At 72.0% G+C, this 230,686-nt stretch carries 176 protein-coding genes, 5 tRNA genes and 1 pseudogene (1 of these 182 cut by a window edge); 112 read left to right on the top strand and 70 right to left on the bottom strand.

Features of this window, described 5'->3' with window-relative positions; genetic code table 11:
- Positions 1–305, top strand: the final stretch of a protein-coding gene (locus tag ACH4OW_RS13505; protein WP_398027450.1) for an ABC transporter ATP-binding protein. Its footprint begins 3,535 nt before the window's first position; the window shows 305 of its 3,840 coding nt (coding positions 3,536–3,840); the start codon falls outside the window, past its left edge; it ends in the stop codon at positions 303–305.
- Between the two features lie 193 nt (positions 306–498).
- Positions 499–1,920 (top strand): S28 family serine protease, encoded by a 1,422-nt coding sequence (locus ACH4OW_RS13500; RefSeq protein WP_360122847.1) that lies wholly within the window; start codon positions 499–501, stop codon positions 1,918–1,920.
- 75 nt (positions 1,921–1,995) lie between these two features.
- On the opposite strand, the gene ACH4OW_RS13495 is transcribed toward ACH4OW_RS13500, so the two are convergent.
- The 5 genes from ACH4OW_RS13495 to ACH4OW_RS13475 all read right to left on the bottom strand — a co-directional run bounded on the left by ACH4OW_RS13495 (position 1,996) and on the right by ACH4OW_RS13475 (position 8,204).
- The gene (locus ACH4OW_RS13495; protein WP_398027447.1) at positions 1,996–2,625 is read right to left on the bottom strand and encodes a hypothetical protein; all 630 of its coding nucleotides are present in this window, start codon (positions 2,623–2,625) and stop codon (positions 1,996–1,998) included.
- A 217-nt stretch (positions 2,626–2,842) separates the two neighbouring features.
- On the bottom strand, positions 2,843–4,666 hold the full coding sequence (locus tag ACH4OW_RS13490; protein WP_398027445.1) for a glycoside hydrolase family 3 protein: 1,824 nt from the start codon (positions 4,664–4,666) through the stop codon (positions 2,843–2,845).
- A 522-nt stretch (positions 4,667–5,188) separates the two neighbouring features.
- Complete coding sequence (locus ACH4OW_RS13485; protein WP_398027667.1) at positions 5,189–5,998, bottom strand: sugar phosphate isomerase/epimerase family protein; 810 nt, start codon at positions 5,996–5,998, stop codon at positions 5,189–5,191.
- Positions 5,999–6,027: 29 nt separating this feature from the next.
- Positions 6,028–6,987: a GNAT family N-acetyltransferase gene (locus tag ACH4OW_RS13480; RefSeq protein WP_398027443.1), complete on the bottom strand. Its 960-nt coding sequence runs from the start codon at positions 6,985–6,987 to the stop codon at positions 6,028–6,030.
- Positions 6,988–7,031: 44 nt separating this feature from the next.
- Complete coding sequence (locus ACH4OW_RS13475; RefSeq protein ID WP_398027441.1) at positions 7,032–8,204, bottom strand: LacI family DNA-binding transcriptional regulator; 1,173 nt, start codon at positions 8,202–8,204, stop codon at positions 7,032–7,034.
- A 199-nt stretch (positions 8,205–8,403) separates the two neighbouring features.
- On the opposite strand from ACH4OW_RS13475, the gene ACH4OW_RS13470 reads away from it, so the two are divergent.
- The 5 genes from ACH4OW_RS13470 (at position 8,404) to ACH4OW_RS13450 (ending at position 15,507) form a co-directional block, all read left to right on the top strand.
- The gene (locus ACH4OW_RS13470; protein ID WP_398027439.1) at positions 8,404–9,552 is read left to right on the top strand and encodes a Gfo/Idh/MocA family protein; all 1,149 of its coding nucleotides are present in this window, start codon (positions 8,404–8,406) and stop codon (positions 9,550–9,552) included.
- On the top strand, positions 9,552–10,664 hold the full coding sequence (locus ACH4OW_RS13465; RefSeq protein ID WP_398027437.1) for a dihydrodipicolinate synthase family protein: 1,113 nt from the start codon (positions 9,552–9,554) through the stop codon (positions 10,662–10,664). The genes ACH4OW_RS13470 and ACH4OW_RS13465 overlap by 1 nt, the downstream gene beginning before the upstream one ends.
- Positions 10,661–11,536, top strand: a complete 876-nt coding sequence (locus tag ACH4OW_RS13460) for a sugar phosphate isomerase/epimerase family protein (RefSeq protein ID WP_398027435.1) — start codon at positions 10,661–10,663, stop codon at positions 11,534–11,536. The genes ACH4OW_RS13465 and ACH4OW_RS13460 overlap by 4 nt, the downstream gene beginning before the upstream one ends.
- A gap of 298 nt (positions 11,537–11,834) precedes the next feature.
- On the top strand, positions 11,835–14,102 hold the full coding sequence (locus ACH4OW_RS13455; protein ID WP_398027433.1) for an ATP-dependent RecD-like DNA helicase: 2,268 nt from the start codon (positions 11,835–11,837) through the stop codon (positions 14,100–14,102).
- Between the two features lie 115 nt (positions 14,103–14,217).
- Entirely contained in the window at positions 14,218–15,507 is a 1,290-nt protein-coding gene (locus tag ACH4OW_RS13450; RefSeq protein WP_360122820.1) for a citrate synthase, read from the top strand.
- Between the two features lie 511 nt (positions 15,508–16,018).
- On the opposite strand, the gene ACH4OW_RS13445 is transcribed toward ACH4OW_RS13450, so the two are convergent.
- The gene (locus tag ACH4OW_RS13445) at positions 16,019–18,406 is read right to left on the bottom strand and encodes a heavy metal translocating P-type ATPase (RefSeq protein WP_398027430.1); all 2,388 of its coding nucleotides are present in this window, start codon (positions 18,404–18,406) and stop codon (positions 16,019–16,021) included.
- 5 nt (positions 18,407–18,411) lie between these two features.
- Positions 18,412–18,708: a heavy-metal-associated domain-containing protein gene (locus tag ACH4OW_RS13440; RefSeq protein WP_360122813.1), complete on the bottom strand. Its 297-nt coding sequence runs from the start codon at positions 18,706–18,708 to the stop codon at positions 18,412–18,414.
- A 228-nt stretch (positions 18,709–18,936) separates the two neighbouring features.
- Between ACH4OW_RS13440 and ACH4OW_RS13435 the strand changes: the two genes are divergently transcribed.
- Both ACH4OW_RS13435 and ACH4OW_RS13430 read left to right on the top strand, forming a co-directional pair.
- The gene (locus ACH4OW_RS13435) at positions 18,937–19,695 is read left to right on the top strand and encodes a DedA family protein (RefSeq protein WP_398027428.1); all 759 of its coding nucleotides are present in this window, start codon (positions 18,937–18,939) and stop codon (positions 19,693–19,695) included.
- 11 nt (positions 19,696–19,706) lie between these two features.
- Positions 19,707–20,927 carry a cation:proton antiporter gene (locus tag ACH4OW_RS13430; protein WP_398027426.1) on the top strand — a complete coding sequence of 407 codons (1,221 nt, stop codon included), beginning with the start codon at positions 19,707–19,709 and terminating at the stop codon, positions 20,925–20,927.
- A gap of 38 nt (positions 20,928–20,965) precedes the next feature.
- Here the strand turns inward: ACH4OW_RS13430 and ACH4OW_RS13425 are convergent, their stop codons facing one another.
- The 7 genes from ACH4OW_RS13425 to ACH4OW_RS13395 all read right to left on the bottom strand — a co-directional run bounded on the left by ACH4OW_RS13425 (position 20,966) and on the right by ACH4OW_RS13395 (position 27,519).
- Positions 20,966–22,027 (bottom strand): Gfo/Idh/MocA family oxidoreductase, encoded by a 1,062-nt coding sequence (locus ACH4OW_RS13425; RefSeq protein WP_398027424.1) that lies wholly within the window; start codon positions 22,025–22,027, stop codon positions 20,966–20,968.
- Between the two features lie 122 nt (positions 22,028–22,149).
- Positions 22,150–23,091 (bottom strand): 2-dehydropantoate 2-reductase, encoded by a 942-nt coding sequence (locus ACH4OW_RS13420; RefSeq protein ID WP_398027422.1) that lies wholly within the window; start codon positions 23,089–23,091, stop codon positions 22,150–22,152.
- An 86-nt stretch (positions 23,092–23,177) separates the two neighbouring features.
- On the bottom strand, positions 23,178–23,381 hold the full coding sequence (locus ACH4OW_RS13415) for a MerR family transcriptional regulator (RefSeq protein ID WP_360122798.1): 204 nt from the start codon (positions 23,379–23,381) through the stop codon (positions 23,178–23,180).
- Between the two features lie 291 nt (positions 23,382–23,672).
- On the bottom strand, positions 23,673–25,199 hold the full coding sequence (locus tag ACH4OW_RS13410; protein WP_398027419.1) for a sugar porter family MFS transporter: 1,527 nt from the start codon (positions 25,197–25,199) through the stop codon (positions 23,673–23,675).
- Positions 25,196–25,402, bottom strand: coding sequence for a hypothetical protein (locus ACH4OW_RS13405; RefSeq protein ID WP_398027418.1), 207 nt, complete (start codon positions 25,400–25,402; stop codon positions 25,196–25,198). Before ACH4OW_RS13405 ends, ACH4OW_RS13410 begins: the two co-directional genes overlap by 4 nt.
- 136 nt (positions 25,403–25,538) lie before the next feature.
- The gene (locus ACH4OW_RS13400) at positions 25,539–26,564 is read right to left on the bottom strand and encodes a Gfo/Idh/MocA family protein (protein ID WP_398027416.1); all 1,026 of its coding nucleotides are present in this window, start codon (positions 26,562–26,564) and stop codon (positions 25,539–25,541) included.
- Between the two features lie 34 nt (positions 26,565–26,598).
- Positions 26,599–27,519 (bottom strand): sugar phosphate isomerase/epimerase, encoded by a 921-nt coding sequence (locus ACH4OW_RS13395; protein WP_360122786.1) that lies wholly within the window; start codon positions 27,517–27,519, stop codon positions 26,599–26,601.
- 372 nt (positions 27,520–27,891) lie between these two features.
- Here ACH4OW_RS13395 and iolC point away from each other — a divergent pair, with 372 nt between their 5' ends.
- The 6 genes from iolC to ACH4OW_RS13365 all read left to right on the top strand — a co-directional run bounded on the left by iolC (position 27,892) and on the right by ACH4OW_RS13365 (position 34,898).
- Positions 27,892–28,857, top strand: coding sequence for a 5-dehydro-2-deoxygluconokinase (gene iolC / locus ACH4OW_RS13390; protein ID WP_398027665.1), 966 nt, complete (start codon positions 27,892–27,894; stop codon positions 28,855–28,857).
- An 82-nt stretch (positions 28,858–28,939) separates the two neighbouring features.
- Complete coding sequence (locus tag ACH4OW_RS13385) at positions 28,940–29,833, top strand: deoxyribose-phosphate aldolase (protein WP_360122780.1); 894 nt, start codon at positions 28,940–28,942, stop codon at positions 29,831–29,833.
- A gap of 30 nt (positions 29,834–29,863) precedes the next feature.
- Positions 29,864–30,757 carry a 5-deoxy-glucuronate isomerase gene (gene iolB, locus ACH4OW_RS13380; RefSeq protein ID WP_398027413.1) on the top strand — a complete coding sequence of 298 codons (894 nt, stop codon included), beginning with the start codon at positions 29,864–29,866 and terminating at the stop codon, positions 30,755–30,757.
- Positions 30,754–32,652 (top strand): 3D-(3,5/4)-trihydroxycyclohexane-1,2-dione acylhydrolase (decyclizing), encoded by a 1,899-nt coding sequence (iolD, locus tag ACH4OW_RS13375; RefSeq protein WP_398027411.1) that lies wholly within the window; start codon positions 30,754–30,756, stop codon positions 32,650–32,652. Before iolB ends, iolD begins: the two co-directional genes overlap by 4 nt.
- A gap of 90 nt (positions 32,653–32,742) precedes the next feature.
- On the top strand, positions 32,743–34,236 hold the full coding sequence (locus ACH4OW_RS13370) for a CoA-acylating methylmalonate-semialdehyde dehydrogenase (protein WP_398027409.1): 1,494 nt from the start codon (positions 32,743–32,745) through the stop codon (positions 34,234–34,236).
- 182 nt (positions 34,237–34,418) lie between these two features.
- Complete coding sequence (locus ACH4OW_RS13365; RefSeq protein ID WP_398027407.1) at positions 34,419–34,898, top strand: GNAT family N-acetyltransferase; 480 nt, start codon at positions 34,419–34,421, stop codon at positions 34,896–34,898.
- A 60-nt stretch (positions 34,899–34,958) separates the two neighbouring features.
- On the opposite strand, the gene ACH4OW_RS13360 is transcribed toward ACH4OW_RS13365, so the two are convergent.
- Complete coding sequence (locus ACH4OW_RS13360; protein ID WP_398027405.1) at positions 34,959–36,194, bottom strand: styrene monooxygenase/indole monooxygenase family protein; 1,236 nt, start codon at positions 36,192–36,194, stop codon at positions 34,959–34,961.
- A gap of 210 nt (positions 36,195–36,404) precedes the next feature.
- On the opposite strand from ACH4OW_RS13360, the gene ACH4OW_RS13355 reads away from it, so the two are divergent.
- The 3 genes from ACH4OW_RS13355 (at position 36,405) to ACH4OW_RS13345 (ending at position 40,912) form a co-directional block, all read left to right on the top strand.
- The gene (locus ACH4OW_RS13355) at positions 36,405–39,254 is read left to right on the top strand and encodes an alpha/beta fold hydrolase (protein WP_398027403.1); all 2,850 of its coding nucleotides are present in this window, start codon (positions 36,405–36,407) and stop codon (positions 39,252–39,254) included.
- A gap of 38 nt (positions 39,255–39,292) precedes the next feature.
- Positions 39,293–40,171, top strand: a complete 879-nt coding sequence (locus ACH4OW_RS13350) for an ABC transporter permease (protein ID WP_398027663.1) — start codon at positions 39,293–39,295, stop codon at positions 40,169–40,171.
- A gap of 255 nt (positions 40,172–40,426) precedes the next feature.
- Complete coding sequence (locus tag ACH4OW_RS13345) at positions 40,427–40,912, top strand: hypothetical protein (RefSeq protein ID WP_398027401.1); 486 nt, start codon at positions 40,427–40,429, stop codon at positions 40,910–40,912.
- 49 nt (positions 40,913–40,961) lie between these two features.
- Here the strand turns inward: ACH4OW_RS13345 and ACH4OW_RS13340 are convergent, their stop codons facing one another.
- Positions 40,962–41,978, bottom strand: coding sequence for an alpha/beta hydrolase (locus ACH4OW_RS13340; RefSeq protein WP_398027399.1), 1,017 nt, complete (start codon positions 41,976–41,978; stop codon positions 40,962–40,964).
- A 356-nt stretch (positions 41,979–42,334) separates the two neighbouring features.
- Between ACH4OW_RS13340 and ACH4OW_RS13335 the strand changes: the two genes are divergently transcribed.
- Both ACH4OW_RS13335 and ACH4OW_RS13330 read left to right on the top strand, forming a co-directional pair.
- Positions 42,335–44,506, top strand: a complete 2,172-nt coding sequence (locus ACH4OW_RS13335; protein WP_398027397.1) for an FUSC family protein — start codon at positions 42,335–42,337, stop codon at positions 44,504–44,506.
- A 204-nt stretch (positions 44,507–44,710) separates the two neighbouring features.
- Entirely contained in the window at positions 44,711–45,790 is a 1,080-nt protein-coding gene (locus ACH4OW_RS13330; RefSeq protein WP_360122750.1) for a rod shape-determining protein, read from the top strand.
- Between the two features lie 136 nt (positions 45,791–45,926).
- Here the strand turns inward: ACH4OW_RS13330 and ACH4OW_RS13325 are convergent, their stop codons facing one another.
- Entirely contained in the window at positions 45,927–46,685 is a 759-nt protein-coding gene (locus tag ACH4OW_RS13325; RefSeq protein WP_398027395.1) for a TetR/AcrR family transcriptional regulator C-terminal domain-containing protein, read from the bottom strand.
- 153 nt (positions 46,686–46,838) lie between these two features.
- Between ACH4OW_RS13325 and ACH4OW_RS13320 the strand changes: the two genes are divergently transcribed.
- The 8 genes from ACH4OW_RS13320 to ACH4OW_RS13285 all read left to right on the top strand — a co-directional run bounded on the left by ACH4OW_RS13320 (position 46,839) and on the right by ACH4OW_RS13285 (position 56,446).
- Positions 46,839–48,173, top strand: coding sequence for an FAD-dependent oxidoreductase (locus ACH4OW_RS13320; RefSeq protein WP_398027393.1), 1,335 nt, complete (start codon positions 46,839–46,841; stop codon positions 48,171–48,173).
- Between the two features lie 614 nt (positions 48,174–48,787).
- Positions 48,788–50,644 (top strand): sensor histidine kinase, encoded by a 1,857-nt coding sequence (locus ACH4OW_RS13315; protein WP_398027391.1) that lies wholly within the window; start codon positions 48,788–48,790, stop codon positions 50,642–50,644.
- 2 nt (positions 50,645–50,646) lie between these two features.
- Positions 50,647–51,054, top strand: coding sequence for a roadblock/LC7 domain-containing protein (locus ACH4OW_RS13310; protein WP_360122739.1), 408 nt, complete (start codon positions 50,647–50,649; stop codon positions 51,052–51,054).
- A gap of 73 nt (positions 51,055–51,127) precedes the next feature.
- Positions 51,128–51,490: a DUF742 domain-containing protein gene (locus ACH4OW_RS13305; protein ID WP_360122736.1), complete on the top strand. Its 363-nt coding sequence runs from the start codon at positions 51,128–51,130 to the stop codon at positions 51,488–51,490.
- Positions 51,471–52,094 (top strand): ATP/GTP-binding protein, encoded by a 624-nt coding sequence (locus ACH4OW_RS13300; RefSeq protein WP_360122733.1) that lies wholly within the window; start codon positions 51,471–51,473, stop codon positions 52,092–52,094. Before ACH4OW_RS13305 ends, ACH4OW_RS13300 begins: the two co-directional genes overlap by 20 nt.
- Positions 52,095–52,400: 306 nt before the next feature.
- Positions 52,401–53,240: an ABC transporter ATP-binding protein gene (locus ACH4OW_RS13295; protein ID WP_398027661.1), complete on the top strand. Its 840-nt coding sequence runs from the start codon at positions 52,401–52,403 to the stop codon at positions 53,238–53,240.
- Between the two features lie 5 nt (positions 53,241–53,245).
- Complete coding sequence (locus ACH4OW_RS13290; RefSeq protein WP_398027388.1) at positions 53,246–56,095, top strand: FtsX-like permease family protein; 2,850 nt, start codon at positions 53,246–53,248, stop codon at positions 56,093–56,095.
- Positions 56,096–56,236: 141 nt separating this feature from the next.
- Positions 56,237–56,446, top strand: a complete 210-nt coding sequence (locus ACH4OW_RS13285; RefSeq protein WP_360122724.1) for an MbtH family protein — start codon at positions 56,237–56,239, stop codon at positions 56,444–56,446.
- 103 nt (positions 56,447–56,549) lie between these two features.
- On the opposite strand, the gene ACH4OW_RS13280 is transcribed toward ACH4OW_RS13285, so the two are convergent.
- Both ACH4OW_RS13280 and ACH4OW_RS13275 read right to left on the bottom strand, forming a co-directional pair.
- Positions 56,550–57,812: an acyltransferase family protein gene (locus tag ACH4OW_RS13280; RefSeq protein WP_360122721.1), complete on the bottom strand. Its 1,263-nt coding sequence runs from the start codon at positions 57,810–57,812 to the stop codon at positions 56,550–56,552.
- A 475-nt stretch (positions 57,813–58,287) separates the two neighbouring features.
- Positions 58,288–58,360 (bottom strand) — tRNA-Arg (locus ACH4OW_RS13275).
- Between the two features lie 312 nt (positions 58,361–58,672).
- Here ACH4OW_RS13275 and ACH4OW_RS13270 point away from each other — a divergent pair.
- The 7 genes from ACH4OW_RS13270 (at position 58,673) to ACH4OW_RS13240 (ending at position 68,247) form a co-directional block, all read left to right on the top strand.
- Entirely contained in the window at positions 58,673–60,385 is a 1,713-nt protein-coding gene (locus ACH4OW_RS13270) for a dynamin family protein (protein WP_360123289.1), read from the top strand.
- A complete protein-coding gene (locus tag ACH4OW_RS13265) occupies positions 60,382–62,595 on the top strand; it encodes a GTPase (RefSeq protein ID WP_398027385.1) in 2,214 nt (737 codons plus the stop codon). The genes ACH4OW_RS13270 and ACH4OW_RS13265 overlap by 4 nt, the downstream gene beginning before the upstream one ends.
- Positions 62,596–62,771: 176 nt before the next feature.
- Complete coding sequence (locus ACH4OW_RS13260) at positions 62,772–63,350, top strand: single-stranded DNA-binding protein (protein ID WP_398027383.1); 579 nt, start codon at positions 62,772–62,774, stop codon at positions 63,348–63,350.
- Between the two features lie 323 nt (positions 63,351–63,673).
- Positions 63,674–65,083 carry a thioester domain-containing protein gene (locus ACH4OW_RS13255; RefSeq protein WP_398027381.1) on the top strand — a complete coding sequence of 470 codons (1,410 nt, stop codon included), beginning with the start codon at positions 63,674–63,676 and terminating at the stop codon, positions 65,081–65,083.
- Between the two features lie 276 nt (positions 65,084–65,359).
- Positions 65,360–67,024 (top strand): energy-dependent translational throttle protein EttA, encoded by a 1,665-nt coding sequence (gene ettA / locus ACH4OW_RS13250; protein WP_360122710.1) that lies wholly within the window; start codon positions 65,360–65,362, stop codon positions 67,022–67,024.
- Positions 67,025–67,066: 42 nt separating this feature from the next.
- Positions 67,067–67,471 carry an acyl-CoA thioesterase gene (locus ACH4OW_RS13245; protein WP_398027659.1) on the top strand — a complete coding sequence of 135 codons (405 nt, stop codon included), beginning with the start codon at positions 67,067–67,069 and terminating at the stop codon, positions 67,469–67,471.
- Positions 67,468–68,247: a hypothetical protein gene (locus ACH4OW_RS13240; RefSeq protein ID WP_398027379.1), complete on the top strand. Its 780-nt coding sequence runs from the start codon at positions 67,468–67,470 to the stop codon at positions 68,245–68,247. Before ACH4OW_RS13245 ends, ACH4OW_RS13240 begins: the two co-directional genes overlap by 4 nt.
- A gap of 48 nt (positions 68,248–68,295) precedes the next feature.
- Here the strand turns inward: ACH4OW_RS13240 and ACH4OW_RS13235 are convergent, their stop codons facing one another.
- Positions 68,296–68,700 (bottom strand): globin, encoded by a 405-nt coding sequence (locus ACH4OW_RS13235; protein ID WP_360122701.1) that lies wholly within the window; start codon positions 68,698–68,700, stop codon positions 68,296–68,298.
- 74 nt (positions 68,701–68,774) lie between these two features.
- On the opposite strand from ACH4OW_RS13235, the gene ACH4OW_RS13230 reads away from it, so the two are divergent.
- Positions 68,775–69,860 (top strand): methyltransferase domain-containing protein, encoded by a 1,086-nt coding sequence (locus tag ACH4OW_RS13230; RefSeq protein WP_398027377.1) that lies wholly within the window; start codon positions 68,775–68,777, stop codon positions 69,858–69,860.
- Between the two features lie 22 nt (positions 69,861–69,882).
- Here ACH4OW_RS13230 and ACH4OW_RS13225 read toward each other — a convergent pair whose 3' ends face one another.
- The 13 genes from ACH4OW_RS13225 to ACH4OW_RS13165 form a co-directional block, all read right to left on the bottom strand.
- A complete protein-coding gene (locus ACH4OW_RS13225) occupies positions 69,883–71,652 on the bottom strand; it encodes an FHA domain-containing protein (RefSeq protein ID WP_398027375.1) in 1,770 nt (589 codons plus the stop codon).
- 51 nt (positions 71,653–71,703) lie between these two features.
- Positions 71,704–73,086, bottom strand: coding sequence for a VWA domain-containing protein (locus ACH4OW_RS13220; RefSeq protein ID WP_360122692.1), 1,383 nt, complete (start codon positions 73,084–73,086; stop codon positions 71,704–71,706).
- A 198-nt stretch (positions 73,087–73,284) separates the two neighbouring features.
- Positions 73,285–75,078 carry a protein phosphatase 2C domain-containing protein gene (locus ACH4OW_RS13215; RefSeq protein ID WP_398027372.1) on the bottom strand — a complete coding sequence of 598 codons (1,794 nt, stop codon included), beginning with the start codon at positions 75,076–75,078 and terminating at the stop codon, positions 73,285–73,287.
- Position 75,079: 1 nt separating this feature from the next.
- On the bottom strand, positions 75,080–77,962 hold the full coding sequence (locus tag ACH4OW_RS13210; protein WP_398027370.1) for a tetratricopeptide repeat protein: 2,883 nt from the start codon (positions 77,960–77,962) through the stop codon (positions 75,080–75,082).
- A complete protein-coding gene (locus ACH4OW_RS13205) occupies positions 77,959–79,305 on the bottom strand; it encodes a hypothetical protein (RefSeq protein WP_360122683.1) in 1,347 nt (448 codons plus the stop codon). Before ACH4OW_RS13205 ends, ACH4OW_RS13210 begins: the two co-directional genes overlap by 4 nt.
- A 255-nt stretch (positions 79,306–79,560) precedes the next feature.
- Positions 79,561–80,556 (bottom strand): glutamate ABC transporter substrate-binding protein, encoded by a 996-nt coding sequence (locus ACH4OW_RS13200; RefSeq protein ID WP_360122680.1) that lies wholly within the window; start codon positions 80,554–80,556, stop codon positions 79,561–79,563.
- A gap of 20 nt (positions 80,557–80,576) precedes the next feature.
- The gene (locus ACH4OW_RS13195) at positions 80,577–82,022 is read right to left on the bottom strand and encodes a hypothetical protein (protein ID WP_398027368.1); all 1,446 of its coding nucleotides are present in this window, start codon (positions 82,020–82,022) and stop codon (positions 80,577–80,579) included.
- 284 nt (positions 82,023–82,306) lie between these two features.
- A complete protein-coding gene (locus ACH4OW_RS13190) occupies positions 82,307–83,323 on the bottom strand; it encodes an N-acetylglucosamine kinase (protein ID WP_398027657.1) in 1,017 nt (338 codons plus the stop codon).
- Positions 83,320–84,606, bottom strand: a complete 1,287-nt coding sequence (locus ACH4OW_RS13185) for a 6-phospho-beta-glucosidase (protein WP_360122677.1) — start codon at positions 84,604–84,606, stop codon at positions 83,320–83,322. The genes ACH4OW_RS13190 and ACH4OW_RS13185 overlap by 4 nt, the downstream gene beginning before the upstream one ends.
- 7 nt (positions 84,607–84,613) lie before the next feature.
- On the bottom strand, positions 84,614–85,522 hold the full coding sequence (locus ACH4OW_RS13180; protein WP_360122674.1) for a carbohydrate ABC transporter permease: 909 nt from the start codon (positions 85,520–85,522) through the stop codon (positions 84,614–84,616).
- A 6-nt stretch (positions 85,523–85,528) separates the two neighbouring features.
- Positions 85,529–86,479 carry a sugar ABC transporter permease gene (locus ACH4OW_RS13175; protein WP_360122671.1) on the bottom strand — a complete coding sequence of 317 codons (951 nt, stop codon included), beginning with the start codon at positions 86,477–86,479 and terminating at the stop codon, positions 85,529–85,531.
- 12 nt (positions 86,480–86,491) lie between these two features.
- A complete protein-coding gene (locus ACH4OW_RS13170; protein WP_398027365.1) occupies positions 86,492–87,832 on the bottom strand; it encodes an ABC transporter substrate-binding protein in 1,341 nt (446 codons plus the stop codon).
- 107 nt (positions 87,833–87,939) lie between these two features.
- Positions 87,940–89,076, bottom strand: a complete 1,137-nt coding sequence (locus ACH4OW_RS13165; RefSeq protein WP_398027363.1) for an ROK family transcriptional regulator — start codon at positions 89,074–89,076, stop codon at positions 87,940–87,942.
- A 594-nt stretch (positions 89,077–89,670) separates the two neighbouring features.
- Here ACH4OW_RS13165 and ACH4OW_RS13160 point away from each other — a divergent pair.
- Positions 89,671–90,123 carry a DUF397 domain-containing protein gene (locus ACH4OW_RS13160; RefSeq protein ID WP_398027655.1) on the top strand — a complete coding sequence of 151 codons (453 nt, stop codon included), beginning with the start codon at positions 89,671–89,673 and terminating at the stop codon, positions 90,121–90,123.
- 3 nt (positions 90,124–90,126) lie between these two features.
- Positions 90,127–90,324 carry a DUF397 domain-containing protein gene (locus ACH4OW_RS13155; protein WP_398027361.1) on the top strand — a complete coding sequence of 66 codons (198 nt, stop codon included), beginning with the start codon at positions 90,127–90,129 and terminating at the stop codon, positions 90,322–90,324.
- 3 nt (positions 90,325–90,327) lie between these two features.
- Here the strand turns inward: ACH4OW_RS13155 and ACH4OW_RS13150 are convergent, their stop codons facing one another.
- The 4 genes from ACH4OW_RS13150 to ACH4OW_RS13135 form a co-directional block, all read right to left on the bottom strand.
- Positions 90,328–90,960, bottom strand: coding sequence for an SUKH-4 family immunity protein (locus ACH4OW_RS13150; RefSeq protein ID WP_398027359.1), 633 nt, complete (start codon positions 90,958–90,960; stop codon positions 90,328–90,330).
- An 87-nt stretch (positions 90,961–91,047) separates the two neighbouring features.
- Positions 91,048–93,198 (bottom strand): xanthine dehydrogenase family protein molybdopterin-binding subunit, encoded by a 2,151-nt coding sequence (locus tag ACH4OW_RS13145; RefSeq protein ID WP_398027357.1) that lies wholly within the window; start codon positions 93,196–93,198, stop codon positions 91,048–91,050.
- Positions 93,195–94,211 (bottom strand): FAD binding domain-containing protein, encoded by a 1,017-nt coding sequence (locus tag ACH4OW_RS13140; protein WP_398027355.1) that lies wholly within the window; start codon positions 94,209–94,211, stop codon positions 93,195–93,197. The genes ACH4OW_RS13145 and ACH4OW_RS13140 overlap by 4 nt, the downstream gene beginning before the upstream one ends.
- Positions 94,208–94,741: a (2Fe-2S)-binding protein gene (locus tag ACH4OW_RS13135; RefSeq protein ID WP_398027653.1), complete on the bottom strand. Its 534-nt coding sequence runs from the start codon at positions 94,739–94,741 to the stop codon at positions 94,208–94,210. The genes ACH4OW_RS13140 and ACH4OW_RS13135 overlap by 4 nt, the downstream gene beginning before the upstream one ends.
- Positions 94,742–94,952: 211 nt before the next feature.
- Here ACH4OW_RS13135 and ACH4OW_RS13130 point away from each other — a divergent pair, with 211 nt between their 5' ends.
- Entirely contained in the window at positions 94,953–99,788 is a 4,836-nt protein-coding gene (locus ACH4OW_RS13130) for an RHS repeat-associated core domain-containing protein (RefSeq protein ID WP_398027353.1), read from the top strand.
- 26 nt (positions 99,789–99,814) lie between these two features.
- A complete protein-coding gene (locus ACH4OW_RS13125; RefSeq protein ID WP_398027351.1) occupies positions 99,815–100,216 on the top strand; it encodes a hypothetical protein in 402 nt (133 codons plus the stop codon).
- A gap of 100 nt (positions 100,217–100,316) precedes the next feature.
- Here the strand turns inward: ACH4OW_RS13125 and ACH4OW_RS13120 are convergent, their stop codons facing one another.
- On the bottom strand, positions 100,317–101,384 hold the full coding sequence (locus ACH4OW_RS13120) for a mechanosensitive ion channel family protein (protein ID WP_398027349.1): 1,068 nt from the start codon (positions 101,382–101,384) through the stop codon (positions 100,317–100,319).
- Positions 101,385–101,660: 276 nt separating this feature from the next.
- On the opposite strand from ACH4OW_RS13120, the gene ACH4OW_RS13115 reads away from it, so the two are divergent.
- Entirely contained in the window at positions 101,661–102,197 is a 537-nt protein-coding gene (locus tag ACH4OW_RS13115; RefSeq protein ID WP_073761385.1) for an HNH endonuclease, read from the top strand.
- A 183-nt stretch (positions 102,198–102,380) separates the two neighbouring features.
- Here ACH4OW_RS13115 and ACH4OW_RS13110 read toward each other — a convergent pair whose 3' ends face one another.
- Positions 102,381–105,545 carry a beta-N-acetylglucosaminidase domain-containing protein gene (locus ACH4OW_RS13110; protein WP_398027652.1) on the bottom strand — a complete coding sequence of 1,055 codons (3,165 nt, stop codon included), beginning with the start codon at positions 105,543–105,545 and terminating at the stop codon, positions 102,381–102,383.
- Between the two features lie 733 nt (positions 105,546–106,278).
- On the opposite strand from ACH4OW_RS13110, the gene ACH4OW_RS13105 reads away from it, so the two are divergent.
- The 8 genes from ACH4OW_RS13105 to ACH4OW_RS13070 all read left to right on the top strand — a co-directional run bounded on the left by ACH4OW_RS13105 (position 106,279) and on the right by ACH4OW_RS13070 (position 114,881).
- Positions 106,279–106,581 carry a hypothetical protein gene (locus ACH4OW_RS13105; protein ID WP_398027347.1) on the top strand — a complete coding sequence of 101 codons (303 nt, stop codon included), beginning with the start codon at positions 106,279–106,281 and terminating at the stop codon, positions 106,579–106,581.
- Positions 106,581–108,761: a 4-alpha-glucanotransferase gene (malQ, locus tag ACH4OW_RS13100; RefSeq protein ID WP_398027345.1), complete on the top strand. Its 2,181-nt coding sequence runs from the start codon at positions 106,581–106,583 to the stop codon at positions 108,759–108,761. Before ACH4OW_RS13105 ends, malQ begins: the two co-directional genes overlap by 1 nt.
- Before the next feature lie 363 nt (positions 108,762–109,124).
- Positions 109,125–109,628 carry a hypothetical protein gene (locus tag ACH4OW_RS13095; protein ID WP_398027343.1) on the top strand — a complete coding sequence of 168 codons (504 nt, stop codon included), beginning with the start codon at positions 109,125–109,127 and terminating at the stop codon, positions 109,626–109,628.
- 113 nt (positions 109,629–109,741) lie between these two features.
- Entirely contained in the window at positions 109,742–109,984 is a 243-nt protein-coding gene (locus tag ACH4OW_RS13090) for a hypothetical protein (protein ID WP_360122624.1), read from the top strand.
- Between the two features lie 182 nt (positions 109,985–110,166).
- Positions 110,167–111,141 carry an acyl-ACP desaturase gene (locus ACH4OW_RS13085; protein ID WP_360122621.1) on the top strand — a complete coding sequence of 325 codons (975 nt, stop codon included), beginning with the start codon at positions 110,167–110,169 and terminating at the stop codon, positions 111,139–111,141.
- Positions 111,142–111,176: 35 nt separating this feature from the next.
- Positions 111,177–112,142 (top strand): LysR family transcriptional regulator, encoded by a 966-nt coding sequence (locus tag ACH4OW_RS13080; RefSeq protein WP_360122618.1) that lies wholly within the window; start codon positions 111,177–111,179, stop codon positions 112,140–112,142.
- Between the two features lie 185 nt (positions 112,143–112,327).
- Entirely contained in the window at positions 112,328–113,485 is a 1,158-nt protein-coding gene (alc, locus tag ACH4OW_RS13075; protein WP_398027340.1) for an allantoicase, read from the top strand.
- A gap of 1,096 nt (positions 113,486–114,581) precedes the next feature.
- On the top strand, positions 114,582–114,881 hold the full coding sequence (locus ACH4OW_RS13070; RefSeq protein WP_360122612.1) for a hypothetical protein: 300 nt from the start codon (positions 114,582–114,584) through the stop codon (positions 114,879–114,881).
- Positions 114,882–114,993: 112 nt separating this feature from the next.
- Here the strand turns inward: ACH4OW_RS13070 and pepN (ACH4OW_RS13065) are convergent, their stop codons facing one another.
- Complete coding sequence (pepN, locus tag ACH4OW_RS13065) at positions 114,994–117,570, bottom strand: aminopeptidase N (RefSeq protein ID WP_398027338.1); 2,577 nt, start codon at positions 117,568–117,570, stop codon at positions 114,994–114,996.
- 113 nt (positions 117,571–117,683) lie between these two features.
- Between pepN (ACH4OW_RS13065) and ACH4OW_RS13060 the strand changes: the two genes are divergently transcribed.
- The 3 genes from ACH4OW_RS13060 (at position 117,684) to ACH4OW_RS13050 (ending at position 118,836) form a co-directional block, all read left to right on the top strand.
- Positions 117,684–117,914 carry a ribbon-helix-helix domain-containing protein gene (locus tag ACH4OW_RS13060; protein WP_360122606.1) on the top strand — a complete coding sequence of 77 codons (231 nt, stop codon included), beginning with the start codon at positions 117,684–117,686 and terminating at the stop codon, positions 117,912–117,914.
- Entirely contained in the window at positions 117,901–118,248 is a 348-nt protein-coding gene (locus tag ACH4OW_RS13055) for a type II toxin-antitoxin system PemK/MazF family toxin (RefSeq protein WP_360122603.1), read from the top strand. The genes ACH4OW_RS13060 and ACH4OW_RS13055 overlap by 14 nt, the downstream gene beginning before the upstream one ends.
- Before the next feature lie 66 nt (positions 118,249–118,314).
- Positions 118,315–118,836, top strand: coding sequence for a DUF1203 domain-containing protein (locus ACH4OW_RS13050; protein ID WP_398027336.1), 522 nt, complete (start codon positions 118,315–118,317; stop codon positions 118,834–118,836).
- Between the two features lie 73 nt (positions 118,837–118,909).
- Here ACH4OW_RS13050 and ACH4OW_RS13045 read toward each other — a convergent pair whose 3' ends face one another.
- Together ACH4OW_RS13045 and ACH4OW_RS13040 are read right to left on the bottom strand one after the other, a co-directional pair.
- Entirely contained in the window at positions 118,910–119,941 is a 1,032-nt protein-coding gene (locus tag ACH4OW_RS13045; RefSeq protein WP_360122597.1) for an aspartate-semialdehyde dehydrogenase, read from the bottom strand.
- Positions 119,942–120,024: 83 nt separating this feature from the next.
- Complete coding sequence (locus ACH4OW_RS13040; RefSeq protein ID WP_398027333.1) at positions 120,025–123,360, bottom strand: S8 family serine peptidase; 3,336 nt, start codon at positions 123,358–123,360, stop codon at positions 120,025–120,027.
- Positions 123,361–123,783: 423 nt separating this feature from the next.
- On the opposite strand from ACH4OW_RS13040, the gene ACH4OW_RS13035 reads away from it, so the two are divergent.
- On the top strand, positions 123,784–125,526 hold the full coding sequence (locus ACH4OW_RS13035; protein WP_398027331.1) for a TIGR03767 family metallophosphoesterase: 1,743 nt from the start codon (positions 123,784–123,786) through the stop codon (positions 125,524–125,526).
- Positions 125,527–125,541: 15 nt separating this feature from the next.
- Here the strand turns inward: ACH4OW_RS13035 and ACH4OW_RS13030 are convergent, their stop codons facing one another.
- Together ACH4OW_RS13030 and pepN (ACH4OW_RS13025) are read right to left on the bottom strand one after the other, a co-directional pair.
- Positions 125,542–126,588, bottom strand: a complete 1,047-nt coding sequence (locus tag ACH4OW_RS13030; RefSeq protein ID WP_398027329.1) for a hypothetical protein — start codon at positions 126,586–126,588, stop codon at positions 125,542–125,544.
- 178 nt (positions 126,589–126,766) lie between these two features.
- Positions 126,767–129,349 (bottom strand): aminopeptidase N, encoded by a 2,583-nt coding sequence (pepN, locus tag ACH4OW_RS13025; RefSeq protein WP_398027327.1) that lies wholly within the window; start codon positions 129,347–129,349, stop codon positions 126,767–126,769.
- Positions 129,350–129,451: 102 nt separating this feature from the next.
- Here pepN (ACH4OW_RS13025) and ACH4OW_RS13020 point away from each other — a divergent pair, with 102 nt between their 5' ends.
- Positions 129,452–130,108 carry a DsbA family protein gene (locus ACH4OW_RS13020; RefSeq protein WP_398027325.1) on the top strand — a complete coding sequence of 219 codons (657 nt, stop codon included), beginning with the start codon at positions 129,452–129,454 and terminating at the stop codon, positions 130,106–130,108.
- Between the two features lie 150 nt (positions 130,109–130,258).
- Here ACH4OW_RS13020 and ACH4OW_RS13015 read toward each other — a convergent pair whose 3' ends face one another.
- The 3 genes from ACH4OW_RS13015 to ACH4OW_RS13005 form a co-directional block, all read right to left on the bottom strand.
- Positions 130,259–130,900, bottom strand: coding sequence for a superoxide dismutase (locus ACH4OW_RS13015; protein ID WP_360122579.1), 642 nt, complete (start codon positions 130,898–130,900; stop codon positions 130,259–130,261).
- A 218-nt stretch (positions 130,901–131,118) separates the two neighbouring features.
- On the bottom strand, positions 131,119–132,597 hold the full coding sequence (locus ACH4OW_RS13010) for an amino acid permease (protein ID WP_398027323.1): 1,479 nt from the start codon (positions 132,595–132,597) through the stop codon (positions 131,119–131,121).
- Between the two features lie 241 nt (positions 132,598–132,838).
- Positions 132,839–134,251: an amino acid permease gene (locus ACH4OW_RS13005; RefSeq protein WP_398027321.1), complete on the bottom strand. Its 1,413-nt coding sequence runs from the start codon at positions 134,249–134,251 to the stop codon at positions 132,839–132,841.
- A gap of 311 nt (positions 134,252–134,562) precedes the next feature.
- On the opposite strand from ACH4OW_RS13005, the gene ACH4OW_RS13000 reads away from it, so the two are divergent.
- Entirely contained in the window at positions 134,563–135,162 is a 600-nt protein-coding gene (locus ACH4OW_RS13000) for a biotin transporter BioY (protein WP_398027319.1), read from the top strand.
- Positions 135,163–135,258: 96 nt separating this feature from the next.
- Here the strand turns inward: ACH4OW_RS13000 and ACH4OW_RS12995 are convergent, their stop codons facing one another.
- Positions 135,259–136,014 carry a hypothetical protein gene (locus ACH4OW_RS12995; protein WP_398027317.1) on the bottom strand — a complete coding sequence of 252 codons (756 nt, stop codon included), beginning with the start codon at positions 136,012–136,014 and terminating at the stop codon, positions 135,259–135,261.
- A gap of 64 nt (positions 136,015–136,078) precedes the next feature.
- Between ACH4OW_RS12995 and ACH4OW_RS12990 the strand changes: the two genes are divergently transcribed.
- Positions 136,079–137,707 (top strand): protein kinase, encoded by a 1,629-nt coding sequence (locus ACH4OW_RS12990; RefSeq protein WP_398027315.1) that lies wholly within the window; start codon positions 136,079–136,081, stop codon positions 137,705–137,707.
- On the opposite strand, the gene ACH4OW_RS12985 is transcribed toward ACH4OW_RS12990, so the two are convergent.
- Positions 137,668–139,164: an amino acid permease gene (locus ACH4OW_RS12985; protein ID WP_398027313.1), complete on the bottom strand. Its 1,497-nt coding sequence runs from the start codon at positions 139,162–139,164 to the stop codon at positions 137,668–137,670. The two genes, ACH4OW_RS12990 and ACH4OW_RS12985, sit on opposite strands and share 40 nt — an antisense overlap.
- A 204-nt stretch (positions 139,165–139,368) precedes the next feature.
- Between ACH4OW_RS12985 and ACH4OW_RS12980 the strand changes: the two genes are divergently transcribed.
- Together ACH4OW_RS12980 and ACH4OW_RS12975 are read left to right on the top strand one after the other, a co-directional pair.
- Entirely contained in the window at positions 139,369–139,857 is a 489-nt protein-coding gene (locus ACH4OW_RS12980; RefSeq protein ID WP_360122559.1) for a ribose-5-phosphate isomerase, read from the top strand.
- Positions 139,858–139,946: 89 nt separating this feature from the next.
- The gene (locus tag ACH4OW_RS12975; protein WP_398027311.1) at positions 139,947–140,756 is read left to right on the top strand and encodes an Fpg/Nei family DNA glycosylase; all 810 of its coding nucleotides are present in this window, start codon (positions 139,947–139,949) and stop codon (positions 140,754–140,756) included.
- Between the two features lie 21 nt (positions 140,757–140,777).
- Here the strand turns inward: ACH4OW_RS12975 and ACH4OW_RS12970 are convergent, their stop codons facing one another.
- Positions 140,778–142,007: a GNAT family N-acetyltransferase gene (locus ACH4OW_RS12970; protein ID WP_398027309.1), complete on the bottom strand. Its 1,230-nt coding sequence runs from the start codon at positions 142,005–142,007 to the stop codon at positions 140,778–140,780.
- Between the two features lie 127 nt (positions 142,008–142,134).
- Here ACH4OW_RS12970 and ACH4OW_RS12965 point away from each other — a divergent pair, with 127 nt between their 5' ends.
- Positions 142,135–143,277 (top strand): PP2C family protein-serine/threonine phosphatase, encoded by a 1,143-nt coding sequence (locus ACH4OW_RS12965; protein WP_398027307.1) that lies wholly within the window; start codon positions 142,135–142,137, stop codon positions 143,275–143,277.
- Positions 143,278–143,321: 44 nt separating this feature from the next.
- Entirely contained in the window at positions 143,322–143,777 is a 456-nt protein-coding gene (locus ACH4OW_RS12960) for an SRPBCC family protein (protein ID WP_398027305.1), read from the top strand.
- Between the two features lie 3 nt (positions 143,778–143,780).
- On the opposite strand, the gene ACH4OW_RS12955 is transcribed toward ACH4OW_RS12960, so the two are convergent.
- A complete protein-coding gene (locus ACH4OW_RS12955) occupies positions 143,781–144,977 on the bottom strand; it encodes a cation:proton antiporter (RefSeq protein ID WP_360122546.1) in 1,197 nt (398 codons plus the stop codon).
- A gap of 1,028 nt (positions 144,978–146,005) precedes the next feature.
- On the opposite strand from ACH4OW_RS12955, the gene ACH4OW_RS12950 reads away from it, so the two are divergent.
- Positions 146,006–146,200 (top strand): hypothetical protein, encoded by a 195-nt coding sequence (locus tag ACH4OW_RS12950; protein ID WP_360122543.1) that lies wholly within the window; start codon positions 146,006–146,008, stop codon positions 146,198–146,200.
- Positions 146,201–146,244: 44 nt separating this feature from the next.
- Here the strand turns inward: ACH4OW_RS12950 and ACH4OW_RS12945 are convergent, their stop codons facing one another.
- From ACH4OW_RS12945 to ACH4OW_RS12935, 3 genes are all read right to left on the bottom strand, one after another.
- Positions 146,245–146,622 (bottom strand): arsenate reductase family protein, encoded by a 378-nt coding sequence (locus ACH4OW_RS12945; RefSeq protein WP_360122540.1) that lies wholly within the window; start codon positions 146,620–146,622, stop codon positions 146,245–146,247.
- Between the two features lie 101 nt (positions 146,623–146,723).
- Positions 146,724–146,912, bottom strand: coding sequence for a hypothetical protein (locus ACH4OW_RS12940; protein WP_360122537.1), 189 nt, complete (start codon positions 146,910–146,912; stop codon positions 146,724–146,726).
- Positions 146,913–146,986: 74 nt separating this feature from the next.
- Positions 146,987–147,060, bottom strand: a tRNA-Gly gene (locus ACH4OW_RS12935).
- A gap of 170 nt (positions 147,061–147,230) precedes the next feature.
- On the opposite strand from ACH4OW_RS12935, the gene ACH4OW_RS12930 reads away from it, so the two are divergent.
- From ACH4OW_RS12930 to clpX, 5 genes are all read left to right on the top strand, one after another.
- Positions 147,231–147,307, top strand: a tRNA-Pro gene (locus tag ACH4OW_RS12930).
- A 289-nt stretch (positions 147,308–147,596) separates the two neighbouring features.
- Positions 147,597–148,994 carry a trigger factor gene (tig, locus tag ACH4OW_RS12925; RefSeq protein WP_360122534.1) on the top strand — a complete coding sequence of 466 codons (1,398 nt, stop codon included), beginning with the start codon at positions 147,597–147,599 and terminating at the stop codon, positions 148,992–148,994.
- A 325-nt stretch (positions 148,995–149,319) separates the two neighbouring features.
- Positions 149,320–149,922, top strand: coding sequence for an ATP-dependent Clp protease proteolytic subunit (locus ACH4OW_RS12920; protein WP_030179729.1), 603 nt, complete (start codon positions 149,320–149,322; stop codon positions 149,920–149,922).
- A gap of 68 nt (positions 149,923–149,990) precedes the next feature.
- Positions 149,991–150,674, top strand: coding sequence for an ATP-dependent Clp protease proteolytic subunit (locus ACH4OW_RS12915; protein WP_360123273.1), 684 nt, complete (start codon positions 149,991–149,993; stop codon positions 150,672–150,674).
- A gap of 162 nt (positions 150,675–150,836) precedes the next feature.
- Positions 150,837–152,126, top strand: coding sequence for an ATP-dependent Clp protease ATP-binding subunit ClpX (clpX, locus tag ACH4OW_RS12910; protein WP_360122531.1), 1,290 nt, complete (start codon positions 150,837–150,839; stop codon positions 152,124–152,126).
- Between the two features lie 77 nt (positions 152,127–152,203).
- Here clpX and ACH4OW_RS12905 read toward each other — a convergent pair whose 3' ends face one another.
- Entirely contained in the window at positions 152,204–153,118 is a 915-nt protein-coding gene (locus ACH4OW_RS12905; protein ID WP_360122528.1) for a hypothetical protein, read from the bottom strand.
- Between the two features lie 159 nt (positions 153,119–153,277).
- Here ACH4OW_RS12905 and ACH4OW_RS12900 point away from each other — a divergent pair, with 159 nt between their 5' ends.
- Positions 153,278–155,923: a valine--tRNA ligase gene (locus ACH4OW_RS12900; RefSeq protein WP_398027301.1), complete on the top strand. Its 2,646-nt coding sequence runs from the start codon at positions 153,278–153,280 to the stop codon at positions 155,921–155,923.
- Here the strand turns inward: ACH4OW_RS12900 and ACH4OW_RS12895 are convergent.
- Positions 155,889–157,091 carry a hypothetical protein gene (locus ACH4OW_RS12895; protein ID WP_398027649.1) on the bottom strand — a complete coding sequence of 401 codons (1,203 nt, stop codon included), beginning with the start codon at positions 157,089–157,091 and terminating at the stop codon, positions 155,889–155,891. The two genes, ACH4OW_RS12900 and ACH4OW_RS12895, sit on opposite strands and share 35 nt — an antisense overlap.
- 286 nt (positions 157,092–157,377) lie before the next feature.
- On the opposite strand from ACH4OW_RS12895, the gene ACH4OW_RS12890 reads away from it, so the two are divergent.
- The 9 genes from ACH4OW_RS12890 (at position 157,378) to rodA (ending at position 167,966) form a co-directional block, all read left to right on the top strand.
- Positions 157,378–158,826 carry a peptidoglycan D,D-transpeptidase FtsI family protein gene (locus tag ACH4OW_RS12890; RefSeq protein WP_398027299.1) on the top strand — a complete coding sequence of 483 codons (1,449 nt, stop codon included), beginning with the start codon at positions 157,378–157,380 and terminating at the stop codon, positions 158,824–158,826.
- Positions 158,827–158,905: 79 nt separating this feature from the next.
- A complete protein-coding gene (locus ACH4OW_RS12885; protein ID WP_360122519.1) occupies positions 158,906–160,483 on the top strand; it encodes a folylpolyglutamate synthase/dihydrofolate synthase family protein in 1,578 nt (525 codons plus the stop codon).
- A gap of 2 nt (positions 160,484–160,485) precedes the next feature.
- On the top strand, positions 160,486–160,845 hold the full coding sequence (locus ACH4OW_RS12880; protein WP_360122516.1) for a DUF4233 domain-containing protein: 360 nt from the start codon (positions 160,486–160,488) through the stop codon (positions 160,843–160,845).
- Positions 160,846–161,069: 224 nt separating this feature from the next.
- Positions 161,070–161,483, top strand: coding sequence for a nucleoside-diphosphate kinase (ndk, locus tag ACH4OW_RS12875; RefSeq protein WP_360122513.1), 414 nt, complete (start codon positions 161,070–161,072; stop codon positions 161,481–161,483).
- 289 nt (positions 161,484–161,772) lie between these two features.
- Positions 161,773–162,792 (top strand): rod shape-determining protein, encoded by a 1,020-nt coding sequence (locus tag ACH4OW_RS12870; RefSeq protein ID WP_003985182.1) that lies wholly within the window; start codon positions 161,773–161,775, stop codon positions 162,790–162,792.
- 175 nt (positions 162,793–162,967) lie between these two features.
- On the top strand, positions 162,968–163,900 hold the full coding sequence (mreC, locus tag ACH4OW_RS12865) for a rod shape-determining protein MreC (RefSeq protein WP_398027296.1): 933 nt from the start codon (positions 162,968–162,970) through the stop codon (positions 163,898–163,900).
- A gap of 3 nt (positions 163,901–163,903) precedes the next feature.
- Complete coding sequence (gene mreD, locus ACH4OW_RS12860) at positions 163,904–164,623, top strand: rod shape-determining protein MreD (RefSeq protein ID WP_360122507.1); 720 nt, start codon at positions 163,904–163,906, stop codon at positions 164,621–164,623.
- Positions 164,620–166,761, top strand: coding sequence for a penicillin-binding protein 2 (gene mrdA, locus ACH4OW_RS12855; RefSeq protein WP_398027293.1), 2,142 nt, complete (start codon positions 164,620–164,622; stop codon positions 166,759–166,761). Before mreD ends, mrdA begins: the two co-directional genes overlap by 4 nt.
- Positions 166,758–167,966 (top strand): rod shape-determining protein RodA, encoded by a 1,209-nt coding sequence (rodA, locus tag ACH4OW_RS12850; RefSeq protein WP_398027291.1) that lies wholly within the window; start codon positions 166,758–166,760, stop codon positions 167,964–167,966. Before mrdA ends, rodA begins: the two co-directional genes overlap by 4 nt.
- A 10-nt stretch (positions 167,967–167,976) precedes the next feature.
- Here the strand turns inward: rodA and ACH4OW_RS12845 are convergent, their stop codons facing one another.
- The 4 genes from ACH4OW_RS12845 to ACH4OW_RS12830 all read right to left on the bottom strand — a co-directional run bounded on the left by ACH4OW_RS12845 (position 167,977) and on the right by ACH4OW_RS12830 (position 173,038).
- Positions 167,977–168,447, bottom strand: a complete 471-nt coding sequence (locus ACH4OW_RS12845) for a hypothetical protein (RefSeq protein ID WP_398027289.1) — start codon at positions 168,445–168,447, stop codon at positions 167,977–167,979.
- 135 nt (positions 168,448–168,582) lie between these two features.
- Entirely contained in the window at positions 168,583–169,824 is a 1,242-nt protein-coding gene (locus tag ACH4OW_RS12840; RefSeq protein ID WP_398027287.1) for an IS30 family transposase, read from the bottom strand.
- A 75-nt stretch (positions 169,825–169,899) separates the two neighbouring features.
- Positions 169,900–171,672 carry a SufS family cysteine desulfurase gene (locus ACH4OW_RS12835; RefSeq protein ID WP_398027285.1) on the bottom strand — a complete coding sequence of 591 codons (1,773 nt, stop codon included), beginning with the start codon at positions 171,670–171,672 and terminating at the stop codon, positions 169,900–169,902.
- Entirely contained in the window at positions 171,659–173,038 is a 1,380-nt protein-coding gene (locus ACH4OW_RS12830) for a family 2B encapsulin nanocompartment shell protein (protein WP_398027283.1), read from the bottom strand. Before ACH4OW_RS12830 ends, ACH4OW_RS12835 begins: the two co-directional genes overlap by 14 nt.
- Before the next feature lie 295 nt (positions 173,039–173,333).
- Between ACH4OW_RS12830 and ACH4OW_RS12825 the strand changes: the two genes are divergently transcribed.
- The 13 genes from ACH4OW_RS12825 (at position 173,334) to ACH4OW_RS12765 (ending at position 191,241) form a co-directional block, all read left to right on the top strand.
- Complete coding sequence (locus ACH4OW_RS12825; protein WP_398027281.1) at positions 173,334–174,998, top strand: CHAD domain-containing protein; 1,665 nt, start codon at positions 173,334–173,336, stop codon at positions 174,996–174,998.
- 155 nt (positions 174,999–175,153) lie between these two features.
- Complete coding sequence (locus ACH4OW_RS12820; RefSeq protein ID WP_360122487.1) at positions 175,154–177,079, top strand: TIGR03960 family B12-binding radical SAM protein; 1,926 nt, start codon at positions 175,154–175,156, stop codon at positions 177,077–177,079.
- 106 nt (positions 177,080–177,185) lie between these two features.
- Positions 177,186–178,370 carry a hypothetical protein gene (locus tag ACH4OW_RS12815; RefSeq protein WP_398027279.1) on the top strand — a complete coding sequence of 395 codons (1,185 nt, stop codon included), beginning with the start codon at positions 177,186–177,188 and terminating at the stop codon, positions 178,368–178,370.
- Between the two features lie 78 nt (positions 178,371–178,448).
- The gene (locus ACH4OW_RS12810; RefSeq protein ID WP_398027277.1) at positions 178,449–179,192 is read left to right on the top strand and encodes a TIGR03936 family radical SAM-associated protein; all 744 of its coding nucleotides are present in this window, start codon (positions 178,449–178,451) and stop codon (positions 179,190–179,192) included.
- Between the two features lie 248 nt (positions 179,193–179,440).
- The gene (locus tag ACH4OW_RS12805; protein ID WP_398027275.1) at positions 179,441–183,358 is read left to right on the top strand and encodes an Rne/Rng family ribonuclease; all 3,918 of its coding nucleotides are present in this window, start codon (positions 179,441–179,443) and stop codon (positions 183,356–183,358) included.
- 225 nt (positions 183,359–183,583) lie between these two features.
- Positions 183,584–183,904 (top strand): 50S ribosomal protein L21, encoded by a 321-nt coding sequence (rplU, locus tag ACH4OW_RS12800; RefSeq protein WP_360122475.1) that lies wholly within the window; start codon positions 183,584–183,586, stop codon positions 183,902–183,904.
- A gap of 14 nt (positions 183,905–183,918) precedes the next feature.
- Complete coding sequence (gene rpmA, locus ACH4OW_RS12795; RefSeq protein ID WP_360122472.1) at positions 183,919–184,176, top strand: 50S ribosomal protein L27; 258 nt, start codon at positions 183,919–183,921, stop codon at positions 184,174–184,176.
- 141 nt (positions 184,177–184,317) lie between these two features.
- Positions 184,318–185,754 carry a GTPase ObgE gene (gene obgE / locus ACH4OW_RS12790; protein ID WP_360122469.1) on the top strand — a complete coding sequence of 479 codons (1,437 nt, stop codon included), beginning with the start codon at positions 184,318–184,320 and terminating at the stop codon, positions 185,752–185,754.
- 215 nt (positions 185,755–185,969) lie between these two features.
- Entirely contained in the window at positions 185,970–187,067 is a 1,098-nt protein-coding gene (gene proB / locus ACH4OW_RS12785; protein WP_398027646.1) for a glutamate 5-kinase, read from the top strand.
- Between the two features lie 354 nt (positions 187,068–187,421).
- Positions 187,422–187,919, top strand: coding sequence for a hypothetical protein (locus ACH4OW_RS12780; protein WP_360122463.1), 498 nt, complete (start codon positions 187,422–187,424; stop codon positions 187,917–187,919).
- A gap of 127 nt (positions 187,920–188,046) precedes the next feature.
- Positions 188,047–189,315 (top strand): glutamate-5-semialdehyde dehydrogenase, encoded by a 1,269-nt coding sequence (locus tag ACH4OW_RS12775; RefSeq protein WP_398027272.1) that lies wholly within the window; start codon positions 188,047–188,049, stop codon positions 189,313–189,315.
- 83 nt (positions 189,316–189,398) lie between these two features.
- Positions 189,399–190,013 carry a hypothetical protein gene (locus tag ACH4OW_RS12770; RefSeq protein ID WP_398027270.1) on the top strand — a complete coding sequence of 205 codons (615 nt, stop codon included), beginning with the start codon at positions 189,399–189,401 and terminating at the stop codon, positions 190,011–190,013.
- A 127-nt stretch (positions 190,014–190,140) separates the two neighbouring features.
- A complete protein-coding gene (locus ACH4OW_RS12765; protein WP_398027268.1) occupies positions 190,141–191,241 on the top strand; it encodes a hypothetical protein in 1,101 nt (366 codons plus the stop codon).
- On the opposite strand, the gene ACH4OW_RS12760 is transcribed toward ACH4OW_RS12765, so the two are convergent.
- Positions 191,204–192,334 carry a M48 family metallopeptidase gene (locus tag ACH4OW_RS12760; RefSeq protein WP_398027266.1) on the bottom strand — a complete coding sequence of 377 codons (1,131 nt, stop codon included), beginning with the start codon at positions 192,332–192,334 and terminating at the stop codon, positions 191,204–191,206. The genes ACH4OW_RS12765 and ACH4OW_RS12760 overlap by 38 nt on opposite strands.
- Before the next feature lie 139 nt (positions 192,335–192,473).
- Here ACH4OW_RS12760 and ACH4OW_RS12755 point away from each other — a divergent pair, with 139 nt between their 5' ends.
- The 9 genes from ACH4OW_RS12755 to ACH4OW_RS12715 all read left to right on the top strand — a co-directional run bounded on the left by ACH4OW_RS12755 (position 192,474) and on the right by ACH4OW_RS12715 (position 197,671).
- Entirely contained in the window at positions 192,474–192,638 is a 165-nt protein-coding gene (locus ACH4OW_RS12755; RefSeq protein ID WP_360122448.1) for a hypothetical protein, read from the top strand.
- Between the two features lie 188 nt (positions 192,639–192,826).
- Entirely contained in the window at positions 192,827–192,988 is a 162-nt protein-coding gene (locus tag ACH4OW_RS12750; protein WP_360122445.1) for a hypothetical protein, read from the top strand.
- A gap of 52 nt (positions 192,989–193,040) precedes the next feature.
- The gene (gene nadD, locus ACH4OW_RS12745) at positions 193,041–193,670 is read left to right on the top strand and encodes a nicotinate-nucleotide adenylyltransferase (protein WP_360122442.1); all 630 of its coding nucleotides are present in this window, start codon (positions 193,041–193,043) and stop codon (positions 193,668–193,670) included.
- A gap of 60 nt (positions 193,671–193,730) precedes the next feature.
- Positions 193,731–195,599, top strand: coding sequence for an LCP family protein (locus ACH4OW_RS12740; RefSeq protein ID WP_398027263.1), 1,869 nt, complete (start codon positions 193,731–193,733; stop codon positions 195,597–195,599).
- A 155-nt stretch (positions 195,600–195,754) separates the two neighbouring features.
- The gene (rsfS, locus tag ACH4OW_RS12735) at positions 195,755–196,189 is read left to right on the top strand and encodes a ribosome silencing factor (RefSeq protein ID WP_360123266.1); all 435 of its coding nucleotides are present in this window, start codon (positions 195,755–195,757) and stop codon (positions 196,187–196,189) included.
- Complete coding sequence (locus ACH4OW_RS12730) at positions 196,186–196,839, top strand: histidine phosphatase family protein (RefSeq protein ID WP_360123264.1); 654 nt, start codon at positions 196,186–196,188, stop codon at positions 196,837–196,839. Before rsfS ends, ACH4OW_RS12730 begins: the two co-directional genes overlap by 4 nt.
- Positions 196,840–196,967: 128 nt before the next feature.
- Positions 196,968–197,040: transfer RNA gene (locus tag ACH4OW_RS12725), tRNA-Ala, on the top strand.
- Positions 197,041–197,200: 160 nt separating this feature from the next.
- Positions 197,201–197,434, top strand: a complete 234-nt coding sequence (locus ACH4OW_RS12720; RefSeq protein WP_360122437.1) for a hypothetical protein — start codon at positions 197,201–197,203, stop codon at positions 197,432–197,434.
- A gap of 3 nt (positions 197,435–197,437) precedes the next feature.
- Complete coding sequence (locus tag ACH4OW_RS12715) at positions 197,438–197,671, top strand: hypothetical protein (protein ID WP_360122434.1); 234 nt, start codon at positions 197,438–197,440, stop codon at positions 197,669–197,671.
- Positions 197,672–197,729: 58 nt separating this feature from the next.
- Here ACH4OW_RS12715 and ACH4OW_RS12710 read toward each other — a convergent pair whose 3' ends face one another.
- Positions 197,730–199,034 (bottom strand): glycosyltransferase 87 family protein, encoded by a 1,305-nt coding sequence (locus tag ACH4OW_RS12710; RefSeq protein ID WP_398027261.1) that lies wholly within the window; start codon positions 199,032–199,034, stop codon positions 197,730–197,732.
- A gap of 164 nt (positions 199,035–199,198) precedes the next feature.
- Between ACH4OW_RS12710 and ACH4OW_RS12705 the strand changes: the two genes are divergently transcribed.
- A tRNA-Ala gene (locus ACH4OW_RS12705) sits at positions 199,199–199,271 on the top strand.
- 106 nt (positions 199,272–199,377) lie between these two features.
- Here the strand turns inward: ACH4OW_RS12705 and ACH4OW_RS12700 are convergent.
- Together ACH4OW_RS12700 and ACH4OW_RS12695 are read right to left on the bottom strand one after the other, a co-directional pair.
- The gene (locus ACH4OW_RS12700; RefSeq protein WP_398027259.1) at positions 199,378–200,919 is read right to left on the bottom strand and encodes an NADH-ubiquinone oxidoreductase-F iron-sulfur binding region domain-containing protein; all 1,542 of its coding nucleotides are present in this window, start codon (positions 200,917–200,919) and stop codon (positions 199,378–199,380) included.
- Complete coding sequence (locus ACH4OW_RS12695; protein WP_398027257.1) at positions 200,916–201,749, bottom strand: hypothetical protein; 834 nt, start codon at positions 201,747–201,749, stop codon at positions 200,916–200,918. Before ACH4OW_RS12695 ends, ACH4OW_RS12700 begins: the two co-directional genes overlap by 4 nt.
- Positions 201,750–202,281: 532 nt before the next feature.
- Here ACH4OW_RS12695 and leuS point away from each other — a divergent pair.
- From leuS to ACH4OW_RS12670, 5 genes are all read left to right on the top strand, one after another.
- Positions 202,282–205,155, top strand: coding sequence for a leucine--tRNA ligase (gene leuS / locus ACH4OW_RS12690; protein ID WP_398027255.1), 2,874 nt, complete (start codon positions 202,282–202,284; stop codon positions 205,153–205,155).
- Between the two features lie 168 nt (positions 205,156–205,323).
- A complete protein-coding gene (locus tag ACH4OW_RS12685; RefSeq protein WP_398027253.1) occupies positions 205,324–206,067 on the top strand; it encodes a hypothetical protein in 744 nt (247 codons plus the stop codon).
- Positions 206,068–206,283: 216 nt separating this feature from the next.
- Positions 206,284–207,129, top strand: coding sequence for a DegV family protein (locus tag ACH4OW_RS12680; RefSeq protein ID WP_398027251.1), 846 nt, complete (start codon positions 206,284–206,286; stop codon positions 207,127–207,129).
- 608 nt (positions 207,130–207,737) lie between these two features.
- Complete coding sequence (locus ACH4OW_RS12675; protein ID WP_398027249.1) at positions 207,738–208,463, top strand: helix-hairpin-helix domain-containing protein; 726 nt, start codon at positions 207,738–207,740, stop codon at positions 208,461–208,463.
- Positions 208,460–211,048, top strand: coding sequence for a ComEC/Rec2 family competence protein (locus ACH4OW_RS12670; RefSeq protein ID WP_398027247.1), 2,589 nt, complete (start codon positions 208,460–208,462; stop codon positions 211,046–211,048). The genes ACH4OW_RS12675 and ACH4OW_RS12670 overlap by 4 nt, the downstream gene beginning before the upstream one ends.
- On the opposite strand, the gene ACH4OW_RS12665 is transcribed toward ACH4OW_RS12670, so the two are convergent.
- A complete protein-coding gene (locus tag ACH4OW_RS12665) occupies positions 210,951–212,498 on the bottom strand; it encodes a PstS family phosphate ABC transporter substrate-binding protein (RefSeq protein WP_398027245.1) in 1,548 nt (515 codons plus the stop codon). The genes ACH4OW_RS12670 and ACH4OW_RS12665 overlap by 98 nt on opposite strands.
- 181 nt (positions 212,499–212,679) lie before the next feature.
- On the opposite strand from ACH4OW_RS12665, the pseudogene ACH4OW_RS12660 reads away from it, so the two are divergent.
- Positions 212,680–213,154: pseudogene (locus tag ACH4OW_RS12660) on the top strand (RrF2 family transcriptional regulator).
- A 119-nt stretch (positions 213,155–213,273) separates the two neighbouring features.
- Positions 213,274–214,104 carry an arylamine N-acetyltransferase gene (locus tag ACH4OW_RS12655; protein ID WP_398027643.1) on the top strand — a complete coding sequence of 277 codons (831 nt, stop codon included), beginning with the start codon at positions 213,274–213,276 and terminating at the stop codon, positions 214,102–214,104.
- Positions 214,105–214,136: 32 nt separating this feature from the next.
- Here ACH4OW_RS12655 and ACH4OW_RS12650 read toward each other — a convergent pair whose 3' ends face one another.
- Positions 214,137–214,382, bottom strand: a complete 246-nt coding sequence (locus tag ACH4OW_RS12650; RefSeq protein WP_360122400.1) for a hypothetical protein — start codon at positions 214,380–214,382, stop codon at positions 214,137–214,139.
- 72 nt (positions 214,383–214,454) lie between these two features.
- On the opposite strand from ACH4OW_RS12650, the gene holA reads away from it, so the two are divergent.
- Positions 214,455–215,438, top strand: coding sequence for a DNA polymerase III subunit delta (gene holA / locus ACH4OW_RS12645; protein ID WP_360122398.1), 984 nt, complete (start codon positions 214,455–214,457; stop codon positions 215,436–215,438).
- Positions 215,439–215,539: 101 nt separating this feature from the next.
- Here holA and ACH4OW_RS12640 read toward each other — a convergent pair whose 3' ends face one another.
- Both ACH4OW_RS12640 and rpsT read right to left on the bottom strand, forming a co-directional pair.
- Positions 215,540–216,454: a hypothetical protein gene (locus ACH4OW_RS12640; RefSeq protein WP_398027243.1), complete on the bottom strand. Its 915-nt coding sequence runs from the start codon at positions 216,452–216,454 to the stop codon at positions 215,540–215,542.
- Positions 216,455–216,787: 333 nt separating this feature from the next.
- Positions 216,788–217,054, bottom strand: a complete 267-nt coding sequence (rpsT, locus tag ACH4OW_RS12635) for a 30S ribosomal protein S20 (protein WP_360122392.1) — start codon at positions 217,052–217,054, stop codon at positions 216,788–216,790.
- A 192-nt stretch (positions 217,055–217,246) separates the two neighbouring features.
- On the opposite strand from rpsT, the gene lepA reads away from it, so the two are divergent.
- From lepA to ACH4OW_RS12620, 3 genes are all read left to right on the top strand, one after another.
- On the top strand, positions 217,247–219,115 hold the full coding sequence (gene lepA / locus ACH4OW_RS12630) for a translation elongation factor 4 (RefSeq protein WP_360122389.1): 1,869 nt from the start codon (positions 217,247–217,249) through the stop codon (positions 219,113–219,115).
- Positions 219,116–219,459: 344 nt separating this feature from the next.
- Entirely contained in the window at positions 219,460–219,747 is a 288-nt protein-coding gene (locus ACH4OW_RS12625; protein WP_360122386.1) for a hypothetical protein, read from the top strand.
- Positions 219,748–220,189: 442 nt separating this feature from the next.
- Positions 220,190–222,079 (top strand): AMP-dependent synthetase/ligase, encoded by a 1,890-nt coding sequence (locus ACH4OW_RS12620; protein WP_398027240.1) that lies wholly within the window; start codon positions 220,190–220,192, stop codon positions 222,077–222,079.
- Between the two features lie 97 nt (positions 222,080–222,176).
- Here ACH4OW_RS12620 and ACH4OW_RS12615 read toward each other — a convergent pair whose 3' ends face one another.
- Both ACH4OW_RS12615 and ACH4OW_RS12610 read right to left on the bottom strand, forming a co-directional pair.
- Positions 222,177–222,776, bottom strand: coding sequence for a response regulator (locus ACH4OW_RS12615; protein ID WP_360122380.1), 600 nt, complete (start codon positions 222,774–222,776; stop codon positions 222,177–222,179).
- Positions 222,773–226,909 (bottom strand): HAMP domain-containing protein, encoded by a 4,137-nt coding sequence (locus tag ACH4OW_RS12610; protein ID WP_360122377.1) that lies wholly within the window; start codon positions 226,907–226,909, stop codon positions 222,773–222,775. Before ACH4OW_RS12610 ends, ACH4OW_RS12615 begins: the two co-directional genes overlap by 4 nt.
- A 296-nt stretch (positions 226,910–227,205) precedes the next feature.
- Between ACH4OW_RS12610 and ACH4OW_RS12605 the strand changes: the two genes are divergently transcribed.
- Both ACH4OW_RS12605 and hemW read left to right on the top strand, forming a co-directional pair.
- Positions 227,206–229,221 carry a SpoIIE family protein phosphatase gene (locus ACH4OW_RS12605; RefSeq protein ID WP_398027237.1) on the top strand — a complete coding sequence of 672 codons (2,016 nt, stop codon included), beginning with the start codon at positions 227,206–227,208 and terminating at the stop codon, positions 229,219–229,221.
- 54 nt (positions 229,222–229,275) lie between these two features.
- Positions 229,276–230,508 (top strand): radical SAM family heme chaperone HemW, encoded by a 1,233-nt coding sequence (gene hemW / locus ACH4OW_RS12600; protein WP_398027235.1) that lies wholly within the window; start codon positions 229,276–229,278, stop codon positions 230,506–230,508.
- Positions 230,509–230,686: the final 178 nt, after the last annotated feature.

Below are 230,686 nucleotides of genomic sequence, written 5' to 3'. Positions count from 1 at the left end.
TGCTCGCCCTCGCCCGCGCCGAACTCGTCGACCCCGACATCCTGTTGCTCGACGAGGCCACCGCCGCCCTCGACCTGGCCACCGAGGCCGCCGTCAACGAGGCGACGGACCGGCTGGCCGGCCGCCGTACGACGCTTGTCGTCGCACACCGGCTGACCACCGCGGCCCGCGCCGACCGGGTCGTCGTCCTCGACCACGGCCGGGTCGCCGAGGACGGTACCCACGCGGAACTCCTGGCCAGGGGCGGCCGGTACGCCGAACTGTGGCGCACGTTCACGGGCGAGGAGGAATCGGTCGCGGCCTGAGGCCGCGGGGCCGGCTGACGGCCCACGGTTGACGGTCGTCGGGCGGCCCGGCACCGGGTTCCCGAACGGCCGAATCACCGGCTCTCGTACAAACCGGACCACCGGCCCCCGCTTCGCAAAAGAGGGGGCTGGTGGGACCGTTGCCGCGCCGATAGGTTCACCCAGACCTTTGCTATCCCAAGGGGAGGGTGCAATGCGCAAGGCCATCAGATGCCTGCTGTCGCTCGCGGTGCTCATAGGCACGGCGAGTGCGGGCACGGCGTCGGCGACGGCGGCCACCGCCGCCAAGCCGAAGGCGACCGACATCAAGGACCGGATCCTGGCGATCCCGGGGATGAGTCTGGTCCAGGAGAAGCCGGCCGACGGCTACCGCTTCTTCGTCCTGAACTACACGCAGCCGATCGACCACCAGCACCCCTCCAAGGGGACCTTCCAGCAGCGGCTGACCCTGCTGCACAAGTCCGTCGACCGGCCCACGGTCTTCTTCACCTCCGGCTACAACGTCAGCACCGAAGTGCGGCGCAGTGAGCCGACGCAGATCATCGACGGCAACCAGGTGTCGATGGAGTACCGTTTCTTCACGCCGTCGAGGCCGCAGCCCGCCGACTGGACCAAGCTCAACATCCGGCAGGCCGCCAACGACCAGCACCGCATCTTCAAGGCGCTGCACCGGATCTACGACCAGAACTGGATCTCCACTGGCGGCAGCAAGGGCGGCATGACGGCGACGTACTACCGCCGCTTCTTCCCCGACGACATGGATGGCACGGTCGCCTACGTCGCGCCGAACGACGTCGACAACGACGAAGACTCGGCGTACGACCGGTTCTTCAAGACCGTCGGTACGGCACAGTGCCGGTCCGACCTCGCCACGCTGGAGCGCGAGGCGCTGCTGCGCCGCGGCGAGATGGTCAACCGCTACACGAAGTGGGCGCAGGACAACAAGAAGACCTTCAAGGTCGTCGGCAACGCCGACAAGGCGTACGAGGTCCTCGTCACGGACCTGGTGTTCGGCTTCTGGCAGTACCAGCCGGCCGCGACCGCCTGCGCCGAGGTGCCCAAGAAGACCGCCACCACGGACGAACTGTGGAAGTGGATCGACAAGATCGGCGGCTTCGACAGCTACACCGACCAGGGCCTTGAGACCAACACGCCGTACTACTACCAGGCGGGCACCCAGCTCGGCGAGCCCGGCTACAAGTACGACCACCTCAAGGACCTGCTGCGCTACCCGGGCATCAACAACTCGCGCACGTTCGTCCCGCGCGACATCCCGATGCACTTCCAGAAGAACGTCATGCGCGACGTGGACCGGTGGGTCCGGCACGACGCCGAGCGCATGATGTTCGTCAACGGCGAGTGGGACCCGTGGAGCGCCGAGCCGTTCCGGCTGGGTTCCGGGTCCGAGGACTCGTACGTCTTCAAGGTCGCCGGCGGCAACCACGGCGCGAACATCGCGAAGCTGAAGGAAGCCGACCGCAAGAAGGCGACCGCTGCGCTGCTCGACTGGGCGGGCGTCGAGGTCGAGGAGGGCGCCAAGGCCACTCCGCAGGCCCCGTTCGACAAGAAGCTGGACAAGCGCGACGTCACGGAGATGTCGATGCTGCGCCCGTGACACGGGACGGCTGACCGGCGGCCCGGCCCGGGCCGCCGGCACCGGCCGGGGGACCTCGTTTCTAACCCGGCCGAGTCACAGGCGGCGGGCACACCCGATCGGTGTCCCGCCGCCCAGTTGTACGTACAGGGCCGTGTCGGCCGGGCAGGCGGCACGGGTACGGACCGCCGCCGTCACCTTGAACTGCGGCGCGCGGGACCCGGTCGCGTCACACGCGGTCTCCTTCACCTGGCCCTTGCGCAGCGTGCGGACGCAGTCGCCGACGATGGTGCGCGGGCCGCCACCCTCACCCGGGTCGCCCGGATGAGGGGGTTCCAGGTTGCGCATGCAGGCGTAGCCCTGCGGCACCGAACCGTCGCCGTTCTCGTCGGAACCCGGGCGGCTTTCGCTGATGTGCAGGACGAAGTCCGTGCGGTCGGGGCACGGCGGGCCCTGCGACTGCGGACCGTCGTACCGCGCCAGGACCTGGGCCGCGGCCTTCTCGCTGCGGCAGGACACTTCGTAGAAGACAGTGCGCCCGCGGGTGCTGCACGTTCCGCGGGCCAGGAACGTGCCGGCGGGTGAAGGTGACGCGCTCTGGCCGCCGTTCTTGTTCGCCGCCGCGCCGCTGCCGTCGCGCTGGCAGGCGGGCAGCGCCAGGAGGAGCAGCATGGCCGCCGCGCAGCCCAGCGCGGCCCCGCCGCCGTGCCACCCGACCCCGCGCATCGCGGCCCCCCTGCGTCCCCCGGTGCGTGTACGCAAAGCGTGACCCGCTCTTTCGGGCCCACGCCAGGCGTAACGGACGCATTGCGCTTCGGGTACGGGCCGCGCAGTACGCACCGCTGCGGGGCTCGCGGTACGGGGGCCGCACGGGCGTGCGCGGCGTCATTCATGCGGGGCTCCGGACCGGAGCCCCGCTGAAACGTTCGGCCCGCTGCGTGGCTCAGTACGAGAGACCGTGCCCGAGCGGGTAGAGCACCGTGTCCGGCGCATCGGCACGCATCACCGGAACCGGCAGCTTTCCCTCCGGATCGCGTCGCCCGGCGATCACCCGTACCGCGGCCCGCAGTTCCACGTCCGTCCAGGAGTAAGCGGCCACAGATGCCCGTACGCCCGGCAAGCGCGCGATGTCGTAAGGATTGCGGATGGCCAGCTGCACGACCGGCTTGCCGGTGGCGAGCAGCGCTTCGACCAGCGCGCGCTGCGACGAGGCCGCCGTGACGTTGTACGTCGCCACGACCGCCGCGTCCTGCTGGCCGAGCGCCGCCACCGCCTGGTCGATGAGCACCTGGGTGGGTGCGGTGCCGGTGGACAGCGCGGCGGCCGTGTAGCCGAGCTGATTGAAGGTTTCTGCGAGCACCTTGGTGGGCGGGCCGCCGGTCCCGGACGGCGACGCCGGGTCCGCGCCGGCCACGAGCAGCCGCCGCTGCGCGCGCCGGGACAGCGGCAGCAGACCGCCGTCGTTGACGAGGAGCGTCGTGGTGCGGTCCGCGATCCGGTCCGCGGTGGCCAGATGCCGTCGCGTGCCGACCGTGCGGTCGACCGCACGGTGTGTCGTGTACGGATCGTCGAGGAGCCCACGCCGTTCCTTGAGCCGCAGGATGCGCAGCAACTTCTCGTCGATGTCGCTCTCGGCCAGCTCGCCCGCCCGTACCGCCTTGAGGACGCCGGCGTAGGCGATGGCGATGTCGGGCGGATTGAGCAGCTGGTCGACGCCCGCCTTGAGCGCGAGCACCGGCACCCGGTCGTCGCCGTACTTGTCGCGCACGCCCTGCATGCCGAGCGAGTCGGTCACCACTACGCCGTCGAAGCCGAGGCGTTCGCGCAGGATGCCGGTCAGGATCGGGCGGGACAGCGTGGCCGGGTCCTCACTCGCGTCGAAGGCGGGGACGACGATGTGCGCCGTCATGATCGAATCGATGCCCGCCGCGATGGCCGCCCGGAACGGCGGCGCGTCCAGCCGCTCCCACTCCTCGGCCGTGTGCCGGATGTACGGCAGGCCGACGTGGCTGTCGGTGTCGGTGTCGCCGTGCCCGGGGAAGTGCTTGGCCGTCGCGGCGACCCGCGCGCTCTGGTACCCCCGCACCTCGGCGGCGACCAGCCGCGCCACCGCTTCCGGGTCGGAGCCGAAGGACCGTACGCCGATCACCGGGTTCGCCGGGTTGACGTTCACGTCGGCGACCGGCGCGTAGTCCTGCCTGATGCCCATCGCGTACAACTCCTCGCCCGCGATACGGCCGGCCGTGCGGGCGTCGTCGCGCGAACGGCCGGCGCCCATCGCCATCGCGCCGGGGAAGAGCGTGGCGGGCGCGCCGATCCGGGCCACTATCCCGTGCTCCTGGTCGGTGGCGATCAGCAGCGGTACGGGTACGCGCTGCGCGGCGGCGGCCCGCTGGATGCCGTTGGAGAGGTCGGCGATCTGGTGGGGCTCGCGGGTGTTGTGCGCCCAGCCGAAGTAGATGATGCCGCCGAGGTGGTACTTGGCGATCAGTTCGGCCGCGTTGGAGACGCCCATCTCCTTGCGGTTGGCCTCGGCGTCGGCCGGGTCGGGGTCGGTCGCGGAGTGCCCGTAGACCCGCATCACGAACAACTGGCCGACCTTTTCCTCCAGGTTCATGCGGGAGACCAGCCGGGCCGGGCGGCTGCGGGAAGCGGTGGCGCCGGAGGCGCGCGAGCCGGAAGTGACGGCGTGAACGGCGCCGCCGCCCGTACCGATGGCACAGGCGGCGGCTGCGGCGGTGGTCAGGACGGTACGTCTGGAGTGCATCTGCGCTCCTTCCGGAGGGCTTCCTCGCCGGGAGCAGTCCCGGCGGCGTGAAGGAAACTTCCAAGAAGTCACGGATAGTCGGAAAAGTTTTGCCGGTCAATGCTCGGCGGCTCTGCCAGTCGGGGGACCGACGCGCGCGGAGGGAGCGGAGGCGGGGCGGCCGGATGCGCGGCCGCGTGATGAGGCGGGCGCGGGGCGGTCCGACCGCGGGGCGGTCCGACGGTGATCCGCCACCGGCGCGATGGAGGGGGGTGCACCGGTGGCGGGTGCTGCCGGCCGCAGGCGGCGGAGAGGGTGGTCAGCAACGCAGCCAGCAGCGAGGCCGACACCGCTCTGCGGGGTCACACAGCACACCGGTCAGACGGTCGGCACGCCTGGCGGGTTCCCCGGTTCGGCCCAATAAGAGGAAATGGTACGGGTGTGAGGGGATGTGTTTCTGAGGTGTCCACGGGAGGCGCAGCGAGGCACCGGCGACGCCTGGTGAGCGGGTGCGGGTGCGGGCGCGTGCCGCAGCGCCCGCACTCAGGACGTCGCCGACGCCACCAGCCGCTCCAGGTGCTCGCGCCCCGCATGCAGCAGCGCCGGAAGGTCGGCGGCCCGTGGATACCAGCGCTTCTCGTACTCCCAGCACAGCCAGCCGTCCCACTGGGCGCGGGCGAGCACGCCGAGGCAGTCGGCCAGCGGAACCGCGCCCTCGCCGAGTGGCAGGGGAGTGGTGTCCTCGGCGGAAGCAACGTCCTTGACCTGGACGAAGCCGAGGTAAGGGGCCAGCGCTGCATAGGTGTCGACCGGGGTCTCGCCGGCGCGCCACGGGTGGAGCACGTCCCACAGAGCACCGATGTTCTTGTGTCCCACCGGGCCCAGCACTCGCGCCGCGTCGGCGCCGCGAGGGTGCGAGTCGTGGGTCTCCAGAAGGACACGTACGTCCCGTTCCGCCGCGAAAGGCGCCACCGCCGCCAGGTGCCGGGCCGCGTCCGCCTCGGCCTCTGCGGCGGGCCGGTCGCCACCACCGGGGAACACGCGAACGAATTTCGCGCCCAGGTCCGAAGCGAGCACGACCAATTCGGTCAGCTCCGCCGCCAGCTCCTCCTCTCCCCGCTCGTCATGGGCCGCGGCCACTCGCGCGTACCCGGACACCGCCAGGATCTCCACCCCGGCTCCGGCGAACTGCTCGCGCACCGCGGCTCGTTCCTGCAGGCCGAGGCGCGGATGTACCGGTTCTTCGGGGTGGGCCCGCAGCTCCACCCCGGCGAACCCGGCGCCGGCCGCCAGCCGCACGACCTCGCCCACCGGCATCCCGGGCACTCCGAGAGTCGAGAACGCATATCGCATATCGCTCATGAGATCCATGTGAACACAAATCAGAGCGGCAAACGCCAGTCCTGACCCACAAGCTCTTGGCCGAAGCTGTGGTGCGGCTTCTCGGCGGTCAGCTCGAAGCCCGCGCGCTCGTACAGGACGCGCGCAGAGCTCAGTACGGAGTTCGTCCACAGGACCAGCTCGCGGTATCCGGCCTCGCGGGCGAAGTCGACGCAGGCGGAGACGAGCGCCCGCCCGGCACCGTGCCCGCGCGCTTCCGGTTCGACGAGGAGCAGCCGCAGCCGGGCGGTGTGGGGCGGCGCCCCGCCCGCCCCTTCCGGAGCCGCTTCCAGGCCGTCCCGTACGCACATGACGGCGCCCACCCGTTCGCCGTCCAGCTCGGCTATCCAGGTGCGGTCCCAACGCGGGTCGTAGCGCTCGGCGTACTCGGCGACGATGCGGGCCACCAGCGCCTCGTAGCTGAGGTCGAAGCCGTACTCCCGCGCATACGGGACGGCGTTGCGCTGAACCATCCAACCGAGGTCACCGGGGGCCGGCCCGCGCAGGCGAAGCGCCGGCTCCGGCCGTTCGCCCGCCTTGCCGAGCAGCTCCCGTATGGTCGCCATCGACTCCGTGAGGCGTGTTCGGTCGGGGCCGGAGAGGCGGTTCAGAAGCGTCCCCGCGGAGTCGCGGGAGCGGCCCTCCAGGAGGTCCGCGGTCGCGCGGCCGCGGTCGGTGAGGGCGATGCGCTGCCGCCGGGCGTCCTGCTCCGAGGGGCCGCGCGTGATCAGTTCGCGCTCCTCGAACCTGGTGAGCAGCCTGCTGAGGTAGCCCGCGTCGAGGGAGAGTGAAAGCCGCAGGTCGGCGGCGTCCACCCGCTGGGCGTGCGCGATCTCGTACAGGACCCGGGCCTCGGTGAGGGTGTACGGGGTGTAGAGGTGGCGGCCGTAGTCGAGTGCGCCTATGAGGTTCGTGTAGAAGCGGTTGAACCTGCGGATCTCCTGGACCTCATGGCCGGTCATGGCACACCCCCGTCTTACCGTTGACCCAGTCAAGGTTGACTGAGTCAAGAGTAGGGGACGGAGGTCGACTCGCGCACCATCAACTCGGCGCGAATTGTGGCGACTCCCCCCGGCGGCGGTGTTTCGTGCCCCATCACCAGCCGACCCGCCCGCGCGCCGGCTTCCCGCAGCGGCAACCGTACGGTGGTGAGCGCCGGGGCAGCGTCCGCGCTGAACGGCAGGTCGTCGAAGCCCGCCACGGAGATGTCGCCGGGTATCCGCAGGCCACGGTCGCGCAGGGCGGCGCACACACCAAGCGCGGCGGTGTCGTTGGCGGCCACGATGGACGTCAAAGCCGCGTCTCTGCGCAGCAGTTCCAGCGCGGCGTCGTAGCCGGCGGCACGGTCGTAGGCGCCGTGGACGGTGCGATGGGCCGGGTCCGGGACGCCGTGCGCGACGAGGGCGGCACGGTGGCCCTCAAGGCGGTGGCGGGTGGTGGTACGGCCGTCCGGCCCGGCGACGTAGCCGATGTTCCGGTGGCCGAGTGTGATCAGGTGCTCGGTCAGCCGCCGGGCGCCGCCGCGGTTGTCGAAGGCGAGGGTGACGGGAGCGGGCGCGGCTGACTCCGGCCGTACGGGCGGGCGGCCGCACAGCACCACCCGGGTGCCGGCCGCTGCGAGCCGCGCCAGCCCGGCGGTCACGGCCGCCATATGGCCGGGGTCCTCCACCGCGCCGCCGGTCATGACGACCGCGGCGGCGCGTTGGCGCTGAAGCAGGGTGAGGTAGGTGAGTTCGCGCTCCGGGGAGCCGCCGGTGTTGCAGACGACTGCCAGTTTCTCGTCGGTCGGCACGAGACGGTGGCCGCGGGCCGGTATGCGGCCTGCGGCATCTGTATGGGCACCGGCGCCCGTGCGGCTCGTGCCGATGTCACCCGTTCGGGTGCCCGTGACGTCGCCTGTCCGTCGTTCCGTCCCTCGGCTCATCTCGGCCTGCACGGCCGAGGCGATGATCCCGAAGAACGGGTCGGCGATGTCGTTGACGAGGATGCCCACGAGGTCGGAGGTGGCGGCGGCCAACGCGCTGGCCGGGCCGTTGACCACGTACTCCAGGTCGGCCACGGCGCGCAGCACCCGTACGCGGGTGCTCTCGGCGACCGGGTAGTTGCCGTTCAGTACGCGCGAGACGGTAGCCGTCGACACCCGTGCCCGCGCCGCAACATCCGCCAGCGTCACTGCCATCGGTCGCCCCACCCCATGTCGTGCCCCTTGTCCCTGACTTCCGCCGCAGGCTAGCTTCTCCCGCGATGGAAAGCGCTTGCTATGCATTTCTGCTCCGCGCTCCCGTCGGCTCGCCCACCGTCGTCAGCCGCTTGCCGCGCGCGCCAGGCAGCCGCCACGCGCCCGCCACGCGGACCGAGTTCTCCAGAAGGGCCGGACCGTGACACGTAAGACCGTACGCATCGCCATGAACGGCGTGACCGGGCGCATGGGCTACCGCCAGCACCTGGTCCGCTCGATCCTCGCGCTGCGGGAACAAGGGGGCCTGGACCTCGGCGACGGCACGGTGCTCTGGCCCGAGCCGGTCCTCGTGGGCCGCTCCGCGCACAAGCTGCGGCCGCTGGCCGAACGCCACGGGTTGGAGCACTGGAGCACCGACCTGGACACGGTGCTCGCGGACGACAGCGTCGACATCTACTTCGACGCCCAGGTCACCGCCGCCCGCGAGGAGGCCGTACAGAAAGCGATTGCTGCCGGGAAGCACGTGTACTGCGAGAAGCCCACCGCCACCAGCTTCGGCGGAGCGCTGGAACTGGCCCGGCTGGCCGATGCGGCCGGCGTCAAGAACGGCGTCGTACAGGACAAGCTCTTCCTCCCCGGCCTGCTCAAACTGCGCCGCCTCGTCGAGGGCGGCTTCTTCGGCCGCATCCTGTCCGTACGCGGGGAGTTCGGCTATTGGGTCTTCGAAGGCGACTGGCAGCAGGCACAGCGGCCGTCGTGGAACTACCGCGCAGAGGACGGCGGCGGCATCGCGGCCGACATGTTCCCTCACTGGGAGTACGTCCTGCACGAACTCTTCGGACCTGTACGCACCGTCCAGGCGCGGGTCACCACGCACATCCCACGCCGCTGGGACGAGAACGGCAAGCCCTACGAGGCCACCGCTGACGACGCCGCTTACGGGATCTTCGAGCTGGAGGGCGGCATCGTCGCGCAGATCAATTCTTCGTGGGCGGTGCGGGTACACCGCGACGAGCTGGTCGAGTTCCAGGTGGACGGCACGGAAGGCTCCGCCGTCGCGGGGCTGCGCGGATGCCGTGTCCAGCACCGTTCCGCAACGCCCAAACCCGTCTGGAACCCGGATGTCCCGGTCGCCGAATCGTTCCGCGACCAGTGGCAGGAGGTCCCGGACAACGCCGACTTCGACAACGGCTTCAAGACCCAGTGGCAGCTGTTTCTGCGGCACGTCGTACGGGACGAGCCCTGGCGCTGGGACCTGATGGCCGGCGCGCGCGGCGTCCAGCTCGCCGAACTCGGGGCGCGGTCGTCAGCAGAGGGACGCCGCCTGGACGTACCGGAGCTGCGGTGATGAACGAGCGAGTGAACGCCCCCGGCTCCCTCGGCGCCCCGCTCGTCTCCCGCACGGTCTTCGCCGCGGCCCACGTGGTCGCCGATCCGCTGGCCGACACCTCTCCCGACGGGCCCGCCGCCATCGACTGGGACACCACCCTCGCCTTCCGCCGCCACCTGTGGTCCCACGGCCTGGGCGTCGCCGAGGCGATGGACACCGCGCAGCGCGGCATGGGGCTGGACTGGCCCGCGGCCGCCGAGCTGATCCGCCGTTCCGCGGCCGAGGCAGCGGCGACCGGCGGGCGCATCGCCTGCGGCGTCGGCACGGACCAACTGCACCCGACCGCAGCCGATCCGTCCGCCATTCGGGGTGCCTACGAGGAACAGCTGGGGCTCGTCGAAAGCGTCGGCGGCCAGGCCATCGTCATGGCTTCCCGGCAGCTCGCGAAGGCAGCCAAGGGCCCGGACGACTACCTGGAGATCTACGGGCACCTGCTGCGCCAGGCCGCCGAACCGGTGATTCTGCACTGGCTGGGGCCGATGTTCGCCCCTGCCTTGGAAGGTTACTGGGGCAGCGCGGACCTGGACGCTGCCACCGATACGTTCCTGCAAATCATCGCCGAGCACCCCGGCAAGGTGGACGGCGTGAAGGTGTCCCTGCTCGACGCCGGCCGCGAGATCCGACTGCGCCGCCGCCTTCCGCACGGCGTGCGCTGCTATACGGGCGACGACTTCCACTACCCCGAGCTGATCGCCGGGGACGAACACGGCTTCAGCCACGCGCTGCTGGGCGTCTTCGATCCGCTGGCCCCGCTGGCGGCCGACGCCGTACGTCTTCTGGACAGGGGGGACACGGCGGGGTTCCGCAAGCTCCTGGACCCGACCGTCGAGCTGTCCCGGCATCTCTTCCAGGCGCCGACGCGGTACTACAAGACCGGAGTGGTCCTGCTCGCCTGGCTGGCGGGGCATCAGCCGCACTTCACGATGGTGGGCGGCCTCCAGTCGGCGCGCTCGCTGCCCCACCTGAAGCGGGCGTACGAGCTGGCCGAGGGCCTCGGCCTCTTCCCGGATCCCGACCTGGCGGCTGTCCGCATGCGCCGGCTGACCTCGGTGTACGGAGGTACGGAATGAACGGCGCCCGGCAAGACGGGCAGGAGCAGCGGGACGGCCTGCTCGCCAGGCTCAGCCTCAATCAGGAGACCGTCAAGCAGTGGTCCCTGCCCGAACTGGCCGACGGCTGCGCTCGGGCGGGCGTACGTGGCGTCGGCCTGTGGCGCGCTCCGGTGCAGGAGTACGGGGTGGCCGCGGCGGCCCGGCTCGTACGGGACGCCGGGCTGACCGTCACCAGTCTCTGCCGTGGTGGCTTCTTCACCGCCCGCGATCCCAAGGCACGCGCGGAGGCGATGGCCGACAACCGGGCCGCCATCGCGGAGGCCGCCGCGCTCGGCACCGACACCCTCGTCGTGGTCTCCGGCGGGCTGCCGCCCGGCAGCCGCGACCTGCACGCGGCTCGGGAACGGGTCGCCGACGCGCTGGGGGAGTTGGTGCCGTACGCGGCCGGGGCGGGAGTGCGGCTCGCGATCGAACCGCTGCATCCCATGTACGCCGCCGACCGCTGCGTGGTCTCCACCCTCGCCCAGGCTCTGGACCTCGCCGAACGGTTCCCGGCGGAGCGGGTGGGCGTGGTCGTGGACACGTACCACCTGTGGTGGGACGACACGATTGGCGCGCAGATCGACCGCGCGGGGACCGCGGGGCGCATTGCGGCCTTCCAACTCGCCGATTGGGTGACGCCGTTGCCTGCGGGCGTGCTGTTGGGGCGCGGCCAGCTCGGTGACGGTTCGGTCGACCTGCGGTGGTTCCGCGAGCGAGTGGACGCCGCCGGCTACCGGGGGCCCGTCGAGGTCGAGATCTTCAACCCGGCGCTCTGGGAACGGCCGGGGGCGCAGGTGCTCGCCGAGGTGGTCGAGCGGTTCACCACCCACCTCGTGCACACCAGGTAACGATGGAATAACCCACCGAATTTGTGCAACCGTTCCCCGGCCGGGCGGGTCGTACTTGTCATCAGGCTCCCGAGGGGAGAGGGAACCGGGGGGATCCGAGGGGGGATCAGGGGGCCGACCGGAGGGGGAGTCGAGGGGCCCGGTCCGACGACCGGGCCCCTCGAAGCGCCCGCGACGTGCCCGGCGAGTCACCCGCCGAAGGGGCTGCGGCGCCCGCCCACGGCCGTGTGGCAGAGCCTCCGAGCTGGGTTATCCACAGGCCGAACGCGATGTCGGACCCGGGCTGTACGGTCGGTTCATGTTCATTCCAGCCGTGGTCGAAGGGGTCCTGGAGCGGATCACCTACGCCAATGAGGAGACCGGTTACACGGTCGCGCGTGTGGACACGGGCGGCGCCGGCGAGCTTCTCACTGTCGTCGGGTCGCTGCTGGGCGCGCAACCGGGAGAGTCGCTGCGCTTGGAAGGCCGTTGGGGCTCCCATCCGCAGTACGGACGGCAGTTCACCGTCGAGAACTACACCACCGTCCTGCCCGCCACGATCCAGGGCATACGCCGCTACCTGGGCTCCGGGCTCATCAAGGGCATCGGCCCGGTCATGGCCGACCGCATCACCGAGCACTTCGGCCTGGAGACCCTCGACATCATCGAGCAGGCACCGAATCGCCTTGTCGAGGTGCCCGGCCTGGGCCCGAAGCGCACGAAGCTGATCGGCGACGCCTGGGAAGAGCAGAAGGCCATCAAGGAGGTCATGATCTTCCTCCAGGGGGTGGGCGTCTCCACCTCCATCGCGGTGCGCATCTACAAGAAGTACGGCGACTCCTCGATCTCCGTCGTCAAGAACCAGCCCTACCGGCTCGCCGCCGACGTCTGGGGCATCGGCTTCCTGACCGCCGACCGCATCGCCCAGGCCGTCGGCATCCCGCACGACAGCCCGGACCGGGTCAAGGCGGGCCTGCAGTACGCCCTTTCGCAATCCACGGACCAGGGGCACTGCTACCTCCCCGAGGAGCAGCTGATCTCCGCTTCGGTCAAGTTGCTCCAGGTCGACACGGGCCTGGTCATCGACTGCCTGGCCGAGCTGGCGGAGGACCCGGAGGGCGTGGTCCGCGAGACCGTGCCGTCCTCGGACGGCGGCGATCCCGTCATCGCCGTTTACCTGGTCCCCTTCCACCGGGCCGAGATCTCCCTCGCCTCGCAGCTGCTGCGCCTGCTGCGTACGGACGAGGACCGGATGCCGTGGTCCCGGGCCGTGGCGTGGGACAAAGCACTGGCCTGGCTCGCGGAGCGGACGGGGGCCCAGCTCGCGCCCGAACAGGAGGCTGCCGTACGGCTCGCCCTCACCGAGAAGGTCGCCGTGCTCACCGGCGGGCCGGGCTGCGGCAAGTCCTTCACGGTCCGTTCGGTCGTGGAGCTGGCCCGCGCCAAGAAGGCCAAGGTGGTGCTCGCGGCCCCCACGGGCCGGGCCGCCAAGCGGCTCTCGGAGCTGACCGGCGTCGAGGCGTCCACGGTGCACCGCCTGCTGGAGCTTAAGCCGGGCGGGGACGCCGCGTACGACAAGGACCGCCCGCTCGACGCCGACCTGGTGGTAGTCGACGAGGCGTCCATGCTCGACCTGCTGCTCGCCAACAAGCTCGTCAAGGCGGTGCCGCCCGGCGCCCACCTCCTGCTGGTGGGCGACGTCGACCAGCTTCCCTCGGTGGGGGCCGGCGAGGTGCTGCGCGACCTGCTCGCGGAGAACTGCCCGGTCCCGGCCGTCCGGCTGACCCGGATCTTCCGCCAGGCTCAGCACTCCGGCGTGGTCACCAACGCCCACCGCATCAACGAGGGCCTGCCGCCGGTCACGACCGGGATGACCGACTTCTACCTGTTCGCCGAGGAGGACTCCGAGGAGGCCGGCCGGCTCACGGTCGACGTGGTCGCCCACCGCATCCCGGCGAAGTTCGGGCTCGATCCACGGCGGGACGTTCAGGTGCTCGCGCCCATGCACCGCGGCCCGGCCGGCGCCGGCGCGCTGAACGGGCTCCTCCAGCAGGCGCTGACCCCCGCCCGGCCCGACCTGCCGGAGCGGCGCTCCGGGGGACGGTCCTTCCGGGTGGGTGACAAGGTGACACAGATCCGGAACAACTATGAGAAGGGTCGCAACGGCGTCTTCAACGGCACCGTCGGCGTCGTCACCAAGATCAACAAGGACGAGCAGTGGCTGACGGTGCTCACGGACGAGGACGAGGAGGTCTCCTACGATTTCGACGAGCTGGACGAGCTGGCGCATGCTTACGCCGTGACCATCCATCGGTCACAGGGTAGCGAGTATCCAGCTGTGGTGATTCCGGTCACCACCGGCGCTTGGATGATGTTGCAGAGAAACCTGCTCTATACCGCCGTTACACGGGCAAAACGACTGGTGGTGCTGGTCGGCTCCCGCAAGGCTTTGGCGCAGGCTGTACGCACCGTATCCGCCGGGCGGAGGTGGACCGCACTGCGCCACCGACTCGCTGGCGCGATGCGTGGTCACCTCTTCCCCAATCGGGGCGAAGGGGAGCAGGATGGGCAGCTGGAGCGGCACTGAGTGCCGCCCGGAGGCCCTATGGCCGACCCCGAGTGCACACGCAAGGTCCAAATGGGGGAAGGTATAGGCAGTCAGGGCACCTCGAAGAAGAGGCACAACGTCGGTGAGGGATGACGTGAGCGACAACTCTGTAGTACTGCGTTACGGGGACGGCGAATACAGCTACCCGGTCGTCGACAGCAGCGTCGGCGACAAGGGCTTCGACATCTCGAAGCTGCGCGCCCAGACCGGTCTGGTGACCCTGGATTCCGGTTACGGCAACACCGCCGCGTACAAATCCGCGATCACCTATCTGGACGGTGAGAACGGCGTTCTTCGGTACCGCGGCTACCCGATCGAGCAGCTTGCAGAGCGCAGCACGTTCGTCGAGACCGCGTACCTGCTGATCAACGGTGAGCTGCCCACCGTCGACCAGCTGGCGAACTTCAAGCAGGACATCACCTACCACACCCTGCTGCACGAGGACGTCAAGCGGTTCTTCGACGGCTTCCCGCGGGACGCCCACCCGATGGCGATGCTGTCCTCGGTGGTCAGCGCGCTGTCGACGTTCTACCAGGACAGCCACAACCCGTTCGACGAGCGGCAGCGCCACATCTCGACGATCCGGCTGCTGGCCAAGCTGCCGACGATCGCGGCGTACGCGTACAAGAAGTCGGTCGGCCACCCGGTGGTCTACCCGCGTAACGACCTCGGCTACGTCGAGAACTTCCTGCGCATGACCTTCTCGGTGCCGGCCGCCGAGTACGACCTCGACCCGGTCGTGGTCAGCGCCCTGGACAAGCTGCTGATCCTGCACGCGGACCACGAGCAGAACTGTTCGACCTCCACCGTGCGCCTGGTCGGCTCCTCGCAGGCGAACCTGTTCGCCTCGATCTCGGCCGGCATCAACGCGCTGTGGGGCCCGCTGCACGGCGGCGCCAACCAGTCGGTGCTGGAGATGCTGGAAGGCATCCAGCGCGACGGCGGCGACGTCGACTCCTTCATTCGCAAGGTGAAGAACAAGGAAGACGGCGTGAAGCTCATGGGCTTCGGGCACCGCGTCTACAAGAACTTCGACCCCCGGGCGAAGATCATCAAGGCGGCGGCGCACGACGTCCTCTCGGCGCTCGGCAAGTCCGACGAACTGCTGGACATCGCGCTCAAGCTGGAGGAGCACGCGCTCTCCGACGACTACTTCGTCTCGCGCAAGCTCTACCCGAACGTGGACTTCTACACCGGTCTGATCTACCGGGCGATGGGCTTCCCGACCGAGATGTTCACCGTGCTCTTCGCGCTCGGCCGGCTGCCCGGCTGGATCGCCCAGTGGCACGAGATGATCAAGGAGCCGGGTTCCCGCATCGGCCGCCCGCGCCAGATCTACACCGGCGTCGTCGAGCGCGACTTCGTCCCGGTCGAGGAGCGCTGACGCGCCACCCCCGGCGGTACGGGACAGCTGCCGACCGGCCGGTCGCCCGCGTGGCGGCCCGGGCCGGTCCGTCCAGCAGAAAGCGCCCCGCCTCCAGATCCCCCCACGGGTCCGGAGCGCGGGGCGCTTCCCTGTTCCCCGGGTCGGATTCCCCCCACGGGATCCGTCCGGGCGCTTTGGTGGTGCCGCGATCTGCCGGGACGCGCACGTACGGGAGGGCCGCTCAAAGCTCCCCGGGCACGTCGCCCCGGCCACGCGTTGCCGGGCAAGGTCCCCCAAGACCAGCCTGGCCGTTGCGGTGCAGGACCCGCCGAGGTGCCTGCACCGCACGGTTAGACTCGCGACCCCCCGCAATGGTTACGTTCCTTCGACTGTGATCTGCGTCTCTTGCCATAACTGGGCGAAAGCGGTCAAGGGCCTCGATCTGGAGATCGAGGCCCTTCCGTATGGGGGTTGTGTCAGTTGTAGGGGAATTGTGAAGGGCGCAAAGAATCCGCGCCGCGTACATCCGTCACCGGAAGCGCCGCAACCGAAGGCTGTTGCTGACCACGAAAACCGAGGAAAAGGCCATCGCCGCCCCCGCGATCATCGGATTGAGCAGTCCGGCCGCCGCCAGCGGCACCGCCGCGACGTTGTAGCCGAAGGCCCAGAAGAGGTTGCCCTTGATCGTTGCGAGCGTCTTGCGGGCGAGCCGGATGGCGTCGGCCGCGACCCGCAGGTCGCCGCGTACCAGGGTGAGGTCACCCGCCTCGATGGCGGCGTCCGTGCCGGTGCCCATCGCCAGCCCCAGGTCGGCGGTGGCCAGGGCGGCCGCGTCGTTGACACCGTCACCGACCATCGCCACGCTGCGGCCCTCGCCGCGCAGCCGCTCGACGACCGCGACCTTGTCCTCGGGCAGCACTTCCGCGATCACCTCGTCGATGCCGACCTCTGCCGCCACCGCCTCGGCCACCGCCCTGTTGTCCCCGGTCAGCAGTACCGGGGTCAGCCCCAGTGCGCGCAGCCGGCGGACCGCCTCGGCGCTGGTCTCCTTGACGGTGTCGGCAACCGACAGGAGGCCGCGTGGCCGCCCGTCCCAGGCGACGAGCACGGCAGTCCGCCCGGCGGCCTCGGCGGCGTCCCTGGCGGCGGCCAGGGCTTCCGGAAGGCTGCGGGCCGCAGAGCCCGAAGGGGTGCCGGTTCCGGAGTCCGTACGGACACCGTCCGCGCCGCCTGAAACAGTGTTACCGGCATCCGGTGCCGACACCCCCTGGGCGTCCTCCCGCAGCAGCCGCTCGCGCCCGACCAGGACCTGATGGCCGTCCACCACGCCCCGTACGCCCAGGCCCGCCACGTTCTCGAACCGCTCCGGCTCCGGGAGCGAGCCCAGGCGCTCGCGCGCCCCTTCCGCGATGGCTCGCGCGATCGGATGCTCGGAGGAGTGCTCCAGGGCACCCGCCAGCCGCAACACCTCCTCCTCCGTGACCCCCGGCGCCGACGCGGCCTCGTACAGGCTCATCCGGCCCGAGGTCACCGTGCCGGTCTTGTCCAGCACGACGGTGTCGATACGGCGGGTGGACTCCAGGACCTCGGGCCCCTTGATGAGGATGCCGAGCTGGGCGCCGCGGCCCGTGCCGACCATGAGGGCGGTCGGCGTCGCCAGCCCGAGGGCGCACGGACAGGCGATGATCAGTACGGCGACGGCGGACGTGAAGGACGCCGTCGCGTCGCCCGTGGCGAACAGCCACCCGGCCAGCGTGCCGAGCGCGATCAGCAGGACGACGGGGACGAAGACGGCGGAGACGCGGTCGGCGAGCCGCTGCACCTCGGCTTTGCCGCTCTGCGCGTCCTCGACCAACCGGGCCATGCGGGCCAGCTGGGTGTCCCCGCCGACGCGGGTGGCCTCGACGAGGATCCGGCCGCTGGTGTTCACCGTCGCGCCCGTCACCGTGTCGCCGGGTGCCACGTCGGTCGGCACCGATTCGCCGGTGAGCATCGACGCGTCCACCGCCGAGGTGCCCTGGGCGACCGTGCCGTCGGTGGCGATCTTCTCCCCGGGACGTACGACGAACCGGTCGCCGACGGCCAGCTGCCCCACCGGGACGCGCACCTCGCGCCCGTCTCGCAGCACCGTGACGTCCTTGGCGCCCAGCTCCATCAGCGCGCGCAGCGCGGCGCCCGCCTTCCGCTTGGAACGCGCCTCCAAGTAGCGGCCGAGCAGCAGGAAGGCCGTCACTCCGGCCGCGGCCTCCAGGTAGATGGCCGAGGAGCCTTCCGTGCGGGCCACGGTGAAGTCGAAACCGTGCCGCATACCGGGCATGCCCGCGTCGCCGAAGAAGAGCGCCCACAGCGACCACCCGAAGGCTGCGAGCGTTCCGATGGAGACCAGGGTGTCCATCGTGGCCGCGCCGTGCCGCAGATTCGTCCAGGCGGCTCGGTGGAAGGGGTACGCGCCCCAGACCACGACGGGCGCGGCAAGGGTCAGGGACAGCCACTGCCAGTTGTCGAACTGGAGCGAGGGGACCATCGACAGCAGGACGACAGGCAGGGCCAGGGCGGCGGAGACGATCAGCCGCTGACGCAGTTCGCCCAGTTCACGGTCGTGGGAGCCGGGGCCGTCCTGCGTACTTTCCGGCAGGCCGCGGCCGGCCTCCCCGGAGGCGCCGACCGGGGCCGCATTCGGTGGCTCGGGCGGCGCGGGCCGCTGCGCGGTGTACCCCGTCTTCTCGACCGTGGCGATCAGGTCGTCGACCGACACCTCGTCGCCGTACTCGACCCGCGCCTTCTCGGTGGCGAAGTTGACGGTGGCGCTGACGCCCGGCATCCGGTTGAGCTTCTTCTCCACGCGCGCCGCGCACGAGGCGCAGGTCATGCCGCCGATGGCGAGCTCGACCCGCGCCTGCGCGGTCGTACCGGACATCGGGCTCAGGCCGCCAGACCTTCGAGTTCGTATCCCGCCTCGTCGACCGCCGCGCGCACGGCCGTCTCGTCCAGCGGCGCCTTGGAGGAGACGGTCACCAGGCCGGTGGCTGCGGACGCCTGCACCGAGTGCACGCCCGGGATCTCGGAGATCTCGGCGGACACGGCGCCTTCGCAGTGGCCGCAGGTCATGCCGCTGACCTTGTACGTGGTGGTGACGTCGCCCACCTGGACGTCGGCGGAACCCGAGTGGCAGGTGCCCTCGGGGGAGCAGCAGGAGCCGTTGGTCTGTTCGGCAGTCATGGTCTCTCCTTGGTGCGTGTGTTCGCCGTGCTCGGGTGTGTGTCGTCCTGCACGCGCGGTCGGAGGGAAACCCGGATGCCCTAGGGCCCCCAGCGCTTCCCGACGACTCGACTCTATACCCCTAGGGGGTATAGACGCCAGGTCTGCGCCCTGAACGCGTTGCCGAGTGCCCCGCCGCGCGTCAGCCTTGGGGTATCGGCCTCGGGGGTGGAGGCGAGGAGGCGGGCGATGGACGCGCTCTCCCTGTACTGGCTGCTGGCGCTCACCACGATGCCCCCTCTGGTGCCCAATTCCGCTCTCCTGGTGACCGCCGGGGTGCTCGCGTCCCGGGGAACGCTGGATCTTCCCGCCGTCCTGCTGGCCGTCGCGGGCGGCGCGATCCTCGGCGACCTGCTGATGCACCTGGTTGCGCGGCGCTTCGGCGGTCCCGTACGGTCCTGGATGCTTCGCCGGACGCGGCGGCGGGCGTTGCTGGAATGGGCCTCCTCGCACATGGAGCGGCACGGCGTGCCGTTCGTGGCGGCGGTCCGCTTTCTGCCCGGCGGGCGGATTGTCGGGGCGCTGTCCTCGGGAGTGGTGCGGTATCCGGTACGCCGTTATCTGGTGGGCACCGGAACGGCCGAGTCGGTCTGGGCCGCCTATTCGGTGGGGCTCGGATATCTCGGCAGCGCCGCGACGGGCAACACGTGGTACGCGATCGGCGTCGGCGTGGGCGTCTCGGTCCTGATGGCCGCCGCGGGCGCATCGGCGCAGTGGGCGGCGCGCCGGTACGCCGCGCGCCGCGCCCTCCGCAATCTCGACATCGAGGAGCGGGATCTCGGCGTGGCCGGAAGAAGCGCGGGCGAGCGTGATCGCGTGTCGTGCGAGCGGGCTGACGGCCCGTCCGCCGGGGCGTCGGGGCGGTCTGACGGCGTACCGGAAGGTGTGCTCGACGGGGTGCCGGGGCAGGCGGTCGGCGAAGCGGGAGCGCGCTGTGCCTTGTGGTAGAAAAGCGGCTTATGTCGCAGTCTGCAACGCTCGTATTGATCATGGCGATCGCCGTGGCCGCCCCGCTCCTCGCCTATGGCATCGGCCGCTGGCTGCCCGTGCCGCTGGTCATCTTCGAGATCGTGCTGGGCATCCTGATCGGCCCGGACGTCCTGGGCTGGGCGCACCCGGGAGAGGTCGTCAACGCCCTCTCCCACCTCGGCCTCGCCACGCTGATGTTCCTGGCCGGGTACGAGATCGAGTTCGCGAAGGTGCGCGGCGACACCCTCAAGCGGGCCGGCTACGCCTGGATCGCCGCGCTCGCCGTCGGCCTGGGCGTCGCCTTCGCCTTCGCCGCCGGCGACGCCTCCAAGGCGATCGTCGTCGGCACCGCGCTCACCAGTACGGCGCTCGGCACCGTGCTGCCCGTACTGCGCGACTCCGGCGACCTGGGCACCCGCTTCGGATCGGTGATGATGGCGACCGGCGCGGTCGGCGAGTTCGGGCCGATCATCGCGATGGCGTTGCTGCTCAGCGGCCGCGACCCCGGCGAATCGACCATCCTGCTCTTCGCCTTCGCGCTGCTGACCGCCGGAGCCGTCTACTGGGCCCTCAAGCCCAGCCCGATGTGGTTCTACCGGATCATCGCCCGCACCCTGCACAGCAGCGGCCAGTTCGCCATCCGCCTGTTCGTGCTGCTGCTGGCCGTGATGCTCGGTATCTCGCAGGTGTTCGGACTGGACATCCTGCTGGGCGCGTTCGCTGCGGGGGTCGTCATGCGGCTGGTGCTGCACGAGGCCGCGCCGGACAACAGCCAGGAAATTCTCGGACGGCTGGAGGCGATGGGGTTCGGCTTCCTGGTGCCGCTGTTCTTCATCGTCACCGGTGTCGAGTTCGACCTGTCGTCCCTCTTCGAGAACGGCCGCTCGCTCCTGCTGCTCCCGCTCTTCCTCGTCCTCCTGCTGGTCGTACGCGGCCTGCCGCTCGTCCTGCTCGCGCCCCGCGACCTCGGCCGCAAGGACCGGGCCGCCCTGATGCTGTACGGGTCGACGGCGCTGCCCCTGGTCGTCGCGATCACGACGATCGGCCAGGACAGCGGCGTGCTCGACGCGGGCGAGGCGGCGGCCATGGTGGGCGCCGCGATGATCTCCGTACTGGTCTTCCCGCTGGTGGCCATGCGGTTGCGGGCCGGGGCGGAAGGGCTGGCGCCGGTCCCGGAGGGGCCGCGGAAGGGGGCTTCCGAGTCCTGGTGAGCGGTCGGGTGGGCGGTCGGAGGGTGGTTGTGCCCGGATCAGGGGCCGACGCCGGCCGGTGCCTCAAGCGGCTCGGTTTCGGCCGCTCCGGGGGCTTCGGCGGCACGTACGTCCGCGATCTTGACCGGTTCGCCCGTGCGGCGGGAGCGGTCGCACGCCTCGGCGATGTACAGCGCCTCCAGCGCCTCGGCGGGTGAGCACGGGTTCTCCGCTCGGCCGGCGGCGACCTCCACGAAGGCGGCGAGCTCGGTGACGTACGCGTCGTGGAAGCGCTCCATGAAGGTGGTGTACGGGGCGGACTGCTGCCACGAGAGGTGCGGCTCGGCGCTCGGCAGCGGGGCGCGGTCGTCGAGGCCGACGATGCGCGTGCCCTTGGAACCGCACACCTCCAGGCGGACGTCGTGGCCCGCGCCGTTGTAGCGGGTCGCGGTGACGGTGGCCAGCGTGTCGTCGTCGAAGCGCAGCAGCGCGGCGGAGGTGTCCACGTCGCCGGCCTCGGCGAAGAAGGATTCGCCGCGGTTGGCGCCCTGCGCGTACACGGAGACCACTTCGCGGCCGGTCAGCCAGCGCAGGATGTCGAAATCGTGGATGCTGCAGTCGCGGAACAGCCCACCGGAGGTGGGCACGTAGCCGGCGGGCGGCGGCGACTGGTCGCTGGTGCAGGCGCGGAGGGTGTGGAGCCAGCCGAGGTCGCCGGCCCGAAGTGCTTCTCTGGCGGCCCGGTAGCCGCGGTCGAAGCGCCGCTGGAAGCCGATCTGTACGGGGACCGAACCGGCCTCGGCGCGCTTTGCGACGCCGACCGTGCCCGGTACGTCCAGCGCCACCGGCTTCTCGCAGAAGACCGGCACCCCGGCGTCCAGCGCCTGGTGGATCAGTTCGGCGTGCGCGCTGGTGGCGGCGGTGACGACGACGCCGTCCAGGCCGTCCGCGTACAACTGCGGGAGCGTTTCTGCGGCTTCGACGCCGAGGGTGTCCGCGAGTACGCGGGCACGGGCCGCGTCGGCATCGGCGACGACGATGCGTTCCACACCGGGGACGGATTTCAGAGTCTCGGCGTGGAACGCGCCGATGCGTCCGGTGCCGATCAGGCCGATCTTCATGTGCCAACTCCTCTGTGAGGGATGCGCCACGTGGCGTCCGGGCGTGCCGGTGCTCCGCCGCAGCGTGCATGTCCTTACATAAGGATGTCAACCCTTGCCTCGTGAGGTCGGGTGCGGACGCCTCAGTGCCGGACGGTGGCCGTGTCCTTCCGCGCGGCGCGGAGTTCGCGGTCCACCGCGCGCAGCAGGGTGAGGAGCATGCCGTTCAGGGGCGTGGGGATGCCCCGGCGTTCGCCGGCGCGTACCACCGCGCCGGTGATGTGTTCGTGTTCCAAGGGGCGGCCGGCCAGGCGGTCGTAGAGCATCGACGAGCCGCCGTCGGGCGGGACCAGCGCGTACATCTCCAGTACGCGGTCGATGTCGGCGTCGCCGATGTCCGCGCCCTCGGCCCGGGCCACGGTGGCGGCCTCGGCCAGGATGTCGCGGGTGAGCGCGGCCATGCCGGGGTCGGAGAAGATGCCCATGCGCTGCTGGAGGAGGGCGGTGAGCGGGTTGGCCGCGAGATTGGTGAAGAGTTTCTGCCAGAGGGCCGTCGTGAAGTCCGTCACCGGTACGACTTTCAGGCCCGCGGTGAGCAGCGCGGTGAGCCGGGTGGCGAGCGGGCCGTCCGGTACGTGGATCTCGTTGCCCGCGTAGTGCTTGACGCGGCCGGGGGCGGTGCATTCCACCGAGACGTAGAAGACCGCGGGCTGGATTTCCGTACCGTCGGGGACGTGCGGGGCCACGCGCTCGGTGTGGTCGATGCCGTTCTGGAGCACGGTGACCACCGTTCCGCCGCGGCACAGGCGACGCAGCCAGCCTGCCGCGCCGGCGGTGTCCTGGGCCTTGGTCGTCAGGAAGACCCAGTCGACGGGGGTGGCCGCTGCCGGATCGACGGCGAACCTTACCCCGGCGTCAACGACTTCGCCGTCCGATTCGAGAGTGAGCCGGTCCAGCGGCGTCCGGACGCACAGCGTGACGTCGTGCCCGGCGCGGTGGGCGAGCGCCGCCACGAGACCGCCGATCGCGCCGCCGCCGATCACGGCGATGCGGCGGGGCGTGGGAGGTTCGGGTATCGGTGGCATGTACCGAGCGTAAGTCCTGACCCTCTCCCGGGAGGCCCCGCGCACCGGGGCGCGGGGCCGTAACGACGACGGGTGCTGAGGGCGCGTCAGGTCTTGTCGCGACGGCCGCCGTGTCCGGGGCGCTGGGCCACCCAGGCCCGGACGGTGTCGGCGAACCAGTACGGTCTTCCGCCCTCCACCAGATCAGGTGGCGGCAGTAGCCCGTGCTTGCGGTAGGAACGCACGGTGTCCGGCTGGACCCGGATGTGTGCGGCGATTTCCTTGTACGACCAGAGCCTGCGGTCGGTCATGTGTCGTGCACCTCCCTCAGCCGCTCGCAGTGGCGGCTCGGGGGAGCCGGCGGGGGAGCTGCGGCGGTCTGGTGATCACTCAGCCTGCGCCCGGTGAACGACGCGGACCGTGCAGGAGGGAGGGGCTGTCGAACAGCTGTGACGGAAGACCTGCGTAACGGTGACAGCTGTGACGGACGGGGCATCGCTGTCACGGTATGAAGCAATCGGTGTGAAGCAATCGCTGTCACGGTATGAAGCAAACGGTATGAAGCAATGGGCGGTGGGAGCGGGCGGTTCACGTGACCGGCCTTACGTCCCCGTCCGGCCCTCCGGGCTCCTCCCGTTCGCCGCCTTCGCCGCCCCCGCCGCTGTACCTTCCTCACCCTCCTTGCGGAGTTCGTGCTCCAGGTCCTCCAGGGCCATGCCCTTGGTCTCCGGCGCGTACCGCTTGCAGAAGAGCAGGGACACCACGCACATCAGGCCGAAGATCCAGAACGTGACGCTCGCGCCGGCCGCGTCCAGGAGCACCGGGAAGACCAGCGCCACCGCGAAGTTGACCAGCCACATCACGAACACCGCGGCGCCCATGGCCAGGCCGCGTACCTTCAGCGGGAACATCTCGGCGAGTAGCAGCCAGACGCCGGTGTTCAAGGTGCCCTGCATGAAGCCCATGTAGAGGACCATCAGGCCGAGGACGAGGATGCTGACGCCGGTGGACTTCGGGAGGTGGAAGGAGGCGCCCAGAAGAGCCAGCGATACGGTCATCCCGGAAAGCCCGGTGATCAGCATCGGCCGGCGCCCGACCTTGTCGATCAGCGACATCCCGACTGCGGTGGCGACGACGGAGACGGCGCCCACCGCGATGGTGGCGGTGATCGCGGCGTCGGTGCCCAGCCCGGTACCGGCCAGGATCTTGGGCGCGAAGTAGATGACCGCGTTGACGCCGGTGATCTGCTGGACGGCTGCCAGCCCGATGCCGACGAGCAGGATGCGCCGTACCCACGGCGTGCGCAGGTCCCGCCAGGCGCCGCGCCGCGCGTCGGCCTCCAGGGCCCGCGCCCGGTTGATACGGGCCAGCTCCCCTTCGACCTCCCCGGCGGGCAGCGTGCGCCGCAGGACCCGCGCGGCCTGTTCCGTACGGCCCTTGCCGACGTACCAGCGGGGAGTGTCCGGGAGGAAGAACAGCCCGACGAACAGGGCGACTGCGGGCAGCGCCGCCAGGCCCAGCATCCAGCGCCACGCCTCCCACCGGGCGAGCACGGCGTTGACGAGGTACGCCAGCAGCTGGCCGCTGACGATCATCAGGGAGTTGAAGGAGACCAGCCGGCCGCGGATGTGCGGCGGTGCGATCTCCGACAGGTACAGCGGGGTGATCACGGACGCGCTGCCCACGGCGAGGCCGAGGGCGAAGCGCGCCACGATCATGAAGGGAACGGTGGGCGCGAGCGCCACGGCGACGGCGCCGCCGATGAACACGGCGCCCGCCCACAGCAGCGAGTTGCGCCGCCCCAGCAGGTCGGACATCCGTCCGCCGGCCAGTGATCCGAAGGCCGCGCCGATGAGCAGCGCGCTGGTGATGACGCCCTCGCCCAGCGAGCTGAGGCCGAAGTGGGCCTCCATAAAAGGGAGCGCGCCGGAGACGACTCCGGTGTCGTAGCCGAACAGGGCGCCGCCGAGAGCGGCGATTGCGGCGATGGCGACGATGAAGCGCCTGGCGGTGCGGGCCGTGGAAGAAACGGCGGGAGCCGAGGGGGACGCGGGTTCCGCCGGAGCGGCTCCCGCGGCGTCGGTCCCGTCCGCAGCCCCCGCCGGCCTGGTCGGTGCGGCCATCGTCATCGGCTCCGGTTCGCTGAGACGTACGCGTCGACCCGCTCGCGCGTGAACGTGAACCGGGACGACTCCCTGCCGCGCTCCTCCCGCACGAACACGGAGGAGAGCAGGGTGCCGTCGAAGTCGTTGGCGGCGAGGTGGTTGCCCGCGGCGGGCAGTTCGGGCGGCGGTACGTGGCGGAGCATGTACGGATCCAGAGCGATCTTCACGAGGGGGAGACCTTTCGGGTGGTGACGCGGGCCGTGTCGCCGGCCGGAGGGCATGCCGGAACACACGCCGTGCTGTGAGGCGGCGCGACGGCCGTAACAGGGGGTGCGGCACGGGTGCGGGGGAGTCGGCCGCGGCTCAGTGGTACAGCGCGGGGCGCTCGATCAGTTCGACGGCGACGCGCTCACCGGCGGCGGCCTGGGCGCGTACGCCCGCCTCGCACACCGCGGCCGCCGCGTAGCCGTCCCAGCAGCTCGGCCCCTCGACCTCGCCGCGCCGGGTGGCGTCCACCCAGCGCTGCACCTGCCGGTCGTACGCCTCCTCGAAGCGCTCCACGAAGCCGGGTGTGATGGAGCCGCCCCACTTGCCGGCGGTGTTGACGAACACGCCGCGGTCGTCGCCGATCCGCGCGGTGCCGCCTTCGCAGACCGCCTCGCACACGACCTGGTAGCCGAAGCCGCAGTTGACGAAGAGTTCGGTGTCCACGACCTGCCCGGCCGCGGTCTCGAAGAGGATCAGCTGCGGGTCGCTCAGGCCCCCGGGCGCGTTGCCGGTGGCGGCCGGGCGCAGCACGCGTACGGCGGTGATCTCCTCGTCCAGCAGCCAGCGCGTCACGTCGATCTCGTGGACGACCGAGTCGTGGATCATCATGGCGTCGGTGAAGCCGGGCGGGGTGTCGGCGTTGCGGTGCTTGTTGTGCAGCATCAGGGTGCGGCCATAGGCGCCCTGGTCCAGCAACGCCTTGAGCTTGAGGTAGTCGGTGTCGTACCGGCGCATGAAGCCGACCTGTACGCGGCGGCGGCCCAGTTCCTGCTCGGCCTTCAGGACGCGCAGCGCGGAGGCGGGGTCGGGGGTGAGCGGCTTCTCGCACAGCACCGGCAGGTCGTGCGTGAACGCGGTGAGCAGCGCGTCCTCGTGGGCGGCGCCCGGCGACGCGATCAGTACGGCGTCGACGCCCGGGTCTGCCATGGCGGCCGCGGGGTCGGTGTAGGGCGTACATCCCGCGATGCCGTCGGCGGTGCGCTTGGCCCGGTCCGCGTCGATGTCGACGACGGCCGCCACGCGTGCGCCGCTGATGACGTCGTTGATGCGGCGTACGTGGTCGGCGCCCATGCGGCCGGTGCCGATGACCGCCACGCCGAGCGTTCCGTGCTGCTGGCTCATCTGGTGGGAACTCCTCGCTCCGTACGGAAGGGACTCAGGCGCCGCAGGAGCGCAGGAATCGGCGGGTGCGCCGGGCGATGGGCAGGGGCTGGTCGGAGGGACAGGGGTACATGTCCTGCTCGACGATGGCGAAGAGGTCGACGTCCAGTTCCTGGGCCGCCTCCAGGACGGGCGGCAGCGCGGGGACGCCGAGCGGCGGTTCGCACATGACGCCCTGCCGGACCGCGGGCCCGAAGGGCGTGCCCTTCTCGACGACGTCCGCGAGGATGTCCGGGGCGACCTGCTTGAGGTGGAGGTAGCCGATCCGCTCGCCGTAGGTCTTGATGAGTTTGACGCTGTCGCCGCCGCAGTATGCGTAGTGCCCGGTGTCCAGGCAGAGGCTGACCAGCGAGGAATCGGTTCCGTCGAGGAAGCGCTCGACGTGTTCCTCGGTGTCGATGTGGGTGTCGGCGTGCGGGTGCACGACGATGTCGAGGCCGAACTCCTCCCGTACCCGCCTGCCCAGCCGTTCCATGCCGCTGTTCAGGTGGCGCCACTGCTCGGCGGTCAGCTCGCGCGGCTCCAGTTCCTCGGCGGTCTTGTCGTCGCGCCAGAAGGAGGGGATGACCACCAGGTGCCCCGCGTCCATCGCGCGGGCGAGGGTGGCGACCTCGCTGACGTGTGCCCAGGTCTTGTCCCATACGTCCGGGCCGTGGTGCAGGGAGGTGAAGACCGTGCCGGCCGAGACCTTCAGGTCGCGTGCGGCGAGCTCCGCGCGGAGGACGGCGGGGTCGGTGGGAAGGTAGCCGTAGGGGCCGAGTTCGATCCATTCGTACTGTGCTTCGGCGACCTCGTCGAGGAAACGCCGCCAGGGGACCTGCTGTTCGTCGTCGGGGAACCAGACTCCCCAGGAGTCGGGGGCCGATCCGATGCGCAGGCGGTCCAGAACGGGCGGGGCGGCATGGGGAACGGACATGCTGCGGCTCTCCTCTCGCCGGTCGGCGGTGACCGGGAAGGCGCTGGGCTGGGTTGTGGGGCCGGTTTGTGGGGCACAGCCTCCATCCCGCCCAGGAGAGTGTCAAGACTTCGTCCTGACATAAGGACTTAAGGACTTTGTAACTCGTGAGTGCGGCGCGCTGCCCGTCCCTGACGTCGCAGGGTGGCGGCGCCTCCGCGACATCTCTGACGTCAGAATGTAAGGACAAAGTATTGACACGGTCTCGGGCGTCCCGTTAGACCTTGTGGTCAGCGACGAACCGAAGGGGCGCACATGAGCGAGCCGCGGCAGACCGGAGCAATCGGCGGGACGGGAGGGGCCGGCGGGACCGGCCCGTACGACCTGATCACCATGGGGCGCATCGGGGTGGACATCTACCCCCTCCAGACGAACGTTCCGCTGTCCCGGGTCGAGACGTTCGGGAAGTTCCTCGGCGGCTCGGCCACCAACGTCGCGGTCGCCGCCGCCCGCCTGGGCCGGCGCACCGCGGTCGTCAGCCGCACCGGCCGCGACCCCTTCGGCGACTACGTCCACCAGGCGCTGCGCGACTTCGGCGTGGACGACCGCTGGGTGACCCCCGTCGAGGCATACCCGACGCCCGTCACTTTCTGCGAAATCTTCCCGCCGGACGACTTCCCGCTCTACTTCTACCGCCGCCCCAAGGCCCCCGACCTGGTCATCCACCCCGAAGAACTGGACGTGGACGCGATCCGCGCGGCCCGCGTCTTCTGGATCACCGGCACCGGCCTGTGCGAGGAACCCAGCCGCACCGCCACCCTCGCCGCGGTCGAAGCCCGCGCCAAGGCGGGCCACACCGTCTTCGACCTGGACTGGCGGCCCATGTTCTGGGGCGGCGAGGGCGGCGCTTCCGGAGACGGCGGTGCCACCGGAGCGGCGGCGATGGCCACGGCCCGTCCGTACTACGAGGCGGCGCTCGCCCACGCGACCGTCGCGGTCGGCAACGTGGACGAGGCCGAGGTCGCGACCGGCGCCCGCGACCCGAAGCGGTGCGCGCAGGCGCTGCTGGACATGGGTGTCGAACTCGCCGTGATCAAGCAGGGCCCCAAGGGCGTACTGGCCGCGCACCGCGACGGCCGCACCGCCGAGGTGCCGCCCACCCCCGTCGAGGTCGTCAACGGCCTGGGCGCCGGCGACTCCTTCGGCGGAGCGCTCTGCCACGGACTGCTGTCGGGCTGGGAATTGGAGCCGATGATGCGCTACGCCAATGCCGCGGGCGCGATCGTGGCGTCCCGGCTGGCCTGTTCGTCCGCCATGCCGACGCGCGACGAGGTCGAGGAGTTCCTCGGCGCGCGCTGAGCCCCGGCGACCGGCCGGCCCTGCCCCCGCAGGGCGCGGCGCCCACCCCCGTACGCCCCCGCCCCCAGAAGGTGAGACCGCCTTGACCACTCGGATCTCCGACCTCGTGACGCTGCGGGCCCGGCACCCGCAGGCCGTCGCGGAGGCCGCGGCGCGTCGCGCCCGCCGTCCCCTGATGGGCGACAGCGGCCGGCTGATGATCGTCGCGGCCGACCACCCGGCGCGCGGCGCGCTCGCCGTCGGCGACCGCAAACTGGCCATGGCCAACCGCCTCGACCTGCTGGAACGCCTGTGCCTCGCGCTCTCCAGGCCCGGCGTGGACGGCGTGCTCGCCACCGCCGACATCCTGGAGGACCTGCTGCTGCTCGGCGCCCTCGAAGGCAAGGTCGCCATGGGCTCCATGAACCGCGGCGGTATCGCCGGCGCCTCCTTCGAGATGGACGACCGGTTCACCGGCCACCGCCCCCAGGACATCGCCCGGCTGCGCTTCGACGCCGGCAAGCTGCTGCTCCGCATCGACTACGAGGACCCCGGCTCGCTGGCTACGCTGGAGTCCACGGCCCGCGCCATCGACGCCATGGCCGAACGCGAACTGCCCACCTTCGTGGAACCGTTCCTCTCCCGCCGGGTGGACGGCAAGGTCGGCAACGACCTGAGCGCCGAAGCCGTCACGAAGTCCGTCGCCATCGCCTCGGGGCTGGGCGGCACCTCCGCGTACACCTGGCTGAAGCTGCCGGTCACCGACGACCCGGACGACATGGCGCAGGTCTGCGAGACCTCGACGCTGCCGACCGTACTGCTCGGCGGCGACATCAAGGACACCGCCGAGGACCAGGAAGCCGCGTACGAGAAGTGGCGCAAGGCGCTGCGGCTGCCGACCGTGCAGGGACTCGTTGCGGGCCGGTCGCTGCTCTATCCGGCCGACGGGGACGTGACCGCGGCCGTGGACACCGCCGTATCGCTGCTCCACCGGTAACTGTCAGTGGCGAGGAGGAGACTTGCAGCCATGAGCACCGAGTTTCACATCAGGGCCGGGGAAGCGGCCGACGGACCGTACGAGCTGGACATCGACCCCGGGCGGGCGGGCTGGGGTCATGCGTCCCTGCGCGTCCTCGCGCTGCCGCCCGGCGGGAGCCACGCGTTCGCCACCGGCGACAGCGAGTGGATCGTGCTGCCCCTGAACGGCGGCTGCTCGGTCGCGGTCCAGGGCGGCGGGACGTACGAACTGGCCGGGCGGAAGGACGTGTTCAGCGGGGTCACGGACTTCGCGTACGTACCGCGCGACGCCGAAGTGCGCGTCAGCAGCGCCGCGGGCGGCCGGTTCGCGCTGACCGGCGCCCGCTGCACCCGCCGGCTGCCCGCGCGCTACGGCGCCGCGAGCGACGTGCCCGTGGAACTGCGCGGTACGGGCACCTGCTCGCGCCAGGTCAACAACTTCGGCGCGGCCGGCGTCTTCGAGTGCGACAAGCTCATCGCCGTCGAGGTGCTCACCCCCGGCGGCAACTGGTCCTCGTACCCGCCGCACAAGCACGACGAGTGCCGGCCGGGCGAGGAGAGCGAGCTGGAGGAGATCTACTACTTCGAGATCGCCCCGGCGCACGGCTCCGAAGGGCTCGGCTACCAGCGCGTCACCCCCTCCGGCAACGGCCGCGGCACGGACGTACTCGCCGAGGTACGCAGCGGCGACGCCGTACTGATCCCCGACGGCTGGCACGGCCCGTCCATCGCCGCGCCCGGCCACGACATGTACTACCTCAACGTGATGGCGGGCCCTGGGGAAGAGCGCGCCTGGCTCATCTGCGACCACCCCGAGCACGGCTGGATCCGCGACACCTGGCCCGATCAGGCCGTGGACCCCCGCCTGCCCCTCTACGACGCCCCCGCGGGAGACACCCGATGACCACTCGACGCCTCACGGTGGCGCAGGCACTGGTCCGGTTCCTGGCCCACCAGTACACGGAACGGGACGGTTCGGCGGCGTCCGGCGCGCCCCCGCGGCAGCGCCTGGTCAACGCCTGCTGGGGAATCTTCGGACACGGCAACGTCGCCGGCATCGGCCAGGCCCTCCTGGAGGCGGGCCCCGGCACCATGCCCTACCTCCAGGGCCGCAACGAACAGGCCATGGTGCACGCCGCGGTCGGCTACGCCCGCCAGCGCGACCGCCTGTCCGCGCACGCCGTCACGACGTCCATCGGCCCCGGCGCCACCAACCTCGTCACCGGCGCGGCCCTCGCCACGGTCAACCGCCTCCCGGTCCTGCTGCTGCCCGGCGACATCTTCGCCACCCGCCCCGCCGACCCCGTCCTCCAGCAGCTCGAAGTGCCGTACGCGGGCGACGTGTCCGTCAACGACGCGCTGCGCCCGGTCTCCCGCTACTTCGACCGCGTCACCCGCCCCGAGGCGCTGGTCCCGGCCGCCCTCCAGGCGATGCGGGTGCTCGCCGACCCCGTCGAGACCGGCGCCGTCACCCTCGCGCTGCCGCAGGACGTACAGGCCGAGGCGTACGACTGGCCCGAGGAGTTCTTCGCCGACCGCGTCTGGCGGGTGCCACGCCCCGCGCCCGACACCTCCGCGCTCGCCGAAGCCGTACGGGCGGTACGCGCCGCCGAACGGCCACTGATCATCGCGGGCGGCGGCGTCCACCACAGCGAGGCCGAGGACGCGCTGCGCGCCCTCGCCGACGCCACCGGCATCCCCGTCGCCTCCACCCAGGCCGGCAAGGGCTCCCTGCGCCACGACCACCCGGCCGACGTGGGCGGCATCGGCCACACCGGCACCGCCACGGCCGACGAGCTGGCCCGCCGGGCCGACCTCGTCATCGGCGTCGGCACCCGCTACACGGACTTCACCACCGCCTCGTCCACCCTCTTCGCCACCCCCGGCGTCCGCTTCGTCAACCTCAACATCGCCTCCTTCGACGCCCACAAGCTCGCCGCGACCTCCCTGGTCGCCGACGCCCGCGCCGGACTGCAAGCGCTTGCCGAGGCCCTGTCAGGACACCGCGTCGCACCGGCCTACGAGGCGGAGTACGGCGCGGCCAAGGCCCGCTGGGAATCCCTCGTGGACGCCGCCTACGCCGCGCCCGACGACTCCGCACGCCCCTCCCAGACCCAGGTCCTCGGCGCCCTGGACGCCACCGTCGGCGACCGGGACGTCGTCATCAACGCGGCCGGTTCGCTCCCCGGCGACCTGCACAAACTGTGGCGCGCCCGCTCCCGCCGCCAGTACCACCTCGAATACGGCTACTCCTGCATGGGCTACGAGATCCCCGCCGCCATCGGGGTGCGGCTGGCCGCGCCCGACCGCCCCGTATGGGCCCTGGTCGGCGACGGCACGTACCTGATGATGCCCACCGAGATCGTCACCGCGGTCCAGGAAGGCATCAACATCAACGTCGTGCTCGTCCAGAACCACGGCTACGCCTCCATCGGCGGCCTCTCCGAGACGACCGGCGCCGAGCGCTTCGGCACCGCCTACCGCTACCGTGCCGCCGACGGCTCCTACACGGGCGAGCCGCTGCCCGTGGACCTCGCCTCGAACGCCGCGTCCCTGGGCATGCACGTCATCCGCGCCTCGACCGTCGGCGAGCTGCGGGCCGCGCTCGCCGCGGCCCGCGCCGACGAGCGCCCCACATGTGTCTATGTCGAGACCAAAACGGCCGACACTGTGCCGGGCGCGCCCGGAGCCCAAGCCTGGTGGGATGTCCCTGTGGCCGAGACCGCGACGCGTCCGGCGGCGGTCGCGGCCCGCAAGGAGTACGACCGGCACGCCGCCGACCGCCGCCGCCACCTCTGACACCGCCCGCCGCCGTACCGACCGCCCGCCGCCACCGTCCGACCGCCGTCACGACATCCGTTCGCTGCCGTCACGCAGAAAGGCCCCCGCATGAAGACCGTCAACCACTGGATCGGCGGCAAGCCCGCCGAGGGCGTCTCCGGCACCTTCGGCCCCGTCTACAACCCGGCGACCGGCGCCCAGGAGAAGCAGGTCGCCTTCGCCTCCGCGGACGAGGTGGACGCGGCCGTCGCCGCCGCCAAGGAGGCGTTCCGCACCTGGGGCACCAGCTCGCTGGCGAAGCGTACGGCCGTGCTGTTCGCCTACCGCGAGCTGATCGACGCGCACCGCGACGAGCTGGCCGCGCTGATCACCGCCGAGCACGGCAAGGTGCACAGTGACGCGCTCGGCGAGGTCGCCCGCGGCCTGGAGATCGTCGAGCTGGCCTGCGGCATCCCGCAGCAGCTCAAGGGCGAGCTGTCCACCCAGGTCTCCACCCGCGTGGACGTGGCGGCCATCCGCCAGTCCCTCGGCGTCGTCGCCGGCATCACGCCGTTCAACTTCCCGGCGATGGTGCCGATGTGGATGTTCCCGCTGGCCGTCGCCTGCGGCAACACCTTCGTCCTCAAGCCCAGCGAGAAGGTGCCCTCGGCCGCCTACAAGCTGGCCGAGCTGGCCGCCGAGGCGGGCCTGCCCGACGGCGTGCTGAACATCGTCAACGGCGACAAGGTCGCGGTGGACCGCATCCTGGAGCACCCGGACGTCGCCGCCGTCTCGTTCGTCGGCTCCACGCCCATCGCCCGCTACATCCACACCACCGGCACGGCTAACGGCAAGCGCGTGCAGGCCCTCGGCGGCGCCAAGAACCACATGCTGGTCCTGCCGGACGCCGACCTGGACCTCGCGGCGGACTCCGCGATCAACGCCGCGTACGGCTCGGCGGGCGAGCGCTGCATGGCGATCTCCGTCGTGGTGGCCGTCGGCGGCACCGCCGACCCGCTGATCGAGAAGATCAAGGAGCGGGCCGCCGCGCTGACCATCGGCCCCGGCGAGGACCCGGCCTCCGAGATGGGCCCGCTCATCACCAAGGCCCACCGCGACAAGGTCGCCTCGTACGTGACGGGCGCGGCGGCCCAGGGCGCGGACGTCGTGCTCGACGGTACGGGCTTCACCGTCGCCGGCCACGAGAACGGCCACTGGATCGGCGTCTCGCTGCTCGACAACGTCACGCCCGAAATGGACGCCTACCGCGACGAGATCTTCGGCCCCGTCCTGTCCGTCGTCCGCGTGGACACCTACGACGAGGCGATCTCGCTCATGAACTCCTCGCCGTGGGGCAACGGCACCGCCATCTTCACCCGGGACGGCGGCGCGGCCCGCCGCTTCCAGCTGGAGGTCGAGGCGGGCATGGTCGGCGTGAACGTGCCGATCCCGGTGCCGGTCGGCTACCACTCCTTCGGTGGCTGGAAGGACTCCCTCTTCGGCGACCACCACATCTACGGCAACGACGGCGTGCACTTCTACACCCGCGGCAAGGTCGTCACCACCCGCTGGCCGGACCCGTCCGACGGCGGCATCAACCTGGGCTTCCCCAGCAACCACTGACGCGGCCGGGCGGCCGGGGACGTGCCCGCACGGCCCCGGCCGCCCACCGCTCACCGTCGGCACGGAAAACCCGCCGTAATCCGGGGAACCGTTTCGGCCCGATGACGCATGATGCTGCGTATGACTGACGAACAACGGATCACAGGTGCCGTCATGACGACTCGGGCCGCGGCGGGTGCCCCATGACAGGGCCCCCGGTCATCCGGCACGCGGTGCGCACGGACCTGGCGGACGTGGTCGCGCTCGCCGCCGAGCACGCCGCTTACGAGCGGGCCGCGCCGCCCGCTGCGGACCTGGAGGAGCGGCTCGCCGACGCGCTGTTCGGGCCGCGCCCGTCCCGGCTGCGCTGCCTGGTCGCCGAACTGCCCGGCGGCGAACTCGCCGGGTACGCCACCTGCTCGACGGCCTTCGACACCTGGCAGGGCCGCGAGTACCTGGAACTGGACTGCCTCTACCTGAGGGCCGAGCACCGCGGCCTCGGGCTGGGCGCGCTGCTCGTCGAGGCCGTCATAGCCGAGGGCAAGGCGCTGGGCGTGGCCGAGATGCAGTGGAACACGCCCGACTGGAACGCGGGCGCGATCCGCTTCTACGACCGGTTCGGCGCGACCCGCAAGGACAAGAAACGTTTCACGCTGGCGCTGGAACAGGGCGGCAGGGGCTGAGAACAGGTGTCCGGCCCCCCAACCGGACACACTCCGCCACCGGACCCGGGTGACAGGACGTCAGGGGGTGGCCCCGGCAGCGGCCAGGTACGCGTCCGCTTGGGCCGCCGTCATCAGCCATGCGTGGTAGTCCGCAGGGTCGGCATAGCCATTGACGAAACGGTGCGCCACCGCCGGGTGTTCGGCGGCGGCCGCCAGCAGTCGCTGCACGTGCTGCGGCGGCGGCTCCAGCATCAGGTTGGTGAACTCGGTGACCTGCCGGGCATGGCGCCAGTAGGCGTCGAAGGCCGCCTCCATCCACTCCGGGTCGAAGGGCCCGTCACCACGCTCCAGGATCGCGTCCAGGTAGACCGCCGCGCTCCGGGCCGCGTTGTTCGAACCCTGTCCCGTGATCGGGTCGTTGGTCACGACCGTGTCCGCCATCCCCAGCACGAACGTGCCCGGCGCGACCTCGGCCACCGGGTGCCGGACGGTCGGCGTGATCGCGCCGTACAGCGTCGCGCCCGCGTCCGTCGGCCTGGCGTCCCTGCACAGTTCGTACTCCCCGGGCGCGTACGTGCGCAGCAGCCCGAGCGCGCGGGCCACGCAGCCGTCCGGCGAGGGCTGGTCGAGCCAGCAGTCGAACGGTCCGCCCGGCAGCGCCTCGAACAGCACGATGCCGCACGGCCCGCCCGTCGTCAGCGCCGGCAGTACGAACACCTCGCCGGCGCCGGCCACCACGTTGATGCGCGCCTGCGGTCCCGGGTGGTCGGCCGATGCCGCGATGCCGTGCACGTAGACGCAGGCCAGCGTGCGCTGCGGGCGGTCGAAGGGGCAGTACAGCGGGTTGCGGGCGAAGAGCCGGGTGAGGTCGCCGCGGCCGGAGGCGACGATTGTCAGGTCGTGCTCGGCGGCCAGCGCGGGCAGCGAGTCGGGTGTGACGCGGACGTACCGGACACGGCCGCCCCTCGCCTCGTACAGGACGAGCCAGCCGGCCATCTTCACCCGCTGGTCCACAGAGTGCGGCGGCTCGTCGAAGCGCCCCGTGAACGTCAGCGCCGACTTGCCGGGCGGGTCCCACACCGTCACCCGCAGCGCGCTCACGCCGGGGGCGGTGGCATCCCACAGGTTCAGTCCGGCGTCCCGCTCCAGATGCCGCGCCGGGCCGAACAGCAGCTGCGTCGACATCACCCGCCCCGCGCGCACCTCCTGCGCCGTACGGTCGGTGACCAGCGTGACGTCGTACTCGGCGGCCGACAGCGCGAGGGCGAGATGCAGCCCCGCCTGCCCCGCACCGACGATGGCAATCCTGCGCATTGCGGCCTCCCCTGGGCCGAACCGGCCCGCCCCACATCGTCTTTTGTAGCGGCGGGGGTGTGCGGTGTACAGAGGGTTCCGGGGCGCACGGGCGCGTGACGCGTACTGCGGGCGCGGTATGCGGGGCGGCGGCCGTACTGCCGCGGGAGGTGCGCCGGTTCGGACCGGCGTGCCGGAAGGCCGCCGCGCGACGTACTTAGGATTCACCGTATGACTTTCCGATTCCGCGGACGGCGGCTGTACGCGACGGTGGCCGCGCTGGCCGTGCTCGCCGGGGGTGGCACGTGGGCGGCGGCCGCCGCGGACGGGCCGCCGCCCGTGCACCGCGAGGACCGGGTGTTCGACATGCCGGAGAACTCCGGAGGTCCGGACGGCAGCGGTACGGCCGGCCGGGACAAGGTGCGCGTCGACACCTCCTTCTTCACCGCGGGCGGCACCGGCCCCCGCCCCGCCGTCCTCCTCGGACACGGCTTCGGCGGCAGCAAGGACGCGATGCGCGAGCAGGCCGAGCGGCTGGCGCGCGACGGGTACGCCGTACTGACCTGGTCGGCGCGCGGCTTCGGCGAGTCCACCGGGAAGATCGGTCTCAACGACCCGCAGCGGGAGGTGGCCGACGTCCGCCGGCTGATCGACTGGCTGGCGAAGCGCCCCGAGGTGCGGCTCGACGGGGCGGGCGACCCGCGGGTCGGCGTGGCCGGCGGCTCGTACGGAGGCGCGGTCGCGCTGCTCGCGGCCGGCTACGACAAGCGGGTGGACGCCATCGCCCCGCAGATCACCTACTGGAACCTGGCCGACGCGCTCTTCCCCAACGGCGTCTTCAAGAAGCTGTGGGCCGGCATGTTCTTCTCGACCGGCTCGGCGGGAGCGGCCGGCGCGGACAGCCGGGTCGGCGGCAATGACGGCGGCAGCACCCGGGACAACGACGGCGGCAGCGGTGCCGGACCGGGCGCCGACGGCAGCGGGAAGTCCGCTCCCGGCGGCGAGTCCGCGGCGCGGGAGGCCGCCGGGTCCGCGGCCCGTGACGCCGCCGACGGCTGTGGCCGCTTCGAACGGCAGTTGTGCGAGATGTACGAGCGGATCGCCGTCTCCGGCAAACCCGACGACGCGGCCCGCGAACTCCTCGAAGAGCGCAGCCCCTCCGCCGTCGCCGACCGCATCAAGGTACCGACCCTGATCATGCAGGGCAGAACCGATTCGCTGTTCACGCTCGGCCAGGCCGACCGGATGCAGCGCGCGATCCGCAAGAACGGCGCGCCCGTCTCCGTCGACTGGCTCGCCGGCGGCCACGACGGCGGCGACCGCGAGACCGGCCGCCTCCTGGACCGTACGAAAGCCTGGTTCGACCGCTACCTGAAGAACGACGCGAACGCGGACATTGGGCCCGCCTTCCGCGTCAGCCGCGGCGGGGCCGTGGACTCCACCAACGGCGCCGCCCGCCTGCGCGGCGCGAGCGGCGACAGCTACCCCGGCCTGGACAACGACCCGCGCCCCGTCCGCCTGACCGGACGCGAACAGCGCTTCAGCAACCCCGCGGGGGCGAGCCCGCCGTCCATCTCCACGGTGCCCGGCGTGGGCGCCCTCAACAGCCTCTCCAGCGTCGGCGCCGGACTCTCCCTCGACTCCCCGGGCCAGTTCGCCCGCTTCGACTCCCCGCCGCTCGGCGACCCGCTGCGCGTCACCGGCGCGCCGACCGCCCGCGTACGGCTCCGCTCCACCAGCGGCGAAGCGGTCGTCTTCGCCAAGGTGTACGACATCGGGCCGAACGGCAGCAGCCGGCCGGTGCTGCCCGCCGGGCTCGCCGAGCCGTACCGCGTCACCGGCGCCGGGGACGGCAAGAGCGTCACCCTGCGGATGCCCGCCATCGACCACGAGTTCGCCGCGGGCCACCGGCTGCGCCTGGTGCTCTCCTCGACGGACCTCGCGTACGCCTCGCCCGTCGAGCCCGCGATGTACACCGCCTCGCTCGAAGGCGGCGGCGTCCTGAGCGTGCCGACCGCGCCCGCCGTCAAGAGCGCCGCGGCCCCGCTGCCCGCCTGGACCTGGGCGCTGCCCGCGGCGGGCGCGGTGATCGCCGTACTCCTGCTGCTCGTCGGCCGGCGGCGGTCCGCGGCCGGCGCCCCCGACCCGGACCTGGCGGACGTGCCGCTGCAGATCACCGGCCTGAGCAAGCGGTACGCCAAGTCCGCCGACCGGTACGCCGTACGGGACCTCTCCTTCCGCGTCGAGAAGGGCCAGGTGCTCGGCCTCCTCGGCCCGAACGGCGCGGGCAAGACCACCACCCTGCGCATGCTCATGGGCCTCATCGGGCCGGACGCCGGCGAGATCCGCGTCTTCGGGCACGCGATCCGGCCGGGCGCACCGGTGCTGTCGCGGGTCGGCGCGTTCGTCGAGGGCGCCGGCTTCCTCCCGCACCTGTCCGGGCGCGCCAACCTCGACCTGTACTGGCAGGCCACCGGCCGCCCGGCCGAGGACGCGCACATCGACGAGGCGCTGGAGATCGCCGGGCTGGGCGACGCGCTGCAGCGCGCCGTACGCACGTACTCGCAGGGCATGCGGCAGCGCCTCGCCATCGCGCAGGCCATGCTGGGCCTGCCGGACCTGCTCATCCTGGACGAGCCGACCAACGGACTCGACCCGCCGCAGATCCGCGAGATGCGGGACGTGATGATCCGGTACGCGGCCGGCGGCCGCACCGTGATCGTCTCCAGCCACTTGCTGGCCGAGGTCGAACAGACCTGCACGCATCTGGTCGTCATGGACCGCGGGCAGCTCGTCCAGGCGGGCCCGGTCGCCGACATCGTCGGCTCTGGCGACACCCTGCTCGTCGGCGTGGCGGGCGGCGAACCACCGTCCGACGCCCTGCTGGAAAAGGTCGCCGCGCTGCCCGGGGTGGCCTCGGCCGTCCGTGCCGACGAGGGCTTCCTCGTCGCGCTCGACGGCACGACCAGCACCCCCGAGTTGCTGCCCGAACTGCTCAGGCTGGAGATCCCGGTGGCCCGCATCGGCCCCCACCGGCGCCTTGAGGACGCCTTCCTCACCATGATCGGAGGTGACCGGTGACCGCCGTCACCAAGCCCGGCACCGACGGGCAATCCCCGCTGCCCGGCGGCCCAGCGGGCTCGTCCGTACCCGGCGCGCCGCACGCCCCCGGCTACCGCCCGCACCGCACCCTCCCGCTGCGCGTCGAGGCGCTGCGCCAGCTCCGGCGGCGCCGCACCCTCGTCATCGCCGCGATCCTCGCGGTGCTCCCGTTCGTCCTGGTCGCGGCCTTCGCGATCGGCGGCGACCCGGGCGGGCGCAGCAACCGGGTGACCCTGATGGACACCGCGACCGCCTCCGGCGCCAACTTCACCGCGACGACCCTGTTCGTCTCCGCCGGCTTCCTGCTGGTCGTACCGGTGGCGCTGTTCTGCGGCGACACGGTGGCCTCGGAGGCGAGCTGGTCCTCGCTGCGCTATCTGCTGGCGGCGCCGGTCCCGCGCACCCGGCTGCTGCTCAGCAAGCTCACCGTCGCGCTGGTCTTCAGCGCGGCGGCCATGGTGCTGCTGCCGCTGGTCGCCCTCGCCGTGGGCACGGCCGCGTACGGATGGGGGCCGCTCCAACTGCCGGCCGGAGGCGCGCTGTCCGCCGGTGACGCGCTGCCGCGGCTCGGGCTTGCCGTCGCGTACATCTTCGTCAGCCAGCTGGTCACGGCGGCGCTCGCCTTCTGGCTGTCCACGGTGACCGACGCGCCGCTGGGCGCGGTCGGCGGCGCGGTCGGCCTGACCATCGTCGGCAATGTGCTGGACCAGGTCACGGCCCTGGACCAGTGGCGCGACTTCCTCCCGGCGCACTGGCAGTTCGCCTGGGCCGACGCCCTCCAGCCCCAGTTCGACGCCACGAGCATGATCCAGGGCGCGGCGGTCTCGGTGGCGTACGCGCTGGTGCTGTTCGCGCTGGCGTTCCGCGGGTTCGGGAAGAAGGACATCGTGTCCTAGGCGGAGTGGCACGGCCGGCCCTCGCGGACACGGCCGCCCCGGCCCCGTCCGGCCGGGGCTGCCCGGCACCGGCGGAAAAGCGCCATCGCGCGCGGGGCGGAAAAGCGCCGTCGCGCGCGGGGCAGGGGAGGGCCGGTTGCTCCGGGGGAGTGATGGGGCGCGGCGCGCTGCAACCATGCGGCGGTGCCGGCTGTCTCAGTCGGTACAGACCGGCAATGCGCACATAGGACAGAAGTCGGAAGTCGAGGACATCTCATGCTCCGTCACGTTTCGCGCACCTCCGCCATCGCCACCGCGGCCGCCGTCGCTCTCGGCCTCACCCTGACCGCCACCGCGGCCGCCGCACCGGTGACCGCCGCGCTGGGCGCCTCCGCAAGGCAGCAGTCAGGGCCGCCCGTCCGTACCGACCCGAACAACCGTTACACCGCCGAGGAGATCCGCCGCTTCCTGACCTCCTTCTATGGGAAGCACGGCCCGAGCGCCTGGCAGCGGGAGCACCAGGTCTCCGCCGAACTCAAGAAGAAGGCCGCCGAGACGCCCGACTACGACCTGCTGCTGTGCGCGCAGAACACGCCGCGCGACATCTCGGTCGGCAAGGTGACCACCGCGCAGTCCGCCCGGGTCGGCTGGGCGACCATCACCACGCACTGGAGCGGAAACCGCACGGAACGTTTCACCGCCTACGTGGACCTGGACGCCACCCGGCCCATCGAACTGCTGGACGTCGCCTGCTCCATGTGAGGCTCACCGGCAGGGCACGGCGTGGGCGGCGCGCTCGACGCACAGGCCGCTACTCCGCCGGGCCCTGCATGTGCTTGCTGATCCACTGGATCGTGCCCTCGTCCATGGCCTTCACGTACGTGTCGGCGCCGTGCATGCCGCCGGCCACCATCTGCATCCGCGTCTTCACCGGCCCCCGGCCGTACTGCGTGATGAACTTCTTGACCTTCGGCACGATCGTCGACTCCTTGGAGCCGTCCTGGAAGCCGAGATAGACCTCGGGTCCGCCCTTGGCTATCAGCCGCTTCGCCAGCACCTCAGGATTGTTCTCGCGCTGCTCCTTGGCGTGCCCCCGCCACAGCGGCGAGTCGGGCACGATGTCCGGCCCGCTCGGTATCGCGGCCTTGAAGGTCTCGGGGTGCTGGAGGACGTTCTTCAGCGCGGCGAACCCGCCCGACGAGGAGCCCATGATCGCCCAGCCGTCCCGGCTCTTGAGCGTACGGAAGTTCTGCCGGACGAAGTCGGGGACGTCCTCGTTCAGCCAGGTGCCCATCTTCGGCTGGCCGGGGATGTCGCTGGCGTCGTAGTACTGCTTGGCGTTCGGGTTGAGCACCGGCATCACCACGATGAACGGCAGGCTCTTGCCCTCCTTGGACCACTGCGCGAGGTTCTCCTCCAGCTTGAGGTCGCCGCCGATCCAGTAGTTGACGGGGTAGCCCTCGGCGCCGGGCAGCGCCATCAGCACCGGGAAGCCCTTGTTCGCGTTCTGCTTCTCGTAGTACTCCGGCGGCGCCCAGACCCACACCTTTCCGGTGAACCCGGACTTGGCGCCGTGGTACGTGGCCACGCCGATCGGGGTGTCGCCGCCCGCGCCGCCGACCTTGCGCTGTTCCTTGAAGTTGACCGGGTCGGTGGGCATCCGGGCGAGCGAGCCCTTGCCCGGATGCGTGGCGCCCTGCGAGCCGGAGCCGCCCGGGCCGCCGAAGCGCACCGGGGTGTCGCCGGAATCGCCCTTGCCACAGCCGGCGGTGGCGGCGAGGGCGGCCAGGGTGGTCAGCACGACCACCGGGGTGAGGGCTTTGCGCACGGGTCCTTCTCCTTGTCGAGCGGGCCGGGAACCCCCGGCTGGCCAGCAAGAGGGAGCGACCGGTGCCGGGGTTTCCCCTTTCGGCTGTCGCGTTGCCCGCACGCGGCGGCCGGTCCGGGCCCGCAGGGCTGTGACCTGTGCGGTTTACCCGCAACGGAAACCGGCTTTACCGTGATTTTCACGGTGAATCGCCCCGGAAGGGCAACGGGACCGGGCGGCGGAGACCGCGTACCAGCCACGTCACAACCCTGCCCGCGCCCCCCGGACGGCCCGCCGACCCCCTTTCCCCGCAACCCGCCCGCGAACCGGCGCCGATCATTCCGGTTCGCCGCTCCCGCATCCGTATTCTCTGGAGCATGACCTGGTCGCGTGCTCTCAAGGAGACCGCCCGCTCCGGGCTGACCATCGAGCGGGCCAAGCTCACCCCCTTCATCGCCATCCGCGGCTCGGTCGGCGTCGCGCTCGTCATCGGGCTCTGCCTCTACCTCGGCAGCCCCGCCCTCGCCGTCTCGTCGGCCTTCGGCGCGTTCGCCGCCGGCATCGCCACCTTCCAGCGCAGCTGGCGCCCGCGCCCCGTCCTGGCGCTCGCCGTCGCGGGCGGCCTGTCGGTCTCCACCTTCCTCGGCTACCTCGCCGCCGCACACATCGCCGGCTTCCTGGCCCTGCTGGCCGTGTGGACCTTCCTGGCAGGCATGGCCTGGTCGGTCGGGCCGGTGTCCGGGCTGGTCGGCACGCAGACCGTCTCGGTCATGCTCGTCACCGTGACGCTGCCGACCTCCGTCCTCGGCGCATTGGAACACGCGGCCATCATCGCGTTCGGCGGACTCGTCCAGGCCGCCCTGATCGTGCTGTTCCCCGTACGGCCCTGGGGAGCGCAGCGCGACGCCCTCGCCGACGCGCTCGCCGCCGAGGCGGACTACGCGCGCCGGCTGCGGCACGACCCGGTCGCCCCCTTCGACCCGCAGCCGCTGATGGACGCGCGCCTCGCCTCCGCCGTGACCCCGCGCCAGGCCAAGCGCAGGCCGGTCCAACTGCACGGCCCGCGGGCACTCGCCGAGCAGGTCAGGCCGGTACTGGCGTCACTCGCCGACCCGGTCGTCGGCGTCCCGGTCGAAGGGCCCGAACGCGACCGGGCCCGCGAACTGCTCGGCGCGGCCGCCACCGTCCTGGACGCCGTCGCGACCGCCATCCGGCACGGCAAACCCGTACGGCTGCCGCCCGAGGCGATGGCCACCCTCGAAATGCCGCAGGACGGCGACGGCCCGCGGCTCACCGGCGCCGCCCGCCGTTCCGCACTGCGGCTGATCTCCCTGCTCGCCGACGCCGTCGAGTTCACCAACGCGCCCGTGCAGGCCACCCGGCCCACCACCGAAGAGGAACGCGGGCACCTGCTGCGCCCCAGCGTGCCGAAGCTGGTGCCGGTGGCCCTGCGCGCGGTGCGCCGCGAGATCCGCTGGTCGTCCCACATCTTCCGGCACGCGCTGCGGGTCAGCGCGGTCGCCTCGGCCGGCTACCTCCTCGGCCAGGCACTGCCCTTCGGGCACGGCTACTGGGCGTCGCTGGCCTCGGTGATGGTGATGCGGCCCGACTTCGGGCAGACGTACTCGCGCGGCGTCGCGCGGTTCGCCGGCACCCTCGTCGGCGTCGCGGTGGGCGGCACGATCACGGGCCTCACCCACCCGAACCCGTACGTCAGCGCCGCCCTGGCGGTCGTCTGCGTCCTGGCGATGTACCTGCTGATGCGTACGGGCGTGTCGGTGACCTCGGCGTGCGTCGCCGCGTACGTCGTCTTCCTCCTCGGCGTCGCCGGCGCCGGCTGGGAACAGACCGTCCAGGAACGCGTCGTCCTCACCCTGATCGGCGGCCTGCTGGCCATGCTGTCCTACGCCCTCTTCCCCGCCTGGGAGACACCGCGGCTGCGCGAGCGGCTGGCCCAGTGGCTGGAGGCCAACGGGCGGTACGCGGTGGCCGTTTTCGACAGCTACGCACGGCCGGCCGAACGCCGCCCCCGGCAGGTCCGCGAAGCCCTGCTGGACGCCCGCGCGGCCCGCGCCGCCTGGGAAGAGAGCGAATCGCGCGCCGAGAAGGAGCCGGTGCGCCACCGCGGGCTGTCGCTGCGCGCGGCCGCGGCGGCGCAGTCGGCCCTGGCCACGATGGGCCGGGTGACGATGATCCTGGAAGCGCACCTTCCGGACCGCGAGGCGGAACCTTCGCCGGGCGCCCAGGCGTTCACGGAAGAGCTGCGCCGGTCTTTGGAGAGGGCGGTCGCGGCCGTACGGGAGCGGCGCGAGCTCGACTGGAGCACACTGCGCGGCGTATGGGAGGAGTGGGCGGCGCAGACCGAGTCCCCCGGCGTCGCGCTACGCGGCGCCGACCTGCTCCTCGACGCGCTCGACGACCTGGCCCAGGCGCTCTCGCGCGGCCCCGGCGGCAGGAACAGGGCGGCACGGGAAGCCCGGGCCAAAGGCGCGGGACCGCCGCGTACGCATCGGGAGCCGAGCGCCGCGGACACGCCGGGCACACGCTGAACCGTGTGGTCCAGGAACCATTCGGCGTCGCCTGTAGTCTTGATAATTGCCCGCAAATGGCGCCATTGGCGAGCTTGACGAGCCCGACGGGCCCGACCTCCTCGCCCGGCTCCGCGAGCAACCCGTGCCACCCGGGGCGCGATGTTCGAGGGCCCTGCGCGCGGGGCCCTGTCGTCCAGTCGAGAGAGAGCAAGCGAACCTCCCATGGCGTCCAGCACTTCGTCCGGTACGTACGACATAGGCATCGACCTGGGAACCGCCAACACCCTGGTCTACTCACGCGGCAAGGGCGTCGTCCTGAACGAGCCGTCCGTCGTCGCGGTCAACGCGTCCGGCGAGGTGATCGCCGTGGGCTCGGAGGCCAAGCGCACCATCGGCCGTACACCGTCCGGCATCACCGCGATGCGCCCCCTCCAGGAAGGTGTGATCGCCGACTTCGACGCGGCCGAGCAGATGCTGCGCGCCCTGATGAAGAAGGCCCTGCCCACCCGCCGCTTCTCCAGGCCGCGCGTCGTCATCTGCGTACCCTCCGGGATCACGGGCGTCGAGCGGCGCGCCGTCATCGACTCGGCGCGCGGCGCCGGCGCCCGCGAGGTGCACCTGATCGAGGAGCCGATGGCGGCGGCCATCGGGGCGGGGCTGCCGGTCGCCGAGCCGGTCGGCTGCATGGTGGTGGACATCGGCGGCGGCACGACCGAGGTGGCCGTGGTCTCCATGGGCGGCATCGTCACCGCCCAGTCCGTACGGGTCGCGGGCGACGCGCTGGACGCGGCGATCATGTCGTACGTCAAGAAGAAGCACTCGCTGGCCATCGGCGAGCGCACCGCCGAGGACATCAAGATCGCCATCGGCTCCGCTGCCTGGACCCCGGTCGACGTCGACGAGGAGGGCGAGCCCGATCGCCGCACTTCCTACACCGTCCGCGGCCGCGACCACGTGAGCGGACTGCCCCGTATCCAGGAGATCACCGAAGAGGAGATCCGCTCGGCGCTCGCCGAACCGGTCGACGCGATCGTCCGGGCCGTGCACCGCACCCTCGACGAGTGCCCGCCCGAGCTGTCCGGGGACATCATCGAGCGCGGCATCGCCCTCACGGGTGGCGGCGCACTGCTGCGCGGCCTCAGCCAGCGGCTCCGCCAGGAGATGGGCGTACCGGTGGTCGTCGCCGACAACCCGCTGGACTGCGTGGTCAACGGCACGGGCCGCTGCGTCGACGAATTCGCCTCGCTGCAAGGTCTCTTGACCGGCGCGATGGAACAGCCTCGCAAGGCCGTACGGCTCTGACCGCGGCGGGGTACGAATGGCGCGAATGGCGCGAGCAGCGAGGTGTGGGCCGTAGGGGCCCGGCCGTAGGGGTACGGCCGCTCCCGCCGGCCCCGGGGCGGACGGCGCGTGATCATGCGCCCCCCTCGCGGCCGTCTCAGGACTCGGTCGCGGAACCCTGCGCCGCCCGGCGGGAGACAAAGCTCTCCAACCCGTCGAAGATGCGCTCCAGGCCGAATTCCAGTGCCTGGTCGCGTGTGCCGCCGGCCGCCGAGGACGCGACGGCGGCGGCGAGTGCCGGGTAGCGCTCGGAGCGTCCGACGAGAAGTTCGTTCAGCGCCGCGCTCATGACCTGCTCGGGCCCCTTCGCCCGCGCACTGCCCACCCCCATGGACACCGCGACCTGGGCGAGAGCGCGGACGTGGCCGTTCACCACGACCACCGCGTCCAGCTGTTCGGCCCCGTCCAGGCCGGTGTCCGCGAGCGCGGCGAGGGCGCTCTCCGTCCAGCCGAGTTCGTTGGGGCCCATGACCCGGGGGCCCACCGTCACCGTCAGCAGCCAGGGGTGGCGGTGGAACACTGCCGACAACCGCTCGGCCCACTCGCGCAGTGCGGCCCGCCAGCCCGCGTCGGAGCGCAGCGCGGGCGGCTCGCCCATCGCGGTGTCGGTCATGAGGGCGATCAACTCGGTCTTGCCGGGGACGTAGCGGTACAGGGACATCTTGGTGAATTCGAGTTCGCCCGCGACCCGTTGCATGGACACGGCGGCCAGCCCGCCTGCGTCGGCGAGGCCGATCGCCGTCCGCGTGATCCGGTCCAGGCTCAGGGCGGGCTTCGGGCCGCGGCTCGGCCGTTCCCGGCCACCCCACAGCAGCTCGATGCTCCCCGCCTGCCCCGCGAACGGACCGACTGTCACCTCCGGGACCCGATCGTTCCGCCCACTGCTCTTCCCGCGCTTCCCGTCTTCGGCCACCTTCGCATCCTAAAACTGTGTCCGGGGTATACAAAACAGTGTCCGCCGGATACAGTTTCTCTCGTCGAGATAACGACTCAACGTGGGGGGCGTGTGATGACGTACGGAACGCCGTGTGCGACGGCCGATGAACGGACCGTTCTGATCTCGGGGGCGAGCGTCGCCGGCCCAGCCGTGGCGTACTGGCTGAGGCGCTACGGCTATCGGCCGACTGTGGTCGAGATGGCCCCGGCGCTGCGGGGTGGCGGGTATGCGGTGGACTTCCGGGGCAGCGTGAGCCTGGCGGTGCTGGAGCGGATGGGAGTCCTGGACGAGATCCGGCGGCACCGCACCGACGGCAGCCCGCTGAGCTTCATCGATGCGAGCGGGCGTGAAGTCGCGGCCCTACCGCCGGAGTTCGCCGGCGGCGAGGTGGAGATCCTCCGTTCGGAGCTGTCCCGCATCCTGTACGAGCACAGCCTGCGCACCCCGACAAAGGCTGAGCCCGGCACGGCCGCCCGGACAACAGTCGGCATCGCCGACCCCGCCAACCCCATCGATCCCGCCGATCCCGCAGAGGCCGCTGATCCCGCCGAGTTCACCGAATTCATCACCGAATACATCTTCGGCGACTCCATAACGTCCCTGACGGAAGTGGCGGGCGGTGTGCACGTCACCTTCGAGCGGAGTGCCCCGCGTGCCTTCGACCTGGTGATCGGCGCCGACGGTCTGCATTCCACCGTGCGGCGGCTGGCCTTCGGCCCGGAAGAGCAGTTCGTCAGTCACCTCGGTTACTACATAGCGGGCTGGGACCTGCCGCCTGGCGGTGCGGAGCTCGGCGCCCGCCCCGTGGGATACAACGAGCCCGGCCGTCTGGCGAGCGTGGTTCGTACACCCCGGCGCGCGAAGGACCCGAGATACGCGGGCGAGGCGTTCTGCGTCTTCGCCTCGGACGAGTTGATCTACACCCGGCATGACACGGAAGGGCAGAAGAAGCTGATAGCCGGGGCGTACGCCGGATGCGGTTGGCGTACGCCGGAATTGACGGAGACCGTCTGGGACGCCGAGGGGCTCTACTTCGACTCCATCAGCCGGGTGGACGTACCGCGCTGGTCCACGGGCCGGATCGCCCTGCTCGGCGACGCCGCGTATGGAGCCACGGTCGGTGGCATGGGGACCGGCTCGGCCGTCGTGGGCGCGTACGTCCTCGCCGGGGAGTTGGCGGCCGCCGGCGGTGACCACGCCCGGGCGTTCGCGCGCTACGAGGACCGGCTGCGGCCGTTCGTCACGCGGTGCCAGGAGGGCGGCCGCCAGGCCGGCGAATTCCTGGCCCCGCCGACCCAGGAGGCGATCGACGTACGCAACAGCCTGCTGAACAAACCGCAGGCCGTGGCAGCGATGCTTCAGCAGGGCGAGGACCTGTCGGCAGACATCGAGCTGCCCGAATACTGAAATCACGGGGGGTGGGGCGGGGGGGGGGAGGGGCCCCCGGGGAAAGTAGCGAGTGCGGCGGCCCCATAACCCCCCCCCCCCCCCCCCCCCCCCCCCCCCCCCCGCCCCCCGCGCCCCCCCCCCCCCCCCGGGCGCCCCCCCCCCCCCGCGGCGGGGGCCGCCCCCCCCCCCCCCCCCCCCCCCGCGCCCCCGGCGGGGGGGGCCGCGGCCCGCCCGCGCGGGCCCCCCCGGGGAAAGTAGCGAGTGCGGCGCCCCCTTACCCCGCCCCCGCCCCCTTACCCCGCCCCCGCCCCCTTACCCCTCACCCCGCCCCTTCACCCCGGCCCCTCACCCCTCACCCCGCCCCCTGCCCCCACCCGCCCCCTGCCCCAGCGCCGCTTGCTCCCACCCGCCGCCTCCGGAGTGCCCCGCGCACCCCTCCGGAGGCCCCCGATCCGGGCTTGGTTAAAGAGTGATGACCTGACGTCAGTCCTTGATCAAGGGCGGTTATGCTACTACCGGCCCAGTGTGTGAAGGCAGTTACCGCAGGTGACCTCTGTGGCGGCGCCGTACGGGGAGCTGGGGCCCGCTAGACGTCCTTGATCTGTCGATGTTTTGAGGGTTTTAGGGTGCAGATGGTTCCGGAAGGATCGTCGCCCGGGGGGCCGCGTCCCGGCTCGGTTCTCGCGTGGATACTGCCCGCCGCGGCGACCGCCGTGGCCGCGGCCGTCGCCACGGCGATGGTCCCCGCGCAGGCGAGTACGCCGGTGGTGTGGATCGGTTCGGTCGCCACCATGGCGGTCGCGCTGGTCACCGCCGAGGTCACCCGCCGCGGCCGGGCGCTCGCCGCGTTGCGGGCGCAGGCGGACGCGCAGCAGGCCGCGCTGGCCCGGCAGGAGGCCGAGACCGTCCGGCTGGCCGAGGAGCTGCTGCCGGAAGTGGTGGCCCGGCTCGGGCGGGGCGAGTTCCCCGAGGACGTTCACGAGGCGATCACCGAGCAGGTGTTGCTGCAGGCGCGTGCGGCGGGGCTGACGCCGGAGTTCACCGCGGCGCACCAGGCCGTGCTGCGTTCCGTGCTCGACGCGGTCGTCGCCGAGGAGGATCTGCGCGAGTCCGCGCAGCGCGCGTTCGTGAACATCGCCCGCCGCGTGCAGGCGATCGTCCACCAACAGGCCCAGGAACTGCGGGACATGGAGGACCGGCACGGTCAGTCCCCCGAGGTTTTCGGTGATCTGCTGCGGCTGGACCACGGTACGGCCCTGATCGGCCGTCTCGCCGACTCCATCGCCGTGCTCGGTGGCGCGCGTCCGGGCCGTCAGTGGAGCCGCGCGGTGCCGCTGTTCAGCGTGTTGCGTGGGGCGATGTCGCGGATCATCGACTACCAGCGCGTCGAGTTGCACTCCGTGTCGGAGGTCGCGGTCGTCGGCACCGCCGTCGAGCCGCTGATCCACGCCCTCGCCGAACTGCTCGACAACGCCACCCGCTACTCCCCGCCGCAGACCCGCGTGCACCTGACCGCTGTAGAGGTGCAGTCCGGTATCGCCGTGGAGATCGAGGACGGCGGCGTCAGCATGAGCGAGGAGGCCCGCAAGCGGGCCGAGCGGATGCTTCAGCAGGCGCAGCAGGGCATCGACGTCAACGACCTGGGGGAGACCCCGCGGCTGGGCCTCGCGGTGGTCGGCCGGCTGGCGCAGGCGTACAACTTCCAGGTGTCGCTGCGGCCTTCGGCGTACGGCGGCGTGCGGGCGGTGCTGATCGTTCCGCAGGAGCTGCTCACCACCGCGGCGGCGACCGGCCGTGCGCACGGCATCGGCGCGTCCTCGGGTCCGCGTACGGCCCGTACGGAGCGCCGGAGCGTGACGGCAGCCCCGGCGGCCCCGGCAGCCCCCGGCCCTCGGCATGCCGCGGCGCCCCCGGCCGTATCGCCGGCCCCGCCCGCCCCGTCCGTACCGGCGACTTCCGTGGCTCCCGCCGCCTCCGTGGCTCCCACCGCGTCCGTGCCGCCGCAGCTCCGGGACGACGTCCGGGAGGAGACCCAGGATGACCTCCCTGTCGTGACCGAGCGGACTCCCAACGGGCTGCCGCAGCGGCGCCGCAAGGCCCGCGCCACCGCGCCCGTGCCCCCGGCGGCCTCCGCCGCTCCTGCGGCCCCCGCCACCACCTCGCCGGCCGCCGGGCCGGCCGATGCCGCGCCGGTGCAGCCGGGTATGTGGCTCGCCGCGTTCCAGAGCGGCCTGTCCGGCGAAAGCCAGTCGAGCCAACAGAACCAGCAGAACCAGCAGGGCCAGCCGAGTCAGCAAGGCCAGCAGAACCAGCAGGGCCAGCAGGGTCAGGCGAGTCGGCAGGCGCAGCCCGCCGACCGGCCCGGCGGGCCGGAACGGAACGCCGACTGGGACGGCCGGCCGGGCACCGCGGCCGGTACGGGGACGTCAGTCAGTGCCGCAAGTGCAGCCAGTGAGAAGAGTGACGAGCCGTCGGAAAAGAGTGAGTAGCCATGATTCAGCACCGGCCCAACATGGACTGGATGCTCAAGGACCTCGCGGAGAGCGTTCCGCAGACCCGTCACGTGGTCGTGCTGTCCTCGGACGGCCTGCGCATGGCCCAGTACGGAACGGACACCGATACCGCCGACCGGCTGGCGGCGGCGTGCGCGGGCCTGCAGAGTCTGGCGGGCGCGGTGTCCGCCGAGTTCCCGCACAGCGACGGCCGGATGCGCATGGTCGTGATCGAACTGGACGGTGGCTTCTTCTACTTGATGGCGGCGGGCGCCGGCGCTTACCTGGCCGTCCTGGCCGATGAGGGCGTGGACGCCGGGCTGATCGGCCAGCGGATGCGGGACCTGGTGGCCCGCATCGGCGAGCACCTCAGCAGCCCGCCACGCCACGACGGACAGGACGCATGAGCGGGCGGGGCGCACGGACCGGCAGGCAGCACGGACCGCACGGGGGCACGGTGGGGCGAAGCGGGGCTCCGGCATGAGCGGAGCGGACCAGGACTGGGAGGACCAGAGCCCCGAGCGGCTCTATGTGATCACCGGTGGGCGCAGTGGCTCGTCCGGTCACACCACTTCCCTCGACCTGGTCACGCTGATCGTGGCGAAATCCGGACCGAGGCCGGGAATGCAGCCGGAGCAGGCGTCGATCGTACGGCTGTGCCATTCCCCGCTTTCCGTGGCGGAACTCTCCGCCTATATGCAGTTGCCGGTCAGCGTGGTCACCGTCCTGCTCGGTGACCTGCTGGCCGACGGGCGGGTGGTGGCGCGCGCGCCCGTACCGCCGGCCCAACTTCCCGACCGTGCCCTTATTGAGGCGGTGATCCATGGACTTCAAAAGCTCTGAGACGCTCGTCGAGCACCCCGCCCAGGGGCCGCGGAGCGAGGACGAACTGCCCGAGACGGCCGCCGCCGCGGTCAAGGTGGTGATCGTGGGCGGTTTCGGGGTCGGCAAGACGACCCTGGTGGGGGCGGTGAGCGAGATCCGGCCGCTGACCACCGAGGAAACGATGACGCAGGCCGGTGTCGGTGTGGACGACATCGTCGGTGTCGAGCGCAAGACCTCGACGACCGTGGCGATGGACTTCGGGCGCATCAGCCTCAACGACGAGTTGGTGCTGTACCTGTTCGGTACGCCGGGCCAGCAGCGTTTCTGGTTCCTGTGGAACGGGCTGTTCGACGGCGCGCTGGGCGCGGTGGTCCTCATCGACACCCGCCGCCTGGAGGTCAGCTTCGACGTCATCGGGCGCCTGGAGGAGCGCGGCGTCCCCTTCGTCGTCGCGATCAACTCCTTCCCCGACGCTCCCGTCCACCCGATCGAGGAGATCCGGGGTGCCCTGGACCTGCCGCCGGAGGTGCCGATCGTCGACTGCGACGCCCGGCTGCGCACCTCCAGCCGCGACGTTCTGATGACGTTGATGCGGTACTTGCACTCCATCGCGGTGCACTGACCGACCGTCCAACGGCTCACGTGCCCGGCCGTCCAAGGGCTCGCGTGATTGGCCGCCCAACGGGTCCCGCGCCCGACGGTCCAGGGGCTCGCGTGCCCGACCGACCAACGGCTCCCGCCCGCCTTCGCGGGGCCGCCCCGCCCTCCCGGACCCGCCCCGGCCGCCCGGGGTAGGGCTGGCCCCACCCCCGTGGGTGTCACTGACCGTCCTTCGACAGGGGTGCGGACCGGCTCGTTGCCGCCGCACCCCGCCCGTAGCGTCCGAACAGGCAAAAGACGGGCAAGAAGGCCGGAGGACGCAGGGATGATCAGGCTTCGACCGCAGGGACGCGGCACGGCGGCGGTGGCGGACGGAACGGTGCCGCACACCGCGGTGTCCGGCGGCACGGCGGTCCGGGACACCGACCCCGGTGCCGCGTTGACCCTGGAGTCGGTCACCCGGAGCTACCGCCGGGGCGCCGGGACCGTGGCCGCGCTGGACGACGTCAGCGTCACGGTCCGACGCGGTTCCTTCCTGGCCGTCATGGGCCGCTCCGGCTCCGGCAAGACGACCTTCCTCCAGTGCGCCGCCGGGCTGGACCGGCCGACTTCGGGGACGGTACGGATCGACGGCACCGATCTGTCCCGGCTCGGCGAGGCCGCGCTGACCCGGCTCAGACGCGAGCGCGTCGGTTTCGTCTTCCAGGCGCTCAATCTGGTGCCGTCGCTCTCGGTCGTGGAGAACACGACGCTGCCGCTGCTGCTGGGCGGTGAAGCGCCGGGCAGTACGGGCGTACGGCAGCGCGCGCTGCGCGTCCTGGACGCGGTGGGGCTGGCGGACCGGGCCGACGACTCCCCGCTGCTGCTCTCCGGCGGGCAGCAGCAGCGCGTGGCCATCGCCCGCGCGCTGGTCACCGACCCCGCGGTGATCTTCGCGGACGAGCCGACCGGTGCCCTCGACCCGGTCACCGCCGCCGACGTACTGGCCCTGCTGCGCGACGCGGTGGACCGCGCGGGGCACACGGTCGTGATGGTCACCCACGATCCGGTCGCCGCCTCCTGGACGGACCGGGCGCTGTTCATCGACGCGGGCCGGATCGTCAGCCTGCTGGACCGGCCGGATCCCGAGAGCGTGACGCGGGCGATGGCACAGCTGGGAAAGTGGTGAATTCCGTGACGCAGCAGAGCAGTACGCGTGGCCCGGAGTCCGCGCAGGCCGCCGGCCCGAGACCGCTCGGGGACGCCGGTGGCCCCACAGGAATCGGAACGTCCCCATCCGGTACGCGGGACAGTCCGGCGCGTACCCGCCGTACCGCCCGGTTCCTCGCCGCCCGCTCGCTGAAGCTGCACCGCAAGGCGTGGGCCGCGGTGTTCGCGGTGCTGGTGCTCACCTCGTTGGTGCTCGGCGGTTTCGCGCTCGCCACGCTGTCCGCGGTGGCCGGACACGCCCGGGTGGAGCGCTACGCGGGCGCCGCCGCAGTCGTCACCGGCGACCAGACCACGCGTAACACGGCGCGGCCCTGGGGCAGCGAGGCCGAGACGATGTCGGCGGAACTGACGGAACGGGTCCGGGTGCCGCGCTCGGCGCTGGCCAGGATCGCCGCCGTCCCGGGCGTACGGGCCGCGATCGCGGACGACGCCTTCCCCGTCGCGATCGAGGCGCGCAACGGCACCGCCACTGCTTCCGGCGCCCCCACCCCTCCCGCCCCCGACTCCGGCACCGTCTCCGGCCCCGACGGCTCGCCGGTGTACGGCCATTCCTGGCAGGCCGCCGTCCTCGCGCCGTTCACCCTGCGTGCCGGACGCGCTCCTGGCGGCCCCGGGGAGGTGGTCCTGGACGGTTCTCTGGCCGATCGCGCGGGCGTTGGCGTGGGCGGCGAGATCACGCTGCAGTCGCTCGGCACACCCGCCACGTACCGGGTCTCGGGCATCGCGGCCCCCGAGGGACAGGGCGACCGCACCGGCCTGGGCCACCAGGGCGCCGTCTTCTTCACCGACCAGCGCGCGCGGCAGTTGGCAGGCCACCCTGAGACCACCGACGCCATCGGCGTGCTCGCCGCTCCCGGAGTGAGCGTCGAACAGATCCACGCCGGGGTGCGCAAGGCGCTGGATGGCCCCGAGCCGGCCCGCAGCGCCACCGCCGGCCAGCGCGATAAGGAGGACAACCCCGGGCTCCGTGTGCTGACCGGCGACGACCGCGGCGAACCGGAGTTCCTCACCGCCGCCCCCAGCCGCTCGGGCATGCTCCAGTTGCTGGCGTCGGTCTGCGCGCTGGTCGTGATGATCGCCGTACTGGTGGTCGCCGGCACGATCGCCCAGGCGGTGCACCAGCGCACCCGAGAGTTGGCGCTGCTGCGCGCGGTCGGCGCCACGCCGCGGCAACTGCGTGCGGCGGTCAGCCGGGAGGTCCGTACGGTCGCCGTGACCGCCGCCGCGCTCGGCGCGATCGGCGCGGTGCCGGTGTACGGGTTGCTGCTCGGCCTGCTGCGCAGCCGCGAGGCCGTACCGCCCGGCCTCGAACTGCCCACTCCCTGGTGGCTGTACGCGACGCCCCTGGCCACCGCGGGCCTGACCGTGCTGGTGGCGTGGCTCACCGGCGCCCTGGCCTGCCGGCGTACGGCGCGGGTGCGTCCCGCGCAGGCGATGGGAGAAGCGCAGCGCGAGCCGGAGCAGCCCGGTCGTGGCCGTACCGTCACCGGCCTGGTGATGATGTTCGCGGGTGTGTCGGCGGCCGGCACGGCGGTGCTCCAGTCCGGCGAGACGGCCGCCATGGCCGCCAGCAGCGCGACGGTCACCCTGGTGATCGGCTGCGCGCTGCTCGGCCCCTGGATCGCGCGCGGCGCCCTACAGGTGCTCGGCGTGCCCGCGCGGCGCCTGGGCGGCGCGGGCGGCTACCTGGCCGCGGCGGCGGCGCGGGCCGACTCGCGCCGTCTGGGCGCCGCGATCACCCCGATCGTGCTGATGGTGGCCTTCGTGGCCGTCCAGTTGTCGGCGGGCGCGACCATGGACCGGCACGGCGGCCGGCAGGGCGTGGACGCGGTGCGCGCTGACCTGGCGGTCACCACCGACGGGCCGGGCATCACGGAGGAGACGGTGCGCGGGATCCGGCGGGTGCCGGGGGTGGCGGCGTCGACGGGGGTGCTGCACAGCACGGTCGTGCTGCTGCGCAAGCAGCTCGGCGACACCCGGTTGGAGCGGCTGCCGGTCCTGGCGGCCGATCCCGCGGCGCTGCCGCGCGTACTGGACCCCGGCGTGACCGAGGGCGACACGGCGAAGCTGGGCCGCGGCACGGTCGCGGTGGGCAAGGACCGGGCGCGGGCGATGGGGCTCGGCATCGGATCCGTCGTCACGCTGCGGTACGGGGACGGCGCGGCCGTGCCGCTGCGGGTGGCCGCGATCTACGAACGCTCGGCGGCGCTCGGCGACTTCCTGCTCGCCACCGACGAACTGGCCCCCCACATGGCCGCGCCCCTGTATACCCGCGCCCTGCTGAGCCTCGATTCCGGAACCGCGGCAGGCGCCGGGTCGGAGCGGGTACGGGAAGAGGTGCGGCGGGCACTGGCCGGTACCGCGGTCGGCGCGCGCGTCGTGCCGGACCCGGCGGGCGAGCAGCTGCGACCCGAGGACCAGGGCATCGGCCAGGTGATCACCGTGGTCGCGGTGAGCGTGATCGGCGGCTTCACGGCCATCGCCGTACTCAGCACCCTCACCCTCATCATGATCGGCCGCCGCCGGGAGGTTCTGCTGCTCCGCCTGGTGGGCGCGGGACGGCGCCAGGTCCGGCGGATGCTGCGAATCGAGGCGGCCGTCGTGGCTCTGACGGGCCTGGTGGTCGGCGTGGTGGTCGCGGCGATTCCGCTGACCGCCCTGAGCCTGTCCCTGACCGGCGGACTGCCGTACCTGCCGCCCGGACAGGCGGGACTGGTCGTGGCCGCGGTGGCGGTGACGGTCACGGCGGGGACCTTGCTGCCGCTGAAATCCGCCCTGCGGAAGCGGAATCCGGCGGTCGCCGCGCGCGGGTGAGACGACGGCGACGAAGGGGAGGGGGCCGGCGGGTCCCGGTTTCGGCCGGGCCCGCCGGCCCCCTTCGCGCTGCGCCAGGGCCCCCGCCTCCCGCATAATCCGAATCTCCACCGGTAACTCCCGCACCGAGAGGTCACCCGCATGACGAACCCCTTCGAAGACCCGGAGGCGCAGTACCACGTCCTCACGAACGACGAAAACCAGCACTCGCTGTGGCCGACGTTCGCGGAGATCCCGGCCGGCTGGCAGCGCGCTTTCGGGCCGGACAGCCGCCAGGCGTGCCTGGACTACGTCGAGGAGCACTGGACCGACATGCGGCCCCGCAGCCTCGCGGAGGCGATGGCGGACTGACTCCGGGAGGCTGGCGCCGCCCCACGCAAAAGGCACCCGCTCCCTCCCGGAGCGGGTGCCCTGCCTTCTCTGTCTCCTCGTTTACTTCCTCCGGCGGAAGCCGTCAGACCACCACCATCCGCAGCGCGAACGCCGCGAACCCCACCGCCAGCACCCCCGCCCCTATCCGCCACCTCCGGGACACGCCGGTCCACGGCAGCTCCAGCCGCCGCGCCACCCGCGCCACCAGTACGAGCGTGACGGCGAAGAGCGGCAGCCACGGCAGGCGGGTCGCCATCCAGGCCGCGAAGTCCGGCGCGGTGGTGAGGCCGGCCACCGGCACGGGGAGGAACGAGGCCGGTACGGCGATCGCCAGCATGGCGGTCTGGTGCCAGCACAGAATCGTCATCGCGGACTGGTTGACGGCGGTGACCGGCGCCCACAGCGCGGGCCGCCGCAGCAGGGCCGCGATCCTGTCGCGCAGCAGGATCGCCGCGCCGGACTGCGCCGCGGCCAGCGCGATCACCAGCATCGACGGCGGGTGGGAGTTCGTACGGTCCTGTCCGGGGACGCCGACCAGGCTCGCCGGGTAGTGGAAGACGAGGAGCAGCAGCGCGAAGAGCGCCACGCCACCGGCGAGGAGCAGCCGGGCGCCGCGCCGGCCGAGCCGCTTCTCGCCCCACGAGACGCCGAGTTGGTAGCCGAACAGCCAGCCAGGGAGCAGGCTCACCAGGGTGGCCCAGTACGGGACGGAGTCGGCGAACGGGCCGTAGCGCAGGAAGTCCACGACGGCGACGACCGCCGCCAGTGGTGCCGCGGCCCAGCCGCCGAGCCGCCGCGCGGCCGCCACGCAGTACGGGGTCAGCGCCGTCACCACGGCGTACACGGCCACGAACCACAGCGGTTGGACGACCAGGGTCGCGGCCGTGTGCAGCGTCGTGACGGGTACTCCGGCCGCGTACAGTACGGCGGCGAGCACGGCCCAGACGGCGGTGACGCCGACGGCGGGCCGTAACAGCCGGGCCAGCCGGCCGCGCAGCCAGTCGCCGTGTGACGCGCCCCGCTCGGCGGCGCGCCGGAAGGACAGCACGGAGGCGTAGCCGCCTACGAGGAAGAAGACACCCAGCATCTGGAGCACCCAGGTGATCGGTGCCAGGGGGGCGAACGCGGACAGCGGGCTGGCGTTGTGCAGCGTGCCTCCGGTGTCGCGGACGAGGCCGCCGACGAGCCAGTGGCCGGTCGGTACGGCCAGCAGGGCCAGGGCCCGCAGCCCGTCGATGGCACGGTCGCGCGGAACCGGTTCGCGGCTGTCCCGCCGGACCGGTTCGCGGCTGCCCTCAAGAGCGGGCCGCGGGGCAGGAGCGCGGGGCCGTTCGTCCAGGCTCACGATCGGGTCCCCGTGTTTCCCGCAGGACGCGGCATGGCAGCATTCCTCTCCTCGCACACGGCCGGGCCATGGGGGTGCCACGGGCCGGCCGGAGGCCGTCATGACGGCGATCGCCGACGACTTCAATGCTTCTGCGAGAAAGGGGAGGGCACAGTCAGGCCAGCGCCCCGATCGCGGTGGTGCTGACCCCCTGCGGTTCGGGGTGCCATCCCCAGCAGGCCCGCCGGGCCGAGCGGCCGCGCGCCTCGGCTGGAACGGCCGGAACGGCCGCAACGGGCCCGGCGGCGCCCCCGAGTTCGTATCATCGTCCGTATGGCCACCGGGGCGCCGGACCCTGCCGCCTGAGGCGGACCGCGTGCCTCCCACTCCGACCGGGGAGCCGCGAACGCCGCCGACTCAAGCGCGACCGAGCGGGCCGGGGCTCGTCATGACAAAGGCCCTCCCTTGGGGAGGGCCGTCGACGGCGGAAGAAGTGCGCCCCCGGCAGGACTCGAACCTGCGGCCAAGTGCTTAGAAGGCACCTGCTCTATCCACTGAGCTACGGGGGCCAGGTGGTGGGCGTGGATCACGGGCCGCCGACAAGGATAGGGCTCCGTGTGCCTCGTCCCGGTTGCTTCACCTCCGTGGCACGTTGTGGAGGTTCGGTGAAGCGGTCCCGATAATCGCAGGCAGGTACGAATTCTGCACCGGTTTTGGCGCCTCACGCGTCGGGTGTTGTGCACTCGTTATGCCTGAGCCTCTCTGATCGCGGCAGCCTCATGCGTCGCTCATCCCGTTCTGTGTAGATTTCTGCGGCGCGCACGAGGGGCTATACGCTTCAAAAACCCAACAAAATTGGGCATTCTGCACGTGTGGCAACCTTGGACGTACAACCTCGGCTCCTTGACGTTCTGTCCGCGCTGCGCGACCGCGTCGACGCCGCGCGCTTCCCGCTGCCACTGCCCGGCGCCGCCCGCGCCCGGCGGACCCGCTCCGAGCTGCTGGACCAGCTCGACGACTATGTGATGCCCCGGCTGCGCGCTCCTCAGGCCCCGCTGCTCGCGGTCGTCGGCGGATCAACCGGAGCGGGCAAGTCCACCCTCGTCAACTCGCTGGTGGGCCGGCGCGTCACCGAGGCCGGGGTACTGCGTCCGACGACGCGTACGCCGGTGCTCGTCTGCCATCCGGACGATCACCACTGGTTCGCGGGCCGCCGCGTACTGCCGCAGTTCACGCGGGTGTGGGTGCCCGAGCAGGACGGGCCCGAGGGCCTGGACGGGTACGACGACGCATGCGAACGCGAGTACCCGTACGAGGACGAAGGGGACGGTGAGGCCGGGGACCAGGTGACGGGTGCGGCGGGTGTGGCGCCGCTGCGGATCGAGACGGACGCGGCGCTGCCGAGCGGGCTGGCCCTGCTGGACGCCCCGGACATCGACTCCCTCGTCGCCCGCAACCGGGAGCTGGCCGCCGAGCTGATCTGCGCGGCCGACGTATGGGTCCTGGTCACCACCGCCGCCCGGTACGCGGACGCGGTGCCGTGGCACCTGCTGCGGACGGCCAAGGAGTACGACGTCACGCTCGTGACCGTGCTCGACCGGGTGCCACACCAGATCGCCACCGACATCTCGGCGCGGTACGCCGCGCTGCTGAGCCGGGCCGGGCTCGGTGACGTACCCCGCTTCACCATCCCCGAACTGCCCGAGTCGGCCGGCGGCGGCAGCGGGCTGCTGCCCGCCACGGCGGTGGCGGCGTTGCGGCGCTGGTTGGAGCGGCACGCCCAGGACTCCGCGGTACGCGACGCGGCGGCGGCCCGCACCGCGGCAGGGATCATCGCCTCGCTGCGCTGCCGTATGCCCGCCCTCGCCGGCGCCTCCGCGGCCCAGCACGCCGCCACGCTGCGGCTGGCCGACCGGATCGAGCAGGCGTACGAGGAGGCCGCGGCGCGGGTGCGGCGGGAGGTCGAGCAGGGCGAGGTGCTGGCCGGGGACGCGCGGGCCCACTGGCGGGACCACGAACTCGGCGGTCGCCACGACGAACTGCTGGACGCGCTCACCGAAGGGCTCACCTCCTTGCTGCGCTGCGCCGTGGAGCAGGCGGACGAGCGGGCCGCCGAGCAGTGGCGCCGGGACCCCGCGGCGGCGGACGCGGCCCTGACGGAGGCCGCGGACACGGCGGCCTCGGCCGCCCGCCTGGGCGTGGTCGTACGGCGGTGGCGGCGGTGCCTGGAGGAGCTGGCGGAGGAGGGCGTACGGGAGGGGCGCGCGGTACGGGGCGGGCGCGCGCGGGCGGGTGAGCGGGCGCGCGCCGCGGCCGACCCGGAGGAGGCGGCGGCACTGCTGGCCACCACGCTGCTGGGTGGCCGGCGGGCCCGTATGGCGGGCGAGGCCCTCGCCGACCTGATGGGGGCGCACAACGCGGTACGGCTGCGCGACCGGGGCGGCCTGCTGCTCGACACATACCTCCAGCGCGCGTTGGACGGCGAACGGGAGCGGCGCGTGGCGCCGCTGGAGTCGCTGGGGGTGCGGCCGGACCACCAGGCCGCGCTGATCGCCGCGCTGTCCCGACTGCAGAAGGAGAAGGTGACGCGGTGACTGCTCCTGAAGGGCGTACGGACGGGGAAGCCGAGGACGTCAGCGGCGAAGGGGCTGTGAAAGCGGCGGCGGGGGACGGTCCGGAGCAGGAGGCGGAGCCGGCCACGGAGACGGCAGCGGCGGAGCCGGACCCGCGTACGGGCGGGGCGCTCGGCTCCTGGGACGACGGGCTGATCGCGCGCCGTGCGAAGGACGGCGGCGCGCCCAGGTCGGCCGCCGGGCGGCGGCGTGCCCGCTTGCGGGAGGCGGAGCCGCGCGAGGACGCGCCGCCGAAGTGGGAAGCGTGGCAGAAGTGGGACGAGTGGGAACAGCGGGATCAGTGGCTGGAGCAGGACGAGTGGCACCAGCAGCGTGAGTGGCAGGAGTGGGAGGACGAGGGGGACAGCGAACTCGAAGCCGTACTGGCCGTCCTCCAGGAGCCGGGGGAGCCCCTCCAGGAGCCGCGGGGCCGCAGGGGGCGCCTCCAGGAAACGCGGGAGAGCGAGTGCGTGCCTCCCAAGGAGCGGCGGTCCGCGGGCGAGGGGCTGCGCCCCCGGCTGGAGGCCCTGCGGGAGCTGATCGGACTGTCCAGGACGCGGCTGGACGGGACCACGCTGGCCGAGGCGGGGCGGGTGCTGGACGCGGCGGACGAGCGGTACCGGCTGTCCGGCGAGCACACCGTCGTCGCCGTCGCGGGAGCCACCGGCAGCGGCAAGTCGTCGCTGTTCAACGCGCTCGTCGGGGCGGAGCGTTCGGACGTGGCGGCGCGCCGGCCCACGACCGCGGAACCGGTGGCCTGTGTGTGGGCCTGCGGACAGCCGGGCGCCGACGAACTGCTGGACAGGCTGGGGGTGGCGTCGCGGCGCCGCCACGTGCCGGCGGCGGGCTCGGCCGCCCTGCCCGGACTCGTCCTCCTGGACCTGCCCGACCACGACTCGGCCGCCGCCGGGCACCGTGAGCAGGTCGACCGGATGCTGGCGCTGGTGGACGCGGTGATCTGGGTGGTCGACCCGGAGAAGTACGCGGACGCGGTGCTGCACGAAAGGTATCTGCGGCCGCTGGCCGGCCATGCCGAGGTCACGTTCGTCGTGCTCAACCAGGTGGACCGGCTGCCGGGGGACGCCGCCGTACAGGTCGTCGACGACCTGCGCCGCCTGCTGGACGAGGACGGGCTGGCCCTGGGCGAACACGGGGAGCCGGGCGCGGCCGTACTGGCGCTGTCGGCGGTCACGGGCGAGGGGGTCGGCGAACTGGAGGAGGCACTCCGGCAGTTCGTCGCGGAGCGCGGCGCGGTGGACCGGCGGCTGACCGCGGACGTGGACGCGGCGGCGGAACGGCTGTGGCCCGCGTACGTGGCGGACGGGCGGTACGGGCTGACGGAACCGGCCCGCGAGGAGTTCGAGGACTGGCTCGCCGAGGCGGTCGGCGCCGGTGCGATGGGAAGCGCGGCGGAACGCGACTGGCTGCGGCACGCGGAGCGGTCCTGCGGCACGCCGTGGCTGCGGCTGCGCGGCCGGCGGGCGGGGCGCGGACGGGCGGGGCGTCCGGGGAGCGGGCGCACGAGCCCGGGGCGTACGGGAAGGTCGCGGCTGTGGCACCGCGACGCGTGCACGGAGACGGACGCCGGCGGCGAGGCGGGCGCAGGCCCGGAGGCCGGGTACCACACGGTGAGCGGCTGGGTGCCGGTGGACGCGCGGGCGGCGGCCCGGCCGCTGGTGGAACAGGCCGTACGGGCCGTGGCGGGCGAGGCGTCGGAAGGGTTGCCGGCGCCCTGGGCCCAGGCGGTGCGCGAGGCGGCGGTGCGGGGCGCGGAGGATCTGCCGGAGGCGTTGGACCGGGCGGCGGCGGTTTCCGAGGGAGCCTTGCGGGCCGGTCCGCAGGTACGGCCGCGGTGGTGGCGGGCGGCCGCGGTGGCGCAGGGGCTGCTGACGGCCTCGCAGGTCGTGGGTGTGCTGTGGCTGTTGGCCGTGGTGACGGGCGCGGCCGAGTCGGGCGAGTGGCTGTCCGCGCTGCTGGTGGCGGCCGTCGGGACGGTGGGCGGTCCGGCTCTGGCGTGGGTGTGCGGCGTGGCGGGGCGCGGCCCGGCGCGCCGGTACGGGCAGGACGCGGAGCGCCGGCTGCGTACGGCAGCGGCGGGCTGCGGACGGGCCGCGGTACTGGAGCCGGTGGCTGCCGAACTGCTCCGGTACCGGGAGGTGCGGGAGCAGTACACGGTGGCGGCGGGGCTGTGAGAGGGGCGGGCGGCGCGGGTGGAACCCCCTTGCGGGTGACGGAGTTGTCCACAACTCGGCGGTAACGCACAGGCCCCGGCGCGGCTCGGCGGATCCGTGCAGCATGGAGCAACAGACAACGGCCCGCGACGGGCCGCAGGGCCCGCCGGGGGCCCGTGACGGGGGAGGCGACGACGATGTACGAGACGATGGTGACGCTGGTGGGCAACGCCGCGACGGCGGTGGAGCACCGGCAGACGGCGGCGGGCGCCTCGGCGGTGCGGTTCCGCCTGGCGACGTCCTCGCGGCGCTTCGACAGGGAGCGCGACTGCTGGGTCGACGGGGACGCCAGCTTCTACACCGTCCGCGCCTGGCGGTCGCTCGCGGACCACGTCGCCGCTTCGGTGTCCTGCGGCGAACCGCTGATCGTGCACGGCCGGATGAAGGTGTGGGACCGGGAGCACCCCGAGGAGAAGGGCCGGCGTCGGGTGTCCGTCGAAGTGGACGCCGTGGCGGTCGGCCACGACATGTCCCGTGGCACCTCCGCCTTCCGCCGGACCGTCCGGGCGCGTACGGACCTGATGCCACCGGCCGGCACGGCGGCCCCGCCGGGACAGCGGGAACCGGCGCCGCCGGACGGTGCGCCGGACGAGCCCGACTGGTCGGCACCGCACTCCGCAACCCCCGCCGCGACCCCTGCCACGGTCCCCGCCGCGGCCACCGCCACGATCCCCGCCGCGACCGCGTCCGACTCCTGTGCGCAGGCCGTCCCCTGACGCTCCATAACCACCCGCCGACCGCCCGTTCGCAGTCCCGGACCAAGCCTTCCCGGGCGATACGCCGGAGAAGGCGGCAGTGCCCGGAAAGTCCCGGAGATTTGTCGATAATGCCAGGTCAGATGGGGTGTGGACGGTAACGATTGTGATTCGGATCGCTTATGGGACGGTATTGCGGGGGACCCTGTTGCGCCCGCTCTCTAGGATCCGTCGGGTACTCACGAGTACTCACGGGGGCTGATGTATTCGGCTGTTGAGTTCTTTGGGTTCATTCCGGCGAGGCATCTCCCCTATCGATCCCGCCTCGCCCAGAGGGGAAATTCATGATTTCAGTGAAGAGGCGGGGCGCGGCCCGCCTTGCCGCCGCAGTCCTGGCGTCCGGTCTGGTCGCCGCAGGCGCGATAGCCACCGCCGGTCCGGCGGCGGCCGACGAAGCGGCGCCCGTCCACGGGGGCGCCAGCGCCACGCTCGGCGGTCTGAAGACCTACGACCAGGCGGTGCTGCACGCCAACGGCCACGACCAGCGGATCGGCGCCGGTCTCTTCGAGATGACGGTCGAGGGCGGCGGCACCCTCCAGACGTACTGCATCGACATCAGTACGCCGACGCAGCAGCAGGCGAAGTACCAGGAAGTGCCCTGGAGCGCGTCGTCGCTGCACAACAACGAGGACGCCGGCAAGATCCGCTGGATCTTGCAGAACTCCTACCCGCAGGTGAACGACCTGGCCACGCTCGCCAAGAAGGCCGGCGCCGGGAGCCTGAGCGAGAAGACCGCCGCCGCCGGTACGCAGGTCGCCATCTGGCGCTTCTCCGACCACGCCAAGGTCGACGCCCTCGACCCCGCGGCCGAGAAGCTCGCCGACTACCTGCACAAGAGCGCGCAGAGCCTCACCGAGCCCGAGGCGTCGCTGAAGCTGGACCCGCCGGCCGTCTCCGGCAAGTCCGGCACCAAGCTCGGCCCGGTCACCGTCCACACCAACGCCGGCAGCGTGACCGTCTCCCCGGCCGCCGGTACCCCCGCCGGCGTGAAGGTGGTCGGCGCCGACGGCAAGCCCGTCACCAAGGCGGCCAACGGCACCAAGCTCTTCTTCGACGTGCCCGCCGGCGCGAAGGACGGCGCCACCTCGCTGACCGCCCAGGCCGCCACGAAGGTCTCGGTCGGCCGGGCCTTCACCGGCAGCGTCGGCCGCGTCAAGAGCCAGACCATGATCCTGGCCGGCTCCAGCGAGTCCACCGCGACCGCCACCGCCACCGCCTCTTGGAAGAAGCAGGGCGCGGCCCCGGCCGTCACCGCGGAGAAGAACTGCTCCAAGGACGGCGTGGACGTCACGGCGACCAACAAGGGCGACGCGCCGTTCAAGTTCCAGCTCTCCGGCAAGGAGCACGTGATCGCGCCGGGCAAGTCCGAGACGATCACCGTCCCGGTCGCCGAGGACCAGGCGTACGAGATCACGATCAACGGTGAGGGCGGCTTCAAGAAGACCTTCACCGGGGTCCTCGACTGCAAGACCGCCGGAACCGGCACCGGCACCGGCAAGCCCACCCCGCAGCCCAGCCCGGCCTCGGCCGGCGGCACCAGCTCGGGCAGCACCGGCGGCAACGGCGGCGACCTCGCCGAGACCGGCTCCAGCAGCGCCACCCCGGTGATCGCGGGCGTCGCGGTCGCGCTGGTCGTGGTCGGCGGCGGCGCGGTCTTCTTCCTCCGCAAGAAGAAGGCGGGCGTCAGCCAGTAACCGAGGTGACCGGGCGGGCGGCCCCGCCCGCCCGGTGACCGAACGCACCACCCTCGCCGCCCTCCGTGACCGAGCCCTCCGCTCGCCGGTCACGGAGGGCGCGCGTCGTTCCCGGCGCGGGGCCCCGTTCACCGGGCCGTGAGGTACTCGTTTCCATCGCGGGCTGGCCGTACGGCAAGATGGGGTGTATCTGCCCTCGCGCGGCGGAGCCGCTCATCGGCCCACGCGGCGGAGCCGCATTGACCATGACAGATCCAGACTGCCGGACGGTTTCTCTTGGCTGAGTACATCTACACGATGCGCAAGACGCGCAAGGCGCACGGCGACAAGGTCATCCTTGACGACGTGACGCTGAGCTTCCTGCCTGGCGCGAAGATCGGTGTCGTGGGTCCCAACGGCGCCGGCAAGTCGACGGTGCTGAAGATCATGGCCGGTCTTGAGCAGCCGTCGAACGGCGACGCGTTCCTGACCCCCGGCTTCTCCGTCGGGATGCTCCTCCAGGAGCCGCCGCTGGACGAGACCAAGACGGTCCTGGAGAACGTCCAGGACGGCGCCCGCGAGATCATGGACAAGCTCCGGCGCTTCAACGAGGTCGCCGAGCTGATGGCGACCGACTACTCCGACGCGCTGCTGGAGGAGATGGGCAAGCTCCAGGAGGACCTGGACCACGCCAACGCGTGGGACCTGGACACCCAGCTGGAGCAGGCGATGGACGCGCTGGGCTGCCCGCCCGGCGACTGGGCCGTCACCAACCTCTCCGGTGGTGAGCGCCGCCGCGTCGCGCTGTGCAAGCTCCTGCTGGAGGCCCCCGACCTGCTGCTCCTCGACGAGCCCACCAACCACCTGGACGCCGAGTCGGTCCAGTGGCTGGAGCAGCACCTCGCCAAGTACGCCGGCACCGTCGTCGCCGTCACCCACGACCGGTACTTCCTCGACAACGTGGCCGAGTGGATCCTGGAGCTGGACCGCGGCCGCGCCATCGCCTACGAGGGCAACTACTCCACGTACCTGGACAAGAAGGCCGCCCGCCTGAAGGTCGAGGGCCAGAAGGACGCCAAGCGCGCGAAGCGTCTGAAGGAAGAGCTGGAGTGGGTCCGCTCCAACGCCAAGGGCCGCCAGGCCAAGTCCAAGTCCCGCCTGACCCGTTACGAGGAGATGGCGGCCGAGGCCGAGAAGACCCGGAAGCTGGACTTCGAGGAGATCCAGATCCCGCCGGGCCCGCGCCTGGGCAACGTCGTGGTCGAGGTCGAGCACCTGAACAAGGCGTTCGGCGAGAAGGTCCTGATCGACGACCTGTCCTTCACCCTCCCGCGCAACGGCATCGTCGGCGTCATCGGCCCGAACGGCGCCGGCAAGACCACGCTGTTCAAGATGATCCAGGGCCTGGAGGAGCCGGACTCCGGCCAGATCAAGGTCGGCGAGACGGTCAAGGTCTCCTACGTCGACCAGAACCGCTCCAACATCGACCCCAAGAAGACCCTGTGGGCCGTGGTGTCGGACGAGCTGGACTACATCAACGTCGGCCAGGTCGAGATGCCGTCCCGCGCCTACGTGTCGGCGTTCGGCTTCAAGGGCCCGGACCAGCAGAAGCCGGCCGGCGTGCTGTCCGGTGGTGAGCGCAACCGCCTGAACCTGGCGCTGACCCTCAAGCAGGGCGGCAACCTGCTGCTCCTCGACGAGCCGACCAACGACCTGGACGTCGAGACCCTGTCCTCGCTGGAGAACGCGCTGCTGGAGTTCCCCGGCTGCGCCGTGGTCGTCTCCCACGACCGCTGGTTCCTGGACCGCGTCGCCACGCACATCCTGGCGTACGAGGGCGACTCCAAGTGGTTCTGGTTCGAGGGCAACTTCGAGTCGTACGAGAAGAACAAGGTCGAGCGCCTCGGCCCGGACGCGGCCCGTCCGCACCGCGCCACGTACAAGAAGCTCACCCGGGGCTGAGCCGTGCGACATCTCTACTCCTGCCCGCTGCGCTGGTCCGACATGGACGCCTTCGGCCATGTCAACAACGCCGTGTTCGTCCGCTACCTCGAAGAGGCGCGGATCGACTTCATGTGGCGGCTGGCGCCGGGCGAGGGCAGCACGTCCTTCTCCGGCGGGTCCGTCGTGGCCCGCCACGAGATCGACTACGTACGGCCGCTGGTGCACCGGCACGCGCCGGTGACCGTCGAGTCGTGGGTGACGAAGATCGGCGCCGCGTCGATGACGATCGCGTACGAGATCAAGGACGAGGAGACGGTGTACGTCCGCGCCTCGACCGTCGTCGTCCCGTACGACCTCGAAGCGCAGCGGCCCCGCCGCATCACCGCGGAGGAGAAGTCCTTCCTCGCGGCGTACCTGGACGGCGCGGACGGCGCCGAGCAGCCGGAGGGGGCCGTCGCCGCATGACGGCGTTGCGCCTGGCCGATGCCGGGGAGGCGGCGGACCTCGCCGCCTTCCTGGCCCGGCTGATCCACTACGACCGTGCCGCGGCGGTGCGGTTGCAGGCCGGCAGCGGCGTGCTCGCGGTGTTCGGGCGCCCGCCGTCGTTCGAGGTGCTGGCGGTCCGTACGGCCCGGCTGGCACCGGCCGTGCCGGGCACGGGCGGAACCGTTCCCTCCGCGGGGAGCGCCTCCGGTACAGGGCTGGACCTCACCGTCTCGGCCGGTGACCTCCTCGAAGGCATCGACGAGTCGGCGGACAGCCTGACGCTGCCCGCCGCCGTCACCGGACCGCCGTGGGCCGGTGTGCTGCCGCCGCGCGGCGGCTGGCAGCAGGTCCCAGGACTGCCGTCGCCGCAGGCGCTCGGCAGGACCGTCGCCCAGGCCGTCGCCGAGTTCCGGGCCCGCGACGAGGCCCTGCCGGCGGAGCGCCGCACGCGCGCCGAGCGCGACCGCCTCGGCCGCGAGATCTGGTCCCGCACGCTGGGCGACACCCACCTGCCGCTGAGGGCCGCGCACGCCGCGCAGTCTTTGGGCTTCCTGCGGCCCGTCCGCGCCGGGGCGCCGGCCGCCGGCCACGGTACGCCGGCGGGCCAGGGGCAGGCCCCTTCGGGGACCGCGCTGGCGGCGCAGCCGACGCTGACCCTGCTGGCCGCGGGCGGCTGGCTGCGGCTGCGGACACCGTACGGCTCGGTCGCGGTCCGCACGGGCGGTCCGTCGGCGCTGCCGGTGACGCCCGCCTGAGGCGTCTTCCCCCTGACGGCCCAAGGGCCGCCCATGGCTTTCGGGCCCTCAGTCGGCCGTGTTGATCATCGACGCAGCGGCGTACGTCATGTAGTTCCACAGCTGCGTCTCGTGCTCGGGGGACAGCTCCAGGGAGTCCACCGCGTCCCGCATGTGCCGCAGCCAGGCGTCGTGGGCGGCACGGTCCACCGTGAACGGCGCGTGCCGCATGCGCAGCCGCGGGTGGCCCCGGCCTTCGCTGTACGTGCGGGGACCGCCCCAGTACTGCATGAGGAAGAGCACGAGCCGCTCCTCGGCCGGTCCCAGGTCCTCCTCCGGGTACATCGGCCGCAGCAGCGGGTCCTCGGCCACGCCCTGGTAGAAACGGTGCACCAGGCGGCGGAAGGTCGGCTCGCCGCCGACCTGCTCGTAAAAAGTCTGTTCCTGAAGCGTGCCGCGCGGAATCTTGTTCACCCGTCCATGGTGTCAGACGACTCGGTGGTGCCGGACGACTCGGCCGAGGACCTTCGTCGTAGGACAGTGGAGACATGAGCGGTACACAGTCCGGGCCGGCGGGCGCCTCTGCCGGGGAGGCGGATGCCGCGCGCGCCGAGCTGGTCCGGCAGATCAGGGCGAGCGGCCACCTCGGTGATCCGCGCTGGCGGGCCGCGTTCGAAGAGGTGCCGCGGCACCTCTTCGTGCCGTACTTCTTCGTGGCCACGCCCCGCGGCTACCAGCGGCTCTCCGGCTCCGACCCCGACCCGCGGCAGCGGGCGCGCTGGCTGGACGGCGTCTACACGGACGGGCCGCTGGCGACCTGTATGCGGGACGGTGAGCTGGTCTCCTCCAGCAGCCAGCCCTCGCTGATGGCCATGATGCTGGAGGAGCTGCGGGTCGAGGATGCGGAGGCACCGGGCGCCGGGCCCGGAACGGACACCGGCGGGACCGGCTGCCGCGTCCTGGAGATCGGTACGGGCACCGGCTACAACGCGGCCCTGATGGCGCACCGGCTCGGCGCGGAGCGCGTGACGACCGTCGACCTGGACGAGGAGATCACCGGCCCGGCACGGGAGCGCCTGGCCGCCTCGGGCTACCGTCCCGCCGTGGTGACCGGCGACGGCGCCCTCGGCTGCCCGGAGCGCGCGCCGTACGACCGCACCATCGCCACCTGCGCGCTCTCGGCCGTCCCGCCGGCCTGGATCGCACAGTCCACCCCGGGGGCGCTGATCCTCGCGCCGCTGGCCACCGGCCTGATCGCGCTCCGCGTGACCGACCCGGGGGCGGGCCGCGCCGAGGGCCGCTTCCTGGCCACACCGGCCTACTTCGTACCGCTACGGGCCCAGGCGGACGCCACCGAGGAGCCCGGCGAGGAGCCCGAGCCCCGCCCCGCCCCCGGCGGCGGGCGCCGGGACGACCGCCACGGCCTGCCGCGCGAAGTCCTCCGCGACGAGCGCTTCCACTTCCTCCGGACCCTGACCGCGGCGAGCCTCACACCGCACGAGGCCCACGACCTCTGGCGGCAGGAGGACCGCCCGAGACGGGAACGTTTCGGCGTCACCGTGGACGGCGCCGTCCAGCGGGCCTGGCTCGACACCCCCGACGGGCCGCACAGCTGGCCGCTGACCGGCACATGAAGCCGGGCGGCCCGTCCGCGGGTCAGGCCCTGCGCACCGTCATCGTCGTCCAGGCGCCCACGTGGATGCGGTCGCCCTCGTGGAGGGGGATCGGGACGTAGGGCTGGACCGGGTCCTCGGCGAGGTTGACGGTGGTGCCGTTGGTGGAGTTCTGGTCGACCACGGCCCAGCTGCCGTCGGGCTGCTGCACCAGAAGGGCGTGCTGGTGCGAGACGCCCGGGTCCTCCGGCGGGCGGCCCAGGTCGATGTCGGGGGACTCGCCCGTGCTGTGCCGGCGGCGGCCGATGGCGATCTGGCCGCCGGTGAGCGGTACCTGCTGCTCGGGGGAGTAGGCGGGCAGGTTCAGGCCGGCCGCCTCCGGGCCGCTGCGGCCCATCATGGCCATGAAGTACTCGCGGTCCGGGGCGATCGCCACCACCCAGCCGTCACCGACGACGGGCGGCGGTCCGGGCGGAGCGGCGAGGCCCGGGGCGGGCTGGTTCCACTGCTGCTCGGACTGCGGCTGCTGGTGCGGGCCCGGCTGCTGCGGCGGCTGCCCGAACGGGCCGGGCTGCTGGGGCTGCTGCTGCGGCTCGAACGGGGCCTGCGGCGGAGCCGGTTGTGCGGCTTGCTGCTGCTCGAACGGGGCCTGCTGCTGCTCGTACGGGGCCTGCGGCGGCTGTTGTTGGGGAGGCTGCTGCGGCTCGAACGGGCCCGGCTGCTGCGGCGGGGTCGGCGGGCCCTGCTGCGGGGGCGGGAAGCCGTAGCCTCCCTGGCCGCCCTGGCTGTTGTCGGGGCCGCCCTGCGGGCCCGGCTGCGCGGGCGGCGGGGGCGGGGTCTGGGAGTTGGGCGGGGGCAGCGGCCAGTCGTCGTCGGCCGACCGGGCCGGCGGGCTGGGCTGGGCTGCGGGCGCGCCCTGGGGGCCGGGCTGCTGACCAGGGTGCTGGCCGGGCTGCTGGCCGGGCTGCTGGCCGGGCTGCTGTGTGTGGGGGCCCGGCTGACCAGGCTGGCCGGGTCCGCCCTGCTGCGGGCCCGGCGCCTGCTGGCCCCCCTGAGCGGGCTGACCGAAGGGAGCGGGCTGGCCGAACTGGCCGGACTGCTCGGAGGAGAGCGGCTCGGCGGGACGGTTGATCTGCGACGGGCGGGAGCCCTGGTACTCGTACTGCTGCGGCGGGGTCGGCGGGCCCTGCTGCGGGGGCGGGAAGCCGTAGCCTCCCTGGCCGCCCTGGGGACCCGGTCCACCGTGCGGGCCGGGCGGCGGCGGGGCGTACGAGGTCGCCGAGTGCGTCAGGAAGTTGTAGCGGCACTCCTCGCAGAACGGCGCCATCGCCTCGCGAGGGGTACGGCACTGCGGGCACAGTTCCGGCTGGCCGGTCTGACCGGTCTGACCCGGGCCGGGTGCCGGAGCCTGCGGGCCGGGGCCCTGAGGGGGCGGCGGGAATCCGTAGCCGCCCTGACCGCCCTGACCGCCCTGACCGCCCTGCGGACCGGGGCCGGGCGCGGGAGCCGGCGGGGGGCCGGGCTGACCTGCCGGGCCCTGCGGCGCCGGGGGCCGGCCGGGGAAGCCCTGCCCGCCCTGGGAAGCACCGGGACCGCCGGGGCCGCCGGGACCGCCCGTCTCGCCGGGGCCGCCCTGGGGGCCGTGGGCGCCCTGCGGAGCGGGGGGCGGCGGAGCCTGCTGGCCGGGCGGCGGTGTGTTGAGGAAACCCGCGGGCAGGGAGGGCGGCGGGGGAACAGCGCCCGCCATCCGGTGGCCGCACACCTCGCACCAGTCTTCGGCCACCGACTGATGGCCGTTCGGGCAGGTCGGCATGTCGGATCTTCCCCCTCAGTACCGATTTTGTTCGGTAGTACGTCTGGATTGTTATTTCTTGACGCGAACTGTCTTGGTCGAGCGCGTTTCGAGCGTCATCTCGTCCGCCTCCGTGACCTTCGCCTTCAGTCGCACAGTACCGGTCGCCGCATCGACGACGTCCACCACCTTCGCAAGCAGTTTCGCAGTCTCCTCGTTCCCGGACGCGCTCGCCAGTTGTACGGCCCGCCCCAGCTTGGCGGTGGCGCCGCCCGCATCGCCCGACTTGCGGGCATCCAGCCCTTGTCGGATGACCTGGGCCAGTTCGGCCTGCCCCGTGTAGTGGGCAACCTGGGGATTAATAGACGTAGAAACGGCCATATCGTCCGTCCAGACCGCCCGTACGAGACCCTGGGCCAGCGTCCGTACGCTGTCTCCGCCGGGCTCCGGGAGGACGAGCGAGACCCGCGCGGCCAGCATCTCCTGGCCGACGCCGGCCGCCGGAACGCGTACGCAAATGTGGTAGTCGCGGGACTCGTCGCCCCAGGAACCTGTCGGATAGTCGCCGGTGCGCGGGCCGGATTCGGTACGTCGGGCGGTCAAGTCCGCCACCGTCGGCGCCACTTGCTTCACGAATGCGACGTGCGCACCCTGCGGTGTCCACAGCCGCAGACCGACGTCCGCCACCTCTTTGCCCATCGCGGCCTCCATCATCCGCGTGAAGTCGGCGGCCAGCCCGGCCGGGTCGGCCACGATGTCGGCCGTGCCGAGCAGCGCGGAGGCGATGCCGGTGACCTCTTCGACCTCCCAGTCCGTGCCGACGCCCCGGGCGTCGCACGTGAAGCGCCCGGCGCAGGCGTCGAGCGTGGCGCGCAGGTCCCGGGGCGACTCGTGTTCGTTGCGCCCGTCGGTGAGCAGGATGCCGTGCCGGATGCCGACGTCCGCCTCGGCCAGCAGCCGGTCGGCCAGCCGCAGCCAGGTGCCGATGGCGGTGCCGCCGCCCGCGCTCAGTTTGCGCAGCGCCGCCTTGGCGTGGGCGCGGGTGGCCGGGCCCGCGGTGGCCAGCCGGCCGCCGCCGGGGTAGACCTCGGCGGCTTGGTGCGTACCGGCGACCACCGCGAAGGCGACGCCGTCGCGCACGGTGTCGACCGCGGCGGCGGTCGCGTCGCGCGCGTTGCGCATCTTGGTGGGCGGGTAGTCCATCGAGCCGGAGCAGTCCACCATGATCACGACACCCGCGTGCCGGGCGGCTCCGGCGTCCCGGGGGGCGCGTGCGGCCCCCGGCGCGCCCGGGTCCGTACCGGCGGCGGGCAGCGGCAGGCCGCCGCTGGTGCCGCCGCCGGTCGCGGTGACGGTCACGATGGCGTTCACCTCGCGCCCGTCCTCCGGCAGGTACTCGTTCTGGTACACCTCGGCGGAGAACCGCGGGACGCTGGACTTGGCGAAATTGGCCATCTGTTCCGCTCCTTCGTTCCGCCGTGCGAGGCTCCGCCGCGGAGTCCTCGAAGCGGTGAAGAGACACATGGGCGGGCGGAAGTCCCGGTGGTCGTCCCCCCGTTGGCGCCGTGCTCCCGGTGGTCGGGCGGTTCGTGAGGTGCGGGAGATGCTCGTGGGTCGGCGGGCGGCCGGCAGCGGGCTGCCGGCCGTGGGTGCTCAGGCCGATCCTGCCCCTCCCCGGGGCGCCGGGAACGGCACCACCGCCACCGTTACGTTGTCGTGGCCCCCGCCGGCGAGCGCGTGGGCGACCAGGGTCCGTGCGCTGTGCAGCGGCCGGGCGTGGGCGTCGGCCGGCAGTACCGCCGCCAGCTGCGCGGCGGCTTCGGCGTAGTTCCACAGCCCGTCCGTGCACACCACCACTACACCCGGTCCGTCGGGCTTGAAGGAAGCGGTGTGCGGCTCCAGTTCGTAGGCGTCCGCGCCGAGCCAGCCCGTGATGGCGTGCGCACGGTCGTCCGCGTACGCCTCGGCCTCGGACATCAGGTTGTTGGCGACCATCTGCGCCGCCCAGGAGTCGTCCTCGGTGAGGCGCACGGGGGCCGCGCTGCGGTCGTCGGGGATCCAGTACGCGCGGCTGTCGCCGACCCAGCCGACGACGAGCAGCCCGCCGCCGACCACCGTGCCGACGATGGTGCAGGCGGGGGCGTTCTGCTGGCGGTACGGGTCGTGCTGCTGCGCCTGCCGGGGTTCGGCGGCCAGGGCGTTGACGGCCTTGGCGGCGGCGATGATCGCGTCGTGCATCGCCCGCTGCGGGTGGGTGCCGACGGGCAGGGCGGCCAGCAGGGACCGGGCCGCGGTGCCGGAAGCGGCGGCGGACGCGTCGTCGGGGCGGGTGGCGGAGGAGACGCCGTCGCAGACCACGGCGAGCACGGCGGGCGACCCGTCGGGCAGCGCCGCGCCGGCGACCGCGAAGAAGTCCTCGTTGCGGTGGTGGCGGTGGCCGCGGTCGCTGACCGCCGCCACGCCCGGCAGTTCCTGCTCCATGTGGTCGCGCTCGCGTGGCTGGGCGTGGCCGCAGTTCTCGCAGTAGCCGTCCCCGGCGACCGCGCCCGCGTGGCAGGCCGCGCAGAGCCGGGTGCCCTGGGCGGGGGTCTGGTGTTCGGGGGAGGCGGGGGGTGTGGTGTCCATGGGGACGGTGGGTTCGGCGGGGGCGCCGGGAGGCGTGGGAGCGGGGGCCGGCGGGCCCGCGGGGGCTGCCGGACGCTCCGCCGGCTGTGCCGGTCCCGTCGGCCGCGCGGGGTCCAGGGGGCCGGTCGGCCCGCCGCGCTCTTCGGGGCTCGGGGAGCCGGAGCCGGACTCGTTCATGTTCATGGTGCGCTCCGCTGCCTGGGCGGCGACGTCGTAGCCGACGACGCGGGGATCCGGGGTGCCGCCGTGCGGGGCGGGCCCCTCGCCGCGGCCTCCGTACGGGCCGGCGGCGCCATCGGGCGACGCGGCGCCCATGGCCGGGGTGTCGTCCGCGCCGGAGCCGCGATGGGGCGACGGCGGAACGCTCGCCTCCGTATGCGGTATCCGGGACGGGGCGTCGGCCCGCGGCCCTCCGGGAGCGTAACCCGGCGCCGGCACGGGGGCGTGCGGGACGCGCGCGGGGTCGGCCGGGTGTGTGGCACCCGGCGCGTATGCCGGCCCGTTGTGGTGTCCGGCCCCGGCCCCGGCCCCGGCCCCGACCCCGGCGCCGTACGCGGCGTCCGGCCCGTACGGCGGGGCGGGCCGGGCCTCTGGCATCAGGAACGACGCCGGCAAGGTCACCGGCCCAGCCGGGGGCACCGCGCCGGGCGGCGGGCCGGCGGCACGGCCGGGAGCGCCGCCCAGCGGGACGGTGGGGCGGTCACCGGCCCCGCCGGGCCCGGCGGGAACCACGACGTCGGCGCCGCAGAACCCGCAGTAGTTGTCCCCTGGTTCGAGCGGCTCGTCGCAGCTCGCACACCGGGACGGCCCTGTCACACCCATGTCACACCCACGTCCTGGGGCGGAAGCGGTTGGCCCGTTCCACCAGCTCGATCCTTTCCTCGCCGCGCTGCGCCAGCCGTGCGAGCAGTCTGAACGACCGCTCCAGGCCGAAGCGCAGGCCGCGTTCGTCCAGTGCGCTGCCGAGCAGCACGGGCCGGCCGGCGGTGCCGCCGGCGCCGGGCTCCGGAGCGCCGGACGGCGCCGTGCCCGCACGCTGCCCGGCACCTCGGCTACCGGAGAGTACCCAGTCGAGGGCACAGCCCAGTACTTCGGTCGTCAGTTGTTCCCGGCGCTCGGCGTCGAGACCGGTCTCCGTCAGCCGCTCGACCTGCCCGGCCGCCGCCCGCAGGTCCGCCAGCAGGGGGTCCAGCGCGGAGCGCTGCCGCAGCCGGGCGCGGACCGCGGCGATGCGCGCGGCGGTGTAGTGAATGGAGGATTCCGGTACGGATTCCAGGGCGGCCACCGCGCCGGACCGGTCACCGGCCGCCAGCCGCACCCGGGCCAGCCCGAACGCCGCGCTCACGTAGCCGTGGTCGCAGGCCCACACCAGCCGGTAGTACTCCGCCGCGTTGTCCAACTGGCCCAGCACCTCCGCGCAGACGCCGAGCGCCAGCTTCGGCGCGGGCTCGCCGGGAAAGGCGTCGTACATCGCGTCGAAGGACAGTGCCGCCGTCTCGTGGTCGCCGTTGGTCAGGGCCACCAGTCCGCGGTACCAGACCACCCGCCAGTCGCCCGACCACTCCTGGCCTGGTTCGGTCTCTATGGCGCGCAGTTCGCGCTGGGCGGCCTCGCCGTCGCCCATCTCCAGGCGGGCGCGCAGTTCGCGCAGCCGGGTTTCTATGGTGTCGGCGGGTGCCGCGCGCAGCGCGCCGAGCAGTTCGGCGGGCGCGGCGGCCAGCAGCCCGGCCAGGAAACCCGCGTTGGGGTCGGCGGGGTCGACGCGCGGTACGGGCAGGGCCAGTACGGCGAGGCCGGTGTCGAGCGGGCGCAGCGCGGGCGCGCCGCGCACGCCGGCGGCCGGTACGGGAGCGGGCCCGGTCGCCGGGTGTGGGCCCGTGCCGGAGGTGACCTCGTAGGCGACCTGGGCGGGGACGGCGGGCTGCGGGCCCGCGCCGGCCGGGGCCGCGACCGGCCCCACGGCGCCGCCCGGAGCACCGGAACGGGACGTTCCGCCGATGCCGCCCGGCGCGCCGATGCCGGTGGCCGGACCGACCACCGCCTTGCCGGCGCCCCGGCCCGCCCGTGCACCGCGCCCCGCGAGGAGCCGCCCGGCAGCTGCCGCGCGTGCCCCCAGCAGCGACGTGTCGCCCTCGGCGCGCGGCACCACCTCCGTGTCCACGACGCGCAGCTCGGGCCCGAACAGCGTGGACAGCGCGGGCCGCTGCTCGCCCGTCTGGAGCGCCACGACCTCCCGCAGCACGCCCGTCAGCTGCTCGGCCATCTCCTCCGCCGAGGAGAACCGCCGGGCCGGGTCGGGGTCGGTGGCCCGTACCAGGAGGCGGTAGAAGGACTCGTACGTACGGAAGACCTCGATGTTGTCGGGGTCGGGCAGGGAGTCCACGAAGACGTTCGTGTAGCCCTGGAAGTCGAAGGTGAGCACGGCCAGGGTGCGCGCGACCGTGTACAGGTCGGAGGCGACGGACGGGCCCAGCTCGGCGACCTCGGGCGCCTGGTAGCCGATCGTGCCGTAGATGGCGCTCTCGTCGTCGTCCATCCTGCGGACCGCGCCCATGTCGATCAGCTTGAGCTGGTCGTGCTGCTGGATCGCGTTGTCGACCTTGAAGTCGCAGTACAGGAGGTTGCGGCTGTGCAGGTGGCCGAGCGCTTCCAGGGCCTCGATGCCGTACGCGCACGCCTGCGCGACCGGCAGCGGGTCGCGGCGGCCGTTCGCCGTGCGGCGTTCGTTGGCGATGTCCTTGAGGGACTTGCCGCCGACGTACTCCATGACGATGTAGCCGTCCAGGCTGCCCGTCGCGCGGTCCAGGTGCTCGACGAAGTTGTAGATCCGGACGATGTTGGAGTGTTCGATCTCGGCGAGGAAGCGGCGCTCGGACGCGGCCGCCGCGAGCGCCTCCTCGTCGCCGGTGTCCAGCAGGCCCTTGAGCACCACCCAGCGGTCGGATACCGCGCGGTCGACGGCCAGGTAGATCCAGCCCAGGCCGCCGTGCGCCAGGCAGCCGACGACCTCGTAGCTGCCGTGCACCACGTCGCCGGGGCGCAGCTTGGGCACGAAGCTGTACGGGTGGCCGCACTTGGTGCAGAAACCTTCCGTACGGCCCGGCCGGTCGCCGCGCGCCCGTCCCACCGGAGCCCCGCAGTCGCCGCGGCTGCAGAACCGCTTGCGCTCGGGCACCTCCGGGTTCTCCAGGACGGCGTGGCGCGGATCGGGACGCGGCACCTCCGGCACCGACACCAGCCCGGCGCCCAGCCGCCCGCGCGCCGCTCCCGAGCCGCTGCCGCGGCCCGAGCTGCTGCGTACCGATACGGACATCGCGCGGGTCGCGGCGCCGGGCAGCGAGCGGGAGAGACGGCCGGAGACGGAGCGCCGCGAGGTCGAGGAGCGGGCCGAGGCGGAGGTACGGCCTCCGGACCCTGAGCCGCGGTCCCCGGCGGAACCCCCGGAAGCGGGCCCTCCGGACGCCGGGGTACGGCCCCCGGCCGTGCCGCCCGGCCCGGCAGCCGATCCGGACCCGCCGGACCCCACGGCCCCCGCGCCCCGCCGCGCCGCCGTCACCCCCGTGCCGGACGGCCCCACCATCCCGTCCGGCGAGACGACCGGCGCCAGCCCGCACGTGTCGCAGTACAGCTCGCCGCCGCCGACGTCCTCGTACGTGCCGGGGCAGTCCCGCCGCTGGCACGGGCCGCCGGTCCGCTCCTCGCTCATGCTTCCCCCTGTGGTCCGTCCGCGGGCCCGCCGTCCGGCTGCTGCGGCAGCAGCGCCTCGGCCACCGCCTGCTGGTAGCGCAGCACCGCCTGTTCGGCCGCCCGCAGGTCGCACGGCGCGCTCCACAGCATCCGGCGCGCGACGTCGTACCGCTCGGCCGGCAGCGGGTCCTCGGCCAGCCCGAGCCGCGCGGCCTTCGCCTTGTACGCGTCCAGGCGCCCGCGCAGTTCGGCACGTACCGCCAGCGGGGCCGTGACCGCCGTCAACGACTCGCGGGCCCGGTGCAGTTCGTCCTCGGCGCGCTGCTCCAGGCTGTCCAGCAGCGGCGAGAGGCGGTGCCACTGGGCGTGCCTGCGGTACTCGGCGGCGGTGCCGAGCTGCTCGTGCAGCGCCGTGGGCGGGCCGCTGACGGCCGGCACCTCGGAGGCGGCGATCTTCGCGAGGACCTCGCCGCGGGCCTGCCGCGCCTCGGTGAGCGTACGGTCGGCGCGGGAGAGCACGTCGCGCAGCCGCATCAGGCGGCGCTCGGCGTCCTGCCGTACGTCCAGCACCGCTTCGATCTCCCGCCGGATGTCCTCCAGGGCGCGCGCCGCCCGGTCGTAGCGGGCGGTGTCCGGGCGGCCGCCGCCCGGCGCCGCGCTGCGGTCGGCGTCCGGGACCCAGAAGGCCAGCGGGTCGGACACCACCTGGGCGCGCAGCTGTGTCAGCTCGTACGTGATCCGCTCCAGGTCGTCGCCGGCCGGGTGTTCTCCGGGGCGTACGCCCACCGAACGCGCCAGGGACAGCGTGCGCCGCAGTTCGGCGGCGAGCAGGTCTATGCGCGCGGGCAGCGCGGACCAGACGGCGTCGGCGGCGACGATGACGTCCAGCGCCGCCGCGTACAGGCCGTTCATCCGCTCGACCAGTTCCTCCAGGCTGAACTGCTCGCTCAGCCTGGCGGGCCCGCCGGTCCCGGCCGTGGCACCGCCGACGGCGGCGCCGGACACCGTGACGCGGCTGCCGCGGAGCAGCTCGGTCAGTTCGGCCAGGTCGTCGGGGGACGGCCAGCGGCGGCGTGCGCGCAGCTCGCGGGCGGTGGTGAGCGCTTCCGTATACGCGTCGAAGTGCGCCCACAGGACGGTGATGGACTGTTCGGTGGCGGCCCAGCGGTCCTTGGTCGTGCCGGTGAGTGCGGCGCCTTCCAGGAGCCGGCGTCCCGCGTGGTCCTGCAGGGCGAGCAGCGACGTCTCGATCGCCTCGTACTCGGCACCGAGCCGTCCCAGGGCGCGGTCCACCTCCTCCCGGCCCATCACCGGGTCTTCGGGCCTCCCCGGGGAACCGGGGAAGGGTCCAGGGACCCCCATCGATCACCTCTCCAATGTGCGTGTGGTGCGCGGCGGTTGTCACGGTCGTCACGGCTGTCGTGGTGCTGCGGCGCGGTGGTGGCGCGCCCCGGCGCCGTGGCGGCCCCTCCCATGTGCCGTCCCCTGCCCCCTTCCCTGCGGCCCTGCTCCCGCGGTCCTCCTTCCATAGTTACGCGACCGGCGGGCGAACACCTGGTTCCGGCGGCCCCTTCGGCCGCCGGCCCGCGGCGTACCGGTGCGGGCGCCCGCACCGGATCAGTCGCTGTACTGGGGCTCGGGCGCCTCGGATATGCCCGGCAGGTCGGCCTGGAGCCACTTCTTGTACGCGGCCATCCACCGGCTTCCGCTGCCGCCGCCGCGGTAGTCCTCCAGCACCTTGTTGACCCGCCGCACCAGGTCGGTGTCGGCGCGGTTGACCGCCACGCCGTACGACTCGTCGGTGAACGGCTTGCCCTTGAGCTCCACCGTCGGGTCCTGCGCGGCCTGGGCCGCGGCCAGGGCGCTGTCCGTCACGACCGCGTCGGCCTCGCCGAGCTGGAGCCGCACCAGGCAGTCGAGCTGGTTCGGTACGGTCACGACCTCGGCGCCGTGCCGCTGCTCGGCCAGCTTGGCTTCCCCGGTCGAACCGGCCGCCGTACAGACGCGCTTGCCCTTGAGCGTGTCGTCGAACGCCTCGACCGACGAGTTCCTGGGCGCCAGCACCTGCTGGCCGGCCTCGAAGTAGGCCGTCGAGAAGGCCACCTGGCGCTTGCGGGCGCAGTTGATCGTCATGGTCCGTACGACGAGGTCGACCGTGCGCTTCTGGAGGGAGGGGATGCGCTGGTTGGTGGGGATCGCCAGGAAGGTGATCTTCGGGTTGGCGCCGAGGACGTCCTCGGCGATGGCCCGCACCAGGTCGATGTCGAACCCCTCCAGGTCGCCGGTGGCCGGATTGCGGTAGCCCCAGCGGTACGTGTTCTGGTCGACGCCGACGATCAGCCGTCCGCGCGCCTTGATCCGGTCCACCGCCGGGCCGCCGTCGGCGGAGGGCCGCAGGCTGGCGGCGGCGTTGGCGGGCGTGCAGTCCGCCGCGGTGGCGTCGGCGCGCGTGCTCGACGTCCCGTGGGGCGCGTGTCCGGAGGCCCGGCCGTCACCGCTGTCGCTCAGGACGGGGACGAGGACCGCGGCCGCCGCCGCCATCACGCACACTCCGGCCGTCACCGGGGCCAGCACGGCCCGCAGGTTGCGCAGGCCCCTCGCGCGCTTCGTCATGTCCCCATCACCAGGCCCCATCACCGGTACTCCGAAAGCCTGCGCCCGATACCCAGCACCGCGCCGGTGGCGGCCAGCACGGCCAGCACGGCGGCGCCGGCCGCCAGCCCGGCCAGCGCCCCGCGCCCGGCGTCGGCCGCCTGCCGGAACTCCCGCTGCTCGTGCTCCAGCGCCGTGGCCAGCCGGTCGTTCACCCGGTCGAAGGACTGGCCGGTCGCCCCCGCTGACCCGATCACCTTCTCCAGCGCCCGGTCGTAGTCGCCCTGGTCGTCGGCGGCGCGGGCGGCGGCGTGCCGCGCCTGCCACTCCCGTACGGTCGCGACCGCCTCCCGCACGGGGCGCCGGCCCGCCTCGTCGTCTGCGAGCGCCAGGGCCGCGCCCAGCTTGCTGTCCGCCGCCGCCGCGCCGCTCGTGCCGGGGCCCGCCAGGTCCTTCATGCCGGAGCGGTAGCCGACCTCGTAGAAGTCCTGCTGGTCCTTGGTCACCACGGCGCCGCGCGCGACCAGGGTCAGGTTCTCGTCGCCGCGTGCCTGGAGGGCGTCGATGCGCGCCTCGTTGAGGAGCTTCAGCGACTTGGCACCGTTCTCGTAGGACGTGGTCAGGTTCGAGCGCGCCACGGCGTGGCCGGCCGCCAGCCACAGCAGGACGACGGCCGCGGCGGCCGTGGCGGCCAGCAGGCCGCGGTTGAAGACGCGGTTCGTCCGGCGGTAGTTGCGCCGCTGGGCCCAGCCGAGGGCGCCGAGCGCGACCAGCCCTGCGGCGAGCGCGAGCCAGGGCCACGCCTTCGCGGAGTCGTAGTCCTCGCTGAGCCGGGCCGTCTCGGTCACGTACAAGCCGCGGGCGGCCGGGAGGAGTTCGTCGCGCATCTGCGCGTTGGCGTAGCGCAGGTAGGCGCCGCCGAGGGGCAGGCCCTGCCGGTTGTTGGTGCGGGCCGTCTCTATCAGCCCGGTGTACCGGGGGAGTTGGCTGTTGAGCTTCTCTATCTGGCGGGCTGCGGCATCCGATCCACGGGTGTTCGAGGAAGCCTTGGCCAGCAGCCGGGCGGCCATCGCGATGTCGGATTCGTACCGGTCGCGGGTGGCCTGGGTCTCCTTGCCGCCGGCCAGGAAGCCGCCGGCCGCGGTGGTGTCGGCGTCGGCGAGCGAGCGGTAGATGTCCGCGGCGTCGGCGCTCAGCGGCTGGCTGTGCTCCACCACGTCGCGCGCGGCGGCGGCCCGGTCGCCGACCTGCCAGGCGGTGGCCGCCCCGAACCCCAGGACCAGCAGGGCCAGTACGGCACCGATGATGCGCAGCCGGCCGGGCTCGGTGGTGGCGGCGGCCCGCAGCTGGTCCACGCCGTCGGCCCAGGCCGTACGCCGCCGGGCGGCGGGCGCGGAGCCCGTACCGGAGGCCGCGGGACCGGGCACGGGGGAGCGGCCGGCCGGTGACGACGGCGGCGGCGCAGTGCCGGTCTGCGGGTTGGACACGGAACCTCCCCCTGGTCGCGGACGGCGGCCCGGCCCCCGTGCGACGGGCGCACGGGAACAGATGCACGGCCAGCAGTCAGTATGGCCGCAGGGACTGACAACCACACCGTTATTGCCTGGATCATGTGCGGATCGGGCCCCGTCGAATCCTCCCGCCCGACGGCATCCGTCTTCCCCCGCCTTCCACCACGCGCCCCCGCCGGGCTCGGTTCCCGAAAAGGGCACGGCTGTACGGGTTTGAGGCACCCGGGCGAGAGTTGGGGCCTCGGTGCCAACCGTGCCGCCTACCCGAACTGCCCCCGCAGGCGCGCGTAGGACTCCGCCGCCGCTCCGGCCCGGTCCAGGGCGTGCAGGGCCGCTCCCAGGACCGGCGGTTCCGTGACCACCTGCGGCAACGCCTTCGGGGCACGTTCCGACAGCAGGCGGGTCACCTGGTCGTGGAGGAGCGGGTGCCGGGCCGCCAGGACGCCGCCACCGAGGACCACCGGCACCTCCTCGTCCAGCAGGTCCAGCCGCCCCAGCGCCACCGTCGCCATCAGCGCGATCTCCTCCGCCTGCCGGGCCACCACGGCCCGCGCCACCGCGTCGCCGGACGCGGCCACCGCGAACAGCAGCGGCGTCAGCCCGTAACGCCGCTCGTGCGGGATGCGCTTGAAGTGGAGCGCCTCGATCAGCTCCGGCATCGTCGCCAACCCGAAGTAGGCGGGCACCTCACGGGCCAGCGCGCTCGGTTCGCCGCGGCCGTCGTCGGCCCGCGCCGCCCACCACAGCGTCTCCTCGGCCAGGTGCCCGCCGCCGCCCCAGTCCCCGGATATCCGCCCGATGGACGGGAACCGGGCGGTGCGGCCGCCGTGCCCCAGGCCCACGCAGTTGGTGCCGGCGCCGCACACCACCGCGACGCCGACCGGGTCGCCGGTGTCGGGCAGCCCCGCGCGCAGCAGGGCGAAGGTGTCGTTGGCGACGGTGACCGCGGGGGCCCAGCCGTACGAAGCGATCTCCGCCGCCAGCGCGTCCTCCTCGGCCGGGAGGTCGGCGTTGGCCAGGTAGGCCGCCACCTGCCCCACCGGGCCGGTGACGCCCGCCCGTTCCCGTACCGCGTCCACCAGCACCGCCAGGTCGCCGACCGCCCGCGCCACTCCCACCAGCGGCGGCTGGAAGCCGCCGCCGCGGGCCGTCGCCAGCACCGTACCGTCCGCGCCGACCAGTGCCACGTCGGTCTTGCTGTTGCCCGCGTCGACGGCGAGCGCCGGGTCTCCGGCGTGGGCCGCGGCCTCCGCGCCGCCCCCGTGGGCCGAGCTCAGAGCCACGTGAGGTGCTCCCGGTTGTGCGCGATCAGCGCGTCGGTCAGCCGGTCCGCGTAGGCGATCTGGCCGATGAGGGGATGGGCGAGCAGCGCCTCGAAGACGCGGTCGCGGCCGCCCTTGAGGGCCGCTTCCAGCGCGAGGTGCTCGTACGCCGTCACGTTGGCGACCAGCCCCGAGTACAGCGGTTCCAGCGGCCGGACGGGCAGCGGCGCCGCCCCGCCCGCGCCCACCGTCGCCGGCACCTCGATCACCGCGTCGTCGGGCAGGAACGGCAGCGTCCCGTTGTTCAGCGTGTTCACGACCTGTACGGACCCGGTGTCGCCCAGCAGCGCGGAGGTCAGCGCCACCGCCGCCTCCGAGTAGAACGCGCCGCCCCGCTTGGCCAGCAGCTCCGGCTTCTCGTCCAGCGACGGGTCGCCGTACATCTCCAGCAGCTGCTTCTCGATGGCCGCGACCTCCGCCGCCCGCGACGGCCTGCTCCGCAGCTCCGCCACCACCTCGTCGTGCTGGTAGAAGTAGCGCAGGTAGTACGACGGCACGACGCCGAGCCGGTCCACCAGCTCGCGCGGCATGTGCAGGTCGGCGGCGATGGCCGCGCCGTGCTCGGCGAGCAGCCGGGGGAGCACGTCCTCGCCGTCCAGCCGTACGGCCCGCTCCCACGTCAGGTGGTTCAGCCCGACGTGCTCCAGCTCGATCCGGTCGGGCGTGGTACCGAGCAGCTTGGCGAACTTCCGCTGGAAACCGATGGCCACGTTGCACAGGCCGACCGCCTTGTGGCCGTGCGAGAGCAGCGCGCGGGTGACGATGCCGACCGGGTTGGTGAAGTCCACGATCCAGGCGCCGGGGTTGCGGCGGCGGATGCGCTCCGCGATGTCCAGGACGACCGGCACGGTGCGCAGCGCCTTGGCGAGCCCGCCGGCGCCGGTGGTCTCCTGGCCGACGCAGCCGCAGTCCAGCGGCCACGTCTCGTCCTCGTTGCGGGCCGCCTGCCCGCCGACGCGCAGCTGGAGCAGGACCGCGTCGGCGCCGTCCACGCCGGCGTCGACGTCGGAGGTCCACGTCACCCGGCCAGGGTGCCCCTGCCGGGCGAAGATCCTCCGCGCCAGGCCGCCGACCAGTTCCAGCCGGTCGGCCGCCGGGTCGACCAGGACCAGCTCCGCCAGCGGCAGCACGTCCCGCAGCCGCGCGAAGCCGTCGACGAGTTCGGGGGTGTAGGTCGAGCCTCCGCCGACCACTGCGATTTTGAGGGGCGGGGGCGTTCCCCCGGCGGACGACAGCATGAATCGATCAGCCCTTCACTCCGGTGAGCGTGACGCCTTCGACGAACGCTTTCTGCGCGAAGAAGAAGACGATGATGACGGGGGCCATGACGAGCAGGGTCGCGGCCATGGTCAGGTTCCAGTTGACGTTGTGCGCGCTCTTGAACGATTCGAGTCCGTAACTCAGCGTCCAGGCGGCGGGATTCTGCGCGGCGTAGATCTGCGGCCCGAAGTAGTCGTTCCAGCAATAGAAGAACTGGAACAGCGCGACCGCCGCGATACCCGGCTTCGCCATCGGCACGACGATGCGCAGCACGGTACGGACCTCGCCGCAGCCGTCCACCTTCGCCGACTCGATGTACTCCTGCGGAATGGTCAGCAGGAACTGCCGCAGCAGGAAGATGGAGTACGCGTCGCCGAACGCCATCGGGATGATGAGCGGCCACAGGGAACCGGACAGGTGCAGTTGCTGCGCCCACACCAGGTACATGGGGATCACGATGACCTGCGGCGGCAGCATCATCGTGGAAATCACCAGCATCATCGCCGTACGGCGGCCGCGGAAACGGAACTTCGCGAGCGCGTACGCCACCGGGATCGCCGAGCAGACGGTGAACAGCGTGCCCAGTCCGGCGTACATCAGCGAATTCCGCCACCAGTCCAGGAAACCGGGGGTGGAGAAGACCGTCGCGTAATTCGACCAGTTCCATTCGTGCGGCCACAGTTCGCCGCTCATCGCCTGGTCGTCGCTCATGACGGAGGTCAGGAAGACGAACACGAACGGCAGGACGAAGAAAAGCGCGGCCGCGATGGCGACGGAGTGCACGGCGATCCAGTGCAGCAGCCGCTTGCGGCGCGCCCGGGCCGCCGCGGGTCCCCGGTCGGTGGAGCCGGTACGGGCCGGCGCGGTGCCCGCCCTCAAGGTCGTCGTGGTCATGTCGGTTCAGTCCTCCGCCGAGAGCAGGCCGGCGCGCTTGCGCATCAGCAGGGTGGTCACGGCCATGGCGATCGCGAAGAGCACGAGCGAGAGCACGCACGCCGCGCCGGTGTTGAAGTTCTGGAAGCCGAGCGAGTAGACGAGCTGCGGCACGGTGAGGGTGGAATGGTCGGGGTAGCCGGGCTGGATGAACGTACCGGGGCCGACGTTCACCCCGGAGGCCAGCTTTCCCGCGACCAGCGCCTGCGTGTAGTACTGCATGGTCTGTACGACCCCGGTGACGACCGCGAACAGCACGATCGGCGTGATGGAAGGCCACGTCACGTACCGGAACTTCGCCCAGGGGCCGGCCCCGTCCAGCTCGGCCGCCTCGTACTGCTCGCGCGGCACGTCCAGCAGCGCCGCCATGAAGATCACCATCAGGTCGCCGATGCCCCACAGGGAGAGCACGACCAGCGACGGCTTGGCCCACGCCGCGTCGTTGAACCAGCCGGGCGCCGGGATGCCGACCGCCTCCAGAATCCCGTTGACCGGCCCGGTGCCGGGGTTGAGCAGGAAGACGAAGGCGACCGTCGCGGCAACCGGCGGCGCGAGATACGGCAGGTAGAAGGCGGTACGGAAGAAGCCGACGCCCGACTTGATCTTCGTGACGAGCAGGCCGATACCGAGGCCGAAGACCACGCGCAGCGCGACCATCACCACGACCAGCCACAGCGTGTTCCACAGCGCGGGACCGAACAGCGGCATCTGCTCGAAGACGTACTTCCAGTTCCGCAGGCCGACGAACGACGGCGGCCGGATCTGGTTGTAGTGCATGAACGAGAAATACACGGTGGCGATGAGCGGATAGCCGAAGAAGACGCTGAAACCGACCAGCCAGGGAGAGAGGAAACCGAGCGTCCGCAGCCGCTGGCGGGTGTGCTTGCGGCGCAGCTCGGGGGCTTTGGCGAGGGACATGGCGGGGCTCCGTCAGTTTTCGGACTGGAGGTTGTCGGCGTCTATCCGGGCATCGAGCTCACGCAGCCCCTTGTCGAGATCGGATACCTTCCCGGCCTCGACGTCGTACGAGAAATCCATGAGCGACACCACGTACTGGCCGCCGTTCACGGAAGGCGGCAGAGCCGTGCTGTGCCGGTTCCGCGCGATGTCGATGAACGCACGGAACGAAGGATCGTCGTCCAGCTCCGGCGATTTCAGCGCCGCGAACGTCGACGGCACGTTGTGAATGGCATTGGCGAACCGCACCACCTGGTCCGTGTCCACCGTCAGAAACCTGACCAGCTCCCACGCCGCGTTCTGGTGCTTGCTGCTGTGCGTGATGCCCGCGACCGTACCGGTCAGAAAGCCCCGGCCGTACGTGTCCGCCTGGTCGTCCGGCACCGGCATCGGCGCCACGCCCCAGTCGAACTTCGCCTTCCCCTCCTTCAACATCAGACCGCGCCACTCGCCGTCCAGATGCATCGCCGCCTTCTGCGACATGAAGGAACTCTGCGGCGACATCTCGTCACCGAACCTCGTACGGAACTTCTCCAGCGCGGCGTAACCACCCTGCGCTTCGAGCAACTCCCGCTGCGCGGCGAAGAACTGCTTGGTGCGCGGGTCCTTCGCGAGCTGCGCCTTGCCCGCCCCGTCGAAGTATTTCGGCCCCCACTGCGCGAACAGCCGGTCCGGGCTGTTCTGGTACAGCCGGAAGTTGGGTACGAACCCGGCGCGCACGTACGACCCGTCGGGCTTGCGCTTGGTGAGCTTGGCCGCGTCCCGCGTGAACTCGGACATGGTGCGCGGCGGCCGCTCGATACCGGCCTCCTTGAACGCGTCCTTGTTGTAATACAGCCCGTAAGAGTCAGCGAGCAGCGGCAAGGCGCACTGGTTCCCCTGATAACTCGTGTAATCGAGGAACGTCTTGGGAAAAACCTTCTTCTTCTCCACCCCCGTCTTCTTCATGAAGGGATCGAGATTCACCCACATACCGGACGAGCAGTACTGCCCCACATTGTTCGTGGTGAACGACGACACCACGTCCGGAGCGTCGTCGCCGCCCGCGCGCAGCGCCTGGTTCACCGTCGCGTCCGAAACGTTGTTGACCGTCTTCACCGTGATGTTCGGATGCAGCTTCTCGAACCGGGCGATGCTGTCGTCGATCGCCTTCACCTCGGCCGCATTGGACCAGCCGTGCCAGAACTTCAGCGTGACGGGCGCGGTCGGATCGTCGCGGTCGCTTCCGACGCTCGGATTGGCGCAGCCCGAGAGAACCAGGCCGGCCCCGGCGAGCGCCGCTGACAGACCTATGCGCAGGCGCGGACGCGGCATGGCGGACTTCCTTTACGGCGGAGGTGGGAACGGAAGATGACAGGACGGCCGGCGCGTACGGCGCTTTCGCCCGCCGGAATGCATCACGAACGAATGGATACGCCTCGTCACGCCGTGTCGAACACGGCGTCACGGGCCTCGGCAAGCGCGGTCTGCAACGCGCCGATGAGAATCGGATTCCCCTGGATATCGCTGATCCGAAGCTCCGGCCGGGGCAGCACGAGCCCCGTGAACTCCTCCTCGACCAGCGCCCGCAAAGCCTCGCCGCCCGCCTGGGCGACCTCGCCGGAGAGCACCACCAGCCGGGGGTCCACAACGGCGATCACGGCGGCCAGCCCGGTCGTCAGGCGCCGCGCCACCTCGGCGCGCACGCCGTCGTCGGACAGCGCGTCGTCAACGGTCCGGGCCCCCGCCACCCCGCACTCCCGCGCCAGCTCCACCACACTCGGCGAGCCGACGAGGCGCTGGAAGCCCCCGCCGCCGTCCGGCCGGGCCGCGTCCCGGTCGCCACCGCGCGCGAGCGGGGCACCAGGCAGCGGCATGTAGCCGATCTCCCCCGCGCCGCCCGTCGCCCCGCGCAGAAACCGCCCGCCCAGCACGATGGCCGCGCCGACCCCTTCGTCGGCCCACACCAAAACAAAGTCGTCAAAACCCTGCGCGGCCCCGTCGTGTTGCTCCGCGACAGCCGCCAGGTTCACGTCGTTCTCGATCACGATCGGTACGCCCAGCACCCCGGCCAGCTCGTCCTTGAGTTCCCGCGCGTGCCAGCCGGGCAGATGCGGCGCGTACCGCAGCACCCCGGTCTGCGGGTCGAGCGCGCCGGGCGTCCCGATCACCGCCCCGTGCAGCCGCTCCCGCCCCAGCCCCGCCTTGGCCAGGGCACCGTCCACCGCCGAGGCGACCAGCTGCGCCGTCCGGCGCGGCGCGTCCTCGTCCACGGCGTCCGTACCGACCCGCTCCTCACCGAGCACCTGCCCGGTGACATCGGCGACCACGGCGGAGATCCCGCCCTGGTCGACCGCGAGCGCGGCCACGTACGCGGCGTCCGGGTTCACCTCGTACAACTGGGCGTTCGGCCCCGGGCGCCCGGTCACGTTCCCCGTCGTCCGCACCAGCCCGGCCGCCTCCAGCCGCGCGAGCAGCTGCGACGCGGTGGGCTTGGACAGCCCGGTCAGCTCGCCGATCTGCGTACGCGTCAGCGGCCCCCGCGATACGAGCAGGTCGAGCGCGGCCCGGTCGTTCATGGCCCGCAACACCCGCGGCGTCCCGGGAGCCCCCTGCCCGCCCTGCCCTGTGGCCATCACGCCCGCCCCGATTCTCGCTCCGTTGCGATCTGTTAGGAAAGTTTCCAATCGATGCACAGGAAAGTAAGCGCCACGTCAGCAGGACGTCAATGGGTCTGGACCACTGACTTTGAGAGCCCCCAAACGGTCTTACCCACCCCTCCCCGGCCCCGCACACCCCGCCCACCCACCAACGCCTCGACCAGCCACCCCGGCCTGGTAGCGGCCAGCACCGCATTGGTGGCCAGCTCCCCGACCACCAGCTCCCCGGCCTCCACGACCCCCGTCCCGGGCCCCCACCCGGCGGCGCACCCCCGAACCTCCCGTCGACCGTACTCGGGCGGCAACTGGGCGAAGAACTAAGCGGGTTCCGCGAAGCGGCGGGTCTGTTCACCGCTGTGGCCGCCGAAGCTCTGGACTGCACGAAACGGAAGATCAGCCGAATCGAGAAAGGGAGGGCCCCGCTGCGCACCGAACACGTTCAATCGCCTCACCAGCTCGGCGCGCACCCCCAACCGGCGTCGTCGGGACGGTTGGTGGAACCCATGGCAGTCTCTGGAAGAGATCGAGCAGGTCGTCCAAGTCCGGCTGGCTCGTCAGGAGCGGCTCACGAACGAACCGAGGCTCACCATGTGGGCCGTGGTGGCCGAAGGCGTACTGCATCAGCAGGTCGGCGGCCCGGCGGTGATGCGGGCCCAGCTCGAACACCTTGCGGTCATCTCCGAGGAACCGAACGTCACGGTTCAGGTCCTGCCGTTCTCCCGGGGTGCGCACGCAGGTATGTTCGGACCGTATTTGCTGCTGAGTTTCCCGCAGGTGTCAGCGCTGGACGTCGTACGAGCAGGGAACCCCACCGGTGCGGTGTGGCTGGAACGGGAGCCAGAGGTGGCGCGCTACCGAGAGTTGTTCGCCGACGCCCGCAAGCGTCCGGACGGACCGTGCCTCCTCTTTCCGGTCACTGCTTGGTCGGACTTCGTCGGCGCGGTGAAGACCAACCGCTGCGGCTGAAGTATGGACCTCGTAGGCAGGTCATGGCGCAAGAGCACCCACAGCGGCGGCCAAGGCGAATGCCTGGAGATGGCCGACGGCCTCCCGGCCCACTCGCCCGTACCCATACGTGACAGCAAGCGCCCGGACGGCCCGCACCTCCTCTTCCCCGCTCCCGCCTGGGCGGCCTTCATCGCCTCCGTGAAGGCGGCCCGCAACTGACGGCTACTGGTCCTCCAGCCACTGGAATATCTCCTCCCAGAACCGGCACCCCTCCACCGGCTCTATTTCGTCGATCAGCTCGCGGAGCTCGTGCAGGACCGCCTCGTGGTCATCCCCGAAGAGCCGGTCCTCGTAGGACGCCAGCAGCCCCAGTGCTCCCGCGAGCAGCGGCAGGCTGTCGGCTACGTGGCCCGCGTATCCGGCCGCGTGATCCCAGCCGTTGGGGTCGTACAGGGCGACGCTGCCGGTGTTGCCCAGCAGCATCAGGCTGTATCCCAGCGAATCGCCCATGCCGTACGCGTACGACTTCGGCGGGGAGTCGTCGTCCGGGTAGCGGTTGCCGAACAGTTCGTCCGGGTCCTCTGACCACGGGCCCGCCTTCGCCAGGCCGGTGGAGTTGAAGTCGATGAAGTCCAGGTGGATGGCGGGGAATCCGACGCGTGTGAGGAACGTGCGGCTCTCCTCGTCCTCCAGGCGCTCGGGGAGTTCGTCCTCCGTGGGCCGCCACAGCGACCCCGCGCCGAATATCGACTCCAGCCACTCCGCCGTCGGCGCCTCGGCCGCCGCCAGCAGTGCCTCCCGGTCCATGTCGCCGTGGTTCTTCTGCCGCTGCCGTACTCGCACGGTCTCGCTCATCGGTCAGCCCCCGTAACTGCCGTCACCATTTCGGCTTGCTGTGTCCAGTGAACCGCACGGCACTGACAATCGCCCGCCGCGCCGGCCTCACCTCCCCGGCACCCCCTCCACCACCTTGTCCAACGTCACCGGTACCTCCCGCACCCGCACCCCCGTCGCGTGGCGGACCGCGTTGACGACGGCCGCCGCCGTGCCCGTGATGCCGATTTCGCCGATGCCCTTGATGCCCAGGGGGTTGACGTACGGGTCGTCCTCGTCGATCCAGTGGGCCTCGATCCGGTGGACGTCCGCGTTGGCCGTGACGTGGTAGTTGGCCAGGTCGTGGTTGACGAGGAGGCCGTAGCGCGGGTCGGTGACGGTCTCCTCGTGGAGGGCCATGGACAGGCCCATGGTCATGCCGCCGATCAGCTGGGAGCGGGCGGTGCGCGGGTTGATGATGCGGCCGGCCGCGAAGACGCCGAGGAGGCGCGGTACGCGGATCTCGCCGGTGTCGGCGTCCACCCGTACCTCGGCGAACTGGGCGCCGAACGCGTGCATGGCGAAGCGTTCGGCGTGCGGGTTGCCGGGGGTCTCGGCCTGCGCGTGGTCGCCGGGGGACGGGTCGTGTCCATGGCGCTTACGGAAGGTTTGCGCCGCCGCCACGATTGCCGAGCCCCACATCGCCGTGCCGGAGGAGCCGCCCGCGACGGTCGCCTTCGGGAGCGCGGTGTCGCCGATGCGCAGTGCGACGGCGTCGAGGGGGACGTCCAGCGCGTCGGCGGCGATCTGGGCCAGCACGGTCCAGGCGCCGGTGCCCAGGTCGGCGGCGGCGATGTCCACCCGGTAGCGGCCGTCGCCCTCGTAGTGCACGCCGGCGACCGAGCCGGGCACGCGGTTGACCGGGTAGGCCGACGAGGCGACGCCCGTACCGACGAGCCAGCGGCCGTCCCGCCGTACTCCGGGGCGTGGGTCGCGGTCCTGCCAGCCGAAGCGGCGGGCGCCTTCGTTCAGGCACGCCACCAGGTTGCGGCTGGAGAACGGCTTGCCCGACTCGGGGGCCACCGGCGCGTCGTTGCGGATGCGCAGTTCGACGGGGTCGATGCCGAGGCGTTCGGCGAGTTCGTCCATGGCGACCTCGGGCCCGAACATGCCGGGGCACTCGCCGGGCGCCCGCATCCAGGACGGTACGGGCACGTCGAGCGCGGCCAGGCGGTGGGTGGTCCGGCGGTGCGGTGCCGCGTACATGGTCCGTGTCGGGTTGGCGGACTGCTCCGCGTACTCCTTGATGCGCGAGGTCTGCTCGACGGCGTCCATGCCGATGCCGGTCAGCCGCCCGTCGGGGCCGGCCGCGAGCCGTACCCGCTGGTACGTCGGGGTGCGGTAGCCGACGAGGGTGAACATCTGCTGCCGGGTCAGCGCGAGTTTCACGGCCCTTCCTGACAGTGCGCGCGCGGCCAGCGCCGCCAGTACGGCGTGGGCGTGCGGCTCGCCCTTGGAGCCGAAGCCGCCGCCGACGTACGGGCAGATCATGTGGACCCGGGCCGGGTCGAGGCCGAAGACCTCGGCGAGTGTGTCGCGGTGCCCGTGCACGCTCTGGCTGGAGTCGTACAGCGTCAGCTCGTCGCCCTGCCACACGGCGATCGTCGCGTGCGGCTCCATCGGGTTGCAGTGGGTCATCGCCGTCACGTACGTCTCGTCCAGCGTCACCGCGCCGGACTCCGCCGCTGCCGCTTCCATGGCGGCATCGAGGTCGCCCTGTTCGCTGTCCGTGTCCGCACCACCGTTGGCCGAGTCCGGCCGGTACAGCTCGCTCTCGCCCGGTTTCAGTTCGGATTCGTGCGGTTCCTCGGCGTACGAGAACCGTACGAGTGAGGCGGCGTGCCGTGCCACCTCCGGCGTCTCGGCGACCACCGCCCCCACGATCTGCCCGCGGAACGCCACCTCGGCGCTCTGCAAGATCGCCAGCTCCGCGTCCTCGGTGGAGGCCAGCCGCTCGGCGTTCTCGTGCGTCAGCACGGTGATGACGCCGTCCACCTGCCGCGCGGCGTCGGTGTCGACGGCCGTGACGCGGCCGCGGGGGACGGAGGAGAGGATCGCGTGCGCATAGCAGGGACGTTCCACCGGGTGCTCGAAGGCGTACGGGGCCCTCCCGAGGACCTTGTCCCGGGCGTCCGCGCGCTCCAGGTCCGCGCCGACGGTGCGCGACGCGCCCGGGGCCTGCGAAGGGCCCGGCGCCCGGCTCTCGGACGTGCTCGTCATCGTGACCCTCCCAGGCCGCCCGGCGTCTCCTGTACGAGGTCGCGTACGACGGCGACCAGTGTGTTGCGCACCAGCGGGACCTTGAACGCGTTGTCCCGCAGCGGATGGGCGTCCGCCGTCTCGGCGTCGGCGGCCGTACGGCAGCTCTCCTCGGTGGCCGGGGCCCCGCGCAGGGCCCGCTCGGCGCGTTCGGCCCGCCACGGCTTGTGCGCGACCCCGCCCAGCGCGATCCGCGCCTCCCGTACGGTCCGCCCGTCGTCCTCCAAGTCCAGGGCCACCGCCACGGAGACCAGCGCGAAGGCGTACGAGGCGCGGTCGCGCACCTTGCGGTAGCGGGAGCGGACCGCCCACGGCAGGGCGGGCAGCTCGACGGCGGTGATCAGCTCGCCGTGCCGCAGGACCGTGTCCCGGTGCGGCGCGTCCCCGGGCAGCCGGTGGAACTCGGTGACCGGGATCCGGCGCTCGCCGTCCGGGCCCAGGGTCACGACCACGGCGCCCAGGGCGGCCATCGCCACCGCCATGTCGGAGGGGTGCACGGCCACGCAGTGCGAGGAGGCGCCGAGAACGGCGTGGTAGCGGGTCCACCCTTCGAGCGCCGCGCAGCCGGAGCCGGGATCGCGCTTGTTGCAGGGCGTGGACGGGTCCTGGAAGTAGGCGCAGCGGGTGCGCTGGAGGAGGTTGCCGCCGGTGGTGGCGAGGTTCCGGAGCTGCCCGGACGCCCCGGACAGCAGGGCCTGGGACAGCACCGGGTAGCGCGAGCGTACGGCCGGGTGGGCGGCCAGGTCGGCGTTGCGGACGTTCGCCCCCACCCGGAGCCCGCCGTCCGGCAGCTCCTCCACCCGGTCCAGGGGCAGCCGTGTGACGTCGACCAGCAGGTCGGGGGCGGTGATGCCGAGCTTGAGGTGGTCGACGAGGTTGGTGCCGGCGCCCAGGAACGCGGCCCCGGGGTGCGCCGCCACGGTGGCGACGGCGCCGGCCGCGTCGGTGGCGCGCTCGTACCGGAACGGCTTCACCGCTGCGCTCCCTCGGCCTCGGCAGCCGCCGCGACGGCCGGAACGATGTTCATATATGCCCCGCAGCGGCACAGATTGCCGCTCATCCGCTCGGCGATCTCCGCATGGTCGAGGTGTTCGGGCGCGATGTCGCCTTCCGCGCCCACCTCGGTGACCACACTCGGCCACCCCTGCGCCGCCTCCCGCAGCACGCCCACCGCCGAACACACCTGGCCAGGGGTGCAGTACCCGCACTGGAGCGCGTCGTGGTCCACGAAGGCTTGCTGCACGGGGTGCAGTTCGCCGCCCTCGCCCAGCCCCTCGGCCGTGGTGATCTCCGCGCCGTCGTACGACACGGCCAGGGCGAGGCAGGTCGTGGCCCGCCGCCCGTCGAGCAGCACGGTGCACGACCCGCACTGCCCGTGATCGCACCCCTTCTTGGGGCCGGTGATCCCCAGCCGCTCCCGCAACGCGTCGAGCACGGTGGTACGCGTATCCACCACCAGCTCGTACGCCCGCCCGTCGACGCGCAACCTGATCTCGGTCTCCATGGTCAGGCGAGTCACCAGGAGAGGGGGCGGTAAACGGGGGCATGCGGGTGATGGGCGGTGGGTGGCGCGGCGTCGGCGAGACGCGCCGACGGCTGTGGGACATGCCGAAGAAGTCGGCTCATCGCGCCCTTGAAGAACCGTTTGTGCAGGCGGCTGCGTCCTCCGGGCTGTTGTCAGAGTGTCGTAGGTGTTCGCCGGGGGCGAGGTTTGTATGGGTGTGGTGCTGCCGGGGTGGGCGGATGAGCTGCTCGATCTGATCGGTGTGTCGTGGCCGAACGTCGACGAGGACGACTACCGCGAGATGGCGACGGCTATGCGCGAGTTCGCCGGTGACATCAGTGACGGCGCCGGCCAGGCCCACGACGCGGTCCAGGCGCTGGTCTCCTCGGCGGGCGGCGGGCAGGCGGCCGAAGCGCTGAACGCCCACTGGAGCAAGATCAACGGTACGCATCTGACGAAGCTCGCCCAGTGCGGTGAGCTGGCCGCCACCGCGCTGGACGGCGTGGCCGTCCTGATCGAGGGCGCGAAGATCGGCGCGATCGTGCAGCTGGGCATCCTGGCCGCCGAGGTCATCGCCGCCCAGGCCGCCGCGCCCTTCACCTTCGGCCTGTCCGAACTCGGCGCGCTGGGCGCCACCCAGGTCACCCGCGTCATCGTCAAAAGGCTCTTCAAGGAAGTCTGCCAGCAGGTCGCCGAGCAGGTCGTCAGCATCGCCCTGACCCCCGTCGAGGAGGCGCTCGGCGCGATGGTCGGCGACCTCGTCGTCCAGCTCGGCGCCAACGCGCTGGGCGTCAAGGACGGCGTCGACCTGGGCCAGACCGCCAAGGCGGGCAAGGAGGGCTTCGCGCAGGGCGTCCAGGGCGCCAAGGATGCCGCCAAGTCCGCCGCCGACAATCCGATGCAACTGCTCAGCGCCGGCGGCGGGGGCGGTACGGGTGGCGGTTCCGGGTCCGGCAGCGGCGGCTTCACCTTCGACCACGACGCCCACGACAAGGCCGTCACCGGCCTGCACGGCGTCGGCGGCCACTTCCGCAACACCGCCGGCGGAAAGATCGGCCGAGCCAAGCACCACCACAGCCGTACCCGCGGCAAGGACGCCATCGCGGATGCGGCCAACACGATGCTCGACAAGGTCATCGACGGCATCGAGGACGCAGTCAAGAAGTCCGCCAAGCACCTCGACGACAACATGACCCGCGGCATCAAACAGATGGCCAAGAACCACAAGGAGAACGACGAAAAGCTGTCCAGCCACTTCGCCGGGCTGGGCAAGGGCGGGAAGAAGGGCCCGAAGGGCCCGCAGGCGGGCGGGGGTGGTGGGGCCACCGGCAAGGCCCGATCCGATGGCCGTGAAAGCAAAGCACGTGAGCAGCTCGGCAAGGAGCATCCCGACAACAACACGCGAGATGACGGAGCGATACAGGGATGTGGCGACCCGGTCGACGTGGCGACCGGGCGCGTTTTTCTGCAGCAAACAGATATTTCGCTCCCCGGCACTCTTCCCCTGAAATTCATCCGAAAATTCGAGTCTTCCTACCGGGCGGGCCTCCGGATGGCGCCCTCCTGGTCTTCCACGGCTGATCAGCGTCTGGAAATCGACACCCAGGGAGTTGTTTTTGTAACAGAAGACGGGCGGCTGCTGACTTACCGGGAACCCGGTCCTGCGGAGCAGGTTCTGCCGTCGCGCGGTCCCCGTTGGCCGCTCATGCGCATGTCCGACGGGGCCTGGGTCATCCGGCAGCCTGATATCGGACGCACGCTGTACTTTGCGGACAGTCCGTTGTCGCTGTCCGTCGCCCCACTTGAAGAGGTAGTCGATCGAGCCGGTAATTACCTGGCTTTTGACTATGACGCATCCACTGGTTGTTTGACGGGTGTTCGTCACTCCGGCGGTTACGAGCTGAAGTTCCGAACCGATGCTGCTGGGCGTGTGTCGGAGCTGAGTCTCGCCGGGGCGATAGGCGAATCCGCCGACCAAGTGGTCTCCTCGTACACCTACGACCCATCAGGCAATCTCACAGCTGTCGTCAAACCGTCCGGTGCCACTACGCTTTTCGAATACGATGACGCGCATCGTATGACGGCGTGGACCGATAGCAATGGACATCGATATGAGTACCGGTACGACGATCGGGACCGATGCGTCAGCCAAGGCGGGGATGACGGGTGCCTCCGGTACCAATACGCCTACGGTGAGGTTGACCGGGCCACCGGATTTCGGACGAATGTTGTCACCGACTCAAAGGGATGCAGCAGCCGCTATGTAGTGAATGACCGCCTTCGAGTGGTTGCCGAAACCGACCCGCTCGGCCACACATGGCGCACTTACTATGACTCCGACGGTCGTGTCACTGGCAAGACGGATCCGCTGGGGAGAACTGTTCATTATGTCTATGATGCCGAAGGTCGGCTCACCGGCGTCACGCGCCCGGATGGGCTTGCCTTCACGACTTCCTACGATGAGGAGGAAGTATCGGCTTCCTCGGTGGATGCATCCGGTGTCGGCTGGTATCAGCGTTTTGATCAGCAAGGCAATCGCATACTGGTCGCAGGTCCGGACGGCACGTACACGAGATATACATACAGCGAGTATGGGCATCTTGTAGCCATTTCGGACTCGTCGGGTAAAGCCATATCCATTGGGACGGATTCGGCTGGCCTACCCGTTGTTGTGACTGACTCGACGGGTGCGTCAGTCACCTATGCGCGAAATGAGTTCGGGCGCGTGACATCCGTTACCGATTCCCTCGGACGTATAACGGAGTTCGTTTGGGATGCGGAAGGGCACCTGCTCGTTCGACGGGAGCCGGACGGCTCGCAGCAGTCATGGGTGTACGACGGAGAGGGTAACTGCACCACCCATGTCGATTCCGTAGGGTCCGTGACGAAGTTCGAGTACGGAAATTTCGACCGGATGATCGCTCGTACGGATCCGGACGGTTCGCGTCACCGATTCGTTCACGACACGGAGCTCCGGCTGGTCGAGGTCGTCAACCCGCTGGGAGCTGTCTGGCACTACGAATACGACCCGGTGGGTCGTATTCGCTCCGAGACGGACTTTGCTGGTCGTACCGTTTCGTACACCCACGATGCCGTTGGGCGGCTCATCCGACGTACCAACGCGCTGGGGCAAACCGTCGCCTTCGAGCACGACGCGCTCGGGCGCGTCATCGCCAAGGAGAGCGACGGGGCTGTCACAACGTTCCAATACGATCAGGACGGCCGCCTGCTCCGCGCTGAAGGTCGAGGGGCGCTTCTCAGGTACGTGCGTGACTCGATGGGGCGTGTCACCTCGGAAACAATCAATGGGAGCACGCTGGAATTCTCCTATGACGCACTGGGCCGGCGGACGCGCCGTACGACGCCGACCGGAGTTGTCACCGACTGGGCGTACGACGCCCAGGGGCGTCCGACCCGGATGACAACGGGTGACAGGGTGTTTCGCTTCGAGTACGACCCCGTGGGACGTGAATCATCGAGGGCTGTCGATGACTGGCTGACCCTTGCGCACGAATGGGACGAGCGCGGCAACCTGGCTGGGCAGACTGTCACCGGACACGTTGGAACTGTGCAGCGCCGGGCGTACCGGTATCGGGAGGACGGGTACCTCGTCGGTGTCGACGATCTGCTGAACGGGACGCGCCGATTCGACCTTGACGCCGTCGGCAGAGTCGTGTCGATTGACGCGGCGAACTGGGCGGAGACGTATGCCTACGACACTGCAGGAAACCAGACTCACGCGACCTGGCCGACTCGCCACCCACTCGCTGAATCATGTGGGGAGCGTGCCTACGAGAAGGGAAAGGTCACCCAGGCGGGAGGTGTCAGATACGAGTACGACGCGCAGGGAAGGCTCACGCTTCGCCGCAAGAACCGCATCTCCAGGAAGCCTGACGTCTGGCGTTACGAATGGGACGCTGAAGATCGTCTGACGTGCGTCCGGACACCTGACGGGAGGACATGGCGATACCTGTACGACCCGTTGGGGCGTCGAATATCCAAGCAATGCTGGGACGCCGACGGCGACAACGCCATCGAGCAGGTGGCGTACGTCTGGGATGGCTTCACCATTGCTGAACAGACCTCATACCGTCTGGGCGCTCAGGTCAGTACAACGCTGACTTGGGACCACAAGGGGTTGCATCCTGTGGCTCAAACCGAGCGCAGGCATCTGGTCGATGCGGAACAGTCCGAGATCGACAGCCGATTCTTCGCCATCGTTACCGATCTGGTCGGAACTCCGACTGAACTCGTTGACGAATCCGGAACTCTGGCCTGGCGGGCGAAAAGCACTCTCTGGGGTGTCACCGGCTGGACGCGGGACGCTGTCGCAATGACTCCTCTCCGGTTCGCCGGTCAGTACTTCGACCAGGAGACCGGACTTCACTACAATGTTCATCGCTACTATGACCCCGAGACTGCCCGTTATATATCCTCCGACCCCCTCGGTCTGGCGCCGGCCCCCAACCCGGCCACCTACGTACATAACCCCTTTTCATGGATCGACCCGCTGGGCCTGGCTCCGTGTGGGGACAACGAGGCCACAGGGAAACCTCCGCCATACCCCAGCGTCGTACTGGGCGTTAATCCGCCATCGGACATGTTGGCCGAGCATCTCAGGGCGAATGGGCACCCGGACGCTCAGACCTTCAACGGCCCGCGATACGCGGGCGTGGAAGCGGGTACGCCGGTCTGGATGTCAAATGTGATGGGAGCCGTGGGAGACAGGCGCGTGGCTCTGCACGTCACGCTGGATGAGATGCCTGGTGCCGGTCACACTCCGGAGTCCATTTCGCAGGCGTTCGAGCGTGCAGTCGTTCGCAGCCAGGGGTTCGGTACCGGGCCCGGGCAGGAGCTGCCACCGCCGGGGTACGGCACGGCTTGGGAGATGAGTGTCATCGCGCGTAATGTCAGGGTGTTCAACGCGGGACAGGCCGAGGGGGAAGACTTCGGGGGCAGATCCTGGGATTCGATACATTGGTATTCAGGGAATCAGCGGGTGCATGATGTGCCCGAGCCGGAATCGCTGCGACACAGAAGGCGCTGAAGCGCGTTCCGAAACGGAGGAAGACAATGATTTTCGCGGAGCCGGACCGGCTCTTCAAGGTGTGGGAATACACGGTTTCCCATCAAACGCTACTGCTCCGCAGTGACACGGATCTTTCCATGAGGTCACTGCCGCGTATCGAGATTTACGCGGGTGGCGTGCAGACCATGTTCCTGCATTCGATGATGCGTGGCCTGACAGTGGCGCGCGCGGATGAGAGTGAAGTCGCCGAGATCTCGGCGAAGCATGGGGTGAGTGCCGAAGTCGGCATCACTTATGTACTGAAGTCCGGGAACGGGCTGGGCTTCCTTGTTTCCGGTCGACCGTCCTGGAGGAAAGCCGTACGGGACATCGATGCCCCCACACTCTTCGACTTCACTCAGCCATGGCCACCTGGGGACGACGTCAGTTGGGGAGACGTCGAGTAGGAGACATGGTGGGAGAACGCTGACCAGTGGGCAGGGGGAGGTGCCGCTTGCTCGAGCCCCAGGACAGGGGGAGCCAGAGCAAGCGGCATGCGGGGCCGCCCTACTTACTCAAATTAGGCGCCGGAATAGGCGCGGCAGCCAGCGACTGCGGCGACGTCGGGCTTGCCAGGGCCGACGGCGCGGCCACCGCGGCGCTGGGGTCCGGGGGCGTCTCGTCGGTCAGGGTGGTGGTGGGGCGCGGGGCGAGGGTGATGCCCTCGGTGTCCAGGGCCTTCTTGATGCGCCAGCGGAGTTCGCGCTCGACGCCGGGGGCCTTGCCCGGCATGGTCTTGGCGGAGACGCCGATGGTCACCGAGTCGAGGTGGACCTCGCTCAGGCCGAGGATCTCGACCGGCTCCCAGAGCTGTTCGTTCCAGGGTTCGGCCTTGGACATCTCCTCGCCGACGGCGGTGATGATCCGGCGGGCGCGGTCCAGGTCCTGGTCGGTGGCGATCATGACGTCCACGGTGGCGGTGGACCAGCCCTGGCTGAGGTTGCCGATGCGCTTGACCTCGCCGTTGCGGATGTACCAGATGGCGCCGTTGGGGCCGCGCAGCTTGGTCACGCGCAGGCCGACCTCGACGACCGTACCGGTGGCCACGCCCGCGTCGATCTCGTCGCCGACGCCGTACTGGTCCTCCAGGATCATGAAGACGCCGGAGAGGAAGTCGGTGACGAGGTTGCGGGCGCCGAAGCCGATGGCGACGCCGGCGACGCCGGCGCTGGCCAGCAGCGGGGCCAGGTTGATCTTGAGGACGGACAGCACCGTCAGGGCCGCGGTGCCCATGATGACGAAGGACGCGACGCTGCGGAGCACCGAGCCGATGGCCTCGGAGCGCTGGCGGCGGCGTTCGGCGTTGACCAGGAGCCCGCCCAGCGCGGTGCCTTGGGCGGCGGTCGCGGTGCGGTTCATCCGCTCTATGAGCTTGGTGATGGTGCGCCGGATCACGTGCCGCAGGATCACCGCGATGACGATGATCAGCGCGATCTGCAGGCCGGACGTGAGCCAGGTCGCCCAGTTCTCCTCCACCCATCCGGCGGCGTTGGTGGCCTTCTCCGTGGCGTCGTCGAGCGACGCGCGGCGGTACGGGCCGGGCGACGCGGCGGCTGGTGAAGCGGACCAGGACACAGCAGGAACCTCCGTGTGGGACAGCAGACCCGGGTCGGTACCACCGTGTCCCGGGCAGACCAACCACACTAACGGGGCAACGGGGGCGGTCCGCGCCGGTGTTCGAGAGTGACCGGATCAATTACGGGTCTGTTTGGGGGGAAGTAAAGGCGTGTGGTCGAAAACACCTCGGACCCGTTACGTGGTGATGGTGGCGCTCCCACCAGGCACCGGGGGACACTGTGGGGAGATCGTCCCGGCGCGAGCCACGCGCCGCCGGCGTACAAGGAGGCACCCGTGCCGCATGTCCTGGTCCTCAACGCGTCGTACGAGCCGCTCGGCGTCGTACCGCTCCGCCGCGCGCTCATCCTCGTCCTCAACGAAAAGGCCGTGAGCCTTGAGGAGTCCGGCGCCCTGATGCACAGCGCGACCCGTGTGATGCCCGCCCCGAGTGTGGTCCGCCTCAAGCGGTTCGTGCGGGTGCCTTTTCGCGGTCCCGTCCCTCTGACCCGCCGTGCCCTCTTCGCCCGTGACGGCGGCCGGTGCATGTACTGCGGTGGCGTCGCAACCAGCGTCGACCACGTCGTGCCGCGCAGCCGGGGCGGTCAGCACACGTGGGAGAACGTCGTGGCCGCGTGCCGCCGCTGCAACCACGTCAAGGCCGACCGGCATGTCGCCGAGATCGGCTGGCGGTTGCGGCACCAGCCCGCGCCGCCGTCGGGCCTGGCCTGGCGGATCATCGGCACGGGGCATAGGGACCCCCAGTGGCTGCCATATCTGCAGCCGTACGGGGCGGATGACGCGCTGGCCCGGATCGATGCCGTATCGGCATAGGTCCGGGTTTTTGCGTGGGGCGGTGACCGGCCGGGTCCGGGCGGTCACCGGCCGGGCCCGGGCGGAGTCGGGGCCCGGACCCGGCACCTGACTCCTGTACCCGTGCCTTCTGTACGGGTTCGGGCTGCGCGGGTTCGGGCTGCGCGGGTACGGGCTGCACGGGGTCGCGCTGTACGGACCCTTCTAGCGGTCGCCGGCCGGCCATGCCTCGACGGCCGTCGGTGTGCCCTTGGGGACGTTTCCGCCGGAGCCCGGCCGGGCGGGCGTGCCGGGGCGGGAGCCGCCGGGCGGCTGCGCGGGCGGCGCCGGCTTTTCCGAGCCCTTCACCGCGTACGCCTCCACGCCCCACAGCGAGTAGCCGAAGCGGGTCGCGCGCTTGTCGCCCTGGATGCGGACGAAGCGGGCGTCCTTCGCGTCCATGCGGACCGTTTCGCGGCCGCCCTTGCTGTCGGCGACGGTGGCCGCCGTGCGCCAGGTGACACCGTCGGGGGAGACCTGTACGCGGTAGGCGGCGGCGTGCGCGTCCTGCCAGTTGAGGACGAGGCGGCCCAGGCGGGCCGGGTGCGGCAGTTCGAACCGGAGCCAGGCGTCGTCCTCGGCGGGCGAGGACCAGCGGGTCTTCGGGTCGCCGTCGGTGGCGGCCGAGGCCGGGAAGTCGGGGGTCTCGTCGCCGGAGGAGGTGGCCGCGGCGCCGCGTGCCAGGTCGGGTCCTGCGGTGGGCGGGTAGGCGTGGACGGTCAGCGTCCGCTTCTGGTCGCCGTAGGTCACCGGGATCCGGTACGTGCCGGACGGGGCGTCCTTGGGGACCGTGACCTCGATGCGGGCGGTGGCCGTGCCGCCGCGCGGCGCGGTGACGTGCTCCGGCGCCCGTACCGTGAAGCCCTTGGGGGCCTCGGCCGTGAGTTTGCCCTCCACGTCGGCGGGGCGCCGGGAGAAGATCCGCGCGTCGACGGAGACCGTGCCGCCGGTCTCGGCGTCGATCGCGTCGTGGGAGAGTTCCAGGCCGGCCGCCGGGGTGTCGGCGAACCACGGGGTGAAGGAGTGCACGGACGGCGCGGTGGCGCCGTCCTCCCAGGCCAGCCGGATCGCGTCGGCCTTCAGGCCGCGGGCTTCGGACTGGGTCCAGCCGGTCTCGGAGAGGCCGCCGAGGCGGCGCCAGCCCTCGCCGGGTACGTGCGCCTCCACGGAGACGGCGGCCGAGGACGGGCTCGGTTCGGTGAGCGCGGTGACCGCGGTCAGCGCGCGGGTGCGGCCGAAGGGGACGGACAGCGAGGTGGGGTGGGCGCCCTCGTCGGGCGGCGGGGTGTCGGAGCGGGCACCGGTCCAGGCGTCGGACTCGGTCATCGCACGGTCGAGGAAGGGCCCGAGAACGCCCTTTCCGACCGTCACCGGGCTCTTCTTGATTTTCTTTTGCAGGTCCTGCACGGCGCGCTGCGCGGTCCAGGCGGCCGAACCGTCCCCGCGGGCCTGCGCCACCAGCATGTCGACGGCCCGTTCGCCCGCCGACCCGTACCGCGCCAACTGGCGCGCCCAGGGACGTACTTCCTCCGCCAGTCCGGCGGAGAGCCGCTCCGGCGCGCCGCTCATCGTGTGGAAGGCGGCCCGCAGCCGGGCGGCGGCCTTGGCGTACCGCTCGTCGTCGCCGGGGTCGCCGCCGTTGGTGGCGGCGGCGCGGGTCGTCCAGAACGCCTCGATCAGGGGCTTGAGGTACGCGGACTCGTCGGTGCCGAGGACCGAGGACGCGTCGTTGCCGGCCAGCGCGTACAGGGCGGCGCGGGAGTCGGCGTCGCCGCCGGACAGGTCGGTGACGGCGGCCTCCCAGGAGGCGCCGGGCCGGTAGCCGCGCGGGTTCCAGGCGAAGTCGGCGGCCGTGAACAGCGCGAGGCGGGACGCGGTGGGCTGGGCCATGGCGTTGGCGAGCAGCCCGGTGGAACCGGTGGCCACGGCGGGTTCGCGGCCGGTGTAGGGGCCGAGGAAGATACGGTCCTGCGCGTAGTCGTTGACGGGGTAGTTGTCCATCGTGACCACCGGGTGGCCGAACACCTGGCGGGCCTCGGCCAGTTCGCCGCCGGTGATGGTGCGGGGCACGACGCCGACCCCGGTCCACGCGACCTCGACGCGGTCGGACAGCGCGGCGGCGAGCGCCTCACGGTAGGCGGTCGAGCCGTCCTGGTAGTACTCGGTGGGCATGAGCGACAGCGGCGCCGCCCCGGGGTGCTTCTCGGCGAGGTGCTCGGCGAGCGCGTCCGCCACCTTGGCGTGGGCCTTGGCGGCGGCCTCCGGGCCCGAGCCGAACGTGTCGGCGTCCGCATCGCAGTGCCATTCGCTGTAGCTGACGTCCTGGAACTGGAGCTGGAAGGCGCGCACACCCAGCGCCCACATCGCGTCCACCTTGCGGCGCAGCGCCTTGAGGTCGTCCTCGGAGGACATGCACATGGCCTGGCCGGGGGAGACCGCCCAGCCCAGCGTCACGTGATTGGCGCGGGCCCGCTCGGCCAGCGCGCGGAAGTCGTCGCGCTGCGCGGCCGGGTAGGGGTCGCGCCACCGGAACTGGCGGTACGGGTCGTCGCCGGGCGCGTACAGGTAGCGGTTCTGCTTCGTACGGCCCATGAAGTCGAGCTGGTCCAGGCGCTGCTGCCGGGTCCAGGGCTGGCCGAAGAACCCCTCGGTCATGCCGCGTACGGCGGTGCCGGGCCAGTCCCGTACGGCCACCGCGGCCAGCTCCTTGCCGCCGCCGTCGCTCTTGGCGCGGTCCACGACGAGCTGGCGCAGGGTCTGTACGGCGTGGAAGAGGCCGTCCGGGCCGACGCCGTCCAGGGCGACGGTGTCCCGGCCCGCGGCCTCGCCGACCGCGAGGCGGTAGCCGCCGGACGGCAGATCTCCGCGGGCGGGCGCGCGCAGGGCCCGCAGCGCCGCGTCGGCGTCCTGGCCGCCGACGCGGAACACCGGTCCTCCGGCGGGCGGCGACTGGCCGGGCGCGGCCTCGCGGACGGTGCGGACGCCGGCGTCGCGCAACAGGCCGCGCAGCGCCTCCAGGGCGTACGGGTCGGTGTCGGCGGTGGCGACGAGGACGGCCTCGTCGCCCAGCGGCACGGGCGTGCCGAGCGACCGCATCGACTGCGGGCGCGGCCACACGGCGGGCGGCTGCCCGGCGGAGGCGGTACGGCCGGTGCCGCCGGAACCGTCGGCCTGCCCCGGGAGGTCGGGGGTGCCGACGACCGGGTCGGCGGGCGCCGCGTGGACCGGGGCGGCGGCCCCGAGCAGCCCGCCGATGACGGCGGCGGCGAGGGCGGTGGCCCCGGCGACGCGCGCGCGGGCCCCGGCCCGTACGGTGCCGAGGCGGCCGATGCTGCCGGTGCCGATGCTGGTGGGGCCGTTCAGGTACGCGATGTCCGGGGCCGGGCCGCCGTCCCCGGCCGTGTCCGGGCGCACCCCGGCGCCCGCGCGCGCGTGCCCGTCTCCGGCCGCGCCCGTCGTCCCGCTCTGCCTGCCGACCCTTCCGGCGTCCCGAATGCCGCTCCGGACTCGCACGGTCTCTCCTCAGTCCCCGTCGTCCAACTCACGGGCCGACCGGTGTCGCACCGGGCGGCCGATGCCCGGCCGCCCCCGCGGCCGCGCGCCCCTGAGCCGACTGCCGCGGCAGGGCCCTCGAACCCCGTGGAACCCCGCCGGACAAGCCTTCGGCAGTGAGCCCACCATTCGAGCGGTGAGGGTGTCAACGGCAGTCGGCGAAGTGCCGGGTTTGCCCCGTGCGACCGGCGTGTCGCGGCGGGTGCGGTGCTATGCGGGGGAGTCCGGTGCGAGCCGTGGCGGAGCGTGCTCCGGCAGGTCGGCGGGCGTGCGGACCAGGGGGAACGCGCGGGCCGCCGCGGGCGGGAACGGCGTACGGGACCACCCCGGAGGACTTCCTCCGGAACGCCGGTTCGAAAGGTATCCCTGCGCTACCACCCGTCCGCCACCGGCAAATCGCCTGCACGAGGGATGTGTGACCTGGCGCACGTTGATTGAATGAGTACGTCTGCGACCGCCCGGAGTGGGTAGGGCAGGTCGTGTCCCACTACCGACGAACGGGAGGCCCTCCGTGGCCGCGTCCGCTCAGCTCCTCCTCGATGCCCTGTCCGCCGCCCCCGAGTACCCCGCAGAGCGCGTCAAACCCTCCGCATCGGCCGGACCCGCCGAGCCGGATATGTTCGCCGGGGTCTCCGACCCGGACTCCGGCCTGGACGGATCCGGCTCGCTCTGCTTCTGCGAACCGCCCCTGACCAGCGAACCCCCGCTCGCCGACGCCGCGCCGCTGACCAGCGAGTCCCCGATCGCCGCCGAGCTGCCGCTGACCAGCGAGCCCACCGCGGCCGGCCTGGGCACGGAGTCCATGGAGGTCTGATGGGCCGACCGCGGCTCGCCCACCTGCACGGCGTCTGCACCTCCTACGAGCCCGCGCCGGGGCGAACCGTCCACATCGGTGACGACACCGTCGTCGCCGTGCTCGCCGCGCTCGGCGTCGACGCCTCGACCCCGCAGGCCGTACGCGCCGCCCTGGAGACGCACGAGCTCGGAGCCGCCCGTGCCCTGCTCCCGCCCACCGTCGTGGTGCGCCCCGGGCGCCCGCCGGAACTGCCCCGGCTCCCCGACGGCACCGCACTGCGGGTGGAGACCGGCCCGGGCGAGGTGCTCGACTGGGGCCTCGACCCCTCGGGCCGTCCGGACTACGCCTACGAGCCGCCCGCCGACGACGCGCGCGACGCCCGCCGGGCCCCCGGCCGTCACCGGACCCGGACGGCGGAGCCGCGCGGCTACGTGGGCCGCCTGCCCCTGGGCGTCCACACCCTGCGCGCCCACACGCCCGACGGCCGCTCCGCCCGCGCCCACCTGATCGTCGCGCCCGACCGGATGCCCGCGCCGCCCGGCCGCACCCACGGCTTCATGGTGCAGCTCTACTCCCTGCTCTCCGGCCGCTCCTGGGGCATGGGCGACCTGGGCGACCTCGCCGAGCTGGCCGCCTGGTCGGGACGCGCCCTCGGCACCGGCTTCGTACAGATCAACCCGCTGCACGCCGCCGTCCCCGGAGCGCCCACCGACCCCTCGCCGTACCGGCCCTCCTCGCGCCGCTTCCCCGACCCCGTCCACCTGCGGATCGAGGACATCCCGGAGTTCGGCTTCCTGGCGGGCGCCGCCCGTACCCGGGCGGGGGAACTGCTCGCGGCGGCCGGGAAGCTGCGCGAACGGGTGCTCGACGAGGGCGCGCTCATCGACCGGGACGCCGTGTGGGACCTCAAGAGGCAGGCGCTGGAGCTGCTCTGGAAGGTGCCGCTGGGCCCCGGCCGCCGCGCCGCCTACTGCGACTTCCTCGCCGGCCAGGGCGCGAGCCTGGAGGACCACGCCACCTGGTGCGCGCTGGCCGAGCGGTACGGGCCCGACTGGCGCTCCTGGCCCGCCGGCCTGGACGACCCGCGTTCGGCCCGTACGGCGCGGATGCGCGGCAGCCTGCTGGACCGGATCGACTTCCACAGCCGGCTCGCCTGGTACACCGACCAGCAGCTCGCCGCCGCCCAGCGCGCCGCCCGCGAGGCCGGGATGGACGTCGGGCTGGTGCACGACCTGGCCGTCGGAGTGCATCCCTCCGGCTCCGACACCTGGGCGCAGCGCGACGCCTTCGCGGCCGGCATGTCCGTCGGCGCGCCGCCCGACGCCTTCAACTCCCGCGGCCAGGACTGGGGCCTGCCGCCCTGGCGCCCGGACGCGCTGGCCGCGCAGGGCTACGCCCCGTACCGCGGCCTGCTGCACGGCCTGCTGCGCAACGCGGGCGCGCTGCGCATCGACCACGTCATGGGCCTGTTCCGGCTGTGGTGGGTGCCGGAGGGCCGGCCGCCGACCGAGGGCGCGTACGTGCGGTACGACGCCGAGGCGATGCTGTCCGTCCTGGCCCTGGAGGCGCACCGCGCGGGCGCCGCCGTCATCGGCGAGGACCTGGGCACCGTCGAGCCGGTGGTGCGCACGGAGCTGGCCGAGCGGGGCGTGCTCGGTACCTCGGTGCTGTGGTTCGAGCGGGACTACACCGGCGCGGCGGCCCGGCCGCTGCCGCCGGAGTCCTGGCGCGCCGACTGCCTGGCCACCGTCACCACGCACGACCTGCCCAGCACCGCGGCCAGGCTGACCGGGCAGCACGCCGAACTCCGCGACCGCCTCGGCCTGCTGGACCGGCCGCTCCAGGACGAGCGCGCGGCGGAGGCCGTCGAGGTCGGCGAGTGGCTGGAGCTGCTGGGCCGGCTCGGGCTGCTGCCGGAGGGCCGGGCGGACGAGGAGGCCGCCGTCAAGGCGCTGCACCGCTACCTGCTGCGGACGCCGGCCCGCATGGTCGGGGTGTGGCTGCCGGACGCGGTGGGGGACCGGCGTCCGCAGAACCTGCCGGGGACCTCGGACGAATACCCCAACTGGCGGCTGCCGGTCGCCGACGCGGAAGGCCGCCCGTTGACGCTGGAGGAGATCGCCGCTTCGCCGCGGCTGCACGCGCTGATGCGCGAGCTGGGCGCCCTGATGCGTGCGCCGGGCGCGCCGCGGCCGTAGCGGGCAGGGGCGGCCGCCGGTCTTCCGGCCGCCGGGGCCGTACGGCACCATGCCGTGGACGCCGTCCAAGAGATCCGCCCGTGGCAGGGGCTCGCGGCGGTCCGGTGAGCGGGCGCGTGCTCCCGTCCGCCGGCGGAGATCTGGGGCGGGGCGAGAGCGGCGGCGACGGTGAACGCGAGCGCGGTACGGCGGAGGCGGCCCCGTGCGCCCCGCGTCCCAGCTGGCCGTCCAGCCGTGCGACACCCCGGCCCGGATCATCGAGAAGGCCGCACACATCGTGCCGACCGCGGCCCAACTCGCCTGGCAGCAGCGCGAAGTCACCGCGTTCACACGCTTCGGCATGAACACCTTCACCGGTACGACGTGCGGCAGTGGTTCGAGACGATCCGCCGCCTCTCGCCGCGCACGGTCGTCTTCCAGGGGCCGCAGGGCGTGCGCTGGGTCGGCAACGAGAAGGGCGTGGGCCGCAACGCGTCGCTGCTGCTCAACGTGCCGCCGGGGCGCGACGGCCGGATCGCGGCGGCCGACGTGGCGTCCCTCGCCGCCTTCGGGCGGGCCGTGCGGGACACGTACGGCAGGAACGTTCTGGAAAGGGCGCCGGGCGCGCGGCCCGGAGGCGTCACGTTCGACCGGGTCGGGCTGGGCGAGGACCTGCGGTCCGGGCAGCGGGTGGAACGGTTCGCCGTCGAGGCGCGGACCGGCGGGGCGTGGCGGCGGATCGCGGAGGGCACGACCGTCGGGCACCGGCGGATCCTGGTCCTGCCGGCGCCGGCGCCGGTGACCGCCGACGCCGTACGCGTACGGGTCCTCGCGGCCCGCGCCGCCCCGCGCCTGGGGCCGGTCACCGCCCACTTGTCCCGGCCCTGATCCGGCTTCGGTCCGGCCCTGATCCGGCCCCGGCCCGGCCCCTGCCCGGCCCGCGTCAGCCGTAAGGCGACCCCGGGCGCGCGAGGGTGAACGGCGTCCGATACGTTGACCTCGTGAGCAATCTGGTCAAGAAGAACGCCCTGCGCGCCGGAACCGTCACGGCCGGCACCGCGCTGTTGCTGCTGATGTCGTCCCCCGCGTTCGCGCTCACCCGCGACGATGGTGACGACCCGGGTCCGGGCCTGAGTGTCGTCCAGACGCTCGGCCTCTATGTCGCCGCTCCCATCGTCCTGTTCCTGGTCATCGCCGGCCTGGTCATGGCCGGTGACAAGTCCCGCAAGCAGTCCAAGGGCTGATCCAGGGCTCTCCTGACGCCTCGAAAAGGGCGCCCGCAGGTTCGCGAGAACCTGCGGGCGCCCTTTTTTGCGTTCCGGCGCCCCGGAGGGCTGCATTCCGCCTGGAGGTTGCCTTCACATCGTCCTAACCTACGATGGCGTAACCTACGGAGCCGTAGGTATCCCCGTCCCCAGGAGTTCCCTTGACCATCGCCCCCGACCGCCACGCCACCGAGGGCGGCCAGGCCGCATGGAGCGACGCCCGGCTGCTGTACGCACTCGAAGAGGTCGTCGAAAAGGAACTCAACCGGCATCTGAAGGTCGCCAAGGAGTGGATGCCGCACGAGTACGTGCCGTGGAGCGACGGCCGGAACTTCGACGGCGTCATGGGCGGCGAACCCTGGGCGCCCGAGCAGTCCAAGGTGTCCGACATCGGGCGGATCGCCCTGGTCGTGAACCTGCTGACCGAGGACAACCTGCCCAGCTACCACCACGAGATCGCCAGCCTCTTCGGGCGGGACGGCGCCTGGGGCACCTGGGTGCACCGCTGGACCGCGGAGGAGGGCCGGCACGGCATCGTCATGCGGGACTACCTGCTCACCAGCCGGGCCGTGGACCCGGTCGAGCTGGAGCGGTTCCGCATGGCGCACATGTCGGCGGGCTTCGAGTCCGACAACGCGCACAGCATGCTGCACTCGGTCGCGTACGTCGCCTTCCAGGAGCTGGCGACCCGCATCTCGCACCGCAACACCGGCCACCACTCCGGCGACCCGGTCTGCGACCGGATGCTGGCGCGCATCGCCACCGACGAGAACCTGCACATGGTCTTCTACCGGAACCTCCTCGGCGCCGCCTTCGAACTCGCGCCCGACCAGACCATGTGCGCCGTACGGGACGTCGTCACGGGCTTCCGCATGCCCGGACACGGCATGCCCGGCTTCGAGCGCGCCGCGGCCAGGATGGCGATGGGGCGGATCTACAACCTGCGCATCCACCACGACGACGTGCTCCAGCCGGTGCTGCGCTTCCTGAAGGTCATGGAGATCGGCGGCCTCGGCCCGGCCGGGCTGCGCGCCCAGGAGGAACTGGGGCTGTTCATGGGCGGCCTGGACGACCAGGCGCGCAAGTTCGACGAGCGGCTGGAGGCCAGGGAGGCCCGCCGGGCGGCGAGGGGCTAGCGAGGCAAGGACGTACCGCTGCGTACGCTGCCCGCATGGCCGACTGGGACATCAAGAAGCTGCGCGTCCTGCGCACCCTCCACGAACTGGGCACGGTCACCGCGGCCGCCGAAGCGCTGCATCTGACGCCCTCGGCGGTCTCGCAGCAACTGACCGGGCTGGCCCGGCAGCTCGGGGTGACGCTCCTGGAGGCCCACGGCCGGCGCGTCCGCCTGACGGACGCCGCGCAGCTGGTCCTGCGGCACGCCGAAGCCGTCTTCGCGCAGCTGGAGCGCGCCGACGCCGAGCTGCTCGGCTACCTCCAGGGCGAGGCCGGCGAGGTGCGGGTCGGCGCGTTCTCCACCGCGATCCCCGCGCTGGTGGTCCCCGCCGTACAGGAGCTGCGCCGCTCGCATCCCGGCCTCGCCGTGTCCGTACGGGAGGCGGAGGCGGCGGAGGCGTACGAGCTGCTGGCGGAGGGCAGCGTCGACCTCGCGCTCTCGCTGGCCGCGCACGCGCCGACGCCCCGGGACCCGAAGTTCACGCGGTTCTCGCTGCTGGCCGACCCGCTGGACGTGGCGCTGCCCGCCGGGCACCCGCTGGCCGACGAGCCGGGGCTGCGGCTGGCCGACCTGGCGGGCGAGCAGTGGATCTTCGGGAGCAGCGGTCCCTGGTCACAGATCACCACCACCGCGTGCGAGCACGCCGGGTTCGTACCGGAGCGGGCGCACGCCGCCGCCGATTGGGACGCGATCCTCGCCATGGTGGGTGCGGGCATGGGGGTCGCGCTGGTGCCGCGGATGGCGATGTCGGGCGTACGGGGCCGGTCCGGGCCCGTGGGGGGCGAAGGGGGCACCGCCGCGGTGGCGGTACGGGTGCTCAGGGCCGACCAGCCGCGGCGGCACGTTGTGGCGGCGGTGCGGCGCGGGGCGGAGGGGGCGCCGGGCCTGGCGCGGGTGCTGGCCGGGCTCCGGCAGGTGGCGGCGGGCACAGCCGTACCGCCGGACGAAGCGGCCCGCTGATCCGGCACCACCGTGCGGCTCGCCCGAACCCACCCACCCACCCACCCACCATTCAGCCCACCTGAATACACCCGCCCACCATTCAGCCCACCTGAACACATCCTCCAGAAACTTTCGATAGACCTGAGGTAATCGTTCCTGCAATCGTCGAGGAGTCCGCGTCACCCCCTCACCGAAGGGCAGAGATGACCAGCACCCCGGCCGTTGCCTCCTCCACCGACCCGCACGCCAACGACGCCGCGCCCTACGGCGGCGGCGACCCCTACGCGGACTACCGCGGCGGTGACTTCCCCTTCACCTCGCTCGTCGACCTCGCCGACCGCCGCTTCGGCGCCGGCGTCATCGCCGCGAACGACGAGTTCTTCGCCGAGCGCGAGAACCTGCTCACGCCGGGACCCGCGGTGTTCGACCCGGAGCGCTTCGGCCACAAGGGCAAGATCATGGACGGCTGGGAGACCCGGCGGCGGCGCGGGGCCGACGGAGCGCACCCCTTCCCCACCGACGACGAGCACGACTGGGCGCTGATCCGGCTCGCCGCCCCCGGCGTCGTCCGCGGCGTGATCGTCGACACCGCCCACTTCCGCGGCAACTACCCGCAGCAGATCACCGTCGAGGCCACCTCGGTCCCCGGCAGCCCGGGCCCCGAGGACCTGCTCGCCGACGACGTGAAGTGGGAGGAGATCGTCCCGCGCACGCCGGTACGCGGCCACGCCGCCAACGGCTTCGAGGTCAACGCAGAACGCCGCTTCACCCACCTGCGGCTCAAGCAGCACCCCGACGGCGGCATCGCCCGGCTGCGGGTGCACGGCGAGGTCGTGCCCGACCCGGCCTGGCTGGACGTGCTCGGCACCGTCGACCTGCTGTCCGTCCTGAACGGCGGCACCGTCGAGGACGCCTCCGACCGCTTCTACTCCTCGCCCGCCCAGCTCATCCAGCCCGACCTGTCGCGCAAGATGGACGACGGCTGGGAAAACCGCCGCCGCCGCGTCCGCGACACCAACGACTGGGTACGGTTCCGCCTCGCCGCGCAGGGCGAGCTACGCGCCGTCGAGCTCGACACCGCGTACTTGAAGGGCAACGCGGCGGGCTGGGCGGCGCTCTACGGGTGCGATGCGGCGACCGCCGACCCGGCGGACGAGGCGTCCTGGTTCGAGATCCTGCCGCAGACGAAGCTCCAGCCCGACACCCCGCACCGCTTCGTGCTCCCGCGCACGGTGACCGCCACCCACGTACGGCTGGACGTCTTCCCCGACGGCGGCCTCGCCCGGCTGCGCCTGCACGGCGACCTCACCGACGAGGGGCGCGCCGCACTGGTCCGCCGCTTCGACGACCTGAGCGGCTGACGCGTCCCGCGCGGGGCCGGCCGGAGGGGGGCCGGCCGCACGCGAGCACCGGCCCGCCCGGCAGGCGGCGGCGCACCACGCGCCCGCCTGCCGGGCGTCACCATTTTCGCGGCACGCGGTGTCACGACGGTGCGCACTTCGGCTGACGTGGCACCGGCGGAAGGCGCCGATCCTGTGATCCCGGTGCGGCTTGTCGACAGATTCCCAAATCGATGTACGCAATGCGAAACTCAATTTGAGCGAAATTTGAGCATGCCAAACCATGAAACCCGTAGTGCGCTGAAATAGCACACCGTTGCCTCCGGGATGGCGTGTTTGACGTCACTTCCCCGCGGATTTCCGGTGTCGCGACACTATCCTTGGGTGCGGCCGTCGACCGGCTGCCGCGGGTGCGTCCTGTATGCGTCCGCAGTGGGCTGACGGCCAGGTCAGGACGTGGTCTCCGCGTCCGGCGAGAGCCGCCGCCCCTGCTCCAACGGCCAAGTAGGGAAGGGGCGGCGGTTTCCGGTACCGGCTTTTGCGGCCCGGGCGGGGCCGCTCGGGCTTCGGCGGTCGGAATATCATTTGCAAGGGTGATCCTTTTTCTCCGGTGGACCACTGACCGTGCACTGTTGTGCGGGGCGCGCCTACAGACGGGCGCGGGGCTTGTTCAGGGGTGAACCAGTCGCCCGTACTGACCAGTTGGTTCACGAACCGCAAGGTGCAACGATCTTGTCGGCGTCCGCCGCGGGAGCCGCGTACTGCTGCCGGGTACTGCTGTCGCGTTGGTCACACGCGTCGCCTGGGTCTTGGCGCTACTCGCAAGTAGACGAGAGGCGCGCACGGACTTTGAGCTGAATGAGCGTCATATGTCCGACCGGCGCGGCGCGGCATGCTCCTACCCGCCGGCACCCAACGCCCTCGTCGGCACCTCAAGGTCACGGGAATCGGTTGCCAGCGCCGGGCGCGGCAGCCTTAATGGTCTCAACGCGTGCTGCGGGGGAGCAGCGTCCATTTCCGTCCGCGCCTCCCTACTTGGCCGTTGGAGCAGGCGTGGTTCGGGTTCTCGCCGGATGAGAGCCGACAAAGCTGTCGGCTGAACCATAGGAGTTACCCAATGAACGAACCGACCTCCGACCGGACCCAGGGGCCTCCGCCCGCCGGTGACGTCGGCAGTACCACGGGCAGCGCCGGTCTTACCCCCTCCGGGCCGCCCCTCAGCTCTTCTCCGGCAGGCGGCGCCCCGGTCACCCCCGCGGACGCCCCCGGCCCCCGGCACGGCCACCGCAGGCGCTTGGTGATGAACCTGGACGGTCACTTCGAACTGACCCTCTACGTCTCCCCGCGGCTGTTCCGCTGGATCAGCGGCATCCTGACCGCGACGGCAGCCGGTACCTGGTACCTGAACCAGCACTGAACGGCCGCCGGTACGGCACTTGGTGCCACACCGGTCGGCCGCCTCTGAACGGTGCAGTGCCCCGGGCCACCCGGCCCGGGGCACTGCACCGTTCCTCAGCGCCGCACGGCCGTTACGCCGCCGCCGCGTCCGCCCGCTGGGCCTTGAGGGCGCGTTCGATGCCGGAGCGGGACTCCGTCACCAGGCGGCGCAGGGCCGCGCTCGGGGCGGCCGAGGCGAGCCAGGCGTCGGTCGCGTCCAGGGTCTCCTGCGAGACCTGGAGGGCGGGGTACATGCCGACCGCGATCTGCTGCGCCATCTCGTGGCTGCGCGCGTCCCAGACGCCCTTGACCTCGGCGAAGTACTTCTCCGCGTACGGGGCCAGCAGCTCCCGCTGGTCGGTCTGGACGAAGCCGCCGATGACCGCTTCCTGTACCGCGTTGGGGAGCTTGTCGCTCTCCACGACCGAGGCCCAGGCTTCCGCCTTCGCCTCGGCGGTCGGCCGGGACGCCCGTGCCGCCGCGGCGTGCCGCTCGCCCGCCGAGGTCCGGTCGCGCTCCAGCTCCGCCTCGATGACCTTCTCGTCGGCGCGGCCGGTCGCGGCCAGCCGCTGCACCAGCGACCAGCGCAGCTCGGTGTCCACGGCCAGCCCCGGGATCTCCTGCGTGCCGTCCAGCAGGCTCTGGAGCAGGTTCAGCTGCGCGTCGGTACGGGCCGCCGCAGCGAACGCGCGGGCCCAGGCCAGCTGGTGGTCGCTGCCGGGGGCCGCGGCCCGCAGCTGCTCCAGCGCCGCCTCGGTCCACTTCGCGAGGCCGGTCTCCCGCCAGTCCGGGGCCGCGTACAGGTCCAGCGCCAGCTTCACCTGCCGGTGCAGCGACTGCACGACGCCGATGTCGGACTCCTTGGTGATGCCCGACAGCACCAGCTCCAGGTACTCGCGGGTGGGCAGTTCGCCGTCCCGCGTCATGTCCCACGCCGACGCCCAGCTCAGCGCGCGCGGCAGCGACTCGGCGAAGTCGCCCAGGTGCTCGGTGACGACCCGCAGGGAGTCCTCGTCCAGCCGCACCTTCGCGTACGACAGGTCGTCGTCGTTGAGGAGGATGACGGCCGGGCGGGGCGTGTTCGCGGGGAACGGCACCTCGGTGCGCTCGCCGTCCACGTCCAGCTCGATCCGGTTCGTACGGACCAGCTTGCCGTCCTCCAGGTCGTAGCAGCCGATCGCGATGCGGTGCGGCCGCAGCACCGGCTCGCCCTTGGCGCCGGCCGGCAGCGCGGGCGCTTCCTGGCGCACGGCGAAGGAGGTGACCGTGCCGTCCTCGGCGACCTGGAGCTCCGGGCGCAGGATGTTGATGCCGGCCGTCTCCAGCCACGCCTTCGACCAGGTCTTGAGGTCACGCCCGCTGGTCTCCTCCAGCGCGCCGAGCAGGTCGGACAGGCGGGTGTTCTTGAACGCGTGCGCCTTGAAGTACGCCTGGACGCCCTGGAAGAACTCGTCCCTGCCGACGTACGCGACGAGCTGCTTGAGGACGGACGCGCCCTTCGCGTACGTGATGCCGTCGAAGTTGACCAGGACGTCGTCCAGGTCGCGGATCTCGGCCATGATCGGGTGCGTGGAGGGCAGCTGGTCCTGCCGGTACGCCCAGGTCTTCATCGAGTTCGCGAACGTGGTCCAGGCGTGCGGCCAGCGGCTGCCGGGTGCCGACGCCTGGCAGGCGATGGAGGTGTAGGTGGCGAACGACTCGTTCAGCCACAGGTCGTTCCACCACTCCATGGTGACCAGGTCGCCGAACCACATGTGGGCCAGCTCGTGGAGGATGGTCTCGGCCCGCGTCTCGTACGCGGCGTCCGTCACCTTCGAGCGGAACACGTACTGGTCGCGGATGGTCACCGCGCCCGCGTTCTCCATCGCGCCCGCGTTGAACTCCGGCACGAACAGCTGGTCGTACTTGGCGAACGGGTACGCGTAGTCGAACTGCTCCTCGAACCAGTCGAAGCCCTGCCGGGTGACCTCGAAGATGGCGTCCGCGTCGAGGTGCTCGGCCAGCGAGGGGCGGCAGTAGATGCCCAGCGGCACCGAGCGTCCGTCGCCCTCCCAGGTGCTGTGCACGCTGTGGTACGGGCCGGCGATCAGCGCGGTGATGTACGTGGAGATCCGCGGGGTGGGCGCGAAGTGCCACACGTTGTCGCGCGGTTCGGGCGTCGGCGAGTTGGAGATCACCTTCCAGCCCTCGGGGGCCTTCACGGTGAAGGCGAACGTCGCCTTGAGGTCCGGCTGCTCGAAGTTGGCGAACACCCGGCGGGCGTCCGGCACCTCGAACTGGGTGTACAGATACGCCTGCTGGTCGACCGGGTCGACGAAGCGGTGCAGGCCCTCGCCGGTGTTGGTGTACGCGCAGTCCGCGACGACCGTCAGCTCGTTGCGGCCCTCCCGCAGCCCCGGCAGCGCGATCCGGGAGTCCCGGAACACCGTGCCGGGGTCCAGGGGGTCACCGTTGAGCACCACCTCGCGCACGGTCGGCGCCACCAGGTCGATGAACGATTCCGCACCCGCCTCGGCGACGTCGAACCGCACCGTGGTCACCGACCGGTAGGTGCCGCCCTCGCCCGCCTCCTGCGCACCGGAGAGGTCCAGATCGATCTCGTACGCGTCCACGCTGATCAGCCGCGCCCGCTGCTGCGCCTCGTCGCGGGTCAGATTCGTGCCAGGCACCCGTTCATCTCCTTCGCTTCGGACTTTCGCCCAATCCTTCCATGGAGGCGCGCCGTTGCGGAGAGTGGTAATCGAGGTAGCACCCCTGGTCTTACTCAAGTAGGATGGGGGGTATGAAGATCAGTGTCAGTCTGCCGGAAGAGGACATCGCCTTCCTCGACGCGTACGGCAAGAAGACGGACGCCGAATCGAGGTCGGCCGTGATACACGCGGCGGTCGAGCTGCTGCGCGCCTCCGAGCTGGAGGCGGACTACGCCTCGGCGTGGGAGGAGTGGGACGAGAGCGACGACGCCCAGCTGTGGGACCGGGTCTCGGGGGACGGGATCGCCGATGCGGCGCGGTGACGTCTACCTGGTCGACTTGGAGCCTGTCCGGGGCAGCGAGGCCAACAAGATGCGCCCGGCCGTCCTGGTGTCCAACGACGCGGCCAACCGGTCCGTGCAGCGCGCGGGACGGGGTGTGCTCACGGTGGTGCCCGTCACCTCCAACGTCACGCGGGTCTTCCCGTTCCAGGTGCTGCTGACCGCCGGCGACTGCGGGCTTCCGAGGGACTCCAAGGCCCAGTGCGAGCAGGTGCGCGCGGTGTCCGTCGAGCGGCTGGGGCGGCGGGTCGGCAGCGTTCCGGCGCGGGTGATGGCCGGGCTGGATGCCGCCTTGCGCAGGCACCTGGCGCTCTGAGCGCCACGTCACCTCGGCGTCCGATTTCCGCCGGGAACGGGCCGGATGCCCGTCCACCCTGTACGTATGACGACGTACACACCCCTCCCCATCCCCGAAGCGGCCCTCAAGGAACTGCGCGACGCGGACGACTCCGGGCGGGCCGTGGAGCCGTTCGCCGCCGGGAGCGCGAACGATCACGTGGACAGCGTGGGCGGCCCGCTGCGCTGCTGTCTGCGGCCCATCGAGGCAGGCGAGCGGGTCGCGCTCGTCTCGTACGCGCCGTTGCGCCGGTGGGCCGAGGAAACCTGGGCCCGGCCGGGGGCGTACGACGAGTGCGGGCCGGTGTTCATCCACGCCGGGGAGTGCGGCGGGCCGGAGGACAACCGCCCTGGATACCCCTTCGCGCGGCCGGGAGCCCTGCGGACGCTGCGGCGGTACGACGCGGACGGGCACATCGTCGGCGGGCGGCTCTTCGAGGTCCCCGAGGACGCGGACGCCGGGTTCGACGCGGCGCTCACGGAGGCGTTCGCGCAGCCGGACGTCGCGCTGGTGCACGTCCGCGCCCTCGAATACGGGTGCTTCCACTTCGAGGTGCGGCGGCCGTAGACGGCACGTACGTACGCCGCGGGGCCCGTACGGAGTACGTCCGTACGGGCCCCGCCACGCGTGCGGAAACGGCTCAGCCGCGCAGTTCCGCCGCGACCAGCTCGGCGATCTGGACCGCGTTCAGGGCCGCGCCCTTGCGCAGGTTGTCGTTGGACAGGAACAGGGACAGGCCGTGCTCGACCGTCTCGTCCCTGCGGATGCGGCCCACGTAGGACGCGTCCTGGCCGGCGGCCTGGAGCGGGGTGGGCACGTGCGAGAGGGCGACGCCGGGGGCGCCGGCCAGCAGCTCGTTGGCGCGCTCCGGGGTGATCTCACGCTCGAAACGGGCGTTGACCTGCAGTGAGTGGCCGCTGAACACCGGGACGCGCACGCAGGTGCCGGAGACCTTGAGCCCCGGGATCTCCAGGATCTTGCGGCTCTCGTTGCGGAGCTTCTGCTCCTCGTCGGTCTCGTTCAGGCCGTCGTCGACGATGGAGCCGGCCATCGGCAGCACGTTGAAGGCGATCGGGCGGACGTACTTGTCCGGCTCGGGGAAGTCGATGGCCGAGCCGTCGTGGGTGAGCTTGGTCGCGTCCTGCTCGACGGCCTTGCGCACCTGCTCGTCCAGCTCGGCGACGCCCGCCAGGCCGCTGCCGGAGACCGCCTGGTAGGTGGCGACGACCAGCGCGGTCAGCCCGGCCTCGGCGTGCAGCGGGCGCAGCACCGGCATCGCGGCCATGGTCGTGCAGTTCGGGTTGGCGATGATGCCCTTGCGGCGCTCGGAGATCGCCTGCGGGTTGACCTCGGAGACGATCAGCGGGACGTCGGGGTCCATCCGCCAGGCGGAGGAGTTGTCGATCACGACCGGGCCCGCGTCGGCGACCTTCGGCGCCAGCGCCTTGGAGGTCGAGCCGCCCGCGGAGAAGAGCACGATGTCCAGGCCGGAGTAGTCGGCGGTGGCCGCGTCCTCGATCGTGATCTCGGTGTCCTGCCACGGGAGCGTACGCCCGGCGGAGCGGGCCGAGGCGAACAGTCGCAGCTGCTCCACCGGGAAGTTCCGCTCGGCGAGAATGCCCCGCATCACGCCGCCGACCTGACCGGTGGCTCCGACGATTCCGATCCTCATGGCACTCCTTGTTCGGTACGTACAGCAGCGGAACGGGTGCCGTCGAGGGCACCCGCCCCGTTACTGTCCACTATCTCAGGCCGTCACGGCACGACCTTTTCGATGCGCACGCTGCCACTGCCCGCGACCGTTCCGGAGGCGGTCAGCAGCCGGGCCTCCCCGAAGAACGCGCGTCCTTCGGGGGCCGGTCCCGCGACCGAGACCTCGGCCGTGACCTGCGTCGATGTGCCGCTACCCAGCTTCACCCGTTTCGATTCGTCCGTCTTGAGCGAGCCGAGCGCGGGGGAGTAATACACATCACGGTAGTCGTAGGCGGTGCTGCCGGCGGGCACCGCGAAGCCGTCCACGACGACGGTGTACGTGCCGGGCGCGGGCTTGGCGATGCTGACCGCCTCGTCCGAGCTGCCGGTCGCCGACGACGCGACGACCTTGCCGCCGAGCAGGACGCTCAGGTCGAGGTCGGCCTTGGTGTCGGCGGGCGCGCCGATCGCGACGTCCAGGCGGGACGCGCCGTCGCCCACGACGACCTCGTACCGCTGCGAAGCGCCCTCCTTGATCGTCGGGCGTTCGGTGCGGGACGAGCCCAGCTCGCCGCCCTTGAGGGTGCCCTCGACGGCGGCGAAGCCGTTGGTGACCTTCCAGTCCACCGGGGCCGGGGTGTTGGTCTTCGCCTCCGGCAGGACGCGGACGGCCGGGTCGAAGGTGGTGCCGACGGTGGCCGCGGTGACCGTGTACGGGTTGTCCAGCAGCGGCGAGGTGCGCCGCGACTCGACTTCGAGCTCCCAGACGCCGGGCGCCGGGTTCTTGTACGTGCGCCGCGTCGGGTCGCAGGTGTTGGCCGGGTTCGGGTAGTTGGGGTAGCAGTTCGGGGTGCCGGTCGGGTCGGCCGGTACGCCCTGCGGGGTGAGGGCGATCCAGCGCGTCTGGCTGCCGGCGGCGAGCCCGCTCATCGAGACCTCGAGGGCCTTGGCGCCCTGGGGGACGGTGATGAAGTGGGAGGTGGTGGCGTTGCGCTGGACGGTGCCTGACTTGGCGAGCGCGTGGGTGGGCGCGGCCAGCGGCTCGGCGGCCACGACGGTGGCGAGGATCTTGCGGTCCACGCCCTCGGTGCGCGGGTCGTCCAGGTCCAGGGTGACGCTGTGGATGCCCGCGGTGCGGGGCTTGGCGGTGATCTCGACGGTCACCGGCTGGTTCAGCGGCAGCCAGACGGCGCCGTCCTCGTCCGGCAGGTCGAAGGTGCCGTCGTTGTTGATCAGGTCCAGCTCGTGGCGGACGGGACGGTCGGGTCCTGTGGTGCGGGTGAGGGAAAGCTCGTACGTGCGCGACTGCCGCACCTTGAGGCCGCCCTCGCGGTCGTAGAGGCCGGTGCCGTACCCGGGCGTCTTCAGGTGGTCGGACAGGGCCGTCTTCACCGGGGCGCGGACCGTGTACTCGTGGGCGGCGGCGCCGTCACGGATCGCGGACCAGGCGGCCCGGATGTCCATCAGGCCGGAGCCCTGCTCGTACGACTGGAAGCCCTTGATCTGCTTGGCGGTCGAGGTCAGCGCGGTGCGCAGCTTCGCCGGGGGCAGCGCGACGCGCTGCTGCTTCGCGGCGGACAGGAGCAGCGCCGACGCGCCGGTGGCCTGCGGCGCGGCCATCGAGGTGCCCTGGAGCATGGCGTAGCCGGGCGGCAGGTCGTAGCCCGCCTCGGCGGTGGGGCCGCCGGGCTCCCAGGTGGGGATGGTGTTGATGGACGCGCCGGGCGCGGTGATGACCGGCGTGAACCCGCCGTCCTCGCGCGGGCCGCGGGAGGAGAACGGCAGCATGGCGTACTTGCGCGTCACCGCGGAGCCGTAGTTGGCCGCCCAGGTCTCCTTCGAGATGGACGCGCCGACGCTGACGACCTTGTCGGCCAGGCCCGGGTCGCCGATGGTGTTGGCGCCGGGGCCGCTGTTGCCCGCCGAGATGACCAGCTGGACGCCGTAGGTGTCGATCAGCCGGGTGTACAGCTCGGCGCGGGCGTTGTTGCCGTCGTTGAGCGCGGGCAGGCCGCCGATCGACATGTTGACGATGTCGACACCGCGCTTGGTGACGAGGTCGATCATGCCCTCGGTGAGCGCGATGTTGGTGCAGCCGCCGCTCCAGGTGCAGGCGCGCGAGGAGACCAGCTTGGCGCCGGGCGCCGCGCCGTTCATCTTCCCGCCGAACAGGCCGTTCGCCGCGGTGATGCCCGCGACGTGCGTGCCGTGCTCCGACTCGACGACGCCGATGTTGACGAAGTCGGCCTTCTTGCCCGCCCAGTCCCCGCCGAGCGGGTCCATGGGCACGTCCTTGCGGACCTCCACCGTGAACGGGATGCGCTCGGCGATCGGGGTGTCCGGCTTGTCCTCACCGAAGTAGCCGATGTCGAAGCCGTCCTTGTACGGCTTCATGGGCTTGTCGTCGGTGAAGTCGCCGTTGTCGTTGAGGTCCACGCGGACCGTGCCGGCGGCCGGGTCGTACAGCACGCCCCAGCGGTCGGTGGTGTCGCCGTCGCGGTTCAGGTCGCCCTTCATGTCGCCGCCGGTGGTGGCGGCCTCGGCGAAGGTGCTGATCCGGTACGAGCCCTCGGGGGCCTTGTAGGTCCGGCCGTTGTAGGTGAAGGACGGGCCGGAGACGGCCGTGGTCATCGGGCGCCAGGTCTGGTCCCCGTCGCTGATCGGGTCGGTCGCGGTCACCCAGTCGACGATCTTGCGTTCGCCGGTGGTGGTCTTCTGGAGCGCGGGGTGCGCCAGGTCCACGCCGGAGTCGAGGATGCCGATGGTCACGCCGCGGCCGTCGGCCTTGGGGTGGTCGCGGACGAAGTCCACCGCGCCGGTCTCGAAGGACGGCTGGTACGGGTTCTTCGCCGGGGTGTCCTTGCCGGGCGCCGGGTAACCTCCGGCCTGCGGCTTGCCCTTGGCCCTGCCGCCCGCGTCGGGCCGCGGGTCCGGCAGCTTGATCTCCTGCCGCAGGTCGATGGCGTGCACGTCCGACAGCTTCGCCATCTTCGCGATGGCGGCGTCGGCCTGGGCGGTGGGCACGGTGGCGCGTACGTAGCCGAGCTTGTCGTCGGTACGGCCGACGGAGGCGCCCTGGAGGGAGTCGAGCCCGGCGGCCGCCTGCTCGGTGGCGCCGGGCGCGGTGGCCAGCATCATCGAGACGAACCGGGCGCCGCCGGCCTTGGCCTTGGCGAGCAGCTCGGCGTCCTGCGAACCGAGCTTGTCCCGCGGGGGCTTCGGCACGGACGCGGCGCCGGCGGATATTCGGGTGTCCGCGTCATTGCCGGCGGCGTGGGCGGTGCCCGCCGCGGTGAGGGCGGGCCCGGCGGCGGTCGCCACGGCGACGGCCGCGACGGCCGCGAGCCGGGCCGTGCGTCTGGCCCGGCCGGCGGCCGGACGGGGGGTGTCGGGGGTCATCACACACCTCTTCAAGGTGAAGGGTCCGGAAATCGGACCTGTATGACCGCTCAATATGACGTAAGGGGGCGGGGTTTGGGGAGGTCTGTGATCACAAGGTTGTGAACATTCGTGCGGGCCGTACGGGGTGTGCGGGGGGTGCGGGCGGTACGTCCGGTGCTTTCGCCGCCCGGCGCCGGGCCGCTCCGGGCCGCCGCCCGCCTACCCCGTGACATGAACCTCCGGTGACCTCGGCCCGCCCCTGGCCCGAGGGCCCGGTAACCATCGTCGGCCGCTGTGATCCCTGTCCGGCGATCGGCGGCCGGCGTTGCCGCACGGTTCACCCGAGGTCCATTACGGCTGCCAACGCTCCCTGGTGAGGGAGCGGTCGCGGGGATTCCGCACCGCCCCCGCCGCTGCCCGTCCGTACCAGGGAGCTCGCGCATGCCCCGTACACGGTCCGCCGCCCCCGCCGCCCCCGACGTGAACCGCCGCGCCTTCCTCGCCACCGCCGGTGCCGTCGGCGCGGCCACCGCCCTCGCGCTGGCCTACGGGCCCGGCGCCGCACCGGCCGCCGCGCCGGACAGCTCCGCCCCGCCCCTCGTCGCGCCGGAACCCATCGCTCCGCTGCCCGTGCCCCCGGTGCCCTACACCGAAGGCACCACCCTCGCCACGGTGGCCACCCCGCGCGGCGCCGCCGGGTACCGCAGACTCGCCGAGGGCCCCGGCTGGGACCGCGTCGTGCGCGCCGAACTCGCCGCCGCGCGCCCCGGCCGGGACGACCGGCGCACCGTACTGGCCTCCTTCGTGCAGCTCACCGACCTGCACCTGGTCGACGTGCAGAATCCGCTGCGCCACGAATACCTTCGGGTGCGGGCGGCCGGCGCCTGGCGCCCGCAGGAGGCGTTGTCCGTCGCGGGCGCGGTCTCCCTCGTGGAGCGCGTCAACAGCCTGCCCGGCGGGCCCGCCACCGGAGCGCCGCTGTCCTTCGCGATGACCACCGGCGACAACACGGACAACAACTCCAGCATCGAACTGGACTGGTTCCTCACCGCGCTGAGCGGCGGCCGGATCACCCCCAACACCGGCGACCCACGCCACTACGAAGGGGTGCAGAACAGCAACCACCCGCTCTACTGGCAGCCGGACAGCGACCTGCGCGACGCCGACAAGCTCCGCGGCTTCCCCGGCGTGCCGGGCTTCCTGGAGGCGGCGACCCGTACGGTCACCAGCCCCGGCCTGCACCTGCCCTGGTACTCGACCGTCGGCAACCACGACTCGCTGCCGGGCGGCTGCTGCGCCCCCGACGACCCGTTCCTGGCCGAGATCGCCACCGGCGGGCGCAAGCTGGAACTGCTGCCCGCCGACGAGGCGATCCGCGCCTACCTCGCGGTGCTCGGCGGCCCGGGACCCGGGCGGCGCGCATTCGCCGACCTGTTGAAGGCGCACGGAAAGCGGGCGCGCTCGGTCACCCCGGACGAGCGCCGCGTCCCCTTCACCCGCGCCGGCTACCTGCGCGCGCACCTCGATCCCCGCTACACCGGCCCGGGACCGCACGGCCACGGCTATACGGCGGCCGACCTCGACGCCGACCGGCTGTACTACAGCTTCCGCATCGCGGAGGACGTGGTGGGCGTCAGCCTCGACACCACCGACCCCGGCGGCCACCACACCGGCTCCCTCGGCTCCGGACAGCTGCGCTGGCTCGACCGCACGCTGCGGGCCCACCCGTACGAGCACGTCCTCGTCTTCAGCCACCACACCAGTACGTCGATGGACAACACCGTGCCCGATCCCGCCCACCCGGCCGAGCGGCGGCACAGCGGGGCCGAGCTGGTCGCGCTGCTCTCCCGGCACCGCAACGTACGGGCGTGGGTCAACGGCCACAGCCACCGCAACCAGATCACCCCGCACGGCACGTTCTGGGAGGTCACCACCGCCTCGCACGTCGACTTCCCGCAGCTGGCCCGCGTCGTGGAGGTGACGGACAACCGCGACGGCACGCTGTCCCTGTTCACCACGCTCGTGGAGTCGGGCGCGCCGTCCCGTACGGACTTCCGCGACCTCTCGCAGCGGGGCCTGGCCGCGCTCTACCGCGAACTGTCCTGCAACGCGCCGGGGGCCCGGAGCGATCTGGCCGGCGGCCCCGGTGACCGCAACACCGAACTGCTGCTGAAGCGGCACTGACGGGCGCCGCCGGGGTCAGCGCGGCAGCACCACCACGTACGCGCCCGGGTCCCGGTCCTCCGCCGCCATCAGAGCCGTGCGGAGCACCGCGGCCTGCTGCTCGGGCGCGTCGCGCAGCTTGCGCGGGGTGACGTGGACGACCGTGAGGCCCAGCTGTTCCAGGTGCTCGCGCTTGCGGGCGTACTGCGACCAGACCTCGTCCTCCTCCGGGCGCGGCGCCCGCGCGTCGATCTCCACGGCCACCGCCTGCTCGGGCCAGTACGCGTCCACCCCGCCCAGGTGCGGGCCGCCGGGCAGCCGCAGGTCCACGTTCCACAGCGGGTCCGGCAGGCCGTACTCCCGCACCAGTTCGTACAGCCGGCCCTCGGCCATCGCACGGCCCTCGGCCAGCAGCGCGTCCACCGCGTCCACCACGTGCGGCCGGTTCAGCAGCCGCGCCTGGCTCAGCTCCCGCACCACCGCCGCCGCCTCGCAGTGGCCGCCGCGCACCGCCTCGGTCAGCAGCCGGCGGACCGTGCAGGCGTCCGTGAGCCCGCCGACGGCGTCCGCGAGGGCCCGGGGGACGGGGGCCACCGGCACGCCGGTGACCCGCTGCGGCACCGGCATGACCGGCGTACGGACGACCTGGGCGAAACCGGTCGTGCGCAGCCGCCGGGTGCGCGCCACCAGCACCTGGATGCGGTCCAGGGAGAGCAGCGGGGGAGCGGCCGAGAAGCGGTGCAGGGCCAGCGCCGCCAGCCCGGTGATCATCGCCTCCTCCGCGGGCGCGCCGCCGCCCTGCGCGGGCACGTCGGGGACCCGGCTCGCCGCGTACAGCAGGACGGCGTGCAGCCGCTCCTCGCTGGTGGGCGGGCCGGGGTGGAGCAGGTGCACGCCCGGCAGCACCTGCTGCCACGGGCCGCCGGGGCGGCACCGCTCGGCGGCCTCCGCCGCGCCGATGCCGTGCTCGCGCAGCTGCCGGCTGGTCAGCACGCGCGGCCCGGCGCCGTTGCGGCTGTGGAGGGTACGGGGGGAGAGCGGGGTGGAGGACTCCCCGCCGGAGGTTGGGGAAGTGTGGTTCATGCCCGGGCCATTCCCGCTGCCGCGCCGCCTCCTAACGCCTGTTACACGCCCGTCGACAAATCTGGACAACGCCGCACTAAAGTACGGGAGTTCGACTGCCGAAAACGACTGGTTCGGGCCGGACCCGGGCCGAGCGGGCACCCGTACACCTGGCCGGGTGCCCGCACGGACGTCCCGGCTACCGCGCGGCCTGCGCGTCGCAGGTCTGTGCGCGCAGGGCCCGCGCCAGGTCGTCACGCGACTCCGACACCAGCCGCCGCAGCGCGGGCGGGGCGTCGGGGTGCCCGGCCAGCCAGGCGTCCGCCGCGTCCAGCGTCTCCTGGTCGCCCTGGAGGAGGGGGAACAGCCCCCGGACCACGGCCATCCCGATCTCGATCGACCGCTCGCGCCAGACGCGCTCGATGGCGTCGAAGTACTTCGGCGTGTACGGGGCCAGCAGCTCCCGCTGCGACGGCTGGACGAGGCCGGAGATCGTCGCCTCGACGAGGGCGTTGGACAGCTCGTCGGACTCCACCACGTCCGCCCACGCGCGCGCGTTGACCTCGGCCGAGGGCCGGGCGGCCAGGCAGCGTACGTGGTGGCGGCGGCCGGAGGCGGTGTTGTCGCGCCGCAGTTCGGCGTCGATGGCGGCCCGGTCGGCGGCGCCGTGCGCGGCCAGCGGCTCCAGGAACGTCCACCGCAGCTCCTGGTCCACCTCCAGGCCGTCGATCTTGGCGGTGCCGTCCAGCAGGCCCTGGAGCAGCTGGAGGTCGGCCGCCGTGGCGGCCACCGAGGAGAAGAACCGCGCCCAGGACAGCTGGTGCCCGCTGCCGGGCTCGGCCAGCCGCAGTTCGTGCAGCGCGCCCTGCGCCAGTTCCCGCGCGGCCTCGTCGCGGTGGTCGGCGGCCGTGTAGTGGGTGAGCGCGTAGCCCGCCTGCGCGTGCAGCGACTGGAGCACGCCGACGTCCGACTCGCGGCCGGCGAAGCGCAGGACGAGGCCGAGGTAGTCGCGGGCGGGCATCAGCCCGTCGCGGGTCAGGCCCCACACCGCCGACCAGCACAGCGCCCGCGCGAGCGGGTCGGTCAGCTCGCCGAGGTGGCCGCGCAGCGTCGCCAGCGACCGCTCGTCGAAGCGGACCTTGCAGTACGTCAGGTCGTCGTCGTTGACCAGGACCAGTTCGGGGCGGTCGGCGCCGGCCAGCTCGGTGACGACCGTGCGCGGCCCGGTGACGTCCAGTTCGGCGCGCGCGTAGCGCACCAGCGCGCCGTCCGCGTTCTCCCGCCGGTACAGCCCCACGGCCACCCGGTGCGGGCGCAGTTCGGGGCGCGCGGGGGCCGCCTCCTGGAGGACGCTCAGCTCGGTGATCCGGCCCTCGGCGTCGTACGTCGCCTGCGGCGTGAGCGCGTTGACGCCCGCCGTCTCCAGCCAGGCGTGCGACCAGGCGGCCAGGTCGCGTCCCGAGGTCTCCTCCAGGACGGACAGCAGGTCGTCCAGGCGCGTGTTCCCGTAGGCGTGCCGCTTGAAGTAGCGCCGCGCGCCCTCCAGGAACGCGTCCCGCCCCACGTACGCCACCAGCTGCTTGAGGACGGCCGCGCCCTTGGCGTACGTGATGCCGTCGAAGTTGAGCTTGGCGTCCTCCAGGTCGCGGATGTCGGCCGTGACCGGGTGGGTGGAGGGGAGCTGGTCGGCGCGGTACGCCCAGGCCTTGCGGCTGTTGGCGAAGGTGATCCAGCCGTTGGTGAAGCGGGTCGCCTCCACCAGCGAGAACGCGCCCATGAAGTCGGCGAACGACTCCTTGAGCCACAGGTCGTCCCACCACTGCATGGTGACCAGGTCGCCGAACCACATGTGCGCCATCTCGTGGAGGATGACGTTGGCGCGGCGCTCGTAGGACGCGTCGGTCACCTTGCCGCGGAAGACGAACTCCTCACGGAAGGTGACGCAGCCCGGGTTCTCCATCGCGCCGATGTTGTACTCCGGCACGAACGCCTGGTCGTACTTCCCGAAGGGGTACGGGTAGTCGAAGTGGTCGTGGAAGAAGTCCAGGCCCTGCTTGGTGACGGTGAAGATGTCCTCGGGGTCGAAGTGCCGCGCCAGCCCCTTGCGGCACAGCGCGCCGAGCGGGATCTCCAGCTCCGTGCCGTCGTCGAGGGTGCGCCGGTAGGTGTCCGAGACGTAGTGGTACGGGCCGGCGACGACGGCCGTGATGTACGTCGAGATCGGCCGCGTCCCGGCGAACCGGTACGTGCCGTCCACGGGCTCGCCGGCCTGGGCGCCGTTGCTGAGCACCACCCAGTCCGCGGGTGCGGTCACCTCGAAGCGGAACGGGGCCTTCATGTCGGGCTGTTCGAAGTTGGCGAAGACCCGGCGCGCGTCGGCCGGCTCGTACTGCGTGTAGAGGTAGACCTCGCCGTCCTCCGGGTCGACGAAGCGGTGCAGCCCCTCGCCGGTCCGGCTGTACGCGCACCGGGCCTCCACCACCAGCGTGTTCTCCGCCGCCAGGTCCGGCAGCGCGATCCGGGCGCCGTCGAAGACCTCGGCCGGGTCCAGCTCGCGGCCGTTGAGGGTGACGGCGGTGACGGACGGTGCCACGAGGTCGGCGAAGCTCGCGGCGCCGGGCTCGGCGCACCGGAAGCGCACGGTGGTGCGCGAGCCGAAGGTCCGCGCCGCCTCGCCCTCCCCGACCGCTGACCGCACGTCCAGCGCCACGTCGTACCCGTCGACGCTCAGCAGGCCGGCCCGCTCCCGGGCCTCGTCTCGGGACAGATTCTCACCGGGCACGACGCGACTCCCTCGTCCTCGTCTCGTGTATCGAACACTGGGAATCATGGCACGCCGTCCGCCGGTTGAAGCGTCCACCGAACCGCTCCAGGAGGAGAGACGATGTCCGACAACGCCGCAGGCACCGCGAAGACCCCGGCCGACTTCTGGTTCGACCCCTCGTGTCCGTGGGCCTGGCTGACCTCCCGCTGGATGCTGGAGGTGGAGAAGGTGCGCCCGGTCGAGGTGCGCTGGCACGTGATGAGCCTCGGCGTGCTGAACGAGGACAAGCTCGACCAGCTGCCGGAGGAGTACCGAGAGAAGAACCGCCCCGGCGGCGCGGTGTGGGCCCCGGTGCGGGTGTGCGTCGCAGCCGAGCAGCAGCACGGCCCCGAGGCGCTCGCCCGCCTCTACACCGCGCTCGGCACCCGCTTCCACAACCAGGGGCTGCCGCGCACCAAGGAGACGATCAAGGCCGCCCTGGAGGAGGCCGGGCTGCCCGCCGAGCTGGCCGACGCCGGGGACACCGACGCGTACGACAAGGAGCTGCGCGCCTCGCACAAGGCGGGCATCGACCTGGTGGGCCAGGAGGTCGGCACGCCGGTCATCGCCGTCCCCGGCTCCGACGGCGCGCAGATCGCCTTCTTCGGGCCGGTCGTCACCCCCGCGCCCAAGGGCGAGGAGGCCGCGAAGCTGTGGGACGGCACGCTGATGGTCGCGTCCATCCCGGGCTTCTACGAGATCAAGCGGACGCGGACGCAGGGGCCGGTCTTCGGCTGAGCCACCGCGTCACCGCGTACGAGCACACACCGCGCATACAGAACCGCCCCCGCGAGTCATGTCCTCGCGGGGGCCGTTCCGTTATCCGCCTGCCGGGTGAAGGTTGAGAAGACGATCACGAGGCAGGACGCTCATCGGGTGTCCCGGAGATCAGGGAGCGATCAGCAGGACGTTGGCGCGCTCCTTGGCGGCCGTGTAGCGCTTGGCGACGTCCTGCCAGTTGACGACGCGCCACATCGCCTCGATGAAGTCCACCTTCTGGTTCTTGTACTGGAGGTAGAAGGCGTGCTCCCAGGCGTCGAAGACCAGGATCGGGACCGAGCCCTGGCCGACGTTGCCCTGGTGGTCGTAGATCTGCTCGACGATGAGGCGGCCGGTGATCGGCTCGTAGGCGAGCACGCCCCAGCCGGAGCCCTGGGTGGTGGCCGCGGCCTTGGTCAGCTGGGCCTTGAACTTGGCGAAGGAGCCGAAGTTCTCGGCGATGGCGTCCGCCAGCTCGCCCACGCCGTCCTTGTCCAGCGGCTCGCCGCCGCCGTCACCGGTCATGTTGTGCCAGTAGATGCTGTGCAGGATGTGGCCGGAGAGGTGGAACGCGAGGTTCTTCTCCAGGCCGTTGATCGAGCCCCACTGGTCCTTGTCGCGCGCCTCGGCGAGCTGCTCCAGGGTGTCGTTGGCGCCCTTGACGTATGCGGCGTGGTGCTTGTCGTGGTGCAGCTCGATGATCTCGGGGCTGATGACGGGTTCGAGCGCCGCGTAGTCGTACGGAAGTTCCGGAAGATTGTAGGTGGCCATGTCGAGCCCTCCAGCTGCTTACGACCTTTAATTGCAATCGACTTGCAACTGCACGCTACCAGCATGAGTGATCACGAAGCTGCCGTGGGGCGGGGTCTGGGCCAAAAGAAGGAGGCGGTGCCCGACCTCGGTCCGAGGTCCGGCACCGCCTCCGAAAAGAGCGGCCGCTTTAGTGAGGTAAGGCTTACCGCACTACGCGGAATTCAGTTAGGCAAGCCTTACTTGGACGGGGTTTCCGCGCCTTCCTCCGCCGCCTTTTGCCCCGCCATTCGCTGCTTGACGAGGCCGACGGCGATGAGCACCAGCGCGAATCCGCCGGTGAAGTACAGCTGGATGCGCTGGTTCTCGTCCCGCAGCATCAGCAGCAGCACCGCGACCACACCGGCCAGCGCCACCCACGTCAGGAAGGGGAAGAGCCACATCCGCACGACCAGCTTCCCCGGCTCCTCGCGCTCCAGCCGGCGGCGCATCCGCAGCTGCGCCACGGCGATGAAGCCCCACACCACCAGGATCGCCGCGCCGACCATGTTGAGCAGCCACTGGAAGACGGTCTCCGGCCACCAGTAGCTGAACAGCACCGCGAGGAACCCGAAGGCGGAGCACAGGATCACCGCGCGGCGCGGCACGCCGCCGCTGACCGTGCGCAGGAAGCGCGGGCCCTGGCCGCGGGCGGCGAGGGAGTGCGCCATCCGGGAGGAGCCGTAGATGTTGGCGTTCATCGCGGACAGCAGGGCGATCAGGATGACGACGTTCATGATCTGGCCGGCCGCGGGGATGCGCAGGTAGTCCAGGACCGCGACGTAGGGGCCGTTCTTGGCGATATCCGCGTTGTCCCACGGGATGACGGTCACGATGACCGCCATCGAGCCGACGTAGAACAGGGCGATGCGCCACATCGCCGTCCGTACGGCGCGGGCCACGCCGCGCACCGGGTCCTTGGACTCGGCGGCGGCGATCGTCACGGTCTCCAGGCCGCCGTAGGCGAAGACGGACGCCAGCAGGCCGATCACCAGGCCGTCCGAGCCGTTGGGCAGGAAGCCGCCGTTGCCGGTCAGGTGGGCCGCGCCGGGGGCCGAGGTGCCGGGCAGCACGCCGAAGATGGCGAGCAGGCCGAGCACGAGGAAGATGCCGATCGCGGTGATCTTCAGGGCGGCGAACCAGAACTCGAACTCGCCGAAGTTGCTGACCGCGGCCAGGTTCGCGCCGCAGAAGACCACCATGAACAGCAGCACCCACATCCAGGGCTGCGTGTCCGGGAACCAGCCGGTCATGATCCCGGCGGCGCCGATCGCCTCGGCGGCCACCGCCACACACAGCTGCGCGGTGAACATCCAGCCGGTGGTGAAGCCCGCCCACGGGCCGATCGAGCGTCCGGCGTGCACGGAGAACGAGCCGGAGGCCGGGCTCGCCGCCGCCATCTCGCCGAGCATCCGCATCACGAGCATGACCAGGCAGCCCGAGACGGCGTAGGCGAGCACGATCGAGGGGCCGGCCGCCGCGATGCCCTCCTTGGAGCCGACGAACAGCCCGGCGCCGATCACGCCGCCGAGGGCGATCATCGACAGATGCCGCTGCTTGAGTCCGTTGGACAGCGGGGGCCCGGAGTCGGGGCCCGCCGCGGCGCCGGTGCCGTCGGCGCCCGGGGCCCGGCCGGTGCGCTCGCGCTCGGGCGTGGTGGACGAAGGTGTCCGATTCATGGTCGTACCTGTCCCGTTAAGTGAGAGCGGAGCGAGACGATCGTCGGAAAACGCGCTCAGTTTGAGTGTCGGTGTCCGCTCAGGGCAACAGTCGTGCAGCAGTTGTTCGGTATTCAGACGTGATCGTGACCGGCCGCATTCACACCGTTGTGAGACGTGACCCAGGGTGTTTCCGGAGCGAAAACGGGGCGGCCGATTCCGGCCTGCCGCCGCACCCCCGTTATGAGGAGAAGTGCGCCCGTCAGCCGCCCGAGCGCCGCTTCCGCAGCTCCCGTACGCCCGCGACCACCAGCACCGCACCGGTCGCGGCGGCCGACCACAGCAACTGCGGCCGGGCCCCGTCGTCGGTCAGCATCAGCACCAGCACCGCCGCCATGGCCGCCAGCGCGACCCAGGTCAGATAGGGGAACCCCCACATCCGCAGGGTCAGCTTCTCCGGCGCGGTGCGCTCGATCTGCCGCCGCAGCCGCAGCTGCGAGACCGCGATCAGGCCCCAGACGAACAGCAGCACCGCGCCGACCGCGTTGAGCATGTAGAGGAAAACCGTGTCCGGCCACAGCAGGTTGAGCAGCACCGACACGAAGCCGAAGGCCACCGAGGACAGCACGGCCCGGCGCGGCACCCCGCCGGCCGTCACCTTGAGCAGCGAGCGCGGCGCCTCGCCCCGCTCGGCCAGCGAGAAGACCATCCGCGACGAACCGTAGAGATTCGCGTTGAGCGCGGACAGCAGCGCCACGAAGACCACCACGTTCATGATCTGGCCAGCGCCCGGCACACCGATGCTGTCCAGCACCGCGACATACGGGCTCTTGCCCGGCTGCATCGACGACCAGGGCAGCAGGGTCACGATGACCAGCATCGAGCCGACGTAGAAGAAGAGGATGCGCCACACCGCGCTGCGCACCGCGCGCGCCACGTTGCGCGCCGGGTCGTCGGACTCGGCCGCGGCGATGGTGACGACCTCCAGGCCGCCGAAGGCGAAGGCGACGGCGAGGACACCGGAGACCACGCCCTGCCAGCCGTTGGGCAGGAAGCCGCCCTGCCCGGTGAGGTTCGCCAGCCCGACCGGGTCGGTGTCCGGCAGCACGCCGAAGATCGCGAGCAGGCTGAGCACCAGGAACAGCACGATCGCGGCGACCTTCAGCGTCGCGAACCAGAACTCGAACTCGCCGAAGCTCTTCACCGCGGCCAGGTTGGCCGTCGTGAAGACCAGCATGAAGATCAGCACCCAGCCCCACTGCGGGACCGCGGGCAGCCACCCGTTGGCGATCTGCGCCGCGCCGGTGGCCTCCACCGCCAGCACCACCACCAGCAGGAACCAGTACAGCCAGCCCACGCTGAAACCCGCCCAGCGGCCGAGCGCGCGCTCCGCGTGCACCGAGAAGGCGCCGGAAGCGGGCATCGCGGACGACATCTCGCCCAGCATCCGCATGATCAGCATGGCCAGCGCGCCCGCGATCAGATACGACAGCACGATGCCGGGACCGGCCACCGCGATGCCCGCGCCGGAGCCCACGAACAGGCCGGCGCCGATCACCCCGCCCAGGCCCAGCATGGTCAGGTGGCGCTGCTTGAGCCCGGCGGACAGCGGTTCTCGCCCGCCGGCGCCGTCGGCCGGCGGAGGCGTTCCGGTGGCGGTGGGTGCGTCGTGCATGGGCTCGTACTCTCACAAAGGTCTTTGGGGGGTCCCCACAGGGTCCCGCGTTGTCCCCCCAGTTTCCCCGCCCGCCGCGCGCTACCACAAAATGCGCGACCGTCCGGGGAACCCGCCGTGATGAGCATCACGTGACCTGCGAAGACCGCTGACGAGCCCGGACGTCTTGAGGGTCGGGACGTTGTTCGGAACCTTCCAAGGACACCATTGCGCCTTTGTCGCCGCCACACGATGATCGGCCCGGGGGCGCTGGACTAACGTCATCGCGTCCCTAGTCTGTCCCCGCCTCACCTCACACCAGCGGAGTTCCGATGAGCACTGCCGACGCAACCACCAGGCCGGGTACGGTCCTCGCCGATCTGCTGCCCGCGGCGGGCGCCACCCGCGCCCGTGTCCGCGACGCCGCGCTGGTCGCCGGCGGCGCCGCGCTCACCGGCATCGCCGCGCAGATCGCCGTCCCGGTTCCCGGCTCCCCGGTCCCGGTCACCGGCCAGACGTTCGCCGCGCTCCTCGTGGGCGCCTCGCTCGGCGCGGGCCGCGGCTTCCTGTCGCTGGCCCTGTACGCGCTGCTCGGCATGGCGGGCCTGCCGTGGTTCGCGAACGGCGCCTCCGGCGCGGGCGGCGCCACCTTCGGTTACGTCCTCGGCATGCTGCTCGCCGCGACCGTGGTGGGCGCGCTGGCCCGCCGCGGCGGCGACCGCGGCGCGCTGCGCACCGCCGGCACGATGGCGGCCGGCACCGCCCTGATCTACGCGGTCGGCGTGCCCGTCCTGGCCCTGAGCACCGGCATGTCCTTCGGCCAGGCGGTCGCGGCCGGCGTGGTCCCCTTCCTGATCGGCGACGCCCTCAAGGCCGCCCTGGCGATGGGCGCGCTGCCCACCGCCTGGAAGCTGCTCGGCCGCCGCGGCTGACCCCGCGCGCCCCGCACCGTACGGACCGGGCCCCGTACCACCACCTCGCGTGGCGGTACGGGGCCCGGCCGCGTTCCGTCCCCGTAAGGCCGGCTCTCACCTGTGCGTCGCCCTGCGGGTGGTGAACCACACTCCGGCACCGCCGAGGAGCAGCAGACCGGCGGCGGCGCCCGCCAGCGGCAGGACCGACGGCGCGCCGGTCTCGGGCAGCCGCTCCTCGGGCAGGGCGGATGCCGACTCCGAAGGGCCGGGCGAGGTGGACGACGCGCCGGCCGGCACGTTCACGGTGTTCAGCATCAGCGGGGTGTCGGGCGCGTCGGGCACCGGTTTGGTGGTGCCGAAATTGACCGGCCCCTGCTGCCACAACAGTGTTTCCGTGTTCCCCAGTGTCACCGGCAGGCAGATCTGTCCCTGCTTTTTCAGGTCGAAATGCGCGGTGACGTCGAACGTCTTGCTCTTTCCGCTCGCCAAGGAGCCGATGGCACAGGAATACGCGCTGTTCGCACCCTTCGGCAGCCGGGACTCGGGCACCTTCGTGCACCCCGCCACGTTCTTGACCGTCAGCCCCTGGAAACCGGCGACCGTCAGCCGGACGGCGCCGGTGTCGGTGGCCCCCTTGTTGGTGACCTTGGCGGTCAGCTTGGTCTCCCCGGTGCTGTTCTTGACGGAAATACGCTCCGGCAGCTCGGTGCCGACCCGGTAACCGGCCGGCGCGCTCGGGCCGGCCTTGCCGCCCGCGCTGCTGCCGGGCACCGGGTCGGCCGCGATAGCCGCCGCACCGGCCGGCAGCGTCAGCGCGGCCGCCGCGGCGGCCACGACGAACGCACGCTTTCCCTGTCGAGTTGTGTACATCCTTGAACCCCCCTTTTCCCCGTCCTCTGCCGAGGTATTTGATGGGTACCACAAGATTCCGCGGGTGCTGTGGGGGCTGGGCATGGTGGGGAATGCGAGCGAGGTGGGGCCCGGGCGTTTGGCAGCCGGCCGCTACCGCCTGCTGGAATTGATCGGACGCGGCGGAATGGGACGGGTTTGGCGCGCCCGCGACGAAATGCTCGACCGGTCGGTCGCCGTCAAGGAAATACGGATCGACGAACGCGCCGGCGAGGAGACCGTGGTGCAGCGCGAGCGCAGTCTGCGCGAGGCGCGCGCCACCGCCCGTATCGACCACCCGAACGTGGTGCGCATCCACGACGTGGCCGAGGAGGGGGACCGGCTGTGGATCGTGATGCAGCTGGTCGAGGCGCGGTCCCTGGAGCAGATCCTCGCCCAGGACGGCCCGCTGGACCCGGCCGCGGCGGCCCGGGTCGGCACCGGACTGGCCCGCGCCCTGCGCGAGGTGCACGCGGTGGGCGTACTGCACCGGGACATCAAGCCCGGCAACGTCCTGATCGGCGACCGGGGCGCGGTCGTGCTGACCGACTTCGGCATCGCGGCGATGCAGGACGCCACCGCGCTGACCATGGCCGGGATGCTCATCGGCTCCCCCGACTACATGGCGCCCGAGCGGGTGGCGGGCCAGGAGCAGGGGCCGCCCTCCGACCTGTGGTCGCTGGGCGCCACCCTGTGCGCCGCGGTGGCCGGGCAGTCGCCGTTCACCCGCGCCACGACGCTCGCCACCCTGCACGCGGTACTGCACGAGGAGCCCGTCATCCCGCCCGCCGCCGGGCCGCTGCGGGAGGTGCTGGTGGCGCTGCTGAACAAGGCGCCGGAGGCGCGCCCCTCGCTCGTGGACGTCGAGGAGCGGCTCGAACCGCTGGTGCGGCAGGCCGCGGCGGCGAAGGAGACGGAGGCGATGAGCACGACGGAGGTGGCGGACGTCCGTACGCCCACGGTGGCCGACCCGGTGCCGGGCCCGTTACCGGAACCGGTGGCCTCCGCCGAGGACCCCGAGGTCGGCACGGCCCCCGACCCCGCGCCTCCGTCGGCTCACCCGGCCCCGTCCGCCCGCCCCCGCCGCAAGCGTCCCGCGCTGCTCGCCGCCACCGGTGTCCTCGCGTCGGCCGTCGCGGTCGTGGTGATCCTCGTCGCGACGCGGGGCGAGGACCGCGGTACGGCCGGGGCGGGCGCGGGCTCCGGCAGCCCGTCCACCGCCGGCACCGGGACCAGCGCCCCGGCGGCCACGGGCGACGCCCGCCGTACCGAGAACGGCTTCAGCTGGGTGCCGCCCGCGGGCTGGAACCGTACCGAGGAGTCCAGCAGCCACGTCACGTACAGCACGAAGGACGGCTCCACCCTGATCTCGGCGCGGCAGGACCCGTCCTCCGGCGGCGACCTGCTGACCGTCTGGCAGCAGTACGAGGCGCAGCAGCACGACGTGCCGGGCTACCGCAGGATCCGGCTGGAGCGCACCACCTTCCAGGGGTACCCGGCCGTCGTCTGGGAGTTCGCCTACACCCGCGACGGCAAACCGGCGCACGGGCGGCAGCTCGGCTTCCGTACCGGGGGCCGGACCTACCAGCTCAACCTCTGGTACCTGGATTCCGCCGAGGCCGCCGCCGTGCGCGCCTACGAGCGGGTCAAGGAGTCCTTCCGCACGTCCGCCTGACCTTCGGGGCCGCCGTCCACGGCACCGGCGCCCGCGGCACGCCGCCGCCGGTCCAGCACCAGCCCGACGACCAGGACGACCGCGGCCGCGACCACCGACAGCACCATCTGCTTGCGCCCGTCGGGGTTGTAGAACATGTAGCCGACGACGAACAGGATCAGCGCGATTGTGGCGTACGTCAGGTACGGGTACAGCCACATCCGTACGGTCAGCCGCTCCGGCATGTCCCGCTCGATGACCTTGCGCATCCGCAGCTGGGAGAAGCAGATGACCAGCCAGACGAAGAGCGCCACCGCGCCGGAGGAGTTCAGCAGGAACTCGAAGACGGTGTCCTTCGAGGTGTAGCTGAAGATCGTCGCGACGAAGCCGAAGGCGACCGAGGCCCAGATGGCGGTCGCCGGGACGCCGCCCTTGTTCACCCGGGCGAAGGACTTCGGCGCGTCGCCGCGCTCACCGAGCGAGAACGCCATCCGGGAGGCCGTGTAGAGGCCGGAGTTCAGGCAGGACAGCACGGCGGTGAGCACCACGACGTCCATGACGGTGCCGGCGGCCGGGATGTCCAGCGACTTGAGCACGGCCACGTACGGGCTCTTGTCGAGCGCCGGGTCGTCCCACGGCAGCAGCGTCACGATCACCGCGATCGAGCCGAGGTAGAAGAGCGCGATCCGCCAGATGACGCTGTTGACGGCCTTGCGGACGGCCTGCACCGGGTTGGGCGACTCGCTGGCCGCCAGGGTGACGATCTCGCTGCCCATGAAGGAGAAGACCACCAGCAGCATGCCGGAGAGGATCGCGCCGGGGCCGTTCGGCAGGAACCCGCCGTGGCCGGTCAGGTTCGCCATGCCCACCGCGTGGTCGCCGGGCGGCAGACCGAAGATCGCCAGCGCGCCGATCACGATGAAGACCACGATCGCCACGACCTTGATCCCGGCGAACCAGAACTCGAACTCGCCGAAGGACCCGACGGAGATCAGGTTGGTGCCGGTCAGCACGATCATCACCAGCAGCGCCCACGCCCACTGCGGGACGGCGGGGACCCAGCCGGTGAGGATCGAGGCGGCGGCGGTCGCCTCGACGGCCAGCACGACCGACCAGAAGAACCAGTACAGCCAGCCGATGGTGAAGCCCGCCCAGCGGCCCAGCGCCCGGTCCGCGTACGCGGAGAACGAGCCGGAGGTGGGGGAGGCGGCGGCCATCTCGCCCAGCATCCGCATCACCAGGACGACCAGCAGGCCGGTCAGCGCGTACGAGATCAGGATGCCGGGGCCGGCGGCCGCGATGCCGGCGCCGGAGCCCACGAACAGGCCGGCGCCGATCACGCCGCCGATGGCGATCATCGACAGGTGGCGGTTCTTGAGACCTGCCTGAAGGCCGTCGGGAGACTGGCCTCCGCCGGGGCCGCCGCCGGGGTTCCCGGCTGCCTTGCCCGCGTTCATGGTCGGCGGATGCGCGCCCATGTGCACCGTCCTTCTGTGGTTCTCGGTGTCGAGTCCCCGCATTAGAACTGCGTTAACGGTCGTTTTGGAAGATCTGAATCCGGATCGTTGCGTGGATCTCATTTCCGCACGTCACCGCGTGTACACCGCACGTATGGCGGCAGGCGGGTCCGGCGACACCTACCCCGGGCCCGGCGGGGCACACTCACGTGCAACACTCAGGACATGCGCGTGTATCTCGGCTCCGACCATGCCGGTTTCGAACTGAAGAACCACCTCGTCGACTGGCTCAAGGCCCACGGCCACGAGCCCGTGGACTGCGGCCCGCACATCTACGACGCCGTGGACGACTACCCGCCGTTCTGCCTGCGCGCCGCCGAGCGGACCGCGGCCGACCCGGACAGCCTGGGCATCGTCATCGGCGGCTCGGGCAACGGCGAGCAGATCGCCGCCAACAAGGTCAAGGGCGTACGGGCGGTGCTGGCCTGGAGCGAGGAGACCGCCAAGCTGGGCCGCGAGCACAACAACGCCAACGTGATCTCGGTCGGCGGCCGGATGCACACCCAGGACGAGGCGACGAAGTTCGTCGAGGCGTTCCTGGCCACGCCGTACTCGAACGAGGAGCGGCACACCCGCCGCATCGAGATGCTCTCCCGCTACGAGACCACCGGCGAGCTGCCGGACATCCCGGCCCACCACCCGCAGCAGGGCTGAGCCCCACCCGCCGTCTCCCGCCCGCGCCGCCGCCGGCGCGGGCGGACGCCGTGCGGTCCCTTCCCACCCCGCCGAGGAGGCACCGACCCATGCCCGAGGGGCACACGATCCACCGCCTCGCGCTGGACCACCGTGCGCTCTTCGAGGGCGCGCCGGTCCGGGTGAGCAGCCCCCAGGGCAAGTTCTCCGACAGCGCGGCGCTCCTCGACGGCCAGGTCATGGCCACCGCCGAGGCGCACGGCAAGCACCTCTTCCTCGGCTTCGGGCCCGCCGGCTGGATCCACGTCCACCTCGGGCTCTTCGGCAAGCTGAACTTCGGCGACGCCCCGGCGCCGCCGCCCACCGACACCGTACGGCTGCGGCTGGCCGACGACACGGCCTACGCGGACCTGCGCGGGCCCACCACCTGCGCGCTGATCACCGACGCCGAGAAGCAGGCGATACACGACCGGCTCGGCCCCGACCCGCTGCGCGCCGAGGACGACGGCGAGCGGGCCTGGGTCCGGATCTCGCGCAGCCGTACGTCCGTCGCCGCGCTGCTGATGGACCAGAAGGTGATCGCGGGCGTCGGCAACGTCTACCGCGCCGAGGTCCTCTTCCGGCACGGCATCGACCCGTACCGCGCCGGCCGCGATCTGCGCCGGTCCGAATGGGACGCGATCTGGGCGGACCTGGTCGTCCTCATGCGCGAGGGCGTCCGGCACAACCGCATCGACACGGTCCGCGACGAACACCTCCCCGAGGCCATGGGCCGCCCGCCGCGCGTCGACGACCACGGCGGCGAGGTCTACGTCTACCGCCGCGCCCGCCAGGCGTGCCATATCTGCCGCTCCGAGATCCGCACCGCGAACCTCGCCAACCGCAACCTCTTCTGGTGCCCCACCTGCCAGCCGAAGTAGGTCCCGCGCCCCGGCCCGCCCTCAGAACCCATGCGGCAGCCAGGGCTTGAGCTGCGTCCCGAACGCCACCGACGCCTCCCGCAGCGCGCCGGGCCGCAGTTCGCGCACCCGCCCCGCACCGGCCAGCGCCGCCAGCGTGAAGCCGCCCAGGTAGACCGCGCCCAGCTCCCTGACGGACAGCGCCAGGTCGGCCGCGTCCGCGGTCCGCTCGCAGGAGGCGCCCTTCTCGTCGCCGGTGAGCCGCCACCGGCCCTCGTTCCAGGGGCAGAACGGGTCCGCCACGTCGAGGACCACGTCCAGCGGCGTCGCGTACGTCCGCGCCGCGAGCGCCTCGCCGACCTCCACCAGCCGCACGAACAGCGACTCGCGCACCGCGATCCGGCAGCGCCGCATGTCGTCGACCAGATGCAGCAGCGGATCGTCGGCGGGCCGGTTGTGCGCCGTCAGCTTCGACGTCAGGTCGATGCCGAACAGGTAGCGCCACAGCGCCGCGTAGACCACCGGGTCCAGCGCCTCGACGTCCCGCACGACCACGGTCCCGTCCGGGCCGCCCCCGTCATAGGCCGCCTTGACGGCGTAGCGCGCGTAGCCCCGCACCCGGCCGGCCACCTCGGCCAGCACGCACAGCAGCGGTCCCGCCCCGTCCCGGTCGGCCTCCGGGTCGAGCAGCGGCAGCCGCTCCCAGCCCGGCTGCCGGACGAGCATCCCGGGACGGCCGGTGACCAGCCGCTCGTACACCGTCTCGCAGTCCGCCAGCCCCTCCTCCGGACCGACCAGCCGCAGCCGTACGTCGTCGGCGCCGGCCGGCGCGGCGACGGACAGCCGCAGCGTGTCGACCGACAGGCTCACCGCCTCGGACGCGGCGCCGTACCCGAACCGCCCGTAGATCGCCGGTTCGGAGGCGGTCAGCACGGCCACCGGCTCGCGCCGGGCCCGCACGTCGGCGAGCTGGTGGCGCATCATGTCGCGCAGGATGCCGCGCCGCCGGTGCGTCGGCTGCACGCTGACCAGCGTCACGCCGGCCGCCGGGAGCACCGCCCCGCCGGGCACCACCAGCCGGAAGGAGTACGCGCCCGCCGTGCCGACGGTCTCGCCGCCGTCCCGCACGTCCATACAGCGCTCCGGCTCCCCGAGCCGCCGCCACAGGTCACGCTCGTCGGCCGCTTCCGGGGTGCCGCCGAACGCGCGCTCCAGCTTTCCGTACCAGTCGGCCCAGTCGTCCGGACACAGCTGCCGTAACTCTGTCGTCATGTGCCATGGGTAGCAGGACGCCTTCCGCCCGCGCGACCGCTTTTCGAACGCCGATTCCTGGCGATTGCGCCAGGCGGCGTGCCGCGAATCGACGCGCCGCCGAACGGGTGGATAAGGTCCCAGAACAATGGCGAGCAGCTCGGGAGCGGATTCCCTGACGGCCCGGTGGCGCAAGGCGATGCACCGGGCCCGCATCGGCGTGCGCAAGGCCGGGGTCGACTACTTCCGCGGCGACGGCTCCGACTGGATCGCCCTGGTGGCCCTCCTGATCGCCATTCCCGCCATCGCCTGCGGCACCATCTGGCGGCCCGACTGGATCGCGCCCACCGCCCTGGTCCTGCCGGTGATCGCCGGCGGACTGCTGCTGCGCCCGGCCAACCTGCTCGCCCTGTACGGCACCTCGGCCGCCGCCCTGATCGTCGAGGCGTCCCTGCTCGGCCCCTACGACCAGGGGCGCGACCGGATCACCCCCGGCACGGTCCTGGTGGTCGCCGCGGTCGGCCTGTCCGGGCTGCTGATCGCGCAGTTCCGCAGCCGGGTCGGCGTGCCGTGGCGGCGCGGCGGCACGATGCTCTTCGACCTGCGCGAACGTATCCGCGTCCAGAGCAAGCTGCCCAAACTGCCGGCCGGCTGGCACCGCGAGATGGCGCTGCGGCCGGCCGGCGGGCAGTCCTTCTCCGGCGACTTCGTCGTCGCCTCCCGCACGCACGACGGCAAGATCCTCGAAGTCGTGCTCACCGACGTGTCCGGCAAGGGCATGGACGCCGCCTCCCGCGCGCTGCTGCTGTCCGGCGCCTTCGGCGGCCTGCTCGGCTCGCTGCCGCCGCACGGCTTCCTGCCCGCCGCCAACGGCTACCTGCTGCGCCAGGACTGGGACGAGGGCTTCGCCACCTCCATCCACCTCGTCCTGGACCTGGAGTCCGGCGACTACGAACTGCTGTCCGCCGGGCATTTGCCCGCCCTCCAGCTCTCGGCCGGCACCGGCCGCTGGGAGGAGAAGGCGGCGGAGGGGCCGCTGCTCGGGGTGTACGACGGGGCGCAGTTCGACCCGGTCAAGGGGACGCTGCGCCCGGGAGACGTGCTGATGCTCTTCACGGACGGGCTGGTGGAGGCCGCCGACCGGGACATCGCGGAGGGCATCGACCGGCTGACCGGCGAGGCCGACCGCTATGTGGCCTGCGGCTTCGCCGGCGCCGCCTGGCATCTGATCGAAGCCGTGGCCAAGGATGTCAACGACGACCGCGCGCTGCTGCTGATCTGCCGCGACTGAACCGTACGGTGGGCCCGGCACCCGGACCCATCCACGGAGGACGCATGGCCGGCACTCTCACCTTCGTCTACGTCACCTACCTCGGAAGCACACCGGACAAGGTGTGGCACGCCCTCACCGACGCCGGGCTGACCGCCGCGTACTGGGGCCACAGCAACGTCTCCGACTGGCGGCCCGGCTCCCGCTGGGAGCACCGGCGCACCGACGGGTCGGGCATCGCCGACGTCGAGGGCGTGGTCGTGGAGAGCACGCCGCCCACGCGGCTGGTGACCACGTGGGCGGAGCCAGGCAAGGCGACGGTCGACGACGGCGTCTCCACGGTGAGCTTCGGAATCGAGCCGTACGAGGAGATCGTCCGGCTCACCCTGACGCACGAGGGCCTGGCCGACGAGGCGGAGCGGGCGGCGGCGGCCCAGGGCTGGTCGGCGGTGCTCGCCAACCTCAAGACGCTGCTGGAGACCGGCCGCCCGCTGCCGCGCGAGCCCTGGACGATGCCGTGAGGCTCACCCCCGCCCGGCGGCCGAGGGCGCGGGTTCGGCGCCGCCGACCGGGGCGTCCGGCTCCCGGCCGCCCGGCAGGACCCGCGCCAGCCACGCGGCGCGCCCGGCGGCCAGCGGGCCCAGTACGGCCAGGATCAGCACGTATCCGGCGATGAACGGCGCCAGCCGCTCGTCCAGCCCGGCGCCCGCCGCCATCGTCGCCAGGATCAGGGCGAACTCGCCGCGCGCGAGCAGCGCGGTGGCGATGTTCGCGGCCGGGCGCGGCCCGAACCCGTAGATGCGGGCGGCGACCAGCCCCGCGACCACGTTCATCAGCAGGGTGAGGACGACCGCGATCAGCACCGGCCACACCACCGACGGCAGGTCGCCGGGGTCGATGGACAGGCCGAAGGCGAAGAAGAAGATCGCGCCGAAGGCGTCCCGCAGCGGGTGCACCAGCTCCATGATCCGCTTGCCGGAGCTGGTGCTGCCGAGCATCAGGCCGACCATGAAGGCGCCGATCGCGTCCGCGACGCCGAACCACTCCGAGACGCCCGCCACGAAGACGGCGGCACCGAGGAAGGAGATGACCAGCAGCTCGTTGTCCCTGGTGGCGATCAGTTTGCCGATCACCTGCGTGCCCCAGCGGGCGACCACGGCGAGCAGCAGCAGGAAGCCGAACGCCTTGCCGGCGTCGAGCGCGGCCGAGGCCAACGAGTCGGCGCCGGAGATCACCGGCTGGAGGGCGGCCAGGTAGAGCGCGAGGAAGATGTCCTCGACCACGATGATGCCGAGGATCGGCTTGGTCTCGGGGTTGCCCAGGCGGCCGGTGTCCATGAGGACCTTGGTGACGATCGCCGACGAGGAGATGCCGAGCACTCCGGCCAGGACCAGCGCCTCGGAGGTGCCCCAGCCGACCAGGAAGCCGAAGACCAGGCCGGCGCCGACGTTCAGCGCCAGGTAGGCGGCCCCGGCGACGGCCATCTTCCGGCCGCCCTCTTTGAGGTCGTCCATGTGGAATTCGAGGCCGAGGTAGAAGAGCAGCAGGACCAGGCCGAGCAGGGAGAGCATCTCCAGCTCGTGCGGGTCGTCGACCAGCGCGATGCCGGGGGTGTGCGGGCCGAGCAGTATGCCGGCCAGGATGAACAGGGGGATCGTGGGGAGCCCGATGCGGCTGCCCAGGCGGGCGAGGACGGCGGCGGCCAGGAAGGCTCCGCCCATCGCGAGGAGGGTTTCTGCGTGTCCGATGGCTCCTCCAGAGGTTCGGCCGGACGGTGTTCGGTCAAGGGGGAGTCAAGAAAGCGTTAATGGTTAGTTTACCAAACGACTTTTCGGGCTTCTTCACCCGTCCGGACCGCCGGCTCCACCCGCTCTCCGACCGCCCCCTCTCCGACCCGTCGCCGGGCCCATCCCGGGCCCCCGACGAGAGCCCTGCCAGGGGTTTTCCCCGCCACCCGGCACTGGCGGCCGCCGCGGCGCAGGTTCACCCCAGCTCCGTACGGCCAGACGGGCGACCGGACCGCCCACGGAGCTTCGGCGCGACCGCCGCCGTCAGGGTCGGCCGCCACGCGAGCAGCGCGGCCGGAAACCGGCAAAACCGCTAGGGAAATAACCAGATATGGCGATGGGCGCCGGCGAGTGGAAGGCGCGGACCGTCAGGTAGAGCGCCGCCGCGTCGGGACGCCCGGCGCCCCGCGCCCCGGCTTCGGCTCCGGAATGCCCGCCACGGGTACGAAAGGAATGGGGAATGCGCCGGGAATTCCTGTCCCGGGGCACTCCGCGGGAGATCCCGTAAAGGTCCGGGCGTTTCCCGGGAAGTCGGTTCACGCCCGGTCCGGCATGCGGCATCCGCCTGTGGAAGGCGGGTGCCCGGCGGCGGTCGCGGCGGCGATGTCCGCTTCACGGACGGTTTGTCCCTCGACCGGCGCGACGGGCGGCTGCGGCCGCGCCAGCTGAATTCACGAGTGCACAGAGAGCTGTTATCGGAAGCGACGCCTTCCGGCCACGCACTGCGGCGAGTTCAGGCCGCTGCGGGAAACTCGCCCGGGGCCGAATTCCGGCGCCCTGGACCGGAGTCAGGCCGACGTCCGGACCCCGGCCGTCCGGCCTCCGGGCAAAGGCTTGGCCGATGATTCGCCACCCGCCTCCACTGGGCAAGGAGTTGGTGGCACGATGGTGCCGAGCGGGGGTGTGCGCGGCTGCACACTTCCGGGGCCGGCCAGGCGTTCCGACCGAGGGTGTGATCAGTTGTGGCTCTTTCCCTGTCCGTCGTGCTGCTGTTGGGGATCATCCTGATCGTGTTGATACGCGGCAAGTCGCTCAAGGCGGGGCCGGCGCTCGTCGCCATCCTCTTCGGCTTCTTCCTCGCGTCCACGGGCATCGCCCCGTCCATCAACAAGTTCCTGAACTCGGTGGCCCAGACGATCAACAACATCAGCTTCTAGCGCATCCGGGCCCCTACCGCGCCCGCAGGGGCCCGGCCGGCACGTCAGCGGTCGTCGCGTCCGCTCCGCGCGACCGCCTCCCTTACGGCATCCTCGCTGCGCCCCACCAGCGCGGTGCCGTCGTCCGCCGTGATGATCGGCCGCTGGATCAGCCGCGGCCGCGCGGCCAGCGCCTCGATCCACCGGTCGCGCGTGGCGTCCGTGCGCTCCCACCCGGCGAGCCCCAGCTCCTCGGCCTCGGCTTCCTGCGTACGTGTGATGTCCCACGGCTCCAGCCCCAGCCGGGCCAGCACCTCCCGCAACTCCGCCGCGGTGGGCGGCTGTTCGAGGTAGCGGCGCACGGTGTAGTGCGCCCCCTCCGCATCGAGCAGGTCCACGGCGGAACGGCACTTGGAACACGCGGGATTGAGCCAGATCTCCATGCCGACACCTTAGTGAGGTGCGCGGGGGAGTGGCCGGAGTTGGTCAGGTGATGACAAGAACCGGCGGTCCGGAGCCGTGGCGGACGGGACGCGGCCCGCGCTTACCGCTTCAGCGCTCGGTACCGCTTCAGCAGTGCCGTGAGCTTCGCGGGCTCGGCTCCGCCGTTCAGTTCCCCGACGAGGTCGTCGGGGAACAGCTCGTAGAGGTCGCCCCACCAGCGCCGCCCCCGGTTGTCCCAGATCCGGTAGCCGCCGGGCACGCCACGGGCGACGTACCGCCTCCTGGCCATCGGCCGCCCCCGCCCGTCCCGGAAAACACTCAGAGCCAGGCCGAGGAACGCCTCTGGCCTGGCTCTGAACCAGCTGGAGCGGGCGACGGGAATCGAACCCGCGTAGCCAGTTTGGAAGACTGGGGCTCTACCATTGAGCTACGCCCGCGTGCGCCGCCGGTCGGGTGACCGCGGCACGCTGTGCATCGTAGCGGGTCGCCGGGGTCCGCCGCACACCCCGCCCCGATCTTCGGCCGCCGCGCCCCGCGCCGGGAGACCGCCCTGTGGATATCGGGCAGCCGTTCCGTCCGCGGCCATGTACCCTACGTGTCGCACCGACGGGGTGTGGCGCAGCTTGGTAGCGCGTCCGCTTTGGGAGCGGAAGGTCGTCGGTTCGAATCCGGCCACCCCGACCAGTCATGTTCTTCCCGGTCAGCCGTACGGCGCCCGGCCCGTTCGCGCGGCCGCCCGCCCGGCGTTCCCGGGGTTCTCGCAGGGCGCCCGAGGGTCGCGCGCAGCTGTCGCCGGCCGGGTCCGTAAAGAGCCGATCAAGATCACATTGCGGCTGCCAACCCGCTTGCGGTTACTATGCAAGCTGCGTGCCCGTGTGTCTTTCTCCCGGGCGCGGTCCGCAGGGCGCCTGGGCTCCAGGCGCCGGCAGATCTCAAGCAGAACCCCAGAAGTCAGCCCCAAGGAGACCGAACCGTGAAGAGCGCCGTGGAGACCCTGAACCCGACCCGGGTTCGGCTCACTGTCGAGGTGCCCTTCGAGGAGCTCAAGCCCAGCCTCGACGCGGCGTACAAGAAGATCAACCAGCAGGTCACGGTGAAGGGCTTCCGCCAGGGCAAGATCCCGGCCCGAGTCATCGACCAGCGGTTCGGTCGCGGCGCCGTGCTCGAGGAGGCCGTCAACGACGCGCTCCCGAAGTTCTACACCGAGGCGGTCAACGAGGGTGAGCTGAACGTCCTCGGCCAGCCCGAGGTCGACATCACCGAGCTGAAGGACGGCGAGCTGCTGGCCTTCACCGCCGAGGTCGACATCCGCCCGGCCCTGGAGATCCCGGACTACTCCGGCATCGAGGTCGAGGTCGACGCCATCGAGGTGTCGGACGAGGACATCGACAAGTCCGTCGAGCAGCTGCGCGAGCGCTTCGCCTCGACCTCCCCGGTCGAGCGCGCCGCCGAGGACGGCGACGTGCTCACCGTCGACCTGGAGGCCAAGGTCGACGGCGAGGTGCTGGAGGACGGCGTCGCCCAGGGCGTCAGCTACACCGTCGGCTCCGGCGAGCTGCTGGACGGCATCGACGAGGCCGTCAAGGGCCTCAAGGCCGGCGAGTCCGGCACCTTCACCTCCGAGCTCAAGGGCGGCTCGGCCGCCGGCAAGGAGGCCGAGGTCAAGGTCGACGTCACCGCCGTGGCCGCCCGTGAGCTGCCCGCGCTGGACGACGACTTCGCGCAGCTGGCGAGCGAGTTCGACACGCTGGAGGAGCTGCGTGCCGACAGCGCCAAGCGCCTCGGCCAGATGAAGAAGTACGACCAGGCCACCCAGGCGCAGGAGAAGGTCCTCGACGAGCTGCTCAAGCTGGTCGAGGTCCCGATGCCGGAGAAGCTGCTCGCGGACGAGATCGAGACCCGCAAGCACAACCTGGTCAACCACCAGCTCGCCCAGATGGGCCTGGACCTCGCGAAGTACCTGGAGATCCAGGGCAAGACCGAGGAAGAGTTCGACGCCGAGACCAAGGAGCAGGCGGAGAAGGGCATCAAGACCCAGTTCGTCCTGGACGAGCTGGTCAACAAGGAGAAGCTGAACGTCAGCCAGGAGGAGCTCACCGAGCACCTCATGCGCCGCGCGCAGTCCTCCGGCATGTCCCCCGACCAGTTCGCGCAGGCCGTCGTCGAGGGCGGCCAGGTGCCGATGCTCGTCGGCGAGGTCGCCCGCGGCAAGGCCCTCGCGGTCGTCGTCGAGGCCGCCACGGTCAAGGACACCAACGGCGAGGTCGTGGACCTGGACGACGAGGACGAGACGGCCGAGACCGTCGAGGCTTCCGAGGCCGAGGGCACCGACGCCGAGAAGGCGGAGAAGTCCGAGAAGTCCGAGGGCTGATCCCCGGCCGCTCCGGCGGCCCCGGCGGCTCCGGCCGCCACGCAGTACCAGCAGTACGTACGGGTCCGAACGCGCACGCCCGCGTGTTCGGACCCGTACGTCATCCGGGCCCGCGGGCGCCGCGTGAGCCTGCGCTCACAGCGAACAGTTGACAATGCGGGATGGCGCCCGCCGACCAGCGCGTTAGGGTCCGTAGATACGAGGGCAGGGGAGTAGCCGAAACCGCGCCGGCGGACACCGCGGCGCCCTCCCCACGCCCCAGAAGACGACGCTGAGACGGCCCCGGGCCGTCCGACAACGAGCAGGTGGACACGTGACGATCCCGATGCCTTCCGCCGCCGCTGAGCCGACCTTCGGTGGCCTCGGCGACCAGGTCTACAACCGGCTGCTCGGCGAGCGGATCATCTTCCTCGGCCAGCCGGTCGACGACGACATCGCCAACAAGATCACCGCGCAGCTGCTGCTCCTCGCCGCTGACCCGGACAAGGACATCTTCCTTTACATCAACAGCCCGGGCGGCTCGATCTCGGCCGGCATGGCGATCTACGACACCATGCAGTACATCAAGAACGACGTGGTCACCATCGCCATGGGCCTCGCCGCTTCGATGGGCCAGTTCCTGCTGAGCGCCGGCACCCCGGGCAAGCGCTTCGCGCTGCCGAACGCCGAGATCCTCATCCACCAGCCCTCCGCGGGCCTGGCGGGCTCCGCGTCGGACATCAAGATCCACGCCGAGCGGCTGCTGCACACCAAGAAGCGCATGGCCGAGCTGACCGCGCGGCACACCGGTCAGACCGTCGAGCAGATCACCCGCGACTCCGACCGGGACCGCTGGTTCGACCCCCAGGAGGCCAAGGAGTACGGCCTCATCGACGACGTCATGACCACCGCCGCTGGCGTTCCGGGCGGGGGCGGCACCGGGGCCTGAGCCCCGGACCACTCGCCAGGCAGCCGACTCCAGCCCCTTTGACCGCCACCAGGACGGTGAACCTCCAGATGAACAACTTCCCCGGCCGCAGCCTCTACGAGCGCCACGACGCCGCGCAGGCCGAGTTCCAGGGCCAGCCCGCGGAGTCCCGCTACATCGTGCCGCGCTTCGTCGAGCGCACCTCGCAGGGCGTGCGCGAGTACGACCCGTACGCGAAGCTCTTCGAAGAGCGCGTGATCTTCCTCGGCGTGCAGATCGACGACGCGTCGGCCAACGACGTCATGGCGCAGCTGCTGTGCCTGGAGTCGATGGACCCCGACCGGGACATCTCGATCTACATCAACTCGCCCGGCGGCTCCTTCACGGCGCTGACCGCGATCTACGACACGATGCAGTTCGTCAAGCCCGACATCCAGACGGTCTGCATGGGCCAGGCGGCCTCCGCCGCGGCCGTGCTGCTCGCCGCCGGCACCCCCGGCAAGCGGATGGCGCTGCCCAACGCGCGCGTGCTGATCCACCAGCCGTACAGCGAGACCGGGCGTGGCCAGGTGTCCGACCTGGAGATCGCCGCCAACGAGATCCTGCGGATGCGTACGCAGCTGGAGGAGATGCTGGCCAAGCACTCCACCACGCCGATCGAGAAGATCCGGGACGACATCGAGCGCGACAAGATCCTGACCGCCGAGGAGTCCCTGGCGTACGGTCTGGTCGACCAGATCGTCTCGACCCGCAAGACGGCCGCCTCGGTCTGACCGCGACCCGTCGCGAAGTGAGCCGGTGACACGCCCCCTTGGACCGGGTTGACCGAGTCGGTCCAAGGGGGGCCCGTACGGGGGGCCCGGCAAGGTACCGTCGATAGGCAAGCACCCGGGTCCGCGGAGCAATGCGGATCCCAGGCGAAGGGGAAGCACCTCGTGGCACGCATCGGTGACGGCGGCGACCTGCTCAAGTGCTCGTTCTGCGGGAAGAGTCAGAAGCAGGTGAAGAAGCTCATCGCGGGGCCTGGTGTGTACATCTGCGACGAGTGCATCGACCTCTGCAACGAGATCATCGAGGAGGAGCTCGCCGAGACCTCCGAGGTCCGCTGGGAGGAACTGCCCAAGCCCCGGGAGATCTACGAGTTCCTGGAGAGCTACGTCGTAGGCCAGGAGCCCGCCAAGAAGGCGCTCTCGGTCGCCGTCTACAACCACTACAAGCGGGTCCAGGCGGGTGAGAACGGTGGCGCGCGCGGCGGCGACGACGGCATCGAGCTCGGCAAGTCCAACATCCTGCTGCTCGGCCCCACCGGCTCCGGCAAGACCCTGCTCGCGCAGACGCTCGCCCGGATGCTCAACGTCCCGTTCGCCTTCGCCGACGCGACGGCGCTGACGGAGGCTGGCTATGTCGGCGAGGACGTCGAGAACATCCTCCTCAAGCTGATCCAGGCCGCGGACTTCGACATCAAGAAGGCCGAGACCGGCATCATCTACATCGACGAGATCGACAAGGTCGCCCGGAAGAGCGAAAACCCGTCGATCACCCGTGACGTCTCCGGCGAGGGCGTCCAGCAGGCCCTGTTGAAGATCCTGGAGGGCACCACCGCCTCGGTGCCCCCGCAGGGCGGACGCAAGCACCCGCACCAGGAGTTCATTCAGATCGACACGACGAACGTGCTGTTCATCGTGGGCGGCGCGTTCGCGGGCCTGGAGAAGATCATCGAGGCCCGGTCCGGCGCCAAGGGCATCGGCTTCGGCGCCAACATCCGCTCCAAGCGGGAGATCGAGGCCAAGGACCAGCTCCAGGACGTCATGCCGGAGGACCTGGTGAAGTTCGGGATGATCCCGGAGTTCATCGGCCGGCTGCCCGTGCTGACCTCGGTGCACAACCTGGACCGCGAGGCGCTCCTCCAGATCCTGCTGGAGCCGCGCAACGCGCTGGTCAAGCAGTACCAGCGCCTGTTCGAACTGGACGGCGTGGAGCTGGACTTCGACCGCCCGGCGCTGGAGGCCATCGCCGACCAGGCCATCCTGCGCGGCACCGGCGCGCGCGGCCTGCGCGCCATCATGGAAGAGGTCCTCCAGTCGGTGATGTACGAGGTCCCGTCGCGCAAGGACGTGGCGCGGGTCGTCATCACCGAAGAGGTCGTGCACTCGAACGTGAACCCGACGCTGGTGCCGCGCAACCGCGGCGGCGAGTCGGGCGAGCACCACGAGAAGAGCGCGTAGCACCGTCCGTTCCCCCCGCACGGACGGCTGACGCCAGGGCCGCCCCGCGACCACCGGTCGCGGGGCGGCCTTTGCGGTTACTTCTCGTGGCGGACGGCGTCGCGGATCTCCTGGGTCCACTCGGCCAGTTGCGGGGCCGTCCTGGCCACACCGGTGGTCTGGGTGCGGGCGTCCACCGCCGTGTTGACGACCGCGGTCACCGCGCTGGAGTCTCCCCAGATGCACACGGTGGTCGTGGTCGCGGTGTCGAGGACGTCCGTCACGATCGAGTACTTCGTCGACTTGCACTTCAGGACCGAGCCGTCGAACCCTTTGGGGGAGTACTCCGTCACCGGAGTGAGCGTTTCCATCTTCCCGCCGCCCTTGGACTGCAACTCCTGCGTCTGCTTTTCCATGTCGGCGAAGAGCTTGTTCACCGCGCCCTTCGGGTCGGCGACCTTGCCGTAGGTGCCGTTGATGATCAGTTGCTGCTTTTGGGGGTTCGTGTAGGACGCGGAGACACCCGTGCCTTCGGTAATGCTGAGAGCCTTGGTCTTCGTGTCGTTGGACACGTCCTTCTTCTCGTCCTTGCCCGCGACCTTGTCGAAGTCCGGTCTGCCGCCATCGTTCCCGGGGAGCTTCGCCGGGAATTCCATCGTGTAAGGCTTCACGTCACCGCCAGGACCGAACGCGAAGTACGCGCCCACGCCGATGCCCGCCACGACCGCCACCGCCAGCACGCTGAGGACGATCTTCGTCCCCTTGCCCTTGCCGCCCTGCGGGCCCTGCCCGTACGGAACCTGCTGCCCGTAGGGCGCCTGCTGTCCGTACGGCGCCTGCTGCCCGTACTGCGGCTGAGGCTGCTGAGGGTGCCCGTACGGCGCCTGGGCCTGCTGCGGATAGCCGTAGGGCTGCTGCGGGGGGACCGGACCGCCCTGCTGCGGGTAGGCGTACGGGCCGGGCTGCTGGGGCGGCTGGCCGTACGGGCCGGGAGGCGGCTGGTTGAAGCTCATGGAGCGGGTTCCCCTCGTGTCCATCCGACGGCGTCCGATGACGCCGGTCACCGTTGATCTCGTGCGTTGCCGACATCCTGTACGACGCGGCGGCCCGCGGGCGCTCCGGGGGCCAAACCGATTCGAGACCGCGACATCCGCGCCCGTACACTGAGCGTCGTGACCGCGAACACTCAGCAGAGCCCCCAAAACGGCGGGCCGAACAGCAGCCCCACTGAACTGCCGACCCAGTACGCGCCGGCCGAGGTAGAGGGGCCGCTGTACGAGCGCTGGGTAGAGCGGGGGTATTTCGAGGCGGACGCGGAGAGCGAGAAGCCGCCGTTCACGATCGTCATTCCGCCGCCGAACGTCACCGGCAGCCTGCACCTCGGGCACGCCTTCCAGCACACGCTGATGGACGCGCTCACCCGCCGCAAGCGGATGCAGGGCTTCGAGGCGCTGTGGCTGCCGGGCATGGACCACGCGGGCATCGCCACCCAGAACAAGGTCGAGCAGCAGCTCGCCGAGGAGGGCAAGTCCCGCCACGACCTGGGGCGCGAGGAGTTCGTCGAGCGCGTCTGGAAGTGGAAGCAGGAGTACGGCGGCAAGATCCTCGGACAGATGCGCCGCCTCGGCGACGGCGTCGACTGGTCCCGTGAGCGCTTCACGATGGACGAGGGCCTGTCCAAGTCCGTCCAGACGATCTTCAAGCGGCTCTACGACGACGAGCTGATCTACCGCGCCGAGCGCATCATCAACTGGTGCCCGCGCTGTCTGACCGCGATCTCCGACATCGAGGTCGAGTACCAGGACGACGACGGCGAGCTGGTCTCGATCACGTACGGGGAAGGCGAGGACACCCTCGTCGTCGCCACCACCCGCGCGGAGACGATGCTCGGTGACACCGCGGTGGCGGTCCACCCGGACGACGAGCGGTACGCGCACCTGATCGGCAAGCGGATCAAGCTGCCGCTGACCGACCGCACCATCCCGGTCGTCGCCGACACCCACGTCGACCCGGAGTTCGGCACCGGCGCCGTCAAGGTGACCCCGGCCCACGACCCCAACGACTTCGCCATCGGCCAGCGGCACGACCTGGAGTCGATGACCGTCATGGACGAGCGCGGTGTGATCACCGTGCACGGTCCGTTCGAGGGCCTGGACCGCTTCGAGGCGCGCTCGGCGATCGTGGCGGCGCTGCGCGAGCAGGGCCGGATCGTCGCCGAGAAGCGCCCGTACGTCCACTCCGTGGGCCACTGCTCGCGCTGCAAGACCACCGTCGAGCCCCGCCTGTCCATGCAGTGGTGGGTCAAGGTCGCCCCGCTCGCGCAGGCCGCGGGTGACGCGGTCCGCGACGGCCGGGTCAAGATCCACCCCCAGGACATGTCGAAGCGCTACTTCGACTGGGTCGACAACATGCACGACTGGTGCATCTCGCGTCAGCTGTGGTGGGGCCACCGCATCCCGGTCTGGTACGGCCCCGAGGGCGAGATCGTCTGCGTCGGTCCCGACGAGGAGCCGCCGGGCACCGAGGCCGAGGGCTGGACCCAGGAGTCCGACGTCCTGGACACCTGGTTCTCCTCCGGCCTGTGGCCCTTCTCCACGCTGGGCTGGCCGGAGAAGACCCCGGACCTGGCGAAGTTCTACCCGACCGACGTCCTGCTCACCGGTCACGACATCATCTTCTTCTGGGTCGCCCGGATGATGATGTTCGGTCTGTACGCGATGGACGGCCAGGCGCCGTTCCACACCATCGCGCTGACCGGCCTGGTCCGTGACGAGCACGGCAAGAAGATGTCCAAGTCCAACCCCAACTCGGTGGACCCGCTGGACTGGATGGACGCCTACGGCGCGGACGCCGTCCGCTTCACGCTCGCCCGCGGCGCCAACCCGGGCGCGGACGTGCCGATCGGCGAGGACTGGGTCCAGGCGTCCCGCAACTTCGCCAACAAGATCTGGAACGCCACCCGCTTCGCGCTGATGAACGGCGCGACGCTGGAGGGCGAGCTGCCGCCGGCCGAGCAGCTCTCGGCGACCGACCGCTGGATCCTGTCCCGCCTGAACACGGTCGTGGCGCAGGTCGACGCGTACTACGAGGACTACCAGTTCGCGAAGCTGTCGGACGCGCTCTACCACTTCGCCTGGGACGAGGTCTTCGACTGGTACGTCGAGCTGTCCAAGACCACGTTCATGGCGGGCGGCCCGGCCGCCGACGTGTCGCGCCGGGTCCTCGGCGAGGTCCTGGACGTCACGCTGCGCCTGCTGCACCCGGTCGTGCCGTTCGTCACGGAGACGCTGTGGACGACGCTGACCGGCCGCGAGTCGCTGGTGATCGCCGAGTGGCCGGCCGACAGCGGCTTCCGCGACGCGGCGGCCGAGCGGGAGATCGAGACGGTCCAGCAGGTCGTCACCGAGGTCCGCCGCTTCCGGTCCGACCAGGGGCTCCAGCCCGGCCAGAAGGTCCCGGCGCGGCTGGACCTGGCCGGTACGCAGCTCGCCGCCCACGAGGCCGCGATGCGCTCGCTGCTGCGCCTCCAGCCCGCGGGCGAGGACTTCACCGCCACCGCGTCCCTCCCGGTCGCGGGCGCCACCGTCGCGCTGGACCTGTCGGGCGCCATCGACGTGGAGGCCGAGCGCAAGCGGCTGTCGAAGGACCTGGCAGCGGCCGAGAAGGAGAAGGCGCAGGCCAACGGGAAGCTGGGCAACGAGGCGTTCCTGGGCAAGGCCCCGGAGCACGTCGTCGCCAAGATCCGTACGCGGCTGGAGACGGCCGAGGCCGACATCGTGCGCATCAGCGCGCAGCTGGCGGCCCTGCCCAAGGCGTGACGCCGGGCGCCGGGGCGGTCCCCGGCGCGTAGCTCTCAGCAGGCCCCTCGTCCTTACGGGCGGGGGGCCTGCGCCGTCCCGAGCCGCGCCGGTCGCCGCGTTCCCGTACCGGCCAAAGCAGGACGTACGCCGTCGACACCGCGACGAAGGCCAGGCGGATCAGGCCGCGCGCCGAGTCGTCGGGCACCACGAAGACGCTGCCGTACAGGATCAGCAGCGCCAGCCAGCTCCACCAGGGCACCAGCCGGCGCTGCCCGATGACGTCCCACAGCAGCGTGCCGAGCAGCACGGACGCGGTGTAGTACGTGTAGACGCTGGGGTCCAGGACGATGCGCGCGTTGGCGCCGAGCAGGACGACGGCGGCCCAGCGCCCCCGCCACACGGCCAGGCAGCCCAGCAGCAGGCCCAGCGCGAACTGCGCGGGCCGGTCCCAGCCGGGCGTCTCCGGGTCGGCCACGCCCAGCCAGCGCAGCGCGGACGCCGGGTGGTTGGGGATGGCGAACTTGGCCGCCGAGAACGAGTTCATGTCGCCGATGAAGAACGGCAGCCAGGCCACCGCGACCAGGGCCGCCATCCACAGTCCCGCGCGCAGCCACTTCCCCCTCGGGAGCGCGAGCAGCAGCGGTACGAAGGCCAGCGCCGTCGGTTTGGAGTCCATCGCGAGGGCCAGGAAGACACCGGTCAGCGCGGCGTTGCCGCGGGTCACCGACCGTACGGCCAGCGCGGTGAAGAACAGCGCGAGCACGTCGTCCAGGTGTCCGAAGCGGACCGAGACCTCGATCCACATCGGGATGAACGCCAGGCCGGCTATCAGGACGCGCTGCCGCAGCCGCTGGTGGTTGGTGCCGGTGCCCAGGAAGTGCCAGGCGGCGCTGCGCCCGGCCAGCACCACGATCACCAGGCCGAGCAGCGACATCAGGGCCGCGGCCAGGAACTGCCCGGTGTGTTCGGGGAACGGGTTGAACAGGCCGGCCACCAGGAAGCTGACGGGGCCCATCTGGAGTTCGGGGTGGTGGGCGTAGAGGTTGAGGCCGCCGGTGCCGTCGCCGGCGGAGCCCTGGTAGATCAGTTCGCCGCCGGTGCGCAGGTAGTGCCAGGAGAACCCCCCGTTCGGCTCGACCACGACGAACCACAGCACGGTCCACGCGGTGAGCAGCACCAGGTGCATCCGCTGACTGATTGCCGGCACGCGGCTTCCCTCTTCCGGTCTCTGACGATCGGTCTTTTACGATCTTCGGTTCGGTCAAGGCTCACAGAGCCCGCCGGTGAAGAGGGCGGCAGGGGGGTGGTGCGTTGCCCCGGCGCGGCGATCAGAGGCGTGCGTCACGGTGGAGCGGCCCGCGCCGCTTTCTCATCGGCCTCTCATCGAGACGGTGGAGCATGGGCCCGCAAAGGGAGCGAAGCGTACGTATCCAGCCGCACGCGCCGTCCACCGACGAGGAGCCGCGCCACCCATGAACAAGCCCCTGCGCCGAGTCTCGGTCTTCTGCATCCTGCTGATACTCGCGCTGCTGGCGTGGGTCACCTGGCTGCAAGGGGCCAAGGCGTCCACCTTCTCGGACGATCCGCACAATCCGCGCGTGTCCATCGCCAAGTACGCGAACCCGCTGGGCAACATCCTCGTCGACGGGCAGCCGGTCACCGGCTCCGCCGCCACCGACGGCACCCTCAAGAACAAGCGCACCTACAAGAACGGCCCGCTCTACGCCCCCGTCACCGGCTTCACCTCGCAGATCTTCGGCAGCAACCAGCTGGAGAGCCTGTACGGGGACCTCCTCGACGGCTCCGACAGCCGCCTCCAGAACCCGGGCGACGCGCTGACCCGCCAGCGCCCGAAGGGCGGCGACGTCGCCACCACCATCGACGCCAAGGTGCAGCAGGCCGGCTACGAGGCGCTCGGCAAGAAGACCGGCGCCGCCGTCGCCCTCGACCCGGCCACCGGCAAGGTCCTCGGCATGGTCAGCACCCCCTCCTACGACCCGGGCAAGTTCGCCGGCTCCGGCAGCGCCGACCAGAAGGCGTGGAAGGACCTGTCGGCCGACAAGAACCACCCCGAGATCAACCGCGCGCTGCGCCAGCCACTGCCGCCCGGCTCGACCTTCAAGCTGGTCGTCGCGGCCGCCGCACTGGAGAACGGCCTCTACTCGTCCGTCGACGAGGCCACCGACAGCCCCGACCCGTACGTCCTGCCCAACACGCGCACCACGCTCAAGAACGAGAGCGCCTCCGCCCCCTGCAAGAACGCGACCATCCGCACCGCGCTCCAGTACTCCTGCAACACCGTCTTCGCCAAGATGGCCGCCGACCTGGGCCAGGACAAGGTCCGCGCGCAGGCCGAGAAGTTCGGCTTCAACGACGGCAAGCTGGACACCCCGGTCAGGGCCGGCAAGAGCCTCTACCCCAAGGGCATGGACAAGGCGCAGACCGCGCTGTCCGGCATCGGCCAGTTCGACGACACCGCGACGCCGCTCCAGATGGCCATGGTCTCCTCGGCCATCGCCAACGGCGGCGACCTCCAGACGCCGCAGCTGGTCGACAAGCTCACCGACGGCGGCGGCAACACCCTCCAGCAGTACGAGCCGGAGAAGTACGGCAAGGCCGTCTCGCAGCGCACCGCCGAGCAGCTCCAGTCGTCCATGGAGACCGTCGTGAACGAGGGCACCGGCTCCAACGCCAAGATCGGCGGCCTGACCGTCGGCGGCAAGACGGGCACCGCCCAGCACGGCGTGGACAACGAGGGCACCCCGTACGCCTGGTTCGTCTCCTACGCCAAGGACGGCAAGGGGCACCAGGTGGCCGTCGCCGTCATGGTCGAGGACAGCGACGCCGCGCGCAACGAGATCTCCGGCGGCGGCCTGGCCGCGCCCGTGGCGAAGGCGATGATGAAGGCGGCCCTGTCGTAGCGGCCCCGGCCGCGGGCGGTCGCCGCCCGGCCGCAGGCCGCCGCCCGCCGGTGTCGGTGGTGGCTCGTAGACTGGAGCCGTGAGCGACGACCGCCCCCGAAACGACGACCCCGACCCGATTCCCGGCCCGGACGGCCAGGCCGACCCCTTCGAGGAGATGGTGGAGGCCGAGACCGACCTCCCCCAAGCTCTCGACGAGGCTCGAGCAGGGGGGACCCCCACCCCCGACCTCGCGGTGATCGAGGCCGGCAGCCGTACCCTGCGCGCGCAGGCAGGACCACCCCAGGGGGACGGCATTCCCGCCCGTCCCGAAGACCCGGAGGTCGACCGCGCGCTGCGCGAGGTGGAGGCCGAGCTGGCCGGCCGCTGGGGCGAGACCAAGCTGGACCCGTCGGTGCAGCGCATCGAGGCGCTGATGGACGTCCTGGGCTCGCCGCAGCGCGCCTACCCGTCCATCCACATCACCGGCACCAACGGCAAGACCAGCACCGCCCGCATGATCGAGGCCCTGCTGAGCGCCTTCGACCTGCGCACCGGCCGGTACACCAGCCCGCACGTGCAGTCGGTGACCGAGCGGATCAGCCTGGACGGCGCCCCCATCTCGGCCGAGCGCTTCATCGAGACGTACCAGGACATCGCCCCCTACGTGGAGATGGTCGACGCCCGGCAGGAGTACCGCCTGTCGTTCTTCGAGGTGCTGACGGCGATGGCGTACGCGGCCTTCGCGGACGCCCCGGTGGACGTCGCGGTCGTCGAGGTCGGCATGGGCGGCACCTGGGACGCGACGAACGTGATCGACGGGGACGTCGCCGTCGTCACGCCCATCTCGCTGGACCACACCGACCGCCTCGGCGATACGCCCGAGAAGATCGCGGGCGAGAAGTCCGGGATCATCAAGAAGGACGCGACCGTCGTCCTGGCGCAGCAGCCGGTGGACGCCGCGTCGGTGATGCTCAAGCACGCGGTCGAGGTGGACGCCACGGTCGCCCGCGAGGGCATGGAGTTCGGCGTCCTCAGCCGCGAGGTCGCGGTCGGCGGCCAGCTGCTGACGCTGCGCGGCCTGGGCGGCGAGTACGAGGAGATCTTCCTGCCGCTGTACGGCGCCCACCAGGCGCACAACGCCGCGGTGGCGCTGGCCGCGGTGGAGGCGTTCTTCGGCATCGGCTCCCAGCACTCCCGCACCCTGGACGTCGACACCATCCGCACCGCCTTCGCCTCGGTGGCCTCGCCCGGCCGCCTGGAGGTCGTACGGAGCAGCCCGACCGTCATCCTGGACGCGGCGCACAACCCGGCGGGCGCGCGGGCCGCGGCCGAGGCGGTCACCGAGGCGTTCGGTTTCAGCCGACTCGTCGGCGTGGTCGGCGCGAGCGCGGACAAGGACGTGCGGGGCGTGCTCGAAGCCTTCGAGCCGATCTTCGCCGAGATCGTGGTGAGCCGTAACTCCAGCCACCGTGCCATGGACCCGGACGAGCTGGCGGCCGTCGCGGTGGAGGTCTTCGGCGCCGAGCGCGTTCAGGTCGAGCCCCGGCTCGACGACGCGCTGGAGGCGGCGATCACCCTCGCCGAGGAGGAGGGCGAGTACTCCGGAGCGGGCGTGCTGGTCACCGGCTCCGTGATCACGGTCGGCGAGGCCCGGCTGCTCCTGGGAAGGAACTGACCATGCGCACGCTGTGTGCGAGCACGCTGATCGGCGAGTTCTTCGTGATCGGCTTCGCGGGTCTGGTCGCGATGCAGACCTCGGGACACTCCACGGCCACGGTCTGGACGGTCAGCGGCGTCGCCATGCTGCTGTGTGTCCTGCTGTGCGGCGTGCTCACCCGCCCCGGTGGCGTGCAGCTCGGCTGGGCCCTCCAGGCGGCCCTGATCGCCAGCGGCTTCGTGGTGACGACGATGTTCTTCCTCGGCGCGGTCTTCGCCGCCCTGTGGTGGGCTTCGGTGCACTTCGGCCGCAAGATCGACGAGGCGAAGGCCCGCTGGGCGGCGCAGGCCGAGGAGGGCCCGCGGCCGGGCGTGGCGTAGTCGGCTGAACGAGCCGGGCCGGGTGCGGACGCACCCGGCCCGGACGTCTTTCCCCGGCCGGCGCACACGCGCGTACGAAAACCACCCGCACCCGTTCACCCGTCCGGCCGCACCACCCGTCCGGATCAGGTGATTCGGCCCCGGTACCGCGTACAGCCGCACGCCGTCACCCATGTAGCCTCAGGGCACCTGCCGATGTCGTCCGTATCGCAAGGAGCCCCTCCGTGAGCCAGCGCACGCTCGTCCTTCTCAAGCCCGACGCGGTCCGCCGCGGCCTGGTCGGTGAGATTCTCGGCCGTATCGAGAAGAAGGCGGGCTGGACGATCAGCGCGCTGGAGCTGCGCACGCTGGACCGCGCGATACTGGAGCAGCACTACGCCGAGCACGTCGGCCGGGACTTCTACGAGCCGTTGGTGCAGTTCATGTCGTCGGGACCGGTGGTCAGCCTGGTCGTCGAGGGCGAGCGGGTGATCGAGGGCGTACGGGCGCTGGCCGGCCCGACCGACCCGATCAAGGCGCCCGCCGGTTCGATCCGCGGGGACTTCGGGACCATCACCCGGGAGAACCTCGTCCACGCCTCGGACTCCGAGGAGTCCGCCGACCGGGAGATCAAGATTTTCTTCCCGGGCCTGGGCTGACCGGCGGTCCTTCCCGACCCCGATGACCTGGGGCGACCGCGAAACCTCCGGTCGCCCCGCGGCATCCGCTCTCCGAACGGGGGAACGCATCAGCGCGACACGACGTCACCATTAAGGGGGGCGGGTGCGTGTTCCGCTGACAATGGCGAAGGAACCCCGCACCGCGTTCGAGCGGTGGGGACTTCGTGACTACGATGGAGCTTCCGCGCCCCGGCGCACCACACCTGCCGACCTCAAGTAAGCATTCGCTCCAGTTGGGAAGGCCAGACGTATCCTCATGGGGAACAACATGTCGTTCATCGGCCGTGACATGGCTGTCGACCTCGGGACCGCCAACACGCTGGTGTACGTCAGGGGTCGTGGGATCGTCCTCAACGAGCCGTCGGTCGTGGCCATCAACACCAACACCGGTGGCATTCTCGCCGTGGGCGCCGAGGCGAAGAAGATGATCGGCCGCACCCCCGGCAACATCGTCGCGGTGCGTCCTTTGAAGGACGGCGTGATCGCCGACTTCGAGATCACCGAGCGGATGCTCCGCTACTTCATCCTCAAGATCCACAAGCGTCGCTACCTCGCCCGCCCGCGCGTCGTCGTCTGTGTCCCCTCCGGTATCACCGGGGTCGAGCGCCGCGCGGTCATCGAGGCGTCCACCCAGGCCGGCGCCCGCCAGGTGCACATCATCGAAGAGCCGATGGCCGCCGCGATCGGCTCCGGGCTGCCGGTCCACGAGGCCACCGGCAACATGGTCGTGGACATCGGCGGCGGCACCACCGAGGTCGCCGTGATCTCGCTCGGCGGCATCGTCACGGCCCAGTCGATCCGGGTGGCCGGCGACGAGCTGGACAACGCGATCATCCAGCACATCAAGAAGGAGTACAGCCTCCTGCTGGGCGAGCGCACCGCCGAGAGCATCAAGATCACCATCGGTTCGGCGTACGACCTGGAACAGGACGAGCACACCGAGATCCGCGGCCGGGATCTGGTCTCCGGACTTCCCAAGACCGTCGTCATCTCGGCGGCCGAGGTGCGCAAGGCCATCGAGGAGCCGGTCAACTCCATTGTCGACGCGGTCAAGACGACGCTCGACAAGTGCCCGCCGGAGCTGTCCGGCGACGTGATGGACCGCGGCATCGTGCTCACCGGAGGCGGCGCCCTGCTCCGCGGCCTCGACGAGCGCCTGCGCCGCGAGACCGGCATGCCGATCCACATCGCCGAGGACCCGCTCGACTCCGTCGCCCTCGGCAGCGGCAAGTGCGTCGAGGAGTTCGAGGCGCTCCAGCAGGTCCTGGACTCCCAGCCGCGCCGCTGAGGAACCCGACATTCCGCCGTACGGGCGGCTGATCGTCCGTACGGCGGATCGTTGATATACAGGCACCACGCCCCAACAGGCGAGCACTGCGTATAAAGGCACAACGCACTCCCCAGCGCGACCGGCGCGGGCCCGCAGCCGGCCGGTCCTACGAGGAAGGACACGGCCGCCGCACGTGAGGGACACACGAGAGAGCCGGCTGCTACTGGTGCTGCTGGTCGCGATCGCGTTCGCGCTGATCACGGTGGACATCCGCGGTGGCGAACGGTCCCCGCTCGCCGGTGCCCGGCAGGCCGCCGCCGCGGTCTTCGGGCCGGTCGAGAGCGGCATCGCCACGGTCGTCGACCCGGTGGGCAACGCCGTCGGCGCGGTACGGGACTCCGGCGAGCGGCACACCCGTATCAGCGCCCTGGAGCGGGAGAACGCCGGGCTCAAGGCCAAGCTGGGCTCCTCCGACCGCAACCGCAACCGTGCCGCCGAGCTGGACAAGATGCTCAAGACCGCCGGCACCGGCCAGTACGGCATCAAGGGCGCCCAGGTCATCGCCATCGGCGCCGCGCAGGGCTTCTCCTGGACCGTCACCATCGACGCCGGCTCCCGGGACGGCATCGCCCGCGACATGACGGTCCTCAACGGCGACGGCCTGGTCGGCCGGGTCACCACCGTCGGCACCACCACCGCCACCGTCCTGCTCGCCAACGACCCGGACTTCACCGTCGGCACCCGCATGGAGAAGACCAACGAGATCGGCTTCGCCACCGGCCAGGGCGGCGACTCGCTGCGGGTGCAGCTCCTCAACGGCAAGGCCGAGGTGCGAAGCGGCGACCGCCTCGTCACCTTCGGCTCCAGCGCCGACAAGCCCTTCGTGCCCGGCGTCCCGGTCGGCCGGGTCGTCAAGGTCGACCCGTCCAACGGCGACCTGACCCGCTCCCTCCAGGTACGCCCGTTCGTCGGCTTCTCCAAGCTGGACATCGTCGGCGTCGTGGTCCAGCCGCCCCGCGAGGACCCGCGCGACACGGTCCTGCCGGCCAAGCCCGCCAAGCCCAAGCCGACGCCGACGGTCACCGTCACGGCCACCCCCACCGCGAGCGCCTCTCCCAGGAGCTGACCGATGCGCATCAAGAGGATTCTGCTCTCGGCCGCGCTGGTGGTCGTGGCCCTGCTGGTCCAGGTCTGCGTGCTGGCGCGGCTCCAGCTGCCCGGCGCCACACCCGACCTGCTGCTCCTGGTCGTCCTCGGCCTCGCCCTCGTCTACGGGCACGTCAGCGGCGCCCTGCTCGGCTTCGGGGCCGGGCTGCTCGCCGACCTCGCGCCGCCCTCCGACCACGCCATCGGCCGGTACGCGCTGGTGCTCTGCGTCATCGGGTACGTCGCCGGGCTGACCAAACCCGACACCGGGCAGCACCGTTCGGCGACCATGCCGCTGGTCGTCGTGGTGGGCGCGGCCCTCGGCTCGACGCTGCTGTACGCCGGCGTGGGCTCGCTCGTGGGCGACTCCGCCGCCCGCCATGTGGGCCTGGCCGGGCTGCTGTTCACCGCCACGCTCTACGACCTGCTGCTCGCCCCGTTCGTCGTACCGCTGGTCATGGCCATGGCCCGCAGGACGGAGCACGATCCGCTGGCCGCGGACGCCGCGGGCGGCCAGGGCGGCTCCGGCAAGGGCCGCAGCGCCTACGGCTGGCTCGGCTCCGGCACCGGCCTGAAAGCGAGCCGCTCGATGCGCACCACCCTCCCGTCCAAGCAGGCCCGGATCGGCGGCCAGCGCGGCGGGCTGCTCGGCAGGCCGGCCCGTAACAAGGCAGGACGCATCAAGGGGGTCAAGCGACTGTGACCAACATTCCGGAGACCGGCCGCACCTCACGCGTCAGGATCCGCCTGGTCGCCATCCAGATCCTCGTCTTCTCGCTGCTGCTCACGCTCGGCGGCCGGCTGTGGTACCTCCAGATCCGCAACGGCCGCGAGTACGCCGACGAGGCCCGCAACAACCACGTCCAGCAGGTCGTCGACCCGGCCACCCGCGGCTCCATCCTCGACGCCCGCGGCATCCCCCTCGCCGACAACCAGACCCGCCTGGTCGTCTCCGCCAGCCGCACCGACCTGCTGAAGATGAAGGACGACGGCAAGGCCGTGCTCGGCCGGCTCGCCAAGGTGCTCGGCATGACGGAGCAGGAGATCCGCAACAAGGTCCGGCTCTGCGACGCCAAGACCCCGCAGCCCTGCTGGAACGGCTCGCCCTTCCAGCCCATCCCGATCACCGACGAGGCCACCACCCAGCAGGCCCTCCAGATCCGCGAACGCTCCGAGGACTTCCCCGGCATCTCCGCCGAGCCCACCGCCGTACGCCGCTACGCCGCGCCCGGCCAGGCCGAGACCGCCCAGGTCCTCGGCTACCTCTCGCCGGTCACCGACGAGGAGATCCAGAAGGCCAAGAACACCCGCTCGCCGCTGCTGCGCTCGGACCAGATCGGCCGCTCCGGGCTGGAGCGCACCTACGACAGCGCCCTGCGCGGCAAGGCCGGCGTGACGCGCTACGAGGTCGACAACCTCGGCCGGGTCATCGGCAAGGCCAAGAGCGACAAGGCGATCCCGGGCTCCAACGTCGTCACGAGCATAGACGCGCGTGTGCAGGCCATAGCGGAGAAGGAACTCGACCAGGCGATGAAGGACGCCCGCAAGGAGCACGACAAGAACACCGGCACCAACTACAAGGCCGACGCGGGCGCCGTGGTCGTCATGGAGAACAAGACCGGCCGGGTCGTCTCCATGGCCTCCAACCCGTCCTACGACCCGAACGCCTGGGTCGGCGGCATCTCCGGCAAGGACTACGCGCGGCTGACCGGCAAGGACTCCAACTACCCGCTGCTCAACCGCGCGATCCAGGGCCAGTCGGCGCCCGGCTCGATCTTCAAGGTCATCTCCACCTCGGCCGCGGTCAACGCCGGCTACGACTTCAACGGCAGCTACAACTGCTCCAGCGCCTTCTACATCGGCAACCAGGAGTTCAAGAACTTCGAGTCCAAGGGCTACGGCCCGATCAACCTCGGCCGGGCGCTGGAGGTCTCCTGCGACACCGTCTTCTACGGCCTCGCCTACCAGCAGTGGCAGAAGGACGGCGGCAACAAGCCCAAGAACCCGGCGGACTGGTTCTACAAGACGGCACACCAGTTCGGCCTCGGCAAGGAGACGGGCATCGACCTCCCCAACGAGGTCACCGGCCGCGTACCGGACCGCGAGTGGAAGAAGCGGTACTGGGAGGCCAACAAGGACAGCTGGTGCAAGCAGGGCCAGACCGGCGACGACTACGTCTCCAAGATCGCCAAGGAGAACTGCGAGTCCGGCATGAAGATGCGCGCGGGTGACTCCGTCAACTACTCCATCGGCCAGGGCGACACCCAGGTCACCCCGATACAGATGGCGACGATCTACGCCGCGATCGCCAACGGCGGCACCCTCTACAACCCGACCGTGGGCAAGGCCGTCGTCAGCCCCGACGGCAAGCACATCGAGACCATCGAGCCCAAGTCGCACGGGAAGCTGCCGGTGACGGCCAAGACCCTGTCCCAGATCGACGGCGCGCTGGCCGGCGTCGCCACCCGCGGCACCGCCGCCTGGCGCTTCCAGGGCTGGCCGCAGGACAAGATCCCGATGCACGCCAAGACCGGCACGGCCGAGGTCTACGGCAAGCAGACGACGGGCTGGTTCGCCACGTACACCAAGGACTACACGATCGTCATGACCATCTCCCAGGGCGGTACGGGCTCGGGGTCCGCGGGGCCCGCCGTGCGCAAGATCTACAACGCGCTCTACGGGGTGGACGACAAGGGCAAGATCGACGAGAAGGCGGCGCTGCTGCCCAGGCCGCAGACCGGGCTGCCCAAGATCCTGGGCGACGGCACGATCCAGGCACAGCCCCTCAAGCCCGCCGTCGCACCGCAGCCGCCCGCGGCGGCGGGAAGGCGGGACCGGTGACCAGTTCGTCCGCCGCCGACCGCTTCACCGTCCGCCGCTACAGCCCCGAACGCGGCGCCTGGGGCAAGCTGACCGCGCGCGACTCGGTCCTGCGCCGGCTGGACTGGGTCATGCTGCTGTCCGCCATGGCCCTCTCCCTGATCGGCGCGGTGCTGGTCTTCTCCGCCACCCGCAACCGCACCGAACTCAACCACGGCGACGAGTACGGCTTCCTGCTGCGCCACCTGCTCAACACCGGCATCGGGCTGGCGCTGGCGGCCGGCGCCATCTGGCTCGGCCACCGCACCCTGCGCGGGGCCGTACCGATCCTCTACGGCCTCTCGCTGCTGCTGGCCCTGCTCGTCCTCACCCCGCTGGGCGCCACGATCAACGGCTCCCGCTCCTGGCTGGCCATCCCCGGCGGCCTCTCCCTCCAGCCCGCCGAATTCGCCAAGATCACGATCACGCTGGGGATGGCGGTGATCCTCGCGGGCCGGGTCGACGCGGGCGACCGCCCGCACCCCGACCACCGCACCGTCGTCCAGGCCCTCGGCCTGGCCGCCGTCCCCGTCGCCATCATCATGCTGATGCCGGACCTCGGCTCGGTCATGGTCCTCGGCGCCATCATCCTCGGCGTACTGCTCGCCTCCGGGGCCTCCAACCGGTGGATCCTCGGGCTGCTGGGCACCGGCGTCATCGGCTGCGTGGCCGTCTGGCAGCTGGGCCTGCTGGACGACTACCAGATCGCCCGGTTCGCCGCCTTCGCCAACCCGAGCCTGGACCCGGCGGGCGTCGGCTACAACACCAACCAGGCGCGCATCGCGATCGGCGGCGGCGGGCTGACCGGCTCCGGCCTCTTCCAGGGCAGCCAGACCACCGGCCAGTTCGTGCCGGAACAGCAGACCGACTTCATCTTCACCGTCGCCGGGGAGGAACTCGGCTTCCTCGGCGCCGGCCTGATCATCTTCCTGCTGGGCGTCGTCCTGTGGCGCGCCTGCCGCATCGCCCGCGAGGCCAGCGAGCTGTACAGCACGATCGTGGCCGCCGGCTGCATCGCCTGGTTCTCCTTCCAGGCGTTCGAGAACATCGGCATGACGCTGGGCATCATGCCCGTCACCGGCCTGCCGCTGCCGTTCGTCTCGTACGGCGGCACGTCCATGTTCGCGGTCTGGATCGCGATAGGGCTGCTCCAGTCCATCCACGCGCAGCGGCCGGTGTCGGCCTGACCGGAGCCCCTCAGTGGCCGGCCGCGGCGCTGTAGGAGCTGTAGGCGACGAGGGCGGCGAGCACCGCGCCGCTGGTCACGGTGGCGAGGATCACCCACAGGGCGATCCTCGCCTTCTTCGTTCTCCGGCGCGCCGTCCGCGGTGGCCGGGGCCGCGCCGGGCCCGGCGCGCGCGAAGCCGCGGGGGCGGCGTCGGCGGCCGTGTCGGCCAGCAGTCTGCGGCAGGCGGCGGCCAGTTCGCTCGTACCGCTGTCCAGCCGCAGGACCGTTTCCGCCCGCGCGGGGGCGCTGGTGCCGCCGTCGAGGATGCGTCCCGCCCGTACCAGCACCTCCCCGCGCGTCCCGGTCGCGGACAGGCTGATCCACCGCTGGACGTGCTCGCCCCGGATGACCACACCGCCCGTCCGGTCCCGGTAGACCGTGTGCTGCTGCCACAGTACGGCGGCCAACTGCCGTGCGGTGTCCGTGAGATGCGCGAGCATCGTTCCCCCTGCCATGACGTGCGCGAACCGAAGACCGCACTGTACCGAGCGGCGGGGGCCGGGGCGGTGCGGGGGCCGGTCACGGCGGAGCGCCCGCCCCGGTGGGCGAATTCCGGTGGTCATCGCAACACGTGATCACTGACTTGTGGTGGCGAGCAGTTTAGACAGGCGCTCGGTTGGGGTTTCCCAACCGAGCGTCTTGCGTGGGCGACTGTTGAGTTCGGCGGCGACGGCGTCGAGGTGGCTGCGGGTGTGGGCAGCCAAGTCGGTGCCCTTGGGGAAGTACTGCCGCAGCAGGCCATTGGTGTTCTCGTTCGAGCCGCGCTGCCATGGGCTGGCTGGGTTGCAGAAGTAGACCGGCATGCGCGTGGCCAGGCTGAAGGCGGCGTGGCCGGCCATCTCGTTGCCTTGGTCCCAGGTCATGGACCGTCTGAGTTGAGGCGGCAGAGCCATGACAGTGCCGGCCAGGGCCTCGTGGAAGTGCTCTGCCCGGTGCCCGTGTGGCAGGTGCACCAGCATGGTGAAGCGCGTCGTCCGTTCGACCAGGGTGCCGATTGCCGATCGGTTACCGGTCCCGACGATGAGATCTCCCTCCCAATGGCCAGGCACGGCCCGGTCGTCCGCCTCGGCGGGGCGGTCGCTGATCATCACCATGGGAGTGGTGTAGCGGGGCTGACGCTTGTTGGACTGCCGATGAGGCTTCCGGCGTGCCCGCCCTGTTCGAAGGGAGCGGGCGAGTTCTCTGCGGAGTTCTCCTCGACCCTGGACGTAAAGGGCCTGGTAGATGGTCTCGTGCGTCACGCGCATCTCCGGATCGTCGGGGAAGTCCCGACGGAGCTGGTGGGCAATCTGCTCAGGACTCCAACGCCGCTCCAGGCGCTCTTGTACGTAGTCGCGCAGTCGCGGACACGTGCCGATCTTTCCCGGCTTGGGCCGGGGGCGACGGGCCTCAGCTCGGGCCTGGGCGGCATGCGGCCGGTAGGCCCAGCGGTAGTCATCCCGCCGCAGCGGCATACCGTTGCGGCGGATCTCCCGGCTGATAGTCGATGGACTGCGGCCCAGCTCCGCGGCGATGGCGCGGATCGACGCCTTCTCCCGTAGCCGGTCAGCGATGTGGATGCGCTCGTCCTCTCGCAGATACCGGCTAGGTGTAGCAGGAACGGCCGCCCGTTCTGATCGAACGGGCGGCTCGACCTTGCCGCTGTTATACCGACGTCCGTTGCGCCACCCGCGCGCCGTCCGCGGGTGGACGCCTACGAGCCTGGACGCCTCTTTGTTGCCGTAGCCCTGCTGCACGAGCCGGAAGTATTCCTCCCGCTCTGCACCAAGTCTCCTCGGCCCCTGCGGCCTCCGGTCCTTACGAACCTCGAAGTTCATCGCATTCCCTGAGCTGGGGTGTTGCGACGACCACTAGAACGGAAGGTGGCGGGGCGGGCGCTCGTGGGCGCGCGTTCAGGAAGCCTGCTGGATGCGCAGCAGGGAGGCCGCCAGCCGGTCCACCTCCTCGGGGGTGTTGTAGAGGGCGAGGGAAGCGCGTACGGCGCTGTCGAGGCCGTAGTGGGCCAGGGCCGGCTGGGCGCAGTGGTGCCCTGAACGGACGGCGATGCCGCCCTCGTCCAGGGCCTGCGCGACGGCCGTCGGTTCGTGGCCCGCGAGGGTGAAGGACAGCACCGCGATGCGGTCCGGGGCGTCGCCCAGCAGCTGTAGTCCGGGCACGGCGGCCAGGGCCTGGCGGGCGTAGGCGAGCAGGTCGGCCTCGTACGCGGCGATGGCCTCGTGGTCGAAGCCGGACAGCCAGTCGAGGGCGGCGAGCAGCCCGACCACGCCCGAGATGTGGCCGGTACCGGCCTCGAAGGCGTGCGGTGCGGGCGCGAACGTCGTGCGGTCGAAGGAAACGGATTCGATCATGTTGCCGCCGCCCTGCCACGGCGCCATCGACGCCAGCAGCTCGGGCTTGGCGTACAGCGCGCCGATGCCGGTGGGCGCGAACAGCTTATGGCCGGAGAAGGCGTAGAAGTCGGCGTCCATGGCCTGTACGTCGACCGGGAAGTGGGCCACCGCCTGCGCGCCGTCCACCAGCACCTTGGCGCCGTAACGGTGGGCCAGCGCCGTCATCTCCGCCACCGGAGGGACGGTGCCGAGCACGTTGGAGGCATGGCTGACGGCCACCAGACGGGTACGGGTGGAGAGCAGGTCGGAGTAGGCGAACTGGTCGATCTGCCCGTCCGGCAGCAGCGGCACCGGCACCACCCGGGCGTGCGTCTCGGCGGCGAGCTGCTGCCAGGGGACGATGTCGGAGTGGTGCTCCAGCACGGGGACGAGGATGTCGTCCCCCGGGCCCAGGTTGGCCCGGCCCCAGGTCTGCGCGACGAGGTTGATCGCCTCGGTGGTGCCGCGCACGAAGACGATCTCTTCGGGGGACGGGGCGCCCAGGAAGTCCGCGACGGCGGCCCGGCCCGCCTCGTACAGGGCGGTGGCGTCGCGGGCCATGGTGTGGGCGCCGCGGTGGATGTTGGAGTTGGCCGAACCGTAGAAGGCGGCCACGGCCTCGATCACCTGGCGCGGCTTCTGGGTGGTGGCGCCGTTGTCGAGCCAGACGAGCGGATGGCCGTTGACCAGCCGGTGCAGGATCGGGAAGTCCCGGCGCGCCATCTCGGGGGAGAAGGCGCCGCGTTGGGTGCCGGGGAACTGGAGGGCGGCAGGCGGGGTGGTGGCCGTCGGTGTGGTGGCCGGCGCGGCCGTCGTGGCCGCGGCCGGTGCTTCGGTGGGCACCGCGCCCGGTGCGGGCACGGCACTCGTTCCGGGAACGGTGGTCGGCACCGCGCCGGTCAGCGCGGCCACTTGGCCGGGAACGGCGGTCGGCACCGCATCGGTCAGGGCGGAAGCCTGGCCGGGAACGGCGGTCGGCATCGCGCCGGTCAGCGCGGAAGCCTGGCCGGGAACGGTGCTCGGCGCCGCGCCGCCCTCGGCGGAACCCGCGCTCGGTACCGGGGCCATGCCCGGCAGACCCGCCATCGCGGCGGCCGGTACGACGGTCGCCCCCGCGCCCGGAGCCGCGCCCGTGGCAGGTGCCGTGCCCGTGGCCGTACCGGCGGCCGGAGCCGCTGCCACCTGGTCGGCGGCCGTGCCGGACGTACCGGCCACGCCGGTCCCGGTGCCCTTCGTCCCAGCGCCCAGGAGGACGCTCAGCGGCGCCGCGAGCCCCGTGACGTCAGGAGTAGTCATGGTACTTGGACACCTCGACGTTCTGGAGTACGGCGAGGGCGTCCTCCACCAGGACGGCCGTGTTGAAGTAGGCCGTGACCAGGTACGAGGTGATCGCCTTCTGGTCGACGCCCATGTTCCGGATCGACAGGCCCGGTTCGGCCTCGTCGGGCACCGAACTCGGGCGCAGACCCACCACGCCCTGCTCGGCCTCGCCCACCCGCATCAGCAGGATCTCCGTCGTGCCGGCGCCGTTGATCGTCACCTTGTCGGACGGGAGCAACGGCACGCCCCGCCAGGTCAGCAGCGGACTGCCGAACCGCGTGTCGGTCACCGGGGGCACACCCCGGCGGGTACATTCACGGCCGAACGCGGCGATGGCACGGGGGTGCGCGAGGAAGTACGCGGGCTGCTTCCACACCTTGGCCAGCAGCTCGTCCAGGTCGTCCGGGGTCGGCGCGCCGGTGCGCGGCTGCACCCGCATGCCCGGGGCGACCTGGTTGAACAGGCCGAACTCCGGGTGGTTGAGCATCATCGACTCCTGGCGCTCACGCAGCGCGTGGACGGTCAGGTTGCTCTGCGCGCGGGTCTGGTCGATGGGCTGGTTGTACAGGTCGGCGACGCGGGTGTGCACGCGCAGCACGGTCTGGGCGAGGCTCATGTGGTACTCGCGCGGTGTGTCCTCGTACTCCACGTACGTGCCCGGCAGCACCGGCTCGCCGACGTGCCCGGAGGCCAGGTCGACCGGCGCCTCGGCGCCCGGCGTCGGCATCTCGCCGGAACAGTAGGACTCCATCGTGGTGCGCAACGACTCGTCGCGGTCGGCCAGTTCGGCCAGCTTGGCGCGGCTGATGCACAACGCGACACCGGGCGTCAGCGTACGTACCCGGTACGGCTGCGACGTGCCCTTGGCCCAGGCTTCCAGGTCGAAGAACTGGCCGTCGCCGATGATCTCCAGCAGCGCGTCCTCGCCGTAGCGTCCGGTCACCCGCTTCTCCGCGCGGCCCCGCACGAGCACCCAGAGCCGGTCGGCGTTGTCGCCCTCGGAGCACAGTAACTGGCCCGCCTCGAAGGTGACTTCGTCGCAGGTCTCGGCCAGCTCGCGCAGCTGTCCCTCGTCCGCCTGCCGCAGGAACGGCAGTTCCCTCAGGTCCTCGGGGACGATGCGGTGGCTGTCGCCTTCGGAGAACGTGCTGATCCGGTCGTCGCCGAGGATGAACGTACGGCGGCGGTTGACGCGGTAGACGCCGGCGTCGACGTCCACCCAGGGCAGGGCGCGCAGCAGGTAGCGCGGGGTGATGCCGCGCATCTGGGGCGTGGTCTTGGTGGCGGTGGCGAGTTGCCGTGCCGCATCGGGACTGAGGCTCTGGCGGCCGTTGGTGGTCATCTGGTCCTCCTCGTGGAAGGGCGTGCGGACACACCGCGGCCCTCTTGGCCACCGCGGTCCGCACGGGATGAGGGGACCGATCGTCCGAGCGGCAACTGCCGACGGCAAGACGGCGTATTTCCGCAACCGGCCGGAAAGGAGCTATCCGGCATTAGCCAGTGTTCGTGCAGGGATGAACGGTTTTTGGCGGGATACCCCGTGGCCAGCCCGGAACCCCGCCGCCGCGCCGCACGGCGTCCGCTGAACGGCCTGCGGGGCACTGCCTCACAGCCCCATACGCGGCTAGATTCGATCCATGGCGGACACCGTGCGGGAAATCGAGCGGAAGTACGAGGCCGACGACAGCACCCGGCTGCCCGACCTGACCGGCGTCGCCGGGGTCGCGGCCATCGCGGAACAGGGCACCGTCGTCCTGTCCGCCACCTACTACGACACCCCCGACCAGCGGCTCGCCGCCGACGGCATCACCCTGCGGCGGCGGACCGGCGGCGGCGACGCGGGCTGGCACCTGAAACTGCCGGTCGCGCCCGGCGTACGGGACGAGGTGCGGATGCCCCTGGCCGACCGGCTGCCGGACAAGCTCGCGGCCCTGGTGCGCTCGCGGGTGCGCGGCGCGCGCCTGACCCCGCTCGTGCACCTGCGGACCCGGCGCACGCTGCGGGTCCTGGAGGACGCCCGGGGCGCGCCGCTCGCCGAGGTGGCGGTGGACGAGGTGGTGGCGCACCGGGTGGACGGCGCGGCCCCGGCCGGCGCCGGGCCCGGGACGGAAGCCGTATGCGCCGCGGACGTGGCGGCCGGTCCGGGCGGCGCGGACGCCGACGGCCGGCCGGACGGCGGTGGCCGGACGGACGGGTCGGGCCGCATGACCGTCGGCGTCCGATGGCGCGAGATCGAGGTGGAACTGGTGGGGGACGGGGCCCCCGGGCTCCTGGACGCGGTAGAGGAAGCCTTCGCGGCCGCCGGCGTACGCCCCGCAGGTTCGGCGTCCAAGCTGGCCCGCGCCCTCGCCGAAACCGCCCCCGAGGAGCCCGCCCCCGTACGGGCAGGCGGGCCACGCAAACCCCGCAAGCAGCCTCGCACGGCCGGTGACGCCGTCCTCGCCTACGTCGGCGAGCAGGTGCGGACCATCACCGAACTGGACCCCGCCGTCCGCCGCGACCTGCCCGACTCCGTGCACCGGATGCGCGTCGCCACCCGCCGCCTGCGCAGCGCCTTCCGGTCCTACGGCGCACTGCTCGACCGCTCGGTGACCGACCCCATCGGCAACGAACTCAAGTGGCTGGCCGGGGAGTTGGGTGTCGACCGGGACCGCGAGGTGCTGGCGGACCGGCTGCACGCCGGGCTGGCGGACCTGCCCAGGGAACTGCGCATCGGCCCGGTCGCCGCGCGGCTGCGCCTGTGGTCGCAGCGCCGGCGGCTCGGCTCGCGGCAGGCACTGATCGCGGTGCTGGACGGGCCCCGCCACCTGGCCCTGCTGGAAAGCCTGCACGCGCTCATGGCGGACCCGCCGCTGCGCCAGGCCGCCACCAGGCCGCCGGCGAAGCCGATGGCGAAGGCCGTGCTCAAGGACTACCGGCGGCTCGCCGGGCGGATGGCGGCCGCCCTGGAGGCACCGGCGGGGCCGGCGCGCGACGAGGCGCTGCACGGCGCGCGCAAGGCCGCCAAGCGGGTGCGGTACGCGGCGGAGGCGGCGACGCCGACGCTGGGCGGCCCGGCGAAGAAGTTCGCCAAGCGCATGAAGCGGGTGCAGCAGCTGCTCGGCGACCACCAGGACAGCGTGGTGGCGCGGGAGGCGCTGCGCGACCTCGCCGTACAGGCGCACGGCGCGGGCGAGGGCGGGTTCACCTTCGGCCTGCTCTACGGACGGGAGGAAGCCGCGGCGGCCGCCCGCGAGCGGGAGCTGCCCGAGGTGTGGCGCAAGGCGTCGAAGCCGGCGCACCGCAGGAAACTGCGCGGATGACGCGCCGGGCGGGACGGCCTCACCGGCCGCCCCGCCCGGTGACCCACCGTCCCGGCGCCGTCACCCCTTGCCCATCAGGGTGCCGCCCGTCAACAGGGCCGCATTCCCGGGGTACGCTGGATGGTCACCCCTGCCAGCTCATGAAAGACGCCGCGATGCCTGTCGAGACGGTCTTCCCGCGCCTGGAAGCGCTTCTCCCGCATGTCCAGAAGCCCATCCAGTACGTCGGTGGAGAGCTCAACTCCACCGTCAAAGACTGGGACAGCTGCGATGTGCGCTGGTCGCTCATGTACCCGGACGCCTACGAGGTCGGGCTGCCCAACCAGGGCGTCATGATCCTTTACGAGGTCCTCAACGAGCGCGAGGGCGTGCTCGCCGAGCGCACGTACAGCGTGTGGCCGGACCTCGAAGCGCTGATGCGCGAGCACAACGTGCCGCAGTTCACCGTCGACGCGCACCGCCCGGTCAGCGCCTTCGACGTACTCGGCGTCTCCTTCTCCACCGAGCTGGGCTACACCAACCTGCTCACCGCCCTGGACCTCTCGGGCATCCCGATCGAGGCCAAGGACCGTACGGAGGACCACCCGCTGATCCTCGCGGGCGGCCACGCGGCCTTCAACCCGGAGCCGATCGCCGACTTCCTGGACTGCGCGGTCGTCGGCGACGGCGAGCAGGCCGTGCTGGAGATCACCGACATCATCCGCGCCTGGAAGGCCGAGGGCCGACCCGGCGGGCGCGACGAACTGCTGTTCCGCCTCGCGAAGACCGGCAGCGTGTACGTCCCCAAGTTCTACGACGTGGAGTACCTGGCCGACGGACGCATCTCGCGCGTCGTGCCGAACCGCTCCGGCGTCCCGTGGCGCGTGTCCAAGCACACCGTCATGGACCTGGACGAGTGGCCCTACCCGAAGCAGCCGCTCGTCCCCCTGGCCGAGACCGTCCACGAACGGATGTCGGTCGAGATCTTCCGTGGCTGCACCCGCGGCTGCCGTTTCTGCCAGGCCGGCATGATCACGCGCCCCGTGCGGGAGCGAAGCATCACCGGCATCGGCGAGATGGTGGACAAGGGCCTCAAGGCCACGGGATTCGAGGAGGTCGGCCTGCTGTCGCTGTCCTCCGCGGACCACACCGAGATCGGCGACATCGCCAAGGGGCTCGCCGACCGGTACGAGGAAGACAAGATCGGCCTGTCGCTGCCGTCGACCCGCGTCGACGCCTTCAACGTCGATCTTGCCAACGAGCTGACGCGCAACGGCCGACGCTCGGGACTGACCTTCGCCCCCGAGGGCGGCAGCGAACGCATGCGCAAGGTCATCAACAAGATGGTCTCGGAAGAGGACCTCATCCGTACGGTCGCCACGGCCTACGGCAACGGCTGGCGGCAGGTGAAGCTGTACTTCATGTGCGGCCTGCCCACCGAGACCGACGAGGACGTCCTCCAGATCGGCGACATGGCGGTCAACGTCATCGCCAAGGGCCGTGAGGTCGCCAACTCCAACGACATCCGCTGCACCGTCTCCATCGGCGGCTTCGTCCCCAAACCGCACACCCCGTTCCAGTGGGCGCCGCAGCTCAGCGCGGAGGAGACCGACGCCCGGCTGGAGAAGCTGCGCGACAAGATCCGCGGCGACAAGAAGTACGGCCGCTCCATCGGCTTCCGCTACCACGACGGCAAGCCCGGCATCGTCGAGGGCCTGCTCTCCCGCGGCGACCGCCGCGTCGGCTCGGTCATCCGCGCCGTCTACGAGGGCGGCGGCCGCTTCGACGGCTGGCGCGAGCACTTCTCGTATGACCGCTGGATGAAGGCCGCCGAGGAGACACTGCCCGCGTACGGCGTCGACGTCGCCTGGTACACCACCCGCGAGCGCACCTACGAGGAAGTCCTGCCCTGGGACCACCTCGACTCCGGCCTGGACAAGGACTGGCTCTGGGAAGACTGGCAGGACGCCCTCGACGAAACCGAGGTCGAGGACTGCCGCTGGACGCCTTGCTTCGACTGCGGGGTGTGTCCTCAGATGGACACGAGTATCCAGATCGGCCCGACGGGCAAGAAGCTGTTGCCGTTGAGCGTCGTCAAGTAAGCAAGTTCCGGTACGTGCCACGGCCCGGCCTCCGCGGTGATGCGGAGGCCGGGCCGTGGCACGTGTACGACCGTGCTCATATCGGGCGCGAGGGGGAGAAAGACGTATGGAGCCCGTTGGGTCTTTGGTGGGCGAGGAGCCGGAGCGCCGTCGGGGGGTGGATCGGTACGAGCCGGGGGAAGGCTGTCTGACGCGGCTGGTCCGGTTGCCGGTGCGCGTGGTCGTACTGGTGCTCGTGGTGCCGGTGCGCATCGTATGGGATGGGCTCGCCGCCTGCGGCCGGGCGCTGTACCGCGGCGTGCTGCGTCCCGTGGGGCGTGGATTGTCCTGGCTGGGGCACGTTCTGGTCGTTGTGCCGCTGGCCTGGGTGTACCGCTGGATTCTCACGCCGGCCGGGCACGGCGTCGCCTGGACCGCGCGGGCTTTCGGCGCGGTGCTGGCCTGGCTGGGCAAGGCGGTTTTCTACTGGCCCTGGGTCGCTCTGTGGCGGTATGTGGTGGTGCCGGTCGGCGTGGCGATCGGGGTGGCCGTGGCCTGGCTGGTGCGCTGCCTGGTGGTGGTGCCGGCGCTTTGGGTCTACCGCTGGGTCCTCACGCCGGTCGGGCACGCGTTCAGGTGGCTCGGCGGTGGCTTCGCCCGGCTGGTGCGCGGGCTGGGCGCGGGGCTGGCCTGGCTCGGCCGTCACCTGGTCGTGCTGCCCGCCCAGTGGTTCTACCGGCACGTGATGACGCCCGCTGGGCGCGGCATCGCCTGGGTGGTCCGCGGACTCGGGGCCGCCGTCGCCGCACTCGTACGGTGGACGGTCGTCGTGCCGGCCGTCGCGGTGTGGCGTCACGTCCTGGCTCCCGTGGGCCGGGCGGTCGGCACCGCCGTGACGGTCGTGGCGCGCGAGACCGGCGCCGCGTTCGCGCACTGCTGGCGGGTGGCCGGGTACGTCTCCCGGGCCGTCGGCCGGTTCCTCGGCACACTCCTGCGGTGGATCTTCGTCGAGCCGTTCCGCTGGGTGTACCGCACGGTCCTCACGCCCGTCGGCCACGCCGTCCGCGACGGTCTGTGGCGCCCGGTGCGCACCGCGGCGCGGGCGGCGGGCCGCTCCGTGCGCCGGGCGCTGGGTGCCGCCCGGCTCTCCGTCCGGCAGACCCGCGCGGAGCTCCGGCGGGCGCTGTTCGGGGCGCCGCGGCAGCCGGAGCGCCCCGCGGTGCCGGAGCCCCGGCGGGAACCGGCGGTACCGCAGGCACGTACTCTAGGTAAGACGTCCGGGCGCGACGTGTCCCCGCCTCCGCGGGGGTGACGTCCGGCAGCGCCCTCACACCAAGGAGAAGTAACACTGGGCAAGCGACAGCCCGAAGGCCCGCCGCCCGCACCGGCGGTGCAGCGCATCCGACTGCGCTACACCAAGCGCGGCCGCCTCCGGTTCACCAGCCACCGCGACTTCCAGCGCGCTTTCGAGCGGGCGCTGCGCCGCGCCGAGGTCCCCATGGCCTATTCGGCGGGCTTCACCCCGCACCCCAAGGTGTCGTACGCCAACGCCGCGCCGACCGGTACCGGCAGCGAGGCCGAGTACCTGGAGATCCAGCTCACCGAGCGCCGCGACCCGGCACCGCTCAAGGAGCTGCTGAACGAGTCGCTGCCGACCGGTCTGGACATCACCGACGCGGTGGAGGCCCACACCTCCGGGCTCGCCGACCGGCTCCAGGCGTCGGTGTGGGAGCTGCGCCTCGACGGGGTCGAGCCCGCCGACGCGGCGCACGCCGTGGAGCTCTTCCTCGCCGCGGAGGAGGTGCAGGTCGAACGCCGTACGAAGAACGGCATGCGGACCTTCGACGCGCGGGGCGCGGTCGCCCGCCTCGAAGCCGCCGCCCCCGAGGGCGATAGGCCGGACGGCAAAGCCTGTGCGATACTGCGGCTGGTTGTTCGGCATTTGACACCTGCCGTACGACCCGACGACGTCCTGTCCGGCCTCCGAGCTGCGGCCGACCTGGCGCCGCCGGTCCCCGCTGCGGTGACCAGGCTGGCGCAGGGGCTGCTCGATGAGGAGACCGGCGCGGTGACCGACCCGCTCGCGCCCGACCGCGATGCTGCCGAGGCCGGCTCGACAACGGCCGCCGGCTGAGTGCCGCGAGGCGCCGGACGGTCCTGCGTAGGACCGCCGTCGTCGCGTCGCCGATCAACCAGGGAGCCACCCCGGTCCGGCAGACGCACTGACCAGGAGACTTTCGCCGGTCCCCGACAGCCGGGCCCGGCGAGCGAGACGACAGCTCCCGTGCGGCGCCCGCGCCCCGGAGCGTGGCACCGCGCATCACGCGGGCCGCGTCCGGAACCAGGCGTGGCGCCCGGGAGCGTGACGGGAGAACCGCCCGCATGCTCGAACCCATTGAGCCCAACGAACCCAGCGGCCCTTCGGAACAGACGTCCGAGGGCAGCACCCCCAGCGACACGCTGCCGCCGCGCCGCCGTCGCCGCGCCGCCTCGCGGCCGGCCGGACCGCCGGTCACCGCGACGGCGGACGCGTCCGCCGAGAGCGCGGTGCCCGCGGACAGCGGTACGGCCGTGAGCGCCGCGCAGGACGCCGACAGTGCCGCTTCCGCGGTCGTGACCGGCGAGGACGCCAAGCCCGCCCGTACGCGCCGCCGTGCCACCCGTAAGGCCACCGCGCCCGCGGGCTCCCCGGAGCCGGCCGAGGCCGCGCAGCCCGCCGCCGAGGCGCCGGCCGCCGCACAGCCCGCCGCGCAGGCGTCGGAAGAGCCGCAGGCCGCCGAGGACGAGGCGCCCCGCGCCCGGCCGCGCCGCCGCGCCACCCGCCGTGCCTCCGCACCGGCGGGCTCCCCGACCGCCGGGGCGCCGGAGGCCGCGCCGCAGGCCGCCGGTGAGGACACCGCGCCCGCCGCCGTATCCGAGCAGTCCGCCGCGCCGGAGCAGCCGGCCGCGTCCGAGGACGCCAAGCCCGCCCGTACGCGCCGCCGCGCCACCCGCAAGGCCACCGCCCCGGCCGGTTCGCCGCAGAGCGCCGCCGAGCCGCAGAGCGCGCAGGCGCCTGCGGAGGCCGTGACCGAGGACGAGGACGCGGACGAGAACGCGGAGACCGCGACCGCCGAGGCCCCGGAGGCGGCGCCCGCCGCGCCGGCCGGGGACACCAAGCCCGCCCGTTCCCGCCGCCGCGCCACCCGCAAGGCCACCGCCCCCGCCGGCTCCCCGCAGGCCGGCGAAGCCGAGGAGGCCGCCGAGAAGCCGGCCGAGCCCGCCGCCGAGTCCGGCTCCGGTGACGCGCCGCGCCGCCGCGCCCGCCGCCGTGGCGAGCGCGCCGAAGCCGCGCAGCAGGAGCAGCCAGCGGCCGAGGTGCGTACCGAGGAAGCGGCCGCGCCGGAGGAGCCCGCCCGTGGCGGCCGCCGCCGCGACCGGCGCCCGCCGACCGCCGTCTTCCAGGCGCCGGTCTTCACCGAGCCCATGTTCCAGACGCCGGAGACCGCTGCCGCCGCGGCGGCAGCCGCAGCCGAGCAGCAGGCCGCCGAGGAGCCCGCCGCCGAGCCGGACGAGCAGCCCGCGGCCGGCAGCCGCCGCCGTCGCCGCAGGGGCGCCGCCGAGGCCGAGCAGCAGCAGCCCGCCGCCGAGCAGCAGCCCGTCCAGAGCGTCCAGGACGCCCAGGACGACGACGAGGACGACACCGAGGACGAGCGCGGCGAGGCCGCGCAGGGCGACGAGGAGTCGGGCGACCGCCCGTCCCGCCGTCGCCGTCGCGGCGGTCGCCGCCGTCGCCGTGGCGAGGCCGCGGACGGCAGCGACGAGCAGGCCGGCGAGGAGCAGTCCGACGACGGGCAGCAGGAAGCGGCGGAGGAGCCGGCCGAGCAGGCCGCGCCCGCCGACGAGGACGACGACCAGCAGGGCGGCGGCTCCAGCAGCAGCCGCCGGCGCCGTCGCCGCCGCCGTCGCAGCGGCGACCTCGGTGACGGGGACGCCGCCCAGGGCGGCGACGACCCGGAGCGCACGGTCGTCAAGGTCCGCGAGCCCCGCAAGAAGGACGAGCCGTCCGACGAGGTCCAGTCCATCAAGGGCTCGACGCGCCTGGAGGCCAAGAAGCAGCGCCGCCGCGAGGGCCGCGAGCAGGGCCGCCGCCGGGTGCCGATCATCACCGAGGCGGAGTTCCTGGCCCGCCGCGAGGCCGTCGAGCGCGTCATGGTCGTCCGCCAGAGTGGCGAGCGCACCCAGATCGGCGTCCTTGAGGACAACGTGCTCGTGGAGCACTTCGTCAACAAGGAGCAGTCGACGTCGTACGTCGGCAACGTCTACCTCGGCAAGGTGCAGAACGTCCTGCCGTCGATGGAGGCCGCCTTCGTCGACATCGGCAAGGGCCGCAACGCCGTGCTGTACGCGGGCGAGGTCAACTTCGAGGCGCTCGGCATGGCCAACGGGCCGCGCCGCATCGAGACCGCGTTGAAGTCCGGCCAGTCCGTGCTGGTGCAGGTCACCAAGGACCCGATCGGCCACAAGGGCGCCCGCCTGACCAGCCAGGTCTCACTGCCGGGCCGCTACCTGGTCTACGTGCCCGAGGGCTCGATGACCGGCATCAGCCGCAAGCTGCCGGACACCGAGCGGGCGCGCCTGAAGCAGATCCTCAAAAAGATCGTCCCCGAGGACGCGGGCGTCATCGTCCGTACCGCCGCCGAGGGCGCCAGCGAGGACGAGCTGCGCCGCGACGTGGAGCGCCTGCAGGCGCAGTGGGAGGAGATCCAGAAGAAGGCCAAGGCGAGCTCCACCAGCTCGCCGAGCCTGCTGTACGGCGAGCCGGACATGACCGTCCGCGTCGTGCGCGACATCTTCAACGAGGACTTCTCCAAGGTCATCGTCAGCGGTGACGACGCCTGGGAGACCATCCACGGCTATGTCTCGCACGTCGCGCCTGACCTGGTCGACCGCCTCCAGAAGTGGACCTCGGACGTCGACGTCTTCGCGACGTACCGCATCGACGAGCAGCTGATGAAGGCGCTGGACCGCAAGGTCTGGCTGCCCTCGGGCGGGTCGCTGGTGATCGACAAGACCGAGGCCATGGTCGTGATCGACGTCAACACCGGCAAGTTCACCGGCCAGGGCGGCAACCTCGAAGAGACCGTGACCAGGAACAACCTGGAGGCGGCCGAGGAGATCGTGCGCCAGCTGCGGCTGCGCGACCTGGGCGGCATCGTCGTCATCGACTTCATCGACATGGTGCTGGAGTCCAACCGGGACCTGGTGCTGCGGCGGATGCTGGAGTGCCTGGGCCGCGACCGTACGAAGCACCAGGTCGCCGAGGTCACCTCGCTGGGCCTGGTGCAGATGACCCGCAAGCGGGTCGGCCAGGGCCTGCTGGAGTCCTTCTCCGAGCCGTGTGTGCACTGCAACGGCCGCGGCGTCATCGTCCACATGGACCAGCCGTCCTCGGTCGGCGGCGGTGGCGGCGGCAAGCGCAAGAAGAAGGGCAAGTCCGGCGCTGCCCAGGACCACCAGCACCACGACCACCAGCACCAGGACGAGCAGCCGGAAGCGGAGGCCGCGCGGGCCGACGAGCACCCGGAGCTGGAGCCGGTCGCGGTGACCGAGGCCGAGCTGCAGCCCGCGGTGGCCGACACCGACGAGTGGTTCGGCAGCCCGGCGGAGGCCGAGGCGGCGGCCGGTGGCGTACGCGGCCGTGGCCGTCGTCGCGCCAGCCGCAAGGTGTCCGCCCCGGCGGGCGCGCCCAAGGCGTCCGAGGCCGCCGCGATCGTGGTGGAGGCCGCCGAGCCCGCGCCGGTCGCCGAGCCGGAGCCCGTCGCGGCGCCGGAGCCGGCCGCCGAGCCCGCGCCGGCCCGTCCGCGCCGCCGTGCGACCCGTAAGGCGTCCGCGCCCGCGGGTTCGCCCAAGCCCGCTGAGGACGCGGAGCAGGCCGCTGCCGAGGCGAGTGCCCCGGTGGTGGAGGCCGCGCCCGAGCCGGTCGCGGAGCCCGTTGCCGAGCCGGTCGCCGAGGCTGCTGCCGAGGTGCCCGCCGACGTCGCCGAGGCAGCGCCGGTCGCGGAGGAGGCCGCCGAGGCGGCGCCCGCCAAGAAGACCGCGGCGAAGAAGACGGCCAAGAAGGCGACCGCCAAGAAGACGGCGGCGAAGAAGACGACCACGGCCAAGAAGACGGCGGCGAAGAAGACCACCACCGCCAAGAAGGCCACGGCGAAGAAGACCACCACGAAGAAGGTCACGACGAAGAAGGCGGCGGCCAAGAAGACCGCCGCCGCCGAGCAGGCCCCGGCCTCGTCGGTGTCCGCTTCGACGGAGGACTGAGGCCGGACCGTGCCCCGGGCCGTACGCGGCCCGGGGCCGGTTTGACCCCCCGGTCAAGGCCCCGTAACCTTGGCCGTCGGCGTGTGTAAGTACGCCAAACCACTGAGCAAACACCTCCCGGCCCGCCGGGAGAGGCCGCTCGTCCCTCGGATTCCACGGGATCGTCACGAACCCGTGTGAGCGGCTGGCATCAGAGGTCCCGTTCCTAGCGAGAGAGAGTTCCGCGTGTACGCGATCGTGCGCACCGGCGGCCGTCAGCAGAAGGTTGCTGTCGGCGACGTCATCGAGGTAGACCGCATTTCCACCAGCAAGGTCGGCGACTCCGTCGAGCTCTCCACGCTGCTGGTCGTCGACGGTGACGCGGTCACCAGCGACCCGTGGGTCCTGGCGGGCGTGAAGGTCCAGGCCGAGGTTGTCGACCACCACAAGGGCGACAAGATCCGGATCCAGAAGTACAAGAACAAGACCGGTTACAAGAAGCGGATCGGCCACCGCCAGCTGCACACGGCGCTGAAGATCACCGGCATCGACGCTCCGGCGAAGTAAGGGACTGAGGAGACATGGCACACAAGAAGGGCGCATCGTCCACTCGGAACGGTCGCGATTCCAACGCTCAGCGGCTCGGCGTGAAGCGCTTCGGCGGTCAGGCCGTCAACGCCGGTGAGATCCTGGTCCGCCAGCGCGGCACCCACTTCCACCCGGGCACGGGCGTCGGCCGCGGCGGCGACGACACCCTGTTCGCCCTGGACGCGGGCGCGGTGCAGTTCGGCACCCACCGTGGCCGCAAGGTCGTGAACATCGTCCCGATCGCCGAGTGACCCACCACTTCGGTATCGAGCGATAGCTCGGCAGCACCACTCCGAGGGCGGACCGCCTCTCCCCGCAGTAAGCGGGAAGGCCGGTCCGCCCTTGGCGTGTTAGTACAGAGACATTCCCGTCGTATCTGGAGGCACCCCACCATGACCACCTTCGTGGACCGCGTCGAGCTGCACGTCGCCGCGGGTAACGGAGGCCACGGCGTGGCCTCCGTCATGCGCGAGAAGTTCAAGCCGCTCGGCGGACCGGACGGCGGCAACGGCGGCCGCGGCGGCGACGTGATCCTGGTCGTCGACCAGGACGTCACCACGCTCCTCGAATACCACCACCACCCGCACCGCAAGGCCACCAACGGCCAGCCGGGCGCCGGCGACCACCGCGCCGGCAAGAACGGCCAGGACCTGGTGCTGCCGGTCCCGGACGGCACCGTCGTCCTGGACCGCGCGGGCAACGTGCTCGCCGACATGGTCGGCCAGGGCACCACCTTCGTCGCCGGCCAGGGCGGCCGCGGCGGCCTCGGCAACGCCGCGCTGGCCTCCGCCCGCCGCAAGGCCCCCGGCTTCGCGCTGCTCGGCGAGCCCGGCGAGGCCCGCGACATCGTGCTGGAGCTCAAGACCGTCGCGGACGTCGCGCTGGTCGGCTACCCGAGCGCCGGCAAGTCCTCGCTCATCTCGGTGCTCTCGGCCGCCAAGCCGAAGATCGCCGACTACCCCTTCACCACCCTGGTGCCCAACCTGGGCGTGGTGACGGCCGGTTCGACCGTCTACACCATCGCGGACGTGCCGGGCCTGATCCCCGGCGCCAGCCAGGGCAAGGGCCTCGGCCTGGAGTTCCTGCGGCACGTGGAGCGCTGCGAGGTGCTCGTGCACGTCCTGGACACCGCGACCCTGGAGTCCGACCGTGACCCGGTCTCCGACCTGGACGTCATCGAGGCGGAGCTGGCGCAGTACGGCGGCCTGGACAACCGGCCGCGGGTGGTCGTCCTCAACAAGATCGACATCCCGGACGGGCAGGACCTGGCCGACATGATCCGCCCCGACCTGGAGGAGCGCGGCTACCGCGTCTTCGAGGTCTCGGCCGTCGCCCGTACCGGCTTGAAGGAGCTGTCGTACGCGCTGGCCGGCATCGTCGCCGAGGCCCGCGCCGCCAAGCCCGTCCAGGAGGCCACCCGCATCGTCATCCGCCCGAAGGCCGTGGACGACGCGGGCTTCACGGTCACCCCGGAGGGCGAGGGCTTCTTCCGTGTCCGCGGCGAGAAGCCCGAACGGTGGGTGCGCCAGACCGACTTCAACAACGACGAGGCCGTCGGCTACCTCGCCGACCGCCTCAACCGCCTCGGCGTCGAGGACGAGCTGCGCAAGGTCGGCGCGCACGCCGGCGACGGCATCGCGATCGGTCCCGAGGACAACGCGGTCGTCTTCGACTGGGAGCCGATGATGGCCGCGGGCGCGGAAATGCTCGGCCGCCGCGGTGAGGACCACCGCATGGAGGCGCCGCGCCCCGCCGCGCAGCGCCGCCGGGACCGCGAGGCCGCCCGCGACGAGGCGGAAGGCGAGTACCAGGACTTCCGCCCGTTCTGACGCGCGGACACGCGTAGGCGGCAGGCCCCCGGGAACAACCGGGGGCCTGCCGCGTTGCCGGGGCCTCCCGGCAGCCCGCGCGGGGCTCCGCCGGGCGCCGGGCCGCCCCGCTGCCGTAGATTTGCGGACGTACGGAAACACCCGTACGGAATCTCCCGTACGCGGCGGTGACAGGCGAGCACAGGGGTACGCAGGTGGCAGGCGCAAGGCAGGACGTGACGGACGCCCGCAGGATCGTGGTCAAGGTCGGTTCGTCCTCGCTGACCACGGCGAGCGGCGGCCTGGACGCGGACCGGGTGGACGCACTGGTGGACGTGCTGGCCAAGCACCAGGACAAGGAGATCGTGCTGGTCTCCTCCGGCGCCATCGCGGCCGGCCTGGCGCCGCTGGGCCTGGACAGGCGGCCCCGCGACCTGGCCCGGCAGCAGGCCGCCGCCAGCGTCGGCCAGGGCCTGCTGGTCGCCCGCTACACCGCCTCCTTCGCGCGCTACGGACGCCGCGTCGGCCAGGTCCTGCTCACCTCCGACGACACCAGCCGCCGCGCCCACTACCGCAACGCCTTCCGCACGCTGGACCAGCTGCTCGCCATGGGCGCCGTGCCGATCGTCAACGAGAACGACACCGTCGCCACCGACGAGATCCGCTTCGGCGACAACGACCGGCTGGCGGCCCTGGTCGCCCACCTCGTACGCGCCGACCTGCTCGTCCTGCTGTCGGACGTGGACGGCCTCTACGACGGCGACCCCAGCACCCCCGGCACCTCCCGCATAGCCGAGGTACGCGGCCCCGGCGACCTGGAGGGCATCTCGATCGGCAGCGCGGGCCGCGCCGGCGTCGGCACCGGCGGCATGGTCACCAAGGTCGAGGCGGCCCGGATCGCCGCCGCGGCCGGCATCCCGGTCGTGCTGACCTCCGCCGTACACGCCGCCGACGCCCTGGCCGGCGGCCCCACCGGCACCCACTTCCTGCGCACCGGCCGGCGCTCCGCCGACCGGCTGCTGTGGCTCGCGCACGCCTCCACGCCGCGCGGTGCGCTCGTCCTGGACGACGGGGCCGTCCAGGCGGTGGTCGAACGGCACTCCTCGCTGCTGCCGGCGGGCATCGCCGCGGTCGAAGGGGAGTTCAGCGCGGGCGACCCGGTCGAACTGCGGGACACCGAAGGCCGGGCCGTCGCGCGCGGTCTGGTCAACTTCGACGCGCGGGAGGTGCCGCGGCTGATCGGCCGCTCCACCCGGGACCTCGCCCGCGAGCTGGGCCCGGCGTACGAGCGCGAGGTCGTGCACCGCGACGATCTGGTCGTATTGCACCACTGACGGCCGTCACAACCAGAAAGCAAGTGGGGAGAAAGGTCCAAAGACCAGCCTTTCCACGGAGACCTTCTCGAAAACGGCCCCGCGACGGCCCGCGGGCTGGTCAACTTTGTTGCGGGGACGCCGTCAGGGGAGCGCCGTCCGCGGCGCGCGAGCGCGCGCCACACCACAGCGGTGCCGGACCACTGCCGGGCAGCGCCGGCGACCAGGGGCCCGGAGCAGCGCGTCCCGCGGTGACCCGGAGCGGCCCGCACGCGGCGGCGCGTCCGGCAGCGTTCCGGCACCAGCGAAGGCAGACAGCACCGATCGGCTCCGCCCCCGCGCGAGCGGAGCGATACGCATAACAGGAGGCCGCCGGTGAGACGAGGGCGCCCAGGGGCGCTGTCCCGAGGGACGGCGGAGCGCACACTGACCAGCGTCGGGACCGCGGGGCCGGCCGGCGGGACCGGGCCCGAGGACCGTGCGGGGCCGAGCGGAACGGTGCACGAGCGGCCGGCGGCGGACCGGCACGAGGCGTCGCGGCTCTGGCATGTCACCCTCAGCGTCTCGGGGGCCGAAGCCCCCTTGCAGGAGGTCCGGCGGGCGCTCGAACAGCTCGCGCACGACCACCCCTTCCTGCTGACCAGCCGCTACGCGAACGACCACGCCGAGATCCGCTACTGGGAAGAGGCCCGGGACCTGCACGACGCGGCGGCGGTCGCGCTGCGCCTGTGGGGCGAGCACCGCTCCACGGCCGGACTGCCGCCGTGGGAGATCGTCGGCCTGGAGGTCATCGGCCGGGAGACGTACCACCAGCGCGTCGCGGAGGGGTACGGCCCGCCGCCCGCCTCGCCGGTGGGGGTGCACCCGTATTGAGACGGTAGGGGAGCACCCGCGCCGAGGGCCCGTGTACGGGACCCGGCGGGCCCGTACCGGCAGGTCCGCGTCCCGCGGGTTGGAACGCGGCGCGGCCGCGGCCCGCCGCCCGGTTACGCTTTCCGCCATGACCAGCGAATCAGCGCACTCCTCACCCGTCATCGAGACCGCCCGGCGCGCCAAGGAGGCGGCGGCCGTCCTGGCGCCGCAGCCGCGCACCGCGCGCGACGGCGCGCTGCTCGCCATCGCCGACGCCCTGGTGGCCCGCACGGAGGAAATCGTCGCCGCCAATGCCGGGGACGTCGCCAAGGCCAGGGCCGCCGGCACCGGCGAGTCCCTCGTGGACCGGCTCACGCTGACCCCCGAGCGGGTCACGGCGATGGCCGCCGACGTCCGCGACGTGGTGGCGCTGCCCGACCCGGTGGGCGAGGTGGTGCGCGGTTCGACGCTGCCCAACGGCCTGGACCTGCGGCAGGTCCGCGTCCCGCTGGGCGTCGTCGGGATCATCTACGAGGCGCGGCCGAACGTGACCGTGGACGCCGCGGCGCTGTGCCTCAAGGCGGGCAACGCGGTGCTGCTGCGCGGCTCGTCCTCCGCCTACGCCACGAACAGCGTCCTCGTCGAGGTGCTGCGGGACGCCGTCGCGAGCGTCGGGCTGCCCGCCGACGTCGTCCAGCTGGTGCCGGGCGAGAGCCGGGACTCGGTGCGCGAGCTGATGCGGGCGCGCGGCCTGGTCGACGTGCTGATCCCGCGCGGCGGCGCCTCGCTGATCCGTACGGTCGTCGAGGAGTCCACGGTCCCGGTGATCGAGACCGGCACCGGCAACTGCCACGTCTACGTGGACGAGCACGCCGACGTCGACATGGCCCTGGACATTCTGATCAACTCCAAGGCGCAGCGGCCGAGCGTGTGCAACGCCGCCGAAACGGTGCTGGTGCACGCCGGCATCGCCGAGACGTTCCTGCCGCGGGCCCTGGAGGCGCTGACCCAGGCCGGGGTGATCGTGCACGGCGACACCGCCTGGCAGCAGGCCGGGCCCGGCCTGGTCGCGCCCGCCACGGACGAGGACTGGGCGGCCGAGTACCTCTCGTACGACATCGCGGCGGCCGTCGTGCAGGACCTGGACGCGGCGGTCGCGCACATCCGGCGCTGGTCCTCCGGCCACACCGAGGCGATCGTCACCACCTCGCAGGCCGCCGCCCGCCGCTTCACCCAGCTCGTCGACTCCACCACGGTCGCGGTCAACGCCTCCACCCGCTTCACGGACGGCAGCCAGTTCGGGTTCGGCGCCGAGATCGGCATCTCGACGCAGAAGCTGCACGCCCGCGGGCCGATGGGCCTGCCGGAGCTGACCTCGACGAAGTACGTCGTCACGGGGGACGGGCACACGCGCTGAGCAACCGCGGGCCGCGGTCGCGGCCCGCGGCCGAATTCCCCTACTCCCTGCCCGGATCGGGCGGCCGGGGTTAGTCTGGACGGGTGCCGGACGACGTGGGGGGCAAGCCGTTCCCGGACGGCGAGGAGCCCGACGAGCACAGTCAGCCGAGCCACGGGGCAGCGGACGAGGACTTCGCCTCCGTGGCCTTCGACGAGGACTTCGTACGGGCCGCGCGCTTCCACGAACCGACCGCGGTGGAGCGGATGCTGGCCGCCGCACAGGCCCGCGCCGAAGCCGACGCGGCCCGCGCCCGCCGCGGGTACGGCGCCGACCCCGACGGCACCGGCGACTCGGCGCCGGACGTGCCGGGCCGCGCCGCCGGCCGCCGGTTCGGCCGCGGCCACGGCGCCGACCCCGACGCGTACGGCCCCTATGGCCCGTACGGCGGTGCCCTGCGCCCGTATCGCGGCAGCCTCCGCTGGCACCGCCCGGTGGCCTGGCTGCTCGCCGTCGTCATGGGCATCGGCCTGGTCGCGCTCGCCTTCTCCGCGGTCTACCGCGGCGCGTCCGGCGGGCGCCCCCAGAACCCGACGCCACCGCCCGCGACCAGCGGCGTGGACGGCGTGCCGCCGGCCCGGTCCAGCGTCCTGCCGTCGGCGTCCGCTTCCGTCGAGTCGGAGCCGCCGCCCGCGGCGGCCACGCCGCGCGCCCGCTGACCGCTTCCGTGCGCCGGGTGATGCGCCCCGAGCCGCCGCAAGTGGGTGGCGCGGCTCCGTAAAAGTACGCGCAACTTGTCCCGTACCAGGGCGTTTACCGACGGCTCAGCGGACCTACTCTTGTGGTATGGCCGGTGCTGGTGACCCTCCCGAAGGGACCCCCGAGGGCGCCGCGGGAGGCGGAGAGGACGAATACCGATCCGTCGTCTTCGACGAATCGTTCGTACGGGCTGCACGTCTCCAGGAGTACTCCGCGAGGGAGCGCATGGGCGACCACGCACGGGCCGTACGGACCCGGCACGCCTGGGCGCGGCTCGGCGGCGCCCGGCAGGCCGTCCTCCTCGTCGTGCTGATCGTGATCGCCTTCGGCACCGCGATCTACATGGGCATCCGCCATCCGTACAAGCCGCCCGAGCCGATGGCGGCCGAGCCGCTCGAAGCCACGGTCGTGCCGCTGGCGCCGACCGGCGCCGTACCGGGCGGGAAACCGGCCGACCTCTTCGCGCGCAGCCCCGCCGCGCAGTACCGGATCGGCGCGGCGGGCGTCAACCTGCCCGCCGTCCAACGGACCGAGCACTTCTCCGAGGGCCAGGTCGTCGCCGCCCTGTCCCTCGTCAAGGACTACCTCGTCCGCTCCTCGATCGACCCGGCCACCCTGACGGGCGGGGCCGTACGGCCGGTGGGGCTGCTCCTGACCCCCGGCCAACTCGACCAGTTCGACCGGAGCCTGGCGCACCCGGCCGACGACGGGCGGCACGCCGCCACCGGCTGGCTGCTCCGCTTCGACCCCGCCCAGGTGGCGCTGGCCGACCCCAACGTGCGGGTCAGCGGCACCCTTTCGGTCGCCGAGGCCGGCCCGGACGCCCTGGAGGTGACCGCCGACTTCACCTTCGCCTACGCGCTGCGCCCGGCCACCGCCAAGAGCGGCGAGGCCCAACAGGCCGCGACCGCCTCGCTGTTCACCGTCCGCCGCGAGATGAGCTTCCGCGTCCGGCGCGACGACCTGGACGACCACCGCCTGGAGGTGCTGGAGAGCAACCTCCAGGCGGGGCCGATGTCCTGCTCCGCCGACGCGGCGGGCGTGCTGCGCCCGCTGCTCGCCGGGCAGCGCGCCTCGGGCGACGGGCCGCAGGGCACCGACCCGTACGCCCGCGGCCGGTCGAACACGGGGCTGTGCGGGAAGCTGGCGGCTACTTCCCAGCCGGGCCAGGTCCCTCCGGCCCGTTAGCGCCGCCCGACCCGTTGGCACCGTCCGTCCCGTTGGCGCCTTCCGTGCCACCGCCCGGCCGGGAACCGCCGCGGAAGACCGTGTCGCGCAGCTTGCCGCCGAGGTCGCCCGCGCCGCCGGCTATGTCGCGCACCAGGCCCATCAGCGGGTCCTTGCTGTTGCGCACCGACTCCGCGTAGTGCGCGGCGGACTCGCGGAAGGAGTCCGAGACCGAGGCGTCCTTGTCCTCGTCCCTGCGCGGGTAGTGGCCGTCCATGATGCGCTGGTAGTCGCGGCTGGCCGCCCACTTCTTCAGCTCGGCCGCCCGCACGGTGGTGAACGGGTGGCTGCGCGGCAGCATGTTCAGGATCTTGAGCACGGAGTCGCGCAGGTCGCCGCCCGCCTCGTACTCCTCGGCCTGCTTGAGGAACGCGTCCACATTCATCTCGTGCAGGTGGTTGCCGCCGGCCAGCTTCATCAGGCCGCGCATGGATGCCTGCAGGTCCTGCCCGACCAGCAGCCCCGCCCGGTCCGCCGACAGCTCCGACTTGCGGAACCACTCGCGCAGCGCCGTCACTATCGCCATGATCGCGACGTTGCCGAGCGGAATCCAGGCGATCTTGAGCGCCAGGTTCGTCAGGAACAGCAGGATCGTGCGGTACACGGCGTGGCCGGACAGCGCGTGGCCGACCTCGTGGCCGATGACCGCGCGCATCTCCTCCTCGTCGAGCAGCTCGACGAGGCCGGTGGTCAGGACGATGATCGGCTCGTCCAGGCCGATGCACATGGCGTTCGGCACCGGGTCCTGGTTGACGTACATCGGCGGGACCTTGTCCAGGTCCAGGATGTAACAGGCGTCCCGCAGCATGTCGTTGAGGTGCGCGAACTGCTGGTCGCCGACCCGCACCGAGTCCGACAGGAAGAGCAGCCGCAGGCTGCGCTCCGGCAGCAGGCCGCTCAGCGTCTTGAAGACGGTGTCGAACCCGCTCAGCTTGCGCAGGGCCACGAGCGCGGAGCGGTCCGCGGGGTGCTCGTAGGCGCGGGAAGAGATCCCGGGGAACCGCCTGCGGTCCCGGCTCGGTACGCGCTCGCTGCCGCCTGGGCTCTCCGTCATTGGGGCCTCCCCCTGTTCGACTGCGTGTGATTCAGACTAGAGGACGCCGCTGACAGCCATTTGGATGCTCAGGCGTACGCTGGCGAGCGCACCAGGGCCGCACATGCCCACATGCCCGTACAAAGGGAGCGCATCAGCCATGCCGAACACGAGCGTGCTGCTCGCCGCCGCGGCGGAGACCTCGAAGACCGACGGCCCGGGATGGATCCTGCGCACCGTCCTCATCGTCGGCGTGCTGGGCGCGGCGTTCCTCGCGTGGGCGCTGCTGCACAATTACGGCAAGGGTGACGACGACCGGGACTGACCCGCGGGCCAGGCCCGGAGGCGTGCCGCTCCGGAGGCGTTCCGTCCGCTTCCGGCGTCCGGCCGTGACCGCCACCGCGGGACGGCAGGTGCCCTCCCGGCGGAGTCGGCGTGAGAGTCGGACGGGCTCACGCATACGATGTGGCGGAAGTCTCTGTCCGTTCCCATCCCGGATTGGTCCTGCCGACGATGAGCCTGCACACCACCGCACAGCACCTGGTCACCCTCGCCGAAGGCGGTCAGAAGGGCGGCAACCACGAAAGCCTCAGCCCGTTCGTCACGGGCGGCGGCGCCCTGATTGCCCTGCTTCTCCTGCTCTGGATCACCACCCGCTTCAACCGCGACCGCTGAGCGCGGGAACCTGGACCCCGGCACCCCGCGCGGCCCAGTAGGGTCTGCACGCATGGGAGAGCAGACAGGGCCCGTGAAGCGGCGGCTCGGAGTGATGGGCGGAACGTTCGATCCGATCCATCACGGACACCTGGTCGCCGCCAGCGAGGTGGCCAGCCAGTTCCACCTCGACGAGGTCGTTTTCGTACCCACGGGCCAGCCGTGGCAGAAGAGCCACAAGACGGTGTCACCGGCCGAGGACCGCTACCTGATGACGGTCATCGCGACCGCGTCCAATCCGCAGTTCTCCGTCAGCCGCATCGACATCGACCGCGGCGGCAAGACGTACACCATCGACACGCTGCGGGAGCTGCACGCCCTGCACCGTGACGCGGACCTCTTCTTCATCACCGGCGCCGACGCGCTCGGCCAGATCCTGACCTGGCACGACGCGCCGGAACTGTTCTCGCTCGCCCACTTCATCGGGGTGACCAGGCCCGGGCACATACTGGCGGACCCCGGGCTCCCCGAAGGTGCGGTGTCCCTGGTCGAGGTGCCGGCGCTGGCCATCTCCTCGACCGGCTGCCGGGCGCGCGTCGCCCAGGGGGATCCGGTCTGGTACCTCGTGCCGGACGGTGTCGTGCGCTACATCGACAAGCGCCACCTGTACCGCGAGGACCCGGCCGGCCACGACGGCCGCTGACATCTGCTGAAGACGGCCGCTGACGACGACCGCCGACGGGGCTGACGGAAAGGGGCACCGGTGAACGACCGACAGGACCCGTACGTGCCGCAGGACCCGTATGCCCACGAGCGGCAGGGGCAGCCGGAGTACACCTACGACGCCTACGGGCGGCCGGTGTACCAGGAGGCGCCGCAGCAGGTCACCTACGACCAGTACGGGCAGCCGGTCGGCTACGACCCGTACGGCGGGCAGGCGCCTTACGACCCGTACGGCGGACAGCACGGCGGACAGAACGGACAGCACGGCGGGCAGCCGGGCGCCGGGCAGCAGGGGTACGAGTACGACCCGTACGGCCAGCAGCAGATTCCGCAGCAGGCGCAGTACACCCAGCAGCAGTACGACCCGTACGCGCAGCAGCAGCCACAGTCCCCGCCACAGCAGCAGCACGGCATGCCGCCGCAACAGCAACAGCAACAGCAACAACAGCAGCAGGGGTGGATCCCGCAGCAGTCGGCGCAGCCCTCGTACGAGCAGGTGTCCTACCAGGAGCCGGAGCACCAGCAGTACGGGCAACAGCAGACGCCGGAGGCCGGCGCGCAGGTGCCGGGCGGCGCGGCGCCGGACACCGCGGAGCAGGTGCCCTCCCGGGGCGCCGGGGCTTCCCCGACCTCCGGACCGGCCCCGGCCGGCGGTACGGACTACCGCACCGAGCAGTTCTCGTTCATCGAGGAGCCGGCCGAGGAATCCGAAGACGTCATCGACTGGCTCAAGTTCACCGAGAGCCGCACCGAACGGCGCGAGGAGGCCAAGCGGCGCGGCCGCAGCCGCAAGGTCATGCTGATCGTGCTGCTGGTTTTGCTGCTGCTCGGCGGCGTCGGCTACCTGTGGTGGGCGGGCAAGCTGCCGGGCCTCGCGGGCGCCGAGGCGGGCAAGGAGGCCGGGGGAGCGGGGCAGAAGCGCGATGTGCTCGTCGTGCACCTCAAGGACCCCAAGGGCAACACCAGCACCGCCCTTCTTGTGGACAACGAGAGCACCCACAAGGGCACCACCGTCCTCCTGCCCAACAACCTCGCGGTCTCCACCGATGACGGCGGCGCCACCACGCTCGCCAAGTCCGTCAAGGACCAGGGCATCGACCCCACCAGGGAAGCCCTGAACACGCTGCTCGGCGCCGACATCAAGGCCAGCTGGCGGCTGGACACCCCGTACCTGGAAAACCTGGTCGAGACGACCGGCGGCATCACCGTGGACACCGACGCCACCGTCCCCGGCGCCAAGCAGGGCGACAACCCCCTGGTCAAGCAGGGCAAGGCGCAGGAACTCAACGGCCAGGCGGCCGTCGCCTACGCCACCTACCAGGGGGCCGGCGAGGCGCAGACCAAGCAGCTGGAGCGCTTCGGGCAGGTCATGCAGGCCACGCTCAAGAAGGTCTCCAGCGACGCGGACGGCGCCACGGCCACCGTGAAGTCGCTGCTCCAGGTGCTGGACCCGCCGCTCACCGAGGCGCAGCTCGGCAGCTCGCTCGCCCAGCGCGCCGAGCTGGCGAAGGCCGGCGCCTACGGGACCACGTTGCTGCCGGTGCAGCCGGACGGCACGCTCAGCGCGCAGGCGTCCGCGAACGTGGTCAAGGAGGTGCTGGGCGGCACGGTCAAGAAGACCGACCCCAGCTCGACCCCGCGGATCAGCGTCCAGAACGCCACCGGCAAGAAGGACGCGACCCAGAAGGCGCGCATCGCCCTGGTCAACGGCGGCTACACGTTCGTCGACGGCGGCACCGCCGCGGCGGCCAGGCCCGCCTCCGAGGTGACGTACGCGGACGCCGCCCAGAAGGCGAAGGCCGAGGAGGCCGCGAAGACGCTGGGGCTGCCGGCCGGCGCCGTCAAGCAGGGCAAGGGCGCCGCGAACGCGGACCTGACGGTGGTCCTGGGTCAGGACTACAAGGGCTGAGGGGCGCCGGGCCGGGCCGTGCACGCGAGCACCCGGCCCGGCTCCGGCCCTGGTCAGGGCGTATGCCCAGGCCCCGCCCCCCATATCCGCGGGCGGTGTCGGCGGTCCGTGAGACCCTTGGTGGGTACCTGACCACCGATCCCGAAAGCTGGATTGTGACCGCCACCGACCGCTCCATCGAGCTCATCCAGGCCGCTTCGCTGGCGGCCGCCGACAAGCTCGCGCACGACATCATCGCGTACGACGTCAGCGACGTGCTCTCCATCACCGACGCCTTCCTGCTGGCCTCGGCCCCCAACGACCGCCAGGTCAAGTCGATCGTCGACGAGATCGAGGAGCGGCTGAACAAGGACCTGGGTGCCAAGCCGGTGCGCCGCGAGGGCGACCGCGAGGCCCGCTGGGTGCTGCTCGACTACGTCGACATCGTCGTCCACGTCCAGCACAGCGAAGAGCGCGTGTTCTACGCCCTGGAGCGCCTCTGGAAGGACTGCCCCGAGCTGGACCTGCCCGAGGAGGCCAAGGCCACCCGCGGCAAGGCCGCGGCCCACGCCGAGGCCACCGCGGCCGAGCAGGACGGAGACCTGAGCTGAACGGCACGACGGGCGGCAGGGGCCGCCGCATAGTCCTGTGGCGGCACGGCCAGACCGCCTGGAACCTGGAGCGCCGCTTCCAGGGCTCCACGGACATCGAGCTGACCGACGAGGGCGTGGCGCAGGCGCGGCGCGCCGCCCGGCTGCTCGCGGCCCTCAAGCCGGACGCGATCATCGCCTCCGACCTGGGGCGGGCCGCCGCCACGGCGCGTGAGCTGGCCGCCGTGACCGGCTTGGAGGTGACGTACGACGAGGCGCTGCGCGAGACGTACGCGGGCTCCTGGCAGGGCCTGACCCACGAGGAGATCGTGGCGCAGTACGGCGAGCAGTACGCGGCGTGGAAGCGCGGCGAGCCCGTACGGCGCGGCGGCGGCGAGCTGGAGACCGAGGTCGCCGACCGCGCGGCCCCGGTCGTCGAGCGCAACGCCGACAAGCTCCCCGACGGCGGCATCCTGGTCGTCGTCAGCCACGGCGGCACGATCCGCACGACCATCGGGCGGCTGCTGGGCCTGGAGTCCCACCACTGGGAGGGCCTGGGCGGCCTGTCGAACTGCTGCTGGTCCGTGCTCGGCGAGGGTGCCCGCGGCTGGCGCCTGACGGAGCACAACGCCGGGACGCTGCCGGAGCCGGTGCTCGGCGACGACGACTGAGCGGCCCCGCGGACCGCCCCGCCGGGGTGCCGGAGGGACCGGATTTCACATCTGGGCAGGTCGCAGGCTAGAGTTCTTCTTGTTCGCGGCGCCGCCGGGGAAAACCCCGGAGGAGCGGAACAAGACCCGGGGCTATAGCTCAGTTGGTAGAGCGCCTGCATGGCATGCAGGAGGTCAGGAGTTCAATTCTCCTTAGCTCCACACCTCGGATGATCCCGTCTCCCGCACTGGGGGGCGGGATCATTTGTTACCCGGTCCTGCGGGTGCCGCCGGATACCGGAACCGGTACGGCGCCGGGACTGACCCGGTCGGCGGTCCGTGGCAGAATTCGGACGGCGCCGGCAGGGGAGGAGAGAACGCGATGCCCACGAGCATCATGGAGGAGGCCGACGGCCTTCTCGATGCCCCCTCCCCGGTGCGGGACGCCGCCCCGCTGCCGGAAGCCGCGCCCCGCCCCGCCCGCCCGGAAGCGCACGGCGCGGCCGGTGCCGTGCTCCAGTGCCCTTCCTGCGGCTCGCCCCACGTGGCGCAGGTGCTGGGCGACAACGGCGGCATCTCGTTCGTCTGTACGGCCTGCGGCCACAGCTGGAGCTGACGGATGGGCGCTCACAGCAGGAAATGCGACTGGTGCGGCAGCGGGACGCCGATCGTCCGGGACATGGAGCCGGTCAACTCCGACTACCAGTACTGGTGCGAGGAGTGCGCGCGGGCCCTCGTCATAAAAGGCGACCCGATCGAGACGTACCGCGAACTCGACGGGGAGCCGATCTACGGCCGGCTGCTGGACGAGCACTGCACGCTGAAGCGTTTCTATTCCTTCGCGACCGCCTGAGCCCCGGCTCCCCGCGACGCCCCTTCCCCCCTTCCCCCGGCCGCTCCTGACGGCCCGTCTACTCGGCGCGTTCGCGCCTCAGCAGGACGGCGGTCAGGGCCAGGAACGCCAGGCCGGCGATCGGATAGATCCCGGAAAGCAGCATCTGGCCGCCGTTCTGGTGCAGTTCCTCGTGATGGTGGTAGCGGTGCGGCACGAACCACAGCGCGAACGAACAGAAGAGGAGGCCCGTCGCGAGCGTCCCCGCCCACCACCGCTTGCCGGCCCGGCTGCCGAATCCGCCGCGGCCGATCGCCTCCGAGCCGAGCAGGATCAGCATCGGCACGCCCCACACCCAGTGGTGCGACCAGGAGATCGGGCTGACCAGCAGGGCGGTCACCGCGCAGGCCACGGCGGCCCAGGCCCGGCGGCCGCGCAGCAGCGCGACGACCGCGACGGCCAGTCCGCAGACCGCCACGACGGCCGCGGCCACCAGCCACCACAGGCCGGGGTCGTGGGTGTGCAGCAGCCGGGCCAGCGCGCCGCGCAGCGACTGGTTGGCGGTGATCTCCACCTCGCCGACCCGGTCGGCGGCGAAGATGATCTCCGTCCAGAAGCGCCGGGAGTCGTGCGGCAGGACGAGCGCGGACAGCACCACGGTGCCCAGGAAGGTGAGGCAGGCGACGACGGCCTGCCGCAGCCAGGGGTTCCACGCCGCCCGCGGCCCGGCGCCCGCCCGCAGCCGCTGCCAGGCCCGTACGAGCCCGGCCAGCGCGAGGAAGACGGCGAACAGGGCCGGGGTGAGCTTGATGCCGGCCGCCAGGCCGATGCCGACGCCGGCCCACCGGTTGGTGTCCTTGCGCGTCAGGTCCCACAGGACCAGCACGGCCAGCAGCAGGTTGATCTGCCCGTAGCGCAGCGTCGTCCACACCGGCTCGCACCAGACCAGCAGCGCGGCCACGGACAGCGCGGCGGCGAGCGGCGGTACGCGCTCGGGACGGCCGGCGAGCCGCAGGCCGAGGTGCGCGACGGCGGCCATCAGCAGGAGGTTGCCGAGCGTGGCGAGCGTACGCATCTCCGGTACGCCGACCAGCGTCAGCGGCGTGAACAGCAGCGCGGCGAAGGGCGGGTAGGTGTTGGGCAGGTTCGCCGAGGTCGCCACCATGTCGTAGAGGTCCTCGCCGGTGCGCGCGGTCCAGCCCTCGGCGCGGTAGACCATGAGGTCGATCATCGTCACGTGGGCCAGCCGCTGCGCGGTCCAGAAGGCGGCGAAGGAGACCAGGCAACCGATCACCGCCAGCAGTACGGGACGGCGTCGGACGAAGCTCTTCACCGGGGAGGGGCCGCGGGGTGCAGCGGACTCTTCCAGCTCCAGCGCGGTCACGGCGTACAGCTCCCCAGGACGAATCGGGCACGGCTCGCCGACAGTACCTCGCGCCGTTCCCGGGAGGCCGCCCGCAACCGATTTGGCAGAAGGCGGGGAGGTCCGTGTAATGTAGGCGATGCCGCAGCGGGGAGCCGGAAGGAAACCGCGGTGGAACACAGCAAGGGGCTATAGCTCAGTTGGTAGAGCGCCTGCATGGCATGCAGGAGGTCAGGAGTTCAATTCTCCTTAGCTCCACAGAAGGACTGATGTCCACGGGATCCCGTCCGGTCGAAGCGACCGGGCGGGATCTTCGCGTTGCGGCCGTATCATCGCGTTGTGACCGCCCAAGGGCTTCTCGGCCTCAGGGTTTCTCCAGCCGGAGGGCGAGTGCGGGACAGCGGCGTACGGCCCGTTGGGCACGGCCGCGCAGCCGTCCCGGGAGCGCGGTGTCCGAGATCACCGGGTAGCCGTCGGGGTCGAGGCGTACGGCCTCCGGGAGCAGCTTCGCGCACAGCCCGTGGCCCTCGCACAGGGTCCAGTCCACCGCCAGCCGGCCCGCGGCGGCCGTCGGGTTCCCGGCGCCCGTGCCCGTGCCGTCGACCGCGTCCGCCGCTTCCGGTGCCGGGAGCGGCAGCACACCGGCGGTCTCCCGCCCGCAGCCGCCGGCCAGGGCGTGCGCGGCGAGGTCGTCGGGGAACGCGTCCAGCGCGGAGAGTACGAACCGCGCGGCACCGTCCGGGTGTTTGCACGCGCCGCGCCCGCGCACGGCCTGCGCGGCGTGCCGTACCGCCTCCAGCGTCTCCTGGCCGCCGCCCGACAAGGTGGCCGCCAGCGCGCTCGCCAGCGCGGGCAGGCCCAGCCGGCACGGCCCGCACTGTCCCGACGACTCGGCCGCCAACCAGTGCGCCACGCGCAGGGTCTCGCCCAGCGGGCAGCTGCCGGCGGGCACCGGCAGCACCGCGCCGGCGCCGAGCGCCCCGCCGCAGGCCGCGAGCGCTTCACGGGTGACGACCGTCCCGTAGGCGGTCGGTGCGTCCAGCCAGGCGCCGTGGTAGCCGCCCACCAGGACGCCGCCGGGAGCCGGGTCGGCGGCGCACACCTGGAGGACATAGGGAAGCGGCACCCCGCTCGGTGCCTCGACGACGGCGGGGGAGGGCACCGCGCCGGACACGGTCAGGAGCAGGGTGCCGGGCTCGTGGGGCGCCCCCGTGGAGGCGTACCGGTGCGCGCCCAGCCGGGCGGCGACGGCGAGTTGGGCGAACGTCTCGGCGTTGGAGAAGAGCGTGGGCGCGCCGCCGAGCCCGGACTCGGCGGCCCGCACGCGCCGCCCCGGCGGCAGCGCGGGACCGCCCCCGGCCGCCCGGATCAGCGCGGACGCCTCGCCGGAGACCAGCCGTTCCGGTACGCGCACGAGCCGGGCGCGCAGCGACCGGCCGCGCCGCCGGTCGCTCAGCCCGCGTTCGGCCAGCGCGTCCCGTACGGACGTCTCGGCCGTGTCCTTGGTCACGCCGACGACCAGGGTGCGGGCGCCGAGGGCGTCGGCGGCGAGCAGCGCGCCGTCCAGGACGAGGTGTGGCGCGCGGCACAGCAGGACGGTGTCCTTGCGGCAGGCGGGCTCGCCCTCGCAGCCGTTCACGACGACCGCGGGCCGGACGCCCGAGCGCCGCGCGTGGTGGGCCACCGCCTCCAGCTTCCGCGCGAGCGGGAAGCCGGCGCCGCCGCGGCCGCGCAGCGCGATGGCGTCCGCCAGTTCGGCCAGCCGGTGCCCTGGGAGGGTCGGCGGTGAGCCGTGGGCGAGCAGGTGTGTGCGGCGGTCGAGCCGTTCGGCCTGGTCGAAGCCCGCGGTCAGCCGGGGCAGGCCGAGGGCGTACACGGGCGGGACGTCGGGGAGCGGGCCGGTCACGTGCGGGGCCGGCCGGACGAGGCGGAGTGGAGCGCGTGCGGGCCGGAGCGGCGGGGGTGCGCGCCGGAGTGGAGGGCGTGTGAGCCGGGGTGGAGGGCGTGCCGTCCGTAGGAGGGCGGCCCGGCCTCCAGGGGCGGCGGGTTCTCCAGGGGCGGTGGGTTGGGAAACGGCGGCTCCGGGGGCGCGGCGGGCGGGGGTGCGGCAGTACGGGCGCGCAGCCGCGCACGGAGTATCCGGGGGAGGAAGGCGCGGGCCAGGAGGGCGGCGGCGACGGCCGTCAGGCACAGCGCGTACCCGGCGGTGACCCAGCCCGAAGGGCTGCGCCCCGCCTTGAGGCCGTGGAGGAGCGCCAGGCACCAGGCCGGGTACGCACAGGCGTGCAGGGCGCGCCAGCGTTCGGACGCGCGCCCCTTTCCGGCGAACGCGCTGCGCAGTGCGCCGGTCGCGGCGGTCAGCACCATCAGGTATCCGGCCAGGGCGCCAAAACCGATCAGCGTGGACGCGTCGGGGGCGGGCGTCCCGGAGAAGGGGAGCAGCGCGTTCAGGGCGCGGGCGTGCCCCTCGGCGGTCTTGACCGCGATGTGCAGGACCAGGAAGCCGAGCGAGGCGGTGGCCACGGCCCGGTGGACGCCCTGGGCGAGCAGCCGGCTGCGGGGCAGCAGGACCGTCCGGCCTGCCGCGACCAGGCCCCAGACGACGGAGGCCGTCAGGGAGACGAGGGTCAGCACGCCGCCCGTGAAGTCGAGGAAGCCGCGCAGGGGGCCGGTGCCGGCGAGCAGGGCGAGGGCCAGGGCGGTGGCGGCTCCGGCGGCGAGGGCGGGGCGGCGCAAGCGGCGCCGGCCCCGGACGGCGACCGGGGGGCCGGGGCGGCGTGGACCGGGGACCTGGTCCGAGGGGTCAGGGCGGCGGGGGCGTCGCCCCGGGCGGGGTAAGCCGGGGAGGCGCGATCCGGGGGCGGCACGGCTCTTGCGGTGGGGGCGCATGCGGGAAAACTAGGGCGGCGCGGGGCCGGGGCGGCGGGCTTTCCGTAAGCGGGGTGGTGCGGGGCGGCGCGCTGCTACCGTCGGTCGTCGGCCCGTCCCGCTGGCCGCGCGCGCCTCCGGGAGCCCGCCGTCGCCGGGGTACGGCCCCTGGGCCCAAGGGCGGTGCTCCAAGCGGGCCCGGCGCCCCCTGCGGTACCCTGACGCCATGCGTGCCGTACGCCTTCTGCTTAGCGGGCCGCGCTGACCAGTACCGACCGGTGAGCTTCCGGTCGGCATCGGCGCGGCGTCCCCTCCTGTGCGAGGGGTCTTTTTGTTTCCGCAGGATTCGCAGTTTTCGCAGGTGCCGCAGGCAGAGACGACCGATGGAGCTTTGAGGACGATGAGCGAGACGACTTCGGCTGCCGAGGTGGCAGCGCCGCACCGCTATACGGCAGCGCTGGCCGCCGACATCGAGGCGCGCTGGCAGGACTTCTGGGAGGCCGAGGGGACGTACGAGGCCCCGAACCCGAAGGGCGACCTGGCGGGCGACCCGGAGCTGGTGGCCAAGCCCAAGAAGTTCGTCATGGACATGTTCCCGTACCCCTCGGGTGCGGGCCTGCATGTGGGCCACCCGCTGGGCTTCATCGCGACCGACGTCTACGCCCGTCATCTGCGGATGACCGGCCACAACGTGCTGCACACCCTGGGCTTCGACGCCTTCGGCCTGCCCGCCGAGCAGTACGCCGTGCAGACCGGCACGCACCCGCGGGTCTCCACCGAGGCCAACATCGTCAACATGCGGCGCCAGCTGCGCAGGCTGGGCCTGGGCCACGACCGGCGCCGCTCGATCGAGACGATCGACCCGGCGTACCACAAGTGGACCCAGTGGATCTTCGTCCAGATCTTCAACTCCTGGTACGACGCCGACGCGAAGAAGGCCCGCCCCATCGCGGAGCTGGTGGCGCAGTTCGAGGCCGGGGAGCGCGAGACTCCGGACGGCCGCCCCTGGAACGCGCTGAGCGCCGCCGAGCGCGCCGAGGTCCTGGGCGAATACCGCCTGGCGTACGCCTCGGACGCGCCGGTCAACTGGTGCCCCGGGCTGGGCACCGTGCTGGCCAACGAGGAGGTCACCGCCGACGGCCGGTCCGAGCGCGGCAACTACCCGGTCTTCAAGGCCAAGCTGCGCCAGTGGAACATGCGCATCACCGCCTACGCGGACCGCCTGCTGGAGGATCTGGACGGGCTGGACTGGCCGGACGCCATCAAGCTGCAGCAGCGCAACTGGATCGGCCGCTCCGAGGGCGCGCGCGTCGACTTCCCCGTGGGCGACGACAAGATCACCGTCTTCACCACCCGCCAGGACACGCTGTTCGGCGCCACCTACATGGTGCTGGCGCCCGAACACGAGCTGGTCTCCGGCGAGCGCTCGATCGTCCCGGACGCCTGGCCCGAGGGCACCCACGAGGTCTGGACCGGCGGGTACGGCACCCCGGCCGAGGCCGTCGCCGCGTACCGCAAGCAGGCCGCGGCCAAATCGGACGTCGAGCGGCAGGCCGAGGCCAAGGACAAGACCGGCGTCTTCACCGGCGCGTACGCGACCAACCCGGTCAGCGGCGAGCGCGTCCCGGTCTTCATCGCCGACTACGTGCTGATGGGCTACGGCACCGGCGCGATCATGGCCGTCCCGGCGCACGACAGTCGTGACTTCGCCTTCGCGCGCGCCTTCGAACTGCCCATGCGCTGTGTGGTCGAGCCGTCGGACGACCGCAGCCAGGACCCCGCCACCTGGGACGACGCCTTCGACTCGTACGAGGCGAAGCTGATCAACTCGTCCGGCGCCGACATCTCGCTGGACGGCCTGACCGTCCCGGACGCCAAGATCAAGATGACCGAGTGGCTGGCCGCCAACGGCATCGGCGAGGGCACCGTCAACTTCCGGCTGCGCGACTGGCTGTTCAGCCGCCAGCGCTACTGGGGCGAGCCGTTCCCGATCGTCTACGACGAGGACGGCGTCGCGCACGCGCTGCCCGACTCGATGCTGCCGCTGGAGCTGCCCGAGGTCGACGACTACTCGCCGCGCACCTTCGACCCGGACGACGCCGACACCCAGCCCGAGACCCCGCTGTCCCGCAACGAGGACTGGGTTAACGTGGAACTGGACCTGGGCGACGGCCCGAAGAAGTACCGCCGCGAGACCAACACCATGCCCAACTGGGCGGGTTCCTGCTGGTACGAGCTGCGCTACACCGACCCGAACAACGACCGGGCGCTGGTCGACCCGGAGATCGAGCAGTACTGGATGGGCCCGCGCGAGGGCCAGCCGACCGGCGGCGTCGACCTGTACGTGGGCGGCCAGGAGCACGCCGTACTGCACCTGCTGTACGCGCGGTTCTGGTCCAAGATGCTGCACGACCTGGGCCACATCAGCTCCTCCGAGCCGTTCCACAAGCTCTACAACCAGGGCATGATCCAGGCGTTCGTCTACCGCGACAGCCGCGGGATCGCCGTACCGGCCGCCGAGGTGGAAGAGCGCGACGGCGCGTTCTACTACCAGGGCGAGAAGGTCAGCCGCGTCCTGGGCAAGATGGGCAAGTCCCTGAAGAACGCCGTCACGCCGGACGAGATCTGCGCGGAGTACGGCGCGGACACGCTGCGCCTGTACGAGATGGCGATGGGCCCGCTGGACGTCTCGCGGCCGTGGGACACCCGCGCCGTGGTCGGCCAGTACCGCCTGCTGCAGCGCCTGTGGCGCAACGTCGTGGACGAGGCGACCGGCGAGGTCACCGTCGCCGACACGGAGCCCGACGAGGACACGCTGCGCGCCCTGCACAAGGCGATCGACGGCGTCGGCCAGGACCTGGCCAACCTGCGCTTCAACACCGCCATCGCCAAGGTGACGGAGCTGAACAACCACCTGACCAAGGCGGGCGGCCCGGTCGCGCGCTCGGTGGCCGAGCGCCTGGTGCTGCTGGTCGCGCCGCTGGCCCCGCACATCGCCGAGGAGCTGTGGCGCAAGCTGGGCCACACCGACTCCGTGGTCCACCGCGACTTCCCCGTCGCCGACCCGGCGTACGTGGTCGACGAGACCGTGACCTGCGTCGTGCAGATCAAGGGCAAGGTCAAGGCGCGCCTGGAGGTCTCCCCGTCGGTCACGGACGCGGACCTGGAGGCGGCGGCGCTGGCCGACCCGGCGGTCGTGGCGGCGCTGGGCGGCGCGGGCATCCGCAAGGTGATCGTGCGGGCGCCGAAGCTGGTGAACATCGTTCCCGCGTGAGGCACCGTTTCCGCAGCCTGAGCCCTTCGCGGGGCGTGGCTAAGGGATGACCACTACGGGCAGGTTGGGGGTTCGAAGGGAACCCCCGACCTGCCCGTTGCGTTTACGGTGGAAGAGCCGGGCCCCCGGCGCCACCGCCCCCATGCGTCGTCACGACGAGGAGAAACCATGGAAGCCGTCGCCGCGATCTTCGGGCTCCTCTTCCTGCTGTTCGTCGCGGCCGGCGTCTTCGTCACGGTCAAGGCCGTCAAGGCGGCCAAGCGCGGCGTGGACCGCGGAATGGCGCAGGCGCGCCGGACCGTCGAGGACACCACCCTCAGGGCCCGGCAGTTCACCCAGCCGGGCGTGGCAGGGGAGCTGGCACAGCTGCGGCTGTCGCTGCGCACGTCGATGCGGGCCACCCAGGACGTGCTGCACGCGGGCGCCGCCGACGACGCCTCGCTGAAAGAGGCGCTGGGGCTCTTCGAGCGGCTCAGCGCCCACGGTCACGAGCTGGACGACGAGCTGAAGCGGCTGGAGCGGGAGCCCGCCAAGGCCGGCGTCGCGGCCCGGCTGCCGGAGCTGCGGGAGCGCCTGGAGCGCATCACGCACTCCGCCGAGTCGCTGCGGTGGGCGGCCAGGGACCGCGCCCGGCAGTTCGCCGACGACGACCTGGCGTCCCTGGGCGAGCAGATCGACATGGAGGCCGGCGCGCTGCGGCACTGGGCGAAGGAGCCGCTGGAGGACCGCCTCAAGACGCCGGAGGAGGGGGCGTCAGGGACCGCCGCGTCCGCCGCGTCCGGTGGCTCGCCCGCGGCGCCTGCTGGGTGGGGGCCGGCCGAGGACGAGACTCCTGCCATCACGGCGCGGGACGCGCGTACGCAGCCCGCTTACCCCTGGCAGAAGGCGCCGCGTACGGAGCGGACGACCTGAGGCGACGGAGGCGACGGAGGCGACGGAGGCGACGGAAACGGGGGCCGGGCCGAGGCACGGGCGGTGACGGGCCGGGCACTGGTGCGCCGGGTGGTGATGGGCCGGGCGCTGAGGGGCGTCGGGCGGCTGCTCACGGCACACCTTTGACCATTCCTATGGGATCTTGAAAGGAGCCCGCACTGTCGGGCGCCCGGATCCCCGGATAACCTCCCAGTCATGTCCCGCCATGTCGCGATCGTCACCGATTCAACGGCCTACCTGCCGCGGGCGGCACTGGAGCACCACCGGATCACGGCGGTGCCGCTGACCGTCGTCCTCGGGGACCAGGCCCTGGAGGAGGGCACCGAGATCTCGGCGAGATCGGTCGCCCAGGCGCTCCAGAAGCGCAGCTCCGTGACGACTTCGCGGCCCAGCCCGGAGACCTTCGCCGCCGCCTATGAGGACATCGCGAAAGCGGGCGCGCAGAGCATCGTTTCCCTGCATCTGTCCTCGGAGTTCTCCGGCACGTACGACGCGGCGGTGCTGGCGGCCAAGGGGGCTCCCATTCCGGTACGCGTCGTGGACACCGGCATGGTCGCGATGGCGCTGGGCTTCTGCGCCCTGGCGGCGGCCGAGGCGGCGGAGGCCGGCGGCAACCTGGACGAGGCGGTCGCGGCGGCCGAGAAGCGCGCCGAGCAGACGTCCGCCTACTTCTACGTCGACACTCTCGACTATCTGCGGCGGGGCGGCCGGATCGGGGTGGCCCAGGCGCTGCTGGGCTCGGCGCTGGCCGTCAAACCGCTGCTCCAGCTCGACGAGGGGCGGATCGAACTCCTGGAGAAGGTCCGCACGGCGTCGAAGGCGATCGCCAGGCTGGAAGAGATCGCCGCGGACCGGGCGGGAGAGGGGCCGGTGGACATCGCCGTGCACCACCTCGCGGCGGCCGAGCGGGCGGACGCGCTGGCCCAGCGGCTGCGGGAACGGCTGCCCGGGCTGGTCGAACTGCACGTGAGCGAGGTGGGGGCGGTGATCGGCGCGCATACGGGGCCGGGGCTGCTGGGGGCGGTGGTGTCGCCGCGTTAGCGGGAGGGGGTGGATCCGTGGGCGTAGTCGTGGGTGTAGTCGTGGGGGCGCGGAGGGGCTCTTTCGGGTGACGCGGTTATCCACAACCGGCGGGTTATCCACGGGAATTGACGGCTCGGAGCGGGATTCGCGCGGAGTACCTAACGTCGTTGGGCATGACGCAGAAATCACTCTCCGTAACCGAGAATTCTGGCCCTGCCGCTCCCTTCGGACCCGATCCCGGCCCTTCCTCGGGCCCTGACTCCGATCCCCGCTCAGGCCCCAACTCCAACCCCCGCTCCAGCCCTTACTCCAATCCCTTCTCCGACGCCTCCTCGGGTCCCTCGTCGGATTCCTTCTCCGATGCCTCCTCGGACCCTGACTTCGGCTCGGGATGCCGGGAGGGGGCGCGGCCCAAGGTGCGGGGGCGGGCCGCTCGGCGGGCCGAGACCGCTGCGGCGGTGCGTGCGCGGGCCGAGGCCCTGTTCCGGGGGCCGCCGGGCGCGGGCGTACCGGGCGCGGGCGTACCTGGGGCGGACGTACCTGGCGCGGGCGTGCCGCACGCGGATGCGCCGGCTGGTCCCGCGGGGGATCCGTGCCCCGGGCGTGCTGCCCGCTTACGGCTCGCCGTGCGGGAACGGCTGCCCCTGTGGGTGCAGTCGAGATGCGCGATCGACCCGAAGGCGCTCGTCGCGCTCGTCGTGGTGCTCGTGGTGGCGGCGGCCTTCGCGGCCCACCATTTCTGGTCGGCGCGGCCACAGCCCGTACGGGCCCCGGCGGCCCACACCGCGCCGACCGCGGCCCCGGCCCCGGGTCCGGCCCTCGCTCCACAGCCGCGGGTGACCGCGCCGCCGTCCGGCGGGCCGCCGACGGCCGCCGGAAGGCTCCTCGTGGTCGACGTCGTCGGAAAGGTGCACCACCCCGGCATCCACCGGCTGTCACCGGGCTCGCGGGTCGCCGACGCGCTGCGGGAGGCGGGCGGCGTCGTGAAGGGCGCGGACACCCGCGGGCTGAACCGGGCGCGGCTGCTGGTCGACGGCGAGCAGATCGTCGTGGGGGCGCCGGCGCCGGGCCAGGCGGCGCCGGGTGCGGCAGCCGGACCCGGTCCCGGCGCGGCTTCCGGGGGCGCCGGAACGCCCGGCGGCGCGGGCGCCGGAGCCGCCGCTCCCGTAAGCCTGAACTCCGCGACCCTGGAACAGCTCGACGGCCTGCCCGGTGTCGGCCCCGTCCTGGCCCGGCACATCATCGAGTACCGCACCGCGCACGGCGGCTTCACCTCCGTGGACCAGCTCCGTGACGTGAACGGCATCGGCGACCGCCGCTTCGCCGACCTGCGGCCCCTGGTCCAGCCATGACCACCGACCGCCGCGCAACCGTCCACGCCGCGGCCTCCTCGCCGTACGGCGCAGCCGACCCGCGCCCGGAGGACGCGGCCGTCGATCTCCGCCTGGCGGGGCCCGCGCTCGCGGCGTGGGGAGCGGCGGCGCTCGCGCTGGGGTGGTCCGGCGGTGCGGTGGCGGCGGGCTGCGCGGTGGCCGTCGCTCTGGCGGCGCTCGTGGCGTTCGGCGCGGTGCGGCGTCCGGACCTGCGGGCCGCCGGGGTGCTGGCCGCCCTCGCCGCGGTGCTGTTGAGCGCCGCCGCGGGGGCCGCGTCGGCGGCGCTGCACGCGGCGGACGTACGGCGCGGTCCCCTGCCGGGCCTGGCGCACGGGTACGCCCCGGTCACGGCCGAGGTGGAGCTGACCGGCGACCCGCGCCTGACGCGCCCACGGGTGCGTGGCGCCCAGCAGTCCCCGGCCGCGCTCGTGTTTCCCGCCGACGCCGTGCGCGTCACCGCCCCGGACGGCACGGTCACCGCTGCCCGCACCCCTGTCCTGGTCGTCGTGCAACGGACGAGGAACCTCACCGACTGGCAGCGGCTCCTGCCCTCGACCCGTGTCCGTGTCGCGGCCCGCGCGGCGCCGTCCGTCCTGTCGTCCGACCGGGTCGCCGCGGTCCTGCGGGTGACCACTGGCGGCGGCCCGCACGTGGTGGGTCAGCCCGACGCCCTGCAACGGCTCGCGGGCGGCCTGCGGGCGGGACTCCGCGAGGCCACCGACGGCCTGAGCCCCGACGCCCGCGCCCTCCTCCCCGGCCTGGTGGTCGGCGACACCTCGCGCGTACCGCCCGACCTCGACGACGCCTTCCGCGCCACCGACCTGACCCACCTGCTCGCCGTCTCCGGCAGCAACCTGACCATCCTCCTGGTGCTGCTCATCGGCCCGCCCCACCTCGCCGTACGGGCCGAACGCCGCGGCCTGGCACCCCTCCTGGGCCTGTCCCTGCGCACCACCGCCGTCGTGGGCGGCTCGATCGCGCTCGCCTTCGTCATCATCTGCCGCCCCGACCCCAGCGTGCTGCGTGCCGCCGCCTGCGGCCTGATCACCCTGCTCGCCATCGGCACGGGGCGCCGCCGTTCCCTCGTCCCCGCCCTCGCCGCCGCGGTCCTGGTCCTCGTGCTCTACGACCCCTGGCTGGCCCGCAGTTACGGCTTCCTGCTCTCCGTCCTGGCCACCGGCGCCCTGCTCACCCTCGCCCCGCGCTGGAGCGCCGCCCTGCAACGCCGCAGGGTGCCGCCCCGCATCGCCGAGATGCTCGCCGCTGCGGCCGCGGCACAGGTGGTCTGCGCGCCCGTCGTCGTGGTGCTCGCCGCCCGCGTCGGCCTCGTGGCCATCCCCTGCAACCTGCTGGCCGAGCCGGCCGTGGCCCCGGCCACCGTCCTGGGCTTCGCGGCGCTCGCCACAGCCCCGTTCCTCCCGCCCCTCGCGCACGCCCTCGCATGGTGCGCGAGCCTGCCCACCGCGTGGATCGCCGGCGTGGCCCGTACGGGAGCGGGGCTGCCGGGCGCGGAGTTCGGCTGGCCGGGTGGCTGGGGCGGCGCGCTGCTGCTCGCGGCCGTCACGGTGGCGCTCGTCCTGGTCGGCCGCCGGCTGCTGCGCCGGCCCTGGTTGTGCGTGCTCAGCGTGCTGGCGCTGCTCCTGGCCGTGCTGCGGCCGGCTCCGGTCACCCGTGTCATCACCGGCTGGCCGCCCCCGGGCTGGCGCGCGGTGGCGTGCGACGTGGGGCAGGGCGACGGCTTGGTGATCGCCGCCGGGGACGGCACGGCCCTGGTCGTGGACACCGGCCCGGAGCCGGACGCCATCGACCGCTGCCTGACCGGCCTGGGCGTACGCCGCATCCCGCTCCTCGTCCTGACACACTTCCACGCCGACCACGTCAGCGGGCTGCCCGGTGTGCTGCGCGGCCGTTCGGTCGGCGCCATCGAGACCACGACGTTTCAGGAGCCCTTCGGCCAGGCCGCCTTCGTGTACCGCGCGGCAGCGGCAGCGGGCGTACCGGTGACCGGTTCGGCGCCGGGGGAGCAGCGCAGCATCGGCGCGCTGACCTGGCAAGTCCTCTGGCCGCCCGCGCCCGGCCCCCACCACACCGGCTACGCGTCCCGTGCCGTCGAGGGGCCCAACGACGCCAGCGTCACGTTGCTGCTACGCATCGCCGGCCTGACCTTCCTCCTCCTCGGTGACCTCGAACCGGTCGCCCAGCGAGCCCTGTTGACCCAGTACCCCGACCTGACCGCCGTCGACGTCCTCAAGGTCGCCCACCACGGATCCGCCTACCAGGACCCGGAGCTGATACGCCGCCTGGCGCCGCGCGTCGCCCTGATCAGCTGCGGTGCCGGCAATCCGTACGGCCACCCGGCGCCGCGTACCGTCCAGGCGCTGCGCTCCCAGGGAGCCAGGGTGCTGCGTACGGACACCGACGGCGCCATCGCGGTGCTGGGCGGCCGGGACCGGCTCACCACCACCGTCAGGGGCGGCAGGCGGAGGCCGGGACGCCCGACTGGTCGGCGCAGGGCACGTGCCGGTACTTCCGCAGGACGTTCTTCGCCGTGTCGGAGTCCATGAACACCCGGAATTTCGCCGCGAGGGAGCCGTCCTCGGGCTGCCCGTACGCGTAGAGGTACTCCACCGTCCAGAAGGGATAGTTGCGTTGTCCACCCCACTCGATGTCGGGCTCGCGCCCGTTCAGCCGCACACTCGTCACCCGCGGGTGCTTGGCCGCCGCGTACACCTCCGCGTAGCCGATCGCGCCCGGCACGCGGCCGACCGCGTCCAGCAGGCTGCCGGTGCTGTTCACCTCGCAGCGCGTGACGCGTGCCGCCGCGTCCCGGTCCTTGCCGCTGCAGTCGTACGAAGACACCGTGCCCGGCTCCGAGCCGCGCAGTACGGACGTCTCGAAGGCCCGTCGGGTGCCCGAGGCCGCGTCCCGGCCGACGATGCGGACCGGCAGGTCCTTGCCGCCGAGCTGCTCCCAGTTGGTGTACCGGCCCTCGTAGATGCCGCGGACCTGTTCGGAGGTGAGGTTGTCGACGCCCGTCCGCTCGTTCACGACGAGAGCGAGCAGGATGATCCCGACGGGCCGGCCCGTCAGCTCCTGGTAGATGGACGGCGCGGCCACGTCCGACACGGCGAGGAAGGCCGGGTTGCCGCCCGGCGCGGACTTCCCCGCCTTGCTCAGCCGCCCCAGCCCGGCGAGGCTGCCGCTCTCCGCCACCTCGATCTCGGCGCCCTGGCAGCGCGCCTCGTACTGCTGGGCGATCTCCCGCATCGGCGGCGCGAAGGCGGAGGACCCGTCGACGGTCAGCCGCCCGGTCGCGCACTCACCACCCGCCGTGGCCGGGTGCCCGTTCAGCAGCAGTCCGCCCAGCAGGCCGACGAGGATGATGCACACGCCTCCGAGGCCGAGGCTCAGCTTGCGCGGGCCCCAGCGCTGCGCGTTGCGCCGGATCCGCCCGCCGCTGATGAACCCGCCGACGACGACGTCGTGCGAACGGCGGCCCCCGCCACCGCCGTTCGACCCATCGCCGTCACCACCGCTGCCACCACCGTCGTCCGCCGACAGCAGCACCAGCAGCTTGAAGTGATTGCGCTTGTTCAGCGGCACCTTGGGCACGACGAGGCGGCCGCCGCTGTGCCGGAGGCCGCTGCCGTTGCGGGTCAGCATGCCCACGAGGTCCGGCGGGTTGGCGTCCGGCACCTCCACCCCGATGACCGTGCGCCCGGTGAACTCGACCGTCAGCGGCTCCTGGTAGTCCTGGCGCACGATGTCCTTGCCGCCGTCGTTCTCGAAGCGCAGCAGCGCCAGCGTGGCATCGGTGATCTCCTGGTCCCGGCGGAGCAGCCGCAGCTGTACGAGACTGTGGGCGTCCAGGGGGTTCATCCCGATCGGGGTGTCCATCTGGACGCGGTAGCCGATGCGCTTGCGGCCGGGCAGAAACCGCTCCACCGCCCAGAGGACGGCCGTGGCGACGAGCCCGGCCGCGGCGAGGAGCGTCTCGGTGTCCGGCAGGGTCACGGCTACCTCGCACAGCTGATCGGATGGCGGAATGCCTGCAATGTAAGGACGCCGGGGTCCGCCCGGGACGGCTTCGGCGTCCCGTCACCAGAGGTTCATCCGCCGTCCGCGCGGACCGTGCCGGAAGCGGGTCCGCGACGGCGGCGGGGCCCTGGAATCAGGATCTGTAAACTCCAGAAATATGAGGATGAGCGAGGGCGTCGAGTGGGCCCTGCACTGCTGTGTGACCCTGGCCTGGGTCGGCGACGACCGGCCGGTGCCGACAGCCAGGCTGGCTGCCTCGTTCGACCTGCCCCCGGCCTACCTGAACAAGCGCCTCCAGGCGCTGGTCCGGGCCGGCATCCTGACCTCGACCCCTGGTGCCCGGGGCGGCTTCCGGCTGGCCAGGCCCCCCGAGCGGATCACGCTGATGGACGTCGTCGCCGCCATCGAGGGCACCGAGGACGACCGAGATCCGCCGGCAGGGCCCCGGCTCGGAAGCGCCCGTGCGGGACTTCCGCAGGCCCTGCGGCATCTCCACCGCGATGCGCAAGGCCGAGCTGGCCTGGCGCCGCGAGCTCGCCCAGCAGACCGTCGCCGACCTCCTGGCCGGCACCCCGGCAGCGGCGGCGGACCGCGCCCGCCGCTGGTTCACGACCGAGAGGACGGGCACCTGATGGCCCCCGAGCGGCCGCGGCCCCAACAACCGCGACAGGCCCAGCAACCCCCACAGGCCCAAGCGGCACCCCGGCCCGGCGGCGAAGTGCCCGAGGCCCGGCCCTCGGACGCCGAGCGGATGCGCGCCGAGCCGCTGGGCCGGTCGCGTACCGACGCCTACCTCCGGCGCATCGGCGCCACCCGCCCGGCCGTGCCCGACGCCGAGGCGCTGCGCGACCTGCACCTGCGGCACCTGCGAGCCGTGCCCTTCGAGAACCTGTCCGTACACCTCGGCGAAGACGTGGTCCTCGACTACAAGGCGCTGGTGGACAAGGTCGTGGGGGCCTCGCGCGGCGGCTTCTGCTACGAGCTCAACGGAGCCTTCGCCGCCCTCCTCCGCGCCCTCGGCTACCGGGTCGAACTCCTCGCCGCCCGGGTCTTCGGGCCGGACGGGCCCGGCATCCCGTACGACCACCTCGCGCTGCGGGTGCACACCGCCGACGGCCACGACGGCCATGACGGCCACGACGTACACGACGGCCACGATGGGCCGTGGCTCGCCGACATCGGATTTGGCCGGAACAGCCACCACCCGCTGCGCCTCGACAGCCGCGCCGAACAGCCGGACCCGGCCGGGACGTTCCGTATCGAGGAGACCGCCGACGGCGATCTCGACGTGCTGCGGGACGGGCGGCCGCAGTACCGGCTGGAACGGCGCCCGCGCGCACTGGCCGACTTCGAGGCGGGCAGCTGGTACCACCGCACCTCGCCGGACTCGCCCTTCACCCGGTCCCTGGTCTGCTCCCGGCTGACGGAGCACGGGCGCGTCACGCTCTCCGGCCGTACGCTCGTGACCACGGGCGCCGACGGCAGCCGCGACGAGCGGGAGCTGACCGAGGACGAGGTGCTGCCCGCCTACCGCAGCCACTTCGGCATCACCCTGGACCGGATACCGGAGCCGCGCTGTTGACGGGTGCGGCTGACGGACGCTGCTGACGGGGGCTACTCGGCCTCCAGCCAGCCTTCGTACTCGTCGGCCAGGGCGTCCAGCTGCTCCGGGTCGTAGCGGCCCGTCGGGTCCTCGACGACCACCAGCCACTGGGCGTCCTCCGCGTCGTCCTCGCCGGCCAGGGCGTCCCGTACGAGCTGGGGTTCCTCCGTGACGCCGAAGCGTTCGGCCAGCGCTTCGGCGACCTCCTCCGCGCAGTCGCGGTCGGGCAGCACCAGGACATGTCGTACATCGCTCACCGGATCATTGTCCGGCAGTGCGGGCCGGGGACCGAACACCGCTGTCAGTGGGCCGTGGGATGCTGTAGCGCGATGGCCAGGAAGACAGCAAACGACGACCCGCTCGCACCGCTCACGCTCGCCGTGGGCCAGGAGGACCTGCTCCTGGACCGCGCCGTGCAGCAGGTGGTGGCGGCGGCCCGGGCCGCCGACGCGGACACCGATGTGCGGGACCTCACCCCCGACCAGCTCCAGCCCGGCACGCTCGCCGAGCTGACCAGCCCTTCGCTGTTCGCCGAGCGCAAGGTCGTGGTGGTCCGCAATTCCCAGGACCTGTCCGCCGACACGATCAAGGACGTCAAGAAGTACCTCGGCGCCCCCGCGGAGGAGATCACCCTCGTGCTGCTGCACGCGGGCGGCGCCAAGGGCAAGGGCCTGCTGGACGCCGCCCGCAAGGCCGGTGCGCGGGAGATCGCCTGCCCCAAGATGACCAAGCCGGCCGACCGCCTCGCGTTCGTGCGCGGCGAGTTCCGTTCGATGGGCCGCTCGGCCACCCCCGAGGCGTGCCAGGCGCTGGTCGACGCGATCGGCAGCGACCTGCGCGAGCTGGCCTCGGCCTGTTCGCAGCTGGTCGCCGACATCGAGGGCACCATCGACGACGCCATCGTCGGCCGCTACTACCGTGGCCGGGCCGAGGCGTCCAGCTTCACCGTCGCGGACCGGGCCGTGGAGGGCCGGGCCGCCGAGGCTCTGGAGGCGCTGCGCTGGGCCATGTCGACGGGCGTCGCCCCCGTCATGATCACCAGCGCGCTGGCCCAGGGGGTCCGCGCCATCGGCAAGCTGGCCTCGGCCCCGCGCGGTGCCCGCCCCGGCGACCTCGCCCGTGAGCTGGGCATGCCGCCGTGGAAGATCGACCGGGTGCGTCAGCAGATGCGCGGCTGGTCGGCGGACGGTGTCGCCACGGCGCTGCGCGCGGTGGCCGAGGCCGACGCGGGCGTCAAGGGTGGCGGCGACGATCCCGAGTACGCGCTCGAAAAGGCCGTCGTCACCATCGCCCGCGCGGCCCGCTCCCGCTGACCGGCCCGGCTCGCTCCCGCCGACCGGCCCGGCCCGCTCCCGGGGCCGGCCCGCTCCCGCCGACCGGCCCGGCCCGCTGTCGGGTCCGGCCCGCCGGCCCCTTACCCCCGCAGTTTCCGCAGCGTCTCCGTGGCGCTGGTCTTGAGCATCCCCGAGACCTGTTCGGTCGTCGGCGGCTTCGCCGAGCCGCTGCGCGAGGCGGCGTAGCTCGACCAGGTGAGCTGGTACGTCGCCCAGCCGTCGCGGACGCCGAGGATCACATACGCGCCGCTGCTGTCGTCGGTCCGGCTGACCAGGTACGCCTCGTCGCCGATGCCCGGCACCGACGTGACCTTGTAGGCGATTGAGCTGCGCTGGCTCTCGTACGCGCGGTAGCTGTCCGCGAACTCCGCCGTCGGGTCGGTCTTCTTGTGCAGGGTGGCCGTGCTGTAGACCCAGGTCGAGGAGTAGTCGCTGCTGCTCGCGTCCGACGGCTTGAGCTCGGCGTTGCACCACATCGAGTCCAGCGAGTCCTGCTGGACGCCGCTGTACTGCGGGTTCTGCGCGGCGGTGCCCGACGAGCCGGAAGCGGAACCGCCGGCTGGTTTGATCTTGTAGTTCGCGCTCTCGAACGGCGTGAACGAGGTCTGATTGCACAGGTCGGACGTGTACGAGTAGCCCGCCAGGTCGGGATCGGGCCGCGCGTCCCCGAAGGCGCCGGCGGCGAAGAGCACCGCGCCGCCCATGGCCGATGCGGCGACGGCCCCGCCGATCGCCCAGAGCCAGTTCCCCGCGCCCCGGCCGCCCGGGCCACCGGCACCGGAACCGTCGAACCCGCCGGGTCCTGGCACCGCCCCGGGCTGCTGCGGCCCGCCCGGCGCCGGGTACCCGTAGGCACCACCCGCACCGGGCCCTTGAGGGGCCCCCTGAGGGGCGTACGGATTCTGCTGCGGCACTCCCTGCCCGTACGGCGGCTGGGCGGGAGCGGGCTGCTGAGGCTGTGCGTAGGGATTGTGCTGATCCCCCGGAATCGACATGCGCGGCAGCGTAGCCGACCGGAACGGCGACAGCGGCCGCGAAGTTCCCCACGTCACGCCTTCACCACGACCGGCACCACCCCGCTACGGCACACGCGCCCCCGGCACCCCCAGTGCGCCCCCTGGACCGGCCCCGTTCCACGCCCCAGGCCCCGAACGACAAAGAACCCCACGTCACCCTGGGGAAGGGTGACCGTGAGGTCCTGTGTCTCAAGCTGTGTGTGCGCCGCACCCGCGTGGCGAACGCAGGCCGTGTGCGGCGCGGTGGTGCACCGGAAGGAGCGGAGAGAGGGGCCGCTGGGCCCTTACCGGCGGTGAAGCGTCGAGAAGAGGTCAGCCCTTGAGGCCGGCGACCTTCTTGGCCAGCGCCGACTTCTTGTTGGCGGCGGCGTTCTTGTGGATGACGCCCTTGCTGACGGCCTTGTCGAGCTTCTTGCCCGCCTCGGCGACGGCGGTGGTGGCCTTCTGCAGGTCACCGGCCTCCACGGCCTCACGGGTACGACGGATCGCGGTCTTGAGCTGGGACTTGACAGCCTTGTTGCGCTGACGAGCCTTCTCGTTGGTCTTGATCCGCTTCATCTGGGACTTGATGTTCGCCACGAAAGAGCCTTTTCAGGTTCGTTGGAATTTCGAGTCGCGCCTCGTACGAGAGAGGGCACAAAGCGCAGTGGACCAGGCTACCAGCAGGCTCCACGGCCTCCCAAACCGGACCAGAGCCGCCGCGCATGGGACCATGGGGGAGACGAAAAACAACCGAGTCCCGCCTACCCGCGTTCTCTGAATGGACCCTGCGTGCCCGCGACCCCTACGAACGTGCCGGAGCCGAGCCGTACCGACCCGGCTCTCATCCGTAACTTTTGCATCATCGCGCACATCGACCACGGCAAGTCCACGCTCGCCGACCGGATGCTCCAGCTGACCGGCGTCGTCGACCAGCGGCAGATGCGCGCGCAGTACCTCGACCGCATGGACATCGAGCGCGAGCGCGGCATCACGATCAAGTCCCAGGCCGTCCGGCTGCCCTGGGCGCCGACCGACGAGGACGCCGGCGCGACCCGCATCCTCAACATGATCGACACCCCTGGTCACGTCGACTTCACGTACGAGGTCTCGCGCTCCCTCGCCGCGTGCGAGGGCTGCATCCTCCTCGTCGACGCCGCCCAGGGCATCGAGGCCCAGACCCTCGCCAACCTGTACCTGGCGATGGAGCACGACCTCGTGATCATCCCGGTGCTCAACAAGATCGACCTGCCGGCCGCGCAGCCCGAGAAGTTCGCCAAGGAGCTGGCCAACCTCGTCGGCTGCGAGCCCGAGGACGTCTTGAAGGTCTCCGCCAAGACCGGTGTCGGCGTTCCCGAGCTGCTCGACAAGGTCGTCCGCGACGTCCCGGCCCCGGTCGGCGTCAAGGATGCGCCGGCGCGCGCGATGATCTTCGACTCGGTCTACGACGCCTACCGCGGCGTCGTGACGTACGTGAAGGTCGTCGACGGCACGCTCAGCAAGCGCGAGCGCATCAAGATGATGTCCACCGGCGCCGCCCACGAGCTGCTGGAGATCGGCACGAACTCGCCCGAGATGAAGGCCGCCGACGGCCTGTCCGTGGGCGAGGTCGGCTACCTGATCACCGGCGTGAAGGACGTCCGCCAGTCCAAGGTCGGCGACACCATCACCCAGCTCAGCAAGGGTGCCGACGAGGCGCTGGGCGGCTACAAGGACCCGAAGCCGATGGTCTTCTCCGGCCTGTACCCGCTCGACGGATCGGACTACCCGGAGCTGCGCGACGCCCTGGACAAGCTCCAGCTCAACGACGCCGCGCTGGTCTACGAGCCGGAGACCTCCGCGGCCCTCGGCTTCGGCTTCCGCGTCGGCTTCCTGGGCCTGCTGCACCTGGAGGTCATCCGCGAGCGCCTGGAGCGCGAGTTCGGCCTCGACCTGATCGCCACCGCCCCCAACGTGGTCTACCGCGTGGACATGGAGGACGGCGCCGAGCACGAGGTCACCAACCCCAGCGAGTTCCCGACCGGCAAGATCGACAAGGTCCACGAGCCGGTCGTACGGGCCACCATCCTGGCGCCCAGCGAGTTCATCGGCGCGATCATGGAGCTGTGCCAGAACCGCCGCGGCAACCTGCTCGGCATGGACTACCTCTCCGAGGACCGGGTCGAGATCCGCTACACCCTCCCGCTCGCCGAGGTCGTCTTCGACTTCTTCGACCAGCTCAAGTCCAAGACCCGCGGCTACGCCTCGCTGGACTACGAGCCCACCGGCGAGCAGGCCGCCGACCTGGTCAAGGTCGACATCCTGCTGCACGGCGACAAGGTCGACGCGTTCTCCGCGATCTGCCACAAGGACAAGGCGTACGCGTACGGCGTGCGGCTGGTCGCCAAGCTGCGCGAGCTGATTCCGCGGCAGAGCTTCGAGGTGCCGATCCAGGCCGCCATCGGCAGCCGGGTCATCGCCCGTGAGACGGTCCGCGCGATCCGCAAGGACGTGCTCGCCAAGTGCTACGGCGGTGACATCTCCCGTAAGCGGAAGCTGCTGGAGAAGCAGAAGGAAGGCAAGAAGCGGATGAAGATGGTCGGCAGCGTGGAGGTTCCCCAGGAAGCCTTCATCGCCGTGCTGTCCTCCGACTCCGACGGTGACGCCAAGGGCAAGAAGTAGCCCTGGCCTCCGCCGTCGCCGACCGGGCGTCCACCCCTTGGGGCGGGCGCCCGGTTTGCTTGGGCGCGTGCCGTACGCCTTTCGACGCGCCATACGCCTTTCGACGCGCCATACGCCTTCCGGCGTGCCGTACGCCGTTCGACGTGCCGTACGTCTTCCGGCGGTGCCGTACGTCTTCCGTGCGGCATCCGGGCGGTCGGCCGGAAATATCGGCGGCCAGGCGGTTGCCGGGACGCGCCCCGCGCCGTTGACGTGGGTGGCAGCGGTGTTCCGGGCGGCCCAGGGGGCGTCCGGGCGGCATGAGCGCCGTGCCGCCGTGGAGGCCGCGCCAGAAAGGGACACAGATGAAGTACACCCAGGCCGCCGCGCTCCTGGCCGGTGCCGCGCTGTCCGTGGGCGTCGCCGCGCCCGCCTTCGCCGACCAGACGGGGGCGGACAAGTTCAGAAGCGGGCTCACGGGGACGGTCGGCGACACGCACCGGGCCGTCACCACGCTCGGCGGCGAGTTGAAGAGGGTCCACGGCGCGCTGCGGGGTGACGAGCAGACCGGCGCGCTGGTCGGCGACTCGGCGACGGTGAACGCGCCCAACGCGTCGGGCATCGGCATCCAGTCCGCTTCGCTGCGCCGCTGACCCAGCGCCCCACCGCCCCCCGCCCTCCGCCCGCGGCCCCGCCTGCCGGGACGCGGGCGGCGGCACGCCCCCCAGCGCCCCCCAGCGCCCTCCAGCGCCCTCCAGCGCCCTCCAGCACCTTCCCCTGGCCGGAACCGGTGCCACCAACGGCTCGCGCACCACACCCGGAGTGCACCCGGATCGCACCGGATGGCACCGGAACGCACCCGGGCCCGGCCCGCCGTCCCGGAAAAACGGCCGGCACCACCGTTGTCCGCCGTGTCTTCCCGCCTCCGGTTCACCCCGTAATGGCCGAAACGTGTATGACGCATCCATCGCACTGGTCTCATCCTGAACCAGTCGGGCGTAGCCCCTTACGCCATGGCGCAACGCGCTCTAGTCTGATCACTGCTCGAAGGTTACTCGCGAGTCACCAGCAACGTAGCGGGCCCCGGAGGATGCCGTGACGGACACCCAGACGCTGATCGAGAACCGGCCACCTTCCGTGGCGACCCTCTTCCTGGAGCGCGTCGCAGCCACCCCCGACCACGAGGCGTACCGCTACCCGGTGCCGCCAGCCGACGGCCGGGGGCCCGCCGACTGGAAGGTCCTGAGCTGGGCCGACGCCGCGAAGCGGGTGTACGCGGTGGCCGCGGGGCTGATGCAGCTGGGGGTGCGCCCGGAGGAGCGGGTGGCGCTCGCCTCCAGCACCCGCGTCGAGTGGATCCTCGCCGACCTCGGCGTGCTGTGCTCCGGCGCGGCCACCACCACCGTCTACCCCAGCACCAACGCCGACGAGACGGCGTACATCCTCGCCGACTCCGGCAGCCGGGTGCTGATCGCCGAGGACGCGGCCCAGCTCGCCAAGGCCCGCGAGAAGCGCGCCGAGCTGCCGGAGCTGGCGCACGTCGTCGTCATCGACGAGGCCGCCGCGCAGTCCGCCGAGGGCGACCCGGAGGACTGGGTGCTCTCCTTCGCCGAGCTGGAGAAACGCGGCGCGGCCCACCTGGAGAAGAACCCGGATTGTGTGAAGGAGCAGATCGCGGCGTTGCGCGCGGACCAGCTCGCGACCCTGATCTACACCTCCGGCACCACCGGCCGGCCCAAGGGCGTACGGCTGCCGCACGACTGCTGGTCGTACATGGCGCGGGCGATCCAGGCCACCGGCCTGGTCACCGAGGACGACGTGCAGTACCTGTGGCTGCCGCTGGCACACGTCTTCGGGAAGGTGCTGACCGCCGGGCAGATCTCCGTCGGGCACGTGATCGCGGTGGACGGCCGGGTCGACAAGATCATCGAGAATCTGCCGGTGGTGCGGCCGACCTACATGGCGGCCGTGCCGCGCATCTTCGAGAAGGTCTACAACGGCGTGGTGGCCAAGGCCCGGCAGGGCGGCGCCGCCAAGTACAAGATCTTCCAGTGGGCGGCGGGCGTGGCGCGGGAGTACGCCAAGGCATCCCAGGAGAACTTCCGCCGCACCGGCAACGCCACCGTTCCCTTCGCGCTCGGCGCCAAGCACAAGATCGCCGACGCGCTCGTCTACGCCAAGCTGCGCGAGGCTTTCGGCGGCCGGCTGCGCGCCGCGGTCTCCGGCTCCGCCGCCCTGGCGCCCGAGATCGGCTACTTCTTCGCCGGCGCCGGCATCCACATCCTGGAGGGGTACGGGCTCACCGAGTCCAGCGCGGCCAGCTTCGTGAACCCGGGCGAGGCGTACCGCACCGGCACGGTCGGCAAGCCGCTGCCCGGCACGGAGGTCCGCATCGCCGAGGACGGCGAGGTGCTGCTGCGCGGGCCCGGGATCATGGAGGGCTACCACGGGCTGCCGGAGAAGACGGCCGAGGTGCTGGAGTCGGACGGCTGGTTCCACACCGGCGACATCGGCGAGCTGTCCCCGGACGGCTATCTGCGGATCACCGACCGCAAGAAGGACCTGATCAAGACCTCCGGCGGCAAGTACATCGCGCCGGCCGAGGTCGAGGGGCAGTTCAAGGCGGTCTGCCCGTTCGTCTCCAATGTGCTGGTGCACGGCGCCAACCGGAACTTCTGCACCGCGCTGATCGCCCTCGACGAGCCGGCGATCATGGGTTGGGCCGCCGAGCACGGCCTCAAGGGCAGGACGTACGCCGAGGTCGTGGGCGCGGCGCAGACCCGCGAGCTGATCGAGGGCTACGTGGAGCGGGTCAACGAGGGGCTCCAGCGCTGGCAGCAGATCCGCAAGTTCCGGCTGCTGCCGCGTGACCTGGACATCGAGCACGGCGAAGTGACGCCGAGCCTCAAGGTCAAGCGGCCGGTGGTGGAGCGGGCCTTCAAGGGCCTGCTGGAGGAGATGTACGAGGGCGCGCGCGAGGCGTGACGGACGCCGCGGACGCGGTCGGTACGGCTGTCGGACCGCCGACAGCCGTACCGACCGCGCCCGTGGCCCGCACCCGTTGCACACGCGACGGGCGCGGTCACGACCGGCCGCGCCCCAGCGCCCGTACCGACTCCGCCATGCGTGCCACGCTCGGGGCCAGGTCCCGTTCGCCGGGGCTGCCGCTGCCGGAAAGCTGATGCTCGATCTCGGAGATACGGTCCGCCAGTTCCGCCATGCGGGCGTGGTCCTGCTTTATCAGCCGGCGCAGCTGCCGGTTCTTCCTGTGCAGATCGAGAAAGACGTTCACCTTGGCGCGCAGCACCCAGGGGTCGAACGGCTTGGTGAGATAGTCCGCCGCGCCGGTCGAATAGCCCCGGAAGGCGAAACCGGAGTCGCTGTCGGTCCCGGTCAGGAAAATGATCGGGATGTCCTTCGTCTGGTCGAGCCGTTTGATGTTGGACGCGGTCTCGAAGCCGTCCATTCCGGGCATGAGAATGTCCAGCAGAACGACCGCGAATTCCTGGCGCAGCAGTGCTTTCATCGCCTCCTCCCCGGAGCGGGCCCGCACCAGGGGCTCGCCGAGCGACCCGAGGACCGCTTCGAGGGCTGCGAGGTTGTCCTCCATGTCGTCGACGAGAAGAATGCCCGCCCGGTCGTCGGTTCCGGCCGCGGCGCCGGTATCGGTTGCATGGGTCATGATGGGCCTTCGGTGCCTTGGGACCTCGGGGAGGTCGCGTCGGGGTCTTGCTTTCCTGCTTCACCGCCCAGGGCCGGCGTGCCCGAGCCGTGCTGGGACAGGAGGTCGACGGTCGCGGCCAGCAGGCGGTCGACGTCGACGGGTTTGGGTACGTACTCGTTGGCTCCGCTTTCCAGGGACTTTTCGCGGTCGCCGGGCATCGCTTTGGCCGTGAGGACGATGACGGGCAGTTTCGCGAAACGGGGGGTGCGCCGGATCGCGCGAATGGTTTCGTAGCCGTCCATCTCCGGCATCATGATGTCCATCAGGACCAGGTTGATGCCGGGATTCTTCTCCAGCATCTCGATGCCCTCCCGGCCGTGTTCGGCGTAGAGCACCCGCATGCCGACCCGGCTCAGCACATTCGTGAGTGCGAAGACGTTGCGGATGTCGTCGTCGACGACCAGGACCTGGCAGCCGGACAGCAGCGTGCCCGTGGGACCGCTCACCCAGTCCTCCAGGCGGGTGGTGGTCGGCCACGGGGCCTCGTCGCGCGGGGCCGGCGGCCCGGAGCGCGGGTGGTGCCGGGGCGTCTTCGCCAGCTGCAGCGCGCCTTCCGGGCGCTGCTCGCCGGCGCCTGCCGGGCCGTCCATCGGGTCACCGTAGCCGGGGCACTCGACCGGGACGTGCAGGGTGAAGACGCTGCCGATGCCGGGCCGGCTGCTCGCGGTGATCCGGCCGCCGAGCAGCCCCGCGATCTCCCGGCTGATCGACAGGCCCAGGCCGGTACCGCCGTACTTGCGGTTGGTGGTGCCGTCGGCCTGCTGGAACGCCTCGAAGATGACGGGCAGTTTCTCCGGCGCGATGCCGATGCCGGTGTCGGTGACGGTGAAGGCGATCGAGTCGTCGCCGTCGGCCCGGTCCACCCGCAGGTCGATCTTGCCGGACGCGGTGAACTTCACCGCGTTCGACAGCAGGTTACGCAGTACCTGCTGGAGGCGCTGCTCGTCGGAGAACAGCTCCTTGGGCACGTTCTCGCTCACCGACACCTCGAAGGCCAGCCCGCGGTCGAGGGTCATGGGCCGGAAGGTGTCGTGGACGTAGTTGAGCAGTTTGATCAGCGGCAGGCGCTTGGGGCGGACGTCCATCCGGCCCGCCTCGATCTTGGACAGGTCCAGGATGTCGTTGATCAGCTGGAGCAGGTCGGACCCCGACCGGTGGATCGTGATCGCGAACTGCACCTCCTGCTCGTTCAGGTGCCCGTCCGGGTTGTCGGCGAGCAACCGGGCGAGGATGAGCAGCGAGTTCAGCGGATTGCGCAGTTCGTGCGACATGTTGGCCAGGAACTCGGACTTGTACTGGGACGAGCTGGCCAGCAGTGCTGCCTTCTCCTCCAGCTCCTCGTTCGAGCGCTGGAGCTCGGCCTGCCGCCGCTGGAGCTCGTCGGTACGCTCCTGGAGCTGGCGGGCCAGCCGCTGCGACTCGCCGAGCAGGGACTCCGTTCGGGAGTTGGCGACGATGGTGTTGATGGCCACGCCGATGGTGTTCACGAACTGGTCGAAGAAGGCCAGGTGCACGTCGGAGAAGCGGGAGAAGGACGCCAGCTCGATGACGCCCAGCGTCTGGTCCTCGAAGAGCACCGGGATGATGACGACGGTCGCCGGGTTGGCCTCGCCCAGCCCGGAGTTGATCTTGATGTAGTCCGGCGGCGCCTCCTCCACCAGGATGCGCTTCTTCTCCAGGGCGGCCTGCCGCACCAGCCCGTGGTCCATGGAACCGGGCGTGTCGATCGTGGTGTCCAGGGACGACCCGTACCCGGCGATGAACGCCAGCTGCAGGTCGTCGCGGTCGGTGTCGGCCAGGAAGAAGGCGCCGTACTGGGCGTTCACCAGCGGCGTCAGCTCCCGCAGGATCAGGTCGGCGACCTCCATCAGGTCCCGGTGGCCCTGCATCAGGCCCGCCAGCCGCGCGAGGTTCGACTCCAGCCAGTCCTTGGCGCGGGTGGTCTCGCGGAGGTTGGAGACCATCAGGTTGATGTTGTCGCGCAGCTCGGCGACCTCGCCCTGGGTCTCGACCGTGACGTTGCGGGTCATGTCGCCGGCGGCCACCGCCGAGGCCACTTCGGCGATGGCCCGCACCTGGGTGGTGAGGTTCGACGCCAGCTCGTTGACGTTCGTCGTCAGCCGTTTCCAGGTGCCGTACACGCCCTCGACCCGGGCCTGCCCGCCGAGGCGCCCCTCGCTGCCCACCTCGCGCGCGACGCGCGTGACCTCGGAGGCGAACGACGACAGGGTGTCGACCATCGTGTTGAGCGTCGTCTTCAACTCCAGGATCTCGCCGCGCGCGTCCACGTCGATCTTCTTGGACAGGTCGCCCTGGGCGACGGCGGTGGCGACCAGCGCGATGTTGCGCACCTGAGTGGTCAGGTTGGACGCCATGAAGTTGACGTTGTCGGTCAGGTCCTTCCACACCCCGGAGGCGCCGCGGACCTGGGCCCGGCCGCCCAGGTTGCCTTCGGTGCCGACCTCGCGCGCCACCCGCGTGACCTCGTCGGCGAACGCGCGCAACTGCTCCACCATCGAGTTGACGGTGTCCTTGAGCTCCAGGATCTCGCCGCGCGCGTCGACCGTGATCTTCTTCGACAGGTCGCCGTCGGCCACCGCCGTGGTCACCTGGGCGATGTTGCGTACCTGGGAGGTGAGGTTGGACGCCATGAAGTTGACGTTGTCGGTGAGGTCCTTCCAGACCCCGGAGGCGCCGCGGACCTGCGCCTGACCACCGAGGTTGCCTTCGGTGCCGACCTCGCGGGCCACTCGTGTGACCTCGTCGGCGAAGGCGGACAGCTGGTCGACCATCGTGTTGATCGTCGACTTCACCTCCAGGATCTCGCCCTTCGCCTCGACCGTGATCTTCCGTCCCAGGTCGCCCTCCGCGACCGCCGTCGCCACCAGGGCGATGTTGCGCACCTGGGAGGTGAGGTTGTCGGCCATGAAGTTGACGTTGTCGGTGAGGTCCTTCCACACGCCCGACACGCCGCGTACGTGCGCCCGCCCGCCGAGCCGGCCTTCGGTGCCGACCTCGCGGGCCACTCGTGTGACCTCGTCGGCGAAGGCGGACAGCTGGTCGACCATCGTGTTGACGGTCAGTTTCAGCTGGAGGATCTCGCCGCGCGCGTCGACCGTGATCTTCTGGCTGAGGTCGCCGTTGGCCACCGCGGTGGTCACCTGGGCGATGTTGCGTACCTGGGAGGTGAGGTTGGACGCCATGAAGTTGACGTTGTCGGTGAGGTCCTTCCAGACCCCCGAGACGCCGCGCACCTGGGCGCGCCCGCCCAGCTGCCCTTCGGTGCCGACCTCGCGGGCCACTCGTGTGACCTCGTCGGCGAAGGCGGACAGCTGGTCGACCATCGTGTTGACGGTCAGTTTCAGCTCCAGCAGCTCGCCCGCCGCCTCGACCGTCACCTGCCGGGTCAGGTCGCCGCGCGCCACCGCCGTCGTCACCAGCGCGATGTCCCGCACCTGGGCGGTCAGCCTGGCCGCCATGGTGTTGACCGCCTCGGTCACGTCACGCCAGCTCCCGGACAGCCCCGCCACCTTCGCCCGCCCGCCGAGCCGGCCCTCCGTACCGGACTCGCGGGCCACCCGGGTCACCTCGCCGGTGAACAGCGACAGCTGGTCCACCATCCGGTTCACCGCCCGGCCCAGCCGCCGGCGGTCGCCGCGCAGCGGGCGGTTGCCGTCGTGCAGGTCCACCCGCAGGGTCAGGTCGCCGCCCGCCACCGCGTCCAGCACCTGGGTGGCCTGGGTCGTGGGGATGACCAGCGCGTCGATGATGGCGTTGGCGGCCTGTACGGAGGTGGCCCAGGTGCCGGGCCCCGGGCTGGCGGACATCCGCTCGTCCAGCCTGCCCTGGCGTACGACCTCCGACCGTAGGCGTAACAACTCGTCGGACAGGTGCTGATTGCGGGCCGCTATCTGGTTGAAGGCCGCGGAGAGCTCGGCCAGGACGCCTTCCTGCGCCACCGGGAGTCGGGTACGGAAATCCCCGGCCGACATCGAAGTCAAGGCGGTCAGAAGTGGACGGAGATCAGCCGCACGCACCTGATCACCACCCGGTTCCAGGGACACTCGGGGCACTGCCGAATCGACCGCCATGTCTCCCCACTTCAGTAACTCGGTGCTTATGGGTGCGCTCAGTCTGTCACTCTGGGAGTGGCGTATTCGGCGCTATTGCGGAACTGCTCGGGAGTTGCTCAATGAGAACGACAACTTCGACAGACAGGGACGCGGCGGCGGCCCGCACCGGCCGCGGCGCGCCCGGCGGGGCAACGGCCCCCGCGGCGGCTTCCCCCGAAGCCGGCCCCGGCACGGCCCCGGAGCCGGTCTCCGAAACGGCTTCCGGCAGAACCCGCGAGACACTTTCCGGCGGATTTCCCGAAGGGGGCGAGCCGGTGGCTCGTGACGCGGACACAGCCGACGGCAGGGACCCGGGCGAGCCCCCGGAGGCCGTCGAGGGACCAGGGACCACGCCCGGCGAGGGCGCGCCCGCGGCGGCCACCGGACCGCCCGCCGGGCCGGCGCACGACGGACGGGACAGCGTCCGCCGGTCCAGCCTGCCCGGCAACCCGCAGGCCGCCGCGGGCGCACGCCGGTTCGTACGGACCGTCCTCGCCGACTGGCGCACCCGGTTCCTGCCCGGCGCCGACACGCTCGGCGACCGCCTCACCGACGAGGCCGTCCTGCTGGTCAGCGAGCTGGTCACCAACGTCGTCGTGCACGCGGGCACGGCCGTCGAGCTGCTGTGCCGCCTGGAGCACGACGGCGCGCGGGCCGCGGTGGTCGTCGAGGTCTCCGACCACCACCCGGCACGCGCCGTACGCGGACGCCAGGCGGCCTCGCCGTCCGGCAGCAGGGGCCACGGCCTGCAACTGGTCGGCGCGGTCGCCGAATCCTGGGGCATCACCTACCGGCGCGACCGCAAAACCGTATGGTTCCGGCTCCAGTCCGGCACCGCACACCCGGAGTACGGGCCCGCCGCCCGCTTCTCCCGCGACGACCTCGACCTCCAGCACGGCCTCCGCGCCGCCGAACTGCTGGCCCCCGCGCCCCGGCGCTCGACCACCCGGCGCTCCGACGCCGACTGGATCAACCACGGCGCCCTGTCCTTCCTCGCCGAGGCATCCGACCTGCTGTCCGGACAGCTCGACGAGGAACAGGTGGCGCTGCTCGCCGCCCAACTGGTCGTACCGCGCCTCGCCGACTGGTGTGCGGTGTGGCTGCACGGCGGCAGCGGCCACGAGAACACCGCCGAAGCACCGCGGCTCGCCCGCGTCTGGCACTCCAGCGAAAGCCGCATCGACGTGCTGCGCATGGCCCTGGAAAAGGACCCGCCCATACTGCCCGCCCAGCCGACGGACGTCGTGGGCGGCGCGGTGCCCTGGCCCTGGCCCCAGGAACCGAGCGGCTACGGGCCCGGCGGCGCCGCGCTGGCCTGCCCACTCGTCGCCGGCGGCGGCAACCAGGGCGCACTGCTGATCGGCCGCGCCGGGCTGATGCGCTTCCCCGACGAGGTCGTCGGCCTGATGGAAGACCTGGCCCGCCGGGTCGCCCGCGCCATCGCCACCGCCCGCGCCTACCGCAACCAGGAACGGATCAGCCAAGTCCTGCAGCGCCGCCTCCTCCCCAGGGGCCGCCCCGCCGTCCCCGGCCTGGAATCCTCCGTGGTCTACGAACCACGCGCGGGCGCCGGAGCCGGCGGCGACTTCTGGGACCTGTTCGCGGCCGGCGACGGACGCTGGTGCTTCGCCCTCGGCGACGTCTGCGGCAGCGGCCCGGAAGCCGCCGCGGTCACCGGCCTGGCCCGCCCCGTCCTGCGACTGCTCGCACGCGACGGATTCGGCGTCGGCGAAGTGCTCGACCGCCTCAACAAGACCATGGCGCGCGAGGCCGCCGACTCCGTGGCGGCCGTCACCGCCGCCGTCGCCGCCGCCGGCAGCGGACTCGACCCCTCCGTCGAACTCCGCGACGAAGGCGAACAGACCCGCTTCCTGTCCCTCCTCTACGGCGAACTCGTCCCGAACACCGACGGCACGGCAGGCGCCCGGTGCACCCTCGCCAGCGCCGGCCACCCGCTGCCACTGGTCCTGGGCACGGACGGCACCGTACGCACCCCCGCGGCGCCGCAGATGCTGCTCGGTGTGATGGAAGAGACCACGTACGAGAGCGAGACCTTCGACCTGGCACCCGGCGAGACACTGCTGTGCGTCACCGACGGAGTGACCGAGCGGCGCTCCGGCGGCCGGCTGTTCGACGACGATGACGGCCTGGCCGGCCACCTCGCCACCTGCACCGGCCTCGGAGCCGCCGCCGTCGCCGAACACATCCGGCAAGCCGTCCACGCCTTCGCGGCCACACCGCCCGACGACGACCTGGCCCTGCTGGTCCTCCAGGCGACGCGGGCCCGCTGAGCAGCCCGGCCGGGGCCGCCCCCGGTTCCCGCCGCATGCCGGACAATGGAAGGCATGCCTTCCGCACTCCCCGATGGTGAGCCCATGCCCGAAGACGGGTCGCTGCCCGGTCATGCCCTGACCGGCGCCGCCGCCCGGCCCCTCGGGTTCTACCTGCACGTGCCCTACTGCGCGACGCGCTGCGGCTACTGCGACTTCAACACCTACACGGCCACCGAACTGCGCGGCTCGGGCGGCGCACTCGCCTCGCGGGAAAACTACGCGGACACCGTCGCCGAGGAAATCCGGCTCGCCCGCAAGGTACTGGGCGACGATCCCCGGCCGGTCGAAACGGTCTTCGTCGGCGGCGGCACGCCCACCCTGCTCCCCGCCGCCGACCTGGGCCGGATGCTCGCCGCCATCCGCGACGAATTCGGCCTCGCGGACGGCGCGGAGATCACCACCGAGGCGAACCCGGAATCCGTCGACGCCCGCTACCTCGCCGAACTGCGGGAAGCCGGCTTCAACCGGGTTTCCTTCGGCATGCAGAGCGCCCGGCAGCACGTCCTCAAGATCCTCGACCGTACGCACACCCCCGGCCGGCCGGAAGCCTGCGTCGCCGAGGCGCGGGCGGCCGGCTTCGACCACGTCAACCTCGACCTGATCTACGGCACGCCCGGCGAGACGGACGACGACTGGCGCGCCACCCTCGACGCCGCCGTCGGCGCCGCACCCGACCACGTCTCCGCGTACGCGCTGATCGTCGAAGAAGGCACCCAGCTGGCCCGCCGCATCCGACGCGGCGAAGTACCCATGACGGACGACGACGTGCACGCCGACCGCTACCTGATCACGGAGGAGACCCTGTCAGCGGCCGGCTTCCACTGGTACGAGGTCTCCAACTGGGCCACCACGGAAGCGGGCCGCTGCCGCCACAACGAGCTGTACTGGACCGGCGCGGACTGGTGGGGCGCGGGGCCCGGCGCACACAGCCACGTGGGCGGCGTCCGCTGGTGGAACGTGAAGCACCCCGGCGCGTACGCGCAGGCGCTCGGCGAAGGCCGGTCACCCGGCGCCGGCCGCGAACTCCTCTCCCCGGAAGACCGCCGCGTCGAACGCATCCTCCTCGAACTCCGCCTCGCCGCCGGCTGCCCGCTCTCCCTCCTCGCCCCCGCCGGCGCGAACGCCGCGTCCCGCGCCGTAACCGACGGCCTCCTGGAGCCCGCCCCGTACGAGGCGGGCCGGGCCGTGCTGACGTTGCGGGGGCGGTTGCTGGCGGATGCGGTGGTGCGGGATCTGGTGGACTGAGGGTTTTGTGGGGGTGCGCGGTGCGCGCTGGCGCGCGGTTTTGCGCTTGCCTGGTCGCGCTGGCGCGCGTTTGCGCGTTAGGCCCGGTGGGTGGGGGGCCGGGGCCCCGCAGGGGTCTCTCCTCACCGCAGTCGCGGAAGCCTTGTCTGGAAAGCTGAACCTGGTGTTGCGACGTGTC

Source organism: Streptomyces sp. NPDC017056 (assembly GCF_044332485.1).
Lineage (GTDB): Bacteria > Actinomycetota > Actinomycetes > Streptomycetales > Streptomycetaceae > Streptomyces.
Note: the sequence above shows the minus strand (reverse complement) of the source record. Positions and strands in the feature narration are given on the sequence as shown.

Excerpts from the sequence above, each read along its gene's own strand:
- ACH4OW_RS13500 (WP_360122847.1), top strand. The coding sequence starts at position 499 with ATGCGCAAGGCCATCAGATGCCTGCTGTCGCTCGCGGTGCTCATAGGC.
- ACH4OW_RS13495 (WP_398027447.1), bottom strand. The coding sequence starts at position 2,625 with ATGCGCGGGGTCGGGTGGCACGGCGGCGGGGCCGCGCTGGGCTGCGCG.
- ACH4OW_RS13490 (WP_398027445.1), bottom strand. The coding sequence starts at position 4,666 with ATGCACTCCAGACGTACCGTCCTGACCACCGCCGCAGCCGCCGCCTGT.
- ACH4OW_RS13485 (WP_398027667.1), bottom strand. The coding sequence starts at position 5,998 with ATGCGATATGCGTTCTCGACTCTCGGAGTGCCCGGGATGCCGGTGGGC.
- ACH4OW_RS13480 (WP_398027443.1), bottom strand. The coding sequence starts at position 6,987 with ATGACCGGCCATGAGGTCCAGGAGATCCGCAGGTTCAACCGCTTCTAC.
- ACH4OW_RS13475 (WP_398027441.1), bottom strand. The coding sequence starts at position 8,204 with ATGGCAGTGACGCTGGCGGATGTTGCGGCGCGGGCACGGGTGTCGACG.
- ACH4OW_RS13465 (WP_398027437.1), top strand. The coding sequence starts at position 9,552 with ATGAACGAGCGAGTGAACGCCCCCGGCTCCCTCGGCGCCCCGCTCGTC.
- ACH4OW_RS13460 (WP_398027435.1), top strand. The coding sequence starts at position 10,661 with ATGAACGGCGCCCGGCAAGACGGGCAGGAGCAGCGGGACGGCCTGCTC.
- ACH4OW_RS13455 (WP_398027433.1), top strand. The coding sequence starts at position 11,835 with ATGTTCATTCCAGCCGTGGTCGAAGGGGTCCTGGAGCGGATCACCTAC.
- ACH4OW_RS13445 (WP_398027430.1), bottom strand. The coding sequence starts at position 18,406 with ATGTCCGGTACGACCGCGCAGGCGCGGGTCGAGCTCGCCATCGGCGGC.
- ACH4OW_RS13440 (WP_360122813.1), bottom strand. The coding sequence starts at position 18,708 with ATGACTGCCGAACAGACCAACGGCTCCTGCTGCTCCCCCGAGGGCACC.
- ACH4OW_RS13435 (WP_398027428.1), top strand. The coding sequence starts at position 18,937 with ATGGACGCGCTCTCCCTGTACTGGCTGCTGGCGCTCACCACGATGCCC.
- ACH4OW_RS13430 (WP_398027426.1), top strand. The coding sequence starts at position 19,707 with ATGTCGCAGTCTGCAACGCTCGTATTGATCATGGCGATCGCCGTGGCC.
- ACH4OW_RS13425 (WP_398027424.1), bottom strand. The coding sequence starts at position 22,027 with ATGAAGATCGGCCTGATCGGCACCGGACGCATCGGCGCGTTCCACGCC.
- ACH4OW_RS13420 (WP_398027422.1), bottom strand. The coding sequence starts at position 23,091 with ATGCCACCGATACCCGAACCTCCCACGCCCCGCCGCATCGCCGTGATC.
- ACH4OW_RS13415 (WP_360122798.1), bottom strand. The coding sequence starts at position 23,381 with ATGACCGACCGCAGGCTCTGGTCGTACAAGGAAATCGCCGCACACATC.
- ACH4OW_RS13410 (WP_398027419.1), bottom strand. The coding sequence starts at position 25,199 with ATGACGATGGCCGCACCGACCAGGCCGGCGGGGGCTGCGGACGGGACC.
- ACH4OW_RS13400 (WP_398027416.1), bottom strand. The coding sequence starts at position 26,564 with ATGAGCCAGCAGCACGGAACGCTCGGCGTGGCGGTCATCGGCACCGGC.
- ACH4OW_RS13395 (WP_360122786.1), bottom strand. The coding sequence starts at position 27,519 with ATGTCCGTTCCCCATGCCGCCCCGCCCGTTCTGGACCGCCTGCGCATC.
- iolC (WP_398027665.1), top strand. The coding sequence starts at position 27,892 with ATGGGGCGCATCGGGGTGGACATCTACCCCCTCCAGACGAACGTTCCG.
- iolB (WP_398027413.1), top strand. The coding sequence starts at position 29,864 with ATGAGCACCGAGTTTCACATCAGGGCCGGGGAAGCGGCCGACGGACCG.
- iolD (WP_398027411.1), top strand. The coding sequence starts at position 30,754 with ATGACCACTCGACGCCTCACGGTGGCGCAGGCACTGGTCCGGTTCCTG.
- ACH4OW_RS13370 (WP_398027409.1), top strand. The coding sequence starts at position 32,743 with ATGAAGACCGTCAACCACTGGATCGGCGGCAAGCCCGCCGAGGGCGTC.
- ACH4OW_RS13365 (WP_398027407.1), top strand. The coding sequence starts at position 34,419 with ATGACAGGGCCCCCGGTCATCCGGCACGCGGTGCGCACGGACCTGGCG.
- ACH4OW_RS13360 (WP_398027405.1), bottom strand. The coding sequence starts at position 36,194 with ATGCGCAGGATTGCCATCGTCGGTGCGGGGCAGGCGGGGCTGCATCTC.
- ACH4OW_RS13355 (WP_398027403.1), top strand. The coding sequence starts at position 36,405 with ATGACTTTCCGATTCCGCGGACGGCGGCTGTACGCGACGGTGGCCGCG.
- ACH4OW_RS13345 (WP_398027401.1), top strand. The coding sequence starts at position 40,427 with ATGCTCCGTCACGTTTCGCGCACCTCCGCCATCGCCACCGCGGCCGCC.
- ACH4OW_RS13335 (WP_398027397.1), top strand. The coding sequence starts at position 42,335 with ATGACCTGGTCGCGTGCTCTCAAGGAGACCGCCCGCTCCGGGCTGACC.
- ACH4OW_RS13330 (WP_360122750.1), top strand. The coding sequence starts at position 44,711 with ATGGCGTCCAGCACTTCGTCCGGTACGTACGACATAGGCATCGACCTG.
- ACH4OW_RS13320 (WP_398027393.1), top strand. The coding sequence starts at position 46,839 with ATGACGTACGGAACGCCGTGTGCGACGGCCGATGAACGGACCGTTCTG.
- ACH4OW_RS13315 (WP_398027391.1), top strand. The coding sequence starts at position 48,788 with ATGGTTCCGGAAGGATCGTCGCCCGGGGGGCCGCGTCCCGGCTCGGTT.
- ACH4OW_RS13310 (WP_360122739.1), top strand. The coding sequence starts at position 50,647 with ATGATTCAGCACCGGCCCAACATGGACTGGATGCTCAAGGACCTCGCG.
- ACH4OW_RS13305 (WP_360122736.1), top strand. The coding sequence starts at position 51,128 with ATGAGCGGAGCGGACCAGGACTGGGAGGACCAGAGCCCCGAGCGGCTC.
- ACH4OW_RS13300 (WP_360122733.1), top strand. The coding sequence starts at position 51,471 with ATGGACTTCAAAAGCTCTGAGACGCTCGTCGAGCACCCCGCCCAGGGG.
- ACH4OW_RS13285 (WP_360122724.1), top strand. The coding sequence starts at position 56,237 with ATGACGAACCCCTTCGAAGACCCGGAGGCGCAGTACCACGTCCTCACG.
- ACH4OW_RS13260 (WP_398027383.1), top strand. The coding sequence starts at position 62,772 with ATGTACGAGACGATGGTGACGCTGGTGGGCAACGCCGCGACGGCGGTG.
- ACH4OW_RS13255 (WP_398027381.1), top strand. The coding sequence starts at position 63,674 with ATGATTTCAGTGAAGAGGCGGGGCGCGGCCCGCCTTGCCGCCGCAGTC.
- ACH4OW_RS13245 (WP_398027659.1), top strand. The coding sequence starts at position 67,067 with ATGGACGCCTTCGGCCATGTCAACAACGCCGTGTTCGTCCGCTACCTC.
- ACH4OW_RS13240 (WP_398027379.1), top strand. The coding sequence starts at position 67,468 with ATGACGGCGTTGCGCCTGGCCGATGCCGGGGAGGCGGCGGACCTCGCC.
- ACH4OW_RS13230 (WP_398027377.1), top strand. The coding sequence starts at position 68,775 with ATGAGCGGTACACAGTCCGGGCCGGCGGGCGCCTCTGCCGGGGAGGCG.
- ACH4OW_RS13225 (WP_398027375.1), bottom strand. The coding sequence starts at position 71,652 with ATGCCGACCTGCCCGAACGGCCATCAGTCGGTGGCCGAAGACTGGTGC.
- ACH4OW_RS13220 (WP_360122692.1), bottom strand. The coding sequence starts at position 73,086 with ATGGCCAATTTCGCCAAGTCCAGCGTCCCGCGGTTCTCCGCCGAGGTG.
- ACH4OW_RS13215 (WP_398027372.1), bottom strand. The coding sequence starts at position 75,078 with ATGGGTGTGACAGGGCCGTCCCGGTGTGCGAGCTGCGACGAGCCGCTC.
- ACH4OW_RS13210 (WP_398027370.1), bottom strand. The coding sequence starts at position 77,962 with ATGAGCGAGGAGCGGACCGGCGGCCCGTGCCAGCGGCGGGACTGCCCC.
- ACH4OW_RS13205 (WP_360122683.1), bottom strand. The coding sequence starts at position 79,305 with ATGGGGGTCCCTGGACCCTTCCCCGGTTCCCCGGGGAGGCCCGAAGAC.
- ACH4OW_RS13200 (WP_360122680.1), bottom strand. The coding sequence starts at position 80,556 with ATGACGAAGCGCGCGAGGGGCCTGCGCAACCTGCGGGCCGTGCTGGCC.
- ACH4OW_RS13185 (WP_360122677.1), bottom strand. The coding sequence starts at position 84,606 with ATGCTGTCGTCCGCCGGGGGAACGCCCCCGCCCCTCAAAATCGCAGTG.
- ACH4OW_RS13180 (WP_360122674.1), bottom strand. The coding sequence starts at position 85,522 with ATGACCACGACGACCTTGAGGGCGGGCACCGCGCCGGCCCGTACCGGC.
- ACH4OW_RS13175 (WP_360122671.1), bottom strand. The coding sequence starts at position 86,479 with ATGTCCCTCGCCAAAGCCCCCGAGCTGCGCCGCAAGCACACCCGCCAG.
- ACH4OW_RS13170 (WP_398027365.1), bottom strand. The coding sequence starts at position 87,832 with ATGCCGCGTCCGCGCCTGCGCATAGGTCTGTCAGCGGCGCTCGCCGGG.
- ACH4OW_RS13165 (WP_398027363.1), bottom strand. The coding sequence starts at position 89,076 with ATGAACGACCGGGCCGCGCTCGACCTGCTCGTATCGCGGGGGCCGCTG.
- ACH4OW_RS13155 (WP_398027361.1), top strand. The coding sequence starts at position 90,127 with ATGGACCTCGTAGGCAGGTCATGGCGCAAGAGCACCCACAGCGGCGGC.
- ACH4OW_RS13150 (WP_398027359.1), bottom strand. The coding sequence starts at position 90,960 with ATGAGCGAGACCGTGCGAGTACGGCAGCGGCAGAAGAACCACGGCGAC.
- ACH4OW_RS13145 (WP_398027357.1), bottom strand. The coding sequence starts at position 93,198 with ATGACGAGCACGTCCGAGAGCCGGGCGCCGGGCCCTTCGCAGGCCCCG.
- ACH4OW_RS13135 (WP_398027653.1), bottom strand. The coding sequence starts at position 94,741 with ATGGAGACCGAGATCAGGTTGCGCGTCGACGGGCGGGCGTACGAGCTG.
- ACH4OW_RS13130 (WP_398027353.1), top strand. The coding sequence starts at position 94,953 with ATGGGTGTGGTGCTGCCGGGGTGGGCGGATGAGCTGCTCGATCTGATC.
- ACH4OW_RS13125 (WP_398027351.1), top strand. The coding sequence starts at position 99,815 with ATGATTTTCGCGGAGCCGGACCGGCTCTTCAAGGTGTGGGAATACACG.
- malQ (WP_398027345.1), top strand. The coding sequence starts at position 106,581 with ATGGGCCGACCGCGGCTCGCCCACCTGCACGGCGTCTGCACCTCCTAC.
- ACH4OW_RS13080 (WP_360122618.1), top strand. The coding sequence starts at position 111,177 with ATGGCCGACTGGGACATCAAGAAGCTGCGCGTCCTGCGCACCCTCCAC.
- alc (WP_398027340.1), top strand. The coding sequence starts at position 112,328 with ATGACCAGCACCCCGGCCGTTGCCTCCTCCACCGACCCGCACGCCAAC.
- ACH4OW_RS13070 (WP_360122612.1), top strand. The coding sequence starts at position 114,582 with ATGAACGAACCGACCTCCGACCGGACCCAGGGGCCTCCGCCCGCCGGT.
- ACH4OW_RS13060 (WP_360122606.1), top strand. The coding sequence starts at position 117,684 with ATGAAGATCAGTGTCAGTCTGCCGGAAGAGGACATCGCCTTCCTCGAC.
- ACH4OW_RS13055 (WP_360122603.1), top strand. The coding sequence starts at position 117,901 with ATGCGGCGCGGTGACGTCTACCTGGTCGACTTGGAGCCTGTCCGGGGC.
- ACH4OW_RS13050 (WP_398027336.1), top strand. The coding sequence starts at position 118,315 with ATGACGACGTACACACCCCTCCCCATCCCCGAAGCGGCCCTCAAGGAA.
- ACH4OW_RS13045 (WP_360122597.1), bottom strand. The coding sequence starts at position 119,941 with ATGAGGATCGGAATCGTCGGAGCCACCGGTCAGGTCGGCGGCGTGATG.
- ACH4OW_RS13040 (WP_398027333.1), bottom strand. The coding sequence starts at position 123,360 with ATGACCCCCGACACCCCCCGTCCGGCCGCCGGCCGGGCCAGACGCACG.
- ACH4OW_RS13035 (WP_398027331.1), top strand. The coding sequence starts at position 123,784 with ATGCCCCGTACACGGTCCGCCGCCCCCGCCGCCCCCGACGTGAACCGC.
- ACH4OW_RS13030 (WP_398027329.1), bottom strand. The coding sequence starts at position 126,588 with ATGAACCACACTTCCCCAACCTCCGGCGGGGAGTCCTCCACCCCGCTC.
- ACH4OW_RS13020 (WP_398027325.1), top strand. The coding sequence starts at position 129,452 with ATGTCCGACAACGCCGCAGGCACCGCGAAGACCCCGGCCGACTTCTGG.
- ACH4OW_RS13015 (WP_360122579.1), bottom strand. The coding sequence starts at position 130,900 with ATGGCCACCTACAATCTTCCGGAACTTCCGTACGACTACGCGGCGCTC.
- ACH4OW_RS13010 (WP_398027323.1), bottom strand. The coding sequence starts at position 132,597 with ATGAATCGGACACCTTCGTCCACCACGCCCGAGCGCGAGCGCACCGGC.
- ACH4OW_RS13005 (WP_398027321.1), bottom strand. The coding sequence starts at position 134,251 with ATGCACGACGCACCCACCGCCACCGGAACGCCTCCGCCGGCCGACGGC.
- ACH4OW_RS13000 (WP_398027319.1), top strand. The coding sequence starts at position 134,563 with ATGAGCACTGCCGACGCAACCACCAGGCCGGGTACGGTCCTCGCCGAT.
- ACH4OW_RS12995 (WP_398027317.1), bottom strand. The coding sequence starts at position 136,014 with ATGTACACAACTCGACAGGGAAAGCGTGCGTTCGTCGTGGCCGCCGCG.
- ACH4OW_RS12985 (WP_398027313.1), bottom strand. The coding sequence starts at position 139,164 with ATGGGCGCGCATCCGCCGACCATGAACGCGGGCAAGGCAGCCGGGAAC.
- ACH4OW_RS12980 (WP_360122559.1), top strand. The coding sequence starts at position 139,369 with ATGCGCGTGTATCTCGGCTCCGACCATGCCGGTTTCGAACTGAAGAAC.
- ACH4OW_RS12975 (WP_398027311.1), top strand. The coding sequence starts at position 139,947 with ATGCCCGAGGGGCACACGATCCACCGCCTCGCGCTGGACCACCGTGCG.
- ACH4OW_RS12970 (WP_398027309.1), bottom strand. The coding sequence starts at position 142,007 with ATGACGACAGAGTTACGGCAGCTGTGTCCGGACGACTGGGCCGACTGG.
- ACH4OW_RS12965 (WP_398027307.1), top strand. The coding sequence starts at position 142,135 with ATGGCGAGCAGCTCGGGAGCGGATTCCCTGACGGCCCGGTGGCGCAAG.
- ACH4OW_RS12960 (WP_398027305.1), top strand. The coding sequence starts at position 143,322 with ATGGCCGGCACTCTCACCTTCGTCTACGTCACCTACCTCGGAAGCACA.
- ACH4OW_RS12955 (WP_360122546.1), bottom strand. The coding sequence starts at position 144,977 with ATGGGCGGAGCCTTCCTGGCCGCCGCCGTCCTCGCCCGCCTGGGCAGC.
- ACH4OW_RS12945 (WP_360122540.1), bottom strand. The coding sequence starts at position 146,622 with ATGGAGATCTGGCTCAATCCCGCGTGTTCCAAGTGCCGTTCCGCCGTG.
- ACH4OW_RS12940 (WP_360122537.1), bottom strand. The coding sequence starts at position 146,912 with ATGGCCAGGAGGCGGTACGTCGCCCGTGGCGTGCCCGGCGGCTACCGG.
- ACH4OW_RS12920 (WP_030179729.1), top strand. The coding sequence starts at position 149,320 with ATGCCTTCCGCCGCCGCTGAGCCGACCTTCGGTGGCCTCGGCGACCAG.
- ACH4OW_RS12915 (WP_360123273.1), top strand. The coding sequence starts at position 149,991 with ATGAACAACTTCCCCGGCCGCAGCCTCTACGAGCGCCACGACGCCGCG.
- ACH4OW_RS12905 (WP_360122528.1), bottom strand. The coding sequence starts at position 153,118 with ATGAGCTTCAACCAGCCGCCTCCCGGCCCGTACGGCCAGCCGCCCCAG.
- ACH4OW_RS12895 (WP_398027649.1), bottom strand. The coding sequence starts at position 157,091 with ATGCACCTGGTGCTGCTCACCGCGTGGACCGTGCTGTGGTTCGTCGTG.
- ACH4OW_RS12890 (WP_398027299.1), top strand. The coding sequence starts at position 157,378 with ATGAACAAGCCCCTGCGCCGAGTCTCGGTCTTCTGCATCCTGCTGATA.
- ACH4OW_RS12880 (WP_360122516.1), top strand. The coding sequence starts at position 160,486 with ATGCGCACGCTGTGTGCGAGCACGCTGATCGGCGAGTTCTTCGTGATC.
- ACH4OW_RS12870 (WP_003985182.1), top strand. The coding sequence starts at position 161,773 with ATGTCGTTCATCGGCCGTGACATGGCTGTCGACCTCGGGACCGCCAAC.
- mreD (WP_360122507.1), top strand. The coding sequence starts at position 163,904 with ATGCGCATCAAGAGGATTCTGCTCTCGGCCGCGCTGGTGGTCGTGGCC.
- ACH4OW_RS12845 (WP_398027289.1), bottom strand. The coding sequence starts at position 168,447 with ATGCTCGCGCATCTCACGGACACCGCACGGCAGTTGGCCGCCGTACTG.
- ACH4OW_RS12840 (WP_398027287.1), bottom strand. The coding sequence starts at position 169,824 with ATGAACTTCGAGGTTCGTAAGGACCGGAGGCCGCAGGGGCCGAGGAGA.
- ACH4OW_RS12835 (WP_398027285.1), bottom strand. The coding sequence starts at position 171,672 with ATGACTACTCCTGACGTCACGGGGCTCGCGGCGCCGCTGAGCGTCCTC.
- ACH4OW_RS12830 (WP_398027283.1), bottom strand. The coding sequence starts at position 173,038 with ATGACCACCAACGGCCGCCAGAGCCTCAGTCCCGATGCGGCACGGCAA.
- ACH4OW_RS12825 (WP_398027281.1), top strand. The coding sequence starts at position 173,334 with ATGGCGGACACCGTGCGGGAAATCGAGCGGAAGTACGAGGCCGACGAC.
- ACH4OW_RS12820 (WP_360122487.1), top strand. The coding sequence starts at position 175,154 with ATGCCTGTCGAGACGGTCTTCCCGCGCCTGGAAGCGCTTCTCCCGCAT.
- ACH4OW_RS12815 (WP_398027279.1), top strand. The coding sequence starts at position 177,186 with ATGGAGCCCGTTGGGTCTTTGGTGGGCGAGGAGCCGGAGCGCCGTCGG.
- ACH4OW_RS12805 (WP_398027275.1), top strand. The coding sequence starts at position 179,441 with ATGCTCGAACCCATTGAGCCCAACGAACCCAGCGGCCCTTCGGAACAG.
- rpmA (WP_360122472.1), top strand. The coding sequence starts at position 183,919 with ATGGCACACAAGAAGGGCGCATCGTCCACTCGGAACGGTCGCGATTCC.
- obgE (WP_360122469.1), top strand. The coding sequence starts at position 184,318 with ATGACCACCTTCGTGGACCGCGTCGAGCTGCACGTCGCCGCGGGTAAC.
- ACH4OW_RS12775 (WP_398027272.1), top strand. The coding sequence starts at position 188,047 with ATGACCAGCGAATCAGCGCACTCCTCACCCGTCATCGAGACCGCCCGG.
- ACH4OW_RS12765 (WP_398027268.1), top strand. The coding sequence starts at position 190,141 with ATGGCCGGTGCTGGTGACCCTCCCGAAGGGACCCCCGAGGGCGCCGCG.
- ACH4OW_RS12760 (WP_398027266.1), bottom strand. The coding sequence starts at position 192,334 with ATGACGGAGAGCCCAGGCGGCAGCGAGCGCGTACCGAGCCGGGACCGC.
- ACH4OW_RS12755 (WP_360122448.1), top strand. The coding sequence starts at position 192,474 with ATGCCGAACACGAGCGTGCTGCTCGCCGCCGCGGCGGAGACCTCGAAG.
- ACH4OW_RS12750 (WP_360122445.1), top strand. The coding sequence starts at position 192,827 with ATGAGCCTGCACACCACCGCACAGCACCTGGTCACCCTCGCCGAAGGC.
- nadD (WP_360122442.1), top strand. The coding sequence starts at position 193,041 with ATGGGAGAGCAGACAGGGCCCGTGAAGCGGCGGCTCGGAGTGATGGGC.
- ACH4OW_RS12720 (WP_360122437.1), top strand. The coding sequence starts at position 197,201 with ATGCCCACGAGCATCATGGAGGAGGCCGACGGCCTTCTCGATGCCCCC.
- ACH4OW_RS12715 (WP_360122434.1), top strand. The coding sequence starts at position 197,438 with ATGGGCGCTCACAGCAGGAAATGCGACTGGTGCGGCAGCGGGACGCCG.
- leuS (WP_398027255.1), top strand. The coding sequence starts at position 202,282 with ATGAGCGAGACGACTTCGGCTGCCGAGGTGGCAGCGCCGCACCGCTAT.
- ACH4OW_RS12685 (WP_398027253.1), top strand. The coding sequence starts at position 205,324 with ATGGAAGCCGTCGCCGCGATCTTCGGGCTCCTCTTCCTGCTGTTCGTC.
- ACH4OW_RS12680 (WP_398027251.1), top strand. The coding sequence starts at position 206,284 with ATGTCCCGCCATGTCGCGATCGTCACCGATTCAACGGCCTACCTGCCG.
- ACH4OW_RS12670 (WP_398027247.1), top strand. The coding sequence starts at position 208,460 with ATGACCACCGACCGCCGCGCAACCGTCCACGCCGCGGCCTCCTCGCCG.
- ACH4OW_RS12655 (WP_398027643.1), top strand. The coding sequence starts at position 213,274 with ATGCGCGCCGAGCCGCTGGGCCGGTCGCGTACCGACGCCTACCTCCGG.
- holA (WP_360122398.1), top strand. The coding sequence starts at position 214,455 with ATGGCCAGGAAGACAGCAAACGACGACCCGCTCGCACCGCTCACGCTC.
- ACH4OW_RS12640 (WP_398027243.1), bottom strand. The coding sequence starts at position 216,454 with ATGTCGATTCCGGGGGATCAGCACAATCCCTACGCACAGCCTCAGCAG.
- ACH4OW_RS12625 (WP_360122386.1), top strand. The coding sequence starts at position 219,460 with ATGAAGTACACCCAGGCCGCCGCGCTCCTGGCCGGTGCCGCGCTGTCC.
- ACH4OW_RS12615 (WP_360122380.1), bottom strand. The coding sequence starts at position 222,776 with ATGACCCATGCAACCGATACCGGCGCCGCGGCCGGAACCGACGACCGG.
- ACH4OW_RS12610 (WP_360122377.1), bottom strand. The coding sequence starts at position 226,909 with ATGGCGGTCGATTCGGCAGTGCCCCGAGTGTCCCTGGAACCGGGTGGT.
- hemW (WP_398027235.1), top strand. The coding sequence starts at position 229,276 with ATGCCTTCCGCACTCCCCGATGGTGAGCCCATGCCCGAAGACGGGTCG.